We start from the raw sequence: 230686 nt of genomic DNA on the forward strand, positions 1-230686 counted from the left end.
GGTACCTGGGGCTGGTGCGGCGGGAGCTCACGAAGCCGTCCCCGGCGGCGGAGCCCCGGTCTAGCTGAGGCCGGCGGTCCTGGCGCGGTCCACGGCGGGGCCGATGGCGTCGGCGACGGCCCGCACGTCGTCCTCGGTGGAGGTGTGGCCGAGGGAGAAGCGCAGGGTGCCGCGGGCCAGGTCGGGGTCGGTGCCGGTGGCGAGCAGGACGTGGCTGGGCTGGGCGATGCCGGCGGTGCAGGCGGAGCCGGTGGAGCAGGCGATGCCGGCGGCGTCGAGGAGGAGGAGCAGGGAGTCGCCCTCGCAGCCGGGGAAGGTGAAGTGGGCGTTGGCGGGGAGCCGGCCGGCCGGGTCGCCGCCGAGGAGCGCGTCGGGGACGGCCGTGCGGACGGCGGTGACGAGCGCGTCGCGCAGGGCGCCGATCTCGCGGGCGAATGCCTCCTGCCCCTCGGTGGCGAGGCGGGCGGCGGTGGCGAAGGCGGCGACGGCGGGGACGTCGAGGGTGCCGGAGCGGACGTGCCGCTCCTGGCCGCCGCCGTGCAGCACGGGGACGGGGGTGTGCTCGCGGCCGAGGAGCAGGGCGCCGATGCCGTACGGGCCGCCGATCTTGTGGCCGGAGACGGTCATGGCGGCGAGGCCGGAGGCGGCGAAGTCGACGGGGAGCTGTCCGACGGCCTGGACGGCGTCGGCGTGCAGCGGGACGCCGAACCCGGCGGCGGCGTCGGCGAGCGCGCGGACCGGCATGACGGTGCCGATCTCGTTGTTGGCCCACATCACGGTGGCGAGGGCGACGGACTCCGGGTCGCGGGCGATCGCCTCGCGCAGCGCCTCGGGGTGGACCCTGCCGTACGCGTCGACCGGCAGGTACTCGACGTCGGCGCCCTCGTGGGTGGCGAGCCAGTCGACGGCGTCGAGGACGGCGTGGTGCTCGACGGGGCTGGCGAGGACGCGGGTGCGGCGCGGGTCGGCGGCGCGGCGGGACCAGTAGAGGCCCTTCACGGCGAGGTTGTCGGCCTCGGTGCCGCCGGAGGTGAAGACCACCTCGCTGGGGCGGGCGCCGAGCGCGGCGGCGAGGGTCTCGCGGCCCTCCTCGACGGTCCGCCGGGCGCGGCGTCCCGCCGCGTGCAGGGACGAGGCGTTGCCCGTGACGGCGAGCTGGGCGGTCATCGCCTCGATCGCCTCGGGCAGCATGGGCGTGGTCGCGGCGTGGTCGAGGTAAGCCATGGTGGGTCGATTCTACGAGCCCGCCTGGAGGACTCCCCTACGCGCCCGCCCCGGACCGGTCGTCCGGCCGGTCCGGACGCCTTCGGCCCGTCGGCCCGGACTCCGGCGGCACGGCCGGTGCGGGCCGTGCCGCCGGGGGCGTACCGGCTCAGCCGCGCGGGGCGCGGGCGAGCTGGCGGGACTGGGCGACGAGCCGGCCGGCGCTGTCCCAGACCTCGGCGTCCTCCTCCAGGAAGCCGCCGGCGAGGTTGCGGGTGGTGATGGAGACCCGCAGCGGGCCGGGTGCCGGGCGGCAGCGGACGTGGGTGGTGAGCTCCACGGTCGGCGTCCAGCCCTTGAGGCCGAGCTCGAAGGAGGTCGGCGGCAGGGCGTCGACGGCGAGCAGGAGGGAGAGCGCGTCGGGCTCGCGTCCGTCGGCGAGGCCGAACCAGGCCCGCATCTCGCCCTTGCCGGAGGGGGCGCCGATCGCCCAGCCGACGCAGGCGGGGTCGAGGCGGAGGTCCAGCCGGTCGGTGATGGCGGAGGAGCCGGGGATCGGCGGCGCCGGGCCGTCGGAGGCGCTGAAGCACTGGTCGATCGGGGCGAAGGCGGGCGGCACCGCGCTGGTGCGGACGTCGTCCGTGAGGGCGTCGAGGTCGCCGTAGGAGGCGAGGACGCGGATCCGCTCGACCTCGGTGCCGTCCTCGGCGTACTGGTAGAGGGAGGCGGTGCCGGTGGAGAGGGTCCGGCCGGTGCGGACGGTCTCGGTCCGGATGACCGCGGGGCCCGGCACCGACGGCGTGAGGTAGTGCGCCGAGATGGTGAAGGGGTCGGGGTGCGGCAGGTGGTCGCCGAGGGCGCGGCCGAGCAGGGCGAGGAGGTAGCCGCCGTTGACGGCGTGGATGATCGTCCAGCCCGCCGAGAGGTCGGCGTCGTAGACCCCGGGCTCGCGCGGGGTGACGGCGGTGTCCCGGTCGAACTCGCTGAGCGCCGCGGCCTCGGCGGCGGGGCTCGTCTCGGTGCTCGTGCTCATACGGCCGACGGTACAGCAGGAAACTACTGAGCGGTAGCTTTTTCGGGCTCCTCGCTGGCGGACGAACGGCGGTTCCAGGCGCGCGGCGCCCGCCAGTGGTAGCGCATCGCGAGCAGCCGCAGGAGGAAGGCGGTGAGCACGGCGGTGCCGCTGGTGAAGGCGTTCAGGATCTCGAAGCGGATGCAGAGGACGACCATGGTGGCGCCGACGATCGCGGGCACGGCGTAGAGGTCGCGGTCCCAGCGGAGCAGGGACGGCACCTCGTTGGCCAGCACGTCGCGCAGCACGCCGCCGCCGACGGCCGTGGCGAGGCCGAGCGCCGCCGAGGAGGTGAGGCCGAGCCCGTAGTCGTACGCCTTCGTCGTCCCGGTCACGCAGAAGAGGCCGAGGCCGGCCGCGTCGAAGACGTTCACGGCGGTCTGGGTGCGCTCCACCTCCGGGTGGAGGAAGAAGACGAGGACCGTGGCGACCAGCGGCATGACGAAGTAGCCGAGGTCGGTGAAGGCGGCCGGGGGCACGGCCCCGATGATCAGGTCGCGGAGCAGACCGCCGCCGAGCGCGGTGACCTCGGCGAGCACGGCCATCCCGAAGACGTCGAAGTTCTTCCGGACGCCGAGGAGGGCGCCGGAGATGGCGAAGACGAAGATGCCGATGAGGTCGAGCGTGTGTTGGACCGACGGGCTGAACAGATCGTGGAGCACCGGCCAATTGTGCCGTGCGCGCGGAAAGGGCCCGGCCGCACCACGGCGACCGGGCCCTGACCCACGTGTCCTACTTGCCCTGGGGGGCCTCGTCGGACTCCGGGGCCTCCGCCTTGGAGGCCCCGGCCTTGGAGGCCTCGGCCTCGGGCGCCTCCGGCTTGGGAGCCTCCGACTTGGGGGCCTCGCCCTCCGGCGCCTCCGCCTCCGGGGCCTCCGCCTCCGGGGCCTCCGTCTCCGAGGCCTCCGTCTCCGAGGTCTCCGGCTCCGACTCGGCCGCCGGGGGCTCCGCCTGTGCCGGGATCACCACGGCCTCGGAGCCGCCCGCCGGGGCGAGCGTGCCGTCCTGGATCTCGCGGGTGAAGTGGCAGGCCACCTTGTGGCCGCCGCCCGCGTCCGTGAGCTCCGGGCGCTCCTTGCCGCAGCGGTCCTGCGCCCAGGGGCAGCGGGTGTGGAAGCGGCAGCCCGCCGGCGGGTTCGCCGGGGAGGGCAGGTCGCCGTGGAGGAGGATCCGCTCGCGCCGCTCCTCGACCTCCGGGTCGGGGACGGGCACCGCGGACATGAGCGCCCGGGTGTACGGGTGCAGGGGCTCCTCGTACAGCGTGTCGCTCGGCGCCTCCTCCACCAGGGAGCCGAGGTACATCACGCCGATGACGTCCGAGATGTGCCGGACGACGGCGAGGTCGTGGGCGATGACCAGGTAGGTCAGGCCCATCGACTCCTGGAGCTCCTCCAGCAGGTTGATGACCTGCGCCTGGATGGAGACGTCGAGCGCGGAGACCGGCTCGTCGCAGATGATGAGGTCCGGCTCCAGGACCAGCGCGCGGGCGATGCCGATGCGCTGGCGCTGGCCGCCGGAGAACTCGTGCGGGTAGCGGGAGAGGCTGTTGGCGGGCAGGCCCACCTTGGCGAGGATCTCCCGGATCCTCTCCCGCCGCTCCTCCTGGTTCGCGCCGATGCCGTGCGCGGCCATGCCCTCGCTGAGGATCGACTCGATGTTCTGGCGCGGGTTGAGGCTGCCCAGCGGGTCCTGGAAGACCATCTGGAGCCGGCGGCGGAAGGAGCGCAGCTCCTTCTCCGGCAGCTTGGCCACGTCGGTGCCGTCGAGGACGACGGAGCCGTCGGTGACGTCCACGAGGCGCAGCACGGCCCGCCCGAGCGTGGTCTTGCCGCAGCCCGACTCGCCGACCAGGCCGTAGGTCTGGCCCGCCTCGACCTTGAGCGAGATGCCGTCCACGGCGTAGACGTGGCCGACGGTGCGGTCGAAGAGGATGCCCTTCTTGACGGGGAAGTGGACCTTCACGCCGTCGAGTTCGAGCAGGCTCATGCCGGTACCTCCGTCGTGGCGAGGACCGGGTTCGCGCAGCGGGCGCGGTGGCCGGCCGCGCGCGGTTCGGTCAGTTCGGGCGTGCCGGTGAGGCACTCCATCTCGTACCGGTCGCAGCGCGGGGCGAAGGCGCAGCCGTCGGCCCAGGCGATCTGGTCGTTGATGGACCCGCGGATCGGGTGGAGCGGTTCGCCGCGCGGGGCGTCGAGCCGGGGGATGGAGCCGAGCAGGCCGTGGGTGTACGGGTGCGTCGGGTGGGCGAACAGCTCGCGCCGGGCGGCCGATTCGACGACCTTGCCCGCGTAGAGGACGTTCACCTCGTCGCAGAGGCCGGCGACGACACCCAGGTCGTGGGTGATCATCAGCAGCGCGGTGCCCTGCTGGTCGACCAGTTCCTTGAGCAGTTCGAGGATCTGGGCCTGGATGGTGACGTCGAGCGCGGTGGTCGGCTCGTCGGCGATCAGCAGACGGGGGGCGCAGGCCACCGCCATGGCGATGAGCGCGCGCTGCCGCATGCCGCCGGAGAGCTGGTGCGGGTACTCCTTGAGGCGCCGGTCCGGGTCGGGGATGCCGACCCGGTCGAGCAGGTGCGCGGCCTCCTTGCGGGCGGCCTCGCCCTTCAGGCCGCGGTGGCGCTGGAGGATCTCGGTGACCTGGACGCCGATGGGGACGACCGGGTTCAGCGAGGACAGCGGGTCCTGGAAGATCATCGCCATGTCGCGCCCGCGCAGGTCGCGCATCTTCGACGGGGAGAGCTTCAGCAGGTCGGTGCCGTCGAGCTCGGCGCGGCCGCCGAGGGTGACGCCCTTGGCGGGCAGCAGGCCCATGAGGGCGAGCGAGGTCACGGACTTGCCGCAGCCCGACTCGCCGACGAGGCCGACGACCTGGCCCTGGTCGACCGAGAAGGAGACGCCGTTGACCGCCCGGACGTCCTTGCGGCCGCGGCCGCCGAAGGTGACGGTGAGTTCGTCCACGGTGAGGAGGGGCATGTCAGCCTCGCAGCTTCGGGTCGAGGGCTTCGCGCATGGCCTCGCCGAGCAGGGTGAAGCCGAGGGCGGTGATGACGATGCCGACCGCCGGGTACATGGACATCATCGGCTCGTTGTCGAAGAAGCGCTGGGCCTGGGAGAGCATGACGCCCCACTCCGGGACCGCGGGGTCGGGGTTGCCGAGTCCGAGGTAGGAGAGGGCGGCGGCCTCGATGATGGCGGTGGCGAGGCTGAGCGTCGCCTGGACGATCACCGGGCTCAGCGAGTTCGGCAGGATCTGGGTGAGCACGATCCGCCGCTTGCGGATGCCGAGCGAGCGGGCCGCGAGCACGTAGTCGCTGCCGCCCTGGGCGAGCATCGAGCCGCGCAGCAGACGGGCGAAGACCGGGATCTGCACGACGCCGACGGCGATCATCACGGTGGTGAGCGACTGGCCCATCACGGCGGCGACGGAGACGGCGAGGAGCAGCGAGGGCAGCGCGAGCAGGATGTCGGTGACGCGCATGATGCCGTCGTCGATCCGCCGGCCGGCCTTCCCGCCGAGGGTGGCCGCCGCGCCGGACACGATGCCGACCACGGCGCCGATCAGCAGGCCGATGAGCATGGAGACGACGCCGACGAGCAGCGTCTGGCGGGCGCCGACGAGCATCCGGGAGAACAGGTCGCGGCCGAGGTGGTCGAGGCCGAACCAGTTCTCGGCGCGGGCGCCGACGAACTCGCCGCGGTTGGAGAAGACCTCGCCGCGCCAGGTCTGCTCGGTGGGGCCGTACGGGGCGATCCACGGGCCGATGATCGCCAGCAGGACGAACGCGGCGATGATCACGGCGCCGATGATCGCCATCTTGCTGGCGCGCATCCGGCGCATCGCCTCGCGCCACAGGCTGGCGCCGCTGGCCGTCTCGGTCTTCGCCGTGAGCTGGGCGAGCCGGTCGATCTTCGAAGTGGTGGTGATCAGACTCATCAGTGCACCCGCACCCTCGGGTCGATGACGCTGTAGGCGAGGTCGACGAGCATGTTGATCAGCACGTAGATCATGGCGATGAACATGATGAAGCCGACCAGCACCGGGTAGTCGCGGGCGTCGATGGCGGTCCTGATGAAGGAGCCGATGCCGCCGAAGGTGAAGACGGACTCGGTGAGCACCGCGCCGGAGAGCAGGCTGCCGGTGAGCAGGCCGACGGCGGTGACGACGGGGAGCAGCGCGTTGCGCAGGACGTGCCGGCCGCGGACGACCTTGCGCTCCAGGCCCTTGGACTCGGCGGTGCGGACGTAGTCCTCGCCGAGGACCTCCAGGACGCTGGCGCGGGTCATCCGGACGATGACGGCGAGCGGGATGGTGGCCAGGGCGATGCCGGGCAGCACCAGGTGCATGAGGGCGTCCCAGGCGGCGTCGAACTCGCCGGTGAGCAGGCCGTCGAGGACGGCGAAGCCGGTGACGCTGGTGGCGTCGATGCCGGTGGACTGGCGGCCGAAGGTGCCGAAGATCTCGCCGAAGGCGCCCTTGAGCAGCTGCGCCAGGAAGAAGACCGGGATGCAGATGCCGACGAGCGAGCCGGAGACGGAGGCCACGTCGATCCAGCCGCCGCGCTTGCGGGCGGCGAGGTAGCCGAGGGGGATGCCCACGACGGTGGCGATGAGCATGGCCGCGACGCTGAGTTCGACCGTGGCGGGGAAGCGCAGCACGAACTCGTCCCAGACGGGCTGTCCGGTCTGCACCGAGGTGCCCAGGTCGAGGTCGAGGAGGCGCTTGAGGAAGCGTCCGTACTGGACGTAGATCGGCTGGTCGAGACCCAGCGCGCGGTTGATGCGCGCCACATCGGCTTCGGTCGCCCGCTCGCCCAGGATCGCTGAGGCGGGTCCGCCGGGCAGTCGGTTCAGCCAGATGAACAGCAGAACCGACAGGCCGAGCAGGGTGGGTATGAGCTGGAGAAGTCGTCGTACGACGAGTCGCAACACCCCGCGTGCCCCTTTCTTGCGTGTGGAGGGTGGATGCGCGGACGCCCGGTCACGGCAGGAGCGCGTGACCGGGCGGACCGCTTACGGGGGTGTTACTTGAAGGAGACCTCGGCGAAGTTCTCCTGCGTCAGCGGGGAGACCTTCGGCGGGACCACGTTCTTGCCGAACGCGATGGCCGGCGGGGAGGAGGTCAGCGGGAGACCGGGCAGGTACTCCATGATCGCCTCGTTGGCGGCCTTGTAGAGGTCCGTGCGCTTGGTCGGGTCGCCCTGGAGCGAGCCGGCCTTCACCGCGTTGAAGACCTTGTCGTCCTTGAAGCCCCACTGCTTGTCGTACCCGGCGAACCAGGTGCCGATGAAGTTGTAGCCGTCGTTGAAGTCACCGGTCCAGCCGAGCATGTGGAGGGCGCAGCCGCCCTTCTCCACCGCGTCGACGTAGTCCGGGTTCCACTTCTTCGGCTTCGGGTTGACCTTGATGCCGGCCTTCTCGAGGTCGGCCTTGACCAGCTCGAAGATGTCCTGCGGGGCGGGCATGTACGGGCGGGTGACCTCGGTCGGGTAGCAGAAGTCGACCGTCAGGCCGCTCGCGCCGGCGCCGGCGAGGAGCGTCTTGGCCTTGGCGGTGTCGAACGGGTACTGCTTCACCTTGTCCGAGTAGCCGGCGACGGTGTCGGGCATGAACTGCGTGGCGACCTTGCCGCCCTCGGGCAGCTGGGTCTTGACGATGTTCTCGCGGTCGACGGCGTGCGCGATGGCCTGGCGGACCTCGGGCTTCTTCAGCGCCGGGTTGGCCTCCTGCGTCATGCCGAGGTAGAGCAGGTTGAAGACGTCACGGGTCGGGACCTGGAAGCCCGCGGACTCGAGGGTCTTGATGTCGGCGGGCGCGACCAGGTCGTAGCCGTCGATGTCACCGGCCTGGAGCGCCTGGCGGCGGCCCTCCTCGGTGTCGATCGTGCGGAAGACCAGGTTCTTGACCTTGGCCTTGTCGCCCCAGTAGTCGTCGAAGCGCTCCAGGGCGACTTCCTTGTTGCCCTTGTTCCACTTCGTGATCTTGTACGGGCCGGTGCCGGCGACCGTGCCGGCCTCCTGGCTGTACTTGGGGTACGTGATGGCGTCGCCGGCCTCGGTGACCTGCTGCTTCGCGTACTCCTGGATCGCCTTCGGCGAGTGGATCGCGAGGGCGTTCAGGGAGAAGCCGCCGGGCAGGTTGGCGGAGGGCTCGAAGACCTCGATGACGGCCGTGGCGTCGTCCTTGACCGTGCAGGACTTGTAGTTCGCCTTGGGCGTCTCCTTGTCCTCGTTGGCCTTGAAGCCGCCCATGATGGTCTGCCAGTAGTACGAGACCGCGCTCGACTGGTAGGTGCCCTTCCAGTTGAACCAGTAGTCGTAGTTGGCGCAGACCGCCTTCGCGTCGAAGGTCTCGCCGTCGTGGAACTTCACGCCCTTGCGGAGGTTGAAGGTCCAGACGGTGCCCTCGGGGTTGCTCGACCACTTCTCGGCGAGCCCGCCCACCAGCTTGCTGCCGCCGGGCTCGTGCTCCAGGAGCGCCTCGAACGCCTGACGGGTGACCCGGAAGGTCTCGCCGTCGCTCGCGAGGGCCGGGTCGAGGGAGGCCGGGTCGCCCGGGGCGCCGAACACGAAGGTGTCCTTGGCTCCGGACTTGTTCTCGTCCTTGTCCCGGTCGCTCGCGCAGCCCGTGGCGATGAGGCCGACCGTGATGGCCGCCGTCAGAGCCCGGGTCGACCGGGAATTGAGTATGCGCATGGGTCCACCCCTGGGTCGCCATGTGTGGTCTTGACCGGCCGAACGCTACTGGCGAGTGACGCGGCAGAGAACAGTCCGCATAGCGGTGATACCAACCTGAGACCCGGACACTCACCAAAACGGGCGGATGCCGGACATCGGCGGCGGGAGCGGGACCAGGTGGACGCAAAACCCCGCCCTGGCAAGCCATTTCGGCCAGGGCGGGGAAAGGGGGCGAAGCGGGCGTCAGCGGTGCCGCGCCGGCGGGTAGCCGTATCCCGGACGGTGGGATCCCGCATGGTGGGACGGCGCGCCGTGTGCGTCGCGGTCGTAGAAGGGGCGGGCGTGGGCCTTCAGCCAGAGCGCCACCGGGTCGTACGCGTCGGAGAGCGCGACCGTCGAGACGGGCAGCCCCTCGGGCACGGAGCCGATCGACTGGCGCATCATCGCCCGCACCTCGTCGACGGCGGCGGCCGAACCGTCGTACAGGTCGAGGCCGATGACCAGGTACGGGGTGCCGAGCGCGGGCTGCACCCAGCCGCGGCGCAGCGAGCGGACGGCCGGGGTCCGGTGCGCGTTCTGGGTGAGGTGGGCGTAGAACTGCGGGATCTCCAGGGCGGGTTCGGAGAGCCGGAGCGGCCCGGCGGGCATCCGGTCGAGACCGGTGGCGATCCGGCGCAGATCGGTCCAGGGGATGCCGACGCCGCCGCCCGGGGCGTGCGGGTTGAGCCAGACGCCCCAGCGCTCGGGGTAGAGGGCGCGGGCGATCTCGCGGCCGGTGACGCGCTCGTGGGCGCGGTGCCAGCCGGAGGCGGCGAGTTCGCCGGGGGAGGTGACGCAGGGCGCGTACCCGTGCCCGTCGACCTCCATGTTGCCGTACTGGGCGTCGGGCGAGCCCGGGTTCCCCTGCCAGAGCAGCATGTACAGCTCGCCGTCGGCCAGGGCGTGCAGCAGGCCCTCGTACGCGTCGTAGCGTCCGGGCGCCACCTGGCGCAGCATGTGCTCGACCTCTCCGGTCGCGGCGCTGCCTGACGCGCTCACCCTGGGTCCCGCCCCTCTGTCTGTCTCGTACGGCTCGGTGGTTCTTCGGATCTGTGGGTCAGTGGCCCGTGCGCTGGTAGAAGGGGCGCACCCGCTCCAGCATCCAGTCTCCGACGGGGTCGGCGGCCATGTCGAGGAGGATCAGGTTGACCGGCCAGGCGACCTCGACGCGGCCGAGGGCGCGGCCCAGCGCGTCCAGCGGGGCGTTGCGGTCGACGCCGTCCCAGCCGGTGAGCTGGACGCCGACGAAGAGGGCCGGTTCGGTGCCCTCGACGCTGGCGAGGGCGCGGCGGGCGGTGGCGACGACGCCGGTGGCGTCGAACTCGGCGCCGGCCGCGGCGAGGAAGTCGACCGGGTCGTCCTGCCAGTCGGGCTCGAAGAGCCGGACCCGGCCGCCGCTCGCGGGCCCGTCGAGGGCGGTGCGGCCGACCCGGCAGAGCTCGGCGACGGCGGGCGGGGGCAGCGGGACGCCGACGACCCCGCCGGGGTTCACGGCGATGCCGAGCTGCGGGGGCAGACCGCGGGCGAAGTCACGGGCGGGGGCGACGGTGAAGGACATGTGGTCGCCGACGCAGGCGAGGAACTGCTCCTGGGAGCTGTAGACGGGGACGTAGGCCGCCCCGCCGATCTCCATGGTGGCGAGGTCCAGGTCGGGGCTGTCGGGTCCGCCGCCGTTGGGCAGCGGGACCCAGACGGGGCTGCGGCCGAGCACCTCGATGAGCCGGCCTCCGGCCGCGGGCTGCCCGAGCGCGGCGGCCAGCGCCTCCTCCAGCTCGTTGCCCGGCCACGTCACGTCCACGGTGGTTCCGTCCCCTTCTCGTACGGCCCTGGTCCCGGCCGTCCCGCAGCACCCTAACGCCGCCCCGCCCCGGCTGTGACCAGAACCCGGTGGGCGGACCTCACGCCGGGGTGCGGAAGCCGATGCGGCGCAGGGCGGTCGCGGCGTCCCGGTCGAGGAGGGTGGCGGAGGCGCAGCCGCGCGGCAGCCGGCCCGACTCGACCGCGCCGACGAGCCGGCCGACGGCCCTGCGGTGCCGGGCGAAGGCGTACGCCGACACCCCCCGGCCCCGCTCGCGCTGGCCGTCCCGCGCGGTGTCCGGATCGACGTCGAGGAGGACCAGGTGGAGGGCGCGGCCGCGCCGGGCGGCGGAGCGGGCGAGCCAGCCGCGGACCCAGGACTGGGTGCCGCAGTCGTGGACGACGACCCCGGCGCCGGAGCGCAGGGCCCGGTACAGCCCGGCGTAGTGCGCGATCCGGACCAGCGGGCGGTAGAGGGCGTACGGCAGGAGGCGGGGCATCCGGGCCTCCCAGCGCTCCCGGGCGTCCTGCGAGTCGATGCCGCGGCCCTCGGCGGCCCGCCGCAGCAGGGTGGACTTGCCGCTGCCGGGCAGGCCGGAGACGACCACGACGTCGCCGGCGGCGAAGGTGAGGGCGCGCGGGCCGCGCCCTCCCCGCTCGCGCAGGTCCCGCACGACGCGCCCGCGCCCGCGGGTCCGGGCGCGGGCCCGCTGGGCCGGTATGGCGTCGCCGGCGAAGACGCCGGTGTGCTGGATCCTCATCGCTGCTCTCCCCCTGTCGGGACCCCGGGAGGCGTACCGGGAGACCTCACGGAGACCCTTGCCCACGAAGTGTAAAGAAACGGTAATCCGAGACAAGCGATTTGCGGCGCCGACACCGCGTGCGATGATGTGCGCGCCAGGCGCGAGCAGCGCCCCACAACCGCATACCGGCCGCTCGAATCCGCGCGGGAGAGTTCCGGACGGCCTCGGCCGTCCGGGCGCCGAAGGAGCAAGACCCTCCCTTGAATCTCTCAGGCCCCGTACCGCGTGGATGAGGCAGATCTGAAAAGCGGGACACCCCTGTGTCCCCACCCAAGGTGCAAGCCGGGGATGCCCCCGGTGAACCTCTCAGGTTCCATGACAGATGGGGAGGACGTCCTCGCCCGTCATGTGTTTTCGTCACCGATCACGCCCTTGGGACCCGGGAGCCACCTTCCATGAGCACTGCCCCCCGCCTGACCGCCCTCGATGCCCTGCATCGTTCGCTGGGCGCGACCATGACCGACTTCGCGGGCTGGGACATGCCGCTGCGGTACGCCAGTGAGCGCGACGAGCACAACGCCGTCCGCACCCGGGCCGGCCTCTTCGACCTCTCCCACATGGGCGAGATCACGGTCACCGGCCCGCAGGCCGTCGACCTGCTGGACTACGCGCTGGTCGGCAACATCTCCACGGTGGGCAACGGCCGCGCCCGCTACACGATGATCTGCCAGGAGGACGGCGGCATCCTCGACGACCTGATCGTCTACCGCCTCGGCGAGACCGAGTACATGGTCGTCGCCAACGCCTCCAACGCCCAGATCGTGCTGGACGCGCTCGTGGCCCGGTCCGAAGGCTTCGACGCCGAGGTCCGCGACGACCGCGACGCCTACGCCCTGATCGCGGTCCAGGGCCCGGAGTCCCCCGGCATCCTGAAGTCGGTCACCGACGCCGACCTGGACGGGCTGAAGTACTACGCCGGCCTGCCCGGCACGGTCGCCGGCGTGCCGGCCCTGATCGCCCGGACCGGCTACACCGGCGAGGACGGCTTCGAGCTGTTCCTGAAGCCGGAGCACGCGGAGGGCGTCTGGAAGGCGCTGACCGAGGCGGGCGCGGGCGTCGGCCTGATCCCCTGCGGCCTGTCCTGCCGCGACACGCTCCGCCTGGAGGCGGGCATGCCGCTGTACGGCCACGAGCTGACCACCGCCCTCACCCCCTTCGACGCGGGCCTGGGCCGGGTCGTGAAGTTCGAGAAGCCGGGCGACTTCGTCGGGCGCGAGGCGCTGGAGGCCGCCGCCGGGCGCGCCGAGACCGCCCCGCCGCGCAAGCTGGTCGGCCTGGTCGCCGAGGGCCGCCGCGTCCCGCGCGCCGGCTTCCAGGTCGTCGCCGGCGGCGAGGTCGTCGGCGAGATCACCTCGGGCGCGCCGTCCCCGACCCTCGGGAAGCCGATCGCGATGGCGTACGTCGACGCGGCGCACGCCGCGCCCGGCACCGCGGGTGTAGGTGTGGACATCCGCGGCACCCACGAGCCCTACGAGGTCGTGGCGCTGCCGTTCTACAAGCGCCAGAAGTGACGCATCCGTCTCGTCCGGCGTCTCACCCCGCAAGACCCACGTACATCAGTACTCCCCCGATCCAGGAGAATCAGGTCATGAGCAACCCCCAGCAGCTTCGCTACAGCAAGGAGCACGAGTGGCTGACGGACGCCGTTGACGGCGTCGCGACCGTCGGCATCACCGAGCACGCGGCGAACGCGCTCGGCGACATCGTGTACGTCCAGCTCCCCGAGGTCGGCGCCACCGTCACCGCGGGCGAGGAGTGCGGCGAGCTGGAGTCGACCAAGTCCGTGAGCGAGCTGTACTCCCCGGTGACGGGTGAGGTCGTCGAGGCGAACCAGGACGTCGTGGACGACCCGTCGCTGGTGAACTCCGCTCCGTTCGAGGGCGGCTGGCTGTTCAAGGTGCGCCTCACGGCCGAGCAGGACGACCTGCTCTCCGCCGACGAGTACACCGCCTTCACCGCAGGCTGACCGAGACCCCCTAGGGATCGCTTCATGTCGCTTCTGAACACTCCCCTCCACGAGCTGGACCCGGACGTCGCCGCCGCCGTCGACGCCGAGCTCCGCCGCCAGCAGTCCACCCTCGAGATGATCGCCTCGGAGAACTTCGCTCCGGTCGCGGTCATGGAGGCCCAGGGCTCCGTCCTCACCAACAAGTACGCCGAGGGCTACCCGGGCCGCCGCTACTACGGCGGCTGCGAGCACGTCGACGTGGCCGAGCAGATCGCGATCGACCGGATCAAGGACCTGTTCGGCGCCGAGTACGCCAACGTGCAGCCGCACTCCGGCGCCTCCGCCAACCAGGCCGCGCTCTTCGCGATCGCCCAGCCGGGCGACACGATCCTCGGTCTCGACCTGGCGCACGGCGGTCACCTGACCCACGGCATGCGCCTGAACTTCTCGGGCAAGCAGTTCGACGTGGTCGCGTACCACGTGGACGAGGCCGGCCTGGTCGACATGGCCGAGGTCGAGCGCCTCGCCAAGGAGCACCGCCCGAAGGTGATCATCGCCGGCTGGTCGGCGTACCCGCGCCAGCTGGACTTCGCGGAGTTCCGCCGGATCGCCGACGAGGTCGAGGCGTACCTGTGGGTCGACATGGCCCACTTCGCGGGCCTGGTCGCGGCCGGTCTGCACCCGAACCCGGTCGAGTACGCGGACGTGGTGACCTCCACCACGCACAAGACGCTCGGCGGCCCGCGCGGCGGCATCATCCTGGCGAAGAAGGAGTTCGCGAAGAAGCTGAACTCCTCGGTCTTCCCCGGCTTCCAGGGCGGCCCGCTGGAGCACGTGATCGCGGCCAAGGCCGTCTCCTTCAAGGTCGCGGCCTCGGAGGAGTTCAAGGAGCGCCAGCAGCGCACCCTGGACGGCGCCCGCGCGCTGGCCGAGCGCCTGGTCCAGGACGACGTCACCGCCCACGGCGTCTCGGTCCTGTCCGGCGGCACGGACGTGCACCTGGTCCTGGTGGACCTGCGGAACTCCGAGCTCGACGGCCAGCAGGCCGAGGACCGGCTCCACGAGGTCGGCATCACGGTCAACCGGAACGCCGTTCCGAACGACCCGCGCCCGCCGATGGTCACCTCCGGTCTGCGCATCGGCACGCCGGCCCTCGCCACCCGCGGCTTCACGGCCGAGGACTTCGCCGAGGTCGCCGACATCATCGCCGAGACGCTCAAGCCGGGCTTCGACGGCGAGAAGGCCGAGGCGCTGAAGGCCCGCGTGACCGCGCTGGCCGACAAGCACCCGCTGTACCCCGGCCTGAAGTAATTTCGTACGCTTTTATTCGTACGAAGCTCCGGGGCACCGCGCACACTGGACAGTGAGCGCGGTGCCCCGACCCTTTGTCCCGCGTCCCCCGCACCGCCTCTTCCTGCTTGTTTCTGCACCACCCCGGCAGACAACGGCGTCTAGCCCCACAAGGAGTCCCCCGTGGCCATCTCGGTCTTCGACCTGTTCTCGATCGGCATCGGCCCGTCCAGCTCCCACACGGTGGGCCCGATGCGCGCGGCCCGGATGTTCGCGCGCCGGCTGAAGAACGAGGGCCTGCTCGCCGGCACGGCGAAGGTCCGGGCGGAGCTGTACGGCTCGCTGGGCGCGACCGGCCACGGCCACGGCACCCCGAAGGCGGTCCTCCTCGGCCTGGAGGGCAACTCGCCCCGCACGGTCGACGTGGAGCACGCCGACGAGGAGTTCGAGCGGATCAAGGCGAGCGGACGGATCAACCTGCTCGGCGCGCACGAGATCCCGTTCTCCTTCGACGACGACCTGGTCCTGCACCGGCGCAAGGCGCTCCCGTACCACGCCAACGGCATGACGGTCTTCGCGTACGACGCCGAGGGCGGGCTCGTCCTGGAGAAGACGTACTACTCGGTCGGCGGCGGCTTCGTCGTGGACGAGGACGCGGTGGCCGGCGAGAACCCGATCATCCCGGACGACACCGTCCTGAAGTACCCCTTCCGCACCGGTGACGAGCTGCTCCGCCTCGCCAAGGAGACCGGGCTGTCGATCTCCTCCCTGATGCTGGAGAACGAGAAGGCCTGGCGGACCGAGGACGAGATCCGCGCGGGCCTGCTGGAGATCTGGCGGGTCATGCAGGCCTGCGTCTCGCGCGGCATGTCCCGCGAGGGCATCCTGCCGGGCGGTCTGAAGGTCCGCCGCCGGGCCGCGACCTCCGCCCGCAAGCTGCGCTCCGAGGGCGACCCGAAGGCGCACGCGATGGAGTGGATCACTCTCTACGCGATGGCGGTGAACGAGGAGAACGCCGCGGGCGGCCGGGTGGTCACCGCCCCGACGAACGGCGCGGCCGGCATCATCCCCGCCGTCCTGCACTACTACATGAACTTCGTCCCCGGGGCCGACGAGGACGGCATCGTCCGCTTCCTGCTCGCGGCGGGCGCGGTCGGCATGCTCTTCAAGGAGAACGCCTCGATCTCCGGCGCCGAGGTCGGCTGCCAGGGCGAGGTCGGCTCGGCCTGCTCGATGGCGGCGGGCGCCCTCGCCGAGGTCCTGGGCGGCTCCCCCGAGCAGGTGGAGAACGCGGCCGAGATCGGCATGGAGCACAACCTGGGCCTGACCTGCGACCCGGTCGGCGGCCTGGTGCAGATCCCGTGCATCGAGCGGAACGGCATGGCGGCGGTCAAGGCCGTCACGGCGGCGAAGATGTCGATGCGCGGCGACGGCAGCCACCTGGTCTCCCTCGACAAGGTCATCAAGACCATGAAGGAGACGGGCGCCGACATGAGCGTGAAGTACAAGGAGACCGCCCGCGGCGGTCTCGCGGTGAACATCATCGAGTGCTGAGCGCACGCGCGCGCACGTGACGGAACGGCCGGTCCCGCCCCCACGGGACCGGCCGTTCCGTCGTGGGTCAGGGGGCGTGCGGGTCAGTAGCGGACCCAGAGGACGATGACGTCCGGGCGGGTGGAGGTGAAGGGCTCACAGAAGTAGATCTTGCCCCAGAACGCCTCTCCGGCCTGGCCGGCGGCCTGGCACTCGGCGTACGAGGAGTGGTGGCTGCGCGGGTAGAAGCCGGGGCCCGCGGCCTCGGCGGTGCCGGCGGCGCCGAGGGCGAGGGCCCCGGCGGTGGCCGCGGTGGCGAGTGCGGCGGCGGCGCGACGGTACATGGCATGTCCTCCTGAAATGAACGATGCGATGCGGTGCGGGATGGTGCCGTGCTGTTCGTGCCGGCTGCGCAGCCGGGGGAAACGTATCGGCGCGGCATGACCCGGGCAATAGGTCTAGGCCAATCCCTCGTACGGATGTCCGGAAACCCGGGACCCGGCCGGATTCCGTCGGTAGGGTCCGGCCATGACCGTGACCACGGATGCCGAATGCCTCGCCCTGACCCGCACCCTGCGCCGCCGCGGGGTCGTCGTGCTCTCCGTCTTCGGGACGGTGTGGGCGCTGGCGGGCGGCTCCGGGCTGCCGGCCCCCGGCCCGGTGGTCGTCGGGGTGCTGGGGGCGGTCCTGGCGGTCGCGACGCTGGCCGCCGGGTTCCGGGGCACGGCGGGCGCGGTGAACCGGCCCGTGCGGCTGCCGGAGCGGTGGAACCGCGGGATCGGGATCGTGAACGCGGCCGAGGCGGCCGCGATCGTGGGCGTCGTCGCGGGCTCGAACGCGGCCGGGCGCCCGGAGTGGATCCCGGTCGGGATCTGCCTCGCCGTCGGCCTGCACTTCTTCCCGCTGGCCCGGCTCTACGACCAGCGGCAGTACGGCTGGGCGGCGGCCGTCCTGACGGCCCTGGCGGTGCTCGGCGCGGCCCTGACTGCCGCCGGGACCTCCGCGGAGGCCGTACGGGCCGCCGTGGGGCTCCCTGCGGCCCTGGCGCTGTTCGGCACCGCCGTGCTCGTGGCGCGCGACTGACCGTCAGAAGAGCGGCCAGCGCGGGTCCGGCACCACCGTGAGCAGCGCGGAGAGCGCCACGATCACGGCGAGCACGGAGAGTTCCACCCGGGCCGGGGGCCGCGCGTCGGCGCCGGACAGCAGCCGGGAGCGGGCCGCCAGGGCCAGCAGGCCGGCCCCGCCGAAGAGGGCGAGCTTCACCAGCAGGACCCGGCCGTACGCGGTGGAGAGCACGACCTCGGGCGGCAGCCGGCGCAGCGTGGACGCGGTGCCGGTGACGACGAGGGCCGCGAAGACGCAGGCGGCCATGCGGGCGTACCGCAGGAACACCTCGCGCCCGCCGCCGCGCAGCCGCAGCACCCGCAGGACGTGCAGCAGCGCGCCGGTCCAGAGCGAGGCGGCGGTGAGGTGGACGACGGTGAGTCCGGTGCCGACGCCGAAGCCGGCGGTCTCGGGGTGGGCGCGCAGCGCCTCGGCGACGATCGCGGCGGCGAGCGGGAGGGCGGCCAGGGCCGGGCGGCGGGAGGCGGCGCAGACCGCGGCGAGCAGGCAGGCGTTGGCGGTGACGAGCAGCAGCCGGCCCTCGCGGAGCCCGTAGACGACGGGGAGACTCAGGCCGCTGACGGCGGCGAGGAGCAGCAGGAGGCCGGTGGAGGCGGCCGCGGCGAGCAGGGCGCCGGGGACGGCCAGCGGGCGCGGCAGCGGGCCGGGGCCGGCGAGCCGGGTGCCGGCGAGTTCGCCGGCGGCGAGGGCGAGGCCGGCCAGGAGGAACACCCTGAGGAGGGTGGTCGCGCCGGCCGCGGGTATGCGCAGCTCGCCGGTGCCCGCGCGGGCGAGGCCGGCGCCGAGGAGGGCGACGGCGAGGACGGCGGCGAGGACCGTGGCGGCGGCGACGGCCGCGGCGGTCGGACGGTTCGGGGTGCCGAGGGGTCCGGGAAGCGTCACCGGACGATCGTCACCGAGCCCGGGGCGGGCGGCAACTCAGGGTGAACGCCGCCCGGCCCGGCCCCGTGGACCGGTCAGGCCCGGGTCACGCCTTGCTGAGGTGGGACCAGAACTCGTCCCACGACAGACGGCCGTCGCCGTTGTCGTCGCGCTGCTTGATGAGGGCCTCGGCCACCGTCTCGGTGACGTTGAAGTCACCCAGCTGGGCCATGACGCTCTTGTACTCCGCGGCGGTGATGAAGCCGTCCCCGTCCACGTCGTACCGGTTGAATGCCGTGCGTGCCGACTCGATGTCCGCCACTGCTTCCGCCCCTTCTCGGTGCTGTTCTGACGGGGGTCAGATTAGCTGGCCGGGCGGGTGGCCGATGATGGCGGTATGAGCGGTGACGTGAGACGGATACTGGAGGCGGCGGCGCGCGGGGAGTTCCCCGCCATGGACGGCGGGACGACGGTGGTCCCGCAGCCGGACGCGCGGGACGCCGGGGTGCTGGCCTTCACGGCCCACTCGGTGGTCTTCGCCGACGTCGATCCGGAGTGGGTGCGGGCGGAGCTGGCCGCGACCGGGAGCGATCCGCTCGCGGCGAGCATGAACCCGGGCTTCCTGGTGCGGCTGATGGCGCGGACCGGCCGGCGGATGAACACCGTCGACCTGCTGACGGTCGCCGGCGCCCTGCCGGGCCCGCCGCCGGTGCAGCTGCGGGAGATCGAGGATCCGGAGCATCCGCGGGTGGCGCGGGCGCTGAAGTACCGGGACGAGGTCCGGGTGTGGGCGGCGGACGGCGGCGTGCTGATCCTGGGGCGCGGGGTGGCCGGACGCATGGAGGCGGCGGTCGAGGTGGACGAGGACGTGCGGCACCGGGGGCTCGGCCGGGCGCTGGCGACGGCGGCGCGGCACCTGACGCCGGATTCCGTGGTGTGGGCGCAGCAGTCGCCGGGCAACGCGCGGAGCGTGCGGACCTTCCAGGCGTCGGGGTACCGGCCGGTGGCGTCGGAGGCGCTGCTCACCGCGCTCTAGGCCACGCCCCGGCCGTCCAGCATGTGGATGATCGAGGGAAACAACCGATGAACCGCATAGCCATTCACAGTTTGCAAGGCGGGTGCTGCACGTCACCAACGATTCACAGTTAAAACGTGCATCAATGTCCGCGTTGATGGCGATATGGGCGTTTGGCGGGGTGGCCCGCCATCTGTCATAGTCGATGACACGACCCCCATTGACCCGGGCCAGGTCGCCTCTGCGGCCGTGGATACACCCCCCCGTCCACGGCGCATCACACGGAAGCCCCCAGCAGCCCCACCACGGCGCACGGGGGCTTCCGTGCGTTCAGCGGTCGGTGACCCGCATCTCGAACCAGGTCGTCTTGCCGCGCGGCCCGAGGTCCGCGCCCCACCGGTCGGAGAGCTTGTCGACGAGGAAGAGGCCCCGGCCGCTGACGTCGAGCTCGGCCACCGGCATCAGACAGGGCAGGCCGCGCGAGGGGTCGCGGACCTCGATCCGGATCCGGCCCGGACGTCGCTGGGCGCGCAGCACGAAGACCCGGGCGCCGGTGTGCCGGACCGCGTTGCCGACCAGTTCGGAGACGAGCAGGACCGCGTGCTCGGCGAGGGTCGGGCCGAGCCCCCACTGCCGGAGCACCACGTAGCGGGTCATCCGGCGGGCGATCCTGGCCGACTCCGGCAGCGAGTCCAGCCGGACGTCGACCTCCGCCGGGTTGCCGTACCGGGCCATCGCCTCGAGGGCTTCCTCGTCCTCCGGGGTCGGTGCCCACCGGGCGGCGGGCACGCCGCCCTGCCGTGGTTGTTCCCTGCTCTCCAGGCCCGCCATGCCCCCCATCATGGCCGCAGGAAACGGATCGCGGGGGCCGTTCCGGTGGAATGGCCCCCGCGGGACGGCGCGTCGCCGTGACGGTCCGTCGGATCGGGTGGTGCCCGGCCGACGGTCAGGCGAACTTGGCCTTGCCCGGGCCCTCCTCGACGAAGCTGCGCATGCCGGTCTCGCGGTCCGCGGTGGCGAACAGCGCGGAGAACCAGGTGCGTTCGAGGGCGAGGCCGGTGTCGATGTCGGCCTCCAGGCCCTGGTCGATCGCCTCCTTGGCGGCGCGCAGCGCCACCGCCGGGCCCTGGGCGAGCTTCGCGGCCCAGGCGTGCGCCTGCTCGTAGACCTCGGCGGCCGGGACCACCCGGTCGACCAGGCCGAGGGTGAGCGCCTCGTCGGCCTTCACCATCCGGCCGGTGAAGATGAGGTCCTTGGCGCGGGAGGGGCCGATCAGGCGGGAGAGCCGCTGGGTGCCGCCGGCGCCGGGGATCAGGCCGAGCAGGATCTCGGGCTGGCCGAGCTTGGCGTTGTCGCCGGCGATCCGGTAGTCGGCGCAGAGGGCGAGCTCGCAGCCGCCACCGAGGGCGTACCCGGTGACGGCGGCGACGACCGGCTTGGGGATGCGGGCGACGGCGGTGAAGGAGTCCTGGAGCGCGCGCGACCGCTCGATCATGGCCACGTGGTCCATGACCTGCATCTCCTTGATGTCCGCGCCGGCCGCGAAGACCTTCTCGCCGCCGTAGAGGACCACGGCCCGCACGTCGTCGCGGTCGGTGGCCTCCTGGGCCAGTTCGCGCAGCCGGTCCTGGGTGGCGATGTCCAGGGCGTTCATCGGCGGACGGTCGAGGCGGATCGTGCCGACGCCGTCGGCGACTTCGAGGTTCACAGTCATGGGAGAGAGGTTAGTGGCCGTTAACGGCGACGGGCCCGGTGCCGTTGCTCACAGAGCGCTCGGCACCGGGCCCGTACGGGCGGGGAGGGACCTACGCGGTCCACTCCGACCAGGTCATGTTCCAGCCGTTCAGGCCGTTCTCCGGCTTGATCTGCTTGTCCTTCGAGTTCTTCACGATGACGACGTCACCGATGATCGAGCGGTCGAAGAACCAGGCGGCCGGGGTGGAGCCGTCGCCCGCGCCCCGGGTGTCCGAGAGGCCGACGCAGCCGTGGCTGACGTTCTGGGAGCCGAAGGTGGACTTCGGGGCCCAGTAGTTGCCGTGCACGAAGGTGCCGGAGGTGGACAGGCGCATGGCGTGCGGCACGTCCTTGATGTCGTACTCGCCGCCGAAGCCGACGGTGGCGCCGTTCATCCGGGTCACCTTGTACTTCTCGCTGATGACCATCTGACCGTTGTACGTGGTCGTGGACGGGGCGCCCGCGGTGATCGGCAGGGTCTTGATGATCTTGCCGTCGCGCTCGACCTTCATCGTCTTGGCGCTCGCGTCGACCGTGGAGACCTGACGGCGGCCGATGGTGAAGGAGTACGTCTTCTTCTGCTTGCCGTAGACGCCCGGGCGGCCCTCGACGCCGTCCAGGTTCAGCTCGACGGTGACCTTCGTCCCGGCCTTCCAGTACTCCTCGGGACGGAAGTCGAGGCGGTCGTTGCCGAACCAGTGGCCCTCGATCTCGACGGCCGGCTCGGCCGTCACCTTGATGGCCTTCTCCACGGCCTCGGGGTCGGTGATGCCCCGGGTGAAGTTGATGGAGACCGGCATGCCGACGCCGACGGTCGTCCCGGCCTCCGGCGTGTAGTGGCCGATGAAGGTGTTCTTCGGGACCAGGGTGGTGAAGGTGGTGTCCTTCGCCGACTCGCGTCCCTCGGCGTCCTCGGCGATCGCGTGGACCTTGTACTGGGTGCCGCCCGACAGGTGGGCCAGCGGCTCCCAGCTCGCGCCGTCCGCCGAGATCTTCCCCTCGACCGCGCCGCCCTTGGAGTCGGCGACGGTCACGGTCGTCAGCTTGCCCTGCTCGGCGGTGACCTTGAGGGCCCCGCTGGTGGCGACCGAGTCGGCGCCGTCCTTCGGCAGGACGGTCACGACCGCCTGGGAGGCGGCGTTGTCCGGGGCCGCGGTCTTCTGGCCGCCCGCCCCGCCGGCGCTTCCCGCGTCGTCCTTCGCCGGGTCGCCGCCGCAGGCGGTCAGGACCAGCAGCAGTGCCCCCGTGGCCAGGGCCCCGAGGCGGACGCCCCGGCGCCTCGCCGACGTCCCCGATATCGGCTGCCCGTTCACTATGGTCTTCTCCCCTCGCACGACCCGGCTGCCGGCCGGGCCCCACCCCCTGTACGCACGTCCCGCGCACGGCGCTAGATAATCACACCGGACGACACGAAAGTTCCACGCGAATGTCACCGTTCAGTCCCAGTTGGCACGGGACCGGAGGCGGGCGGGGAGCGGCACGCGTACGGCCCCGTGACCGGGGCCGGAGCGGGGTCCCGGGCGGGGTCCCGGGGCCGGAGCGGGGCCCGGTCCGGGTCAGCGGAGGGCGGAACCCTCCTTCCAGCCCTTCCAGTCCAGGTTCCAGCCGCCCAGGCCGTTGTCCGGGGCGACCTTCCGGTCCTTGGAGTTGACCACCTCGACGACGTCGCCGATCAGGCTCCGGTCGAAGAACCAGCCCGCCGGGGTGTCGGCGCCGCCGCCCTTCACGTCCCGCAGCCCCACGCAGCCGTGGCTCACGTTGGCCGAACCGAAGGTGGAGGCGTCGGCCCAGTAGTTGCCGTGGATGAAGGTGCCGGACTCGGTGAGCCGCATGGCGTGCGGCACGTCCTTGATGTCGTACTCGCCTCCGAAGCCGACCGTGGCGCCGTTCATCCGGGTCACGTCGTACAGCTCGGTCACCACCATCTTCCCGTTGTACGTGGTGGTCTTCGGCGCGCCCGCGGTGATCGGCAGGGTGGCGAGCAGCCGCCCGTCCCGGCGGACCTCCATGGTGTGGGCGGCGGCGTCGACCAGGGAGACCTGGGACCGGCCGACCGTGAAGCCCACCGTCTTGCGCTGGATGCCGTAGACGCCGGGGGCGCCCTCGACGTCCCGCAGCCCGAGCTCGACCGTCACCTTCGTGCCGGCCGCCCAGTACTCGGCGGGGCGGAAGTCGAGCCGCTCCTTGCCGAACCAGTGGCCGACCACCTCCACCGGCGGATCGGCGGTGACCCGGATGGCCCGCTCCACCGCGGCCCGGTTCTCGACCGGGCGGTTGAAGCCGAAGGAGACGATCATGCCGGCGCCGACCGTGGAGCGGTTCTCCGGCGTGAAGTAGCCGATGAACCGGCTCTCCGGCACCACCGTGGTGAAGGTGGTGTGCCGGGCCGAGCGGCGGCCGTGCGCGTCGAGCGCCACCGCGTCCACGCTGTACTTCGCGGCGAGCGCCAGCCGGGTGCCGTCGGAGGGCCGCCAGCGCAGCCCGTCGGCCGAGAACGTGCCCCGGACGGCCGAACGGCGCCCGTCCGCCACCTGGGTCACGCTCACCCGTTCGAGCCGCCCGCTGTCGACCCGCACCTCCAGCGGCCCGTCCGCGGGGACCGCCCGGCTGCCGTCCTCCGGGCTGACCCGGATCACGTCCCCGGGGGCCCTCGCACCGCCCGGCAGACCCGGGCCGACGCCTCCTTCCCCGTCCGATCCGGTGCAGCCGGCGAGACCCACGAGGAGCCCCGCCACCGCGAGGAGTTGCCCGGCCCGTTCCCGTACACGTGTCACGCGTGGCCCAACGACGACCCCCCTCCAGGGGAAACGTCCGTGCGGGCCATGTTGGGGGGACGGCCGCGCGGGCAGAACAGGGAGGAGGACCGGGAGTACACCAGGTGCGGGAGGACGCGCGGGGCAGGGGCCGGGACGCCCCCGCCCCGTCACGCGGGCCCCGCCGGAGCCGCGGGAGGCCAGGGCGGTGTCGAGCACAGCCGAACAGCAGGCGGTACCGGAGCACGCGCCGGAACGGACCGCGCCCCCGGTGTGGCCGGGGACGCCCACCCCGCTCGGGGCCCGCTGCCGGACCGGCCCCGACGGGACCCGGGGCACCAACTTCGCACTGTGGGCGGGCGGCGCCGAGGCGGTGGAGCTCTGCCTCTTCGCGCCCGACGGCACCGAGACCCGGCTGCCGCTGACCGAGCTCACCCACGAGATCTGGCACGGCTTCGTGCCCGGCGTCGGCCCCGGCCAGCGGTACGGCTACCGGGCGCACGGGCGCTGGGACCCGTGGACCGGCGCCCGCTGGAACCCGGCCAAGCTGCTCCTCGACCCCTACGCGCGGGCCGTCGACGGCGAGTTCCGGCTGCCCGCCGAGGTCTACGGCCACGTGCGGGACTGGCCGCAGCAGCACGTCGCCGACACCGTCCGCGACGAGCGGGACTCCGCCCCGCACGTCCCCAAGGGGGTCGTCGTGCGGGACGACGACGACTGGTCCGACGACCGCAGGCCCAAGACGCCCTGGCAGGACTCGGTCATCTACGAGGTGCACGTCAAGGGCTTCACCGCCCGCCACCCGGGCATCCCCGAGCACCTGCGGGGCACCTACGCGGGCCTCGCCCACCCGGCCGCGGTCGACCACCTCGTACGGCTCGGGGTGACGGCCGTCGAGCTGCTGCCGGTCCACCAGTTCGCCCACGAGGACCATCTGCTGCGCCGCGGCCTCACCAACTACTGGGGCTACAACTCGATCGGCTACTTCGCCCCGCACGCCGGCTACTCCTCCTCCGGCACCACCGGGCAGCAGGTCGGCGAGTTCAAGCGGATGGTGCGGGCGCTGCACGCGGCCGGCATCGAGGTGATCCTCGACGTCGTCTACAACCACACCGCCGAGGCCGGAGAGCTCGGGCCGACGCTGTCGCTCAAGGGCATCGACAACCGCGGCTACTACCGGCTCCAGTCCGACGCCCGCCGGTACGCCGACTACACCGGCTGCGGCAACACCCTGCACGTCGTCCAGCCGCAGGTGCTCCGGCTCATCACCGACAGCCTGCGCTACTGGGTCACCGAGATGGGCGTCGACGGCTTCCGCTTCGACCTGGCGGCCGCGCTGGCCCGCTCCATGCACGACGTCGACATGCTCTCGCCGTTCCTCGCGGTCATCGCCCAGGACCCGGTGCTGCGCCGGGTCAAGCTCATCGCCGAACCCTGGGACGTGGGCGCCGGCGGCTACCAGGTCGGCTCCTTCCCACCCCTGTGGACCGAGTGGAACGACCGCTACCGGGACGCCGTACGGGACTTCTGGCGCGGCGCGCTGCCCGACGTCCGGGACCTCGGCTACCGGCTCTCCGGCTCCAGCGACCTCTACGCCTGGGGCGGCCGCCGCCCCTACGCCTCCGTCAACTTCGTCACCGCCCACGACGGCTTCACCCTGCGCGACCTCGTCACGTACGAGCGCAAGCACAACGAGGCCAACGGCGAGGGCAACCGGGACGGCACCCACGACAACCGCTCCTGGAACTGCGGGGCGGAGGGCGAGACCGACGACCCGGAGGTCGGCGCCCTCCGGCTCCGCCAGCTCCGCAACCTGCTCACCACGCTGCTGCTCTCCACCGGGGTGCCGATGCTCGTCGCGGGCGACGAGATGGGCCGCACCCAGGGCGGCAACAACAACGCGTACTGCCAGGACAACGAGACGAGCTGGCTGGACTGGTCGCTCCCGGACGACCCCGGCCGCGCCCAGCTCCTCGCCATGACGCGGCGGCTGCTCGACCTGCGCCACCGCCACCCGGTGCTGCGCCGGCGCGCCTTCTTCTCCGGCCGGCCGCAGGGCGCGGACGGGCTGCGGGACCTCGCCTGGTTCGGCCCCGACGGCACCGAGATGACCGAGCGGGACTGGTACGCCCCCTCCGCCACGCTCGCCCTGTACCTGTCCGGGCGGGACATACCGGGCCGGGACGAGCGCGGCGAGCAGGTCCTCGACGACAGCTTCCTCGCCGTCCTCCACGCGGGCCCCGGCCCCCTGGACTTCCGCCTCCCTGGCCCGCCCTGGGCCCGGACCTACGAACGCGTCCTGGACACCGCCCTCGACGACCAGACCACGCCCCCGGCCACGCTCCACCCGGGCGGGACGGTGCTGGAGGTGGGGGCGCGGTCGGTGGTGCTGCTGCGGGTGGCGGGGTGAGGGGGCCGCCCGCGGGGCGTCAGCGGAGCTTCACGTAGCAGGTGAAGTCGCCGCGGACGGAGGCGTCGGGGCCGGTGTAGCCGTAGCCGAGCTTCTCGCCGCCGAAGACCCGGAACGTGCCGGCGGGCCGGGCTCCGGCGGTCCACGCGGCAGGGGCCGCGCCCAGATCGTCGCGGCACCGGTCGGCGGCGAACCGGTCGCCCAGCCCCTCGGGGTCGGCGTTCCGGACGGTCTCGTCGATCCGCTGCTGTCCGAAGACCCTGAGGTCGGCGTCCCCGCCGCAGGGGACGACACGGACGAGGCCGGCGTGGCCGAGGCCGGTGTCGGTGGAAGCGCAGGCGCCCGGCTTCACCTCCCCGATCGCCGTGAGCACCGACTTCGCCGCCTCGAAGCGCTCGGTGGCGGGGACGAGGGCGGTGACCGGACCGCCGTGCCCGGTGAGGGCGAGCTCGACGCGGAGCCCGGTCAGCCCGGTCAGCCCCCCGCCGCCGTGCAGCTCCGCGAGCAGCTTCCCGAAGTCCGCCTCGGCCCGGACGAGCCGGCCCTGGCGGTCGAGGTCGACGACGACCGACTGCGTGGGGCCCTGCCCGTCCACGCGTCCGGCGACGGCGGAAGGCAGTGCGCTCCGCGCCGTCAGCCCGTCGACCTGCGTCCGGTAGCGGCGCCCGCCGCCCGGCAGCGCCTCGTCGTCGAGGGCGAAGGACACCTTCAGCACCTCGGCGAGGGTGCGCCCCCACGGGGCGGCGTCGCCCGCGTGGTCGAGGAGGCCACCGGCGGCGTCGGCGAACTCCTTGGGGTCGGAGGCGGCGTACCGCAGCCAGGTGCCCCCCTCCGGGAGGTACCCGACCTCGTTCCCCTCGACGGCGAACCGGTGCCGTTCGGTCAGGCCGGGCGTGAGGCCCAGGTCGTCGGCGACGGCGGCGGGGAAGCCGGCCGGCACCTGGCGGACCCGCTCCGCGCGGGCGGCGTCCTTCCGCCAGTCGAGGACACCGGTGGTCCGCTCCACGGCCCTTCCCCCGGCCGTCGTGTAGGTGACGGTCGTGGTGAAGCGGGCCGTCCCGCTGTCCGCGAGCACGCTCCCCGCCGCGGCGGGCTGCTTCTGCACGGGCACGTCGAAGACGGACAGCCGGGAGGCGGAGGCGGTCGGGGTCGCGCCGTCGCTCCCCGGGCCGTCCGCCTTCTCGGCGCCGCTCTCGCAGCCGGCGACGGCGAGCAGCAGCGGCAGCGCGGCGACGGCCGCGCGGAATCTCTGCCGGGTCCTCATGGTGTAACTCCCCACCCCTGATGCGTGCACAGGGCAGGGATCCTACGGAGGGGGGCGGGCGCGCCGGTCGCGGGAGGGGCTCCGCGGCGAAAATCGGGTGAGGCGTGTCAGTGGTGACTCGTAGGGTCGGACCTGATGCCCGAGAAACCTGTCACCCCCGAGGACCGCCCCGCCCGCCCTTCGGCGGTGAGCGTGCTGCTGCGGCTCTGGCCGTACGTCCGGCCCGTGCGCGCGCGGTTCTTCACCGCCGCCGCCGTCGCGGTCGTCGCCTCCTGCCTGTCGCTGGTCATCCCGCTGGTCCTGAAGTGGCTGGTGGACGGCCCGGTCGCGGACCGGGACCCCGGCGGGGTGTGGCTGGGGGCGCTCTACCTGCTGCTGCTCGGGATCACCGAGGCCGTGCTGTTCGGCCTGCGGCGGTGGCTGGTGGCCCGGCCGCTCTCCTCGGTCGAGGCGCGGATGCGGGAGGACCTGTACGGCCGGCTCCAGCGGCTGCCGATCGCCTTCCACGACCGGTGGGCCTCCGGGCAGCTGCTGTCGCGCGGCACCACGGACCTGATGATCGTCCGGATGTTCCTGGCCTTCCCGCTGACCTTCCTGGTCGTCAACGGCGTGACGATCGTGGCGGGCTGCGCGCTGCTGCTCGCCCAGGACTGGTCGCTCGGCCTGGTGCTGCTGACGCCGGTGGTGCCGGTGACGGTGCTCTGCTCGTACTTCGAGCGGCGGTACGGGGTGGTGGCGCGGCGCGCGCAGGACCAGGTGGGCGATCTGACGACGGTGGTGGAGGAGAGCGTCCTCGGCATCCGGATCGTCAAGGGCTTCGGCCGGAACCGCAGTCAGGCGGAGTCCTTCCGCCGGCTCGCGGAACTGCTGCGCTCCACGGAGCTGTCCAAGGCGCGGCTGCTCGCCACGATCTGGGCGCTGATCACGGTCCTGCCGGAGCTGGCGATCGGCACGGCGCTGGTGCTCGGCTCCGTGCGGGTCGCGGACGGCGACCTGTCGGCGGGCACCCTGGTGGCCTTCCTGTCGACGGCGCTCGCGCTGCGCTGGCCGGTGGACTCGATCGGCTTCCTGCTCGCGATGAGCCAGGAGGCGGTGACGGCGACCGAGCGGTACTTCGAGGTGATGGACGCGGAGGAGGAGCGGGACGCCCCCGCGGGCGGCCCGCCGGCGGACGGGGCCGCCGACGGACTGCGGTTCGAGGGCGTGTCGTTCCGGTACCCGGACGCGCCGGACGGGTCGCCGCCGGTGCTGCGGGGCATCGACCTGCACGTGCGGCCGGGCGAGACGCTGGCGCTGGTCGGGGCCACCGGCTCCGGCAAGACCACGCTGACCGCGCTGGTGCCCCGGCTGCACGAGGCGGACGGGGGGCGGATCCTGCTGGACGGCGAGGACATCGCCCTGATGGAGCGGGAGCGGCTGCGGACCCTGGTGTCGGTGGCCTTCGAGGAGCCGACCCTGTTCTCGGCGAGCGTCGGCGAGAACGTGCTGATGGGCGCGGACGCGGCGGCCGGGGCGCCGGAGCTGGAGCGGGCGCTGGGGATCGCGCAGGCGGACGGTTTCGTCGGGCGGCTGCCCGAGGGCGCCGGGACGCGGGTCGGGGAGCAGGGGCTGAGCCTGTCGGGCGGGCAGCGGCAGCGGCTGGCGCTGGCCCGGGCGGTCGTCGGCCGGCCGCGCTTCCTGGTGCTCGACGATCCGCTGTCGGCGCTGGACGTGCACACCGAGGCGCGGGTGGAGGCGGCCCTGCGCGAGGTGCTGAAGGAGACGACGGCGCTGGTCGTGGCGCACCGGCCGTCGACGGTGATGCTGGCCGACCGGGTGGCGCTGCTGTCGGAGGGCCGGATCGCGGCGGTCGGCACCCATCAGGAGCTGCTGCGGAGCAGCGCCGAGTACGCCTGGCTGATGTCGGGGGCGTCCACGGGCGGGGAACCCGTGGGGACGGGAGACGGGGAGCGATGACGGAGACCACGCTCGCGCAGCCGGCGGAGGACGCCCGGGCGGCCGGGGAGGAGGGGTCCGGGCCGGGCGATCCGTTCGACCGGGACGACCTGCCGGCGCCGCGCGGGGCGACCGGGGCGCTGCTGCGCTCGCTGCTGGCGGCGCACCGGTTCCGGGTGGCGGTGGCGGCGCTGGTGCTGCTGGTGAAGGAGGCGGCGGTCCAGGCGGGCCCGCTGCTGGTGGCGTACGCGATCGACCGGGGGGTGCCGGCCTTCCGGGCCGGGGACCACGGGCCGCTGGTCGCGGTGGCGGCGGGCTACCTGCTGTGCGCGGTCGGCGCCGGCGCGCTCCAGTACGTCTTCGTGCGGGGCGCGGCGCGGATCAACCAGGACGTGCTGCTCGACCTGCGGGGGCGGATCTTCCGGCACGCGCAGGTGCTGAGCGTGGACTTCCACGAGCGGTACACCTCGGGGCGGCTGATCTCGCGGTCGACGACGGACGTGGAGTCGCTGCGGGAGCTGCTGTCGGAGGGGTTGCAGGAGCTGATCGGGGTGGTGCTGTCGTTCGTGTCGATCTCGCTGGTGCTGCTCTGGCTGGACCTGGGGATCGGCGCGGTGGCGGTGGCCTCCTTCGGGCCGCTGTACCTGCTGGTGCGGATGTACCGGCGGCGGGCGGGGGCGGTGTACGCGGAGCGGTCGACGGCGATCGCCGGGGTGATCGTGAAGTTCGCGGAGACGATGAACGGGATCCGGCCGGTCCGGGCGTTCCGCCGGGAGCGGGCGAACGGGGCGGAGTTCGGGTCGCTCAACCACCGGCACGAGCGGAGCAACGGCGACGCGCTCCTGGAGATGGCCCGCTACGTGGTGGGCTCGCGGCTGGTGGCGAACACGGCGGTGGCCGGGATGTGCCTGTGGGGCGCCTACCGGGTGGCGGGCGGTTCGCTGGAGCTGGGCGTGCTGGCGGCGGCGGTGCTGTACGTGCGGCGGCTGTACGACCCGATCGACCGGCTGGGGATGTTCCTCAACTCGTACGAGTCGGCGGCCGCGTCGCTCGCGAAGATCGCGGGCCTGCTGGCGCAGGAGCCGGGCGTGCCGGAGGCGGCGGAGCCGCGGGAGCTGCCGGAGCGGGCCGGGACGGCGCCGGGCCGGGAGGTCGTCTTCGACGGGGTGCGGTTCGCCTACCGGACGGGCGGCGAGGTGCTGCCCCGCTTCTCCCTGCGGATCCCGGCCGGGCAGACGGTGGCGGTGGTCGGCGCGACCGGCGCGGGCAAGTCGACGCTGGCGAAGCTGCTGGCCCGCTTCTACGACCCGACGGACGGCCGGGTGCTGCTGGACGGCGTGGACCTGCGGGAGCTGGCGACGCCGGAGCTGCGGCGCGGGGTGGTGATGGTGACGCAGGAGGCGTTCCTGTTCTCCGGGACGGTGGCGGAGAACATCGCGATCGGCCGCCCGGACGCCACCCGGGAGGAGATCGAGCGGGCGGCGAAGGCGATCGGCGCGCACGAGTTCATCGCCGGGCTGCCGGACGGCTACGACACCGACGTGCGGAAGCGGGGCGGCCGGATCTCGGCGGGTCAGCGGCAGCTGGTGGCCTTCGCGCGGGCGCTCCTCGCGGATCCGGCGGTGCTCATCCTGGACGAGGCGACGAGTTCGCTGGACGTGCCGGGCGAGCGGGCGGTGCAGCACGCGATGGACACGGTCCTGGCGGGCCGTACGGCGGTGGTCATCGCCCACCGCCTGTCCACGGTCGAGGTCGCGGACCGGGTCCTGGTGATGGAGGCCGGCCGGGTCGTCGAGGACGGCACCCCGGCGGAACTGGTGGGCGGCGAGGGCCGCTACGCGGGCCTCCACCGGGCGTGGCGGGACTCCCTGGCGGGGTGACGGCGCGGGCGGCGCCCGGTCGCCGGCCGCGCCGACGGGGCCGGTGGCGGGCCGCCACGCGTCACGGCGGGACGCCCGGGACCCGGCTCCGAGCGGAACACGGGGTTCGAGCCGCAGGTTTTCGGCCATCGCCTCGGTAAAGGCGGCTCGTGTCCGAGGGGCGGGACACGGGGCGGAGGGGCCGGGTCCGGATGAGGGTCCGCGGAGGGATTCCCGCACGGAGAACGCCGGGTGGCGGGCAGTCCATGATCGATGAAACGTCCGGTTAACGAACACCACCCTACGCGCAGCGGACGACTTCCGGCCAACTTCTTGACGCGCTCCTGACAGATACCGGCGGTAGCTGCCAGTCTCTCCCCCGGTTCCTCGCAACCGCGTTCGCCGCATCACCCGATCGTGCTTCACCGCTCTGCTTGCAACGCCCGGCCCGCCCACCCAGCGGCTCGGTACCCCCCTCGCAAAAGGAGTCCGCGTGAGATCCACGCCCAGCCGCCGCGCCACCGCGACCGGCGCGCTCGTCGCCGCCGCCGCCATGCTCGCCGTCGGCGTCCAGGCCGGCAGCGCCTCCGCCGACATCGCCGCCGCCCCCGCGGCGGCCCAGTCAGCCGGCAAGGTCAACCCCGGCAAGCTGCCCGCCGACCTCACCCCGGCCGAGCGCACCTCGCTGATCAAGGCCGCCGACGCCGTCAAGGCCGACACGGCCAAGGAGCTGGGCCTCGGCAGCCAGGAGAAGCTGGTCGTCCGCGACGTGGTCCAGGACCGCGACGGCACCACCCACACGCGCTACGAGCGCACCTACGCGGGCCTCCCGGTCCTCGGCGGCGACCTGATCGTGGCCGAGTCCGCGGCCGGTGCCACCACCGGCGTCTCCAAGTCCTCCCGCGCGGAGCTGAAGAACGTCGACCTCGCCGCCACCGTCGCCCCCGCCGCCGCGGAGAAGCAGGCCGTCGGCCTCGCCGCCGCCGAGGGCTCGAAGGCCACCAAGAGCGAGCAGGCCCCGCGCAAGGTCGTCTGGATGGGCCAGAACGGCGCCCCCGTCCTCGCGTACGAGACCGTCGTCGGCGGCCTCCAGCACGACGGCACGCCGAACGAGCTGCACGTCGTCACCGACGCCAAGTCCGGCGCCAAGCTGTACGAGTGGCAGGCCGTGCACAACGGCACGGGCAACACCCAGTACAGCGGCCAGGTCACGCTCGGCACGGCGCCCTCGTACACGCTGACCGACACGGGCCGCGGCAACCACAAGACGTACAACCTCAACCGGGGCACCTCCGGCACCGGGACGCTCTTCTCCGGCTCGGACGACGTCTGGGGCGACGGCACCGCCTCCAACCCGGAGACCGCCGGCGCCGACGCGCACTACGGCGCCGCGCTCACCTGGGACTACTACAAGAACGTGCACGGCCGCAGCGGCATCCGCGGCGACGGCGTCGGCGCGTACTCCCGGGTCCACTACGGCAACGCCTACGTCAACGCCTTCTGGCAGGACTCCTGCTTCTGCATGACGTACGGCGACGGCACCAACAACGCCAAGCCGCTCACCTCCATCGACGTGGCCGCCCACGAGATGACCCACGGCCTCACCTCGGTGACCGCCAAGCTCGTCTACAGCGGCGAGTCCGGCGGCCTCAACGAGGCCACCTCGGACATCTTCGCGGCGGCCGTCGAGTTCTACGCCAACAACGCCAACGACAAGGGCGACTACCTCGTCGGCGAGAAGATCGACATCCGCGGCAACGGCACCCCGCTCCGCTACATGGACAAGCCCAGCAAGGACGGCTCGTCCAAGGACGCGTGGTACTCGGGCATCGGCTCGATCGACGTCCACTACTCCTCGGGCCCGGCGAACCACTTCTTCTACCTGCTCTCCGAGGGCAGCGGCGTCAAGACCGTCAACGGCGTGACCTACGACTCGCCGACCTCCGACGGCCTGCCGGTCACCGGCATCGGCATCGAGAAGGCCCGGCTGATCTGGTTCAAGGCCCTCACCACCAAGTGGACCTCGTCCACCAACTACGCGGGCGCCCGCACCGGCACGGTCGCGGCGGCCGAGGAGCTCTACGGCGTCGGCAGCACCGAGGCCCTCGCCGTCCAGCACGCCTGGGCCGCCGTCAACGTCGGCACCCGCCCGGGCACCACCCCGCCCACCGGCAAGGTCTTCGAGAACACCGCCGACGTCTCCATCCCGGACTCCCCCGGGGCCGCGGTGACCTCGACGGTCAACGTCACCGGCGTCACCGGCAACGCGCCGAGCAACCTCTCCGTCGGCGTGGACATCGTCCACACCTACATCGGTGACCTCGTCGTCGACCTCGTCGCCCCCGACGGCTCGGTCTACAACCTGCACAACCGGACCGGCGGCAGCGCCAACAACATCGCCCAGACCTACACCGTGAACGCCTCCTCCGAGGTCGCCAACGGCGCCTGGAAGCTCCGCGTCCAGGACAAGGCCGGGGCCGACACCGGCTACATCAACAGCTTCAAGCTGACCTTCCCGTAACCCGGAGGGCACGGCGCGAAACGGACACCGCGGACGCCCGGAGGGAGCCATCCCCCCGGGCGTCCGCCCGTCTCACGGCAGCTCGTCGGCCGAGACCAGCCGTCCCGCCGTGAAGCACAGCCGGTAGACCGGGACCTCGGCGAAGACCGTCGCCCGGTAGTAGCGGCACTCGTCCGCCCCCGCCGGCTCCGCCGGCAGCCCGGCCGGGAGCGTCTCCAGGGCGTGGTCCGGCAGGTCGTCCACGATCTCCGCGTACGCCTGGCCGACCAGCAGCCGCGCGTAGTTGTCCGGCTCCAGGTACGCGCGGGCCTGCGACCACACCGCCACCCCCGCCGTCAGCACCGCCAGCGCGGCCAGCAGCGCCAGCGGGATCCAGATCGCCCGCACCAGGTCCTTGCGGACCCGCCGCCGGGCCCGGTCCAGCTCCCGGGCCGAGGTCGGCGCGGCCGGCACCGCCGCCGGCACCCGCCGGGGCAGCACCGCCGTCAGGACGAACCCGCCGCCCCGCACCGGCCCGTGGCTCAGGGTGCCGCCCGCGAGCCGCACCCGCTCGTCCAGCCCGACCAGCCCGGAGCCCCCGGAGGCGGGCGGTCCCGAGCCGGCGCCCGGCCCGTTCCCCACCCGTACCGTCACCCGCTCCCCGGCCTCCCGGCACTCCACCGTCACGGGGGCGCCCGGCGCGTGCTTGGCCGCGTTCGTCAGCCCCTCCCGCACCACCCGGTGCAGCGCCCGGCCCGCCATCCCCGGCAGCTCCGGCACACCGCCGGTCAGCGTCACGTCGAGCCCCGAGGCCCGCGCCCGGTCCACCAGTTCGCCGACCGTCTCGTCCGGCGGGCTGGTCGGGGCCCCGGCGCCCTCCTCCCGCAGCACCCCGATGACGTCCCGCAGCCGCTCGGTCGCCTCCGCCGCCGCCCGGCGCAGCTCGCCGGCCGCCCGCTGCTGCCCGGGCCCGAGCTCCGGGTCGACCTCCAGGGCGCCCGCCCGCACCGCGATCAGCGCCAGGTCGTGGCCGAGCGAGTCGTGCATGTCGCCGGCGATCCGCGAGCGCTCGCGCAGCCGCTCCCGGTCGGCGACGGCCGCCTGCTCCCGCTCCATCCGGTCGGCCAGCTCCCAGCCGCTGCGCACCAGCCGGTCGTACTGGCGGACGTACCGGCCGACCAGCCAGGGCGCCACGATCGCCAGCGCGAGGGCGAGCAGCAGGGTGAACCAGGGACCGAGGGAGGTGCCGGTCAGGCGGGTGAGGAGCAGCCCGACCGCCGCCACCGCGCCGAACAGCCAGAGCGAGCCCCCGGTGTGGTCCTGCCGCCGCCCGGCGAGGTAGCCGAAGGCGACGAGCGCGAGGCTGTACGAGGGCGTGAACAGCTCCAGGGAGGCGGGCAGGCTCGCGGCGACCGTGACCGCGAGCGGCAGCAGCGGCCACCGGCGGCTGACGGCCACGCAGCCGCCGAGGACGGTGACGCCCGCGACGACCCGGAGCCAGGAACCGCCGTCGTTCGGGTCCGAGCGGAGCAGCACCGGGACGGAGAGCAGCAGCCACAGCGCCAGGTCGAACAGGCGCCGGCGGGCCGGGGAGGTCTCAGGCACCGGACGGGTCCCGGTGGTCCGGCGCGGGCTCCCCGCCGACCAGACCGGCCTCGTGGGCGAGGACCGCGAGCTGGACGCGGTTGCGCAGGCCGAGCCGGGCGAGGACGGCGCTGACGTGGGCCTTGACGGTGCCCTCGACGACGTGCATGCGGGCGGCGATCTCCTGGTTGGAGCAGCCGGCGGCGAGCAGCGAGACGACCTCCCGCTCCCGGCCGGTGAGCGGGGCGAGCCGGGCGCGGGCGGCGGCGGCGCGGGTGAGCCGCTCGCCGCCGAGGGTGTCGATGACCCGGCGGGCGACGGTGGGCGAGAGGGCGGCGCCGCCGGCGGCGACCGCCCGGACCCCGGCGATCAGTTCGCGCGGGTCGCCGGACTTGAGGAGGAAGCCGCCGACTCCGCCGCCGAGGGCGCGGGCGATGTAGTCGTCCTCGGAGAAGGTGGTGAGCATGACGACCGCCGTGTCCGGGAGGACGCGGCGCAGCGCGTCGGCGGCGGCGAGGCCGTCCAGCCGGGGCATCCGGATGTCGAGGACGGCGACGTCGGGGCGGTGCAGCCGGGCCAGTTCCACGGCCTCGTGGCCGTCGCCCGCCTCGGCGACCACCTCGATCCCCGGGTCGGTGGTGAGGATGGCCCGCACCCCGGCACGGATCATCGCCTCGTCGTCGGCCAGCAGCACCCTGATCATGCGGTCCAGCCTAGGCGGGTCGTTCCCGGAGCCGAGAGGCCCCAGGTACAGCGAGGGCGTCCGGGGTCCGAAGGGGCGGCCGGTGCGGGCGGAGGCGGAGGGGGCCGCTCGGGGCGGCCGCGTCCGTCCGCGCCGGGCGCGCGGTCCGCCGCGGACGGCGCCGTTCCGTCCTTTCTCCCGGAGGAAATGCACAAGGGCGGGTCCGCGGAGATCTCGACGCCTTTCCGTCGGACTGAGGAATTCCGGCAGGTCCGGAATCGGCTTTTCCCCGGAATGCTTCCCGCGGCGTCCGGCGCGGATACGTTGAAGTCGTTCCCCACAAGGGTTTCTCCGAGACCGGGACCGCGTGGCAGCCCAGCAGGCCACAAGCCGGCCCGTGGTCCTACCGGTCGACGTAAAAAAGCCCGCGAAGCCGCCCGAAGAATTCGGAGCGGCCTCTCCCAAGAAGTCGAGGACTCTCCCCACATGAAGGCGATCTACACCTTCTCGAACACGGACCGCGACGCGCTCTCGGAGGCGCTGACCTTCCTCGGGGCCGACCCCTACAAGGACTACGACAAGTTCCGCGAGGCGATCGGACGCCTCATCGCCGAGGGCCGGGTGCCCGCGGGGTTCATGACGGCGTGCGCGGCGGTGGCCGCCCAGCGCGCCGCGAAGGAGACCTACGCGCACGTCCTGTCCAACTGCCCGCTGGACGCCGACATACCGGTCTTCGACCAGGAGAACCCGGTCGACGACAAGTACCTCCGGAAGCAGACCTTCGTCGGCGAGGGCATGCTCGAACTCCTCGCCCAGCTCACCGCCACCCCGCTGCTGTCCTACGCGACGCGGAACAACGGCGACTTCTTCCACGACGTGTACGCCGACAACCGCTACAGCGGCACCCAGACGCAGAAGACGGACTGGGAGCTGTACTGGCACAACGACCGCACCGCGCACCCCGTACGGGCCGACTACCTCGCCCTGCTCGGCATGCGCTGCCCCACCGACGACCTCGTCTACACGAAGTACGTCGACGGCCGGGAACTCCTGAAGTTCATTTCCGAGGAGAATCAGGCGCTGCTGCGCGAGAAGGCGTTCGTCACGCCGTACGACGAACTCTCCCGGGATTCGAACCGCACGCAGGACGTCTCCGATTTCCACGCGGTCCTGGAGAACGAGCACAGTTTCCGCTACTACGACACCCGCACCATTCCGGCGGATTCCTCGTCGGCGGCCCACTACGAGGCCCTGCGGCAGTTCCGGGACGCGCTCGCCAAGAGCCGTGAGCAGTACCACCGGATCCAGAACGGCGATCTGCTGGTCATCGCCAACCAGGACGGTCTGCACAGCCGGCAGATGGTGGACATCCAGCACTTCGAGTCCACCCGGCTGCGCTGGCTCCTGAAGACCTACGCCTTCCGCGACGACGCCGCCGCCGACGCGCACGAGGCGAGCTGGCTCGACGGCGTCCGGGGGCGGGTTCTCGACTGATCACCCGGCCGCACCGCGAAGCGACCGGCACGACGGCGTCCTCCGCCGACGTGCCGGTCGCTCGTGCGGGTGCGGGAGCCGTCAGCGGCGCCCCGGTAGCAGGTCCTGCTCGCGTTCGCCGCAGGCGTGCCCGCCGGCCTGCACGGCCAGGAAGGCGACGGCGAGCTGGGCGAGGGTGACGTGCCGGTACCAGCCGTGCCAGGAGCGCACCCGGTACGCCTCCAGGCCGCAGCGTTCCACCGCGGCGGCGAGCGCGCCGCGGCTGTTGCGCCAGGCGGCGACGACGGCGGCCAGGTCGTCGAGCGGCACGTCCGCCGGGCCGCGGGCGATGAAGTAGCGCCGCGGCTGGCTGTCCCCCGCCCGCCGGCACACGATGAGCCAGCGGGCCATCTGGCGCGCGGCGGACTGCCGGGGCTCCGGGTCGGACGGGATGCGGCGCACCCACCACTCCCAGGGGCGGCCCGCGTCGACCGGTTCCGTGTCGACCGGCAGCCGGCCCCAGTCGCGGTCCTCGGCGTACCGCTGGACCAGCCGGGAGACCCGCCGCCAGCCCGGGTGCGGCAGGACGGAGTGGTACGGCGGGATGCCCACCATGTGCGGGACGCCCCGCTCCTCCAGGAAGGCGCGCAGTTCCCGGTCGCAGCCGAGCCGGGTGTCGGCGACGATCCAGGCGCCCGCGGACGCGGTCCGGGGGGCGCGCTCCAGGAAGTGCTCGACGATGCGCCGGACCAGCTCCTGCTTGGGCACGTGCCCGACGGCGTCGGGGATGTGCGCGCGCTGGCGGCGCTCCTGGTCGGTGTCCCATTCCGGCGGCAGGTACAGCTCGCGGTCGACGAGCGCGGTGCCGATCCGGGTGGACCAGAAGGCCATCACGCCGACCTGGCAGGAGACGGCGCCGCCCAGGGCCTCCGCGTACTGCCGGGCGACGCCGGCGGAGGCGTTCCCCTTCTTCCTGAAGGCGGCCTCGTCGAGGACGAGGACGCCGCTGCCGCTGCTGTCGGCGAGTCCGTTCACGACGTAGCGCTGGATGTAGTCGCGCAGTTCGTCGGAGTCCCACACGGAGCGGCCGAGCAGGTGCTGCTGGAGCCAGAAGGCGCTGTTGTCGGCGGTGGTGCGGAAGTCCGCGTCGACGCGGTGGACTCCGCCGAGGAGCGAGCGCACGTACTTCTGCGCCCGGTGCCTCAGGTCCGAGCGGGAGAAGAACTGCGTCCCGACCCGCTCCAGAAGTTCGTCAAGTCTTTCGGACCACTCCTCGGCTGCTCTCTGCTCCGGCGTGGCATCCGGTGGTGCGAGCCATACGGCCTGTGCCTGCATTGCGAATGTCAACTCCCCCCATAGAGTCGATCTCCCACTGACCTGCGGACCCGTGGGTCCGCCCGGGGCGGCGTGGCGCCGCTCCCGGACGGACGGTCGCGTCAGTAGTACTCGCCGTGACGGTAGTCCCACGAGGGGAAGATGTCGGCCAGGTTCTCCATGATGGCCGGATAGTCCAGACCGCGCCGGATCAGCACGGGCGCCGGGGAGACGGAGCGCTCGCCCTTCTGGACCGGGACGAGGGCGCCGTCGCGGTCGACCAGGGAGACCATGACGCCCTGTTCGTGGCGGGTGGTCTCGTCCTTGCCCGGCTGGACGGAGGCGACGTAGTCGTCGGCGGCGACGATGAAGTCGGCCTCCTCCTCGATGCGGCCGCCGATGCCCTCGACGCGGCCTCGGTTGCCGACGCCGGAGGGGTTGGCGGAGCTGGCGAAGACCAGGCGGCCCTCGGCCCACAGCTTCTCGACCAGCTGCTCGGCGGGCCGGCCGAAGCGGATGACGAAGCAGCTGGTGCCGCGTCCGTCGCGGGCCAGTTCGCGGGTGGTCTCGTCGGGCAGCCGGTCCAGGGCGTCCTGGCGCCAGGGCAGGATGCAGCCGAGCAGGACGTCCTGGTCCCAGTGGCGCTCGTAGAAGGCCAGGACCTCCTCGTTGACCTCGGCCAGCGCCTTCAGCTGGTCCAGGTCGGCGCAGAGGACGACGCCGGGCTTGTTGCGGTTGCGGCGCTTGGCGTCGAACTTGCGCTCCAGGCCCCGGCCGTCGGTGGTCATGAGGATGTAGCCGACCTTGGTGGCGCAGACGACCAGGCCGCCGGGGGCGGACAGGGCGGCCAGGGCCTCGGGGACGGGCTCGCCCCGCCAGGTGGCTCTCGGCGTGGTGGTCGGTGTGCTGCTCGGCATGGGGTGTCGCTCCTTCGGAGTGCGGTGGCGCGGGTGGTGGTCGGGGGTCCGGGGCCCGGCCGGCGCCCGGACGGGGGCGGGGGCCGGGGCTCCCGGACGCGGGGCTCGGGCCCCGGAGGCCCGGGAACCCGGAGCCCGGGAGGCGGAAGCTCAGGCCTCGGTGCGGGCGAGGCCGGTGACGGTGCCGCGGGCCAGCGTGTTGACGGTCAGGTGGAAGCCGGTGAGGGCGGCCGGGGTCTGCTCGTCGACGGGGAGTTCGGCGACGCCGAGGGCGTGGACGGCGAAGACGTAGCGGTGCTCGCGGTCGCCGGGCGGCGGGGCGGCGCCGACGTAGTCGAGGGAGCCGAGGTCGTTGCGGAGGGTGCGGCCGAGGCCGTCGCCGCCGCCCGCCGGGAGGGCGGTGACGTGCGCCGGGATGTCGGCGACGACCCAGTGCCAGACGCCGCCCGGGGTGGGGGCGTCGGGGTCGATGCAGGTCACCGCGTAGGAGGCGGTGCCCTCGGGGCCGGGCTCCCAGCCGATCGCGGGGCTGGTGTTGCCGCCGGCGGCCAGCTGGGCCTCGGCCAGCCGCGCGCCCGGGCGGACGTCGGCGGAGTCGACGGCGAGCGCGGGGACGGCCGGGAGGAAGGCGTACGGGTCGGGCGGGGTGGGGCGGGTCAGCACGGGGTGCTCCTTCGTCAGGTGGACGACCGGTCGGGAGAAGGGGGTTCAGGCGCGGGCGGGCTCGGGCGCGGAGGCCGGATCGGCCCCGGCCGGGCGGCGGGCGATGACCACGGCGGCGAGCGCCTGGCCGGCGAGCACCAGCGCGGCGCAGCCGGCGACGGCCGCCGGGGTGGAGCCGCCCGAGCCGGTCCAGAGCCCGGCCGCGAGCAGCAGGACCGCCTGGACGAGGCCCTGGCGGCGCTCCAGGCCCCGGGTGACGCGCTGGCGCTCCGGGTCGGAGAGCCCGGCCATGGCGGGGCCGAGGAAGCCCATGGTGGTGGGGCGCACGGTGCCGCCGGCGAGGCCCAGGAGGGCGGTGCCGCAGGCGGTGGCGGGCAGCCCGCCGGGGACCAGCAGGAGCAGGCCGCCGGCCATGAGGCCACTGCTCACCCAGAAGAGGGCGGTGGCCGACAAGTGGCGCTGCCAGACCAGCGAGAGCCGGACGGACAGCAGGCCGCAGAGGGTGTAGAGGCCGAGGATCGCGCCGAAGAGCGGGACCGACAGCTCCGCCTCGAAGAAGAGCAGCAGCGGCAGCAGGAAGGTGTAGGTGGTGAGCAGGACGGCGCGGGAGACGGAGTAGTACGAGGCCCAGAGCCGTACCTGCCAGGGCAGCGCGCCCCGGGGCGCGGCGGGCTCGGCCGGGTCGGCCGCGGCCGGGGCCGTACCGGCGCGCAGTCCGCCGCCGACGGGCGCGACGAGGACGCCGGCCGCGGCGCAGGCGAGCGCGGAGAGCAGGAAGGGGGCCCGGTCCCAGCCCTGGTAGGCGACGGCGCCGAGGACTCCGGCGGCGAAGGAGATCAGGAACATCCCGGCCTGGGTGCGGGCCTCCTGGAGGCGGAAGCGCTCCCCGCTCAGGAGGGTGGAGGCGAGGGCCGCGTCGGTGCCGGCGGTGAGGCAGAAGCCGAGGCCGGACAGGAGCTGGGAGAGGGTCGCGGTGCCGGTGGAGACCGGGGCGAGCAGGACGAGGAGTCCGGCCAGCTTGACGGCCTCGCCGGTGACCAGGCAGCCCGTCAGGGAGAGGCGGCGGCGGAGCGGGGCGACCACGTGGTCGCCGAGCGCCACGGTGACGCCGTACAGGGCGAGGAGGGCGGCGGTGGCGGCCGTGCCGAAGCCCTGCTGGACGAGGAAGACCACGACCACCGGGAGGTGGAAGTAGGCACGGGAGACGATGCGGTAGGTCCGGACCCGGGCCGCGGGGCGGCCCGGGCCGGACGCGTCGCCGCCGTGCGGGGCGGCGTCGCTCACGGCACCAGCCCCGGCAGGTACGGGGCGATCTCCTCGGCGGCCAGGTCGCCCTGGCGGACGATGGCCGGGGTGCCCAGGAGGCTGACGATGGTGCTGCTGCGGGTGGCCCCGGAGGGGGCGGCGGCGCGGACGATGATGTCGACGTGCTCGCCGATGTGCTCGCGGGCGATGTCGAAGGTGACCAGGCCCTCGTCCATGGTGCCGCTGATGTTGGCGGAGGTGGCGGCGAGCGGCAGTCCGCTGTAGACGGAGAGCAGGTTGAGGACGGGGCTCACGTTGTGGACGACGGAGACGGTGTCCTTGCCGGAGGTGACCCAGGCGGGGACGATCTCCCGCTTGCGCATGATCAGGTTGAGCGGGCCGGGCCAGAACCGCTCGACCAGGGCGTCGACGTCGACGCCCTCGGGGCGGCGGCCCCAGCGGACCCAGTCGGCGGGGCTGGCGACGAAGAGGGTGAGCGGCTTGCCGCCGTCGCGCTTCTTCATGGCGTACAGGCTCGTGCAGGTCCGCTCCAGGAACGGGTTGCAGAAGATCCCGTAGTTGGTGTCGGTCTGGGCGGCGACGACGGCGCCGGAGCGCAGCGCCTCGCCGGCCCGGCGGATGCCGTCGCCGTCGTGCTCGTCGATGATCTCGGCGCTCATGCGACCTCCACCCCCGAGTCCTCGAAGACGTCCTCGACCTGTCCGTCGGTGCGCGGCATCCAGGACGGGCGGGCCGCCTCGTGCCGGGCGATGGCCTCCTCTGCGGCGGCGGCGAGGTCGATGAGGTCCATGCCGTGGGTGAGCCGGTGGCGGGCGCCCGCGTCGATGGTGAAGGGGGCGTCGGTCACGCCGGCCGCCGCGCAGGTGACGGTGGCGCGCACCAGGTCGATGGTGACCTCGGCGCCGGCGTCGGCGGTGACGGCGTCGAGGATCGCGCGGGTGGTGCCGGCGTCGAGGGTGACGGGGACCAGGCCGACGTTGGGCAGGTTGTTGCGGAAGATGTCGGCGAAGCTCGGGGCGATGACGGCCTTGAAGCCGTAGTCGCGCAGGGCCCAGGGGGCGTGTTCGCGGGAGGATCCGCAGCCGAAGTTGGGGCCGGAGACCAGGATCGTGGCGCCCGCCCGCTCGGGGCGGTTGAGGACGAAGCCGGGGTCGCGGCGCCACTTCTGGAACAGTCCGTCCTCGAAGCCGGTGCGCTCGACCCGCTTCATCCAGACGGCCGGGATGATCTGGTCGGTGTCCACGTCGGAGGCGTCCAGGGGGACGGCCCTGCCGTGGATCTCCTCTACTTTCTCCATGTCCGTTTCCTTGTCGGGGAGTTCCGGGCACGCCGGGGTGCGGGTGGCCGGAGTGGGGTCGGCCGGAGCGGGGCCGGCCGGTGGGCGGCCGGGGCTCAGACGACCTCGGTGCGGCTCGCGAGGCGGCCGAGCAGGGCGGTGGCGGCGGCGGTCTCGGGCGAGACGAGGTGGGTGCGGGCGCCGGGGCCCTGGCGTCCCTCGAAGTTGCGGTTCGAGGTGGAGGCGGAGTGGGTGCCGGAGGGGACCCGGTCGCCGTTGACGGCGATGCACATCGAGCAGCCGGGGTTGCGCCATTCGAAGCCGGCGGCGGTGAAGATCCGGTCCAGGCCCTCCTCCTCGGCCTGGCGCTTGATCAGCTCGGAGCCGGGGACGACGAGGGCGGTGACGCCGGCGGCGACGGTGCCGCCCTCGGCGACGGCGGCGGCGGCCCGCAGGTCCTCCATGCGGCCGTTGGTGCAGGAGCCGATGAAGACGGTGCCGATCGGGATGTCGGCGAGCGACTGGCCGGCGGCCAGGCCCATGTAGTCGAGGGCGCGGCGGCCGGCCTCGGCGGACACGGGGTCCTCCATGGCCTCGGGGTCGGGCACGGCGCCGTCGACGGGAACGGCCTGGCCGGGGTTGACGCCCCAGGTGACCATGGGGCGCAGCCCGTCGACGTCGACGACGACCTCGTGGTCGAACACGGCGTCGGGGGCGCTGCGGTACGTCTTCCAGGCCTCCTTGGCCCGCTCCCACTCCTCGCCCTTCGGGGCGCGGTCGCGGCCCTCCAGGTAGGCGAAGGTGGTCTCGTCGGGGGCGATCATGCCGCTGCGCGCGCCGGCCTCGATGGCCATGTTGCACAGGGTCATCCGGCCTTCCATGCTCATCCGGTCGATGACCTCGCCCTGGAACTCGATGAGGTGGCCGGTGCCGCCGTCGGTGCCGATGGCGGCGATGACGGCGAGGGCGACGTCCTTGGCGGTGGCGTCGGGGGCGGGGGTGCCGCGGAGCAGGACGCGCATGCTCTTCGGCTTGGCGATGCGCAGGGTCTGGGTGGCGAGGACGTGCTCGACCTGGCTGGTGCCGATGCCGAAGGCGACCGCGCCGAAGGCGCCGTGGGTGGCGGTGTGGCTGTCGCCGCAGACGATCAGCATGCCGGGCAGGGTGAGGCCCATCTGGGGGCCGATGACGTGCACGATGCCCTGGCCGAGGCTGTTCATCGGGTGCAGCTCGACGCCGAACTCCCGGCTGTTGCGGATCTGGAGGGCGAGCTGACGACGGCCGATGGTGTCGCTCAGCGAGAGCTGCCGGCTCCGGGTGGGCACGTCGTGGTCGGCGGTGGCGATGGTGAGGTCGGGGCGGCGGACCTTCCGGCCGGCCTCCCGGAGTCCTTCGAACGCCTGCGGGGAGGTCAGCTCGTGGAGCAGGTGCATGTCGACGTAGACGAGCTCGCCGTCGGTCCCGTCGATGGTGTGCTCCGCCCAGATCCGCTCCAGCAAGGTGTTTCTGGCCACGGCACCTCGTCTCAAATGTTGGAATCCATTGTTTACATTTCGAGACGCTAGCAAAGCGCGGGCGGCCGCCCCAGCCGTCGTTCACGGGCTGAGATTCCGAACCGCAGCGCCCTTCTCATGCTGTAGATAGCCCCGAACGCACGGACGGCCACGCCCCGTTGGGGCGTGGCCGTCGCACGGTCGTGACCAGGTGGTTCCGGGGTCCGGCTACCTCAGGAGCACCCCCGCGACTTCGGCCGTCTGGTCCGCCGGCAGGGCGAGGAGACCCAGCTCGGCGGGGTCGGCGAGGAGCGGATGGGCGGGCAGCACGCGGACGGTGCAGCCGAAGGGACCGGTGCGGTCGAGCTCCAGGGTGCCCGCGTACGGCTGCCGGCCCTCCAGGTCCGGCCCGCCGGCCGGTTTCAGCCCGGAGGCGCGGGTGTCGGTGAGGGTGTCGGCGGCGTCGACGCGCCCGGTGACGGCCTGCACCTCGACGTCGTCCGGGGAGAGGCCGCCGAGCGCGACCCGGACCCGGACCACCGGGGTCGCGCCCAGCTCGGCCCCGGCCTCGGCGAGGTCGTCGCCGATCTCCACGTGGTCCACCGAGACGCCGGGCCAGGCCGCCCGGACCCGGGCCTTCCAGGCGGCGAGCTCCCGGGCCCGGTCGGGGGTGAGCGCCCGGCGGGCCGCGGCGGCGGGCACGTACAGCCGCTCCACGTACTCGCGGACCATCCGGTCGGCGAGCACCTTCGGGCCGAGGTCGGCGAGGGTGCGGCGGACCATGGCGGTCCACGCGACGGGGACCCCGTCGGCGGCGCGGTCGTAGAAGCGCGGGGCGACCCGGCGCTCGATCAGCTCGTAGAGGGCGGCGGCCTCCAGGTCGTCGCGGCGCTCCTCGTCCGCCGCGGCGGCGCCGTCGGCGGTGGGGATGGCCCAGCCGAACTCGGGCTCGTACCACTCGTCCCACCAGCCGTCGAGGACGGAGAGGTTGAGGCAGCCGTTGAGCGCGGCCTTCATGCCGCTGGTGCCGCACGCCTCCAGGGGGCGCAGCGGGTTGTTGAGCCAGACGTCGCAGCCGGGGTAGAGGCCGCGGGCCATCTCCATGCCGTAGTCGGGCAGGAAGACGATCCGGTGCCGGACCCGGGGGTCGTCGGCGAAGCGGACCAGTTCCTGGACGAGCCGCTTGCCGCCGTCGTCGGCCGGGTGGGCCTTGCCGGCGACGACCAGCTGCACCGGCCGCTCGGGGTGGAGCAGCAGGGCGCGCAGCCGGTCCTTGTCGCGGAGCATCAGGGTGAGCCGCTTGTACGAGGGGACCCGGCGGGCGAAGCCGATGGTGAGGACCTCGGGGTCGAGGACGGAGTCGGTCCAGCCGAGTTCGGCGGCGGCGGCGCCGCGCTGCCGCCAGGAGGCCCGCAGCCGCTCCCGGACGTCGGCGACGAGCCGGGTGCGCAGGGTGCGGCGCAGCTCCCACAGCTCGCCGTCGGAGGCGTCGGGGCCGAGGCGGCCGGCCTCGGGGGCGGTCCAGGTGGGGGCGTGGACGCCGTTGGTGATGGAGGTGATCGGCACCTCGCCGGCGTCGAAGCCGGGCCAGAGCCCGGCGAACATCTCCCGGCTGACGGCGCCGTGGAGGGTGGAGACGCCGTTGGCCCGCTGGGCGAGCCGCAGGCCCATGGCGGCCATGTTGAAGACGCCCGCCTCGCCACCGAGCGGGGTCTCGTCGCCGAGGGCGAGGATCCGGGCGGTGTCGAGGCCGGGCAGGGCGCCGTCGTCGCCGAGGTGGCGGGCGACCAGGGCCCGGTCGAAGCGGTCGATGCCGGCCGGGACGGGGGTGTGGGTGGTGAAGACGGTGCCGGCCCGGACGGTCTCCAGGGCGGCGTCGAAGTCGAGTCCCTCGCCCTGGAGTTCGCGGATCCGCTCCAGCCCGAGGAAGCCGGCGTGGCCCTCGTTGGTGTGGAAGACCTCGGGCTCGGGGTGGCCGGTGAGACGGGTGTACGTCCGGACGGCGCGGACGCCGCCGATGCCGAGCAGCATCTCCTGGAGGAGCCGGTGCTCGCTGCCGCCGCCGTAGAGCCGGTCGGTGACGGACCGCTCGCCGGGGGCGTTCTCCTCGACGTCCGAGTCGAGCATCAGCAGCGGGACCCGGCCGACCCGGGCGGTCCACAGGTGGGCGTGGAGGCTGCGCCCGCCGGGCAGGGCGAGGGTGATCCGGGCGGGGGTGCCGTCGGCCTCGCGGAGCAGGGCGACGGGCAGCTCGCCGGGGTCGAGGACGGGGTACTGCTCCTGCTGCCAGCCGTCGCGGCCGAGGGACTGCCGGAAGTAGCCGTGCCGGTAGAGCAGTCCGACGCCGATCAGCGGGACGCCGAGGTCGCTGGCGGACTTGAGGTGGTCGCCCGCGAGGATGCCGAGCCCGCCGGAGTACTGGGGCAGGGCGGCGGCGACGCCGAACTCGGGCGAGAAGTAGGCGAGGGCGGCGGGCCCGTCGCCCTCGCCGCGCTCCTGGTACCAGCGGGGCCGGTGCAGGTAGGCGTCGAGGTCCTCGGCGGCCGCGGCGAGCCGGGCGAGGAAGTCGCCGTCGGCGGCGAGCGCGGCGAGCCGCGGGGCCTCCAGGGCGCCGAGGACCCGCACCGGGTCGGCGCCCCGCAGCCCTTCGGGGGCGAGGGAGTCGAAGAGGGCGCGGGTCGGTTCGTGCCAGGACCAGCGCAGGTTGCGTGCCAGGGCGGCGAGGGGTCGGAGGGTGTCCGGGAGGACAGGACGCACGGTGAATCGACGGATTGCCTTCACGTGTCCCACCTTCGCAGGCCGGTGACGCTACGGAGCGGACGCACCACGCTGTGCGTCCGGCGTGCCGCACCGAGCGTAGGGCCCGGGCCCCGCTCCGGGCGGGGCGCCCGGGGGCACGGACGGGGCGCCCGGGGGCGCGCCCCGGCCCGTCACCGCGCTTCGCCGACCCCCAGGGCCTGGATGTCGACCAGGTTGAACGCCTCGTGGACGTAGACGTTGGTCAGCCGCGGATTGCGGTGGTTGACGATCTTCTCGGCGCTGAACGGCAGGTAGTAGGCGCCGTCCGTGACACGGTGGTTGATCTCCTGGTAGATGCGGGTCGCCGCGGCGTCGTCGGTCTCGGCCGAGGCCCGGTCGAACAGTTCGTCGATCCGGGGGTCCTTCACCCGGGCGTAGTTGCTGTTGCCCTCGGTCCTGCTCAGGGCGCTGTCGGCGAGGGGCTGGAGGAAGCCCGCGCCGGTGGGGAAGTCGGTCCCCCACCCGAGGACGAGCATGCCGATCCCCTTCTCCTTCAGGATCTTGGGAGAGCCCAGGGCGGAGAAGTAGGCCGGGACGTTGTCGAACCGCTCGATCTCCAGGGTGATGCCGACGGCCTTGAGGTCGCCCTGCAGGACGTCGACCACCTGGAGGTCCTTGGAGTTGCCGCCGTTCACGGCGATCTTCGTGGTGAAGCCGCCGGGCTTGCCGCACGCCCGCAGCGCCTCCTTGGCCTCCTCGCGCCGGGGCTCGCCCCCGGTCAGGCCGAAGGGGTCGTAGGAGTCGGCGCCCCGGGCCGTCGGGGGCAGCATGTTGCCCTGCGGCGAGGAGAACGTCTCCCCGCCGCGCGCGGTCCGCAGGGCCTTGGTGCCGGCCGCGTACAACACCGCCTTGCGGCAGTTCACGTTGTCCAGCGGGGCGGCGTCGGAGATCAGCGCGGCCATCCGGAGGTACCCGCTGTACGGGTTGTCCACGTCGGCCTTCAGCTTCGGGTCCGCCAGCACCCTGGCGGCCGTCTCCTGCGCCAGGCCGACCTGGGAGGCGTCCAGATCGGCGGTGCCCGCCAGCAGCCGCTCGTCGGCCTTGGCCTGATCGGGCTCGATGCTCAGCTCGACGCGGTCCGGCAGGGCCTTGCGGAGCGGGTCGGTCGCGGGGTCCCACTGCTCGTTGCGGACGAGGACCAGCGACCGGCCCGGCTGGTACGAGTCGAACCGGTACGGGCCCGAGGAGAGCGGCCTGGTCTCGTACCGGGCGGCGGCGTCGCGCTGCCGCGGCACGGGGGCCGTGGCGCCCATGGTGAGCAGGTAGGGGAACCGGGAGTCGGCCTCGGCCAGCCGGAAGACGAGCGTGAGGTCGTCGGGGGCCTCGACGGACCGCAGGCCCGACGACCCGGTGTCCTTGTACGGGCCCGGATAGTTCTGCTTCTGGTCCAGGACGTCGACGAGGTACGTCGGTCCGCCGACGATCTCCGGCGCGAAGACGCGCTCGATGCCGTACTTGACGTCCGCGGCGGTGATCGGCGTACCGTCCTCGAACTTGAGTCCGGGCCTGAGCCTGAACGTGTAGGTCCGGCCGTCGGAGGACACCTCGGGCTGTGCCGCGGCCAGGTCCGGGACCACGGAGAGGCCCTTCTCGCCCGGTTCGGCGGCGTAGGTCATCAGCGTGCGGGTGTAGAGCCGCTGGACGTTCCAGACCCATCCCGCGTAGGAGCGGGCCGGGTCCCAGGAGTCGGCGTCCTGCCCGCTGACCAGGCGGAGGGTGCCGCCCTTCTCGTCGGAGGCGTTGACCACCTTGCCGACGGCGGCGTTGAAGCCACCGCCGGACCGGGCGGAGCCGTCCCCCTCGCCCTTCCCCTTCCCGTCGTCCCCGGTCTTCCCCTGGCCCTGCGTCTGCCCCTTCTTCCCGGACGGGTCGTCCTTCTGGGAGAGGATCACGGCGGTGACGCCGCCGCCCGCCACCAGGGCGACGCCGAGGGCGATCGCCACGAGCCTGCGGGCCCGGCGGGGGCCCGGCGCGCGGGCCGGACCGCCGCCGCTGCCGGGGCCGGGGGGGTACGGGGAGGGGGCCGTGACGGCGTACGGGTTGCCGGCGGCCGGGTGCCCGGCGGGCGGCCGGCCGGCGAAGTCCGGCGGCGCGGCGGGCGGCGCCGCCGGCATCGCGGGCGGCGGCGTGGCCGGCATCGGCGGCGGCGCGGCGGGGCCCTTCGAGAGGGGGACGCGGGGGTCGGGCCTGGACGCCGTGCCGGCCGGGGCGCCCGCGCTCCCCGGCTCCCCGGCGGGCGGCTCGTGGTGGCCCTCGGCCGTCCCGGCGCGGGAGGAGGGCGTCGGCGGGGTCCACGCGGACGGCGCGGGGCCGGGGGCGGGAGGAGGGGTGGGCACCGGTGCGGGACCGGAGCCGGCAGCGGCCGCCGGTCCGGCGGCGCCCCCCGCGTCGCGGAGGGCCGCCGCCACCGCCTGCGGCAGCCAGGCGGTCTCGTCCGCCGCCCCTCCCCCGTAGGTGTGGCCGCCGCCCTCGCCGAGCAGCCCCGCGAACTCCGCCAGCAGCTGCGGCACGGTGGGCCGCCGGGCGGGGTCCTTCTCCAGGCAGCGGCCGATGAACTCCGTCCCCGGCGGCAGCAGGCGCAGGTCGGGTTCGCCGTAGACGGCACGGAAGTTCACCGAGTGCGCGGAGCCGGTGCCGAACGGCCCGGCCCCGGTGGCCGCGAAGGCCAGCACGGCGCCCAGCGAGAACACGTCGCTCGCCGGGCCGACGGCGCTTCCCGCCACCTGTTCGGGCGACATGAAGCCGGGGGTGCCGATCACCATCCCCGCCTGCGTCAGGACGTTCGACTCGGCGATGATCGAGATGCCGAAGTCGATCACCCGGGGGCCGTCGGCGGCGATCAGCACGTTCGACGGCTTCAGGTCGCGGTGGATCAGCCCCGTGCCGTGGATGGCCTCCAGGGCCTCGACCAGGCCGGCCCCCAGGTAGAGCAGCGAGCGCCGGGGCCACGCCCCGTGCGTGCGCACCGCCGTCTCCAGGGGCAGCCCGGGGACGTAGGCGGTGGCGAGCCAGGGGGGCGAGCCCAGGGGGTCGGCGTCGACCACGGCCGCGGTGAAGAAGCCGGTGACCCGCCGGGCGGCCTCCACCTCGCGGACGAACCGGCGCTGGAAGTCGGGGTCTTCCGCGAGTTCGGCGCGCACCACCTTGACGGCGACCGTCCGGCCGCTGGTGGACCGCCCCAGATAGACCCGTCCCATCCCGCCCGCCCCCAGGCGCGCGAGAATCCGGTACCGCCCCACCTGTCGCGGATCCGACCCGTCCAGCGCTTGCAAGACCGCCCCCGTCCCCGGCGCCGCATCCCCTGGACGCCGGGACGATTACATCAGATCGGCCGCGGGGGCCGACGGCGGCCGGTTCACGCCCGGCGGGGCGCGGCGGCCCGGTACTCCCCCGGGGTCGTGCCGTAGGCGGTGCGGAAGGCGAGGTGGAAGCCGACCCGGCTGCGGTAGCCGACGCGGGCGGGCACGGCCGACTGGGGGAGCCCGGTCCCGGCGAGCAGCCGGGCCGCCTCCCGTATCCGGCGGGCGGTCAGGTGGCGGGCCGGTGAGGTGCCGACGGCCTCGCGGAAGGCGGCGGTGAAGGCGGACCGGGACATCCCGGCCTCGCGGGCCAGGGTGTCCACGGTCCACGGCTCGGCGTAGCGGGTCTCGATGGCGGCGACGGCGCGGGCGATGCCGGGGTGCGGGTGGGCCGCGCCGGGCGGGCGGGGCGCGGTGGCGGCGAGGGCGAGCGCCGCCTCGAACGCCCGCAGGGCGAGCAGCCGGTCCCCGGGTCCGCCCCGCCGCCCGGGCTCGGCGAGCAGCCGCAGCGTGTCCCGCAGCAGCGGCGCCCCCTCGATCTGGCGCCGGTCGAGCAGGACGGCCCGGGGCAGACCGGCGACGAGCGGCCTGACGGCCCGCCGGTCGTACCCGGTGCGCAGGCTCAACAGCCGCACCGGCCCCCCGGGCCCGTCGAGGTCCACGACCCTGACGGCGGGACCGGCGGCGCCGACAGGGTCGCCGGGATCGCAAGGATCGCCGGAGTCGGCGGGGCCCACGAGATCTACGGGGCCACCGGGGCCGCCGGGGCCGCCGGGGCCGCCGGGATCGCTGGAGCCACCAGAACTGCTGGAGCCACCGGGACTGCCGGGACCGCCGGGACCGCCGGGGCCACCGGAGCCACCGGAGCCACCGGAGCCACCGGGACCGTCGGGATCGGCGAGGTCGGCGGGGCCTACGAGATCTACGGGACCACCGGGGGCACCGGGATCGCCGGGGCCACCAGGATCGCTGGAGCCACCAAGACCACCAAGACCACCGGGACCACCGGGACCACCGGGACCACCGGGATCAACGAGGCCCACGGGACCACCGGAACCGGCAGGACCGGCAGGACCGGCAGGACCGGCAGGCCCCGTCCCGTCCCCCCGTGTCGGGCCTCCCCGTCCGCCCGGGAGGGGCGAGATCCGGTGGCGGGCGGCGGCGGGCAGCAGGACCAGTTCGCCGCCGGAGGGGGCGAGGGCGGCGGTGCCGGTGACGGCGATCCGGCATCCGCCGTCCAGCACGTAGTGCAGGACGGCCCGGGCGGTGACGGCGTCCATGGGGTCACGCACCTTCCGCGGTCGGTGACGACGGAGCGTCAGCGTAGCCAGCCGGGCGGCGGATCCGGGTCGTCCCGGCGCGCCCGGCGGGGTTCCGGCCGGTCCCGGTCTTGTCCCATCCCCTACGCCCTAGTAGTTAACAAAGGGCCGGATTGCCCACCCGAGAACCTGGGGAAGGCTCCCCCGGTACCCCCGGTTCCCTCCTCTCCGTACCCGTCTTCATCCCTGTGGGCCCGCCATCCGAGTGAACGCGGAGGGGCGCGGCGATGCCCGCCTCCCACCGGCCTCCGGCGCGGCTAGAAAGAGCGCACCACCACCCGCACCCCCGCAACCCGTCAGGTGATGCTGTGAATCCGCTCATGGGACGCATTCCCGTACTGGACGTCCGCCCGCTGGTCGACTGCGGCCGGCGCCCCGCGAAGGCGGTGGCCGGCGAATCCTTCGAGGTGTCGGCGACCGTCTTCCGCGAGGGCCACGACGCGGTCGCCGCCAATGTCGTGCTGACCGGCCCGACCGGCCGGCCGGGGCCGTGGACCCCGATGCGCGAGCTGTCCGAGGGCTCCGACCGCTGGGGGGCCGAGGTCACCCCGGACGCCGAGGGCCTGTGGACGTACTCCGTCGAGGCGTGGAGCGACCCGCTGGCGACCTGGCGCCACGCGGCGAAGATCAAGATCCCGGCCGGGATCGACTCCGAACTGGTGCTGGCCGAGGGCGCGGAGCTGCACGAGCGGGCCGCCAAGGGCGTGCCGAAGAAGGGCGGCGGGCGGGAGGCGGTGCTCGCGGTCGCGGACGCGCTGCGCGACGAGTCCCGGCCGGCCGCCGCGCGGCTGGCCGCCGCGCTCGCGCCGCGCGTGACGGAGGCCCTGGAGCGGCACCCGCTGCGCGAACTGGTCTCCGCCTCCCCCGTGTTCCCGCTCCGGGTGGAGCGCGAGCGGGCCCTGTACGGCTCCTGGTACGAGTTCTTCCCGCGCTCGGAGGGCGTCCGGAAGGTCGAGGGCCGCACGGTTCCGGGCAACTTCCGCACCGCCGCCGAACGACTCCCCGCGATCGCGGCGATGGGCTTCGACGTGGTCTACCTGCCGCCGGTCCACCCGATCGGCGAGACCCACCGCAAGGGCCCCAACAACGCCCTGTCGGCGGCCCCGGAGGACGTCGGCGTGCCGTGGGCGATCGGCTCGCCGGAGGGCGGGCACGACGCGGTCCACCCCGACCTGGGCACCATCGAGGACTTCGACGCCTTCGTGGCCAGGGCCCGGGAGCTGCGCCTGGAGATCGCGCTGGACTTCGCGCTCCAGTGCTCGCCGGACCACCCGTGGGTGGAGAAGCACCCGGAGTGGTTCCACCACCGTCCGGACGGCTCGATCGCCTACGCGGAGAACCCGCCGAAGAAGTACCAGGACATCTACCCGATCGCGTTCGACAAGGACATGGACGGGATCGTCGCCGAGACGGTCCGGGTGCTGCGGCACTGGATGGACCACGGGGTGCGGATCTTCCGGGTGGACAACCCGCACACCAAGCCGGTGGTGTTCTGGGAGCGCGTGATCGGGGAGGTCAACGGCGCGGACCCGGACGTGATCTTCCTGGCGGAGGCGTTCACCCGGCCGGCGATGATGCGGACGCTCGGCGCGATCGGCTTCCAGCAGTCGTACACGTACTTCACCTGGCGGAACACCAAGGACGAGCTGACCGAGTACCTGACCGAGCTGTCCGGGGACGTGGCGGCGCAGATGCGCCCCAACTTCTTCGTGAACACCCCGGACATCCTGCCCGGCTACCTCCAGGAGGGCGGCCGGCCTGCCTTCGAGGTGCGGGCGGTGCTCGCGGCGACGCTGTCGCCGACCTGGGGGATCTACGCCGGGTACGAGCTGTGCGAGAACACCCCGCTGCGCACCGGCAGCGAGGAGTACCTGGACTCGGAGAAGTACCAACTCAGGCCGCGTGACTGGGAGTCGGCGGAGCGCTCGGGCGCGACGATCACTCCGCTGATCACCGCCCTGAACCGGATCCGGCGCCGCCACCCGGCGCTCCGGCGCCTGCGGAACCTCAGCTTCCACGGCACCGACAACCCGCAGGTGATCGCGTACTCGAAGAAGTCGGGTTCGAACACCGTTCTGGTGGTCGTCAACCTCGACCCGCACCACACCCAGGAGGCGACGGTCTCGTTGGACATGCCGGAACTCGGCCTCGGATGGCACGAGACCGTTCCGGTGCGCGACGAGCTCACCGGCGACACCTATCACTGGGGCAGGAACGCCTACGTGCGCCTGGAACCGGGCGTCACGCCCGCGCACGTGCTCGTCCTGCGACCGTCCCCGCAGACCGGAGGGTCACCCACCTCATGACTGTCAACGATCCCGTCCCCGACACCTTCGAGGACACCCCCGCCAAGGACCGCGACCCCGACTGGTTCAAGCGGGCGGTCTTCTACGAGGTCCTCGTCCGGTCCTTCCAGGACAGCAACGGCGACGGCGTCGGCGACCTGAAGGGCATCACGTCCCGGCTGGACTACCTCCAGTGGCTCGGCGTGGACTGCCTGTGGCTGCCGCCGTTCTTCAAGTCGCCGCTGCGCGACGGCGGCTACGACGTCGCCGACTACACCTCGGTCCTCCCCGAGTTCGGCGACCTCGCCGACTTCGTCGAGTTCGTGGACGCGGCGCACCAGCGCGGGATGCGCGTGATCATCGACTTCGTCATGAACCACACCAGCGACCAGCACGCGTGGTTCCAGGAGTCGCGGCGCGATCCGGACGGCCCGTACGGCGACTACTACGTCTGGGCCGACGACGACAAGCAGTACCCGGACGCCCGGATCATCTTCGTCGACACCGAGACCTCCAACTGGACCTTCGACCCGGTCCGCAAGCAGTACTACTGGCACCGCTTCTTCTCGCACCAGCCGGACCTCAACTACGAGAACCCGGCCGTGCGGGAGGAGATCCTGTCGGCGCTGAAGTTCTGGCTGGACCTGGGGATCGACGGCTTCCGCCTGGACGCGGTGCCGTACCTGTACCAGCAGGAGGGCACCAACTGCGAGAACCTGCCGGCGACGCACACCTTCCTCAAGCAGGTCCGCAAGGAGATCGACGACCACTACCCGGACACGGTGCTGCTCGCCGAGGCCAACCAGTGGCCCGAGGACGTCGTGGACTACTTCGGCGACTTCCGCTCCGGCGGCGACGAGTGCCACATGGCCTTCCACTTCCCGGTCATGCCGCGGATCTTCATGGCCGTGCGCCGCGAGTCCCGGTACCCGGTCTCGGAGATCCTGGCCAAGACGCCGGAGATCCCCTCCGGCTGCCAGTGGGGCATCTTCCTCCGCAACCACGACGAGCTCACCCTCGAAATGGTCACGGACGAGGAACGCGACTACATGTACGCCGAGTACGCCAAGGACCCGCGGATGCGGGCCAACATCGGCATCCGGCGGCGGCTCGCCCCGCTCCTCGACAACGACCGCAAGCAGATGGAGCTGTTCACCGCGCTGCTCTTCTCGCTGCCGGGCTCCCCGGTGCTGTACTACGGCGACGAGATCGGCATGGGCGACAACATCTGGCTCGGCGACCGGGACGGGGTCCGCACCCCGATGCAGTGGACCCCGGACCGGAACGCGGGCTTCTCCTCCTGCGACCCCGGGCGGCTCTACCTGCCGGCCATCATGGACCCGGTCCACGGCTATCAGGTGACCAACGTGGAGTCGGGGATGGCCTCGCCGTCCTCGCTGCTGCACTGGACGAAGCGGATGATCGAGATCCGCAAGCAGAACCGCGCCTTCGGGACCGGCACGTACACCGAACTGCCGTCCTCCAACGCGGCGGTGCTCGCCTTCCTGAGGGAGGACGGCGACGATCTCGTCCTCTGCGTGAACAACTTCTCGCGGCACGCCCAGCCGACCGAGCTGGACCTGCGGCGTTTCGCCGGGATGCGGCCGGTGGAGCTGATCGGCGGGGTGGAGTTCCCCGCGGTCGGCGAGCTGCCGTACCTGCTGACGCTCGCGGGCCACGGCTTCTACTGGTTCCGCATGAAGCGGAGTTGACGGCCGGTCCTTTCCGGAGCGGGGCGGTTTCCGCCGCCCCGCTCTGGGAACTGTGTCCCACACACGATTCAGCCCCATCCGGGTCCATCCATATGGATCTTCCCTTTCCGACACGTCCCGCACATCCGGACAGCCCCAGCCGCCATCCGGGACAATCTGCGCATTTGAACGCTTACGACAGCCCTGCGCGCACCCCGGGGAAAGGACGCGATGCCATGCCGGAGACCGCCGCATCCACCACCCGGGCCCCGGACGCCCTTCTCCCGTCCCTCACGCCCCTGCTCCGCGAATGGCTGCCCCGGCAGCGCTGGTTCGCGGGCAAGGGCCGCCGGGTCACGGGATTCACGCTGGACGCGGCCACCGAGCTGCTGCCCCTGGACGGCGCCGGACCCGGACTCCTCCACCTCCTCCTGCGGGTCGAACAGCCCGGCCGCCCGGCCGGCGAACCCGCCGACTGCTACCAGCTCCTCCTCGGCGTGCGGACGCAGTTGCCGCCGCGCCTCGCCCCCGCCCTCATCGGACGCGTCCGGCAGGGCCCGCTGGCCGGCCGCGCCGTCTACGAGGGGCTGCGCGACCCACGCCTCGCCGGGCTCCTGTACGAGCGGCTGCGCACCCCCGGCCGCACCGGACCGCTCCGCTTCCACGCCACCCGCCCGCTGCCCGGGGCGCTCGCCCCCCGGGTCCTCGACGCCGAACAGTCCAACTCCTCGCTGGTGTTCGGCGACGCCTACATCCTCAAGATCTTCCGCCGGGTCAGCCCGGGAGCCAACCCCGACCTCGAACTGCCGCTCGCCCTCGGACAGGCCGGCTGCGCCCGCGTCCCGGCTCCGGTGGCCTGGTTCGAGTCCGGGGCGGCGACCCTGGGCGTCCTCCAGCCCTACCTCCGCGACTCGCGGGACGGCTGGCGGCTCGCGCTCGACGCGCTGGCGGCGGGACGGGAGTTCGCCACCGAGGCGCGGTCGCTGGGGCGGGCCACCGCCGAGGTCCACCTCGCCCTCGCCGAGGCCCTCCCCACCCAGCGGCTGGAACGCGCCGAGACCGAGGGACTGGCCGCCGCCATGGACCGGCGGCTGCACGCCGCCGCGCAGGCGGTCCCCGCGCTCCTGCCGTACGTCCCCGGGCTGCGGGCCGTCTTCGCGGCGGCGGGCGGCGCGGAGGGGGCGGGCGCGGTACAGCGGATCCACGGCGACCTGCACCTCGGGCAGACCCTGCGCGGCTCCGACGGCGCGTGGGCCGTCATCGACTTCGAGGGCGAGCCGGCGAAGCCCCTCGACGAGCGGCGGCGCCCGCAGCCGACCGTCCGCGACGTCGCCGGCATGCTGCGCTCCTTCGACTACGCGGCCCGCACCCACCGGCCCTGGAACGCCGACTGGGCGGCGCGGTGCCGGGCGGCGTACTGCACGGGCTACGCGGAGGTCGCGGGCGCGGACCCCCGGACGGACCCCGCCCTCCTCCGCGCCTACGAGACGGACAAGGCGGTCTACGAGGTCGTCTACGAGGCCCGCCACCGCCCCGACTGGCTCCCCGTCCCCATGTCCGCCATCCAACGCCTCGCCACCACCCCGTGAGCGAGGGGCTCCGCCGGACGAGATGGCCCGTTCGGCGGAGTTTCCCGATGGTCGGCGAAGACGTTGCCCTATACGTACAGTTCCGACATTTCAGGAGGCATCCGGTGACCGCCAAGAAGCCCCGCACGGCGCCCCCTCTCGACCCAGGCGAGCGCGCGCGGCTCCTCGCCGGCGAGCACCACGACCCGCACGCGCTGCTCGGCGCCCACCCGGTGAAGGGCGGGCTCGTCATCCGGGCGCTGCGCCCGTGGGCGCGGGAGGTGGCGGCCGTGCTGCCGAAGGGCCGGAGGGTCGAGCTGACGGACGACGGCGACGGTCTGTTCTCGGCGTTCGTGCCGCTGCTGCGCAAGGTGCCCGCGTACGGACTCCGCGTCCGCTACGACGGGGACGAGATCGCCGTGGAGGATCCGTACCGGCACCTGCCGTCCCTCGGCGACCTGGACCTGCACCTGATCGGCGAGGGCCGGCACGAGGAGCTGTGGACGGCGCTCGGCTCCCGGGTGATGACCCACGGCGGAGTGACCGGCACCCGCTTCGCCGTCTGGGCGCCGAACGCCCGGGGCGTCCGCGTCACCGGCGACTTCACCCACTGGGACGGCACGGGGCTGCCCATGCGGTCCCTCGGCTCGACCGGCGTGTGGGAGCTGTTCGTGCCGGGCGTCGGGGAGGGGGCCCTGTACAAGTACGACATCACCCGCCCCGACGGCTCGCACACCGTCCGCGCCGACCCGATGGCCCGCCGCACCGAGTGCCCGCCGAACACCGCCTCGATCGTCACCGAGTCGCACTACGAGTGGGACGACGCCGAGTGGATGGCACGGCGCGGCGCCCGCCCGCCGCACGAGGCGCCGATCTCCGTCTACGAGCTCCACCTGCCGTCCTGGCGGCCCGGCCTGAGCTACCGCGAGCTGGCCGTCGAGCTGCCCGCGTACGTGCGCGAACTCGGCTTCACCCACGTGGAGTTCATGCCGGTCACCGAGCACCCCTTCGGCGGCTCGTGGGGCTACCAGGTCACCGGCTTCTACGCGCCGACCGCCCGTCTGGGCACCCCGGACGACTTCAAGTTCCTGGTGGACGCGCTGCACCGGGCCGGGATCGGCGTGCTGATGGACTGGGTGCCGGCGCACTTCCCGAAGGACGACTGGGCGCTGGCCGAGTTCGACGGGCGGCCGCTGTACGAGCACGCGGACCCGCGCCGCTCCCACCACCCGGACTGGGGGACGCTGGAGTTCGACTACGGCCGCACGGAGGTGCGGAACTTCCTCGTCGCCAACGCGGTCTACTGGTGCCAGGAGTTCCACATCGACGGCCTGCGGGTGGACGCGGTCGCCTCGATGCTCTACCTCGACTACTCGCGCGAGTACGGCGAGTGGGTGCCGAACGAGTACGGCGGCCGGGAGAACCTGGACGCGGTGGCCTTCCTCCAGGAGATGAACGCCACCGTCTACCGCCGCTGCCCCGGCATCGTGACCTTCGCCGAGGAGTCGACGGCCTGGGACGGGGTGACGCGGGCGACGGACCTGGTCGGGCCGGGCGGCCACGGCGGACTCGGCTTCGGCATGAAGTGGAACATGGGCTGGATGCACGACTCGCTCCAGTACATGGAGAAGGAGGCCGTGCACCGCAAGTACCACCACCACGAGATGACCTTCTCGATGGTGTACGCGTACAGCGAGAACTACATCCTGCCGATCTCGCACGACGAGGTGGTGCACGGCAAGCGGGCGCTGGTGTCGAAGATGCCCGGCGACTGGTGGCAGCGGCGCGCCAACCACCGGGCCTACCTCGGCTTCATGTGGGCCCACCCGGGCAAGCAACTCCTCTTCATGGGACAGGAGTTCGCGCAGGGAGCGGAGTGGTCGGCGGACCACGGGCCGGAGTGGTGGCTGCTCGACCCGGAGTACGGGGCGCACGCCGACCACCGGGGCGTGCGGGACCTGGTGCGGGACCTGAACCGGGTCTACACGGCGACGCCCTCGCTGTGGGAGCGGGACACCGTCCCGGAGGGCTTCCAGTGGGTGGTCGGGGACGCGGCCGACGACAACGTCCTCGCCTTCCTCCGCTACGACGGCTTCGGCTCGCCGCTGCTCGCCGTCTGCAACTTCTCCCCCGTCGTCCGGCACGACTACCGGCTGGGCGTGCCGGACTCCTTCGCCGCCTGGGGCGAGGTGCTGAACACGGACGCGGCGCTCTACGGCGGCTCGGACGTGGTCGCCGCCGATCCGGTGAAGACCGAGTCGGTGCCGTGGCACGGGCGGTCGGCGAGCGTCCGGATGACGCTGCCGCCGCTCGCGACGGTCTGGCTCAGGCCCGCGTGACCGGGCTCAGGCCCGCCTGACGATCCCGAGCCGCTGGGTGGCCCGGGTCAGCGCCACGTACAGGTCGTTCGTGCCGTGCGGGGCGCCGGCCCGGATGCCGTCCGGGTCGACGACGAGGACGGTGTCGAACTCCAGGCCCTTCGCCTGCCGGGGGTCGAGGACGACGACCGGGCGGGTGAGGTCGGGCTGCTCGCCGTACGAGGCGTCGGGGAGGGCCGCGACCAGGGCGGGGAGCAGCTCCGCCGGGGCGATCACGGCGAGCCGGCCCTCGGCGCCGCGCTCGGCGGCGACGGCGTCGGCGGCCTCCTTCACCGGGTCCTCGGCGGTCCGGTCCCACGGCTCGACGCCGGTGGAGCGGACCGAGCCGGGCGGCTCGAAGGCGGGGTCGTCCTCCCGGCGCACGGCGGCGGCGACCGCCATGATCTCGGCGGGCGTGCGGTAGTTGACCCCGAGCTTCACGTGCTGCCAGCGGTCCTCCACGTACGGGGTGAGGATCCGCTCCCACGCGCCGACGCCGGCCGGGTCGCCGGTCTGCGCGGGGTCGCCGACCAGGGTCATGGAGCGGGTGGGGCTGCGGCGCATGAGCAGGCGCCACTGCATGGCGGACAGCTCCTGCGCCTCGTCGACGATGATGTGGCCGAAGGCCCAGGTGCGGTCGGCGGCGGCCCGCTCGGCGGCGGTGCGGTGGTCGGCCTCCTCCTGCCGCTCGGCGAAGCGCTCGGCGTCGATGATGTCGTGCGCGGACAGCACCTCGGAGGCGTCCTCGTCGAGCTCCTCCTTGTCCTCGAACTCGTAGGTGCGGGAGGCGAAGGAGACGTCGAGGACGCCCTGCGCGTACTGCACCTGGCGCTGCCGCTCGGCCTCCTGGGCGGCGCGGGCGGCGGAGTCGTCGTGGCCGAGGAGTTCGGCGGCCTCGTCGAGGAGCGGCACGTCGCCCGGGGTCCAGGGGCCGCCGTCGCGGCGGATCGCGGCGGCGTCCTCCTCGGGGAGGTGGGCGGGCTCGGCGAGGTAGCCGGCGAGGAAGGACTCGGGGGTGAGCTCGGGCCAGAGCTCGTCGATCGCCGCGTGCACGTCGGGGTTGGCGGCGATGCCCTTGGCGAGCAGGGCGATGTCGTCGGGGCCGAGGAAGTTGGGGCCGCCGTACGGGTCGGCGCCGATCCGGTCGGCGAGCTGCGCGGCGAGCGCGTCGAGGATCCGGAAGGCGAAGTAGGGGCGGGCGAGGTTGTGCGGGAGGGCGGTCTCGCGGGCCTTGTGGCGGGCCTCCAGGGCCATGTCCCAGTCGATGACGAGGTCGCCGTCCTCGTGCGGGACGACCAGCGGTTCGCCGCGCTCGGGGACCCGCTGCCGGTCGCGCACGGCCTCCGCCAGCGCGGCGGCCATCCGGACGTCGCCCTTCACGGCGGCGGCGCGGGCGGTGTCGGCGCCGGTGGCGCGGACGCCCGGGTACAGCTCGCCGGGGGTGGCGAGGAGGACGCCGGTCTCGCCGAGCGAGGGCAGGACGTTGCCGATGTAGCCGAGGAAGGCCGGGTTGGGGCCGACGATGAGGACGGCCCGCCTGGCCAGCTGCTCGCGGTGGGCGTAGAGGAGGTACGCGGCGCGGTGCAGGGCGACGGCGGTCTTGCCGGTGCCGGGGCCGCCCTCGACCACGAGGACGCCGTGGTGCGGGGAGCGGATGATGGCGTCCTGCTCGGCCTGGATGGTCTGCACGATGTCGTGCATCCGGCCGGTGCGGGCGGCGTCGAGCGCGGCGAGCAGCACCTCGTCGGCGTCCCGCCCCTCGTGCCCGGAGCGGCTGCGGTCGGCGAGGTCCAGGACCTCGTCGTGGAGCGAGACGACCTCGCGGCCCCGGGTGGTGATGTGCCGGCGGCGGGTGAGGCCCATCGGCTCGTGGCCGGTGGCCAGGTAGAAGGGGCGGGCGACCTCGGCGCGCCAGTCGACGACCAGCGGGGTCCGCTTCGGGTCGTCCTCGCGCAGGCCGATGCGCCCGATGTGGTGGTCGCGGCCGTCCCGGAAGACGAGCCGGCCGAAGCAGAGCCCGGTCTCGCCGGCGTTGAAAGCGGCGAGCAGCCCCGACTGCTCGGCGACCATGATGTCCCGCTCCAGGCGCGACTGCGCGCTCCCCGTCCCGGGGGCCCCGAGGGCCTCGCCGACGGCGGCCTCGGCCCGGTCCCTCAGGTCGTCGAGCCGCGCGTAGAGCGAGGTGATGAATTTCTGCTCGTCCCGAATTGGCTCGGTTGACAATTCGACTCCCAGCGCGATACAGTGCCTTTAGTGAAATGCTCCGTGAATTCGTCGAGCATAAGCTCAGAGCAAGCACACGGAATTCACCAATATAGGCGCCGCACCACCCCGACTGTCAATTCGGTCGGGGTTTTTTCGTGCCCTCAGGCCGTCGCGGTGTGACGCAGGATCTCCCTCGCGAGCGGGGCGTGGACCTCCGGCGGGAGGGCATGGCCCATGCCGGGGACGACGGCGAGCCGGGCGCCCGGGATCACCTGCGCGAGGTGCTCGGCGTGCGGGGGCGGGGTGACCGGTTCGGCCGGCGCGGAGATCACCAGGGTGGGCACCCGCGCGGCGGCCAGCTCCTCGGTGCGGAGCAGGCCGGAGGCGTCGGCGCGGGCGTGGGCGGTCGGGGACCGGTGGTGTCCGGTGTGGGCGACGATCCGGCGCTCCTGCGCCCGGAACCAGTCCGCGTCGAAGGGGAGCGCGTCGCCGGCGAGGGCCCGCCAGTGCGCGACCCGGTGGTCCAGCTCCGCCTCCAGGTCCCGGTCCTCCTCCGGGCGGCCCCAGAACTCCAGGAGGTGCGCGGCGGGGCCGGGCAGTTCCCCGGCCGGCACGGGGGTCCCGTCGGGGCGGACGTACGGCGCGGTGCTGAGCGCGGTCGTGCCGATGACGGTGGCGCTGAGCAGCCGGTCCGGGTGGTCGGCGACGAGCAGCTGGGTGAGCAGTCCGCCCAGCGACATGCCGACGACATGGGCCCGGTCGGCGCCGAACGCGTCCAGGACGGCGACCGCGTCCTCGGCGAGCCGGCCCAGGGGGTAGGGCTTCTCGTCGAAGGCCCAGGTGGAGCGGCCGGTGTCCCGGTGGTCGTACCGGATCACCCGGTGCCGGGCGGCGAGCGGCGCCACCAGCTCGTCCGGCCAGTTGAGCCCGGGGGCCAGCGCGCCCATGACCAGGAGCAGCGGGGGCCGGGAGGGGTCGCCGTGCTCCTCGGCCCAGAGCCGTACGCCGGGCTCCACGTCCACGTACCGTTCGCGCGCCATGCCGGTCTCCTCTCCACGGGGTCAACAAGACGAGACGTATCGTATCGCCAATCCCCCGGGAGAGGTCAAGCACCGGCCCCCCGACAGGGGCCGGTGGAGCGCCTGGGGGCACCCTCGGCCAGGCCCTTCCCGTGCCCCGTGCCCCGTGCCCCGGCTCAGTCCAGGACGTCGGCCAGCTCCTGGCGCAGGCGTCGCTTCGGGCGGGCGCCGACCAGCGACTTCACCGGCTCGCCGTCCTGGAAGACCATCAGGGTGGGGGTGGCCAGGACGCCGTAGCGGGCGGCGGTGGCGGGGTTGTGGTCCACGTCGATCTCGACCACCCGCAGCCGGCCCGCCTCCTCCGCCGCGAGCGCGGCGAGCACCGGCTTCAGCTGCCGGCAGGGGCCGCACCAGACGGCCGTGAACTGCACCAGTACCGGCGGTCCGGCCGCCAGGACGTCGGCCGCGAAGCCCGCGTCCGAGGTCTCGGTCACCGTGGCCGCCGGGGCCACTGGGGCCGCCGGGGTGGTCGTGGCCGCCGTGGCCGCCGGGGTGGTCGTGGTCCGTGTGTCGCTGTCCATCGCCGTCACTCCTCCGTGTCCGCTTTCGTCGCCGTCTCCGTGCCGAGTTCGCACCTCGGCGCGGGCCCCCGGGGCAGTTCCGCCTCGGCCCTCAGCAGCTGGACGGCCACCTGGTCGCGCACCTCCTGGAGCCGGCCGAGCAGCGCGTCCAGCTCGCCGAGCTTGCGGCGGTAGACGGCGACCGACGCGGGGCAGGAGTCCCCCGCCGGATGCCCGGCCCGCAGGCACTCGACGAACGGCCGGGTCTCCTCCAGCTCGAACCCGAAGTCCTGGAGGGTCCGGATCTCCCGGAGCAGCCGGAGGTCGCCCTCGTCGTAGACGCGGTGCCCCTGGTCCGTGCGCCGGGCGGGCAGGAGACCGCGCGACTCGTAGTACCGCAGAGTCCGCGTGGTCGTCCCGGCCCGCTCGGCCAGCTCTCCGATGCGCATGCCGACGAACGTACGCGTTGACGCCGACGTCAGGGCAAGGACGGCGTCACGAGACCGGGGCGGCGGCCCGCAGCGGCGGCGGCACCTCCGCCCCTCGTGCGCGAAGTGCGCCTCCGGCTCCGCCCGCAGCCGGTCGAACTCCGGGCGCGGGTCCCCGGGCTCCGTCCCGTCGACCCGGGCGAGCGGCTCCCGCGGCCCGTCCGGCACCCGCGGGACGGTGGCGTGCTCGGCGCTCAGCCGCTCGAAGGCCGTCCCTGCCGTTCTCTTGCCTCCGTGTCTCCGCCTTCGCGCGCGGACCGACACGCGGAGCCAGTGCCCCCCTTCTCGCCCGACCGCCCTTGACGGCGTCAAGGGCGGTTTGCGCGGGGCGAGTTCCTCCCGGTGCCCGGATCCGGCTCAAGGCCCGGGTCCCGGGAGGAGGTTCGGTGGGGGTCAGACGCCGGCGCGGGCGCGCTCCTCGCCCTGGTCGCGCTGGTCGGGTACGGCTTCGGGGCCGACGGCCGGAGAGGGGGCGGCGTGGTCGGCGTGGTCGGTGTGGTCGTCGACGAGCGTCTTCTCGTCGAAGGGGAACTTCCCCGCCAGGACCTCGGTCACCCGTGTCCGGTCGATCTCCTTCGTCCAGGTGCCGACGAGGACGGTGGCGACGGCGTTGCCCGCGAAGTTGGTGAGGGCGCGGGCCTCGCTCATGAAGCGGTCGATGCCGACGATCAGGCCGACGCCGTCGACCAGGTCGGGGCGGTGCGACTGGAGGCCGCCGGCGAGGGTGGCGAGGCCGGCGCCGGTGACTCCGGCGGCGCCCTTCGAGGCGATGATCATGAAGACGAGGAGGGAGATCTGCTCGCCGACCGAGAGCGGGTCGCCCATCGCCTCGGCGACGAAGAGCGAGGCCATCGTGAGGTAGATGGCGGTGCCGTCGAGGTTGAAGGAGTAGCCGGTGGGGACGGTGATGCCGACGACCGGCTTGGAGACGCCCAGGTGCTCCATCTTCGCGATGAGGCGGGGCAGCGCCGACTCGGAGGAGGAGGTCGAGAGGATCAGCAGGAACTCGCGGCCCAGGTACTTCAGGAGCGCCCAGATGTTGATCCCGGCGACCAGCCGGAGGAGCGTGCCGAGGACGACGAAGACGAAGAGCGCGCAGGTCAGGTAGAAGCCGATCATGATGACGGCGAGCGACTTCAGGGCGTCGAGGCCGGTCGCGCCGACGACGGCGGCGATCGCGCCGAAGGCGCCGACCGGGGCCGCCCACATGATCATGGAGAGGATGCGGAAGACCAGCCGCTGGATGTGCCCGATGCCGCGCAGCACCGGCTCGCCGGCCGCCCCCATGGCCTGGAGCGCGAAGCCCGCGAGGAGGGCGACGAGCAGGGTCTGGAGGACCTCGCCCTCCGTGAAGGCGGAGACGAGGGTGGTCGGGATGATCCCGAGCAGGAAGTCGGCGGTGCCCTCGCTCGCGCCCTCCGCCTGCTTGGCGCCGGCCTCGGCCAGCTCCTTGGTGAGGTGGAGGCCGGAACCGGGCTCCAGGAGGTTGCCGACGACGAGGCCGATCGCGAGTGCGACGGTCGACATCACCAGGAAGTAGCCGAGCGCGAGGCCGCCGACGGCGCCGACCTTGGCGGCCTTGCGGACCGATCCGACGCCCAGGACGATCGTGCAGAAGATGATCGGCGAGATCATCATCTTGATGAGGTTGACGAAGCCCGTGCCCAGCGGCTTCAGCTCGACGGCCACGCCCGGGGCGAGGAAACCGACGCCGATGCCGAGCAGGACGGCGCCGATCACGGCCAGATACAGATAGTGGGTGCGGTCCCGGCGTGCGGCCACGGGGTCCTCCTCGCGCTGATGGGGGTGTCCACGTCCCGGTGGACTCCGCGACTATCCATCAGCCTGTGACCGCGGTCACGGTTACGTGCGTTTCGTTCACGGCCGAAACGTCACGGGTCCGCCGGAGCGGCCGTGACCGCGGCCCGCGGGAGGGAACGATTCGGGAACGCGACGCACCGGAGCAAATCCCGCCGTGCACACTTGCTCGCATGCGCATCCCGCTCCTCCGCCCCCTCCCCCGGCCCCACAGCCTGGCCGGCCAGCTCTTCGCGATGCAGGTCGTGCTGATGGCCGCGGTCGTGGCGGGCTGCGCGGTCTTCGCGTACGTCACGGACCGGGCGCAGGCCGAGGAGACCGCGCGCCGGCAGTCCACGGCGACCGCGACGGCCGTCGCCGGCTCCCCGTCCGTGGTGGCCGCCGCCCGCTCGGCCGCGCCGTCCGCCGCGCTCCAGCCGTACGCGGAGGAGCTGCGCCGGCGGGCCGACGTGGCCTTCGTGGTGATCATGGCGCCGGACGGCACGCGGTGGACCCACCCGGAGCCCGACCGGATCGGCGACCACTACCTCGGCCACATCGAGCCGGCGCTGCGCGGCGAGACCTTCTCCGAGACCCACCTCGGGACCCTGGGCCCCTCGGTGCGGACGATCACGCCGGTCCTCGCCGACGGGCGGGTGGTCGCGCTGGTCTCCGCCGGCATCACCATCGAGCGGATCAGCGCGCAGGTACGGGAGGCGGTGACCGCGCTGCTCGGGATGGCGGGCGCGGCGCTGGCGCTCGGCGGCGCCGGCACCTACGTGATCAACGCCCGGCTGCGGCGGCACACCCACGGGATGAACGCCGCCGAGCTGAGCCGGATGCACGACTACCACGAGGCGGCGCTGCACGCCGTGCGGGAGGGCCTGGTGATGCTCGACGGGCGGCGCAGGATCGCGCTCATCAACGACGGGGCGCGCGAACTGCTCGGCCTGGACGAGGGGGTGGTCGGCCGGCCCGCCGCCGAACTCGGGCTGCCGGCGGCGCTGACCGGAGCGCTGCTCTCCTCGGAACCCCGGGTGGACGAGACGCACCTGACCGACGACCGGGTCCTGGTGGTCAACACCCGTCCGGTGGTGGGCGGGGAGCGGCGCGGCACCGTGGTGACGCTCCGGGACCGCACCGAACTCCAGTCATTGTCAGGGGAGTTGGATTCGCAGCGCGGTTTCACGGAGGCGCTGCGCTCGCAGGCCCACGAGGCGGCCAACCGGCTGCACACGGTGGTGTCGCTCATCGAACTCGGGCGGGTGGCCGAGGCGGTGGAGTTCGCCACGGCCGAGCTGGAGCTGGCGCAGGCGCTCACCGACCGGGTGGTGGACGCGGTCGGCGAGCCGGTCCTCGCGGCGCTGTTGCTCGGGAAGGCGGCGCAGGCCAACGAGCGGGGCGTGGAGCTGACCCTCACCGAGGACAGCCGGATCGACGACGGGCTGCTCCCGCCGGCCCTGGAGCCCCGGGACCTCGTCACGGTCCTGGGCAATCTCGTCGACAACGCGGTGGAGGCGGTCGGCGGCACCCCGCAGGCGCGGGTGACCGTCACGGTCGCGGCCCGCGCGGGCGACGGCGAGCTGCTGCTCCGGGTGGACGACAGCGGGCCCGGCGTCCGCCCCGCCGACCGGGAGGCGGTCCTCGGCCGCGGCTGGTCCACCCGGGGCCCGGGCCGCGGCCTGGGCCTGGCCCTGGTCCGCCAGGCCGTCACCCGCGCCGCCGGCACCCTCACCCTGGCCGAGAGCCCGGAGGGCGGCGCCCGCTTCACGGTCCGGGTGCCGCTGCCGCGCCGGGCGGGCACCGCCGACGGGGACCGCGAGCGGGAGCGGACGGGGGGCGCGGCGTGAGCGGGGCGCAGGAGATCCGGGTGCTGGTGGTCGAGGACGATCCCGTCGCCGCCGACGCGCACGCGCTGTACGCGGGGCGGGTGGAGGGCTTCCGGGTGGTGGGGGTGGCGCACTCGCGGGCGGCGGCGGTACGGCTGCTCGACCGGGTGCCGGTGGACCTGATCCTGCTCGACCTCTACCTGCCGGACGGGCACGGGCTCGCGCTGCTGCGGGCGCTGCGGGCCGCCGGGCACGGGGCGGACGTCATCGCGGTGACCTCGGCGCGCGACCTGGCGGTGGTGCGCGAGGGGGTGTCGCTCGGGGTCGTGCAGTACGTCCTCAAGCCCTTCGCCTTCGCCACGCTGCGGGACCGGCTGGTGCGGTACGCGGAGTTCCGGGGCGCGGCCGGGGAGGCGTCCGGGCAGGACGAGGTGGACCGGGCGCTCGCCGCGCTGCGCGCCCCGCACCCGGCGACCCTGCCGAAGGGGCTGAGCGGCCCGACGCTGGAGGCGGTCACCCGCACCCTGCGCGAGGCGCCGGCGGGGCTGACCGCCGCGGAGGCGGGCGCGGCGGTGGGCATCTCGCGGATCACCGCCCGCCGCTATCTGGAGCACCTGGTCACGGAGGGCCGCGCGGTCCGGGCCCCGCAGTACGGCCAGATCGGCCGCCCGGAGCTCCAGTACCGCTGGCGCGAGAGCCCCCGCTGACCCCGGGGCCACCTCCGGAGCGGAGCCCGTACGCCCTCCGGCACTCCCCGGGGCGGAGCCCGTACGCCCTCCGGCTCCTCCGGCGCGGAGCCCCTCACCGCTCACCGTTCACCGGACGTCACGCCCCGATTACCGGCCGGTTCCCACCTTCCTACATGCTGTGGCCTCAGATGAACGCACCGTAGCGAAAACCGGCCACACGCGCCTACCGTGGTGGGGTGCACCAACCCTCTCCTCCCTTCGACGCCCCGGCCGCGCGCCGCCTGCGCCAGGGGCTCGGCATGGCGCCGGGTCACGTCGCGTACGGCCTCCGGGCCCAGTACGGCCTCCCCGTGGCCCCCGACACCGTCGCCGCCTGGGAGCGCGGCACCCTCGCGCCGAGCGAGCAGGAGCTGACCGCCCTCGCGGGCGTCCTGTGGTGCTCGCCGGCCGATCTGATCGCCGTCGCCTCCACGCTGCGGGAGCACCGGGTGGCGCGGGGCCTGTCCGTGGAGGAGCTGGCCCGGCGGGTCGGCGTCGCGGCGCACGCGTACGCCCGGATGGAGGACGCGGGCACCTGGAAGGGCACCGAGCGGCAGACGGCCGCGCTCGCCGAGGTCCTGGGGCTCGGCCCGCGGGCCCTGATCACCGCGACCGGCGGCGACGAGCGGCTCGCGGAGCTGCTGCGGGACGCGGCGACGACCCGCTGGCAGGCGTACGTGAAACCGGCCGTGCGGATGCTGCCGCTGCCCAAGCGGGTGGTGGAGCCGGCGCTGGCGCGGCTGCACGCGGAGTACCACGCCCGCATGGCGGCGACGTCCAGCTGGGGCGCCTCGGGGGCGACGGGCGACGAGGGCCGGGCGTACCTGGAGTCGGTCAACGACCACTTCTGGGCGGCCGTCGGGCACTAGGGACCGGAAAAGCGAGGACGGAGGGCCCGCCGTGCGGGACCTCCGTCCTTCCCGTGGGGGGGGAGGGTCAGAAGACCGACTCCGCCTCGCGGATCCGGTCCGCCGGCACCGTCTTGAGCCGGGTGACGGCCTCGGCGAGCGGGACCATCTTCACGTCGGTGCCGCGCAGCGCCGTCATGTTGCCGAACTCGCCGCGGTGCACGGCCTCCACCGCGTGCCAGCCGAAGCGGGTGGCGAGGACGCGGTCGTACGGCGTCGGGGTGCCGCCGCGCTGCACGTGGCCGAGGATGACCGGGCGGGCCTCCTTGCCGAGGCGACGCTCCAGCTCGTAGGCGAGGGCGGTGCCGATGCCCTGGAAGCGCTCGTGGCCGAACTGGTCGATCTCGCCCTTGCCGTAGTCCATCGTGCCCTCGGCGGGGTGGGCGCCCTCGGCGACGCAGATGACGGCGAACTTCTTGCCGCGGGCGAAGCGCTCCTCGACCATCTTGACCAGGTCGGCCGGGTCGAAGGGGCGCTCGGGCAGGCAGATGCCGTGGGCGCCGCCGGCCATGCCGGACTCCAGCGCGATCCAGCCGGCGTGGCGGCCCATCACCTCGACGACCATGACCCGCTGGTGCGACTCGGCGGTGGTCTTGAGCCGGTCCATCGCCTCGGTGGCGACGCCGACGGCGGTGTCGAAGCCGAAGGTGCGGTCCGTGGAGGAGATGTCGTTGTCGATGGTCTTGGGGACGCCGACCACGGGCACGCCCGCCTCGGACAGCATCCGGGCGGCGGTCAGCGTGCCCTCGCCGCCGATCGGGACGAGCGCGTCGAAGCCGCTCTTCTCGACGAGCTCCTTGGCGTTGTCGCAGGCCGCGGCGAAGCGGTCGCGCTCCAGGCGGGAGGAGCCGAGGATGGTGCCGCCGCGGGCGAGGATGCCGCTGACGGCGTTGAGGTCCAGGGGGCGGTAGCGGCCGTCGAGGAGCCCGGCGTAGCCGTCCTCGAAGCCGATGACCTCGTCCCCGTAGTGGGTCACGGCCCGGTGCACGACCGACCGGATCACTGCGTTCAGGCCGGGGCAGTCGCCGCCTGCGGTGAGAACTCCGATGCGCATCGTGCTGTGTCTCCTGCTCGGTCGCGGTCCGTTTGAGCCGTTCCGATTCTCACACGCCCGATGCGTCCGGGCCGCTCGCCGCCGCTCCGCGCGTGCCGGGAGCGGGCCCGGCCGGGGGTCTTTCGCCCCCCGGGGAAGGGCCTTCGTACGGCGGGCGACCTACCCAGGTGCGGGGGTATTGTCAAGGGGGTAATGCCACCCTGTCGGTGCCTTTTGCGTGCCGGGGGTTGACGCAGGGCGAGGGCCGGGCCGAGGACGGGCCGGGCCCTCGCGCAGGACGGCCCTTCCACGGGACGGGCCCCTTCCGCAGGACTGGACAGGAGACCGCGGCGTGACGCGCAGTGTGTACGTGACCGGGATCGACCGCGGGGACGGCCGTCAGGTCGTCGAGCTGGGAGTCATGGAGCTCCTCACCCGGCAGGTGGACCGGGTGGGGGTGTTCCGGCCACTGGTGCACGACGGCCCCGACCGCCTCTTCGACCTGCTGCGCACCCGCTACCGGCTCGCGCAGGACCCCTCGACGGTCTACGGCATGGACTACCACGAGGCCTCCGCGCTCCAGGCCGAGCAGGGCACCGACGAACTCCTCTCCCGGCTGGTCGACCGCTTCCACGCGGTCGCCCGCGACTACGAGGTCGTCCTCGTCCTCGGCACCGACTTCGCCGGCACCCAGGTCCCCGACGAGCTGGCGCTCAACGCCCGCCTGGCCAACGAGTTCGGCGCCTCCGTCATCCCGGTCGTCGGCGGCAAGGGCCAGACCGCCGAGTCCGTGCGAGCCGAGGCGCGCAACGCCTTCCGGGCCTACGACGGCCTCGGCTGCGACGTCCTCGCGATGGTCGTCAACCGAGTGGCGGGCGAGGACCGCGAGGCCATCGCCGAGCGGCTGACCGCCCGGCTCCCCGTCCCCTGCTACGTCCTCCCCGACGAGCCGGCGCTCGCCGCGCCGACGGTCGCCCAGATCACCCACGCGCTCGGCGCGAGCGTCGTCCTCGGCGACGACGCCGGGCTCGCCCGCGACGCCCTGGACTTCGTCTTCGGCGGCGCGATGCTGCCGAACTTCCTCAACGCCCTGACCCCCGGCTGCCTGGTCGTCACCCCCGGAGACCGGGCCGACCTGGTCATCGGCGCGCTCGCCGCCCACTCGGCCGGTACTCCCCCGATCGCGGGCGTCCTGCTCACCCTGGACGAGCGGCCCACCGACGAGATCCTCACCCTGGCCGCCCGGCTCGCGCCCGGCACCCCGGTGATCTCCGTCGCCGGCAACAGCTTCCCCACCGCCGCCGAACTCTTCGCCCTGGAGGGCAAGCTGAACGCGGCCACCCCCCGCAAGGCGGAGACCGCGCTCGGCCTCTTCGAGCGGCACGTGGACACCGCCGACCTGCTGGGGCGGATCTCGGTGGCGCCCAGCGGCCGGGTCACCCCGATGATGTTCGAGCACGAGCTGCTCGAACAGGCCCGCGCCGACCGGCGCCGGGTGGTGCTCCCCGAGGGCGGCGAGGAGCGGGTGCTGCGCGCCGCCGACGTGCTGATCCGCCGGGACGTCTGCGACCTCACCCTGCTCGGCGACGTCGAGGCCATCCGCAAGAAGGCCGCCGACCTCAGCGTCGACCTGCGCGACACCCAGCTGATCGACCCGCAGACCTCCGAGCTGCGGAACGCCTTCGCCGAGAAGTACGCGGCGCTGCGCGCCCACAAGGGCGTCACCGTGGAGCTCGCCCACGACGTGGTCGCGGACGTGAACTACTTCGGCACCCTGATGGTCCAGGAGGGCCTGGCCGACGGCATGGTCTCCGGCTCCGTGCACTCCACGGCCGCGACCATCCGCCCCGCCTTCGAGATCATCAAGACCAAGCCGGACGCCTCGATCGTCTCCTCGGTCTTCTTCATGTGCCTCGCCGACAAGGTGCTCGTCTACGGCGACTGCGCGGTCAACCCGGACCCGGACGCCGAGCAGCTCGCGGACATCGCCGTGCAGTCGGCGGCCACCGCCGCCCGCTTCGGCGTCGAGCCGCGGATCGCGATGCTCTCGTACTCGACGGGCACCTCCGGCTCGGGCGCCGACGTCGACAAGGTGCGCGAGGCGACCAAGCTGGTCCGCGAGGCCCACCCGGAGCTGCGGATCGAGGGCCCCATCCAGTACGACGCCGCCGTGGAGCCCTCCGTGGCCGCCACCAAGCTGCCGGACTCGGAGGTCGCCGGCCAGGCGACCGTGCTGATCTTCCCGGACCTCAACACCGGCAACAACACCTACAAGGCGGTCCAGCGCTCGGCCGGCGCCGTCGCCGTCGGCCCCGTCCTCCAGGGGCTGCGCAAGCCGGTCAACGACCTCTCGCGCGGCGCGCTGGTCAGCGACATCGTCAACACCGTCGCCATCACGGCGATCCAGGCCCAGGCCCCCGCCCCGACCGAGGAGCTCCCCGCATGACCGGCACCCCCACCCGCGTCCTCGTCCTCAACTCCGGCTCCTCGTCGGTGAAGTACCAGCTCCTCGACATGGGCGACGGCAGCCGGCTGGCCCAGGGGCTCGTCGAGCGGATCGGCGAGGACACCTCCCGGCTCGCCCACACCCCGCTCCGGGGCGGTGACGGCGCGAAGCGCGAGCGGACCGGTCCGATCCCCGACCACGCGGCGGCCCTCAAGGCGGTCGCCGAGGAGCTGGCGGCCGACGGGCTCGGCCTGGACTCCCCCGAACTGGCCGCGATCGGCCACCGGGTGGTGCACGGCGGGCTGCGCTTCACCGAGCCGACCGTCATCGACGAGGAGGTGCTCGCCGAGATCGAGCGCCTCGTGCCGGTGGCGCCGCTGCACAACCCGGCGAACCTGCTCGGCATCCGCACGGCCATGGCGATGCGCCCCGACCTGCCGCAGGTCGCCGTCTTCGACACCGCCTTCCACACCACGATGCCGGAGGCGGCGGCACGGTACGCGATCGACGTGGAGACCGCCGACGCGCACCGGATCCGCCGCTACGGCTTCCACGGCACCTCCCACGCGTATGTCTCCCGGGAGACGGCGAAGCTGCTCGGCAAGGAGCCCGAGGAGGTGAACGTGATCGTGCTCCACCTCGGCAACGGCGCCTCCGCCTCGGCGGTCCGCGGCGGCCGCTGCGTGGACACCTCCATGGGCCTCACCCCGCTGGAGGGCCTGGTCATGGGCACCCGCTCGGGCGACATCGACCCCGCCGTCACCTTCCACCTCAAGCGGGTGGCGGGCATGTCCGCCGACGAGATCGACGTCCTGCTCAACAAGAGGTCCGGTCTCGTCGGCCTCTGCGGCGACAACGACATGCGCGAGATCCGGCGCCGGATCGACGAGGGCGACGAGCGGGCCGCGCTCGCCTTCGACGTCTACATCCACCGCCTGAAGAAGTACATCGGCGCCTACTACGCGGTCCTCGGCCGGGTGGACGCGGTCGTCTTCACCGCCGGCGTCGGCGAGAACGCGGCCCCCGTACGGGAGGCGGCGATCGCCGGCCTGGAGGAACTGGGCCTCGCGGTGGACACCGGTCTCAACGCCGTACGGTCCGACGGACCGCGGGTGATCTCGCCCGCGTACGCGCGGGTCACGGTGGCCGTGGTGCCCACCGACGAGGAGCTGGAGATCGCCCGCCAGACCTTCGAACTGACGGGTGGAAACGCGGCAGGAAAAGTTACTCGGACGACAAACGCCTGAGCGGGCCCGCGCCCATTTGTACTTTCCGCCAGCCGGAATATTCCGCAGTGAAACAAACCGATAGGATCCGCCTCATGCGCCGTTCCAAAATCGTCTGCACGCTGGGCCCCGCCGTCGACTCGTACGAGCAGCTGAAGGCTCTCATCGAGGCCGGTATGAACGTGGCCCGTTTCAACATGAGCCACGGGACCCAGGCAGAGCACCAGGAGCGGTACGACCGTCTCCGCAAGGCCGCCGCCGACACCGGCCGCGCCGTCGGTGTGCTGGCCGACCTCCAGGGCCCCAAGATCCGTCTGGAGACCTTCGCCGAGGGCCCGGTCGAGCTGGTCCGCGGGGACGAGTTCACCATCACCACCGAGGACGTCCCCGGCGACAAGTCCATCTGCGGCACCACCTACAAGGGCCTCCCGGGCGACGTCTCCAAGGGCGACCAGGTCCTCATCAACGACGGCAACGTCGAACTCCGGGTCGTCGAGGTCGAGGGCCCCCGGGTCAAGACCGTCGTCATCGAGGGCGGCGTGATCTCCGACCACAAGGGCATCAACCTGCCCGGCGCGGCGGTCAACGTCCCGGCCCTCTCCGAGAAGGACGTCGAGGACCTCCGCTTCGCCCTCCGGATGGGCTGCGACATGGTCGCCCTCTCCTTCGTCCGCGACGCCAACGACGTCAAGGACGTCCACAAGGTGATGGACGAGGAGGGCCGCCGGGTCCCGGTCATCGCCAAGGTCGAGAAGCCGCAGGCCGTCGAGAACATGGAAGGCGTCGTCGCCGCCTTCGACGCCGTCATGGTCGCCCGCGGCGACCTCGCCGTCGAGTACCCGCTGGAGCGGGTCCCGATGGTGCAGAAGCGCCTCGTCGAGATGTGCCGCCGCAACGCCAAGCCCGTCATCGTCGCCACCCAGATGATGGAGTCGATGATCACCAACTCCCGTCCGACCCGCGCCGAGGCGAGCGACGTCGCCAACGCGATCCTGGACGGCGCGGACGCGGTCATGCTCTCCGCCGAGTCCTCGGTCGGCGCCTACCCGATCGAGACCGTCAAGACGATGTCGAAGATCGTCGTGGCGGCCGAGGAGGAACTGCTCGCCAAGGGCCTCCAGCCCCTGGTCCCGGGCAAGAAGCCGCGCACCCAGGGCGGCTCCGTCGCCCGCGCGGCCTGCGAGATCGCCGACTTCCTCGGCGGCAAGGCGCTGATCGCCTTCACCCAGTCCGGCGACACGGCCCGCCGCCTCTCGCGCTACCGGACCCAGCAGCCGATCCTCGCCTTCACGACGGACGCGAACACCCGCAACCAGCTCACCCTGAGCTGGGGCGTCGAGTCCTTCCTGGTCCCCTTCGTCGACAACACCGACGCCATGGTCGACCTCGTCGACGCCGAGCTGCTCAAGCTCCAGCGCTACAACGAGGGCGACACCATGGTCATCACCGCCGGCTCGCCCCCCGGCGTCCCCGGCACCACCAACATGGTCCGCGTCCACCACCTGGGCGGCGGCGAGCGCGACTGACGTCGCACCGCCCGCACGGCACCATGACGAAGCCCCCGCCCGGAGGACCGGACGGGGGCTTCGCCGTGTGCGGCTCCCGGAGTGGTACGGGGATCAGATCGGCTCGATGGTGTTGCGCAGGTCCTCGATCCTGAGGGTTCCGCCGAACTGGCCGGCCTGCTTCAGCTTCACGTTGCTGAAGAAGACGGCCGGGATGTCCACCGGGGGCGGCGACTCGGGGGCGAAGGTGATCGGGATGATGCCGAGGAGGTTGCCCTTCAGCTCCTCCGTGTACATCGTCACCGTGCCGCCGGTGATGGTTGACGTCGAACCGTGCTTGGAGCGGACGTGGCCCTCGTGCCCCTCGGAGTGCTCGGTGATCTGGTGCAGGTCCTTGATGCCGACGTAGGTCGCGGTGAACTTCAGGACCTTCTTGACCTGGCCGCCGTAGGTCTTCACCTCGACGATGCCGTGGTACTTCAGGCCGCTGAGCGTGAGCAGCGAACTCTCCAGGCGCCAGGGCGCGTCCGGCAGCAGCGGGATGCCCTGCTCGACCTCGGCGGCGGCGAGCGCCGCGTCGTCGCGCTCGGGGCACGGGAAGCGGGGCTTGGCGCCCTCGGGTATGTCGGTGTCCGGCTTGGCGTCCAGGCCCTGGGCGCTCTCGGGCAGTTCCTCGGCCTTGACGCCGGCCTTCTCCGCGGCCGCCTTGATGGCGGCCTTGGTCTTCGCGGCCTCGGTCTCCCCGGCCTTCGTGTCCGCCGGGTCTGTCTTCGCGGCGGGCGTCTCGGTGGCCGTCGGCGCCTTCGTGGCGGCGGGGTCGTCGGCCGTGGCCGCCTTCTGCTGCGGGGCGGCCGTCGTCGCCGACGGGGCCGGCGTCGCGGTGGTGGACGGGCTCGCGGTGGCCGACGGGGCGGCCGTGGGCTCCTGCTTCGGGGCGAGCCCGTCGAAGAAGTCCTCGATGGCGTCGCCGACGCCCAGCGGATCGAGCGGGTTGACCGACTCGGTGGGCGTGGGGGTGGGCGTGGACGCGGCCTTCTCCGCCGTGCCGGCGGTGTCGGCCAGGGCCTGCGCGCCGCCCCGGGACGCCTCGGTGGCGCCGGTGGCCGTCGCGGACGGGCTCGCCGTCGCGGTGGGCGTGGCGGTCGCGGTGGGCGTGGCGGTCGCGGACGGGGTCGGCTCGGCCGGCTCGGTGGTGGCCGTCGCCGTCGGCTCCGGCTTCGCGGTCTCGGTGGCCTTCGCCGTGGGCGTGGCCGTCGTCTCCTCCGCCACCGGCTCGTCGGAGCGGGTCACACAGGGGCCGGGCGCGAAGGGCAGGTCCTTCTCGTCGGCGAGCGCGGGGCTGGGCGCGAGGCCCATGCCCATGAGCACCGCGGTCGGCATGGCGGCGAACGCCATGGCCTTGCCCGCCGGGCCCTGGATCCTGTTCAGCAGCGTCTTGCGAGGGGCCGCATGGCGCGGCCCGCTCCTGCCGAGGCCCTGCTGGGTCTCGTCACCCCGCACTGTTCCTCCCGCCCTTGGCGTCGATCGTCGTGTCGGCCACCGGTCCGTACGCCTCGCGCTGCTCGGGGACTCCGGCCGCGAGGACGGCCCGGGTCTCGGCCTCGGAGTCGTACGCGGCCCCCTCGGAGGCCTCCGGCTCGCCGTCGTGCTCCGCGTCACCGGTCTCCTCGACCGGCGGGGCGGGTGCCCAGGCCGCGGACATGCCGCCGCCGATGAGGGCGAACAAGAACCCGATGACGAGACCGCCGAAGTTCGACACGGGGATGGAGACCAGGCCGAGCACGATCGTCGCGACGCCCGCGAAGACCCGGACGATGGGCTGGAACCACATCGTGAGGCCGAGCGTGAAGAGCAGGACGCCGATGATCAGCGCACCGGCTCCGGCGGTCGTGGCCATGGCCAGGGTCATGTTGCCGAGCCGCACGTCCCCGTAGGGGAGGTAGGCGATCGGCATGCTGGCGAGGATGGTGAACAGTCCCGCCCAGAAGGGCCGGGTCTGCCGCCAGACCTTGAACCGGTTCTCCTTGCGGACTTCGGGGGAGGCAGGGGTCTCGGCGCTCATGGAAACAGCTCCCTGGAAGCGGTGTTGCTGAGAAGGGTGAAGAGACCGGGGACGGGCCCCGGTGCGGGTGCGGGCCGCTGCGGCGACCCGCACCCCAAGGACCGGCTGGGGTCCTAGAAGCACTCCGCCTCAGTGCCCATGTGCAGGGAGAGGTTGAGGTCGGGGAGCTTGAAGGTGCCGGCCGTGGTGGCCCACGCCTTCTGCTTGACGTTGGACAGCGTGGCCACGTCGGCGCGCTGGCCGAAGCCGTTCGGGTTGGCCTCGGTGTTGGGCTGGATGCCCTGGCCGCCCTCGGTCTTCGGGAGCGAGCCGGCCGCGACGCCGATGTCGATGTTCTTGAAGTCGGCGTCGGCCTCGAGGTACGAGACGTCGAGGTAGAGGTCCTTCGCCTGGACCTTGTCCTCGTCCTTGCCGGTCTTCGCGGCGGCCTCGCCGGCCTTCAGGCGGAGGGTGATGGGACCGAGACCCGGAACCGGGGTCACGACCGACTGACACATGTTGGTGATCTTGGCCGTGTCGAAGCCGGAGACCGCGACCGGAGCCGCCAGCGGCTTGCCGTCAAGGGTCTTGCCCTTGGCGATGCTGCCGTACTGGACGAACTCGGTGCCCTCCAGCTTGTCGGTGCGGACCTTGAACTCCTGGCCGGAGATCGCGAACGACGCTGCGAGCGCGCCCTGCGCCAGACCGACACCGATCGCGGCCGTGGCCGCCAGGCTCGGGACCATGACGACGGCGAACCGCTTCCATCTGGTCCCGCCACGAACCTGGGACTTCATGAGAATCCTCCTTCTCGGACGTACATCTCCAGAAGGGGCCCGGGGCCCGTCCTGGGATGGGAGAAGAGCTACGTCCTCGGGAAGGAGAGCGCCGAAGCGTCAGGAGGCGCGAAGCGCGTCCGAATCACCGGCGATCACCCCCGAGCGACAACCATGTGCCGCGCGTGCGCACGGCCCGGTGGACAGGTCCTGCCCGGTGGGAGCAGGAACCCCCCTGTCCGATGGCCGGCCGCCAGGGGCGCCGGCCCGCCCGGTGGGGACCCTCGCCGCGCTCCCCGGTGGTTGGCGGGGCGTGCGGTTCGGACCGAGCGTGGCCGATCGTGGTCCATTCCGGGCGCCCGCACAAGGGGTTCATTACTCGCTAGTAACGGATGCGTGACCGGGCCATGGCGCGATGCCGCCGCCCGGGTACGCAGGGTGGAGGCTCGTGGTGCGGAAAATACGCTTATGGGAGAAGAAACCCGGACAGAACCACGGGTTCGATTTACTGCAAGTAACAGCGGCCGCGATTATCAAGATTTGGTAAAGCGCGGCCGCCGTTTGTCACCGTGTCGCCAAATCGCCAGGCGATCCGGCGCAATTCCCTGCCCTGAGCAGGCGCTTAGCCCAGGGCCGGGAATTCGGGGCTCAGAAGGGACTCAGAACAGGACCCGCGCCAGCGCCTGACGGCCCGCGATCACCCGCGGGTCCTCCGGGCCGATCACCTCGAACAGCTCCAGGAGCCGCAGCCGCGCCGCGTCCCGGTCGTCGCCGAAGGTCCGGCGCACGGTCTCGACGAGCCGCCCGAAGGCGTCCTGCACGTGACCGCCCACCAGGTCCAGGTCGGCGGCGGCGATCTGCGCGGCGACGTCCGACGGGTTGTCCGCCGCGTTCTTCCGCACCGTCTGCGGGTCCAGGCCCTGCACCCGGCTCAGCAACTCGGCCTGGGCCAGGCCCAGCTTGGCCTCGGGGTGCGCGGGGTCGTCGGCGAGGACGTTCTTGTACGCCTGCACCGCGCCGGCCAGGTCGCCCGCGTCGAGCGCGGACATGGCCGCCTCCAGGAGGGCGTCATAGGGGCCGGCGACCGGGCGGGCGGGCTCGGAGCCGTCCGCGTCCCGGTCCACGGCGAGGCCGGTGAGACCGAAGCGCTCCTCGCCGACCTGGATCAGCTGGTCGAGGGTCTCGCGGATCTGCGCCTCGGGCACCGCACCCTGGAAGAGGGGCAGGGCCTGGCCGGCGACGACCGCGAAGACGGCCGGAATTCCCTGGATGCCGAACTGCTGCATCAGCATCTGGTTGGCGTCGACGTCGATCTTCGCGAGCAGGAAACGGCCGTCGTACTCCACGGCCAGCCGCTCCAGGAGCGGGCCGAGCTGCTTGCAGGGCTCGCACCACTCGGCCCAGAAGTCGAGGACGACCGGGACCTCGGCGGAACGCTGGAGCACATCGCGCTCGAAGCCCGCCTCGTCGACGTCGATCACCAGGGCCGAAGGCGGCACCGCCGCGGTCCCGCCGTGGCGGGCGGCCTCGGCGCGCGCCTGCTCCGCCTTCGCCTTGGCCTCTCCGGCCGCCTTCACCGCGGCGAGGTCGACGACGCCGCTCATGGACATGTTTCGGGGCTGCATGAGTACATCCTCCCCCTTCCGCGCGCGGATCCGGTAAGTCATGGCTGAACAGCGCCCTCCGCCGAGGGCACTCTCCGCTCGCCGGGTCCCCACCCGGCGTCCTGCATGGTTGTCGCTGGGGCCGCTCAAAGCCTTTCGCTACGGGTCGTAGCGTAATGGGACCGGCCCGGCCGGGGGGAGCCCCGCACCGTGAACTGCCTCACATCGCACGCCTCTGGCGCCGTACCTACCGGCGGGTATGGTCGTCGTCCATGTGCAGTACCACCCCCCGCAACACCCGTACCGGCCGTCCCCGCTCCACCCAGGCCGACGCGGCCATCCTGGAGGCGACGCGCGCGGCCCTGGTGGACCTGGGCTGGTCCAAGCTCACGATGGGCGACGTGGCCACCCGGGCCGGCGTGGCCAAGACGACCCTCTACCGCCGCTGGGCCAACAAGAACGAACTCGTCGTCGACGCCGTCGCCGTCCTCTTCGATGAACTCGAACTGCCCGACCTGGGTTCCCTCCAGGACGACATCGCGCACGTCGTCCTCCAGTTCGCCGGTCTCCTGGAGCGCCCCGAGACCAAGACGGCCCTGATGGCCGTGGTCGCCGAGTCGACCCGGGACGCCCCGCTGCGCGAGCGGATCCGCACCTCGATCGTGGAGCGCCAGAAGCGGCTCGTCCTGGACGGGCGCCGGCGGGCCCAGGAGCGCGGCGAGCTCCCCGCCGACCGCGACCCGGTCGCGGTGGACGCCACCGACGACCTGATCTTCGACGTGGTCGCGGGCGCGGTGGTGCACCGGGCGCTGGTGAGCGCCGAGCCGGTGGACGGGCAGTGGGTCGCGCGGCTCTCCACGCTGCTGGTCGGCGGCCTGGGCGCGGTGGCGGCGCTCGGCTAGCGTGCCCGCATGATCATTCGTACGGACATACGGCTCTCGGCGGCGGTCCGCGCCCTGCTCGACGACGTGAACCACGCGGTCCTGGCCACGATCCAGCCCGACGGCTCCCCGCAGACCTCGGTGGTGTGGGTGGGACGGGACGGCGACGACGTCCTGATCTCCAGCCAGGAGGGCCGCCGCAAGGTCAAGAACATCCGGGCCGACGCCCGGGTCTCCCTCACCCTCCTCGACCGCCACGACCCGGACCGCTACACGGAGATCCGCGGCGCGGCGACGGTCACCGAGGACGGGGGCCGGGCCCTGGCGGTGGCGCTGGCGGAGAAGTACGAGGGCGCGGACGCCGGGCGGGAGTACGCGGAACTGCCGCCGGAGAAGGTCCGGGTGGTGCTCCGGATCACCCCGTCGAAGGTGCTCGGCTCGGTCCGCTGAGGCATGAAGGGAGGGGCGGTACGGAGTTCCGTACCGCCCCTTCCCGTCGCGCCGTGCGCGTCAGAAGCCGGCCGGCTCCACGTAGACGCCCCACTCCTCGCGGAGCACGTCGCAGATCTCGCCGAGGGTGGCCTCGGCGCGGACGGCGTCGAGCATCGGCGGGATCATGTTGGAGCCGTCGCGGGCCGCCGCCAGCATGGCGTCGAGGGAGGCGCGGACCTTCGCCTCGTCGCGCCGGCCCTTGCGGTCGCCGAGGACCCGGACCTGCTCCCACTCGACCTCGTGGCTGACCCGCAGGATCTCCAGGTCGCCGGTGACGGAGCCGTGGTGGACGTTGACGCCGACGACCCGCTTCTCGCCCTTCTCCAGGGACTGCTGGTAGCGGAAGGCGGACTCGGCGATCTCGCCGGTGAACCATCCGTCCTCGATGCCGCGCAGGATGCCGGAGGTGATCGGGCCGATCGGGTGCTGCCCGTCCGGGTGGGCGCGCAGACCGCGCTCCTTGATCTGCTCGAAGATCTTCTCGGCGTCGGCCTCGATGCGGTCGGTGAGCTGCTCGACGTACCAGGAACCACCCAGCGGGTCGGCGACGTTGGCGACGCCGGTCTCCTCCATGAGCACCTGCTGGGTGCGCAGGGCGATCTCGGCGGCCTGCTCGCTGGGGAGCGCGAGGGTCTCGTCGAGGGCGTTGGTGTGGAGGGAGTTGGTGCCGCCGAGGACGGCGGACAGGGCCTCCACGGCCGTGCGGACCACGTTGTTGTACGGCTGCTGCGCGGTGAGCGAGACGCCGGCGGTCTGGGTGTGGAAGCGCAGCCACTGCGCCTTGTCGGTCTTCGCGCCGTACACCTCCTTCATCCAGCGGGCCCAGATCCGGCGGGCGGCGCGGAACTTGGCGATCTCCTCGAAGAAGTCGAGGTGGGCGTCGAAGAAGAAGGAGAGGCCGGGGGCGAAGACGTCCACGTCGAGGCCGCGGGAGAGGCCGAGCTCCACGTAGCCGAAGCCGTCGGCGAGGGTGTACGCCAGCTCCTGCGCGGCCGTCGCCCCGGCCTCGCGGATGTGGTAGCCGGAGACGGAGAGCGGCTTGTACGCGGGGATGCCGGCGGCGCAGTGCTCCATCAGGTCGCCGATGAGGCGCAGGTGCGGCTCGGGCGGGAAGAGCCACTCCTTCTGCGCGATGTACTCCTTGAAGATGTCGGTCTGCAGCGTGCCGTTGAGGACGGCGGGGTCGACGCCCTGGCGCTCGGCAGCGACCAGGTACATGCAGAAGACGGGGACGGCGGGGCCGGAGATCGTCATCGACGTGGTGACGTCGCCGAGCGGGATGTCCTTGAAGAGGACCTCCATGTCGGCGGCGGAGTCGATGGCGACGCCGCAGTGGCCGACCTCGCCGAGCGAGCGGGGGTCGTCGGAGTCGCGGCCCATGAGGGTGGGCATGTCGAAGGCGACCGAGAGCCCGCCGCCGCCGGCGGCGAGGATCATCTTGTACCGCTCGTTGGTCTGCTCGGCGTTGCCGAAGCCGGCGAACTGGCGGATGGTCCAGGTGCGGCCCCGGTAGCCGGTGGGGTGGAGCCCCCGGGTGAAGGGGTACTCGCCGGGCCAGCCGATGCGCTCGAACCCCTCGTACGTGTCCCCGGGCCGGGGCCCGTAGACCGGCTCGACCGGGTCCCCGGAGAGCGTGGTGAAGTCCGCGTCGCGCTTGCGGGCCTTGTCGTAACGGGCCTGCCAGCGACGGCGGCCTTCCTCGATGGCGTCAGCGTCCATGCCTTCGAATTTACTAGGACGTCCTAGTAAATGTCGATGCCACACCCCCGCACGTCTGTGCGGGGGTAGGGGTCAGGCCCTGACCGGAACCGGCTGCGCGCCGCTGACCAGCGGCTTCACCTCGGCGACGACCCTGCGCTCGACGAAGAAGGCGGCGAAGGGGATCGTGCCGGAGAGCAGCAGCCACACGATCTTGCCGAACGACCAGCGGGCCTTGGAGCCCAGGTCGAAGGCGAAGATCAAGTAGATGATGTAGAGGACGCCATGGGCCTGGGAGACCGCGAAGGTCAGGTCCTCGCCGGTGTCGAAGCCGTACTTGGCGACCATACAGCCGCAGAGGATCAGGAGCATGACGGCGGTCACGTACGCCATGACGCGGTAGCGGGTCAGCACGCTGGATTTCATGCCGCCGAGCGTAACCGCACGTTCCGGGGCGATCTTCGCGGGGGTCAGCCCTCGTCGAAGTCGTGCGCCGCGACCCGCAGCGGGCGGAGCAGGGCGAAGATCTCGGCGCACTCCTCCGCGTCGTACGCGCCGAGGCCGAACTCCATCTCCATCAGGTCGCGGGTGGCCGCCTCGACCACCTCGCGGCCCTTCTCGGTGATGGAGGCCAGCGTGCCGCGCCCGTCGTTGGGGTTGGGGCGCTTGGCGACGAGGCCCGACTTCACCAGGCGGTCCACCGTGTTCGTCACGGACGTGGGGTGGACCATCAGCCGCTCGCCGATCTTCGACATGGTCAGCTCGCCCTCCTTGGAGAAGGTGAGCAGCACCAGCGCCTCGTAGCGGGCGAAGGTCAGCCCGTACGGCTTGACCACCGCGTCGACCTCGGCCAGCAGGATCTGGTGGGCGCGCATGATCGAGGTGATCGCGGCCATCGAGGGGACCGGACCCCAGCGCTTCTGCCAGAGCTCGTCGGCTCGGGCGATGGGGTCGAAGGGGAGACTGAGCGGCTTCGGCACGCGTCGACCTTACCGACTGGTCACATGGCGGTCAGCCCCGTCTCGCCCTTCGGTCGCGAGGAGGACGGCGAGGATCACGGTGGCCAGCAGGCCCGCGCCCGCGACGACGAGGTGGACGGGGGCGAACTCGGCGGCGAGGCCCGCCCCGGCCATGCCGAGGCCCTGGACGGTCATCATGCCCGCGGTCATCAGGGTCATGGCCCTCCCCCGGCGCTCCTCGGGGACGGCGGCGACGAACCGGGCGTCGAGGCCGAGGGTGTACGCGCCGGCGGCGCCGGCCAGCGCGAGGGCGAACGCCGCGAGGGCGGGGCCGGGGCGGAGCGCGTAGAGGAGGAAGGGGAGGAAGCCGGCGAGGAGGAGCGGGGCGACGAGCCGGACGCGGGTGGCGGGGCGCAGGACGGCTCCGGCGAGGAGCTCGCCGGCGATGGTGCCGACGGGCAGGGCGCACATGAGGAGGCCGAGGGCGGCGGTGGAGACGCCGAGCTCGTCGGCGTAGGGCGCGGCGAGGGCCTCGGGGACGACGACGAAGAGCGGCGGCACCCAGAAGAGCAGCATCAGGCCGCGGATCCGGCGGTCGCGCAGCAGCGACCAGGTGGCGCCGAGCCCTTCGCGCCCCTCGGCGGCGCGGGCGGGGCGGCGGGCGGTGCCCAGGCGCAGCAGCAGGGCGGAGAGGAGGAAGGTCGCGGCGGTGAGGGCGATGGCGCCGCGGGCGGGGACGACGGTGAGCAGGACGCCGCCGACGCCGAAGCCGGCGAGCAGGGCGGACTGGGAGACGATCCGCAGCAGCGAGCGGCCGAGGACGAAGAGGTCGCCGTCGCCGAGGATGTCGGCGAGGGTCGCCATCCGGGTGCCCTGGAAGACGGGGGCGACGGCGGCGACGGCGCAGCGCAGCACGAGGAGCCCGGCGACGGGGGTGGCGGGCAGCACCATGAGCGCGACGGCTCCGGCGCAGACCAGGTCGCAGACGACGAGGACCCGGCGGGGCGGGTGCCGGTCGGCGAGCCCGGCGAGGAGGGTGCCGCCGAGGAGGTACGGGAGGAAGCCGAAGGCGAAGGTGAGGGAGGACAGCAGCGGGGAGCGGGTGAGGTCGTAGACGAGGACGGTGAGCGCGAGCTCGCTGACGACGAGCCCGAGGAGCGAGAGGAGGTGCGCCCCGAAGACCCACCGGAACTCGCGGACGCGGAAGACGGCGAGATACCCGGAGGCGGGGGCGGCCGGCCCGGGGACGGCCGGCCCGGGGGCGGCCGGTTCCACGGCGGCAGTCGGCCCGGCGGTGGCGGGGGCAGGGGTGTCGGCCGGAGCAGGAGCGCCGACGAGGGCAGCCGTGCCGGCAAGAGCAGCCGTATCGGCAGAGGCGGCCGTCTCGGCAGAGGCAGCGGTGCCGCCAGGGGCGGTCATGCCGGCCGGGGCGGTGGCGCCGCCAGGGGCGCGGGGCGGGAGAGGGGTGCCGGCGGCAGGAGCACCGGCGGCAAGGGCGGTGGTACCGCCAAGGGCGCGGGGCGGGAGAGGGGTGCCGGCGGCAGGAGCACCGGCGGCAAGGGGGGTGGCGCCGCCAAGGGCGCCGGCGGCAGGGGTGTCGGTCGGGGGCATGGGCGCAGCCTGCGGGGCGTGCGGGCGGCGGTCCTAGACTTTCGGCTCCAGCCGAATGTTCCGCGCCCGACGGGAGCCTCCGTGCCGTACCACCTGCTCTTCGGGGAGACCGATCCGCTGCGGATCCGCTTCGCGGTGTCGCCGCTGTGGGAGGCCCAGTCGGCGGTGCGGGTGCTGGCGCGGCCCCGGCAGCAGGGCTACCACCTGCCGTGGCTGCGGCGGATCGCCGGGGCGGCGCGGGCGCTGGACCTCGCGCCGCTCCAGCTGCTGATGCCGCTGCGGGGGCATTCGCCGGACTTCCTCTATCCGCCGCCGCTGGGGCCCGCCGCCTCCTTCGAGGAGGAGCTGGCCGCCGTGCGGGCGGTGGACCCGGCGCTGGTCGGGCCGGATCTGGCGCGGGCGCTGGCCTGTACGCCGGGGGCCGCGGAGAGCGCGGAGGGGCGGCGGCTTCTGGCGGATCCGGCCGGCGCGGTACAGCGGCTGGCGGATCTGCTCCAGGAGGCGTGGGAGGCGCTGATCGCCCCCGAGTGGCCCCGGCTGCGGGCGCTGCTGGAGGCGGACGTGGCGTACCACTCGCGGCGGCTCGCGGAGGGCGGTCTGGAGCGGCTGCTCGGCGAGCTGCACCCGTCGTTCTCGTGGGACCCGGGGGCGGCGGTGCTGGAGGTGAGCGCCTATCGCGGGGAGCACGTGCGGGCGCTGGGCGGGCGGGGGCTGGTGCTGATGCCGTCGGTGTTCATCTGGCCGGAGGTGGTGAGCGGCTTCGAGGAGCCGTGGCAGCCGACGGTGGTGTATCCGGCGCGCGGGATCGGCGGGCTGTGGACGGCGGCGCGGGAGCGGACGCCCGAGGTGCTGGCGCGGCTGCTCGGGCCGGTGCGGGCGGACGTGCTGTGCGCGCTGGACGGGCCGATGGGGACGACGGCGCTGGCGCACCGGCTGGGGAGGGCGCCGTCGTCGGTGTCGGCGCACCTGGCGGTGCTGCGGGACGCGGGGCTGCTGACCTCGCGGCGTTACGGCCACCAGGTGTTGTACGAGCGGACGCCGCTGGGGATCGCGGTGTCGCAGCCGGACGCGGAGTGACCGTCATGTCACGATGAGCCCCGTTCGTCCCGCTGGCGCGGGCGGACGCACGCCCGTACTCCCCGTGTGCCGACCCTGGGGGCCGGATGTCCCGCCGTACCACCGCCACCGCCACCACCTCGCTCGCCCTCCTCGGCGCGCTGCTGCTGACCGCGAGCGGCTGCTCCTCCGACGGGCCCGCGCCCTCCCCCGTCGGCCCGCCCGTCGCGACGGGGGGCGAGGCCCCGGCGCCGACCGGCGGCTCGCCGTTCTGGGTGGACCCGGAGAGCGACGCGGCCAGGCAGGTGCGGAAGTACGAGGCGCAGGGCCGCGCCGACGACGCCCGGGTGCTGAAGCGGATCTCGGAGCAGCCGGTCGCGGACTGGCCGGCCGGGGACGACCCGGTGCCGGAGATCCGGCGGGCGGTGCGCGGGGCCACGGCCGAGAACCGGACGGCGGTCTTCGTGGCGTACAACATCCCGCACCGCGACTGCGGCATGTACTCGGCGGGCGGCGCGCCCGACGGGCAGGCCTACCGGACGTGGGTGGACTCCTTCGCCTCGGCGATCGGGGACGCGTCGGCGGTGGTGGTGCTGGAGCCGGACGCGGTGCCGCACATGGTGGACGGCTGCACCCCGGGGGAGTACCACGAGGAGCGCTCGGCGCTGCTGGCCGAGGCGATCGAGCGGTTCAAGCGGCAGCCGGGGACGCGGGTCTACCTGGACGCGGGGAACCCGGCGTGGATCGACGATCCGGGGAAGCTGGTGGAGCCGCTGCGGCGGGCGGGGATCGCCCGCGCGGACGGCTTCTCGCTGAACGTGTCGAACTTCCAGACGACCGCGACGGTGCGGGACTTCGGGGCGACCCTGTCGGGGCTGCTCGGCGGGATGCACTTCACGGTGGACACGAGCCGCAACGGCGCCGGCCCCCTCCCGGGGGACGGGGCGGAGGCCTGGTGCAATCCCCCGGGCCGGTCGCTCGGCGTGCCGCCGACGGACCGGACCGGGGACGCGCTGGTGGACGCGTATCTGTGGATCAAGCGGCCCGGGGACTCGGACGGGCAGTGCCGGGGCGGTCCGTCCGCGGGGACCTGGTGGCCGGAGTACGCGCTGGGGCTGGCCCGTCGCGCGGACTCCTGACCCGGTCCGTCACCCGGTCTTCTCCTCCTTCTCCTCCTCGCCGAGGACCTGGACCCACTTCGCCTCGGAGGGGATCCCGGCCTCGTCGGTGACGAAGAGCATGTACCAGCCGGGCGGGACGAGGGTGGGGTCCTCGGGGGCGTCGACGGTGACGGTCAGCCCGTCCGTGCCCTTCGTCAGGCCCAGCTCCACCGAGCGCTGTTCGACGTCGGTGGTGTGGGTGACGGCGCTGGGCCGCATCAGCCGGGCCTTGGCGATCCGGCCCGCGTCCTTGGTCCTGAAGGTGGCCCGGCCGTTCCGGTCGAGCTCCCGCGGGCCCTCCCCGAGGGCCGGCCGGTCGGCGCCGGCCTTGTGGAGGTAGGGCGGGGTGAAGACCTCGATGCGCTGCTCGAAGGTGCCGAGCTTGGTGTTGTCCTTGTCGTCGAAGAGCGGGTCGGAGCCGAAGGTGGCGACCCGTCCGTCGGGCAGCAGCAGCGCCTCCGAGTGGTAGTTGCGGCCGACGGTGGGGTCGGCCGCCGCCGCGAAGGCGTTGGTGGCGGGGTCGTAGAACTGCGCCTTGAGGATGTCGCTGCCGCTGCGGCCCCGGTAGTCGCGGGAGCCGCCGGTGGTGAAGACGGTGTCGTCGGGGAGCAGGACGCTGCTGAGGTAGCGGGTGCCCTGCGGGAGGGGCGGGCCGTCCCGGAAGGTGGGGTTCTCGCTGCCCACGTCGACGATGGCGGTGCGGGCGGTGGACTTGGCGGACTCGCCGACCCCGCCGCCGCCGAGGACCATCACCTTCTGGTCCTGCGCGGGCGGCAGGATCAGGGAGGCGGAGGTCTCCAGCTGGTCGGGGTCGGTGAGGCCGGGGAGCTTGGTGAAGGTGTTGGTCTCCAGGTCCCACAGGCCGGGCTCGCGGCCCTTCTCCGCGGGGCCGTAGCCGGCGTTGGAGCCGGTGTAGAGGAGCTTGCCGCCCTTGGTGAGGAAGAGCGAGGGGTAGGTGGGGAAGTAGCGGAAGGGGCCCTTGGTCCACTTCTTGGTCTTCGGGTCGTAGATCTCGTTGTCGCCGGGCACGACGTCGCCGACGTCGTTGAGCCCGGAGACGGCGAGGACCCTGCCGTCCTGGAGGCCGACCAGGGTGGGGTACCAGCGGGCGTCCTTCATCGGGGCGACCGGGACGTACTTCTCCGCCTTGGGGTCGAACTCGTAGGCGGCCTTGATGCCCTGGAAGTCCTGCTTCTCGGTGGTGAGCTTCTGGGCGAGGCCGTAGACGTTGTCGGCCTGCTCGCCCTTGAGCCCGACGACCTCGTACTGCGCGGCCTCGGTGGTGAGGGCCTGCGGGCCCTCCTCGACGGCCTCGACGAAGACCCGGGCCTCGGCCGCGGTCACCTTGGTCTTCCACGGCTTCATCTGGCCGCTCTTGAAGTACGAGATCTCGAACTCGCGCTTCGCCTTGGGGACGGTGACGTCGGTGGTGGTGACGTACTCGACGCCGGACGGGGAGCGGAAGACGGTGCCCTTCTTGAGGGTGACGGCCTTGTCGGGGCTCTCGTTCTTCACCCGCATGCCGCCGCCGGCCTTCTTCACCCCGCCGTCGAGGACCTCGTAGCGGGCGGTGCCGCCGGCCACCAGGAGCCGCCCGTCGGGCAGCTGGCTGTGGCCGGCGCAGAAGAAGTCCTCGGGGGTGGGGATCTTCTTGAAGGTGTTCTTCACCGGGTCCCACAGGACGGTGTCGAAGGTGCCCGCGTCGAAGTTCTTCTGGTTGTTGCCGGAGCCGGCGATCAGCAGCACCTTGCCGGTGTGCAGCAGGGCGGCGTGGATGGCGTTGATCCGGGCCCCGTCGGGGACGGAGATCCCGCCCCAGGAGCCGTACTTCTTCTTGTAGCCGGGCTGGGCGATCTTGTAGGCGTGGTACTTCTCCGAGGCGAAGGAGACGGCCGCGGGGGCGTTGAGCGCCGCGAGCACGAGCACGGCGCCGCTGCCGAGCAGGGTCTTCTTGAACTTCTTGGACGGCCGGTAGGCCATGGATCAGTTCCCTCCGGTCGTCGTGGGCGCGGTGGTCGCGGGCGGGTGCGGGGGCAGGGGCGGGAACTTCGGCAGCGGCGGTACGGTGCGCAGCTCGATCCCCTTGCGGGCGACCGCGAGGCGGCGGTCGCGGGTCCGGGCGCGGGCCCGGGCGCGGACCGCGCGGGTCCGCCGGTCGCGCAGGCCGGTGAAGGCCCAGACGGTGACCGGGGCGAGCGCGATCACGAGGGCGAGGACCGCCCAGGTGCGCATGGCCGCGTGGGTGTGGTCGAAGTGGACCGAGGCCGCCAGGGAGGCGACGAGGACGACCGCCCAGTAGAGGTGGATGCGGAAGGTGAGGACCCTGTCGGGGCTGGCGGCGCCGCCCTTGGGGGTGACGACGAAGCGGCCGCGGGTGCGCAGCAGCGCGGAGCCGAGGGACTTGAGGTAGATGGGCGCGGAGAGCGCGGACATCACCATGCCGGCGAGGCCGCCGGAGCCCTCGGGTTCGTGCGGGGAGACGTTGTGGCGGCGGTTCCAGAGGTAGAGGCCGATCTGGAGGGCCACGGCGTCGCTGTAGATCATGAGCCAGATCTGCGAGGAGACCTGGGTGCCGGAGGCGCCGAGCCACAGGTAGAGGACGCAGCTGAGGATGCCGAGCAGCCAGTTGACGGCCGTCATGGGGTAGTAGACGAGCATGAGCGTGTAGTTGAGGAGGCGGCCGGGCGGCATGCTGAACGGCGCCTTCCAGTACTGCTTGATGATCGTCTCGTACGTGCCGCGGGACCAGCGGAGCTGCTGGGTGAAGAAGTCGGTCCAGGACTCGGGGCCCTCGCCGACGGCGAGGACGTCGGGGGTGTAGACGGAGCGCCAGCGGTGGCCGGTGACCGGGTTCTCGCGGCGGTGCAGCTCGAAGCCGGTGGCCATGTCCTCGGTGATGGAGTCGTACAGGCCGCCGATCTGCTTGAGGGCGGAGATCCGGACGGCATTGTTGGTGCCGACGAACATCGGGGCGCGGTAGCGGTTCCCGGCGCGCTGGATGAGGGCGTGGAAGAGGAACTGCTGGGACTCGGCGGCCTTGGTGACGGCGCCGGTGTAGTTGCCGTAGACCTGCGGGCCGACGACGAAGGCGACGTCGGGGTCGCGGAAGTAACCGAGCATCCGCTCCAGGAAGTCGGGGAGCGGCACGTGGTCGGTGTCGACCGAGGCGAAGTACTCGTAGGCGTCGCCGTGCATGGCCAGCCAGGCGTTGTAGTTGCCGTGCTTGGTCCTCGCCTTGTGCACGCCCTTCTTCCGGTTCCACTCGGGCACGCCGGCCCGGGTGAAGTGGCGGACGCCGAGTTCGGCGCAGAGGGCCTTGGCCTCGTCGCTGTCGCCCTCGTCGAGGAGCCACACGTGCAGGGTGCCGTCGTGCCGCACGCGGACGGCGGCCTCCAGGGTGGCGCGGACCATGGAGAGGGGTTCCTTGCCGGGCACGTAGGTGGTGAGGAAGGCGACCCGGGTGCCCTTGGCGGGGTACACGGGGACGGGGTCGCGGGCGACCATGGTGGCGTGGGCGATCGAGGAGACGTTCACCAGCATGAAGAGGCAGATGAGGCCGATCGACACGAGCATCACGGTGTCGTACGGCACCCGCCAGGTGTCGTCGCCCTCACGGACGGTCCAGTGGCTGGGCCAGACCAGGTAGGCCAGGAGCACCGCGGAGAGCAGCGGGGCGAGCGCCATGAGGAGGACGGCTCGTATTCGGTGCGGCTCCTTCGAGAGCAGACTCGTGTACTGCACCTTGTACTGCGCCACGTCCGGTTCCGTGAGGGGACCGGCGAGCCGGCTGTAGGTGTCGTAGTCGTAGCCTCCCGGCCGCACAGTGCCTCCAGCTGTCGTCGATCGGGTCGATATCCCCACGAAAGGGGAGATAGCCCGGCGTGTCGACTGGAGTGCTCCGAGTGAGGACGTTCTACCGCCCGCGTCCACCCGATCGACGCAGCGTGTACGCGACCGCCTTCCGCGCGACCGGGTTCAGCTCCTCGACGGCGGCGAGCAGGGCGCCGAGCTGTTCCAGCGCGGTGAGGGCGGCGTCGGCGCCCTCCGGGTCGACGCCCTCGTAGAGTTCGAGCCCGACGAAGGAGGCGGCGACGGCCCGGGCCAGTCCGGCCGGGTCGGCGAAGCCGTCGAGCGGGGTGCCGGCCAGCACCCGCCGGAGCACCCCCTCGATCTCCTCGACCCACAGGTCGAGCCCGGCGGCGGTGGCCGGGGCGAGCCGGGGGTGGGCCTGGGCGCCGGCGAGCAGCTGGGCGAGGACGGCCACGTGCCCGGCGTCCCGCTCCTCCTCGTGCATCGTGCGCCCGAAGGCGAGCAGTTCGTTGAGGCCGGTGACGGCCCGGAGCCGGTCGCGGTGGCGGGCCACCCGCTGCTCGGCGCCGCGTCGGCAGGCGGCGGCGAGCAGGTCGTCGACGGAGCCGAAGTGGTAGAAGACGAGGGCCTGGTTGACCCCGGCGGCGGTGGCGACGGAGCGGGCCGAGGTCCCGGCGATCCCGTGCTCGACGAGCGACCGCAGGGCACCGTCGAGCAGCTTCTCGCGGGTCTCCCGCCCCTTGGCGTCCCGCACCCCCCGGGGCTTCTCGTCCCCGCTCACACCCGCCCCCTCCTCGTGCCCGCGGCGCGCCGCGGGCCCGGTGGCGCTCCCCCGCGGAGACACCGGGCCGGCGGCGGCCGGACACGGGAACACGCCGTGGCGCACCACGGCCGCTCCCCCGTCTTGAGCGATCGCTCAAGGAGGACGTTAACCGATGTTGAGCACCCGCTCAAAGTCCCCTCGGGCAGCGAGAAGCCCCCGGCGCCGCGCCGGGGGCTTCGGAGGCGTCCGGGTCAGGAGCCGAGGTGGCGCTCCACCGTCTCGACCTTGGCGGTGAGACCGTCGGTGACGCCGGGCCGGATGTCGGCCTTGAGGACGACGGAGACGCGCGGGGCGCGGGCCTCGACGGCGGCGACGGCCCGCTTCACGACGTCCATCACCTCGTCCCACTCCCCCTCGATGGACGTGAACATGGCGTCGGTGCGGTTCGGCAGGCCGGACTCGCGGACCACGCGGACGGCGTCGGCGACGTACTCGCCGACCTCCTCGCCCACGCCGAGCGGAGTGACGGAGAACGCGACGATCACGCCTTCACCGTGCTCTCGGCGGCCTCGGCGCGGGCGCGGGAGGCGATGACGGCGGCCTCGGCCTCGGCCTTCAGCTTGCGGTCGGCGAAGAAGCCGCCGAAGGGCACGACGGAGAGCAGGAAGTAGACGGCGGCGGTGCCGAAGCCCCACTTGGCGCGGTTCCAGGAGTCCAGCCAGAAGAGCACGTACAGGACGAAGAGGAGACCGTGGACGGCGCCCATCACCGGCACCGCGTTGAAGTCCGTGGTCCGCTTGAGCACCGAGCAGACCAGCAGGAGCAGGAACGAGACGGCCTCGGGCGCGGAGACGAGCCGGAGGCGGTGGAGCGAGGAAGCGGTCTTGAGGTCCACGGAGGGGTCACCTTCGTTCGAGCCGGTGTGCGAGCTGCCGAGCGATCTTGTGAACGGATGCACAAGGGGTGGGCGAATCCATTGTGCACGCCGACTTTGCTGTCTCTTTATCCGGGTCCCCGCTACCTTCGGGCCGTGGCTACGTTCCGACTCCAGGGCAGCAGGGTGCTCGCCGTGACGATGACCGGCGACGCCGTCAAGGCGAAGAACGGCTCGATGGTCGCCTACGACGGGCAGATGGCGTTCAAGAAGATGAGCGGCGGCGGGGAGGGCCTGCGCGGCATGGTCACCCGTCGCCTGACGGGGGAACAGATGGAGGTGATGGAGGTCAAGGGCCAGGGGACCTGCTGGTTCGCCGACCGGGCCTCCGAGATCAACCTCGTCCACCTGTACGGCGAGAAGCTGTGGGTGGAGGCGAGCAACCTGCTCTGCGCCGACGCGGGGCTGCGCACCGGCACGACCTTCACGGGACTGCGCGGCGGCGCGAGCGGCAACGGCCTCTTCACCACCACGGTGGAGGGCACCGGGCAGGCGGCGATCATGTCCGACGGCCCGGCGACGGTGCTCCGGGTGACCCCGCAGTACCCGCTGGCGGTGGACCCGGGCGCGTACGTCGCCCACCAGGGGAACCTCCAGCAGCACTTCCAGTCCGGTGTGACCTTCCGCACCCTGCTCGGCGAGGGCGGCGGCGAGGCCTTCCAGATCCGCTTCGAGGGCGACGGGCTCGTCTACGTGCAGCCCAGCGAGCGCAACACCGTCGGAGGCGACGTCTGATGCCCTTCCGCGAGGTCAACTCGAAGATGATCGAGGCGACGGTCGTCCCCGGACAGCGCCTCTTCAGCCAGCGCGGCGCCATGCTCGCGTACCGCGGGGACGTCACCTTCACGCCGAACACGGCGGGCGGCCAGGGCGGTCTGATGTCGATGATCGGCCGCCGGGTGGCCGGCGAGGCGACGCCGCTGATGACCGTGGAGGGCAGCGGCACGGTGATGTTCGGGCACGGCGGCCACCACGTCCAGGTGATCGCGCTGACCGGCGACACCCTCTGCGTGGAGGCCGACCGGCTGCTGGCCTTCGACGGCACCCTGGAGCAGGGCACGATGTTCCTGGGCTCGCAGGGCGGGGTCATGGGCCTGGTGCGCGGCCAGGTGACCGGCCAGGGCCTCTTCACCACGACCCTCAAGGGCCACGGCTCGGTGGCGGTCATGGCGCACGGCGGGGTGATCGAGCTGCCGATCGCGCCGGGCCGCCCGGTGCACGTCGACCCGCAGGCGTACGTGGCCCACCACGGCGACGTCCGCAACAAGCTCTCGACGGCGCTCGGCTGGCGGGACATGGTGGGCCGCGGCTCGGGCGAGGCCTTCCAGCTGGAACTGAGCGGCAGCGGTGCGGTGTACGTCCAGGCGTCGGAGGAGAAGCTGTGAGCACCCCTGTCATCCACGATCCGCAGACCCTGCCGTCGGACGACAACGTCAACGCGTACACCTTCTGCGTGGAGCTCAAGGGCTCCCAGTGGTTCCTGCAGAAGGGCAAGATGATCGCCTACTACGGGCGGATCGAGTTCAACGGCATCGGGCACGGGCGGCTCGACCGGCTGGTGCGGACCGCCTTCCACTCGCCGCTGCACGCGAGCGACTGGGTGGTGGCGGAGGGCTCCGGGAAGATGCTGCTCGCCGACCGGGCCTTCGACGTGAACTCGTACGACCTGGACGAGGGCAATCTGACGATCCGCTCGGGGAACCTGCTGGCCTACCAGCCGACGCTGGCGCTGAAGCAGTCGATCGTGCCGGGTTTCGTGACGCTGATCGGCACCGGCAAGTTCGTGGCCGCGTCCAACGGTCCGGTGGTCTTCATGGAGCCGCCGCTGCGGGTGGACCCGCAGGCGCTGGTCGGGTGGGCGGACTGCCCCTCCCCCTGTCACCATTACGACCACGCCTACCTGACGGGCGTGATGGGCGGCCTGCGGGCCCTGACCGGCCTCGGGGGCTCCTCGGGCGAGGAGCACCAGTTCGAGTTCGTGGGCGCGGGCACGGTGCTGCTCCAGTCGACGGAGCTGCTGATGGCGGAGCGGGAGACCGGCGGGCCGCCGGCCCAGGCCGGGGTTCCGGGCGGGCACGGGTCGCACGGTTCCGGCCAGGCGGTGCAGGGCGCGGTGCCGCGCCTTCCCGGCCAGCTCGGCGACCTGCAGCGGCGCTTCGGGCTGTGAGCGGTAGTCTGCGGAGCGTGACGCTTCGAACGGCCGCGCGGGGACCGCGGTCGTTGCGGCGGGTGCCGCGCGTCACCTCCCAGATTTCGTCAAGTATTCAACTTCTTAGGTAGAATCCACTTTATGGACACCGAGACGGCCACCCCCTGGCTCACCGACGCCGAGCAGTGCGCGTGGCGCACCTTCCTCGACGTCCAGAGAATGCTGACGCACCAGCTGGAGCGCGACCTCCAGCCCTTCGGCCTGACGATGAACGACTACGAGATCCTGGTCAACCTCTCCGAGTCCGCCGACCGCAGGCTGCGGATGAGCGATCTCGCGGCCGCCACCCTCCAGTCCAAGAGCCGCCTCTCGCACCAGATCACCCGGATGGAGAACGCCGGCCTGGTCGAGCGCGTCAACTGCGAGTCCGACCGGCGCGGCCTCTACGCGGTCCTCACCGACCGCGGCATGGAGACCATGCGCAAGGTGGCCCCGCACCACGTGGAGTCGGTCCGCGACCACTTCATCGACCGGCTCACCCCGGACGCGCTCGGCGACCTCCACGAGTCGCTGAAGCCGGTCGCCGAGCGGCTGCGCGGCAAGCGCGGCAAGCCGTGACCTGACAGATGTGACGGGCCACGGGAAAGGGCCTCCCCGCACGACGGGGAGGCCCTTCTCGTCCGTTCCGGCCCCGGGGCCTGTCCGACCACGGGCGTCGGATCGGGCCGGGTCGTTCGGTGCGTGCGAGCGGCGTGCGGCCGGGGCGCCCTCGAACGGGGTCTCCCCCGCTCCAGCGAAGCCGGGAGCTCGGGGAAAGGGCTACCCGGGCGTCCCGGCCGCGCGGCGAGCGCGCGGGCCGGGCGGGCCGGAACGGCCAAACAGGCCCTAGCTCCCGGTCAGGCTCGCCAGCAGTTCGTCGGAGGCCGCGTACGGGTCGAGCGCGCCGGTGGCGATCCGCTCGGCCAGCGCGTCGAGCCGCCGGTCGCCGTGCAGGTCGCCGATCCGCTCGCGCAGCGCCGTGATGGTGATGGTCTCCACCTCGCGGGCCGCGCGGGCCTTCCGGCGCTCCGCCAGGACCCCGTGCTCCTCCATCCAGGCCCGGTGCTTCTCCAGGGCCTCCACGACCTCGTCGACGCCCTCGCCGCGCGCCGCGACCGTCTTCACGATCGGCGGCCGCCAGTCGCCGGGGCCGCGGGCCTCGCCGAGGCCCAGCATGTGGTTGAGCTCGCGGGCGGTGGCGTCGGCGCCGTCCCGGTCCGCCTTGTTGACCACGTACACGTCGCCGATCTCCAGGATGCCCGCCTTGGCGGCCTGGATGCCGTCGCCCATGCCCGGCGCGAGCAGCACCACCGAGGTGTCGGCCTGCCCGGCGATCTCCACCTCGGACTGGCCGACGCCGACGGTCTCCACCAGGATCACGTCGCAGCCGGCCGCGTCCAGGACGCGGATGGCCTGCGGGGCGGACCAGGCGAGACCGCCCAGGTGGCCGCGGGTGGCCATCGAGCGGATGTAGACGCCCGGGTCGGAGGCGTGCTCCGACATCCGGACCCGGTCGCCGAGGAGCGCGCCGCCGCTGAACGGCGAGGACGGGTCGACGGCGAGCACGCCGACCCGCTTGCCGGCCCGGCGGTACGCGCTCACCAGCGCCGAGGTCGACGTGGACTTGCCGACCCCGGGCGAGCCGGTCAGGCCCACCACGTAGGCGTTGCCGGTGAGCGGGGCCAGCGCCGCCATCACCTCGCGCAGCTGCGGGGACGCCCCCTCCACGAGCGAGATCAGGCGGGCCACGGCCCGCGGCCTGCCCTCCCGTGCCTGGGCGACCAGTGCGGGGACGTCCACCATGCTGCGTTCTCCTGGTTCTGCTGGCTGGGGTCTTACTTGCCGGCCACGCGGATGATCAGGGCGTCGCCCTGGCCGCCGCCGCCGCACAGCGCGGCCGCGCCGGTGCCGCCGCCGCGCCGCTTGAGCTCCAGGGCGAGGTGGAGCACCACGCGGGCGCCGGACATGCCGATCGGGTGGCCGAGCGCGATGGCGCCACCGTTGACGTTCACCTTTTCCGGGGACACGCCGAGGTCCTTCATGGACTGTACGGCGACCGCGGCGAAGGCCTCGTTGATCTCGATCAGGTCGAGGTCGTCGACGGTCAGGCCGTCCTTCTCCAGGGCGTGCCGGATGGCGTTGGACGGCTGCGACTGGAGCGAGTTGTCCGGTCCGGCCACGTTGCCGTGGGCGCCGATCTCGGCGATCCACTCCAGGCCCAGCTCCTGCGCCTTGGCCTTGCTCATCACGACCACGGCGGCGGCGCCGTCGGAGATCTGCGAGGAGGTGCCGGCGGTGATGGTGCCGTCCTTGGCGAAGGCGGGGCGGAGCTTGCCGAGGGACTCGACGGTGGTCTCGGCGCGGACGCCCTCGTCCTTGGCGAAGACCACCGGGTCGCCCTTGCGCTGCGGGATCTCGATCGGGGTGATCTCGGCCTCGAAGAGGCCGTTCTTCTGGGCGGCGGCGGCGCGCTGGTGCGACAGCGCGGCGATCTCGTCCTGGGAGGCGCGGTCGATGCCGAGGCGGGTGTTGTGCTTCTCCGTGGACTCGCCCATGGCGATGTTCTCGAAGGCGTCGGTGAGGCCGTCGTACGCCATCGCGTCGAGCATCTCGATCGCGCCGTACTTGAAGCCCTCGCGGGACTTCGGCAGCAGGTGCGGGGCGTTGGTCATGGACTCCTGGCCGCCGGCGACGACGACGTCGAACTCACCGGCGCGGATCAGCTGGTCGGCCAGCGCGATGGCGTCCAGGCCCGACAGGCACACCTTGTTGATGGTGAGGGCGGGGACGTTCATCGGGATGCCGGCCTTGACCGCGGCCTGGCGGGCGGGGATCTGGCCGGCGCCCGCCTGGAGCACCTGGCCCATGATCACGTACTGCACCTGGTCGCCGCCGATGCCGGCCCGGTCCAGGGCGGCCTTGATGGCGAAACCGCCCAGGTCGGCGCCGGAGAAGGACTTGAGCGAGCCGAGCAGGCGACCCATGGGCGTGCGGGCGCCCGCGACGATCACTGAGGTGGTACCGGTCGTTCCAGACATGAGGCACGGCCCCTTGGGATGAGGAGTGAACGAGGGTTTACCGCCAATGTACTGAGCGGTGCGGCGCGAGGTCACCGGCCTGCCGGTGTGACGGCGCGCACGTTGCGTAACCATGCCTGCGGGGGTGCACTGGAGCCATGCTGACGCGTATCGACCACATCGGGATCGCCTGCTTCGACCTGGACAGGACCGTCGAGTTCTACCGTGCCACGTACGGCTTCGAGGTCTACCACTCCGAGGTCAACGAGGAACAGGGCGTCCGCGAGGCCATGCTCAGGATCAACGCCACCGACGACGGCGGCGCCTCCTACCTCCAGCTCCTGGAGCCGACCCGCGAGGACTCCGCGGTGGGCAAGTGGCTGGCCAAGAACGGCGAGGGCGTGCACCACATCGCCTTCGGCACCGCGGACGTCGACGGGGACGCCGAGGCCATCCGCGGCAAGGGCGTCCGGGTCCTCTACGACGAGCCCCGGACCGGCTCCATGGGCTCCCGGATCACCTTCCTCCACCCCAAGGACTGCCACGGCGTCCTGACCGAACTCGTCACCTCCGCGCAGCCTTCCGCCGACCACTCCTCAGTGGAGCACTGACCTCCGTATTCCCGGCCCGGTAGAGTGGGCGGCTCCGGGCCGGGGCCGGTCGGGGCCGCTTCGCGCGGCGCCGTAGTCGGGATGTCGGGGTCGTCCGATCTGCCACGATTCCCCGGGGGGACCGTTCTGTCCGGTGAACGGTGCTCGTCGGAACGTAGCGACCAGGGTTGGGGTCTCCCCTGCTCGGAGGGCTCGGGGAAGGATGGACCGCGCAGTGCGGGGCTACGAACGCCAGGAGAGCCACCGAGCTGAAGACGACCATCTCTCGCGGTTCGAAGCCGAGATGGACCGGCTGAAGAAGGAACGCGAGAAGGCCGTCCAGCACGCCGAGGACCTCGGTTACCAGGTCGAGGTCTTGCGTGCCAAGCTCCACGAGGCGCGGCGCACCATCGCGTCCCGTCCCGCCTACGACAGCGCGGACATCGGCTACCAGGCCGAGCAACTGCTGCGGAACGCGCAGGCGCAGGCCGAACAGCTCCGCCAGGACGCCGAGCGGGAGCTGCGCGAGGCCCGGGCGCAGACCCAGCGGATCCTCCAGGAGCACGCGGAACACCAGGCCCGGCTCCAGGCCGAACTGCACAACGAGGCCGTCCAGCGCCGCCAGCAGCTCGACCAGGAGCTGAACGAGCGCCGCCAGACCGTCGAGGCCCACGTCAACGAGAACGTGGCCTGGGCCGAGCAGTTGCGCGCCCGCACCGAGTCCCAGGCCCGCCGGCTGATGGACGAGGCCCGCGCCGAGGCCGAGCAGTCGCTCGCCGCCGCCCGCGCCGAGGCCACCCGGCTCTCCGAGGAGACCGGCCGCCGCGTCGGCGCCGAGGCGGAGGCCGCCCGCGCCGAGGCCGAAGCGATTCTGCTGCGCGCCCGCAAGGACGCCGAGCGGCTGATGACGGCCGCCTCCACGCAGGCCCAGGAGGCCACCGGCCACGCCGAGCAGCTGCGTACCGCCGCCGTCGCCGAGACCGACCAGGCCCGGCGCCAGGCCACCGAGCTGTCCCGCGCCGCCGAGCAGCGGATGCAGGAGGCCGACGAGAAGCTGCGGCAGGCCCGCGCCGAGGCCGACAAGGCCCTCAACGAGGCCAAGGAGTCCGCGGCGAAGACCCTGGCCTCCGCCGACTCCGTCAACGAACAGCGCACCCGCACCGCCAAGTCGGAGATCGCCCGGCTGGTCGGCGAGGCCACCGAGAAGGCGGAGGCCCTCAAGGCCGAGGCCGAGGAGAAGCTGCGCGAGGCGACCGCGCACTCCGAGAAGCTGGTCGCCGAAGCCACCGAGAAGGCCCGCACGGCCGCCGCCGAGGACTCGGCCGCCGCGCTCGCGAAGGCCGCCCGCAGCGCCGAGGAGATCCTCAGCAAGGCGTCCGAGGACGCCGCCGAGACCACCCGCAAGGCCTCCGAGGAGGCCGAGCGGATCCGCCGCGAGGCCGAGACCGAGGCCGACCGGCTGCGCTCGCGCGCCGAGGAGTCGGCCGACGAACTGCTCGGCTCGGCCAAGGACGACACCAAGGAGTACCGGGCCAAGACCGTCGAGCTCCAGGAGGAGGCCCGGCGGCTGCGCGGCGAGGCCGAGCAGCTGCGCGCCGAGGCCATCGCCGAGGGCGAGCGGATCCGCGGCGAGGCCCGCCGCGAGGCCGTCCAGCAGATCGAGGAGGCGGCGAAGACCGCCGAGGAGCTGCTGGCCAAGGCGAAGGCCGACGCCGACGAGCTGCGCACCCACGCCGGCGCGGAGAGCGAGAAGGTCCGCGCGGAGGCGATGGAGCGCGCCCAGACGCTCCGGACCCAGGCCGAGGAGACCCTGGAGCGGACCCGCGCCGAGGCGGAGCGGCTGCGCACCGAGTCCGAGGAGCAGGCCGAGGCGGTCCGGGAGGCGGCAGAGAAGGCCGCCGCCGGGCTGCGCGCGGACGCCGAGCGGGCCGCCGAGGCCCGCCGGGCCGAGGCCGCCGAGGAGCTGGCCCGGCTGCACGCCGACGCCGAGGCGAGGGTGGCCGCGGCCGGACGGGAGCTGACCGACGCCCGGGCCGAGGGCGAGCGGATCCGGCGCGAGGCCGCCGAGGAGACCGAGCGGCTGCGCACCGAGGGCGCCGAGCGGATCCGGGTGCTGCGGGAGCAGGCCGAGACCGAGGCCGACCGGCTGCGGACCGAGGCCGCGGCGGACGCCTCCGCGGCCCGCGCCGAGGCCGAGTCCACCGCGCAGCGGCTCACCTCCGAGGCGGAGACCGAGGCCGAGCGGCTGCGGTCGGAGGCCCAGGAGACCGCCGACCGGGTGCGGGCCGAGGCCGCCGCCGCCGCGGAGCGCGTCGCCGCGGAGGCCGCGGAGGCGCTGTCCGCCGCCCGGGAGGAGGCCAACCGGCGCCGCCGGGAGGCCGAGGAGACGCTGGAGTCGGCCCGGTCCGAGGCCGGCCGGGAGCGGGAGCACGCCCGGGAGCAGTCCGAGGAGCTGCTCGCCGCCGCCCGCAAGCGGGTGGAGGACGCCCAGGCCGAGGCCCAGCGCCTGGTCGAGGAGGCGGACGCGCGGGCGACCGAGATGGTCACCGCCGCCGAGCAGACCGCGCAGGAGGTCCGCGACTCGGTCGCCGGGCTGCGCGAGCAGGCCGAGGAGGAGATCGCCGGGCTGCGCTCGGCCGCGGAGCACGCGGCGGAGCGGACCCGCACCGAGGCGCAGGAGGAGGCGGACCGGGTCCGCGCCGACGCGCACGGGGAGCGGGAGCGGGCGGCGGAGGACGCGGCCCGCGTGCGGGCGCGCGCCCAGGAGGAGTCCGAGGCGGCGAAGGCGCTGGCCGAGCGGACGGTCGGGGACGCGATCGCGGACGCCGAGAAGCTGCGTACGGACACCGCCGAGTACGCGCAGCGGGTGCGGACCGAGGCGACGGACGCGCTGGCGTCGGCCGAGCAGGACGCGGCCCGCACCCGGGCGGACGCCCGGAACGACGCCAACCGGATCCGTTCGGAGGCGGCCGAGAAGGCCGAGGGCGTGGTCGGCGAGGCCACGGCGGAGGCCGAGCGGATCGGCGCGGAGGCCGAGCGGGTCCTGGACGAGGCCCGCCAGGCCGCCGACAAGCGCCGCCAGGACGCCGCCGAACAGGCCGACACCCTGATCGGCGAGGCGACGACCGAGGCCGAGCGGATCGCGGCCGAGGCCGAGAAGGTCCTCGACGAGGCCCGCCAGGCCGCCGACAAGCGGCGCCAGGACGCGGCCGAACAGGCCGACACCCTGATCGGCGAGGCGACGGCGGAGGCCGGGCGGATCGCGGCCGAGTCGGCCGAGCTGCGCGAGACCACCGAGCGGGACGCGGCCCGGCTGCGGACCGAGGCCGAGCAGGTCAAGACGGACGGCGAGGCGCACGCCCAGGCGCTGCGGACGGCGGCCCTGGCCGACGCCGAGCAGATCCTGGACGAGGCCCGCCAGGCCGCCGACAAGCGGCGCCAGGACGCGGCCGAACAGGCCGACGCGCTGGTCGGCGAGGCGACGGCGGAGGCCGGCCGGATCACCGACGAGGCGGTCGAGCTGGCCGAGTCGGTGACGGCGGACGCCCGGACCGAGGCGGAGCGGACCCTCGCGGACGCGGCCGGCGAGGCGGAGCGGCTGCGGACCGAGGGCGCCGAGGACCTGGAGTCGGCCCGTCAGGAGGCCGAGCGGATCCGTACGGAGTCGGCGCGGGTCAAGGAGGACGCCGAGGCGGCCGCCGAGCGGATGCGCTCCGATGCCCGCGACGAGGCCGACCGGACCCTGGACGAGGCCCGTGAGGCCGGCGCGCGCAAGCGCGCGGACGCGGCCGGGCAGGCCGACCAGCTCATCGCCAAGGCCCGGGAGGAGGCGCTGCGCGCCACCGCCGAGGCGGAGACGCAGGCCGACACGATGGTCGGGGTGGCCCGCAAGGAGGCCGACCGGATCGTCGCCGAGGCGACCGTGGAGGGCAACGCGCTGGTGGAGAAGGCGCGGACCGACGCGGACGAGCTCCTGGTCGGGGCGCGGCAGGACGCGACCGCCATAAGGGAGCGGGCCGAGGAGCTGCGGGGCCGGATCGAGGGCGAGATCGAGGAGCTGCACGAGCGGGCGCGGCGCGAGTCGGCCGAGCAGATGAAGACGGCCGGCGAGCGGGTCGACAAGCTGGTGAAGGCCGCGGAGGAGCAGCGCGTCGAGGCCGAGGAGAAGGCCAAGGAGATGATCTCGGAGGCGAGTTCGGAGGCGAGCAAGGTCCGGATCGCCGCGGTCAGGAAGGCGGACGCCCTCCTGAAGGAGGCCGAGCAGAAGAAGAGTTCGCTGGTGGCCGAGGCCGAGCGGATCAAGGCGGAGGCGGAGGCCGAGGCGGAGCGGCTGGTCGAGGAGGGCCGGCGCGAGCTGGAGACGCTGACCCGGCGCCGTACCGACATCAATGCCGAGATCTCCCGTGTCCAGGACGTACTGGAGGCGTTGGAGTCTTTCGAGACCCCGTCGGCCGGGGCGAAGGACGGGCTCAAGGCGGGCGTTTCCTCGGGGTCCACTCGTTCGGGTGGCAAGTCCCAGGACGGGTAGCCACTCAAAAGGCTGGACATTCTCCAGATCAAACGGGCATACGCTCGATGACACGCCGCTTCGGCCCCTAGGATTCCCTCTAACACCTCACCGGTCTCATTCGACAGGAACCCCATGAGCGACACATCCTCCCCCTTCGGCTTCGAGCTCGTGCGGCGTGGTTACGACCGCGGTCAGGTGGACGACCGCATTACCAAGCTCGTCGCCGACCGTGACAGCGCACTGGGCCGCATCACCTCCCTGGAGAAGCGCATCGAGGAACTCCACCTCGAGACGCAGAACGCCCAGGCCCAGGTGAGCGACGCGGAGCCGTCGTACGCCGGTCTCGGCGCGCGCGTCGAGAAGATCCTCCGTCTCGCCGAGGAGGAGGCGAAGGACCTGCGCGAGGAGGCCCGTCGCGCCGCCGAGCAGCACCGCGAGCTGGCCGAGTCGGCCGCCCAGCAGGTGCGCAACGACGCGGAGTCGTTCGCGGCGGACCGCAAGGCGAAGGCCGAGGACGAGGGCGTCCGGATCGTCGAGAAGGCGCAGGGCGAGGCGAACTCGCTGCGTGCCGAGGCGCAGAAGGACGCGCAGTCGAAGCGCGAGGAGGCGGACGCCCTCTTCGAGGAGACCCGCGCCAAGGCCGCCCAGGCCGCCGCGGACTTCGAGACCAACCTGGCCAAGCGCCGCGAGCAGTCCGAGCGCGACCTGGCCTCCCGTCAGGCCAAGGCCGAGAAGCGCCTCGCCGAGATCGAGCACCGCGCCGAGCAGCTCCGCCTGGAGGCCGAGAAGCTGCGGACGGACGCCGAGCGCCGGGCCCGCCAGACGGTGGAGACCGCGCAGCGCCAGGCCGAGGACATCGTGGCCGACGCGAACGCCAAGGCCGACCGGATCCGTTCGGAATCGGAGCGCGAGCTGGCGGCGCTGACGAACCGCCGCGACTCCATCAACGCGCAGCTGACCAACGTCCGCGAGATGCTGGCGACGCTGACCGGTGCCGCGGTGGCGGCGGCCGGCTCCCCGCTGGACGAGGACCGCTCCGCGGGCGTCCCTGCGCAGCAGACCCGGTAAGCCCCTGCCGAGCCGGGAGCGCGTGCGTTCCGGACCCCCCGTCACTCCGGTGGCGGGGGGTTTCGCACGCCCTTAGCTTGGTACGCATGATCGAGCTTGACGGACTGACGAAGCGGTACGGGACGAAGACGGCGGTCGATCATCTCTCCTTCCAGGTCCGGCCGGGCATGATCACCGGCTTCCTGGGGCCCAACGGGGCGGGGAAGTCGACCACGATGCGGATGATGCTCGATCTGGACAACCCGACGAGCGGGACGGTGCGGATCGACGGCCGGCACTACCGCGAGCTGGACGAGCCGCTGAAGTACATCGGGGCGCTGCTGGACGCCAAGGCGATGCACGGGGGCCGGTCGGCGTACAACAACCTGCTGTGCCTGGCGCAGTCGAACCGGATCCCGGAGCGCCGGGTGGACGAGGTGCTGGACCTGGTCGGCCTGACGGCGGTGGCGCGGAAGAAGTCGAAGGGTTTCTCGCTCGGCATGGGCCAGCGGCTGGGGATCGCGTCGGCGCTGCTCGGTGATCCCGAGATCCTGATGTTCGACGAACCCGTCAATGGTCTGGACCCCGAGGGAATTCACTGGATCCGCAATCTGATGAAGTCGCTGGCGGCGGAAGGAAGAACGATCTTCGTCTCCAGCCATCTCATGAGTGAAATGGCGCTGACGGCTGATCATCTGATCGTGATCGGGCAGGGAAAGCTGCTGGCCGACATGTCGATGGCGGATTTCATCCAGCGGAATTCACGGAGTTTCGTCCGGCTGCGCTCACCGCAGCAGGAACGGCTGCGGGACGTGCTCCACGCCGACGGATTCGTGGTGGTCGAGGCCGGGAACGGCACCCTGGAGGTCGACGGGGCGACGACCGAGAGGCTGGGCGAGCTGGCGGCGGCGCACCAGCTGACGCTGCACGAGCTGAGCGCCCAGCGGGCCTCGCTGGAGGAGGCGTTCATGCAGATGACGGCGGGCGCGGTGGAGTACCACGCGCACGGCACCGACCTGCACGGCGGCGGCGCGCCCGGCGGCGGCGCGCCCGGCGGCGGGCCGGCCGCGCCCGGCCCCGGGTGGGGCGCGAAGTCCGGCTGGGGTCCCGCGCGGACCCCGGAGGCCGGTCCGAACAGCGAGGGGGTCTGACGATGGCGGCGGTACCGGCGGTGCTCCGGTCCGAGTGGACCAAGATCCGGACGGTCTCGTCGACGGTCTGGACCCTGGCGAGCGCGCTGCTCGTCACGGTGGCGATGAGCGCGGCGCTCTCCGCGGTCCTGAACTCGACCTTCGACGACCTGTCCGACGTGGAGCGGGCGACCTTCGACCCGACCTTCGTCAGCTTCTCCGGGATGGTGCTGGGCCAGCTGGCGATGGTGGTCTTCGGCGTGCTGGTGGTGGGGACCGAGTACTCCTCGGGCATGATCCGCACCTCGCTCGCCGCCGTCCCCCAGCGGGCCACCTTCCTCTTCTCCAAGATCGCGGTGGCCGGGGTGCTCGCCCTGGTCGTCGGTCTGGTGACGAGCTTCCTGTCGTTCTTCCTCGGGCAGGCGCTGCTGGGCGAGCACCGGACGACGATCGGCGCGGACAACGTGCTGCGGGCGGTGGTCGGCGGCGGGGTCTACATGGGGCTGATCGCCCTCTTCTCGATGGGCGTGGCGGCGATGCTCCGCTCCTCGATGCTGTCGCTGGGCATCCTGGTGCCGTTCTTCTTCCTGATCTCCCAGATCCTGTCGGCGGTGCCGAAGGCGAAGGAGGTCGCGAAGTACTTCCCCGACCAGGCCGGCTCCAAGATCATGCAGGTGGTGCCGGACGCGCTGGGCTCGGAGAAGGCGCCGTACGGGCCGTGGGGCGGGCTCGGGATCATGCTGGTCTGGGTGGCGGCCTCGCTGCTCGGCGGCTATCTGGTGCTGAAGCGGCGGGACGCCTGACCCTTCCGGCCGGAGCCGGTCGGACGCGGCCGGGACGCGGCCGGGACGCGGTCGGACGCGGTCGGACGCGGTCGGACGCGGTCGGACGCGGCCGGGACGCCACGGAGCCCCGGAGGGGGGTCCGGGACGTCCCGGATTTCTCCCGGAGGTTTCGCTTCGGTCTCGTATCTCCGGCGCGGGAACCGTCAACGGCTGGATAAGCTCCTGACTCGTACGGGGGCCTTCCGGCAGCGCGCCGTCATGCCCCGATCGCACACCACCGAGCTGTCGATGGGGCTGGAGAATGATCGAGGCAGTCGGCCTGACCAAGCGCTACGGCGCGAAGACGGCCGTGTACAACCTTTCCTTCCAGGTGAGGCCGGGTGTCGTCACCGGCTTCCTGGGCCCCAACGGCTCCGGCAAGTCGACCACCATGCGCATGATCCTGGGCCTGGACGCGCCCACGTCCGGCCGGGTGACGATCGGCGGCCACCCCTTCCGGCAGCTGCCGAACGCGCCCCGGCAGGTCGGCGCCCTGCTGGACGCCAAGGCCGTGCACGGCGGCCGCAGCGCCCGCAACCACCTCCTCTCGCTGGCCCAGCTGGCCGGCATCCCGGCCCGCCGGGTGGACGAGGTGCTGGGCGTGGTGGGCCTCCAGGACGTCGCCAAGCGGCGCTCCAAGGGCTTCTCGCTCGGCATGGGCCAGCGGCTCGGCATCGCGGCGGCCCTGCTCGGCGACCCGCAGGTGCTGCTCTTCGACGAGCCGGTCAACGGCCTCGACCCGGAGGGCATCCTCTGGGTGCGGAACCTGATGAAGAAGCTGGCGGCCGAGGGCCGCACGGTCTTCGTCTCCAGCCACCTCATGAGCGAGATGGCGCTGACGGCGGACCACCTGATCGTGATCGGCCGGGGGCAGCTGCTCGCGGACATGCCGGTGAAGCAGTTCATCTCGGCGAACTCGGCGGACTTCGCCCGGGTCCGCACCCCGGAGGGCGAGCCCGCGCTGCGGGACAAGCTGTCGGGCGTGCTCGTCGAGGCCGGCGGCCAGGTCCTCTCGGAGCCGGACGGGGCGCTGCGCGTCACCGGTCTGCCGCTGCCGAGGATCAGCGACCTGGCGCACGGGGCGGACGTACGGCTCTGGGAGCTGTCGCCGCACCAGGCGTCGCTGGAGGAGGCGTACATGCGGCTGACGCAGGGCGCGGTGGACTACCGCTCCAGCGACGACAAGCTGGCCCACCTCCAGGCCCCGCCGCAGCCCGGGCAGCCGGGGTACGGCCTGCCGCCGCAGCCGGTGGCCCCGGCGGACGTGCCGCAGCAGGGCTGGTACGCCCCGCCGCCGCCCGGACAGAACCCGTACGCCGCCGCCCCGCAGCCTCCCGCGGCCGCGCCCGCCGCGCCGCCCACGCCGCCCCAGGCCGCCCCGCGGCCGAGCCTCCAGAAGCCGAGCGACACCACCGAGGACGCCCGATGACCGCCCCGACGCCGACCCCGACCCCCCCGCCGCCGTACGGCTACGTCTCCCCCATCCCGGTCCGCCGGGCGCACCTCGGCGACGCGCTCGCCTCGGAGTGGACGAAGATCCGCTCGGTGCGCTCCACGATGTGGACGCTGGGGACGATGGTCCTGCTGATGCTGGCCATCGGTCTGAGCGTGGCCGCGGTCGCCGCCGGCGAGGGCGGGAACATGGGCGAGGAGTCGGCGCTGCCGCTGGGCTTCTTCGGGATGCTGCCGGCGTCGATCTGCGTGATCACGCTGGGCGTGCTGACGATCTCGTCCGAGTACGGCACGGGCATGATCCGGACGACGCTGACGGCGTGCCCGAGCCGGGCCCGGGTGCTGACGGCGAAGGCGATCGTCTTCTTCCTGCTGGTCTTCACGGTGACCCTGGTGGTCGCGTTCGCGGTGGCGACCGCTCAGGTGGCCATGGTGGAGGCGGCGGAGCCGACGGGCGCGGAGTGGGCGCGGGCCACGGTCGGCGCGGCCGGCTTCATGGCGGTGCTCGGCCTGCTGTCGATGGGGGTCGGGGCGCTGGTGCGCCACTCGGCCGGCGCCATCACGGTGATGATCGGCGTGCTGCTGCTGCCGCTGGTGGCGGCGCTGTTCATGTTCGCGCCGGCGCTGAAGGGGATCCAGGAGGCGCTCTTCACCTACTCGGTGCCCTCGCAGATGATCGCGCTGTACAGCGCCCAGCCGCCGTTCGGCGACAGCGGCCCGGCGGGCTGGGAGGCCCTCTTCACCCTGGCCGGGGTGGCCGCGGTGGCGGTGGGCGGCGCCTACGCGCTGCTGAACAGCCGGGACGTCTGAGGCCCTAGTACTTCGGCGCGTTGCGGGACCGCTGCACCCCGGGGGTGCGGCGGTCCTTCGCGTTCCAGCAGGCCTTGTGCCAGTGGCGGCGGTCGTCGACGCCGCCGTACTCGGGCCAGGCCACGACGTGCGGGGCGCCGCCGGGGATCTCCTGGTCGCAGCCGGGGCAGCGGTAGCGCTTGCCCGGGGAGCTGGCGCCGGCGACGAGCCGGACGTACCACTCCTCGCCCTGCCAGCTCTCGGTGCGCTGCGATCCGCCGTACCGGTCGTCGCGGTCCTCCTGCGCCGCCGGCTTGGCGCCGCGGCGGGAGCGGTGGTGACGCGGGGGCACAGCACACCTCACGGGGTCGGGAACACGGACCGTTCCTTCCAGCGTACGGGCCGCGACGGGGTGGCCGGAGCCCCGGTCCGGGAGCCCGGGCCGAAAATCGCAAGAACTTCATGCGGGGCCGTTGCCTTTGGCACGTGTCAGGCGTTGTTGCCGGTACGGGGGAAGTGAACGCGCCGGCCGCGAGGAGGCAGAAGGCGATGCGCGTAGGAACGTTCGTTCTGGCGGCCCAGTTTCCGGGCCAGGGGCAGGGTGAGGCGCTGCACCGTGCGGTGCGGACCGCCGAGGTGGCCGAGGAGGCGGGCCTGGACTCGGTCTGGCTGGCCGAGCACCATTTCGTGCCGTACGGCGTGTGCCCGTCGGCGGTGACGCTGGCGGCGCTGCTGCTGGGCCGCACCGAGCGGCTGCGGGTGGGCACGGCGGTGAGCGTGCTGCCGAGCGTCCACCCGGTCGCCCTCGGCGAGCAGGCGGCGCTGCTGCACGTGGTGTCGGGCGGCAGGTTCACCCTCGGGGTGGGGCGCGGCGGGCCGTGGGTGGACCTGGAGGTGTTCGGCGCGGGCCTCGACGCGTACGAGCGCGGCTTCCCGGAGGCCCTCGACCTGCTGCTGCGGTGGCTCACCGAGCCCCGGGTGGGCGCCTCGGGAGAGCGGTTCTCCTTCCGTGAGGTGGCGGTGGTGCCCCGGTCCGGGGAGCTGATCGGCGGCGAGGCGTCCCCGGAGGTGGTCGTGGCCTGCACCTCGCGGAAGAGCGTGCGGCTGGCCGCCGAGCGGGGGCTGCCGATGCTCCTCGGCATGCACTGCGGGGACGAGGAGAAGGCGGAGATGGTCACGGCCTGGGCCCGCTGGGCGCGGGAGGCGGGCCGGGATCCCGACGAGATCGCGCGGATCGGCTCCGGCCACGTCTCGGCGGGCGTGGTGCAGCTCGCGGACCGCGTCCGGGAGGCGGCGGAGACCTTGGTGAAGGCGATGCCGGGCTGGCTGAAACAGGGCCTGGACGCGCATGTGACGGTGGACGGCCGGCACCGCGCGATGCGGGACCCGGTGGCGTACACCGAGCTGCTCTGCTCGCTGCACCCGGTGGGCACCCCGGAGCTGGCGGCGGACCGGCTGGCGGCGACCGCCGAACGCACCGGCATCACCCGCTTCGCGCTGCTCGCCGAGGGCTCCGGCGACCTCGCCGGGACGGAGGAGAACCTGCGGCGGCTCGGCGCCGAGGTCCTCCCCCGGCTGGGCTGAGGGCAGCACGGTGCCGCCGCTCCGGCGTCCCCGCGAGCGATGCGCGTCGACACGCACCGATCGCGGCTCCCGCGACGCGGGGCGGCGGCATTCGAGTGCCGACGGATCCCGGTGGCGACGGTCGGACCTCAGCAGTCGCGGAGTTCCGGCGACTGGTTGAGCAGCTGGCCCCGTATCGAGGTGAAGCGGGCGAGGCGCTCGTCCACCGCAGGGTCCAGCGGGAAGACCGCCACGCGGTGGCAGTTCTGGAAGGCGAGACGCACTCCGAAGTGGCGCTGGAGCGCACCGCGGATCGCATCGCTCGCCAGCGCGCGCAGCAACTGGCCGCGTGCCTGCTCGTTCGGCGGGGGCGTCTGGTTGTCGGCGAACTCTCCGCCTTCGACCTCCAGCTGGGCCACCAGAGAACTGATCATCTCCCACGCGAAGGGCAGGGAGGTCCGGACGCAGTCGACGAAGGCGGCTTCGTCGACCTCGCCTCGCTCGGCCTGTTCCAACAGTGCCGGTGAGACGTCGAGCGACATGGGTTCTCCTCTCGCGACCCCGCGGACGGGGTCTGTGCGGGCAGGGGCGAGGGCCGCCGTACGCCACGCAGCGTGCACGGACGACGACCTCCAGCTCCCACGGTAAGCGCGCGGTGCTGCCCGCACCAGGCGATTGGGCACACAACAGGCCGATAACCGACGGGTGTTCGGCTCACACAGGTGCCCGAATCGCGTAGAAGGGCGCTCCTCTTGTAGCGTTGCCGACCATGCGTCTCGTCATTGCCCGTTGCTCCGTGGACTACGCGGGCCGGCTCACGGCCCACCTGCCCTCCGCACCCCGTCTGATCCTGATCAAGGCAGACGGCAGCGTCTCGATCCACGCGGACGACCGGGCGTACAAACCGCTCAACTGGATGTCCCCGCCGTGCACGCTCAAGGAGGGTTCCGACGGCGCCGACGGCGACGCGGGCATCTGGACCGTGATCAACAAAGCGGGCGAGAAACTGATCATCACGATGGAGGAGATCCTCCACGACTCGTCCCACGAACTGGGCGTGGACCCGGGTCTCATCAAGGACGGCGTCGAGGCCCACCTCCAGGAGCTGCTGGCCGACCGCATCGAGACGCTGGGCGAGGGCTGGACGCTGGTCCGCCGCGAGTACCCGACGGCCATCGGCCCGGTCGACATCCTCTGCCGGGACGCGGACGGCGCCACGGTCGCGATCGAGATCAAGCGGCGCGGCGAGATCGACGGCGTCGAGCAGTTGACCCGCTATCTGGAGCTGCTCAACCGCGACCCGCACCTCGCCCCGGTGAAGGGCGTCTTCGCGGCGCAGGAGATCAAGCCGCAGGCGCGGGTGCTGGCGACGGACCGCGGGATCGACTGCGTGGTGCTCGACTACAACGCCCTGCGCGGCATCGAGGACGACAAGCTGCGGCTGTTCTGAGCCGGACGGCCGGAGAACACGGCGAAGGGGACGGTCCCGGGCGCGCCGAGCGCCCGGGACCGTCCCCTTTCCGTGCTCAGCTCACGGGGGCCCCGGAGGTGGCGGGGGCGCCGTCGAGGGTGGCCGAGGCGGAGTCCTCCGGCCCCCCGTCCGTCGGCTGGTCGGGGGTCGGCGCCGTGGTCGGCGGGGCGGTCGTCGGCGTGGGGGTGGGGGCCGTGGTCGTCTGCGTGGGGGTCGGGGTCGTCGACGGCGGCTCGCTCGTGCCCGTCGGGCCCGACGACGGGCGGGTGGTGGTCCGGGTCGGCACGGGGTGGGTGCCCGTCGGGACTCCCGGTGTCGTCGTCGGCGTCCCGGTGGTCGCCGGCGCGCTCGTCGACGGGTCCGCCGGGTCCGGGGCCGTCGTCGACGGGGAGCCGGTCACCGTCGGGTCCGTGCCGGTCGCCGACGGGGTGGCGCCGGAGGTGGTGGGGCCGGGCGAGCCGGAGGCGGTCGGCGTGCCGGTCGCGGTCGGGTCGCCGGACCCGCCGCCCTCGGCGGGGGCCCCGTCGTCCGTGCCGGGGTCCTCCGCGCCGCCCTGGTCCGCCGTGCTGTCGGTGGAGACGGTGCCGGAGGCGGGCGCTTCGTCGTCGGAGGTGGCGCCGAGGGTGACCACGGTGCCGAGGACGGCGACGAGGAGCGCGCCGGCGCCGACGGCGGCGAGGTTGCGGCGGGTGCCGGCGAGGATCCCGGCGGCGAGGCCCTTGCGCGGCGGCTCCGCCGGGGCGGCGACGGGCCGGGTGACGACGGCGGGGCCCTCGTCGGCGAAGTCCTTGAAGCCCGGGAAGTCCGGGAAGCCGGGCGGCACGAGGGCGGCCGTCGCGGGCACCGGCGGCAGGAGCTCGGTCGATGGTTCGACGGGGGCCGGGGCGGCGGCGCGTACGGCGGGCAGGCCGCGCGGCGGGGAGTCGGCGCGGACCGCGGCCGGGGCGGGCTCCCGCTCGCGGCCGAGGTCGGCGACGAGGGCGAGGGCCCGGCGGCCGGCGACGGTGCCCCGCTTGTCGGCGAGGACCCCGCGCAGGCCGATCGAGGCCTCCAGTTCGGCGCGGGCGCGGCCGAGGTTGCCGGCGCAGATCGCGAGGACCCCGAGCTCGTGGTGGAAGTACGCCTCCTCGGCGACGTCGCCGGCGAGCCGGGCGGCCTCCTGACCGGAGCGCAGGGCGCGCTCCCAGGCGCTCCAGTGGAGGCCGGCGGCGAAGGCGGGGGCGGCGGCCCGGGCGAGGGCGACGGCGGTGGCGCGGCGCTCGGCCTCGGCCTCGGCACCGCCCGCGGTGTCCCCGAGGAGGGCGGCGAGCGCGGCGAGCAGGGCGTCGGACTCGGCGGCGGCCCGCTCGGGGCCCACCGAGGGGTGGCCGGCCCACCAGGCGTAGTGCTGGGCGGCGGTCCGGACGCGGTCGGCGGCGTCGTGGCCGTAGCCGTGGGCGAGGAGCTGGGTCAGGACGCCGCCGGCGAGCCGGTGCCGGGTGCCGGCGGGGGTGAGGAGGCCGCAGGCGCGCAGCTCGCCGAGGGCGGCGTCGGCGTGGGTGTCGCCGACGAGCGCCGGGAGGTGGGCGTGGTGCGGGAGCTCGCCGCCGAGGGCGACGGCGAAGCGGAGCGTGGTCTGGGCGGAGCGGCTGAGCCGGGAGGCGAGCAGCGCGGCGGGGGCGGCGCCCTCGCCGAGGCTGGGCAGCGGCACCTCGTGGAGCTCGATGTCGGGGTCCTCGTACGGGTCGAGGCCGGGCGCCGTGCCGCCGGGGCCCGCCCCGGGGGTCGTACCGGACGGGCCGAAGGCCTCCTCCAGGGCGCCGAAGGCGTCGAACTCGGCGGGGGTGACGCGCAGCCGGTCGCGCTGCCGGAGCAGGGCGCCGGCCTGGACGAAGCGGAGCGGCAGGCCCTCGGACTCGAACCAGAGGTCGCCGGCCCAGTTGGCCTCCTCGTCGGTGAGGCGGCGGCCGACTGCGGCCTCCAGGAGGGCGAGGGAGGCGGCGCGGCCGAGGCCGGGGAGGGCGACCTCCTCGATCCGGGCGTCGGCGGAGGGGGCGGGGACGCCGGGGGCGGCGGCGAGGAGGAAGGCGCACTCGGGGGCGGCGGCGAGGAGTTCGTCGAGGGCGGCGCCGCCGAACTCCAGGTCGTCGACGACCACGACGGCGCCGACGCCGGCGAGGGCGTCCCGCAGGCCGTCGCGGTCGGGCCGGTGGTGGGGGGCGTGCAGGACGGCGGCACGGAGCTCGTGGAGGAGTTCGCCGGTGGTGCGGTGGTGGCCGGAGAGGCGGACCACGCCGTCGGGGGCGAGGGAGGCGCAGTCGTCGGCGACGGCGTCGAGGAGTGCGGTGCGGCCGGAGCCGTCGGGGCCGGTGAGGCGGGCGGAGCGGCCGCGGGTCAGGGTCTCGGTGAGCCGGGCGCGCTGCTCGTCGCGTTCCAGGAGGGGCAGTTCGGGGGCGGCGGGGCCGGGCGGCGCGGGCACGGCGGCGGCGCGGGCGGCCTCGGCGCGCTCCTCGGGGGTGCGGCGGCGGGCGGGCGGGGGTTCCTCGCCGGGCGGGCAGGGCTCGATCTCGCTGCCGTCGACGGGGTTGACGGTGAGGAGCAGGCCGCCGGAGACGATCCGGGTGACGCGGGCGCGGGCGGGGGCCGCGGCGGCGCGCTCGGGCAGGGCGGCGGGGTGTGCGGGGCGGGCGTCCTCGGCCGCGGTGTCGTGACCGGACTCGTCCGGCCCCCGGTGTATCGGGTCCATGGTCAAAGCCCCCAAGAGCGGTGGTGCGGAGCCCGCCGGGTGGGTCCGTCGTCGGGTACGGGCGACCGAACCCTAGACGGTAGCGGGGGCTCCGGGAACAGGCGGGGTGCCGTGGAGACCAAGACGTCACGGTCTTGTGAGGATTGAGCGTGACGCCTGGTTCGCACAGGGGCTTCACAGACGGCGGGGCGTCGTTCGCCTCCGGGTCCGCGCGGGCACCGCCCGTTCAGACCCGGGGCAGGGACTCCAGCGCGAGGCCGCCCTCGATGGCGAGGATGCGGTGGAGGCGGGTGGCGACGAGGAGCCGCTGCATCTGCGGCGGCACCCCGCGCAGGACGAGCCGGCGGCCGCAGCGGCCGGCCCGTCGGTGCGCGCCCATGATCACGCCGAGGCCGGTGGCGTCCCAGGAGTCGAGTCCGGTCAGGTCGAGCACCAGGTCGCCGACGCCGTCGTCGACGGCCGAGTGCAGGACCGTACGGGCGTCCGCCGCGCTCCGGACGTCGAGGCGGCCCCCGACGACCAGCTCGGCATGGTCGCCCCTGATGTGCATAGTCGCTCCCCGGGAAATGCTCCGTCTTCGCAACAACTGACTGCTGCCTCGGCAGATACGTTGCGCCTTGTCGTCGAACCGATACCTGAATTCACTCCATGGAGTGAGGTGCTGTGGCGGGCGGAGCTCAGTACGTGTAGAAGCCCTGCCCGCTCTTGCGGCCGAGGTCGCCCGCGTCCACCATCCGGCGCATCAGCTCCGGCGGCGCGAACTTCTCGTCCTGGGTCTCGGCGTAGATGTTGCCGGTGGCGTTGACCAGGATGTCGACGCCGGTGAGGTCGGTGGTGGCGAGCGGGCCCATGGCGTGGCCGAAGCCCAGCTTGCAGGCGAGGTCGATGTCCTCGGCGGTGGCGACGCCCGACTCGTACAGCTTGGCGGCCTCGACGACGAGGGCCGAGATGAGGCGGGTGGTGACGAAGCCGGCGACGTCGCGGTTGACGACGATGCAGGTCTTGCCGACGGACTCGGCGAAGGAGCGGGCGGTGGCGAGGGTCTCGTCGCTCGTCTTGTGGCCGCGGACCAGCTCGACGAGCTGCATCATCGGGACGGGCGAGAAGAAGTGGACGCCGACGACGGCCTCGGGGCGCTCCGTCACCGCGGCGATCTTGGTGATCGGGATGGCGGAGGTGTTGGAGGCGAGGACCGCGCCGTCCTTGGCGATCTTGTCGAGGGAGCGGAAGATCTCGTGCTTGACCTCGATCTTCTCGAAGACGGCCTCGACGACGACGTCGGCGTCCGCGACGGCTTCGAGCTCGGTGGTGGCGGTGATCCGGCCGAGGGCGGCCTCCGCGTCCGCGGCGTCCAGCCGGCCCTTCGCGACGAACTTGTCGTACGACGCCTTGATGCCGTCGGTGCCGCGGGTCAGGGCGGCGTCGGTGACGTCCCGCAGGACGACGTCCCAGCCGGCCTGGGCCGAGACCTGCGCGATGCCGGCTCCCATGAGTCCGGCCCCGATGACGGCGAGCTTACCGGCCACGAATTCCACCCCTTAACACCTGTTCACTTCTGGCTCTCCGGCGGAGATTAGCGGGCCGGGGGCGCCGTGTGACCGCTAAGTAACGCGCGTCACGCTCTCTTTGACGGACGTCACACTCACGACAGGTACGGAGGGCGGGGGTGTCACTAGGGTGGGGTCCATGGTCAATCTGACGCGCATCTACACCCGCACCGGCGATCAGGGCACCACGGCCCTGGGCGACATGAGCCGCACCGCCAAGACCGACCTCCGGATCGCGGCCTACGCGGACGCCAACGAGGCCAACGCCGTGATCGGCACCGCGCTCGCGCTGGGGCGACCGGAGGAGGAGGTCGCCGCCGTCCTCACCCGCGTCCAGAACGACCTGTTCGACGTGGGCGCCGACCTCGCCACCCCGGTCGTCGAGGATCCGGAGTACCCGCCGCTGCGGGTGGAGCAGTACTACGTGGACAAGCTGGAGGCGGACTGCGACCGCTTCCTGGAGCGGCTGGAGAAGCTGCGCTCCTTCATCCTGCCCGGCGGCACGCCCGGCGCGGCGCTGCTGCACCAGGCGTGCACGGTGGTCCGCCGCGCCGAGCGCTCGACGTGGGCGGCCCTGGAGGTCCACGGCGAGACGATGAACCCGCTGACGGCGACGTACCTCAACCGCCTGTCCGACCTCCTGTTCATCCTGGCCAGGGTGGCCAACAAGGAGGTCGGGGACGTGCTCTGGGTACCGGGCGGCGAGCGCTAGGACGGGCGGCCGGCGGAGCCCCGGCGGGGGGCGGCGGGGCGTTCGCCGGGGGGCACGGCGTCCTCGCGCGGGGTGCCGGCAGGGTGGCCGGGGGTGTGCTCCGGGTGCCGGGCGGGGAGCGCCGCGGTCTTTTCCGGGCCGCCCTCCGGCTCCTTCTTCGGCCAGACCGAGTAGCTGAGCGCGATCAGGCCGTGGATGCCGACGGCCCGCCAGACCCCGGTGATCGAGGCCTCCAGCTTGGAGGTGTCGCCGTCGCCGCCGACGTACCAGACGGCGGCGAGCAGCAGGGCGGAGGCGACGGTGCCGGCCACCAGGGTGCCGAGCCAGATCCGTCCCTCGTGCCGGGCGCGGGCCATGCCGTAGCGGGGCGGCTTCGGCGGCGGGGGTCCGCCGCCGAGGCGGTGGGCGGCGTGGCCGTCGAGCCACTTCACGGTGCGGTGGCCGTGACCGACGGTGTAGCCGATGTAGATCGCCGCGAGGCCGTGCCGCCAGGCGGGTTCCGCACCGCTCTTGAGGTCGATCGCGGTGACGACGAGGAGGAGCACCTCCAGGAGCGGCTCGCAGAGCAGCAGCCCCATGCCCAGCTTCGGCATGCGCAGCAGATAGCGGGCGGTGAGCCCGGCGGCCAGCAGGACCCAGAAGCCCACCTCGCAGACCACGATCATCGTGACGATCACGACGGTTCCCCTTTCGCTTCCCCCGGCGGGTCCCTTCCAGCGTCCCGTGGGCGCGGGCCCGGTTCGTCGTCACCGGTGAGGAAACGCGCCTACATCCTTCGACGGAGGCGGGCGCCGGCGCGGATCGGCCCGGACGCCGAGGCCCGGGGCCCCTCGGGCGTGTTGGATGGGTACGTGCCCCTCCCCCGCCCCTCCCTCCCCCGCCCGCACCGCCACGACCTGCTGATCGCCTTCGCCGGCTTCGCCGTCGGCGTGCTGTTCTGGTCGTACGGGCTGTACACCACGGGCGACCGGGTCTTCGGCCAGCGGTGGGCGGCGCTGGTGCCGCTGGCGGCGATGACCGGGGCGGAGGTGCTGCGCCGGGTGGCGCCGCGGACCGCGCTGGCCGTGGGCACGGTGGCGCTCGTGGGCGACCAGTTCACCAACGGGAACCTGGCCACCGTGCTGATGTTCACGGACGTCGTCTACGCGGCGGTCGTCTACGGCACCCCGGCGCAGGCCCGCCGCGTCCCGTACACCACCGCGCTGGTCACCGTCGCCACCACGGTGACCTTCCTCGTCTGGTGGCAGAACGCGATCGCGCTGCTCGTCGGGGCGATCACCGGCATGCTCTCCTTGCTGCCCGCGGTCACCGGCTCGGTGGTGCGCAACCACCGGGAGGCGGCGGAGGCGGCCCGGCTGCGTGCCGAGCAGACCGCGCTGCTCGCCGAGATGGACCGGGCGCAGGCGGTGGTGGCGGAGCGGGCGCGGATGGCGCGGGAGCTGCACGACATGGTGGCCAACCACCTGTCGGCGATCGCGATCCACTCGACGGCGGCGCTCTCCCTCGACGACCCGGGCACCACCCGGCAGGCGCTCACCGTGATCAGGGAGAACAGCGTGGCGGGGCTCGCGGAGATGCGGCGGCTGATCGGGCTGCTGCGGGACAGCGGCGCGGAGACCGAGCCGGCCGCGACGGCGAGCCTGGCGGGGCTGGACACCCTGGTGGCGCAGGCGCGGGCGAACGGGGCGGCGAGCGGGCTGCGCTTCGTCCTGGACGACGCCCGGCGGGACGGTCCGGCGCTGCCGGCGCCGGTGGAGCTGGCCGCGTACCGGATCGCGCAGGAGGCGCTGACGAACGCGCTGAAGCACGCGGCGCCCGGCGAGGTGCGGGTGGCGCTGGCGCGCGCGCACGGGGTGCTGCGGGTGACGGTGACGAGTCCGTACGGGGAGCGGCCGGGGCCGCGCGCGCCGGGTTCGGGCGCCGGACTGGTGGGGATGCGCGAGCGGGTGGCGCTGCTCGGCGGGTCACTGGAGGCCGGGGCGGTGGCGGGGAACGGCGACGACGGGGCCGGGGCCTGGAGAGTGTGGCGGGTGCGGGCGGAGCTGCCCGTGGACGTGAGCGAGGAGGAGCGGGCATGACGGTGCGGGTGGTGGTGGCCGAGGACCAGAGCGCGGTGCGGGCCGGTCTGGTGCTGATCCTGGGGAGCGCGCCGGACATCGAGGTGGTCGGGGAGGCCGAGGACGGCGAGCGGGCGGTGGAGCTGGCCCGGGAGCTGCGGCCGGACCTGGTGCTGATGGACGTGCAGATGCCCCGGATGGACGGGGTGACGGCGACCCGGCTGGTGGTGGCCGAGGGGCTCGCGGACGTGCTGGTGCTGACCACCTTCGATCTCGACGAGTACGTCTTCGGGGCGCTGCGCGCGGGGGCGTCGGGCTTCCTGCTGAAGAACGCGGACGCGCGGGAGCTGATCGAGGCGGTGCGGACGGTGGGGCGGGGCGAGGGGCTGATCGCGCCGGCGGTGACCCGGCGGCTGATCGCGGAGTTCGCCGCGGGGGCCCGGCCCGGCCCGGGGGCGGACCCCTCGGTCCTGGAGCCGCTGACGCCCCGGGAGCGGGAGGTGCTGTCGGTGCTGGGGGCGGGGCTGTCGAACGCGGAGATCGCGGTCCGGCTGGAGATGGCGGAGGCGACGGTGAAGACGCACGTCAGCAAGGTGCTGGGGAAGCTCGGGCTGCGGAGCCGGGTGCAAGCGGCCGTGCTGGCGCAGGAGTTGGGGCTTCGATAGACGTCACCGACGTTGGTCTGGACCTCTTGACGATTGGTCCAGACCTTCCTACGCTCGCGGGGCGCGCGCAACTCTTCCGGACCACCCCCACCCCGAACGTCCGCAACTTGAGGAGCACCGTTGAGCACTCAAGCACCGACGCGCCGAAGAGGCTTCAAGGCGAAGGCCGCCGCCGGCCTCACCGCCCTGGCCCTCCCGCTCGCCGCCATGGTCGGCCTCGCCTCCCCCGCCGAAGCCGCGACCTCGGTCACCGCGACCTACACCAAGACCCAGGACTGGGGCACCGGCTTCGGCGCCAACTGGACCATCAAGAACACCGGCACCACCTCCATCTCCGCCTGGAACCTGGAGTGGGACTACCCCTCCGGCACCAAGGTCACCTCCGCGTGGGACGCCACCGTCACCAACAGCGGCGACCACTGGACCGCCAAGAACGTCGGCTGGAACGGCACCCTGGCCCCCGGCGCCTCGGTCTCCTTCGGCTACAACGGCTCCGGCTCCGGCGCCCCCAGCGGCTGCAAGATCAACGGCGCCTCCTGCGACGGCTCCACCCAGCCCGGCGACAACCCGCCCTCCGCCCCCGGCACCCCGGCCGCCTCGAACATCACCGACACCTCGGTGAGGCTCTCCTGGGGCGCGGCCACCGACGACAAGGGCGTCAAGAACTACGACGTCCTGCGCGACGGCACCAAGGTCACCACCACCACGGCCCTGAACTACACCGACCAGGGCCTCACCGCCGGCACCGACTACAGCTACACCGTCGTCGCCCGCGACACCGCCGACCAGACCGGCCCCTCGGCCGGCCCCGTCGCGGTCCGCACCACCGGCGGGGGCGGCGGCCAGCCCGTCCCGAACGCCGTGAAGATGGGCTACTTCACCAACTGGGGCGTCTACGGCCGCAACTACCACGTGAAGAACATCGTGACCTCGGGCTCCGCGTCCAAGATCACCCACATCAACTACGCCTTCGGCAACGTGCAGGGCGGCAAGTGCACCATCGGTGACGCCTACGCCGACTACGACAAGGCCTACACCGCCGACCAGTCAGTCGACGGCGTCGCCGACACCTGGGACCAGCCGCTGCGCGGCAACTTCAACCAGCTGCGCAAGCTGAAGAAGGCGTACCCGAACATCAAGGTCCTCTGGTCCTTCGGCGGCTGGACCTGGTCCGGCGGCTTCGGCCAGGCCGTCCAGAACCCCGCCGCCTTCGCCCAGTCCTGCTACGACCTGGTCGAGGACCCGCGCTGGGCCGACGTCTTCGACGGCATCGACCTCGACTGGGAGTACCCGAACGCCTGCGGCCTCACCTGTGACACCAGCGGCGCCGCGTCCTTCAAGAACATGATGCAGGCCATGCGCGCCAAGTTCGGCGCGAACAACCTGGTCACCGCGGCCGTCACGGCCGACGCCTCCGCCGGCGGCAAGATCGACGCCGCCGACTACGCGGGCGCCGCGCCGTACTACGACTGGCTCAACGTGATGACGTACGACTTCTTCGGCGCCTGGGCGGCGAAGGGCCCGACCGCCCCGCACTCCCCGCTGACCTCGTACGCCGGCATCCCGCAGGCGGGCTTCAACTCCGCCGAGGCGATCGCCAAGTTCAAGGCCAAGGGCGTCCCGGCCTCCAAGCTGCTGCTCGGCATCGGCTTCTACGGCCGCGGCTGGACCGGCGTCACCCAGTCCGCCCCCGGCGGCACCGCCACCGGCCCCGCGCAGGGCACCTACGAGCAGGGCATCGAGGACTACAAGGTCCTCAAGGCCTCCTGCCCGGCCAACGGCACCGTCGCCGGCACCGCCTACGCCCACTGCGGCACCAACTGGTGGAGCTACGACACCCCCGCCACCGTCAACTCCAAGATGGGCTGGGCCAAGAACCAGGGCCTCGGCGGAGCCTTCTTCTGGGAGTTCAGCGGTGACACCACCAACGGCGAGCTGGTCTCCGCGATCAACGGCGGCCTGAGCTAGCACCCCGGCACGACGAAGCGGGGGACGGTGCAGCACACCGTCCCCCGCTTCCGTACGACCGCCTACGCGACGTTGACCCTCTGCCCGGGCGGCGCCGCCTCCAGCCAGGCCATGAAGCCGGTCCGGGCGTCCTCGCTCATCGCGAGCTCCAGCCGGACCCCGTTGTACATGCAGGGCTGGATCACCGAGTCCGAGAGCAGCGCCAGCTCCTCCTCGCCCTCCGGCATCCGGCGCTCCAGGGCCACGATGGCCGAGCGCTCCAGGAAGCGGCGGGGGCGGGGCGCGTACGAGAAGACCCGGAACCAGGCGATCTCGTCACCGCTGTACCGGGCGACGCCGTACACCCAGCCCTTGCCGCTGAGGTCCGGCTCCTCCGGGACGTCCCAGCGCAGCGAACAGTCGAAGGTGCCGCCGGCCCGCTGGATCAGCCTGCGGCGCAAGCCGAAGACGAAGAGCCCGATCACCACCAGTGCGACGACCAGGCCGCACACGAACAGCGCGAGGAACATCTTCACCGACCTCCTCGCTGCGTCCCGTGACCGGCGCCGCCGGCCTCACCGAATACAACCTGCATCTGCATCGCCTCAGCCGCGGCACGGTCTGGAACATTCCAGCCGTGCCGCGGCTGAGGGCACTACTCTTCGGTCGCGGGTCCGCTAGCGGACCGCTACCGCGCGCAGCCGGACCTCGGCGCGCCGCTCGGCGGCGGCGTCCTCGTCCGACTTGGCACGCTCCAGCGCGCGCTCGGCACGCTGGGCGTCGATCTCGTCCGCCAGCTCGGCGATCTCCGCCAGCAGCGACAGCTTGTCGTCCGCGAAGGAGATGAAACCGCCGTGGACGGCGGCCACGACGGTGGCGCCCTCGCTCGTGCGGATGGTCACCGGGCCCGACTCCAGCACACCGAGCAGCGGCTGGTGACCGGGCATGACGCCGATGTCGCCGGAGGTGGTACGCGCGATGACCAGGGTGGCCTCGCCGGACCAGACACTCCGGTCCGCGGCGACCAGCTCGACATGCAGCTCAGCAGCCAAGGGTGGGCTCCTCGGGTCACCACCCGGCGGGGCTGCCGGGTGTTGGGTCAAAGTCTAATCGGGCTCCCGGCACCGGAGTGCCGGGGCCCGCCCCCCCGGGGTGGATGCCGGGGGTCCGGGGGTCGTCCCCCGGAAGGTACAGCTCAGGGGCGTGAGGAAGGGGGCGGGAACTCTCCCGCCCCCCTCAGGGCGAGCACGGGGCTCAGGAGACGCCGAGCTCCTTGGCGTTCTTCTTGAGGTCCTCGAGACCACCACACATGAAGAAGGCCTGCTCCGGGAAGTGGTCGAACTCGCCGTCGCAGATCGCGTTGAACGCGGCGATCGACTCGTCGAGCGGGACGTCCGAACCGTCCACACCGGTGAACTGCTTGGCGGCGTGGGTGTTCTGCGACAGGAAGCGCTCGACACGACGCGCGCGGTGCACGACGAGCTTGTCTTCCTCGCTCAGCTCGTCGATACCGAGGATCGCGATGATGTCCTGGAGGTCCTTGTACTTCTGCAGGATGCCCTTGACGCGCATGGCGGCGTCGTAGTGGTCCTGCGCGATGTAGCGCGGGTCCAGGATCCGGGACGTGGAGTCCAGCGGGTCCACGGCCGGGTAGATGCCCTTCTCGGAGATCGGACGGGAGAGAACCGTCGTCGCGTCGAGGTGGGCGAAGGTGGTCGCCGGCGCCGGGTCGGTGAGGTCGTCGGCGGGGACGTAGATCGCCTGCATCGAGGTGATCGAGTGACCACGGGTCGAGGTGATGCGCTCCTGGAGGAGACCCATCTCGTCGGCCAGGTTCGGCTGGTAACCCACCGCGGAGGGCATGCGGCCGAGCAGGGTCGACACCTCGGAACCGGCCTGGGTGAAGCGGAAGATGTTGTCGATGAAGAACAGCACGTCCTGCTTCTGCACATCGCGGAAGTACTCCGCCATGGTCAGACCGGCGAGGGCCACGCGGAGACGGGTGCCCGGGGGCTCGTCCATCTGGCCGAAGACCAGCGCGGTCTTGTCCAGAACGCCGGACTCCTCCATCTCCGCGATGAGGTCGTTGCCCTCACGGGTGCGCTCGCCGACGCCGGCGAAGACGGAAACGCCCTCGTGCAGCTTGGCCACACGCATGATCATTTCCTGGATCAGAACGGTCTTGCCGACACCGGCGCCACCGAACAGACCGATCTTTCCACCCTTGACGTACGGGGTGAGAAGGTCGACGACCTTCAGGCCGGTCTCGAACATCTCGGTCTTCGACTCGAGGTCCGCGAACGCCGGGGCCTTGCGGTGGATGGACCAGCGCTCGCCGACCTCCGCCTCCGCCTCGGGCTCGTTCAGGATCTGGCCCAGCGTGTTGAACACGCGACCCTTGGTGACGTCGCCGACGGGCACCGTGATGCCGTCGCCGGTGTCGACCACGGGGGCCTGGCGGACCAGACCGTCGGTGGGCTGCATCGAGATGGTGCGGACGACGCCGTCACCCAGGTGCTGCGCGACCTCGAGGGTCAGCGTCTTGAGCGCGCCCTCCTCGGCCGGGTCGGCGACCTGGACGTGCAGGGCGTTGTAGATCTCCGGCATCGCGTCGACGGGGAACTCCACGTCGACGACCGGGCCGATGACCCGGGCGACGCGGCCCGTGGCGGCGGCCGTCTCAACAGTGGTCGTCATTACTTGTCACTCCCCGCGGTCGCGTCGGCCAGGGCTGCGGTGCCACCGACGATCTCGCTGATTTCCTGGGTGATTTCGGCCTGGCGGGCCGCGTTGGCAAGTCGGGAGAGGTTGTTGATCAAGTCTCCCGCGTTGTCGGTCGCCGACTTCATCGCGCGCCGCGTCGCGGCGTGCTTCGACGCCGACGACTGGAGCAGCGCGTTGTAGATGCGGCTCTCGACGTAGCGCGGCAGAAGGGCGTCCAGGACGTCCTCCGCCGACGGCTCGAAGTCGTACAGCGGACGGAGCGTGTCCGACTCGCCGGCCTCCTTCGCGACCTCGTCGAGGCTGAGGGGCAGCAGCCGGGCCTCGACCGCCGTCTGCGTCATCATCGAGACGAACTCGGTGTAGACGATGTGGAGCTCGTCCACACCACCCTCGGCCGTGTCCTGCTCGATCGCCTCGATCAGCGGCTCGCCGATCTTCTTGGCGTCCGCGTACGTCGGCTCGTCCGTGAAGCCGGCCCACGTGCCGGCCAGCTTGCGCTCACGGAAGTTGAAGTGCGCGATGCCACGGCGGCCGACGACGTAGACGCCGACCTCCTTGCCCTCGCTCTCCAGCCGCTTGATGAGCTGCTCCGCCGCCTTGATGGCGTTGGAGTTGAAGGCGCCGGCCAGACCGCGGTCGCTCGACAGGAGCAGAACCGCGGCACGGGACGGGTTCTCGGCCTCGGTCGTCAGCGGGTGCTTGTCGTTGGCACCCGTCGCCACCGCGGTCACCGCGCGGGTGAGCTCGGTGGCGTACGGGGTGGACGCCTGCACCTTGCGCTGGGCCTTGACCACGCGCGAGGCGGCGATCATCTCCATCGCCTTGGTGATCTTCTTCGTCGCGGTGACGGATTTGATGCGACGCTTGTAGACCCGGAGCTGCGCTCCCATGAGTCAGGTCCCTTCCGTCGTCACTTCGAGACGTTGACGGCGGCAGGGGCGTCTTCGCCGAGCAGCTTGCCGTCAGAGGTCTCGAACTGCTTCTTGAACTCCGCGATGGCGTCGGCGACGGCCGTCAGGGTGTCGTCCGACATCTTCTTGCCCTCACGGATGGAGGTCATGAGACCGGAGTGGTTCTGGCGGAGGTACGCCAGGAGCTCGGCCTCGAAGCGACGGATGTCGGCGACCGGGACGTCGTCCATCTTGCCGGTGGTGCCGGCCCAGACCGAGACGACCTGGTTCTCCGTGGGCATCGGCTGGTACTGAGCCTGCTTGAGCAGCTCGACCATCCGCTGACCGCGCTCCAGCTGCGCCTTCGAGGCCGCGTCCAGGTCGGAACCGAAGGCCGCGAAGGCCTCCAGCTCACGGAACTGGGCGAGGTCCACGCGGAGGCGACCGGCGATCTGCTTCATGGCCGGGTGCTGGGCGGAGCCACCGACGCGGGAGACCGAGATACCGACGTTCAGGGCCGGGCGCTGGCCGGCGTTGAACAGGTCGGACTCCAGGAAGCACTGGCCGTCGGTGATGGAGATGACGTTGGTCGGGATGAACGCCGAGACGTCGTTCGCCTTGGTCTCGACGATCGGCAGACCGGTCATCGAACCGGCACCCAGCTCGTCCGAGAGCTTGGCGCAACGCTCCAGGAGGCGCGAGTGCAGGTAGAAGACGTCACCCGGGTAGGCCTCACGGCCCGGCGGGCGGCGCAGCAGCAGCGACACGGCGCGGTAGGCGTCGGCCTGCTTCGACAGGTCGTCGAAGATGATCAGGACGTGCTTGCCGTCGTACATCCAGTGCTGGCCGATGGCCGAGCCGGTGTACGGGGCGAGGTACTTGAAGCCGGCCGGGTCGGACGCCGGGGCGGCGACGATCGTCGTGTACTCGAGCGCGCCGGCCTCCTCCAGGGCACCGCGCACGGACGCGATGGTGGAGCCCTTCTGGCCGATGGCGACGTAGATGCAGCGGACCTGCTTGTTCACGTCGCCCGAGCGCCAGTTGTCGCGCTGGTTGATGATCGTGTCGACGGCCAGGGCGGTCTTGCCCGTCTGGCGGTCGCCGATGATCAGCTGGCGCTGGCCGCGGCCGACCGGGGTCATGGCGTCGACGGCCTTGTAACCGGTCTCCATCGGCTCGTGCACCGACTTACGGGCCATGACGCCCGGGGCCTGCAGCTCGAGGGCGCGGCGGCCCTCGGTCGCGATCTCGCCGAGACCGTCGATCGGGTTACCGAGCGGGTCGACGACGCGACCCAGGTAGCCCTCGCCGACGCCGACGGAGAGGACCTCGCCGGTGCGCTGCACCGACTGCCCCTCCTCGATGCCGCTGAACTCGCCGAGGACGATCGCGCCGATCTCGCGCTCTTCCAGGTTCAGCGCGAGACCGAGGGTGCCGTCCTCGAACTTCAGCAGCTCGTTCGCCATGGCCGAGGGAAGACCCTCGACCTTGGCGATGCCGTCGCCTGCCAGGCTGACCGTGCCGACCTCCTCGCGCGAGGCCGCGTCCGGCTGGTACGACTGGACGAAGGTCTCCAGCGCGTCCCGGATCTCCTCCGGCCGGATCGTGAGCTCCGCCATCTGGGTTCCCTGCTCTCCTTGTTGGGCCCGAAGTTTCTTAAGGGGTCTGGGGGCCGACCCCCAGGAATCTTCTGCAATCTCTGCACGGCCCAACCGGGCCGCTGTGATGCGTGTTGTGTTGCCGGCGGCCGGAGCCGTCAGCCGGCCAGCCGCCGCTTCGCCTCGCCGAGGCGCTCGGAGACCGTGCCGTCGATGACCTCGTCGCCGACCCGCACCGAGATCCCGCCGAGGACCGTCGGGTCCACGTCCAGGTTCAGGTGCATCGCGCGGCCGTACAGCTTCGCCAGTACGGCGCCGAGGCGCTGCTTCTGCTGGTCGGACAGCGGCACCGCCGAGGTGACGACGGCGACCATCCGGTCCCGGCGCGCCGCGGCGAGCTTGGACAGGGACTCGAGTCCCGCTTCCAGGCTACGTCCCCGGGGCTGGGTCACCAGACGGACGACCAGACGCTCGGTGGTGGCGTTGGCCTTGCCGCCGAGCAGGTTGCGCAGCAGCTCGCCCTTGGCGGCGGTCCTGGCGGTCTTGTCCGTCAGCGCCGAGCGGAGCTCGGGGTTGGAGGACACGATCCGGCCGAACCGGAACAGCTCGTCCTCGACGTCGTCGAGGGAGCCCGCCTTCTGGGCCGCGGTGAGGTCGGCGGTGTTCGCCAGCTCCTCGGCCGAGTCCACCAGGTCGCGCGAGCGCGACCAGCGGGAACGGACCATGCCGGACACCAGGTCGACGGTCTCGCCGCCGACCTGACCGGTCAGGAGTCGCTGCGCGAGCTCGGCCTTGGCCTCACCCGACTGCGCGGGGTCGGTCAGAACCCGGCGCAGCGACACCTCGCGGTCCAGCAGGACGGTGACTGCGGCCAGCTCGTCCGCGAGCTTCTTCGCGTCGACCGGGGTGTTGTCGGTCAGCGCGTCGAGGGACTCACGGGCTGCGGCCAGTGCCTCACGGCTCGCTCCGTTCATCGGACGGCCTCTGCCTTCTCCTCGAGCTCATCGAGGAAGCGGTCGATCGTGCGGCTCTGGCGGGCGGCGTCCTCGAGGGACTCCCCGACCAGCTTGCCGGCCAGGTCCGTGGCGAGCTTGCCGACGTCCTGTCGCAGCGAGGCGGCCGCGGCCTTGCGGTCGGCCTCGATCTGCGAGTGACCGGCGGCGATGATCTCCTCGCGCTGGCGCTGGCCCTCCGCCTTCATCTCCTGGATGATCGCGGTGCCCTGCTCCGTCGCCTCCTGGCGGAGACGCGCGGCCTCGTGGCGGGCCTCGGCAAGCTGTGCCTTGTACTGCTCCAGCACACTCTGAGCCTCGATCTGGGCCGACTCGGCCTTCTCGATGCCACCCTCGATGGCCTCGCGGCGCTCGCCCAGAACCTTGTTGATGTTCGGGATGAGCTTCTTGGCGAGGAAGCCGAAGACGATGACGAAGGCGATCAGGCCGATGACGAGCTCGTCAAGATGCGGGAGGAGGGGGGGCTGGGGCTCCCCCTCGGCCGCAAGAAGCAGAGCGTTCACATCAGTGCCTTCCGTGAAAATGTGGCTGTCGTCGAGAAGGAGGCTTAGTAGACGAAGCCCATGACGATGCCGATGAGGGCGAGCGCCTCACAGAAGGCGAAACCCATGATCTGGTTGGTGCGGATCAGGCCGGCCGCCTCGGGCTGGCGGGCGAGGGCCTGGGTGCCGTTACCGAAGATGATGCCGACGCCGACGCCGGGGCCGATCGCGGCGAGGCCGTAACCGATGGCGGCGACGTTGCCTTCGACAGCAGCAAGGGTCTGGAGAGCGGACATGCCGGTTCTTCCTTCTCTTTCAAGGACCCGGTGGGGGTTGGCCACCGGAGACTGCGGGGTGGGTGGTGGAGCTGGTCCGTGGCAGGGGGCTCAGTGGTGCTCGGAGAGCGCGCCCTGGACGTAGCTGCAGGCCAGGAGCACGAAGACGTACGCCTGGACGGCCTGGATGAAGAGCTCGAAGGCGGTCATCACGAGCACCATCACGAAGGACGTGCCGGCGTAGATCACGCCGATGCCGTTGAGCAGGTACCAGGAAGCCAGCGAGAACATCACGATCAGCAGGTGACCGGCGAACATGTTCGCGAACAGTCGGACCGCGTGCGTGAAGGGCCGGATGATCAGGTTCGAGAAGAACTCGAGGACGACGACCAGCGGCAGGATCGGGCCGAGGGACTTGTCCCAGCCGACGATGTTCTTCCAGCCGCCGACGAAGCCGTGCTTCTTGAAGGTCAGCGAGACCCAGAGCACGTAGACGATCAGCGCGAGGGCCGCCGGGAAGGCGATCAGCGAGGTGACCGGGAACTGGGCCAGCGGGATGATCGACCAGAGGTTCATCATCCAGACGAGGAAGAACATGGAGACCATGAAGGGGACGTACTTCTCGCCGTCCTTCTTGCCGATGATCTCGTAGACGATGCCGCGGCGCACGAAGTCGTAGCCGGCTTCGCCGATCATCTGCATCTTGCCGGGGACCAGCTTCGGCTTGCGGAAGGCCGCCCAGAAGAAACCGACCACCACGACGGAGCTCAGGACCGCGAGCAGCATGGGCTTGGTCAGCTCGAAGCCGCCCCACGTCGCGATCGGCTCGTAGATGAACGTGTGCAGGCCCGGAGCCGGGAAGCCGCATCCGGTGAAGATGTGGCAATCCGGGTCGAAGGCAAGCGTCTGGTCAGCACTCACCGCGGGCTCCTTCAGCGTGGCGCATAGGTACGGCAACCTCGTTGTGTCGGCGCGGCGAGCAGCCGCGGGTCGGCACTGGACTGGTCTTACGGATAAGGGGGCGGCGGTTCGGCATCGAGCCTCGCGCTGGGACAGGCGCCGCTTCGGATGCCCGCGCCCGCAATGCCGCAGTTGGCACCGGACGATAGCAGGAAGCCGAACGCGCCTTTATCCCGGCCCTACCCTTCACGACTTCGAACCCGTTTTCTCGGGCTCGACGTACGCGATCTTGGCCTTCATGTAGGCACGGGCCTGGGCCGCGACCCACACCACGGTCGCCGCGAGCAGCGTGAAGGCGAAGGCCTTGAAGTCGAACACCGTGGTGCCCTTCAGCAAGGCCAGGAAGACGAAGAGAACCAGCAGCTGGGTCGTGTAGAGCAAGAGCCCCATGGCCTGGAACAGCTGCGGAAGCTTCTTTGCCGTCCGCTGCAGCACCAGCATCCCGATGCCCATGAAGAGCAGGACCACCAGGGTGCCGAGGACGGCGCCGATCGCGCCCTTCCCGCCGGCGACGATGCCGCTGATCACCGTGGCGATGGCGCCGACGGCGGCAGTGGGTACGACGGCCGAGAGAAGGAGGCGTGCGTCGCTGGAAGGCATGGCGGTGTCTCCGCTTTTGATGGAGGGGGCGATGGTGTCGTCAGGGACGAGCGTAAGCCCGGTCCGAGGTGGGTCTCGGGGCCAACAGACCGTCGCACTACGGTCTTTCGGCACTGTCGCCGGGTCTCGTGAACCGTATCACAAACTATTTGAATAGGTCTTTACTCAGAGGGTGTGCCAACTGTCACACATGAGGGTTACAACGCGCGGTTGTGCGCGACAGCGGGGCACCTTGTCTGGTATTGGGCCCCGCTGAGGCTTTCGTCAGCCGTCAGTGACGGGACGTCAACTCGGCGTCCCGGCCTTCCGCCGGTCGGAGAAGCGCGAACGGTGACCGATGGCCGTCGAACCGTGCAGCCCGGCCGGCACCGGCACCCGCTCGTCCTCCGCCGCCCCGTGCTCCGGCTCCGGCTCGGGGACCGGCCCGCGCCGCCGGTAGCGGGGCGGGACGACCGACTCCGCCCAGCGGGGCGCCCGCGGCGAGAAGCGCGGCAGCAGGAGCAGCACCAGCCCGAGGGCGCTCAGCGCGGTGACGGCCAGCACGATCCACATGGACGTCGAGTGCACCGAGTACGCGAGCGTGCCGAAGGCGATCAACGCGGACCAGAAGTACATGATCAGCACGGCCCGGCTGTGCGAGTGGCCGATCTCCAGGAGCCGGTGGTGCAGGTGGCCGCGGTCGGCGGCGAAGGGCGACTGGCCCTTCCAGGTGCGCCGCACGATCGCCAGGACCAGGTCGGTCATCGGGATCGCGATGATGGTCAGGGGCAGGATCAGCGGGATGAAGACGGGCAGCGCCGCGTGGGTCGCCTGCCGGGTCGAACCCTCGAAGATCTTCAGGGTGTCCGGGTCCACCTGGCCGGTGATCGAGATGGCGGAGGCGGCCAGGATCAGGCCGATCAGCATCGAGCCGGAGTCGCCCATGAAGATCCGCGCCGGGTGCATGTTGTGCGGCAGGAAGCCCAGGCACATGCCCATGAGGATCGCGGCGAAGAGGGTCGCGGGGGCCGCCGCCTCGATCGTGTAGCCGTACCAGAGGCGGTACGCGTACAGGAAGAAGGCGCCGGTCGCGATGCAGACCATGCCGGCGGCGAGGCCGTCGAGACCGTCGACGAAATTGACCGCGTTGATCGTCAGGACGACCAGGGCGACCGTCAGCAGGGTGCCCTGCCACTGGGTCAGCGCGACCGTGCCGACGCCCGGGATCGGCAGCCACAGGATCGTCAGGCCCTGCGCCACCATCACGCCGGCCGAGATCATCTGCGCGCCGAGCTTGATCAGCGCGTCCAGCTCGAACTTGTCGTCCAGGACGCCGATCAGCCAGATCAGCGCGGCGCCGGAGAGCAGCGCCCGCGGTTCGTTCGACTGGTCGAAGACGCTGTTGAGGTTCTGGAGGTGGTCGGCGACGAGCAGGCCCGCGCAGAGGCCGAAGAACATGGCGATGCCACCGAGCCGCGGAGTCGGTTCTCGGTGCACGTCGCGCGCGCGGATCTCGGGCATCGCGCCGGTCGCGATGGCGAACTTCCGCACCGGACCGGTCAGCAGATAGGTCACCGCGGCCGTGACACAGAGCGTCAGCAGGTAATCACGCACGGGCTGTCCCCACAGGAATCGCTGGCCATCTCAGCCCCACACCCTAGCCGTGCCGTCCATGTGGTGGGAGACACCAGGGGGCGCGGAACGGTTGCGACCGCTTCCGGCTCACCGTCCATACGGGGGAAAACTCCTGGTCAGCTCCCGTACCTCGGCACGTACCCGAGCCGTCTCCTCCGGTTCGTCCCGCAGCGCGGCCGTGAACAGCGCGGCGACGCGGGCCATCTCCGGGGCGCCCATCCCCTGCGTGGTGACGGCGGCGGTGCCGAGCCGGATCCCCCGGCCGTCCCCGTGGGGCAGCGCGCAGGTGTCGAGGACCAGGCCGGCGGCGGAGAGGCGGGCCCGCGCGGTGCGCCCGTCGACGCCCAGCGGCGCGGGGTCGGCGGTGATGAGGTGGGTGTCGGTGCCGCCGGTGGTCAGCGCGAAGCCCTCGGCGGCGAGCGCGGCCGCGAGCACGCGCGCGTGCTCGACCACCCGATGGGCGTACGCGGTGAAGGCCGGGGTGGACGCCTCCCCCAGGGCCACCGCCTTCGCCGCGATGGTGTGCATCTGGGCGCCGCCCTGCGTGAAGGGGAAGACCGCGCGGTCGACCCGCTGGGCCAGCTCCGCCGTGCACAGCACCATCCCGCCGCGCGGCCCGCGCAGCACCTTGTGGGTGGTGGCGCAGACGACGTCGGCGTACGGGACGGGGTTCGGCGCCGCTCCCCCGGCGACGAGGCCGATCGGGTGGGCCGCGTCGGCGATGAGGTACGCCCCGACCTCGTCGGCGACGGCGCGGAAGAGCGCGTAGTCGGGGTGGCGAGGGTAGGAGATCGAGCCGCACACGATCGCCGTCGGCCGGTGGTGGCGGGCGAGCGCGGCGACCTGTTCGTAGTCGATGAGCCCGGTCTCGGCGTCGACGCCGTACGGGACGAAGTCGAACCAGCGGCCGGAGAAGTTGGCGGGCGAACCGTGGGTCAGGTGCCCGCCGTGGTCCAAGCCCATGGCGAGGACCGTGTCACCGGGCTTCAGAAGGGCCGCGTACGCCGCCAGGACGGCCGAGGAGCCCGAGTGGGGCTGGAGGTTGGCGTGATCGGCTCCGAAGAGCGCGGTGGCCCGTTCCACGGCGATCCGCTCGGCCGCGTCGGCGTACTCGCAGCCGCCGTGGTGCCGGGCGCCCGGATACCCCTCGGCGTACTTGTTGGCGAGCGGCGAGCCCAGCGCCGCCAGCACCGCCGGCGAGGTGAAGTTCTCCGCCGCGATCAGCTGGAGCGTCTCGGCCTGCCGCCGCGCCTCCCCCAGCAGCACGTCGGCGATCTCCGGGTCCTGCCGCCGCAGGACGTCGAGGACCTCTTCTGGGGGCGCGCTGACCGACATGGCTGACTCCGTGCCTGGGGGACGTAGCACCAATGTAGGCGCGCCCCCGCCGCCCCGCCCCCGGACGCCCCGGGGGCCCGGCTCAGCGGCCGCGTCGGGACGCTCCGGGGCTCACCGTCGCGTCGGGACGCCCGTCAGGGCCGTGACGACCGGGTCCAGGGCTTCCTGGAGCCCCCCCTCCCGACGCGCCCCTCGCACCGGGCGGCCCCGGGGGCCTTCCGGGCTTCGGGCCGCTGCGGCGGCCTCCGACCGCCGGGACGGGGCCGGGGCCCTACGCGCAGGGCGTCACCGCCGTGTCGGGACGCCCGTCAGGGCCGTGACGACCGGGTCCAGGGCTTCCTGGAGCCCCCCCTCCAGACGCGCCCCTCGCACCGGGCGGCCCCGGGGGCCTTCCGGGCTTCGGACCGCTGCGGCGGCCTCCGACCGCCGGGACGGAGCCCTACGCGCAGGGCGTCACCGCCGTGTCGGGACGCCCGTCAGGGCCGTGACGACCGGGTCCAGGGCCTCCTGGATCTCGTCGCCGATGGAGCGGAAGACGGTGATGGGGGCGCCGTAGGGGTCGTTGACCTCGTCGGCTTCGGCGGAGGGGGCGAGGAGCCACCCGCGTAGAGCGGCGGCCGCGCGGACCAGGGCGCGTGCGCGGTCGACCACGCCGTCGCGGGGGTCCGGGAGGGTGGCGGGGTCGATGGCGCGGACCAGGCGGGTGAACTCCTTCAGGGTGAAGGTGCGCAGTCCGGCCGAGTGGCCCATCGAGATGACCTGCGCGCGGTGGTCGCGGGTCGCGGTGAGGACGAGGTCGGCGCGGATGACGTGCTCGTCGAGGAGCTCGCGCCCGACGAAGCCGCTGTGGTCGGCGCCGAAGTCGGCGAGGACCAGCTCCGCGTTGGTCTCCATGGGGGCGCCCTCGTGGCCCCAGGTGCCGGCGCTCTCCACGATGAGGCCCCGGCCGAGCCCGTCGCCGAGGCGCTCGCCCAGGGCGTGGCGGGTCAGCCGCTCGGTGATGGGCGAGCGGCAGACGTTGCCGGTGCTGACGTGGAGGATGCGGAAGGTGCCGTCGTGCTCGTACGCGTACCCCGCTATGCCACGCCCCTCAGGGGCGGTCAACTGGCCACCTCGAGGTCGGGTACGACCTTGCGGAGCTCCTCCGGTGACAGCGCGCCCTCGCGCAGCAGCACCGGGACCTTGCCCGTGACGTCGACGATGGAGGAGGGGACGATGCCGGGCGTCGGACCGCCGTCGAGGTAGACGGAGACGGAGTCGCCGAGCATCTGCTGGGCAGCGTCGCAGTCCTCGGGCGCCGGGTGCCCGGTGAGGTTGGCCGAGGAGACGGCCATCGGGCCGACCTCGGTGAGCAGCTCGATGGCGACCGGGTGCAGCGGCATGCGGATGGCGACGGTGCCGCGGGTGTCGCCGAGGTCCCACTGGAGGGACGGCTGGTGGCGGGCGACGAGGGTGAGCGGGCCGGGCCAGAAGGCGTCGACGAGCTCCCACGCCTGCTCGGAGAAGTCGGTGACGAGGCCGTGCAGGGTGTTCGGGGAGCCGATGAGGACGGGGGTGGGCATGGTGCGCCCGAGCCCCTTGGCGGCGAGCAGGTCCGCGACGGCCTCGCGGCCGAAGGCGTCCGCGCCGAGTCCGTACACGGTGTCGGTGGGGAGCACGACGAGTTCGCCGCGGCGGACGGCCGACGCGGCTTCGCGCAGGCCGGTCGCGCGATCGGTCGCCTCGTTGCAGTCGTATCGGCGTGCCATCAGTCGCGCTCCTCCTCGGTCGTGGTGGTGCGGTGCCGGCTCATGGCATCGCCTTGCGGGCGGTCGCGAAGCGCGGCCGGTTGTTCAGGTCGGGGTGGTCGGCGGCGTCCGCCCAGCCGGACTCCTCGTTGAAGATCCACGGGACCTGGCCGCCCTGGGTGTCCGCGTGCTCGATGACGACGAGGCCGCCGGGGCGCAGCAGCCGGTGGGCGGTGCGCTCGATGCCGCGGATGGTGTCGAGGCCGTCCTCGCCGGAGAAGAGGGCCATCTCGGGGTCGTGGTCGCGGGCCTCGGGCGCCACGTACTCCCACTCGGTGAGCGGGATGTACGGCGGGTTGGAGATGACGAGGTCGACCTGGCCGTTGAGTTCCGGGAGCGCGGTGAGCGCGTCGCCCTGGTGGACGGTGACGCGGGAGCCCTGCGCGTTCTTCCGGGTCCAGACGAGGGCGTCGTCGGAGAGTTCGACGGCGTGCACGCGCGAGCGCGGGACCTCCTGGGCCATCGCGAGGGCGATGGCGCCGGAGCCGGTGCAGAGGTCGACGATCAGCGGCTCGACGACGTCCATCGCGCGGACGGCGTCTATGGCCCAGCCGACCACGGACTCGGTCTCCGGGCGGGGCACGAAGACGCCGGGACCGACCTGGAGCTCCAGGTAGCGGAAGAACGCCCGGCCGGTGATGTGCTGGAGCGGTTCGCGCGCCTCGCGGCGGGCGATGGCCTCCCAGTAGCGGGCGTCGAAGTCGGCGTCCTTGACGTTGTGCAGCTCCCCCCGCTTGACGCCGTGCACGAACGCGGCGAGCTCCTCGGCGTCGAAACGCGGTGAGGGAACGCCGGCGTCGGCCAGCCGCTGGGTGGCCTGGGCCACCTCGGCAAGCAGCAGGTTCACGCTGGTCCTCCGTGGTGCGGGGTGGGGCGGGAGAGGTGCCTCGGACGGGTGCCGGGACCGCCGGTGCCGGGCTGCCGGCACCGGCGGTCCCGGGTCGCCTCAGGTCGCGGCGAGCTTCGCCGCCGAGTCGGCGTCGACGCAGGCCTGGATGACGGCGTCGAGCTCGCCGTCGAGGACCTGGTCGAGGTTGTAGGCCTTGAAGCCGACGCGGTGGTCGGAGATGCGGTTCTCCGGGAAGTTGTACGTGCGGATCTTCTCGGAGCGGTCGACCGTGCGGACCTGGCTGCGGCGGGCGTCGGCGGCCTCGGCCTCGGCCTTCTCCTGGGCGGCGGCGAGGAGCCGGGAGCGCAGGATGCGCAGGGCCTGCTCCTTGTTCTGGAGCTGGCTCTTCTCGTTCTGGCAGGAGGCGACGATGCCGGTCGGCAGGTGGGTGATGCGGACCGCGGAGTCGGTGGTGTTGACCGACTGGCCGCCGGGGCCGGAGGAGCGGTAGACGTCGATGCGCAGGTCGTTGGCGTGGATCTCGACGTCGACCTCCTCGGCCTCGGGCGTGACGAGCACGCCGGCGGCGGAGGTGTGGATGCGGCCCTGCGACTCGGTGGCGGGCACGCGCTGCACGCGGTGGACGCCGCCCTCGTACTTGAGGCGGGCCCAGACGCCCTGGCCGGGCTCGGTGGCGCCGTTGCCGCCCTTGGTCTTCACCGCGACCTGGACGTCCTTGTAGCCGCCGAGCTCGGACTCGGTGGCGTCGATGAGCTCGGTCTTCCAGCCGACGCGCTCGGCGTAGCGGAGGTACATGCGGAGCAGGTCCCCGGCGAAGAGGGCGGACTCGTCGCCGCCGGCGCCGGCCTTGATCTCCAGGATGACGTCCTTGTCGTCGCTGGGGTCGCGCGGGATCAGCAGGAGGCGAAGCTTCTCGGTGAGCTCCTCGCGCTGCTTCTCCAGCTCCTTGACCTCGGCGGCGAAGTCGGGATCGTCGTGCGCGAACTCGCGCGCGGTCTCGATGTCGTCCCCGGTCTGCTTCCAGGAGCGGTACGTGCCGACGATCGGGGTCAGCTCGGCGTAGCGCTTGTTCAGCTTGCGCGCGTTGGCCTGGTCGGCGTGGACCGACGGATCCGCGAGCTTCTTCTCGAGGTCGGCGTGCTCGCCGACCAGTTCCTCGACGGCCTCGAACATCTTCGGGCTCCTGGTTTCGTGTGGTGCTACGGGGACGCCAAAGCGCCGGTCCCGGCCGCCCCGCGCGGGGGCGGCCGGTGACCGGCGCGGGGGCTCGCTACTTCTTGGCGGAGCCGGCGGCCTTGCCGAAGCGGGCCTCGAAGCGGGCCACGCGGCCACCGGTGTCGAGGATCTTCTGCTTGCCCGTGTAGAACGGGTGGCACTCGGAGCAGACCTCGGCACGGATGGTGCCCTCGGTCAGGGTGCTGCGGGTGGTGAACGACGCGCCACAGGTGCAGCTGACCTGGGTCTCGACGTACTCGGGGTGGATCTCGCGCTTCAAGGTGTCTCCTAGTTCCGGGAGGGCTCCGGGTCGTCGCCGCGGGTTGCGGCGGACGTGAACCGGGGCCGACGTACCAGTCTGCCAGGACCGGCCGCATCTCCCCAAACCGGGGTGGGGCCGCCGGTATTCCCAGGGGGTGGACGCGGGGCGGGGCGGGGGGAGGGCGTGGGGGCGGGCCGGGGGGAGGGCGTGGGGGCGGGGCGGGGGCGGACGCGGGAGCGGGCCGGGATCGCCGGGCTACTTCACGACGCCGTCGGCCCGGCCGGTGGCGGTGTCCTCGGTGGCGGTGGCGGGGATCGGCCGGTCGCCCTCCAGGGCGGTCCAGACCTGCTTCGCCTTCTCCTCGACGGGGACGACCCGGTTGGGGTCCTGGGGGTCGTACTGGACGGGGAGTGTCACCATGTGGACGTTCTGGGCCGGGATGCCGGTGAGGCCCCGGGCGAAGCCCATCAGCTCCTGGACGGAGTCGAGCTCGGAGTCCGGGGTGATGGCCTTGGTGGCGGCGTCGGCGAGGTCGAGGAGCTTCTTCGGGTTGGTGCCGACGTCCTTGACCTGTTCGATGAAGGCCCTCATGAAGGCCTGCTGGAGCTGGATGCGGCCGAGGTCGCTGCCGTCGCCGACGCTCTTGCGGGTGCGGACGAGGCCGAGGGACTGCTCGCCGTCGAGGGTGTGGGTGCCGGGCTCCAGGTCGAGGTGGCTCTTGGAGTCCTTGATGGCCCGGGTGGTGGTGATCTCGACGCCGCCGAGGGTGTCGATGAGCTTCTTGAAGCCGGTGAAGTCGACCTCGATGTAGTGGTCCATGCGGATGCCTGACATGGCCTCGACGGTCTTGACGGCGCAGGCGGGGCCGCCGACCTCGTACGCGGTGTTGAACATGGCGCGGGTCGCGCCCGCGTCCTCGGTGCCCTGGCCGTCGGTGCAGGTGGGGCGGTCGACGAGGGTGTCGCGCGGGATGGACACGACGCTCGCCTTCTTGCGGCCCTCGTAGACGTGGACGACCATCGCGGTGTCGGAGCGGGCGCCGCCCTCGTCCTTGCCGTAGGCGCCGTTGTCGCCGGAGCGGGAGTCGGAGCCGAGGACGAGGATGTCCATCGAGCCGTTGTCGATGTTCTTGGGGCGGTCGGTGCCCAGCTGGGCGTTGATGTCGACGCCCTGGAGGTTGCCGTCGAGCTTGAGGAACACGTAGCCGAGTCCGGCGCCGGCCAGGACGAGCACGGCGGCGGCGCCGGAGACGGCTATGCCGACGCGGCGGCGGCGCTTGGCGGGCGGTTTGCGGCGGCGTCCGGTGGCGCCACCGCGTGCGCGCCCGCTGCTGGTCTGCTCGGTCATCGTCTTCCCTCGGGCCTATGGTTCACCTTTTGTGACGGCGAAGCACCCGAAAGGGTTGCATACGGACCTGTGAGGTTTCGGTGCGCAAGCTGTCGGCAACGCACCGTGCCCGCCACTCGGGGAGTGGCGGGCACGGTGTTCGCGCAGGTCACGAGCGGGTTACGGCTCCGGGGCCGTCGCTCGCGGTGTGACGCGGGTCTCCCCGCGTCACCGACGGCGTCAGTCGTTGTTGCTGCCGCCCGGCGTCGTCTTCTGGATCTGCAGAAGGAACTCGCCGTTCGACTTCGTCTGCTTGAGCTTGTCCAGGAGCAGCTCGATGGCCTGCTGCTGGTCGAGCGCGTGCAGCACGCGGCGGAGCTTCCAGGTGATGGCGAGCTCGTCGCTGCCGAGGAGGATCTCCTCCTTGCGGGTGCCCGAGGCGTCGACGTCGACGGCCGGGAAGATCCGCTTGTCGGCGAGCTTCCGGTCGAGCTTGAGCTCCATGTTGCCGGTGCCCTTGAACTCCTCGAAGATCACCTCATCCATGCGCGAGCCGGTGTCGACCAGCGCGGTGGCCAGGATGGTCAGCGAGCCGCCGTCCTCGATGTTGCGCGCGGCACCGAAGAAGCGCTTCGGCGGGTAGAGCGCGGTCGAGTCGACACCACCGGACAGGATGCGGCCGGAGGCGGGCGCCGCGAGGTTGTACGCGCGGCCCAGACGGGTGATGGAGTCCAGCAGGACGACCACGTCGTGACCCAGCTCGACGAGGCGCTTGGCGCGCTCGATGGCCAGCTCGGCGACGGTGGTGTGGTCCTCGGCCGGGCGGTCGAAGGTCGAGGAGATGACCTCGCCCTTCACCGACCGCTGCATGTCGGTGACCTCTTCCGGACGCTCGTCGACCAGGACGACCATCAGGTGGCACTCGGGGTTGTTGTGGGTGATCGCGTTGGCGATCGCCTGCATGATCATGGTCTTGCCGGTCTTCGGCGGGGCCACGATCAGACCGCGCTGGCCCTTGCCGATCGGCGACACGAGGTCGATGATCCGCGTGGTCAGCACACCCGGGTCGGACTCCAGGCGGAGCCGGTCCTGCGGGTAGAGCGGGGTCAGCTTGTTGAACTCGGGGCGGCCGCGGCCGGAGTCCGGTGCCATGCCGTTGGTCGAGTCGAGGCGGACCAGCGCGTTGAACTTCTCGCGGCGCTCGCCCTCCTTCGGCTGACGGACCGCGCCGGTGAGGTGGTCGCCCTTGCGCAGACCGCTCTTGCGGACCTGGGCGAGGGAGACGTACACGTCGTTCGGGCCGGGCAGGTAGCCCGAGGTCCGGATGAACGCGTAGTTGTCGAGGATGTCGAGGATGCCCGCGACGGGGATCAGGACGTCGTCGTCGGAGACCTGCGGCTCGCCGGCGGCGGGGAACTCGTCACGCCCGCGACGCCCGCGGCGGTCGCGGTAGCGCCCGCGCCGGCCGCGGCGGCCGCCGTCGAAGTCGTCGTCGTCCTGCGGACCGCCCTGCGGACCCTGGCCCTGGCCCTGGCCGCCCTGCTGCTGGCCCTGGCCCTGGCCCTGGCGCTGCTGGTCCTTGCGCTGGCCGCCGCCCTGCTGCTGGTCGTCGCCCTTGCCGCGCTCGCGCTGGCGGTCGCGACGGTCCCGGCGGTCACGCCGGGTGCGACCCTCGGCGCCGTCCACGGCGGCCTCGGCCCTGTCGCCCTGCTGCTCGCCCTTGGCCTCGGTACGGACCTCGGTACGGGCCTCGGTCTTGACGGCCTGCGCGCCCTCGGCGCCCTCGGGCGAACCGGCGGGGGCGGTGGCGCGGCGGCGGCGGCGCTCGCCGGCCGGCTGCTCGTCGCCCTGCTCGGCGGCGGGCGACTTCGACGGCTGGCCCGGGATGTCGATCTGCTGCTGGGAGACGGCCTGCTCGGCCTTCTCCGCCTTCGGCTCGACGGCCTCGGCGGACTCGCCCGTACGGGCCTTGGAGGTGGCGCGGCGCTTCGGCTTGGTCTCGGCGGCGGCCTCGGTCTTGGCGGGGGCGGCGGATCCCCCACCGGCCTGCGCCTCCTTGATGACCTCGATCAGCTGGCTCTTGCGCATCCGCGCGGTGCCCCTGATGCCGAGGCCGGACGCGACCTGCTGCAGCTCGGCCAGGACCATGCCCTCGAGGCCGGTGCCGGAGCGGCGGCGCCGTGCGGTGCCGCCACTGGCAGCACCTGCGGCGGGCGCGGCGGCGTCGACAGTGCCGTCGGCAGTCACGCCCATCAGATCGGTGGTGTCGCTCACGAAGGGTCCTTCCCTGGAGCGGACGTCGGCCCTGTGGCTCGGCGACCGGTTGTGCTGTCCGGCAGCGGTCCTGGTTGGTGGACCGTGTCCGGGGCGGTGGTCCCGCCGGGATGCGGCGAGAGGAGAGAAACGTGCTGTGGGTCCGGCCCGAGCGCCCCCTGCTCGGCCCTCGCGTGCGGTGAGCGAGGGGTGTCGTGCCGGTTCCGGAGCGTGCTCGAAACTGCTCAGGCAGGCTGCTCAGGCAGTTGGGGAGGCTCCCGGAAGAATGGGTGGTCCCTGAGGGGACACTCCGCACCGCTCCACAAAGAGGGCGGGTGCAGACTTGAGATTAACACTACCGGCTCCAACAAACATTCCCCCTCTCACTCACCGGCAATCGCGTGTTCAGGACGCTGCCCGGCGTCCCGTACGGCGTCCGCCGCCGCGCCGTCAGGGCGCCAGCGGCAGCACGCTCGCTCCGGACGCGTCGAGGTCGAGCCGGTTGGCGGCCCAGCCCTCGCCCGCGAGCAGGGCGACCTTGTCGGCCGTCCCGTTGTCGGCCAGCGCGAGGACCGTGGGGCCCGCGCCGGAGATGACCGCGGGCACGCCGTCGGCCCGCAGCCGGTTCACGAGGGCGATGCTCTCCGGCATCGCGGGGGCCCGGTACTCCTGGTGCAGCCGGTCCTCGGTGGCCGCGAGCAGCAGCTCGGGGCGGCGGGTCAGGGCCTCGACGAGGAGGGCGGCGCGCCCGGCGTTGGCGGCGGCGTCCACGTGCGGGACGGTGCGCGGCAGCAGGCCCCGGGCGGTCTCGGTCAGCACCGGCTTGCCGGGCACGAAGACCACCGGAACGATGGAATCCGAAGGGTCCATCCTGATCGCCCGCGCGGCGCCGGCCTCGGTCCACGCGAGGGTGAAGCCGCCGAGCAGACAGGCGGCGACGTTGTCGGGGTGGCCCTCGATCTCGGTGGCCAGCTCCAGCAGGGCGGCCTCGTCGAGCTTGGCGTCCCCGCCTATGGTCACGGCGCGGGCGGCGACGATGCCGGCGCAGATGGCGGCGGAGGAGGAGCCGAGGCCGCGGCCGTGCGGGATGCGGTTGGCGCAGACGACCTCCAGGCCGCGCGGCTGCCCGCCGAGCAGGTCGAAGGCCGTGCGCAGGGAGCGTACGAGCAGGTGGCGCTCGTCGCGCGGGAGCGTCTCGGCGCCCTCTCCGGCGATGTCGACGTGCAGCCCGGAGTCGGCGACCCGGACGACGACGTCGTCGTAGAGGCCCAGCGACAGGCCGAAGGCGTCGAAGCCCGGGCCGAGGTTGGCGCTGGTGGCGGGGACGCGCACCCGTACGGCGGCGGCGCGGAACGCGGGACCGGCCATCGCTCGATGACTCTCCTTGACTGCGGCAACGGGGTGTTCAAGAGAAGTGCTGGGGAACCCGGAGTACCGTTTCGGCCGCTTCGGTCGCGGGGAGGCGACAACGGCAACGACACCACGCATATGCGTCGGGGCGGGTTCGGTACAGCCTATCGAAGGAAGGTTCTGTGGCGACATAGGGCGCACGGGAGGCGCACGATGCGTGTCGCGAGCCAACCTGTGCGCCTATGTACGTTCCTGATCGGGTTTCGACCAGGGCCCTCACCCGGTCGGAGGAGTTTCCGCTCGTTCCCGAGCATCCGCTCCCCCGTCCGGGGCATCGGGATCAGGCCAGTCCGAGCCGCTCCGCGGCGGTCGCGGCGTCCACCGGGACGGTGACCGGCTGCGGGGCGCCGGCGACGGCCCAGTCGGGGTCCTTCAGGCCGTTGCCGGTCACGGTGCAGACGATCCGCTGGCCCGGGTCGACCTTGCCCTGCTCGGCGGCCTTCAGCAGACCGGCGACCGAGGCAGCCGAGGCGGGCTCCACGAAGACGCCCTCCTGCGCGGCCAACAGGCGGTAGGCGCGCAGGATCTCACGGTCCGTCACCTCGTCGATGAAGCCGCCCGACTCGTCGCGCGCGGCGATCGCGTAGTCCCAGGAGGCCGGGTTGCCGATGCGGATCGCGGTGGCGATGGTGGACGGGTCCTTGACGACCTCGCCGCGCACCAGCGGGGCCGAACCGGAGGCCTGGAAGCCCCACATGCGCGGGCGGCGGGTCGCGAGGCCGTCCTCGGCGTACTCGCGGTACCCCTTCCAGTACGCGGTGATGTTGCCCGCGTTGCCCACCGGGAGGACGTGGATGTCGGGGGCGTCGCCCAGCATGTCCACGATCTCGAAGGCGGCGGTCTTCTGGCCCTCGATGCGGACCGGGTTGACCGAATTGACCAGCGCCACCGGGTAGTTCTCGGAGAGCGAGCGGGCCAGCGTCAGGCAGTCGTCGAAGTTGCCGTCCACCTGGAGGATCTTCGCGCCGTGCACGAGGGCCTGGCCCATCTTGCCGAGCGCGATCTTGCCCTGGGGCACCAGCACCGCGGAGACCATCCCGGCCCGCACCGCGTACGCGGCGGCGGAGGCGGAGGTGTTGCCGGTGGAGGCGCAGATGACCGCCTTGGCGCCCTCCTCCTTGGCCCGGGTGATGGCCATGGTCATGCCCCGGTCCTTGAAGGAACCGGTGGGGTTGGCGCCCTCGACCTTGAGGTGCACCTCGCAGCCCGTGCGCTCGGAGAGGACCTGAGCGGGGACGAGCGGCGTACCGCCCTCACGGAGCGTGACGACCGGCGTCGCTTCCGTGACCGGAAGGCGGTCCCGGTACTCCTCGATGATGCCGCGCCACTGGTGGGTGCCCTGGTTGGTCATGGGTCCTTACTCCCCTTCAACACGCATGATGCTGGCGACACCGCGCACGGTGTCGAGCTTGCGCAGCGCCTCGACGGTCCCGGAGAGGGCCGCGTCGGGCGCGCGGTGGGTGACGACGACGAGGGAGGCCTCGCCGTCCTTGCCCTGCTGGCGCACGGTATCGATCGATACGCCGTGCTCGGCGAAGACCGTCGCGACCTGGGCGAGGACGCCCGGCTTGTCGGCCACGTCGAGACTGATGTGGTACCGCGTCACCACGTCGCCCATGGAGCTCACGGGCAGCTGGGTGTACGCGGACTCGCCGGGGCCCGTCGCCTCGTTGAGACGGTTGCGGCAGACGGCGACGACGTCGCCGAGAACGGCCGAGGCGGTCGGCGAACCACCCGCTCCGGGGCCGTAGAACATGAGCCGCCCGGCGGCCTCCGCCTCGACGAAGACCGCGTTGTACGCCTCCCGGACCGAGGCCAGCGGGTGGCTCAGCGGGATCATCGCCGGGTGCACGCGCGCGGTGACGGACTCGCCGTCGGCGGCCCGCTCGCAGATCGCGAGCAGCTTGATGGTGCAGCCCATCTGGCGGGCGGAGGCGAAGTCGGCGGCGGTGACCTCGGTCATGCCCTCGCGGGAGACGTCGTCCAGGCGCACGCGCGTGTGGAAGGCGATCCCGGCGAGGATGGCGGCCTTGGCGGCGGCGTCGAAGCCCTCGACGTCGGCGGTCGGGTCGGCCTCGGCGTAACCGAGCGCGGTGGCCTCGTCCAGGGCCTCCTGGTAGCCGGCGCCGGTCGAGTCCATCTTGTCGAGGATGAAGTTCGTCGTGCCGTTGACGATGCCCATCACCCGGTTGATCTTGTCGCCGGCGAGGGACTCGCGCAGCGGGCGGATCAGCGGGATGGCGCCGGCGACGGCGGCCTCGTAGTACAGGTCCTGCCCGTGCTGCTCGGCGGCGGCGTACAGCGTGGCGCCGTCCTGGGCGAGCAGCGCCTTGTTGGCGGAGACCACGGAGGCGCCGTGCTCGAAGGCGGTGGTGATGAGGGTGCGGGCCGGCTCGATCCCGCCGATGACCTCGACGACGACGTCGATGTCCCCGCGTTTGACCAGGGCGGTGGCGTCGGTGGTGATCAGCGCCGGGTCGATGCCGCCGCGGACCTTGTCGGGCCGGCGGACGGCCACGCCGGCGAGCTCGACCGGCGCGCCGATGCGCGCGGCGAGGTCGTCGGCGTGCGTCGTCATGATGCGCGCCACCTCGGAGCCGACAACTCCACAGCCCAGCAGCGCCACCTTCAGCGGACGCGTACGCATCATCCGACCTCGTTTCTCGTACTTCTGATTCGTATCTCTACGGTTCTGACGGGGTTGGGACAAGTCTCACTCACCGGACGGGGGATTCAGCCGGCCGTCCGGATCCTGAGACATCGATTCCACCACCCGACTATTTCATCAGCCGACGTCGAGACGCAGGAGATCTTCCTCCGTCTCGCGCCGGACGATGACCCTTGCTTCGCCGTCCCGGACCGCCACCACGGGCGGCCGGAGGGCGTGGTTGTAGTTGCTCGCCATGGAGCGGCAGTAGGCGCCGGTGGCGGGCACGGCGATCAGGTCGCCGGGCGCCAGGTCGGCGGGGAGGAAGGCGTCGCGGACGACGATGTCGCCGCTCTCGCAGTGCTTGCCGACGACCCGGGAGAGCATCGGCTCGGCGTCGCTGACCCGGGAGACCAGGCTGACGCTGTACTCGGCGTCGTACAGGGCGGTGCGGATGTTGTCCGACATGCCGCCGTCGACGCTGACGTACGTGCGCAGCCCGTCGAGCGGCTTGATCGTGCCGACCCGGTAGAGCGTGAAGGCCGTCGGCCCGACGATGGCGCGCCCGGGCTCGACCGAGATCCGCGGGGTCCGAAGGCCGGCGGCCTCGCACTCCCTCGTCACGATCTCGCCGAGCGCCTTGGCGATCTCGTGCGGCTCGCGCGGGTCGTCCTCGGAGGTGTACGCGATGCCGAGGCCGCCGCCCAGGTCGATCTCGGGCAGCTCGACGCCGTGCTCGTCGCGCACCTCGGCGAGGAGCTGGACGACGCGCCGCGCGGACACCTCGAAGCCGGCCATGTCGAAGATCTGCGAGCCGATGTGCGAGTGGATGCCGATGAGCTCCAGGCCGTCGAGCTTCAGCGCCCTGCGGACGGCCTCGGCGGCCTGCCCGCCGGCGAGCGCGATGCCGAACTTCTGGTCCTCGTGGGCGGTGGCGATGAACTCGTGGGTGTGCGCCTCGACGCCGACGGTGACGCGGATCTGCACGCGCTGCCGCTTGCCGAGGGACTGGGCGACGTGGGCGACCCGGACGATCTCCTGGAAGGAGTCGAGGACGATCCGCCCGACGCCGGCCTCGACGGCCCGCCGGATCTCGTCCTCGCTCTTGTTGTTGCCGTGGAAGGCGATCCGCTCGGCGGGCATCCCGGCCGACAGCGCGGTGGCGAGCTCGCCGCCGGAGCAGACGTCGAGGTTGAGCCCCTCCTCGTGCAGCCAGCGGACGACCGCGCGGGAGAGGAAGGCCTTGCCGGCGTAGAAGACGTCGGCGTCCGTGCCGAAGGCCTCGGCCCAGGCGCGGCAGCGGGCGCGGAAGTCGGTCTCGTCGAGGAAGTAGGCGGGGGTCCCGAACTCCTCGGCGAGGTCGGTGACGCGCAGCCCGCCGATCGTCGCGACGCCCTGCTCGTCCCGGGCCACGGTCCGCGCCCACACCTTGGGGTCGAGCGTGTTCAGATCGGCGGGCGGAGCGGTGTAGTGGCCCTCGGGGAGCACGTCGGCGTGGCGGGGGCCTGCGGGGTGGGCGGAACGGCTCATGTCTGGTCAGCTCTTTCAGATCCGGTCGGGTGCGCTGATGCCGAGCACGGAGAGGCCGCCGGCGAGCACCGTCCCGGCGGCTTCGGCGAGCGCGAGCCGGGAGCGGTGGGCGGCCGAGGGTTTCTCGTCGCCGAGCGGCAGAACGGTGTGCTGGAAGCCGAGCAGCGCGTCGGCGACGGCTTCGAGGTGCCGGGCGACCCGGTCGGGGGCGCGGTGGCGGGCGGCGGCGAGAAGTACGGAGGGGTGGTCGCGGAGGAGTCCGAGCAGCGGATCCCCGACCTCCGTCTCGTACGAGGGGAGGACGCCGAGCTGCGCCCCGTTGGCGAGGAGCCGCCGGGCGCGGGAGTGGGCGTACTGGACGCGGAAGAGCGCGTTGCGCTCGTGCCGGACGAGGAGCGGGGCGCCGTCGAGGGGCCGGTCGTGCGGCGCGGCGCGCAGCAGCCGCCACCGGGCGGCGTCGGTCCCGAGCCGCTCGGTCTCGTACGCGCCGGGGTGGACGTGCGGCCGCTCGCCACCGGCCTCGACGCGGACCTCGGCCCCCTGCCCGAGCAGCAGCCCGGTCAGGCAGTCGACGACCACGCGGGCGCGTGCCTCGGCCGGCGGCTCGAACCGCACGGCGCTCCCGGCGAGGCCGTCGCCCCGTCCGTACGCGGGCCCGGCGCCGCGCACGGCCTCGACGAGCCCGGCGCCGCTCTCCCGCCGCAGGGTGAAGTTCAGGAACCCGGGGCCGGTGATGTCCACGGCGAGGATCCCGGCGGCCCCGTCGAGCCGCTCCTTCAGCACGGAGGCGACGTCGAGGGCGGGCCGCCCGGCCGGCCGCGCGAGCGACAGGGCAACGCTGCTGGCGTACTCCCCCACCCCTCCCGGCCGGGCCTTCTCGACCTTCACGCGCGGAGGGACGTCGACCCGCAGCGCACCGTCGTCGACCGCACGGCGCACGGCGTGCTGCACGGTGAGGGAGAGGTCCGCGGGGGTCACGGTCCCAGCCTAGGGGAGGAGGGGGGTCGGAACGCGAACCGGTTTCGCCATCCGGGCACCCGGCACGCCACCGCCGGGAAAACCCCAGGTCCGGCCGGGATCCCCCGGGAACGCGCGGGAGGAGCTCACCGCCCGGGACAGACGCTCCCGGCGGCGGGTCTGCCCGGGGAACCGTCCCCCGCGGACGGCTCCTCTCCCGCGTCGGGCCCACCGGCCTGGCGCCGCTGCCTGGGCTCGCGGTGCAGCAGCTGCCGGACGACCCGTACGAGCTCCGCCGGCTCGAAGGGCTTCGCGAGGAACGCGTCCGCCGCCTGCGCCCCCTCGCCCTCCCCGCAGGCACTGATGATCGCCACGGGCAGATGCCGCGTCCGCGGATCCTCCCGGAGCCGCTGGGCGGTCTTGATCCCGTCGAGCCGAGGCATGACGACGTCGAGCGTCACGACATCGGGCCGCACGCGATGCACGACGTCCAGACACTCGGCACCATCGGCCGCGGTCACGACCTCGAACCCCTCGAGTTCGAGATTGACCCTGATCAACTGCCGGATGACCTTGTTGTCGTCGACAACGAGCACCCGCCCGGACACGCCTGACACGTGAACGAGAGTAGGCCGCCCCGAGGGGCTGCGTCCGGGTTTTGCCCACTTCCGACCCGCGCGGGCGAACACCCCCCTGGTGACGCCCCGGAAATACCTGTTCACAGGCACCCCGAGAGAGCTGGTAAGGTTTCACCCGTCGCCGCCGAGCAGCGACGAAGCCCCCGTAGCTCAGGGGATAGAGCAACGGCCTCCGGAGCCGTGTGCGCAGGTTCGAATCCTGCCGGGGGCACTTCGAGAGAAGTGCCAAAAGACCCCGTGATCATGATGGTCACGGGGTCTTTCGCATGTGCGGGGCGCCCCCGGCAGTGGGACGGGGGCGCGGGGTCTTGTTGCATGCGCAGGCGTGTGTCGGGGGGCCGCATGGCGGAGGCCGCGACCCATCCGTGGCCCGGACGACGACGGCGAGCAGGAAGAACCCTTCCGCCCGCCAGCCTCCGCGACGCGCCGTTCAGCGAGCCGGCCAGTCCATCAGTCGTTCTTTCCGCACAGCATGCGGTGATACTCCACGTACCCCGAGCCGATCCGGTGCCGGGGGTCCCTACGCAGCTGCGAGACCCTCGAGTCGTCCTTGGTCCGTCGCACTTCCCACTGCGCGTCGACGTAGATGCCGAGGCCGTCGAACTGCCGGTGGTGGTTGGGGCACAGACAGAGCATGTTGGCCGTTGTGTCCGGCCCGTCGTGCGGGCTGCCGATGCCTTGGATGTGCGCGGCTTCGCTGTAACGGCCGAGCAGGACCTCGAGCGGCTCGCCGCAGACCTGGCAGAGATCCTCGTGCCAGCGCTTCACATCCCGGACGTTGTCTGGGTCGCGTACGGGGCGTGTTCCGCTCGTCGCCTGGCGCGGCACCGGACCGGTCACGGCGACGACCTTGGCAGCTCGCACATCGGAGTCATCCTCGGTGCTGCCGCTTGCGGTCAGATAGCCGCCGAGACCGACTCGCTCGAACAGCAGCCGCTGATCGACGTCCGCAAAGTACTTGGCGCGCAGTAGGCCGACCGCCTTGGCGCGGGCGCGATGCGATCTGCGGAGCAGCCGATCGGCATCGTCCGTGAAGCCCGCTTTGGCATCGGCCTCGAGGAGGGCCGTCGGACTCGGGTCCTGGACGTCGACATGGATGCCCTGTACGTCCCACACACCGCTGCCCCGCAGCCGTGTGAACGGATAGTGTGGAGTCACGTGCGAGGTGTTGCCGCCGAAATCCGCCAGGAGTCCGCCGACCCCGTTCTCGAACACCTTCCAGGGCGCCAGCCGCTCCTCCCGGGCCGCCACACGCCCTATCGACCACAGCAGCGCCAGCGGCTTATGCAGGGATGGGCCGCCCGAACGCGTGTAGGTCCGGAGTGTGGCGAGGGTGTGAAGCAGCGTCTTCTCGGTCATCGTCGAGGCCGCCGCCTTCTGGCTTCGGGGCGCCGGGAGCGCTGCCCTCACCGGAGCGGACGGAGGATCGACCTTGCCGAGCAGCAGTGTGCGGTCGCTCACGGTGACGAGCTGCATGCCCCAGAGCTTGTCGCTCGGGCCTTTGATGGCTGCCAGCAGGGGCAGGGCGTCCGCTTCGAACTCCATCAGGTCTCCGAGCGCGATCATGTGCTCCCAGATCGCCCCGTCGTCCCGCGCGCCCCACACTTCTCTGGCCAGGTCGGGGTTGTGAAACTTCGCGAGGATGGTGGCTCGCGCGATGAATTTCTTCTCCCCGTAGAACAGCACCTCGTCGCCGACCCTGCAGTTCCGCACGGCAACCGCCTTGGCACCACTCTGCTTCTTCGGCTCGATCGCCCCCCAGAATCGCCCCACTCCGTCCGGGAAGACCTGCCGCAGGAGGGTGGCGTCTTCACCGAGGACGTCCGCGTATCGCGGTTGCGCCAGGTCGATGCCCGTACGGACCGAGTGCTCGAAGTGCTTCGGACCCCCCGTCCGGGCGGTGCCCCGCGGTTGCAAAAGCCACTGGACACCGTCCGTCCCGCCCTCTTCTCCGTCTGCCTTCCCCACCCTGTCGATCGTCATGGCGATCAGATTAGTCACGCCCGCCGACGATCCATGGCTGTCCATGCTGGGCCCCGGTCGAACGGCACTCTCCCGCCTGACGCCACCGTCTACGATCTAACGCAGCGCCTGACGGTCGCGGGAAAAACAGCAGAACCGGCGTAAAGAGGGGCAAACATGCGGGACGGCCGGTGGGTCACCGTCACCGATTCCGAGTTCCAGCATGAGCGGCGAGGGCTGGAGGCCATCCAGGAAAGACTCAGGGACAACGATCCGTGGCGTGGCTGGTCGAACTTCACCTTCACCGCCGCCACCGGTCACGTCCGAGAGGTAGATCTCCTGGTGATCGCCCCGGGCGGGGTGCACCTGATCGAACTGAAGGACTGGCATGGCTCCATCGAGTCCCGCAACGGCACCTGGTTGCAGACCCAGCCCAGCGGGCGCCAGATCTCCCACGGAAACCCCCTCCACCTGGCCAACAAGAAGGCCAAGGAGCTCGCCTGGCTGCTCAAACAACATGGTGAGCCCGTGTGGGTCTCGGAAGCCGTCTGCTTTACCGACTCGTCACTGAAGAACCGCCTGCCCGCCCACGACCAGCAGGGCGTCCACACGGTCCACCATCTGATCCAGATGCTGGAAGAGCCCCCGAGGGAAGAGCGCCGCCGCATCGACAAACCGCGATCGGACCGCATCGCGAAGGCGCTGGAAAAGATCGGCATCGCGCGCAGCGACGCCGAATACAAGGTCGGCCCGTATCTCCTGCACCGCAAGTCCTTCGACTCAGGACCGACCTGGGCGGACTATCTGGCCCAGCACAGCGAGCTGCCAGAGGCGGCGCGCATCCGTGTCTATCTGCGGGAGCGCGGTTCGGACCCCGAGACGCGGGCGTCCGTCGAGCGTGCGGCGCGGCGCGAGGCGGCGGTGCTGCGCCGGTTCCGGCACCCTGGGGTCGTCCAGCTCAAGCAGTACGACCCGACCGGGCACTCGGCGGGCCCCGCACTAATCTTCGACTACGACCCGCGCACACTCCGCCTCGACGACTACCTGATCCAGTACGGCGAGAAGCTGGACGTGCTGAGCCGGATCGCGCTCGTGCGTCAGCTCGCCGAGACCGTGCGCTCGGGGCACGGTCGGCGGCTCTACCACCGCACTCTGTCCGCCCACGCGATCCACGTCATGCCGCGTGGCCGGGGCTCCAGCAAGGACGGCGACGAGGCGGGCTGGCTCACTCCGCATCTGCAGATCTCCGACTGGCAGGTCGCCGTCCAGCGCGGCCCGGAGCAAGGCGGAGCGAACGGCGGCGAGCGGTTCGCTCCGACGACCTTCTCGCGAGCGGGCGCGCACCTCGCCGAGTCCGCCGATCCTTATCTCGCCCCCGAGCTGACCGCGCCCAAGGCCGACCCCGTGGCTCTGGACGTATACGGCCTCGGTGTCCTCACGTATCTGCTGGCCACCGGCAAGGCGCCGGCCGCCAGCCAGGCCGAGCTCATGGCCCGCTACGAAGCGGGCGAAGGCCTGCGCCCGAGCGCGGTCGTGGACGGGCTCTCGGAGTACATCGACGAGCTGGTGCAGGCAGCGACGGCCTACGACGTCTCGGCCCGGCTCTCCTCCGTGGACGACTTCCTGGAGATGCTGGAGGTGGTGGAGGAGACCCTCACAGCGCCCTCTCCCTCCTCCCAGCCCCTGCGTCCTGCCGTGCCCGAGCCCGAGAAGGATCCCCTGGAGGCAGTCGCAGGCGATGTCCTGGCCGGCCGGTGGGAGGTCCGGCGGCGGCTCGGCACCGGTTCGACGAGCCGTGCGTTCCTCGTACGGGATCTGACCGCCGGCGCCGAGGTCCGCTTCGCGAAGTCCCTGGCCGTCCTCAAGGTCGCCGTCTCCGAGCGGAGCGGCGAGATCCTCAGGCGCGAGGCCGAGGTGATGGGGCGTTTGCGAGCCGACTCGCGGATCATCCGGCTGATCGAGCCGGAGCCTCAGAGCATCGGCGGCCGCACGGTCCTCGTCATGGAGTACGTCGGTGACGAGCGCGAGGCCGACGGCACGCCGGCCGAGCCGGGCGCGACGCGGACCCGCCGCCGTGAGGAGACCGTCGCCCGCCAGCTGCGGGACTCCGGCCGGCTCTCGGTCGACCAGCTGGAGGCGTACGGCGACTATCTCTTCGGCGCGGTGGACTTCCTCGAGGGTGAGGGCGTCTGGCACCGCGACATCAAGCCGGACAACATCGCCATCCGGATCCGCCCGAACCGCACCCGAGAACTTGTCCTGATCGACTTCTCGCTCGCCGGCTATCCAGTGAAGGAGACGGAGGCGGGCACGGACGGCTATCTGGACCCTTTCATCGGCACACTCACGGACCGGTCGGTGTACGACGCGCACGCCGAGCGGTACGCGCTCGCCGTGACGCTGCACGAGATGGCCTCGCGCGAGCTGCCGGTGTGGGGCGGCGGAAAGGTCTCCCCCCGGCAGACGAAGCCCGAGAAGGAGCCGTACCCCGCCATCGCGGCCGACGCGTTCGATCCGGCGGTCAAGGACGGCCTCGTCGAGTTCTTCCGCAAGGCCCTGCACCGGGACGCCGCACACCGGTTCAAGGACCTGAAGCCGATGCGGGACGCGTGGAAGAAGATCTTCCTCGCGATGGACGAGGCGAAGCCGTCGTCGAAGCGATCGCGTCAGCAAGACGAGCGCACATCCGCCGGGTCCGCCGATGCCGCGATCGCGGTGGCGGAGGAGGAGACCGCGGAGGAGCAGCGCGACCGGCTCGCCGCGGGTGTCGACCGCTCCACTCCGATCTCCGCCTCGGGTCTGAGCCCCGCCGCCGAGTCCTTCGTCTATAGCCTGCGCGTCAACACCGTCGGCCAGCTCCTCGACCATAGCCAGCGGACCCTCGTCAACGCCCCGGGACTCGGTGCGAAGACCCGTAAGGAGGTCCTCGGAAGGATCAAGCAGTGGCGCCAGCAGCTCGCCGAGCAGCCCGCCGCGCCGCTCACCCCTGAGGGCCGCAAGGCCGCGAAGGAAGAGCTGTCGGCGGTGGAGGCCGCCGTCGCCCTCGCCGTGGCGCAGACGGGTGCCGGCGGGGAGAGCGAGCGGGCGCTGCGGACGATCAGCCTGGACGCCCTGGCGACGATCTTCGTGCCGGAGCTGAAGAAGGACGGCTCGAACCGCAACGAGTGCGAGATGGTCAGGCTGCTCCTTCGCCTCCCCGACGAGCAGGGCGTCGTGCCCGAGATCGGGGTCTGGCCGATGCAGAAGGACGTCGCCGAGGCGCTCCGTCTCTCAGCCGCCCAGGTTTCGCTGATGCTCAAGACCCAGCGCGGCCGCTGGAAGCGGCACGCCGCCGTGCGGACCCTGCGCGCCGAGATCCTGGAGCTGCTGCGCGACCTCGGCCGGGTCGCCTCGGCCGCGGAGATCGCGGACGCGCTGGCCGTACGCCGCGGCACGGAGCTGCAGGAGCGGGAGCAGCGCCGGGCGCTCGCCCTCGCGGGGGTACGGGCCGTGGTGGAGGTCGAGCAGCTGGTCCCGGACGAGGCTACGTTCCGGCACGCCCCGAACCGGGACGCCTCCGACGAGGCGATGGGCGCCGGCCTGCTGGCCCTGGAGGTCAGCGACGACGACGCCCCCGAGACCCCCTCCGCTCCGGGCCTCCTCGACTATGCTCAGCGTCTGGGCCGAGTCGCGGACCGGCTGGCGAAGCTCGACACGCTGCCGACCTCGACGACCGTGCTCGGGGAGCTGAGCGCGGTCACTCCGCCGAGCACAGTGGTGGAGTGGGACGAGCGCCGTACGGTCGAGCTGGCCGCGGCAGCCTCCCGCAACGCGGCCGCGACCCCCCGTCTGGAGATCTACCCCCGCGACCTGCCGCTCGTACGGGCGCTGCGGCTGACCCAGGCGGGCCTGGTGCGGCTGATCCCGGGCCTGGCACGCGACCTCCAGCCCGGCCTGACCGCCGAGGACATCCACGAGCGGGTCCGCGCCCGCTTCCCGGAACTCCTCGACGAGCGGGGCGGCCACTCGCTGCCGAAGGACGGCCGGCTGACGAAGGCCCTGAAGGCCGCCGGTTTCGACCTGGAGCTGTCGACCCGGACGGGCACCCCCCGTATCTCCCGCTATCTGCCGCGGCAGACCAAGGACGACTCGAGCTTCCTGTCTCTGGGGAACCTGCGGAAGCCGACCGCCTTCCTGTCCGAGCACCGTTACGCCGACGACGTACAGCTCGCGGGCGCGGTGACGGCGGAAGAGCGGCTGCTCGCCTCGGCGCCCCGAGACGGCTTCCGGGTCCTCACCGTCCGGACCGGTCTCGCGACGGAGGCGGTGGAGGAGGTCACGGGTCCGCGCTTCGGTGCGGAGCCCGTCTCGGTAACCGAGCTGTTCCTCGACGCACTGCACGAGCTGGTGGACCGACGGCCCAAGCCGACGTGGGAGACGATCCTGCGCGCGGATGTGGCGGAGCCTGGTTCGAAGGCGGCGATGAAGTTCGCCGAGTACGCAGGGACGGCATGGGGCGCCGTCGAACCCCGGCTGGGCGAGCTGCTCACGGGCGGGGCGCGGGTCCCGCTGCTCCTGACGGACGCGGGTGCGCTGGCACGGTACGACGCGATGGGCGTCCTGAACCGGCTCGCGGAGCGGTCACGCGGCGGCGGCCGGGGCCTGTGGCTGCTCTGCCCGCAGGACGACCCGGCGCGGCCGCCTAGGCTGGGGACGGTGGCCGTGCCGTATCAGGCGGGGCTCGGCGAGTGGGTGGTGCTCCCGGACGCGTGGGTGGAGAACGCCCATCGGTCGGGTGGGCGGCGCCGCGATTGTCTCGGGACGACGAGTACGACGAGCACCATGGATACAACGGGTACGACGAGTCCTGTGGGTACGACGGGGAACTGGGGAGACGAGGCGAAGTGATCGACCGCGATGCGTTGAAGGCCGACCTGATCAAGCAGGTTAAGGCGGTCGAGGCGGATCTCGGCAGGCAGGTGAAGGACGGCGAAGGCGTCGCCAAGCCGCTGCTGGCCGAGTACAAGAAGGCGCTGAAGGCCGACCCCAAGGGGACGCCTGAGTGGGACGCCTGGTTGGAGCCCCGCCTCACCGAGTACGCGGACGACCGCGCCGAGCGCGTTCGCGTCGCCGGGCGGCTGCTGAACGAGCACGACCGGGCGTTCTCGCTGGGGCGTACGGCGGAGTCGTGGAACTCGTGGCTGTACGGCACCCCGCAGATCTCCGGCCGCGTCACACAGGTGGCGGTGGCGTGGGTCCTCGGTACGGTGTTCGTCCGCTTCTGCGAGGACAACCTGCTGATCCCCGAGCCGTACCTGGCGGGCCCGGACGAGGAGCGCCGCGACCTGGCGGAGGCGCGGTACGCGCAGTACGTGGAGGAAGAGCAGGACCCGACGTTCCGTGGCTGGCTGGAGCGGGCCTTCAAGGAAATCGGTGAGGGCGAGGCCGGCAAGCTGCTGTTCAACCGGCAGCGCAACCCGCTGTACCAGATCCCGATCTCGCACGACGGCGCGCGGGCGCTGGTGGAGTTCTGGCGGGAGCGGGACGAGGCGGGCCTGCTGGTCCACGACTTCACGGACCCCCTGAACGAGGACGGCACGAAGGGGTGGGACACCCGGTTCCTGGGTGACCTGTACCAGGACCTGTCGGAGGCCGCGCGGAAGACGTACGCGCTGCTGCAGACGCCGGAGTTCGTGGAGGAGTTCATCCTCGACCGGACGATGGAGCCGGTCGTGCGGGAGATGGGCGGGCGCGTCGGCGAGCTGAAGATGATCGACCCCACATGCGGGTCGGGTCACTTCGTGCTCGGCGCGTTCCGGAGGATGGTGCGGCTGCTGGCCGAGCGCCATCCGGGCATGGAGCTGCACGCGCGGGTGCGGATGGCGCTTGACGCGGTGCACGGTGTCGACATCAACCCGTTCGCGGTGGCCATCGCGCGGTTCCGGCTGCTGATGGCCGCGATGGCGGCGGCGAACGTGCGGACGTTGGCGGAGGCGTCGCGGTACGACTGGCCGGTGCACCTGGCGGTGGGCGACTCGCTGATCAAGGTGCGGCAGCTTGAGTTCGGTGTGCTGGGGACGGCGGGGCAGGGGGAGCTGGAGTTCGTCGCGGACCAGCGGGACGAACTGGCGGAGTTCTCGTACGCAACGGAGGACATCCACGAGCCTGAGTTCAAGGGGATCTTGGAGCAGGGGCGGTATGACGTGGTGGTGGGTAACCCGCCATACATCACCGTCAAGGACAAGAGGCTGAACGCACTGTACCGGCACATCTATAAGTCCTGCGCGGGGACGTACGCGTTGTCGGTTCCGTTCGCGGAGCGGTTTTTCCAGCTAGCGAAGGCGGGAGAACCGAGCGGGCGCGGCTACGGAATGACCGGCCAGATCACGTCAAACTCGTTCATGAAACGCGAGTTCGGCACCAAGCTGATCGAGGAATATTTCGCTCACAAAGTGGAAATCACGGAGGTGATCGACACCTCTGGGGCATACATTCCAGGTCACGGTACGCCGACGGTGATCCTTGTGGGGCGTCGTCGGGCGGGCAGAAATCGCAACTCGACCATCCGCACCGTGCGGAGCATTCAGGGGGAGCCCAAGGCACCCTCACCTGCCGAAGATGGGCACGTATGGACGGCGATCGCCAGTCAGATCGACACTCCGGGCTCTGTTAGCCAATGGGTATCGGTAGAAAACCTTGAACGTGAGCGCTATTTCGGCAAGCAGCCCTGGGTACTCGCTGATGGTGGCCGCGAGATGATCGAACAGCTAGACAGCGCAAAGGCATGCCGTCTCCGCGACGTCATCGAACCGCCGATCGGTCGCGCCGTAAGGGTTGGAGCTGACAGCGCGTACCTTCGGCCACTGCGGGCGACGTACAAGACCTTCGCCGACCGACGAGGACTACTTCCTTTCATGACAGGAGAGGTGGTCCGGGACTGGTCTGCCATCGCAGAAGAAGCTATTTGGTTCCCATACTCTAACAACCTCAACCCGGCCGAGCTTTCTCGAGAGCTTTGGCCTATGCGCCGCTTGCTGGAAGTACGTCGCACATTCCAGGGAGATATGGCCGATGCAGGACTAAAATGGTGGGACTATATGCAATTCACCGCATCGGCCTACCGTACGCCACTGTCGATCATGTTTGCCTTCGTATCCGCACAGAACCACTTCGTACTGGACCGCGGCGGCAGCGTTTTCAATCGCCACGCTCCAGTCATCAAGCTCCAAAAGGAAGCAAGTGAAGTAGAGCACCTTCATCTACTGGGGGTGCTCAACAGCTCCACCGCAGGATTCTGGCTCAAAATGGTTAGCTACCCTAAGGGAGGCGACCCTGTAGGCGGCGATGGTGCGCGCGTGAGCGTTCATCCCTGGTCCGACCGCTACGAGTTCACCGGCGCCAAAATTGAAGAGTTCCCCCTCCCTGCCACGTATCCCACTGTTTTGACTGCACACCTGGATTCCCTCGCTCAGCAGCATGCGCTCACCACCCCTAGTGCCCTCGTTACCCCTGCCTCTCCCGCTCCCTCAACACCGACACTCCGCGGAGCTTGCGACAAGTGGGAATCAACCCGCGGGCAGATGATCGCGCTGCAAGAGGAGCTGGACTGGCAGGTGTACTCGTTGTACGGCCTGCATTCCGAGGATCTGCGGGCGCCCGAGGCTGAGGTGCCCGAGCTCTCGCTTGGCGAGCGTGCCTTCGAGATCGTGCTGGCGCGGCGTGTCGAAGCCGGCGAGGCTTCGGGTGAGTGGTTCAAGCGGCATGGGTCGACGCCCATCACCGAGATGCCTGACCAATGGTCCGACGCCTACAAAACCGTCGTACAGAAGCGCATCGACGCGATCGAGAACAGCCGGGCCATCGGCATGATCGAGCGGCCCGAGTACAAGCGCCGTTGGGCCACCGAGGGCTGGGACGTGCTCCAAGAGCGGGCGCTCAAGTCGTGGCTGCTCGACCGGATCGAGACACGCGAGTACTGGTTCGACGAGAACGGTCAGTCGACCATCCTCACCCTCAACCAGCTCGCCGACCTGCTCTCGCGCGACCAGGACTTCGTGTCCGTCGCCGAGATCTACGCGCCGCGTCAGGAACTCGCAACCGTCGTTTCGGACCTCCTCTCCGACGAGCACGTCCCCTTCCTCGCCGCCCTGCGCTACAAACCCGCCGCCCTCAAAAAGCGCGCGGACTGGGAGCATGTCTGGGACCTGCAGCGGAAGGAGGACGCAGAGACCGACGAATTCGAGAAGCGGAAGATCCGCGACTCGATTCCCGTACCCCCCAAGTACACCTCGGCGGACTTCCTCAAGCCCTCCTACTGGCGTGCGCGCGGCAAGCTCGACGTGCCCAAGGAGCGGTTCATCTCGTATGCGACCGGGGCGATCTCCGGCATCCCCCAGCTCTTCGGCTGGGCCGGCTGGGATCACCGTGAGCAGGCACAGGCACTGTCCACGTACTTCACGGTCCACGACGAGCTGTCCGCCGAGGAACTGACCCCGCTCCTCGCGGGCCTCCTCGAACTGCAGCCCTGGCTCACCCAGTGGCACAACGAGTTCGACGGCCTGTACGGCAGCTCCCCCGCTGCCTTCTTCGAGGGTTACCGGGCCGCCAAGCAGGGCGAACTCGGCCTGACCGACGATGACCTGCGGGCTTGGCGCCCTCAGGCTGCAACCCGTCGGGGCCGGCGACCCGCCAAGGGCTGAGCCCTGACGGTGGTTCCCCCATCCCCCAAGCGGGAGGAGGAACCACCGTCGTCAGCGGGCCGGCTGCGTGCCGTAGAGCGGTAGGCCCGTCGTGGTGAGGTCGCCTCCCAGCTCCTCCGGGAGCGGCACATCCTCGCCGTACTTCCCGTGCACGAACGCCTTGTACTCACCCTCTCCCAGGCGGGTGAACAACGACCACGTGCCCGTACGCGGATCGATCTGCAGCAGCCGGGCAACACGCGCGGCCGTGTACCAGGCGATCTTCTCGTTGATGCCCTCCAGCCGCTCGTTCGGCGAGATCACCTCTACCGCCAGCTCGACCGCATCCGCGTCCAGCAACCAGTCGTCCTCGCCCTTGAACGAGCGCGGTCCGATGGTCAGGTCCGGGATCGAGTAAGTCGTCTGGATCCCCGGGCATGGGGACACGGACCGGGAGACGCTGGAGCGGCTGAGCGCCCTGGCTCGCAGGGCCAATCGACGGCGCCGTGAGGGCTGGTGGCACCAGTACGGATCCGTCCTCGGCGACACCTACCGCGACTACATCGAGATGGAGGACATCTACGACAGCATCCGGACCTTCCAGGCGCAGCTGGTTCCGGGACTTCTCCAGACGCCGAAGTACGGCCGCGCCGTCACCGTCGCCTCACGCGCGTGGCAGACCGCTGAGGAGATCGAGCAGTTCATCCAGGTGAGACTCGCCCGCCAGGAGCGGCTGACGGGTGAGGGCCAGTTGGAACTCTGGGCCGTACTCGCCGAAGGCGTGCTCCGGCAACGGGTAGGTGGGCCCACCGTAATGCGGGACCAGCTGGAGCACCTGGCGACGATGGCCGAGCAGCCCAACATCACCGTTCAGGTATTGCCGTTCTCGCGCGGCGCGCACTCGGGTATGTTCGGCCCATACCTGCTGATGAGCTTTCCGCAGGTGTCAGCGCAGGACCTCGTACTGACGGAGACCCCGACCGGCAACATCTGGACGGAAGGGGAGTCCGAGGTCGTCGCCTATCGAGGCCTCTTCGACGACGCACGCGCCTCCGCGCTGCCTCCGAAGGAATCGCTCACGCTGATCCGCCGCATCGCCAAGGAGCACAGACCATGAACCAGGCCCGCCTCGCTCTGCCCGACCTCGCCGCAGCGGCTTGGCGCACCAGCAGTTACAGCGGCGGGCAGGGGGAGTGCGTCGAGGTCGCCCCCAACCTCCCCCACCTCGTCCCCGTCCGCGACAGCAAGCGGCCCGCCGGCCCCGCCCTCGCCTTCACCCCCCAGGCATGGCGCGCCTTCCTCTCCCACCTGGGCTGACCCGCCGCCCCTTGCACCCCCGCCGTGTCACCCCCACCGGTTACGATCGAGGCGGGCCGCAGGCCGTGACAGCAGGAACGCCGGTCGACAGGCACTCCCCGAGACCGTACGCGCACCGCGCGTGACGCTCGGGGTGCCGCCCGCGCCACCCGTCACCCTGTCGCCCATACGTACACGCCGGAGACAACAGGAGACGCGAGACAGACATGGCCCCGACCGCCGCCACGGCCCCCCTGCTCCGCGATGTCATCGACATCAAGACGTCGATCTCCACCTCCGACTTCGTCCTGAAGCTCGCCGAGGCGGTCACCGAGGAGGGCACCGAGCGTGCGCTGCGCGACTATGTCGTCACCGAGCGGCTCCTGGAGAACTTCGACGAGGCCCTCGGGCTGATCAAGGCCGCCCTCGACGGGCAGACCTCGAAGGCCGCCTACCTCCACGGATCCTTCGGTTCCGGTAAGTCGCACTTCATGGCCGTCCTGCACGCACTCCTCCGAGGCGCCCCGGCGGCCCGCGCCCGCGCCGACTTCGATCCCGTCCTCGCGAAGCACGAGTGGCTGGGCACCGAGCGGAAGCGGTTCCTGCTCGTCCCGTACCACATGCTCGGTGCCAAGTCCCTCGAGCAGCGCGTCCTCGGCGGGTACGTCAGCCACGTGAGGGCGCTGCACCCCGACGCGCCCATTCCCCAGGTCTACCGGACCGACGCCCTCTTCGAGGACATCCGGTCGCACCGCCTCCGCATGGGCGACGACGCCTTCATCAACGGCCTCAGCGGCGTCGAGACAGAAGTCGATTCCGTCGCATCCGACGATGAGGACGAGTGGGGCGACTCCTTCGCCTGGACCTCCGCTCTCCTCGACGCCGCCCTCTCTGCCGAAGAACTGGACGGCGGCGAGGTCAACCTCAACCTGGTCAACCCGACCACCCCCGCCGAGCTGCGCGCCAAGCTCGTGCACGACGCGAGTGCGACCTGGTTCCCCGGGTTCGCCAAGAACGCCGCCGAGGACGAGCACGGGTTCATCTCGCTCGACGCCGGCCTTGCCGTGATCGCGGAGCACGCGAAGTCGCTCGGGTACGACGGGCTGATCCTCTTCATGGACGAGCTGATCCTCTGGCTCGCCAACCGCATCCACGACCAGAAGTTCGTCTCCCGCGAGGCCGACAAGATCACGAACTTCGTCGAGGGCGCCGACTCCCGCCGGGCGATCCCGATCGTCTCCTTCATCGCCCGCCAGCGCGACCTGCGGGAGCTCGTCGGCGAGGAGACCTCCGGCGCGGCCGAGACCGCGATCCAGGACAGCCTCAACCTGGCCTCCGGCCGCTTCGACAAGATCACCCTGGAGGACCGCAACCTCCCGCAGATCGCCCACGCCCGCCTGCTCAGGCCGAAGGACGCCGAGGCCGCCGCCAAGCTCGACGCGGCCTTCGCGAAGATCAAGCGGGTCGGGCCGCAGGTCTGGGACGTGCTGCTCGGGTCCGAGGAGGGCACGACGGGCGCCGACGAGGATTCGTTCCGGCTGACGTACCCGTTCTCCCCCGCTTTCATGGACACTCTCGTCCACATCTCCTCGGCCCTGCAGCGCTCCCGCACCGGTCTGAAGCTCATGGGCCAGCTCCTGGCCGACCACCGTGACGATGCCACGCTCGAGCAGCTCATCCCGCTCGGCGATCTCTACCCGGTGATCGCGGACGGCGGCGACAAGCCGTTCGTGGACAGCCTGAAGGTGGAGTTCCAGGCCGCCGACAAGCTGTACCGCTCCAAGCTCCGCCCGCACCTCCTCGCCACGTACGAGGTCACCGAGGAGGACATCGAGCGCTACCGGCACCGGCCCGGCACGATCACCGATCCGCAGCTGCTCAGCCGCTGCAAGGGCTTCACCGGCGACAACCGTCTGATGTGCACGCTGCTGCTGTCCGCCCTGGCGCCGAGTGTTCCGGCGCTGCGCGACCTCACGATTCGACGGCTCGGCGCACTCAACCACGGTTCGGTCGTCTCGCCCATCCCCGGCGCCGAGGTCGGTGTCATCAAGTCCAAGGTCGACGAGTGGGCCGCCAACTTCGCCGAGATCAAGCCGACGGGCACCAGTGCCAATCCGGGCGTGCGGCTCGAGCTGGCCGGCGTGGACGTGGACTCCGTCATCGCCAACGCCAAGGCCAACAACAACCGGAACAACCGGCTCGCGCTCGCCCGGCGGCTCCTTGAGGAGGAACTGGGGGTAGAGCGGCAGGAGCAGCTCAGCGACGCGGACGAGCTCCGGTTCATCTGGCGCGGCTCGAACCGCACCATGGAGGTCGTCTTCGGCCACATCGCCGACACCGACCAGCTGCCGGACCACGATCTCGCGCCCAGCCAGGAGGGGCTGTGGCGGCTGGTGGTCGATCTGCCGTACGACGAGGGCGAGTTCGGTCCCCGTGACGACGCCAACCGCATGGGGAAGCTCCGTGAGCGGCCCGGCGTGCCGTCCCGGACCGTGGCCTGGATCCCCACCCACATCTCGGCGGCCCGCTACAAGGACTTCGAGCGCCTGGTCACCATCGACTACGCGCTCGCCGATCCGCGCCGCTTCGACACGATGTACGCGCAGCACCTCAACGCCGACAACCGGGCGCGTGCCAAGGGTCTGCTTGAAGGGCAGCGGGATTCACTCATCAAGTCGGTGAAGGCGGCCTTCAAACAGGCCTACGGGCTGGCGGCCAAGGCGCCGGCGGACGTCAATGTGTCGTTCAACGATCACTTCGAGTCGCTGCGTGAGGTACCTGACCTTCGGGTCTCCATCGGGCAATCGCTCAGTGACGCCGCCCGTCACATCGCGTCGAAGCTGCTCGCTCAGCAGTTCCCCGCCCACCCCGATCTCGACCCGGACGGCACGAAGACCGCTGTACGGCCCGCCGACGCCCGGACCGTCTTCGGTTACATCCGGGCCGCCGTCGAAGCCGGCGACCGGCAGGCCGAGATCCCGGCCAAGGACCGCACCGCCATGCGACGGATCGCCGCGCCCCTCGGCCTCGGCCAGCAGAAGGAGGCGTACTTCCGGCTGTCGAACCGCTGGGTCGAGCACTTCGCGCTGCAGGCCCGTACCGACGGCGGGCCCGGCGACCTCAGCGTCGTCCAGCTCACCGACTGGATCGACCGGCCCGAGCCGATGGGCCTCGAGCCCTTCCTCGCCAACCTGGTGATCGCTTCATTCGCCGAGATGGACGACCGGGTCTGGGTGCGGTCCGGTGCCCTGCTCGACCCGGCGCCGGAACTGCCGGCCATCAAGCCGATCGACGCCCTGCGCTCGCAGCCGCTGCCGGACGAGTCGGTCTGGGAGGAGGCGGGGCGCCGTTACTGGGACATGTTTGGAGAGAAGCCGCCCACGCTGCGCCGCGGCCGTATCGTCGGCCAGTTCGCGCGCCAGATCCTGGGCAAGGCCCGGGAGTACCAGCAGCCCGCCGACTCGCTGGTCACGGAGCTGGAGAAGCACGCCATACTCCTCGGCCTGGACAGCTCCGACGAGGCCGGCCGGCTCGCGCTGGCCCGGCGCTCGCGCGACCTGCTCGACGAGCTGAAGGACCTGGACCGAGGGGCAGCCAGCGGCGCGGCGGCGGCCAAGCAGGTCATCACGGCATTCGCGACGTTCGACCTGGGCGAGGTCTCCGCCAGCCGCTACGGGGCCTCGATCAAGCAGGCGCAGAGCGTCGCCTCGGCTCTGGCCACCACGGTGTGGGACATGCTCAAGCTCGCACCTACCTACGGCCCCGAGGGTGAGGCGGTCCTCGAGCGGCTGCGCCGCGCAGCCCAGGCCGACCAGCGCACCGAGAACCTGAAGGACGAGCTGGAACGGGCCGGAAAGTCGATCATCGACGTGATCCGGCGCAGCCAGGCCGCCGCCGCTCCCGCGCCGCAGCCGCCGGTCTCGGTCGCGCCGGAGCCGGTCGGCCCCACCACTCCCAACGAGGTGGACCTCAGCACCGAGACCAGCCGCCCGCCCGTGCCCACCAGCCACCCGACACCCGGTCGTGCCAAGCGTCGCTCAGGTAGCGGCCGTGCCAAGGCGTCGCAGGCGCTCGCCGAACTCCGTGCTGAGCTTGCCGAGCTGATGGAGGCCGAGCCGGACGCGACCGTCGAGATCTCCTGGCGGGTGGTGGAGTGACCTCTGAGTCTGCCCTGACCAGCGCGGTACGGCTTAACCCGGCCACCGTCACGCAGTACCTGACGTCCGCGTCGAGCCTCCGGCCCGGCAAGCGGCGGGCTGTGCTGCTGCGAGGCGCCCCGCAATGGGATGGTCCCGCCGAGCTCACCTGGGGCGAGAGCCGGCGTGCGCGGGTCGTGGCGGCGCCGTCGCCGCTGGCCGTCTACGAACTCGTCCTGGACCACCTGGCGCCGAAGGCCGCCGGTCCCGAGGTGCTGGTCGTTCTGACCGACCGCGAGGAGTCGGAGCTCGGGCCTGATCTGCTGGCCAAGGTGCACAAGCAGCGCGTCAACGCCGTCGATACCTGGGATGTCGTACGCCAGACCTTCGGGGCGATGGGCACCGACGGCCGGCTGCTCGACGACAACTGGGCCGCCGAGGCACTGCTCGACGCCACTCCGCCGGGCGGCTGGCCGACCCGGGGCGGTGGTGTGCTGTCCCGGAACGAGGCGCTGGCCGCGCTCACACTGCGGCGGCTCGGCATCGGCCGCTACGACCCCGACCGTGATCCCGCGGCGGCGCTGACGGACGCCGACGACGTCCTCGATGTGCCCGCGCTGCTGAGTTGGTCGCTGCAGCCGGGTGGACCGGACCGTTTTCTGGCCTTGCGGGCGGCGGAGCGCCAGGGGCTGGCTCGCTTCCTCGCCGGGGAGGAGCAGACGGGAGAGGCCGGCAAGGCGCTGCTCTCCCTGGTGGAGGCCGAGCATGGGCCGGACGCCGTGGCCTTCGGGTTGCTGTGTGCGGCGCTATGGGAGCACGTCGACGCGGAGGCGGATCCCGAGATCTACCGGGCGCGTGGGCGAGCCGAGCGGTGGTTCGGGGAGAAGCCGCCCGCGCAGGGTGAGGCCTTCGACCGGCTGGCCGCCGCCTTCGGACGAGCCTGCGAGGAGTTCGTGTCCGGACTGCTGCTCGCCGGGCGCTCGGGGCGCGCCGAGTTCGACGAGTCGGCGGCGGACGCGCGAAGGATGACCGGCACGGTCCTTGACCGCGCCGCGACGCTGGTGCGGCAGTTCGGCGCGGAATCGGCCGAGCGCAGGAGCCCCGTGCTGCGGGCGGGCCTGGAGGCCCGGTTCGCGGAGGTCGGCGAAGCGCTGCGGTCGAGCGCGACGGAGCGGACCCTGCAGGCGCTCGATTTCCTGAACAGGCACCGGCTGGCTGCCGACACAGACGAGCAGGTCCGCATCGGGCGCGCCCGTATGGCGCAGCGGCTGGCCCAGTGGCTGGCCACCGAGCCTGAGACCCGAGCGCCGAATCTGTCGGATGCGCTGGAGCGCCACATCGACGAGACCGGCTGGGTCGACATGGCCCTCGAGCACGTACAGGCCGGTGGTGACCCCGATCCCGTACTGAAGTCCGCGTACGACTCGCTCTGTGCCGCGGCCCGTAAGAAGCGACGGGAGATCGACCGAGAGTTCGCCGGCATGCTGGCGGTCTGGACCGAGGGCGGCCGGGACGCGGACGAGATGCTGACGGTGGAGACCTTCCTGCCGAGGGTCGTCGCTCCCCTGGTCAAGGCCAGGGAGCGGCGGATCCTTCTGCTCGTCCTCGACGGAATGAGCGCCGCCATCGCCGCGGAGCTCGGCGAGGAATTGCGCGAGCACTGGGCGGAGTACGACCCGCTTCCCGGGGCGAAGGAGGCGCCGCGACGTCGGGCGATGGCAGCCGCGCTGCCGACGGTGACTGCGGTGTCGCGTACGTCGCTGTTCGCCGCCCGGCTGATGCGGGGTGACCAGGGCGACGAGAAGCGGCTCTTCCCGGCACACAAGTTCTGGGGCGGCGCGCGGGCGATGGTGTTCCACAAGGACGATCTGCGCGCCGACAGCGGGGGCGACTGGCTCGGCCCCGAGCTCCTCGAGGCGCTCGCCGGGGACAACACCCATGTCGCCGTCGTACTCAACACCGTCGACGACCGGCTGGCGAGCGAGCAGAAGCTCGGCGACGGAGCGTGGCGCCTCGACCAAATAGGAGCACTGCGGTCCCTGCTGCGGCATGCCGCAGTCGAGGGCCGGGCCGTGCTGCTGACGAGCGACCACGGTCACGTCGTCGACCGCTACGGCGTACGTGTGCAGGCGACGGGCGTGGAGTCGGCGCGGCACCGGCTGCCCGGGCAGCCGGTGTCCGAGGCCGAGATCGCACTGTCCGGACCACGAGTCGTCGACTCGGAGCCGGGCGGCGAGATCGTGGCGCTCTGGGACGCGGACGCCCGCTACAGCGCTCAGCGGGCCGGCTATCACGGCGGAGCGGCGCTGGCCGAGTTCACGATTCCGATGATGGCGTTCCTGCCGTTCGGCGCCACGCCGCCGAAGGGGTGGCGGGAGCTCGGAAATCCGCAGCCGGCTTGGTGGCACCTGGGCGCAGACGCTGCCGTACAGCCGCAGCAACGACCGGTCGCCACGCAGGTCCAGGCCGCCCCCAAGCCGTCGAGCAAGCGCGCGAAGGAAGAGGCCGCGCTGGCCGAGAGCCACGACTCGCTGTTCGATGTGGCGCTGGTCCCGTCACCGGGCGACGAGGCATTGCTGTCCGTACAGCCGGTGTCGCCGGACGAAGCCTTGGTCACGGCGCTGCTGGCGTCCGAAATCTTCGAGTCCCAGGTGAACATGCTGGCGCGCAAGCCGGACCTTGAGCGAGTTGAGCAGGCCGTACGTGCACTGATCGACGCAGGTGGGACGCTCCCGATGACCGCGCTGGCGCAGCGGGTCAACCTTCCGGCTTCGCGAAGGGTGGAAGGCTTTGCCGCCGTCCTGCGCCAGTTGCTCAACTACGACGGGGTGCAGGTGGTGGAAACCTTGCCGGACGGCCGCACCCTGCGCCTGAACCTGCAACTCCTCAGAGAACAGTTCGAGCTGCCCTGACCTGGCGGCTGGTTCGCGGATCGGCTCCGCGAACCAGCCGTGGGTCTCAGACGTCCGTGACGTACTGACGCAGCAGCAGGCAGAACTTGTGCAGCTCATCATGCATAGGGGCCGGCAGCGGCTGCGGATCGAAGTGCGCGATCTTGTTGCGGATGTCTTTCACTCGCTTCAGCCGACGCACGAACTGCACCCGGTCGGCGCCTGTCCACTGCAGGGCCAGCCAGTTCTGGTCTGCCAGCAGCCGCAGTGACTCATTCGACTGCTCGCCATCGATCAGCTTCACGTATTCGCCGAACATAAGGTCCGAAATCTGGCCGGTCCGGCGGCTTCTCGACTGAACAGCCCGAATCGAGTCGGGGCCGATGGCCGTGCCCAGGCATTTGCGGAGCCGCAGCTCGATCTCGCCGACGAGGAAGAACGGCCGGGCGGTGCCCGCGAACCTCTGCGTGATGTCCGCTGCCGTGACGATCCCGCCGAACGTGCCGTCATTGCGCCGGATCAGCGCGTACCCCGACTCGCAGATCATCGGGAGCAGGGCGAAGAAGTCCTGGGTCTCCTGGGCCACCGCCCAGTCGCTCGGGGCTTCCATGGCGTTGGCCAGGGTCGCCGGGCTCCCCTGTTCGTACATCCTTGCCACGGAGCGCCAGGTGACGACTCCGTGGAGGATGGACTTCCCTTCGATGATGGGCAGCTGAGAGTAGTTGTTGTGCCGCATGAGGTGCGTGACCGTGTTGAGCGGGGAGTTCGGCGGCAGAGAATCGACCCCGCTGCCGTTGAGGACGTCACCGATGCTCAGGGGGCGCTCGGGCAAGGACCCGGCGGGGTCTTCCGTGGCCTCCTCGACCTCATCGGACTGAGGGGTGGCCTCGACAGCGACGCTGTCCAACGCCACCACGTGAACGGAGGCGCGGCGGCCACAAGTGCCGAAGTACGGGACGGTCGACAACCCGGCAGCGTTCAGGGACTGCTGAATGAGCAGACAGGTGGGGTCGTCACGCACTCGGGCATCGAAGAGTGCCAGCAGGTCGAGGACGGGGACGTCCTTGCCCTTGAGGTCCAGGAGCTGCTGTTCGGTTGGTGCCAACGCCATGTCAGAACTCACCCGCCGGCTCGCCGCGGAAGACGGTCCGCTTGCCCATCGCCGCCTGGACGAGCTCGAGGAGCTGGTCGGCGCGGTCCTCGTAGAACTTGTCGAAATCCGAATCGTGAAGCGCGACCGGGTCGACGAGGTGAGTGGCGACGATGTCGTCGAACCACTCCTCCCGCACCCCGGACTCGAGCTGGAGCGCCTTGAGATAGGAGGCGGGAGGTCCGGCGATGCTGCGGCTGGCACGGAAGGACAAGGGCGTCTTGTTGACGATGGAGTTGACCTTCTTGAAGTGCCGGCTGGGGTTCTTGTCCGTCCAGGACTTGGGAAAGATCTGACGGACGTCCACTGTGTGGGCCACGATCTTGTCGGGGTTCAGCGGGGCTTCGGTGAAGTACCAGTCCACCGCACCCTGCTTGATCAGCAGCGCATAGATCCCCTTGTAGGCGGCGCTGTTGCGCGTGGTGAGCGAGTCCAGGCGATCGGCCAGGAACACTGCGTCCGAGACGGTATCGGGAATGATCCCCGGCTCCCGTCGGATCCAGGCCACCAGCTGTTCCACGTCACGCGCGAAGCGGGTTTCCAGCGAGCCGCCGTACATCTCGCCGAGTACACCGTTCCAATACCACTGAGCCACCTTCTCCTCGCCGTCCGTGGTGTCCGTAGCCTCTCCGACGACAGCCCGGACAGCTGCCAAAGGGACCAGCTGCGTTCGGTACGGCAGATCGGCACCGCGCACGATGCACTGGCGATGCAGGAAGGAGCCGACCCACTCGAAGGCATCGGCGATACGCGGAGCCAGGCGGCGGAAGTCCGCGAGCGGCAGCTCCAACAGGTCCCGGCGCTTGCAGGAGACAGCAGCACGAGGGTTCGACTGCTTCAGCTCCCAGGTGCGCAGCAGGGCTACTGCCTGAAGGAAGTCGCTGCTACTGAGACCGTCGCCCAGGCCGGCCTCGAGACTTCCCAGAACCTGGTACCGGGAGGCGAGCCTCGTCTTGATGTGCTGCCATTCCGTCGGAAGCTGGTAGTAGGTGCCGAAATCCGCTACGTGCTTCTGATCACCCGCGTACGTCGCGGTGAGCAGCTCGAAGACGTTCAGAGGCACGCCGCCGGTGTTGACGCGCTCGAACACCGCACAGACGGCGTCCATCGTGGTCTGCGCCGGCAGGTTGATCATGGGCACGTTGAACGCCTGGACATGGTTGAGCACATGCTCCTCGAACTGCGACCAGTGATCCCAGTTCGCCCCGTCGAGCTGCACGTAGGAACGCTGCCACTCGTTCACGCGCTTCGTGTCGAAGACGACGTTCAGCGGGAAGTACCCCGCCTCGCACTCCTTCTCTTTCGTGCTCAGATCGAGGACGATGCTGCGCGCGAAATTTGTCTTCAGGATGCGGTCCTCGGGTACGGACACGATGGCATCATCGCGTTCGGAAGCCGTCCCGATCGCCTTCGCGATGTCGATGTAGTACCAGCGCTTGAGTTCCTTGCCTCGGCCGTCCACCGTCTCGACCGGCTGATTCCGGTACAACGCCTGGAAGAGGGACGTGAGTCGCTGCTGACCGTCCAGGAGCAGCAGCTCAGGCGTCTCGGCGGATGCCTCCTCGGCTCCGCTCAGCGTGCGGGCCTTGAATTTGGGCTCACCACCCGTCTGGAGCGTCATGGCCACGCCCAGGGGGTAGTTGAGGGTCACGGTGGCGATCAGCGCTTTGATGCGCTCGTCATCCCACTTCCAGTCCCGCTGGAAGTCCGGGAGCTGCAGGGCTCCGGCGGCGACCTTCTTGAGAAGGTCCCTGAGCTTCGGATTGTCAAGGGACACTCTGGCTATTCCCCCACCTGGCGCATGAACGGTGCAATCCGCAATTGCACCAATGCCATCACGCCACGTCAACCGACATTCAAGACTCTGTCACAACGGCCGCTGGCGAAATGTGACCGCTCCAGTTGAGAGCTCCGGCATCCGCTCGACAGGGTCCCGCGCACCAGGCTGCACATGGGTGGAACACTGGCAGACGTGAGCATCGAGCAGCCCAAACGCCCCACCTCCGTGAGTGCCGCCCGACGGCGCGATGTCATCGACGCCCTGCGCCGCGGAGCGGTCCCCGAGAGCGGGCTCGATCTGCTGGCGACCGGACTTGACAGGTTCGAGGCCGCCCTCGATGCCGAACTGGACGCGGTGTGTTCGGGGTCGTCGGTCTTCAAGGCTGTACGAGGCGAGTACGGATCCGGCAAGACCTTCTTCACTCGCTGGCTGGGCGAGCGTGCCAAACGGCGCGGCTTCGCCGTCGCGGAGATTCAGATCTCCGAGACCGAAACGCCCCTCCACAAGCTGGAGACGGTCTATCGCCGCCTCACGGAACGGCTGGCCACCCCCGGGTTCCCGCCGAGCGCCCTGCGGCCTGTGGTGGACGCCTGGTTCTACGCACTGGAGGAGGACGCCCTGGCCTCCGGCGTGGCGGAGGAGGAGGTGCCCGCTACGGTCGACCGGCTCACCGAGGAGCGGCTTACAGAGGTGTCCCGTCACGCTCCTTCGTTCGCCGCCGCGCTCCGCGGGTATCGCAAGGCGCAGGGGGAAGGCGACGAGGCGTCCGCCTCGGCTGTGATGGCGTGGCTCGGCGGGCAGCCGCACGTCGCGGCATCAGCGCGCAGAGCCGCGGGCGTGCGCGGCAACCTGGACCACTTCGGCGCGTTCGGTTTCCTCCAGGGGCTCCTCACCGTGTTGCGCGACTCCGGGCACGCGGGCCTCTTCCTCGTACTGGACGAGGTCGAGACCCTGCAGCGGGTCCGCTCCGACGCCCGCGATAAGGCGCTCAACGCGCTGCGTCAGCTCATCGACGAGGTGCACTCGGGGCGGTTCCCGGGCCTCTACCTGGTCATCACCGGCACGCCCGCGTTCTACGACGGACAGCAGGGTGTCCAGCGGCTGGCGCCCCTCGCCCAACGCCTTGCCACCGACTTCACGACCGACCCGCGCTTCGACAATCCTCGAGCGGTGCAGCTCCGTCTGCCCGGCTTCACCCTGGACTCTCTGGTGGCTCTCGGCCTCACCATCCGCGACCTCTATGCGAGCGGATCCGTCGCCCCAGAGCGTGTGGTGGCGTCCGCCGACGACGCGTACGTCTCGGATCTGGCCCGGGCTGTGGGCGGTGCCCTGGGCGGCAGGGTCGGCGTGGCGCCACGACTCTTCCTGAAGAAGCTGGTGGGTGACGTCCTCGACCGGATCGACCAGTTCGAGGACTTCGACCCGCGCCGGCACTACGCGCTGACCGTGAACGCGTCGGAGATGAGCGAGGTCGAGCGCAACGCAGCCGCAAGTAGCGCAGACGAGATCGACCTGGAGCTCCCGTGACCGAAGGCCACGATCCGCTTGACCTCCTCCACCCCGGCCTGGTCCACCACATCGTCAACTCGCTGGGTTGGTCCGGACTCCGGCCTCTCCAGGAGGAGTCGATCACACCGCTGATGGACGGCTGCGACGCCGTGCTACTCGCACCGACCGCAGGAGGAAAGACCGAGGCCGCGGCCTTCCCACTGCTGTCACGGATGGAACAGGGGCGGTGGAGTGGCACTTCCGTCCTGTACGTCTGCCCGCTGAAGGCGCTCCTGAACAATCTGCTGCCCAGGCTGGAGACGTACGCGTCCTGGCTGGGACGCACGGCGGCGCTGTGGCACGGTGACGTTCCGCAGTCGCGACGCAAGCGCATCCTGCGCGACCGGCCGGACATCCTGCTGACCACGCCGGAATCCCTGGAGGCGATGCTGGTCAGTGCGAACGTTGACCACCGGACGTTCTTCTCGGGACTGCGCGCGATCATCGTCGACGAGGCGCACGCGTTCGCTGGGGACGATCGCGGCTGGCACCTGCTGGCCGTACTGGAACGATTGGAACGCGTCGCCGAACGCCCAGTCCAGCGTGTCGGGCTCTCTGCGACCGTCGGCAACCCCGGAGAGCTCCTGGCGTGGCTCCAGGGGGCGGGTGTCGGCACACGGTCCGCTCACGTCGTGGCCCCCCATCTGCGCGAGGGCTCCCCGGTGCTTCCGCCGCCCGGCGACGTGCAACTGGACTACGTCGGTTCCCTGGCCAATGCAGCGACGGTGATCGCAGCTTTGCATCAGGGCGAGAAGCGCCTGGTGTTCTGCGAGTCGCGCAAGCAGGTGGAGGAACTGGGCGCGAGTCTGCGCGCCAAAGGCGTGACGACCTTTCTGTCCCACGCCTCCCTCTCAGCCGACGAGCGTCGTCGCGCCGAAGATGCCTTTGCCGAAGCCCGTGACTGCGTCATCGTCTCCACCAGCACGCTGGAACTGGGCATCGACGTGGGCGACCTGGACCGGGTCATCCAGGTCGACGCGCCCAGCACCGTCGCCTCGTTCCTGCAGCGCCTCGGCCGCACCGGTCGGCGACCAGGATCGATACGGAACTGCCTCTTCCTCGCCACGGACGAGGCCGGTCTCCTTTCGGCCGCAGCCCTCCTGCTGCTCTGGGGCCGCGGCTGGGTCGAACCGGTGACCCCGCCTCCCGAGCCCCGACACATCGCGGCTCAGCAGGTGCTCGCACTCTGTCTGCAGGAACATCGCGTCGGAGACAGCGTGTGGCAGGAATGGTGGGGAGGACTCGGCCCATTCGGACCTCCTGCCGCGCCGCTCGTGCGCCACCTGGTCTCGGAGGGCTTCCTGGACCAGGACGGGGGAATGCTGTTCGTCGGGCCGGAGGCCGAGAAGCGCTTTGGGTACCGGAACTTCATGGACCTCACCGCAGTGTTCACCGCTGCTCCCGAGTTCACCGTGCTGGCCGGCCGCACGGAGATCGGTTCTACGGACCCCGCTCTGCTGACGGAGGAAGTCGTCGGACCCCGGCGGCTGCTCCTGGCCGGACGAAGCTGGCAGGTGACCTATATCGACTGGTCACGGCGTCGCTGCTTCGTTGAGCCGGCTGACGGGGGCGGGCGGGCCCGTTGGAGCGGCACCGGCTTTGCTCAAGGCTCTTCGTACCACCTCACCCGCGCTGTGAGAGAAGTACTGCTGGGGGCGGAACCGCTCGTGGTACTCACCCGACGAGCCAAGAACGCCCTCGCACACGTACGGGAAGACAACTTGGAGATCGTTCATCCGGGCGGCTCGGTGGTCACACGCGGTGGAAGGGATACCAATGTCCGCTGGTGGACGTGGGCCGGACATCGTGCGAATGCGACCCTTGCAGCGAGTCTCGGGGCGGTGACGGATCCGTTGCAACGCCCCCATTCTGCGTTCCTTCGCCTACGCGAAGACATCACCACCGAGGAGTGGCGCCAGGCCACGGCGGTAGCTAAGCAGCAGCTCTGTCTCCCTGCGGTCGACCCACGTGCGGTCAGCGGTCTGAAGTTCAGCGCCGCCCTACCATCACGGCTGGCCGAGGCGACGCTGGCCGCTCGACTGGCGGATCTCGAAGGGGCTTCGGCAGTACTGGGGGAGCCGACCCGGTTCACATCGAACCGGTAGTGACCTGCCGTAGCCGTTCACGCGTCGACGGGCAGACGCGCAAACGGCTGCGGCCCGAGAGAAGGGAGCAGAGCCCTTCTCTCGGAACAGGGTCACTTGACGTTGACGGCCTTCCAGGCGGCGTTGACCGCGGTGTATTCGGGGCTGGTGGCGCCGTAGAGGTCCGAGGTCGCGGAGAGGGTGGCGGTGCGGGCGCCGGCGTAGGTGGTGGAGGAGGTCATGTAGGTGGTGAGGGCCTTGTACCAGATCTTGTAGGCCTTCTGGCGGCCTATGCCGGTGAGGGTGGAGTTGTCGTAGGTCGGGGAGTTGTAGGTGACGCCGTTGATCGTCTTGGTGCCGCTGCCCTCGGCGAGGAGGTAGAAGAAGTGGTTGGCGGGGCCCGAGGAGTAGTGGACGTCGAGGCGGCCGAGGCTGCTGGACCAGTAGTCGGCGGAGTTGCCGTCCTTGCTGGGCTTGTCCATGTAGCGGAGCGGGGTGCCGTTGCCGCGGATGTCGATCTTCTCGCCGATGAGGTAGTCGCCGGTGTCGGAGGCGTTGGCGGCGTAGAACTCGACCGAGGTGCCGAAGATGTCGGAGGTGGCCTCGTTGAGGCCGCCCGACTCCTTGCTGTAGCGGAGGTTGGCCGTGGAGGCGGTGAGGCCGTGGGACATCTCGTGGCCGGCGACGTCGAGGGAGGTCAGCGGCTTGGCGTTGTTGGTGCCGTCGCCGTACGTCATGCAGAAGCAGGAGTCGGACCAGAAGGCGTTCACGTAGGCGTTGCCGTAGTGGACGCGGGAGTAGGCGGCGACGCCGTCGCCGCGGATGCCGTTGCGGCCGAGCTCGTTCTTGTAGAAGTCCCAGGTGACGGCCGCGCCGTAGTGGGCGTCGGCGGCGGCGGTCTCGCGGTTGCTCGCGAGGCCGTTGCCCCAGGTGTCGGTGGAGTTGGTGAAGAGGGTGCCGGTGCCGCTGGTGGCGCCCTTGAGGTCGTACGTCTTGTGGCCGCCGCGGGCGGTGTCGGTGAGGGTGAAGCCGGGCGCGGTGCCGAGGGTGACCTGGCCGCTGTACTGGGTGTTGCCGACGCCCGTCTCGATCGCCTCGTAGGAGTGGAGCTCCTTGCCCGTGGCGGCGTCCGTGACGACGTGGCGCTCGCTCGGCGTGCCGTCGTGCTGGAGGCCCTTCTCCACGGTCTCCCAGGCGAGGACCGGCTTGCCGCCGGCCGCCCAGATCACCTTGCGGGCGCCTTCGCGGGCCCTCTCTGCGGTGGTGGTCGGGACCGCGATGCGGGCCGAGGTCGCCTTGGTGGTGGAGCGGGCGCCGTTCTTCTTCCGGTGGACCACGAGGTCGCCGCCGAGGACGGGAAGGCCGTCGTAGGTGCGCTCGTAGCGGGTGTGGACGGTGCCGTCCGCGTCCTTGACGACGTCGCGGGCGACGAGCTCCTCCCGGTCGGCGAGGCCGATCGCCCGGGCGGTGTCGGCGGCCGACGCCTGGGCGTCCCGGATCGCGGCGGCGCGCTGCGGGGCGCTGAGGACCAGGGTGGCGGCACCGGTCGCGGACTCGGCGCGGGTCTCGGCACCCGCGGTTCCGGTCTGGACTCCGACGACGACCATGGCGGCCGAGGCGACGAGGGCGGCGGTGCGGACGACGGTCCGGCGGTGCGAGGACTGCTGGCGGATCACGCGGGCTCCTTCGCTGAAACGCGTGGGGGTGATGTGGGGGGTGACGCGGAGGGGAGCGTGTCAGGCGCATCGGGTTTTTGACAGGTATGCAACAAGGATTTGACCATTTGTTGTCCGAAGGACGGCGCGCGGTGTCCGCTATGCGGCAGGTCCGACGGGGGCCCGGGGAGGGCGAGTTCGGGCCCCTCCCTCCGGGGTGAGGGGCGTGCCGCCTGCCGGCCCCGCCTCCCCCGGGGGCGACATCGCGCCACGTCTGGAGCGGCGCGGAGAGCTACTCGGGCCCCTGTTCGGCGCGGGAGCTCCCGCGCTCCCCGGAGTCACGGGAGGCGAGGGGGGCCCACGGGTGGTTCCGAGCACCGCGGGGCGCGGGTGGGGAGGGGGTCGCGGCCGAGGCGGTCGGCTCGGCGTACCGTTCCGGCTCCCCGTGGCCGCCCCTACGCGCGCGTGGCCGTCCCGGACGCTCCACGCGCGCGTGCCGCCGCCGCGTTCCCGGCGGCCCGTACCGTCCGCAACGGGGCGCCCACCGCCCGTACATGGCGAAAACCGAGCGCAACGTCCGCCGTTCGCACGGTGCGTGACGTCCGTTCGGCTTCGATGTCCTTCCTGTGGTGCACACTTGCTGCCTGTTGAGCGCTCACGGGGAAGGCGGCCTGGCCATGCTGACGGGGATCGAGGAGGTCGACTGGGCCTCGCTGGGGCACGCGTACGGCCCCGCGGACGACGTGCCGGCGCTGCTGCGCGGCCTCGCCTCGGCCGACCCCGCCGAGCGGGAGGCCGCCCTCGACGGCATGTACGGCGCGGTCCATCACCAGGGCGACGTGTACGACTCCACCCTCGCCTGCATCCCCTTCCTCCTGGAGCTCGTCGCCGACCCGGCCGTCCAGGACCGCGGCGGCATCGTCGAGCTGCTCACCAGCATCGGCGGGATCGAGCTGGACGACGAGGACGACGACCTCGACGGGCCGGCCGGACCCGGCCCGGACGGCGACGGCTTCGTCCCGGCCGCGAACTTCGCGATGGCCGCCGCCGCGGTCGCCGCCGGCGCCGACGTCTTCCTCGGGCTGGTCGACGGCGCCGACCCCGAGGCACGGCTGGCCGCGCCCGTGGCGCTGGCTTCGCTGCACCCGGACCCCGCGCGCGTGCTCACCCTGCTGCGGGAGCGGCTGACCGTGGAGCCGGACACGGAGGTGCGGCTGGCGCTGGTCGCGGCGGTGGGGCGGATCGCGCTGCGGCACGCATCGCTGCGCGCGGAGACCGTCGACTGGCTGGGCTGGCTGGCGGGGGCGGCGCAGGACCCGGGGCTACGGCTCGCGGCGCTGGCGCAGCTCGCGCGCTGCTCGCCGGGGCGGATCCCGGAGGACATCGTGCGGTGGGTGACGGAGCTCCTGGAGGAGATCCGGACGGCGCCGCGCCCCGAGCCGTCGGCCTGCGGGGACGGAGACGGGAACGGGAACGGGAACGGGAACGGGAACGGAGGCAGGGAGCGGGACCGGGACCGGGACGGCGAACCGGGGTCCGTCCGGATGCCGGTGACGCTCGTGGGGCAGGTGCGCGAGCTGCTCGAAGAGCATGTGGCGGGGCGGCGGACGCCGTGGACGGAGGAGCTGCTGCGCACCCTGCACGGGGCGCTGGACGACCGGGTGGACGACCGGATCGCGCTGATCCTGGCGCAGTTGCGCAGCCCCGACCCGGGCCAGCGGGCGGACGCGGTCTGGCTGTGCGGGGGGCTGATACGGCTCTGGCGGGGGCGGTACGAGGAGGTGGTGCGGCTCGTCGGCGAGCAGCTGGCCGATCCGGACGCCCGGCTCCGGGACGCCGCCACCGCCTTCCTGGAGCGCCTCTTCGAGCTGGGCGCCCCCGCGGCCGACGGGCTCGCGGCCGTCCTCGCCGGAGGCCCGGGCGGCGCGGGCCGGGCGGCGGCGCCCTCCGGCGGCCTGGGGGAACTGACGGGCCGGACCGGGCGGGACGGGGCGCTGCTCGCCCTGGCGCGGAGCGGCGACCCCCGTGCCGTGCCGCTGCTCGCGCGGGCGCTGGAGGGGCCGGGCGAGGTGCGGCGCGAGCTGCTGTACGCGGTCGACGGGCTGGGCCCGGCCGCGGCGGGGCTCGCGCCGCTGCTGCGGCGGCGGCTGGCGGCGGTGGAGCTGGACGACGACCTGTACGACCGGGCGTCCCCGCTGCTGTACGCCCTGGCGGCGGCACGCGGCGGGCAGGCGCTGCCGGAGGTGCTGCGGGTGCTGCGGGGGGCGCCGGAGCACCGGCGGGCATGGGTGCGGGAGGCCGCGGCGCGGACCCTCGGCGCGTTCGGGCCCGCGGCCCGGGAGGCCGTACCGGATCTGCGGGAGCTGCTCGGCGCCGACTCGGCGACGGTCGCGACGACGGCGGCGCGCGCCCTGTGGGCGGTGGAGGGCGACGCGGAGGCGGTGGTGCCGGTGCTGGTGCGGTGGCTGCGGCCGGGGGCGTCGGGCGCCGACCGGTGCGCGGCGGCCCAGGCGCTGGGGGCCATCGGCCCGGCGGCGGCCGGGGCGGCCCGGGCGCTGCGGCCGGGGCTGACCTCACGGGACCTGTGGGAACGGGTGCGGTGCGCGGCGGCGCTGTGGCGGGTGTCCGGGGAGACGGACCGGACGCTGCCGGTGCTGCTCGCGGCCTGGGAGGAGAACCGGCACGCGCGCGTGGACATCGCCGAGTGCCTGGCCGAGATGGGCCCGGCCGCCGCGGCGGCGCAGCTGCCGATCCTCACCGAGCTGACGCGCCGCCGCCGGCACAACGCCCGCGAGGGCGCCTCCGGCAGCCATGACATCCACCAGGACGAGAAGCTCCTCACCCTGTGCCGCGCGGCGCTGGCCCGGATGGAGCTGCGGGGACTCCAGGGGTAGTCCGCGGCCTATGGGGCGGGGCGGGGCGGGGCGGGGCGGGGCGGGGTGGGGTGGGGTGGGGTGGGGGCCGTGCCCTTAGGGGGCTTTTGGCGGCTTCCGGCTTCTTCTGGCTGCTTCCATCGGCTTCTGGCCGCTTCCATCAGCTTCCGGTGGCTTCTCGCGGCCTGGGCCGTCGCGCCGCTGCCGGAGTCCGTGGCTGCGATGGACGCGCGGAGGGCCGCCACGCCGATCCCGGCGGAGAGGGCCACGGCCAAGAAGACGCTCTCCGGGTCCGGGATCCTGGACGCCGGATCCAGGGGCCGGAGGCAGGGATCCCGGATCCAAGTTCCTGGACGCCGGATCCAAGATCCGGGATCCAAGATCCGGGATCCAAGATCCGGGAGCCGGGATCCGGGAGCCGGGAGCCCAGGGCACCGTCGGCGTCGAGCAGGTCACCGGCGAGGAGTCCTCCCGGTCGTCCGGCTGCCGCGCCGTACCGCCCCCCGCCCCACCCCGCCCCACCCCCGTACCCCGTACCCCCCGTATCGCCCGTACCGCCCCGCCCCTCCGAGCCGACTCTGGGCGCCCCCGAGCTCCCCTTGAGCAACAATCACGACAATCCACCGATAGAGGACACCACATATCGTTCTACCCAAGACCGGTCACCATCCGAGGAGCACCGTGAGACCCCGTACCGTCCGGCTCGCCGCGGCCCTCGCGCTGGGCGCGCTTCCGCTCCTCGCCGGGTGCGGCGGCGGGGGCGGGCTCGAGAGCGACGGGCCGTCGGAGACGGCGGTGGGGCCCGTGCGGTTGTGGCCCGACCTGCCGCCCGCCTCCGATCCGCCGGTCGACTACGGCGAGACCGACACCGAGCGGGTGCCGGGGATCGCCGTGCGGGGCGCCGACGTACGGACGGTGGACCCGGTCGCGGTGGTGCGGGCCGAGGTGGCCGCGCGCCCCGGCACCGACGCGAGGGACGACGGGATGGACGAGGGGACGGCGCGGGCGGTGCTCGCCTGCGACACCGCGCCGGCGAAGTGCCCGGTGCTCTCGCCGTACTACCGGGACCTCACGGGCAACGGCCGGAACGAGCTGATCGTCGGGATCCGGCTGCCCGAGCAGCAGGTCGCCGTGCGCGTGTACCTGGCCGAGCGGGGCGGGCTCACCCGGGTCATGTCCACCGTCGAACAGGTGATCAGCGTGGAGCTGGCGGGGCGGGACCTGGTCGTGCGGGCCGCCTCGGCGGGGATCCCCGGGTACGAGTACCGCACCGTCTGGTCGTGGGACCAGCTCCAGCACAGCATGCTGCCGACGCGGGACGAGATCGTGCCCGTACGGCCCCCGTCGGACTCCCCCCGCTCTCCCCGCACGGCCTCCCCTCGTACGGCCTCCCCTCGTACGGCGCCGCCCGGTACCGAACCGTCCGGTACCGAACTCCCCGGTATCGAGCCCCCCGGTGCCGGGCCGTCCGGCCCGGGCTCCCCGCGTGCGGAGCCGGCGCCGTGAGTCCGCGCCGTGCCCGGCGGCCGCGCGCGCCCGCCTGGACCGCGACGCTCACCTGGAAGGCCGCGGTCTTCATCGGCGTGATGTGCTGCGCCCTGGCCGCCCTGCTGGGCACGCTGGTGCACGTCTCCGTGACCGGGCAGACCGTGCGCGACGCCCGGGAGAAGGCGCTGTCCCGGCTCGCGGAGGTCACCCGGTCGTACGAGGCGGGCGAGCCGCTGCCGCCGTTCGCCGGGCTCGACCCGGCCGGGCTGCCGGAGCCGCTGCGGCGGCTGACCGCGCGCGGCGAGCGCGGCACCATGACCTCCGACCACCAGGGCCGGCCCACCATGTGGGCGGCGGGCCCGGCGGACGGCCACGCGCTCGCCGTCCGCGTCGACCACAGCGTGGGCGCGGGGACCATCGACGCCCTGGACCGGTCGATCGTCGGCTCCTCGATCCTCGCGATCGCGGCGACGCTGGCGGTCGGCGTCAGCGCCGTCACCCGGGTCACCCGGCGGCTCCACGCCACCGCGCAGGTGGCCCGCCGGATCACGGCGGGGGACCTGGACGCGCGCGTGGACGACCCCCGCACGAAGGACCCTCGGCGGCCGCAGGACGAGGTGGCGACGGTCTCCGGGGCGCTGGACACGATGGCCTCCTCGCTCCAGCGCAAGCTCCAGAACGAGCAGCGCTTCACGGCGGACGTGGCCCATGAGCTGCGCACCCCGCTCACGGGCCTCTCGGCCGCCGCCGAACTGCTGCCGGAGGGCCGGCCGGCGGAGCTCGTACGGGACCGGGTGAAGGCCATGCGCGGGCTGACCGAGGACCTCCTGGAGATCTCCCGGCTGGACGCCCGCAACGAGACCGTCGACCTGGCCGTGCACGAACTCGGGCCGCTGGTCGAGCGGGTGGTGCGCGCCTCCGGCACGCGGACGGAGGTGCGGATCGCGCGGGACGCCGCGGTCGAGACGGACCGGCGGCGCCTCGAACGGGTGCTGGGGAACCTGGTCGCCAACGCCCACCGGCACGGCCGGCCGCCGGTGGTCGTGACCGTGGACGGGGCGACGGTGGCGGTACGGGACCACGGGCCGGGCTTTCCGGAGTACCTGCTCTCCTCCGGTCCGCAGCGCTTCCGCACCGAGAGCGGCGGCAAGGGGCACGGTCTGGGGCTGACGATCGCGGTGGGCCAGGCGGAGGTGATCGGCGCCGAGCTGGAGTTCGGCCGGGCCGCGGAGGGCGGCGGCGCCGAGGCGCGGATCCGGCTGCCGGAGTACGTACGGTTCGAGGACGACGCCCCGGAGGGATGAACGGCCCCGCCCCCGTCCCGTCCCGTTCCGGCCCAACCCACCCCGCCCCGCCCCATCCCGTCCCCACGACAGCCCCGCGGCGAACGCCCCCGCTCCCGCCCCCGCCCCGCACCCGCCCCCACCCACGGCACGACCACAGCACACCCACGGCACGCCCACGGCACACCGTCACACAAAAGGGACATACGGCATACGGCTTGCTACGTTGCCGACCATGACCGCACTTCGGACCACGGACGCGCCCCCGGACGCGCCGCCGCCCGGTGTCCGGGTCCCGAAGCGGCGCGGGGTGGAACTGGTGCTGCTCCTCGGCGCCGTCCTCATCTCCGTCTGCGGCTACGCCGAGGTGGGACTCGCCCACGACGGGGCCGTGCCGCCGGACGCCGCCCGCTACGGCGCGGGGCTCGGCCTGCTCGCGCTGCTCGCGCACCTCGCCGTGCGGTTCCGGGCGCCGTACGCCGACCCGCTCCTGCTGCCGATCGCCCTCCTGCTCAACGGCCTCGGCCTGGTGCTGATCTACCGGCTCGACCTGGAGACCCCCCGGGACCAGGCGGCGACCCCGCAGCTGGTCTGGTCGACGCTCGGCGTCGCGCTCTTCATCGTGGTCGTGGTGCTGCTGCGCGACCACCGCGCCCTCCAGGGGTACGCGTACGTCTCGGTGGCCGCCGCGCTGGCCCTGATGATCCTTCCGATCTTCTTCCCGGCGGTGAACGGGGCCCGGATCTGGATCCGGATCGGCGGGCTTTCCTTCCAGCCGGGCGAGTTCGCGAAGATCCTGCTGGCGGTCTTCTTCGCCGCGTACCTCTCCGCCAACCTCAGCGCGCTCGCGTACGCGGGGCGCCGGATCTGGCGGTTCCAGTTCCCGACCTGGCGGGTGCTCGGGCCGATCGTGGCGATCTGGCTGCTGAGCGTCCTCGTCCTGGTCCTGGAGCGGGACCTCGGCACCTCGCTGCTCTTCTTCGGCCTCTTCGTGATCATGCTGTACGTGGCCACCGGCCGCACCGGCTGGATCGCCATCGGGCTGCTGCTCGCCGCCGCCGGGGCCTTCCTGATCGGCTCGGTCGAGCCGCACGTGCACAGCCGGGTGCAGGACTGGCTGGATCCGTACGCCTCCATCCGGGCCGGCGACGGGCCCGGGCAGCTCGCCCAGTCGCTCTTCGCCTTCGCCGCCGGCGGGATGCTCGGCACCGGCCTCGGGCTCGGGCACTCGGTCCTCATCGGCTTCGCCGCCAAGTCGGACTTCATCCTGGCGACGGCCGGCGAGGAGCTGGGGCTCCTCGGGCTCACCGCGCTCTTCCTGCTGTACGGGCTCTTCGTGGCGCGCGGCTACCGGGCCGGGCTCGCGCTGCGGGACCCCTTCGGACGCCTGCTCGCCGTCGGGCTCGCCTCGATCGTGGCGCTCCAGGTCTTCGTGATCGCGGGCGGGGTGATGGGGCTGATCCCGCTGACGGGCATGGCGATGCCGTTCCTGGCGCAGGGCGGTTCGTCGGTGGTGACCAACTGGGTGATCGTCGCGCTCCTGGTGCGGGTGAGCGACTCGGCGCGGGCGCCGCGGCCGGAGACCGCGGACACCGGCGAGCTCGCCCGGGTGGAGGCGGGCCGGTGATCCGGTACATCCGGCGGGCCGCCGCGCTCTGTCTCGTCCTGCTCGTCGCGCTGCTGGTCAACGCGGGGCGCGTGATGCTGGTCGAGGCCGGCGAGCTGGACGCGAACCCGGCCAACCGGCGGGGCGCCATCGCCCGCTGGGCCGAGCCGCGCGGCCAGATCGTCGTCGACGGCAGGCCGGTGACCGGCTCCCGCGACAGCGGCCAGCAGCTGCGCTGGGAACGGACCTACCGCCGGGGCCCGTTGTACGCGCCGGTGACCGGCTACGCCTCCCAGACCTACGGCACCACGATGGTCGAGGACGCCGAGGACGCGCTCCTGGCCGGCACCGACCCGATGCTGGCGCCGCTGCCCCTGTGGAACGACTTCACCCGGGGGCGTTCCCCCGGCGGCACCGTGGTGACCACGATCCGCTCCTCGATGCAGGAGGCCGCCTACCGCGGGCTGGACGGCAAGCGCGGCGCGGTCGTGGCGCTCGAACCGTCGAGCGGCCGGATCCTGGCGCTGGTCTCCTCTCCCTCGTACGAGCCCGGCGTGCTCTCCGGCACCGGCCCGGAGGTGAAGGACGCCTGGGCCCGGCTGACCACCTCGCCGAACCAGCCGATGCTCAACCGGGCGCTGCGGCAGACCTATCCGCCCGGCTCCACCTTCAAGATCGTGACCGCGGCGGCGGCGCTGGACTCCGGGGTGGTGCGGGACGTGGACGCGCCGACGGACACCCCGGACCCCTTCGTGCTGCCCGGCACCCGGCAGGTGCTGCCGAACGAGGCGCGGGGGTGCGAGGACGCCTCGCTCGCGTACGCCCTCCAGTGGTCCTGCAACACGGTGATGGCCGGGCTCGGCGTGGACGTCGGCCTGGAGGACATGGTCGGCACGGCGGAACGGTTCGGCTTCGACGACACGACCCTGCGGGTGCCGTCCTGGGTCGCGAAGTCCAACTTCGACCGGGTGATGAGCCCGGACCAGCTGGCGCTGTCGTCGATCGGGCAGTTCGACACGACGGCCACGCCCCTCCAGATGGCGATGGTGGCGGCGGCGGTCGCCAACACCGGGGAGATCGCGCAGCCGTACCTGGTCGACCGGACGACCACCTCCGGCGGGAGGACCGTGGACCGCACCCCGCGCCGCGGCTACCGGCAGGCGATGAGCCCGTCGACCGCCCTCCAGCTCCAGCGGCTGATGGTGAGGGCGGTCGAGGAGGGGACGGGGACGAACGCGGCGATCCCCGGGGCCCGGGTCGGCGGCAAGACGGGCACCGCGCAGCACGGCTTCGGCAACACGGGGACCCCGTACGCCTGGTTCATCGCCTGGGCGCAGGCGGAGGGATCGGCCCGGCCCGCGGTCGCGGTGGCGGTGGTCGTGGAGGACGCGGAGGCGGCCCGTACGGACATCAGCGGGGGCGGCAGCGCGGCCCCGATCGCCCGGGACGTGATGCGCGAGGCGCTGCGCCTGGAGGCCGAGTCCCGGGGCGCGCCGGGCGCGCGGGGCGAGCGCGCCACGGAGCCGGCGCCCCCGGCCCGGCCCCGGGGCGCACCGGGGGCCCGGCCCCCGAAGGCCGCTCCCCCGGCCTCGCCCTCACCCCCGGCCCCGCCGCGCCCGCGCGGCGCCCCGGGCGCGCGGACGACCGGCGCACCGGAGACACGGGAGACCGACGGTCCGGACCGGGCGAGCCCCGGCGACTGACGACACGGGCGGACGCGCACGCGGGTACGGGCAGGGGCTCGGGCCCCGTCGCCCACTCCTCCACCGCCTCACCCGCTCCTCCACCGCCCCGCCCGCCACTCCACCGCCCCGCCCGCTACTCCTCCCCTTCCCCCGCCTCCGTCCCCGTTCCCGCCCCCGTCCCCGCCCCCGCCCCCGCCCCCGCAGCGATCGCGTCCGTCACCTCCGCGACCCGCTGCCGCTCCTCCTCCGCGAAGCGCTCGGCGTCGAGGCGTTCGGCGATCTCCTCGTCCTGGGTCATGAGGAGGTCGAGGTTGGAGTCGCCGAGGTCGAAGACGCCCATGTCGAGGTACGCCTTCTGGAGGCGCTCGCCCCAAAGGCCGATGTCCTTGACGCAGGGGACGATCCGGCTGAAGAGGAGCTTGCGGAAGAGGTGCAGGAATTCGCTCCGCTCGCTGAACTCCTCCGCCTCCTTGCGCGGGATGCCGAAGTTCTCCAGGACCTCGACCCCGCGCAGCCGGTCGCGCATCAGGTGGCAGCCCTCGATGACGAACTCCTCGCGCTCGCGCAGTTCGGCGTCGGTGAGCTGCTTGTAGTGGTCGCGCAGGGCCATCCGTCCGAAGGCCACGTGCCGGGCCTCGTCCTGCATGACGTACGCGAGGATCTGCTTCGGCAGCGGCTTGTCGGTGGTGTCGCGGATCATGCCGAAGGCGGCGAGGGCGAGGCCCTCGATGAGCACCTGCATGCCGAGGTAGGGCATGTCCCAGCGGGAGTCGCGGAGGGTGTCGTCGAGGAGGGTCTGGAGGTCGTCGTTGATCGGGTAGAGCATCCCGACCTTCTCGTGCAGGAAGCGGCCGTAGATCTCGGCGTGCCGGGCCTCGTCCATGGTCTGGGTGGCGGAGTAGAACTTCGCGTCGAGGTCGGGCGCGGACTCGACGATCCGGGCGGCGCAGACCATGGCGCCCTGCTCGCCGTGGAGGAACTGGCTGAAGTTCCAGGAGGCGTAGTGGCGGCGCAGCTCGCCCTTGTCCTTCTCGGTGAGCTTGGCCCAGTGGCGGGTGCCGTGCAGGGCGAGCGCCTCGTCGGGGGTGCCGAGCGGGTCGTACGGGTCGACCTCCAGGTCCCAGTCGATGCGGCGGGCGCCGTCCCACTGCTTGTCCTTGCCCTTCTGGTAGAGGGCGAGGAGCCGGTCACGGCCGGCGTCGGCCATGTCGTACTCCCAGGAGAAGCGGGCGTCTCCGGTGGCCGGGATCTCCCGGCCGGGCCCGGACGGGGGGTTCACGTAGAGCTCGTGCGTCGACATCGACCACTCCTTCCGGCCACCGGCGTCCTGCCGCCGCCAGCAGGCTCACACGTTGCTGTACGAAGCGTCAACAAGTCGCGCGCAGGGGATTGACGGGCTTGCTGACGGGCAGTCTGATAGCGAGTGACCGACGGTAACCCGAGTCCGACGCCAGCGAGGTGTCCCCGCCATGAGTCCCTTCACCGAGCCCGACTTCACCCGGCTGCGGGACGCGCTCGGACCGCTCCGCGACCGCGAGCGGCTCGCCGAACGGCTCCTGGAGTCGTCCCGCAAGCACTCCTACGACCCCGACACCGAGCTCGACTGGGACGCCCCCTTCGAGGACGGCCGGTGGTACTGGCCGCCGGAGCTGGTCTCCCTCTACGACACCCCGCTGTGGCGCCGGATGTCCGAGGAGCAGCGGATCGACCTCTCCCGCCACGAGGCCGCCTCGCTCGCCTCGCTGGGCATCTGGTTCGAGGTCATCCTGATGCAGCTGCTCGTGCGGCACATCTACGACAAGTCGCTGACCAGCCATCACGTGCGGTACGCGCTCACCGAGATCGCGGACGAGTGCCGGCACTCGATGATGTTCGCCCGGATGATCCGCAAGAGCGGGACCGGCGACTACCCGGTGCCGCGGGTCTACCACAACCTCGCCCGCGTCCTGAAGACCGTCTCCACCACCCCGGGCTCCTTCGCCGCCACCCTGCTCGGCGAGGAGATCCTCGACTGGATGCAGCGGCTGACCTTCCCGGACGAGCGGGTCCAGACGCTGATCCGCGGCGTGACCCGGATCCACGTGGTGGAGGAGGCCCGGCACGTGCGCTACGCCCGCGAGGAGCTGCGCCGCCAGATGGTGACGGCGCCGCGCTGGGAGCAGGAGTTCACCCGGCTCAGCTGCGGCGAGGCCGCCCGGGTCTTCTCGACCTGCTTCGTCAACCCCGCGGTGTACGACGCGGTGGGCCTGGACCGGCGGGAGGCGGTCGCCCAGGTGCGGGCGAGCGGCCACCGGCGGGAGGTCATGCAGTCCGGCGCCCGGCGCCTGACGGACTTCCTCGACGACATCGGCGTGCTGCGGGGGCCGGGCCGGCGGCTCTGGCGGTCCTCGGGCCTGCTGGCCTGAGGGTGGCGGGCGGCTTCCGGACCGGGACCCGGAGGCGGCGGTACCGGGGTTACGCTGCGGACATGACGAGCGCCGCCTCTCCCGCGTACCGCCGGCTCAGCGTCGAGGAGCGGCGCGGCCAGCTCCTGGAGGCCGCGCTCGGGCTCTTCGCGCACCGCGCCCCCGAGGACGTGTCGCTCGACGACGTCGCCGAGGCGGCCGGGGTCTCGCGGCCGCTGGTCTACCGCTACTTCCCCGGCGGCAAGCAACAGCTGTACGAGGCCGCGCTGCGCTCCTCCGCCGACGCCCTGAACCGCTGCTTCACCGAGCCCGAGGACGGCCCGCCCACCGAGCGGCTCGGCCGGGTCCTGGACCGCTACCTCGCCTTCGTGGACGGCCACGACGCCGGTTTCAGCGCGCTGCTGCGCGGCGGGAGCGTCGTCGAGACCTCCAACACCACGTCGATCGTGGACGAGGTGCGGCGGGCCGCCGCCGCGCAGATCTTCCTGCACCTGGGCGCGGAGCGGCCGGGCGCGCGGCTCGGGATGCTGGTCCGCACCTGGATCGCGGCCGTCGAGGCGGCCTCCCTCATCTGGCTGGACGAGGACAAGCGGCCGGCCGCCGGCGAGCTGCGCGACTGGCTGGTCGACCACCTCGTCGCCCTCCTGGCGGCCGGCTTCGCGAGCGACCCCGAGACGGCCGCGGTGGTGCGGCGGCTGCTCGCCCAGGAGCGTCCCGACGGGCCCGTCGCCGCTCTCGCCCGGCGCCTGGCGCCCCTCGTCGGCGAGGCGGCGCACCTGCTGTGAGACTGGTGGGGTGAGAAGCGAGAACACCCCCTTCCGCGGCGGCCCCCTCGACGGGCGGGTGCTGCCCATCCTGCTCGGCGCGACCGGCCACCCGCCGAAGTGGTACGAGGTGCCGGTGCCGGCCCACGACGGCCGCCCGCCCGCGCTCCACGCGTACCGCCGCGAGCCCGCGGGCCACACCCGGCGCCTCGGACTCCAGCGCGGCTGGGTCTACGAGTACGCCCCCGAGGGCCGCGAGCGGCGCGAGCTGAAGTGGCCGTGGTCGAAGCCGGCCGCGCGGCGGGACGCGGAACCGGGTACGGAACCGGACGCGAAGCCGGGCACGGAGCCGGACGGAGGGCCGAACGGGTGACACGGGGAGCCACGCCCCGATCCGTACGGTAATCGGATGAATTGACGCGCCATGATGCCTCCGGAGCCCGCTCTGGAGGTGGTGGTGACGTGTCGCGAAGGCTGCTGCGCACGGTCTGTACGGGAACCCTGGCCGCCCTGACGGCCCTGACCGGCCCCGCGGCGGCCGCACCGGCGCCCCCAGGGCCGCTCGCGCCGCTCGCCCTGGCGGACCCGGCGGCGGAACCGGTGGGCCCGGTGGACCCGGACAGCGTGGCGAACGCCGAAGCCGAGGCGGCGGACACCGAAGCCGACGCCGCGGACACCCAGCCGGACGTTGCGGACACCGAAGCCGACGCCGCGGACACCCAGCCCGACCCGGCGGACACCGAAGCCGACGCAACGGACACCCAGCCCGACGCAACGGACACCGGAGCCGCCCCTGCGGACGACGACGCCGGGGCCCTCGCGCCCTCCGGCGGGGGTTCCGTGGCCACGCTGCTCACCCGCCTCCGCACCCTCTACCGGGAGGCGGAGGAGGCCACCGAGGGGTTCAACGCCGCCGAGGAGGCGCTGAAGGTCCAGCAGGCCGACACCCGGCGGATCGCCGCCGGCCTGGAGAGCGCCCGCACCGCCCTGGCGCGCGGCCGGGCCGAGGCGGGGCGGCTCGCCCGGGAGCAGTACCAGGGCCGGACCTCCTACGCCTCGCCGCTGCGGCTGCTCTTCGCCGCCGATCCGCAGTCGGCCCTCGACGCGCGCCGCCTGCTGGACCGGACGGCCCGCGACCGCGCCGCCGCCGTCCCCCGGCTCCGGGCCGCCGAACGCCGGGCCGCCTCCCTGGCCGCCGCCTCCCGGACCGCCCTCGACCGGCAGCGAACCCTCGCCGCGCGGCAGCGGACCCGGCGGGACGAGGTCCGGAAGAAGCTCGCGGAGGTCGAGGCGCTGCTCGCCTCGCTCTCGCCCGCCCAGCTGGCGCGCCTGACGGAACTGGAGCGGGAGCAGACGGCCGGCGCCCAGCGCGAGCTCCTCGGCTCCGGCGCCCTCGGCCCCGCCCGCACCCCGTCCGCGGCGGGCGCGGAGGCGCTGCGCTTCGCGGTCGGGCAGCTCGGGAAGCCGTACGAGTGGGGGGCGGAGGGACCGGAGGCGTACGACTGCTCGGGGCTGACGCAGCGGGCCTGGGCGGCGGCCGGCCGGGACATCCCGCGCACCAGCCAGGAGCAGTGGGCCGAGCTGCCCCGGGTGCCGCTGGACGAACTGCGGCCCGGGGACCTGGTGGTGTACTTCCCGGGCGCCACCCATGTGGCGCTCTACCTGGGCGAGGGCCTGGTGGTGCAGGCCCCGCGCCCCGGCGGCCGGGTGAAGGTCTCGCCGCTCGCAGCGAACCCGCTGCTCGGGGCGGTCCGGCCGGACCCGGGCGGCGCGGCCCTGGAGTCGTACGCCCCGCCCGTCCTCCCGGAGTCGGCCCGGGAGGGTTCGGACGAGGGGTACGACGGGGCGGGTCAGGCTCCGGAGGCCACCGAGGCCAGGTAGGCGGAGGCCTTCTCCGGGTCGAAGAAGAAGTTCTCGAAGTCGGCGGGGTCGTCGAAGCCGTTGGCGAAGCGGTCGGCGATCGGCTGGAGTTCGCCGGCCGCGCCCAGCAGCTGGAGGACGTGCTCCGGCGGCGGGGCCAGCATCGCGTTGGTCCACTTGGTGACCGGCTCGGCGGTCTTCCAGTAGCGGTCGAAGGCGGACCGCATCCACGCCTCGTCGAAGGGCCGGTCGCCGTGCTCGACGATCGCGGCGAGGTAGGCGGCGGCGCACTTGGACGCGGAGTTGGAGCCCTGGCCGGTGATCGGGTCGTTGGCGACGACGACGTCCGCGACGCCCAGCACGAGGCCGCCGCCCGGGAGGTGGCCGACGGGGTTGCGGACGGTGGGGGCGTAGCGGCCCGCGAGGGTGCCGCCCGCGTCGGTGAGCTCGACCTTGGTGGCGCGCGCGTACTCCCAGGGCAGGAACTTCTCCATGAGCTCCAGCGTCAGGGCGAGGTGCTCGGAGGGGTCCTTGACGCCCTGGAAGGCGTCGACGGGGCCGCCGGGGACGCCCTCCCAGAAGAGGATGTCCGCGCGGCCGGAGGTGGTGAGGGTCGGCATGACGAAGAGTTCGCCGACGCCGGGCACGAGGTTGCAGCGGACCGCGTCGAAGTCGGGGTGCTCGGGGCGCGGGCCGAGCCCGTGCACGTACGCGACGGAGAGCGCGCGCTGCGGCTCGGCGTACGGGGAGCGCTCGGCGTCCCGGCCGAACATGGAGACCAGCTCGCCCTTGCCCGCGGCGACGAGCACGAGGTCGTAGCGGCCCGCGAAGAAGTCGAGGTCGCCCACGGCCGCGCCGTGGATGACGAGCTGTCCGCCACGCTGGGCGAAGGTCTCCATCCAGCCGGCCATCTTCACCCGCTGGTCGACGGACTGGGCGAAGCCGTCGAGCCTGCCGACCCAGTCGATGAGGCGGGCCGAGTCGGGGCCGGCGACGGAGACGCCGAGGCCCTCGATCCTCGGGGCCTGGGACTCCCAGAAGTTCAGGCCGAGGTCGCGCTCGTGCCCGAGCGCGGTGTCGAACATGCACTGGGTGGACATGACGCGGCCGGAGCGGATCTCGTCCGCCGTCCGGTTCGACATCAGGGTGACCTCGTACCCCTGGGACTGGAGGCCGAGGGCGAGCTGGAGGCCGGACTGTCCGGCGCCGACTATGAGTATCTTCCGCATGGGCGGGGCTCCTGGAGCGAAGGCGAAGGTGGTGCGTGGGGGGCGGCGGGCGGGGCGCGGACGCGCTATTCGGGCGTGGCGCGGACGCGCGCTATTCGGGCGTGGCGGAGAGCGCGTGCTCGACCATGGCGAGCAGCGTCTCGACGACGCTGTACCGCTTGCGCGCGTCCATGATCACCACGGGGACGTCGGGGGTGATCGTCAGGGCCTCCCTGACGTCCTCCGGCTCGAACCGCTCGGTGCCCTCGAAGTGGTTGACGGCGACGACGTACGGCAGGCCGCAGCTCTCGAAGTAGTCGAGGGCGGGGAAGCAGTCGGTGAGGCGGCGGGTGTCGGCGAGCACGATCGCCCCGATCGCACCGCGCACCAGGTCGTCCCACATGAACCAGAAGCGCTGCTGTCCCGGTGTGCCGAAGACGTACAGGACCAGGTCGTTGTCGAGCGTGATCCGGCCGAAGTCCATCGCCACGGTGGTGGTGAGCTTGTCCGGGGTGGCGGTGAGGTCGTCGGTCTCCTCGCTGGCCCGGGTCATCAGCGCCTCGGTCTGGAGCGGGGTGATCTCCGAGACCGCGCGGACGAAGGTGGTCTTGCCGACGCCGAAGCCGCCCGCGACCACGATCTTCGTGGCGATCGGGGCACGGGTGTGGTCGAGCTGCCAGTCCTGGGCGCCGTCCTCGGGATCGGGTTCCCCGTCCGCCCGTCCGGGCTGGGCCGGGATCGTCGCGGTGGGGACGGTCTGCGCCGGAGCGGCGGCGGGGGTGTCGACGGCGGTGTCGACGGCGGTGGCGTCAGAGACGGCGGAGTCCACTCAGCACCCTTTCGAGGAGCGCGCGGTCGGGCTGGCCGGTGTCGTGACCGGTCCCGTACACACGGATCTTTCCCTGGTCGGCCAGGTCGCTGAGCAGCACCCGGACGACACCCAACGGCATCTTGAGAAGGGCCGAGATCTCCGCCACCGTCCGCATCCGGCGGCATATCTCGACGATGGCGCGCATCTCGGGCATGAGCCCGCGGGCGCCGGGGCCGCCGTCCGTGAGGACCTTGCGGGCGGCCGGCGCCTCCAGGGCGGCCACGAAGGTCTCGACGAGCAGCACGTGTCCGAAGCGGGTGCGGCCGCCGGTCAGCGAGTACGGGCGCACGCGCGCGGGGCGCCGCCCCTCGCCCCGGACCGGCAGCCGGTGGGCGGCGGTCAGCGAGGTCACCGGTAGCTCTCCATCGACTTGCGCAGTTCGCTGCGGACCTCGGGGGTGAGGACGTGTCCGGCGCGGCCCACGAAGAGCGCCATGTGGTAGGCGATGACGCTCATGTCGCAGTCGGGGGTGGCGTGCACGCCGAGCAGCGAGCCGTCGCTGATCGACATGACGAAGACGCTGCCCTCGTCCATGGCGACCATGGTCTGCTTCACGCCGCCGCCGTCCATGAGCCGCGCGGCGCCGATGGTGAGGCTGCCGATGCCCGAGACGATGGTGGCCAGGTCGGCGCTGGAGCCGCGCGGGCCCCGGGGGCGGGCCGCCCCGTCGGCGGCGGGGTCCGGCCGCTCCTCGGGGTCGGAGGAGAGCAGCAGGAGCCCGTCGGAGGAGACGACGGCGACCGAGCGGACGCCCGGCACCTCCTCCACGAGGTTGCCCAGCAGCCATTGCAGGTTGCGGGCCTCCGTGCTCAGTCCGTACGTACCGGTGGTGCTCGTGGTGCTCGTTCCCGTGGCGGTCAACTGCGTGCCTCCTCGACTGTGTCCCCCGTCATCTCCTCTGTGCGCGCGGTGCTCTCGGCTGCTATCTCCGCTTCGACGTCCCGGCGCCCGGCCACGGCGCCCTGGTGGAAGCCGCCCAGGCGGCGGCGGAGCGCGTCGGCGTCGACCGCGCCCCGGCGGGGGGCGGTGGGCTCCGCGGGGGCGCGGACCACCTGGGGGGTCCGCTTGGGCAGGCCCTTGTCGGTCACCCGCTCCCACTGGGCGGGACGCGGCCCGGGCACCTGAGCCTCGTCGGCGGGCCCGCCCTGCTCGGGCACGGTCTGCTCGGGTGCGGGCTGCTCGGACGCCGGCTGCTCGGGTGCTGCCTGGTCCGGTACGGACGGCTCCGGTACGGACGGCTCCGGTACGGGGGCGAACGCCGGTTCGGCGGCGCGCTCGTGGCTGTCCGGCTCGGGCGGCGGGTCGGGGAGCCGCACCTGGAGCGTGGTCTCGGAGACGGACTCGTGGACGGGCTGCTCGTGGGCGGGCTGCTCGTGGAGCGGCTCGGCCGGCGGTACGGGGAGCGGTTCCGGCCCGGCGTGGGCGGCGGGCTCGGAGCCGTGCTCCGGCGTCCCGGGCATCCCGGGCGTTCCCGTCGTCTCCGGTGCCTCGGGCTCCGCCGGCTTCCGCTCCTCCGCCGCGCGGAAGGCGCGCTCCGCCGCGTCCACGAGCGGGTCGCGGGTGCGGGACGGGAGGGTGTTGGAGTTGGCCTCGGCCTCGGAGCCGGGGAGGTTGAGGACGGGTACGGAGCCGGTGCCGGCGACCCGTACGGGCTCGGGGGCGGCCGGCGGCTCGGCCGGCAGCAGCGGGAGCGGGAGCACCACGACGGCGGCCGTGCCGCCCTGCTTCTGCTCGCGCAGCTCGACGCCGACGCCGTGGCGGGCGGCCAGCAGGGAGACGACGCGCATGCCGAGCCCCTCGCCCTCGAAGGCCTCCGGGTCGGCGGCGGCGAGGCGGGCGTTGAGGTCGGCGCGGCGCTGCTCGGGGATCCCTATGCCGGAGTCCTGGACGGAGAGCATGATCTCGCCGGTCTCCAGGAGCCAGCCGGAGAGCTGGACCTCGGCGTCCGGCGGGGAGAACGCGGTGGCGTTCTCCAGGAGTTCGGCGACCAGGTGGCTCAGGTCGTCGGCGGCGAAGCCGGCGAGCTGGGCGTGCGGCGGCAGCGACTGGATGGTGACCCGCTCGTACCGCTCGATCTCGCTGACGGCGGCGCGCAGCACGTCGACCAGCGGGACCGGGCCCGCGTGGCCGTGGACGTGCTCGTGGCCGGCGAGGACCAGCAGGTTCTCGCTGTGGCGGCGCATGACGGTCGCCATGTGGTCGAGCTTGAAGAGGGTGGCGAGGCGGTCCGGGTCCTGCTCGCGCTCCTCCAGCTTCTCGATGACGCCGAGCTGGCGGTCGACGAGGCCGAGGCTGCGCAGCGAGAGGTTGACGAAGGTGTGGTGGACCGTGCTGCGGAGCCGCTCGAAGTCGGCGGTGAGGACGGCGATGCGGCCCTGGAGCTCGGCGCGCTGGGCGGCCAGTCCGGCCTCGGCGGCCTCCTGGGCGGCGACCAGACCGGCCCGCTCGCCGGTGAGCCGGCCGGTGTGGGCGGCGAGGGCGGCGAGCTGTCCGTGGAGGGAGTTGAGGGAGCGGACGACCTGCGCGAACTCGTCGTTGCGTCCGGTGAAGCGGACGGCCTCCTCGGCGGCCGGGTCCGGCGCGGCGGCGAGCCGGGCGGCGCCGAGGCGCAGGACGGCGAGCGGCCGGGTCAGGCTGCGGGCGACGTAGGTGGAGACGCCGACGGCGAGCAGCAGGCAGCCGCCGAGGAGGGCGAGGCTCAGTTCGAGGGCGGTGACGTCGTCGTCGCGCAGGGCGGTGAGCCGCTCGACCCGCTTGGCGGCGAGCGTGGACTCGACGCCGCGCATCTGCTCGATGCGGGCGGAGAGCGCGGAGTCCAGGCCGGACGGGGAGGTGCGGGTCTCGGCCTCGGTCAGGGCGGGCTGGTCGGTGAGCCGGGCGAGGGCCAGCTCGGCGGTCTTGACCTCGGGGCCGGTGACCGTCGCGGCGAGGGAGTCGCGGGCGGCGGGGCCGGCGGACCGGTCGAAGTCGCCGAGGGCGGCCAGCTCGCGGACCCGGGCCTGCTGGGCGGCGGCGCTCAGCAGGTCGCGGGCGCGCTCTGCCTCCTCCTTGCCCTCGGGCTCCTCGGCGACGTAGGTGCCGGTGGTGGCGTCGTAGCGGAGCTCGCCGGTGGGCTCGGGCTGCGGGACGGCGAGCGCGGCGAGGAGCAGGCCGCGGGTGGCGGACGCCTGCTCGACGGCGCGGCCGAGGTCGGCGGGGGCGCGGGTGGTGCCGGCGAGGCCGGGGTCGGCGGCGCGCGGCGGGGTCAGCCGGTCGAGGTCGTCGGCGAGCTTCTGGAGGACGGCGATGACGTCGCTGTACGCCTTGTGGGCCTCCAGGGCCGTGCCCTTGCCGGTGACGGCGTCGCGGCGGACGGAGGCGACGCCGGAGAGCTCGCGCAGGAGCGCCTCGGAGGCGGCGGGGCGGATCTCGTCGATCTGCCGGTCGACCCGGGCCGCCCTGGCGGGGGTGACGACCCGGCGGTTCTTCTTGGGGCCGGTCTGCTCGTCCCGGCCGGCGGCGACGAAGGCGACGACCTCGTCGCGCTCGTCGGCGAGGGAGTGCGCGAGGGTGACGGCCTGCCGGTCGAGCTCGGCGAGGGTGACCAGACGCCGGGACTCGTTCAGCTCGGTGGAGGCGGTGAGGACGGCGGGCGCGCCGGCGCCGGCCACGATGGCGCCGACGAGGGCGACGCCGACGACGAGGCGGGTGCGGACGCGCTTGGCCCGGCCGCCGGGGGCCTGCGCGGGGGCGCGGGTGGCGGGGGCCTGCGCGGGGGCGCGGGTGGCGCTTCCGGCGCTGTTCCCCGCGTCGTTCCCGGAGGCGCTTCCGGCGTCGTTCCCGGAGGAGGGCGTGGTCCCCGCGGTCGGCGTGGTGCCGGGGGTCGGCGGCTCACCGGGGGTCTGGCTCCGCGCGCCGTTCATGCTCCGAGGCCGCTTCTTCTGCACCGGTGCTCGCATTCTTGACTCGTCCGCCCACACAGCAGAGGTGACGGCCGGTCATGAGGTTCCGCCCCCACCCCTGGTACGGCTTCCGACCATTCCAGCGCTTCTCGGCAGGGGACGGGCATCGGCCGCTCCGCCACCCGAACGAGTGAACAACACTCCTGAGTTGGCGAACAACTTCCGGCGGGAGCCGACGGGGGCCCTCGGCGGGCCCCGGCTGGAACTTCCGGGCGGGCTTTGGCAGGATGCCCGCCCGCAGCTCGCCGGAGCTTGCGATTCCGGCTTCCGCGCGGGCCACGGCCGGTTGGTACAGGCCATTTTCGGCCCTTTGCAGGTGGTGTGAAGACCCTGCGCGAGCCGGGCACACTGGACATCATGCGCAGCGAAGTCGCCACCCTTCCCGGCAGCCCCGAACGCCCCAACGAGGACTGGGTCGCCGCCGCTCTGCCCGCCTCGGGCGACGGGGGAACGCTCGTCCTCCTGGACGGCGTCACCCCTCCCGCGGGCGAGGTGGGCTGTGTGCACACGGTGCCGTGGTTCACCGCCCGACTCGGTGGAGCTTTGACCGAACTGTCCGCTTCCCGCGCCGATCTGACGCTGTCCGGGATCCTGTCGCTCGCAATCCGGCGCACCGCGGAGCTGCACGCCGACACCTGTGACCTTTCTCACGTGCGTACGCCTCAGGCGACCGTGGTCCTCGCCCGCTGGGACGCGACCTGGGTCGACCACCTCGTCCTCTCCGACTCCGTCCTGCTGCTCCGGGCGCCGGACGGCGCGGTCCGGGCGGTGCGCGACGACCGGCTGGACCGGATCCCGCGCGAGGCGCTCCGCTCCCACGCGGCGGCGGACCGGCTGCGGAACAGCGAGGGCGGCTTCTTCACGGCGGCCGCCGACCCGGCGGTGGCGGAGCGGGCGGTGACGGGCAGGACCCCGCGGGAGGAGGTGCGGGCGCTGGCCGCGCTCACGGACGGGGCGAGCCGGTGGGTCGAGCGGTTCGGCGCGGGCGACTGGACGGAGTGCGCGGACGTCCTGGCGAAGGAGGGCCCGGCGGGGCTGCTCCAGCGGGTCCGGGTCCTGGAGTCGACGAGCGCCGGCCGGTGGCGCGGGAAGCTCCACGACGACGCGACGGCCGTGTACGCGGAGCTCTGAGCGGCCCGCTCAGCCCTCGGAGCGCTGGTTGAAGTGATGGAGCAGGCGGGCCAGTTCGGCGACCTCGGCGCGGTCCCAGTCGGCGAGCTTGCGGACGTACCGCTCGCGGCGGGCGTCCCGGACGTGCCGGAAGCGGTCGCGGCCCTCGTCGGTGAGCCGCACCAGGGAGGCGCGCCCGTCGGCGGGGTCGGGGTCGCGGGCGACCAGCCCGAGCTGTTCGAGGGCGCGCAGCTGACGGCTCATCGTGGCCTTGCCGACGCCGAAGTAGCCGGAGAGCTCGGTGGCCCGCTGCGGCCCGGCGTCGTCGAGCCGCACGAAGAGCCCGTACGCGGCGGGCTCCAGCTCCGGATGGACCTCGCGCGCCATCTCCCCCGACTGCGCACGCGCCCGCCGCAGGAACACGGCGAGCTCCCGCTCCAGGGCGAGGAACTCCCGCTCGGCGGAACCGGACCGCCCGCCGGAGGCCCCGGAGACCGCCCCGGGCACGGCGACGGCCGGGCCGCCGGACGCGCCGGCGGGCACGGGAGCCTCGCCAGAGGAGCCGGCGTGCACGGCGGCCTCACCAGGGGCACCGGCGGGCACGGAGACGGCCCGGCCGGCGGACGCACCGGCGGGCACGGAAGCCGCGGAGGCCGTCCCGGACGCGGCGGCGGCCCGGCCGCCGGGTGCCCCGGCGGACGCGCCGACGGGCTCGGCGGCCTCACCAGAGAGGTCGGCGGACGCGGCGGCGGCCCGGTCGCCAGGTGCCCCTCCAGACGCGGCGGCCCGGTCGCCGGACGCGGGCGGGCGGTCGCCGGGTGCCCCTCCAGGCACGGCGGCACGGTCACCGGCCGCCCCGCCAGGCACGGCGGCACGGTCACCGGCCGCCCCGCCAGGCACGGCGGCCCGGTCGCCGGGTGTCCCGGCGGACGCGGGCGGGCGGTCGTCCGGGGTTCTTCCGGGCGTGGCGCCGTCTTCGCCGGTCGTACCGCCTGCGCGCACCCCGCACCTCCCACGCGTGTTTCGTCGGCTGAAAGTTTCCCGCTCCGGCGGGCATCGCCGCAGCTCCTTCAGTATTTCGCAGGAGTAGACCAACGGCGGAACCCGGGCCCTCTTCCACCCCCGCTGTCTACGTGCGTAGAGTCGCCGTCGAGCACGTGACTGACATGTCCACACCACCCCCACCGACCCCTCGGGAGTCACGCCATGCGTGTGCGCAGATCCGTCTCCACCCCCCTGCTCGCCGGCCTCGCCGCCACCGCCCTCGTCCTGCCGCTCGCCGGCCAGGCCGGCGCCGCCGACCCCGCCGACCGCGCCGCCGCCCCCGCGCGCGGCACCGCCCACATGGGCATGGGCGTCCTCAAGCACGACGGCCGGGGCGCGACCGCCCCCGGCGGCGTCTCGGCCCTCGCCACCTGGACGGAGGGCGTCGACGTCTCCAGCCACCAGGGGAACGTCGCCTGGTCGACCCTCTGGAACAGCGGCGTCAAGTGGGCCTACGTCAAGGCGACGGAAGGCACGTACTACAAGAACACCTACTTCACGCAGCAGTACACCGGCTCGTACAACGTCGGCATGATCCGCGGCACGTACCACTTCGCCACCCCGGACACGACCACCGGCGCCGCCCAGGCCGACTACTTCGTCAACAACGGCGGCGGCTGGTCCAAGGACGGCAAGACCCTGCCGGGCGTGCTCGACATCGAGTGGAACCCGTACGGCGCCGCCTGCTACGGCAAGACCCAGTCCGGGATGGTCACCTGGATCCGCGACTTCGTGAACCGCTACAAGGCCCGCACCGGCCGCGACGCCGTCATCTACACGGCGACCAGCTGGTGGAAGCAGTGCACCGGCAACTACTCCGGCTTCGCCACGACCAACCCGCTGTGGATCGCGCGGTACGCCTCCGAGGTCGGCGAACTCCCCGCCGGGTGGCCGTACTACACGATGTGGCAGTACACCTCCTCCGGCCCGACGGTCGGCGACCACAACCACTTCAACGGCGACCTCTCGCGCGTCCAGGCGCTCGCGAACGGCTGACGCGGGGCCCGTACGACGGCGGCTCCCGGGGTGCGGCGGCACCCCGGGGCCGCCGTTCCGCGTGCCCGGGGGCTTTTTCCGCCCACCCCCTTGCCCATTGGTATGGACCAATGCGAGTCTCTACCCCGGGCGCCCGGAGCTCAACTTCCGTGCGCCCCGCGCGCGTTGCTCGTTCCGTACTCCCCCACGCACGAGAGAGAGCCCCCGCATGCCGTCCACCCGCCGTACCGCCGCCGGCGTCGCCGCCCTGTCCGCCGCAGCCGCCCTCGTCGGCCTCACCCCCGCCACCGCGGCCGCCCACGGGGCCGTCTTCAACCCCGTGAGCCGGATCGCCGCCTGTTACGCCGAGGGCCCGGAGAGCCCCGACTCGCAGGTGTGCAAGGACCTCGTCGCCGACTCCGGCACCCAGCCGCTGTACGACTGGAACGAGGTCAACATCGCCAACGCCGACGGCAACCACAAGGCCCTCATCCCCGACGGCAAGCTCTGCTCGGCCAACCGCGAGAAGTACCGGGCCCTGGACTGGGCGCGCACCGACTGGCCCGCCACCCCGGTCTCGGCCGGCCCCTTCGGCTTCCGCGTCCGCGCCACCGCCGCCCACTCCGGCACCATGACGATGTACGTCACCAAGGCGGGCTTCGACCCGACCCAGCCGCTGAAGTGGTCCGACCTCGACGCCACCCCGGTCGCGGTGTACGGCACCACCCGCACCGCCACCGACGGCTACTACGCCTTCACCGGCAACCTCCCGGCCCGCTCCGGCCGCCACGTCGTCTACATGGTGTGGCAGCGCAACGACAGCCCCGAGGCGTTCTACAGCTGCTCGGACGTCACCTTCGGCACGGCCGCGGCCGCCTCCACCACGTCGAGGGCCGAGGCCCCGACCGAGGCCGAACTGGCCGCCGGCGCCGAGCTGTCCACGGTCAGCCACGCGGGCCACGGCGGCGACGAGCAGCCGCCGGCGCTCTCCGCCGGGGCCACCGAGGCGCCCGGCTCCCCGCTGCCGATGGCCCTGGCCGGCGCCGGCGCGCTCGCCGCCTTCGGCGGGGGCAGCCTGCTCCTCGGCCGCCGCCGCGACTCCTCCGCCTCCTAGGAGCCGGAGGCCGGCGGGAGGGGGAGGGCGGGACGGGGGTCCGCCCACCCCTCCGGCGCCCCCGGGAAGCCCCGCCCTTCCCCCCCCCCTCCCGCCCACCTCGCCCCCCGGAGTCCGCTCCGGGGGGCGATTTCGCGCCATCTGTGCGAAGAAGGGTGGAAGCGGGGCGGTTCGTGGACAGCCTTGCTGAAAAGTTTGTTCGAACGACTGCCAGCGCACCACCGTCCGCCCGTGAATCCGCCCGTGAAGGAGAGCGCTCCATGCGGAACCAGCAGCGGTGGGTCTACCACCGCGGGGAAGGGCTGCGCACGTTCGGCGTGGAGGAGGAGCTCCTCCTGGTCCATCCCGAGACCGGGCTCCCCCAGCCCCTCGCCGGCACCGTCACCGAGATCGCCGCCTGGCACGCCGACGCCGGGCCGCGGGCCGGGGGCCCGGAGCCGGCGAAGCCCGAGTTGTACTCCGAGCAGCTGGAGATCGGCACCGCCCCCTGCACCACCACCGCCCAGCTCGCCGACCAGCTGCGCTCGGCCCGGCTCGCGGCCGCGGCGGCGGCCGGGGAGGCCGGGGTCGCGGTCGCGGCGCTCGCGACCGCGCCCGTGGACTTCGGCCCGCTGCTCACCCCGGACGACCGCTACCAGCGGATCCACGACCGGTACGCCCGCCTCGTGGACGAGGAGTTCGCCTGCGCCTGCCACGTCCACGTCCACCTCTCCTCGCCCGAGGAGGGCGTGGGCGTCCTCGACCGGATCCGCCCGTGGCTCGCCCCGCTCCTCGCGCTCAGCGCCAACTCCCCCTACTGCCAGGGCGTCGACACCGGCTACGCCAGCTGGCGCCACCAGCTGTGGCAGCGCTGGCCGATGTCCGGCCCGAGCGAGCTGTACGGCGACGTGGACGCGTACGAGCGGACCACCCGCGAGATGCTCGCCAGCGACGTGCTGATCGACGACCACATGGTCTACTTCGACGCCCGGCTCTCCCGCCGCTACCCGACGGTGGAGATCCGGGTCGGCGACGTCTGCCTGGACCTGGAGGACACCGTCCTGCTGGCGGTGCTGAGCCGCGCCCTGGTGGAGACCGCGGCCCGGGAGTGGCGCCAGGGCCGGCTCCCCGACCCGGTGTCGACGGTGGTGCTGCGGCTCGCCGCCTGGCGGGCCAGCCGGTACGGCCTCGGCGGCGAGCTCCTCGACCCGCGCAGCTGGCGGCCCCTCCCGGCCGGCGAGGTGCTGCACGCCCTGCTCGACCACGTGCGCCCCGCCCTGGAGGAGGCGGGCGACCGCGAGCGCGCCGAGGCGGGCGTGGCGCGGCTGCTGGCCCGCGGCACCGGCGCGGACCTCCAGCGGGCCGCCCACGCCGGCGACCCCTCGCTGACCTCGGTGATCGTCGAGGCCGTGCGCCGTACGACCCCCGCGTGAACGGGTCCGGCCCCGGTACGCGCGCGTACCGGGGCCGGAGAGGCCGGGCCGGGGCCCGGGCTCCGGTCAGGCGGCTGTCGCGACCGGGACCCGCGCCGGGGTCAGAGCGATCTCCAGGACCTGCCGGACGTCGGTCACCGGGTGGACCTCCAGCTTCTCCAGGACCTCGGCCGGGACGTCGTCCAGATCGGCCTCGTTCCGCTTGGGGATGACCACGGTGGTGATGCCGGCCCGGTGCGCGGCGAGCAGCTTCTGCTTCAGGCCGCCGATGGGCAGCACCCGGCCGGTGAGGGAGACCTCGCCGGTCATCGCCACGTCGGTGCGGACCGGACGGCCGCTGAGCAGCGAGGCCAGCGCGGTCGTCATGGTGATGCCCGCGCTCGGGCCGTCCTTCGGGACCGCGCCCGCCGGGAAGTGGATGTGCGCGCCCCGGTCCTTCAGACCGGTGACGGGCAGCTCCAGCTCCGCGCCGTGCGAGCGGAGGAAGGAGAGCGCGATCTGCGCGGACTCCTTCATCACGTCGCCCAGCTGGCCGGTGAGGGTCAGCCCGGCGGCGCCGGTCTCCGGGTCGGCGAGGGACGCCTCCACGAAGAGGACGTCGCCGCCGGCCCCGGTCACCGCGAGGCCGGTGGCCACCCCGGGGACGGCCGTGCGCCGCTCGGCCGGGTCCTGGGCGGACTCGGGCACGTGGTGCGGCCGGCCGATGAGGTCCCGCAGGTCCTCGGGCGTGACGGTGAACGGCAGCTCCCGGTCGCCGAGTTCGTGCTGGGCGGCGACCTTCCGGAGCAGCCGCGCGACGGCCCGCTCCAGGGTCCGGACGCCGGCCTCCCGGGTGTACTCGCCGGCCAGCTTCCGCAGCGCGGCCTCGTCGAGGGTCACCTCGCCGGTCTCCAGACCGGCCCGCTCCAGCTGCCGGGGCAGCAGATGGTCGCGGGCGATGACGACCTTCTCGTCCTCGGTGTAGCCGTCGAGGCGGACCAGCTCCATGCGGTCGAGCAGGGCCTCCGGGATGGCTTCGAGGACGTTGGCCGTGGCCAGGAACACCACGTCGCTGAGGTCGAGCTCGACCTCCAGGTAGTGGTCGCGGAAGGTGTGGTTCTGCGCCGGGTCGAGGACTTCGAGCAGGGCGGCGGCGGGGTCGCCCCGGAAGTCGGAGCCGACCTTGTCGATCTCGTCCAGGAGGACCACCGGGTTCATGGACCCGGCCTCCTTGACCGCGCGGACGATCCGGCCGGGCAGGGCGCCCACGTACGTCCTCCGGTGGCCGCGGATCTCGGCCTCGTCCCGCACGCCGCCGAGGGCGACGCGGACGAACTTCCGGCCCATGGCGTGGGCGACGGACTCGCCGAGCGAGGTCTTGCCGACGCCGGGCGGGCCGACCAGGGCGAGCACGGCACCGCCGCGCCGGCCGCCGACGACGCCGAGCCCGCGCTCGGAGCGCCGCTTGCGCACGGCCAGGTACTCGGTGATGCGCTCCTTCACGTCCTCCAGGCCGAAGTGCTCGGCGTCCAGGACGGCCCGGGCGCCCCGGATGTCGTACCGGTCCTCGGTCCGCTCGTTCCACGGCAGTTCGAGGACGGTGTCGAGCCAGGTCCGGATCCAGGAGCCCTCGGGCGACTGGTCGCTGGACCGCTCCAGCTTCTCGACCTCCTTGAGCGCGGCCTCCCGGACCGCCTCGGGCAGGTCGGCGGCCTCCACGCGGGCGCGGTAGTCGTCGGACTCCTCGCCCTCCTTCTCCCCGTTGAGCTCGCGCAGTTCCTTGCGGACGGCTTCGAGCTGGCGGCGGAGCAGGAACTCGCGCTGCTGCTTGTCGACGCCCTCCTGGACGTCCTTGGCGATGGTCTCGGCGACGTCCTGCTCGGCGAGGTGCTCGCGGAGCTGGGCGGTGGCGAGCCGGAGGCGGGCGACGGGGTCGGCCGCCTCCAGGAGCGCGACCTTCTGCTCGACGGTGAGGAAGGGCGAGTAACCGGAGTTGTCGGCGAGCGCGCCGACTCCGTCGATCTGCTGGACGCGGTCGACGACCTGCCAGGCGCCGCGCTTCTTCAGCCAGCTGGTGGCGAGCGCCTTGTACTCCGTGACCAGCTCGGTCACGGCTCCGGGCAGCGGATCGGGCACGCTCTCCTCGACCGTGCTCCCCTCCACCCACAGCGCCCCGCCGGGCCCGGTCGTCCCGGCCCCGATCCGCACCCGGCCGATCCCGCGGATCAGCGCCCCCGGGTCCCCGTCCGAGAGCCGCCCCACCTGCTCGACGATCCCGAGCACACCGGTCGCGGCGTACGTCCCGTCCACCCGCGGCACCAGCAGCACCCGCGGCTTCCCGCCGCCGCCCCGGGCAGCGGCCTGCGCCGCCTCCACGGCGGCCCGCACGTCGTTGTCGGACAGGTCCAGCGGCACGACCATGCCGGGCAGCACGACCTCGTCGTCGAGCGGCAGCACAGGCAGCGTCAGCGGCACGGACGGCTTGGACTCAGAAGCCATGATCTCCCCTTCGGCAGTCAAGTTGAGCTATGCCGACTCAATGCATCTGAGCCCGCGAATGTTCCCCGGGTGCTGTTCGCTCTGAGCGATCACCCTCGAAGCCCGCCCGCGTCCCCGCGCGTTCCGGCTGCGCGGGGGCCCGGGGGCGGGCATGCTCGGGCCCATGGAGCATGGTGCGGAGCGGCGGTTCGGGCGCGGGCGGGTGTGGGCGCGGGGCGCGGTGCCCGCGGTGGTGGCGGCGCTGGTCGTCGGCGTCGGCGGCTGCGCCGACGCCGACGGACCGGCGACCGGCGGAGGCGGGAGCACCGCGAGCACGCGCGGCACGCCGAGCACGGCCAGCACGCCGAGTACGGGAGACGTACCGGACACGGAGGGCGCTCCGAGCACGACGGGCACGGCGGGCACCGGAGCCACCCCGGGCACCGAGGAGTCGGCCGCGGTCCCCCGGGCCGGGGCCGTGCTGGTCGAGGTCGGGGTGAGCGGCGGGTTCGCCGGGGTGGACAACCGGCTGGTGGTGCGGGAGGACGGCTCCTGGACCCTGACCTCCAGGAGCGGGGAGCCGCGCACCGGGCGGATGGCCGCCGAGGGGCTGGCCGAGCTGCGGGCCGCCCTCCAGGACCCCGCCTACGCGCGCGTGCCCGAGCGGCCGTCAGGGCCCGCCGTCGCCGACGGCTTCCGGTACTCCGTGACGCACGACGGCCGGCTCGTCGTCGCGGGCGACGGCGAGCGGCCCGCCGCCCTCCAGCGGGTCTTCGACGCCCTCCCCGGGGGCGGCCCGCCGACGGCTCCGTGAAGCGGGCGGCCCCGCGCCCCCGAGGACCCCTCGCCCGGGCCCCGTCCGACGGGGTCCCGGCGTCACCCCGTGACTCCTTAACGTGTTTGTCCCGGCCCGCCGCGCTCGGCCAGGATGGCCGGGACGACGCGTACCGCACGACGAGACACGGAGTGACTGCCCATGAACAGCCCCGTCACCCTCGACCGCCGCGAGAGCCCGTACGGCGAAGTCGTCCTACGGCGCCGGGACGCCGGGGACCGCACCGACTACGAGATCATCGTCAACGGCACCTTCCTGATGGACACTTCCGACGGGCGCTCCGAACGGCTGCTCGTGGACGCGGCGATGGAGGCGCTGCCCGAGCCGACGCGGACCGGCGCGTCCGTCCTGATCGGCGGGCTCGGCGTCGGCTTCTCCCTCGCGCACGCCGCCGCGGACCCCCGCTGGGGGCGGATCGCGGTGGTCGAGCGGGAGGAGGCGATCATCGACTGGCACCGGAGCGGCCCGCTCGCCTCGCTCTCCGGGCGCGCCCTCGCCGACGAGCGGGCCGTGATCCTGCACACGGACCTGGTGACGTATCTGGAGACCACCACCGACACCTACGACGCCCTGTGCCTCGACATCGACAACGGGCCGGACTGGACGGTCACCGAGGACAACGGATCCCTTTACGGGGCACGGGGATTGGCGTCGTGCGCGGCGCGGCTGAACCCCGGCGGGGTCCTCGCCGTCTGGTCGGCCCGGCCGTCCGGCGATTTCGAAGAGTCCTTGCGGAATGCCGGATTCAGCGGGGTACGGACGGAAGAGGTCCCCGTTGCCCGGGGCGTCCCGGACGTGGTCCACCTCGCCGTCCGTCCTGCGTAGCCGGGACACCGCGGGTACCTCTAGGCTGCTGCACCGACATCGGCGACGCGAGGCGGGGCAATGGAGCAGACACACACCACTCACCAGGGTGCGGCGACTCCGGGGGCCCAGCGGCGCGTCCTGGTCGTCGAGGACGACGCGACGATCGTGGAGGCGGTCTCCGCCCGGCTGCGCGCGGAGGGCTTCCTGGTCCAGACGGCGACCGACGGCCCCGCGGCCGTGGAGGCCGCCGAGGCGTGGCAGCCGGACCTGATGGTCCTCGACGTGATGCTGCCCGGCTTCGACGGCCTGGAGGTCTGCCGGCGCGTGCAGGCCCAGCGCCCGGTGCCGGTGCTGATGCTCACGGCCCGGGACGACGAGACCGACATGCTGGTCGGGCTCGGCGTCGGCGCCGACGACTACATGACGAAGCCTTTCTCCATGCGTGAGCTGGCCGCCCGGGTGCACGTGCTGCTGCGCCGGGTGGAGCGGGCCGCGCTCGCCGCCGTGACCCCGCGCAGCGGGATCCTGCGCCTGGGCGAGCTGGAGATCGACCACGCGCAGCGCCGGGTCCGGGTGCGGGCCGAGGACGTGCACCTGACGCCCACCGAGTTCGACCTGCTGGTCTGCCTGGCCGGCACCCCACGCGCGGTGCTCTCCCGGGAGCAGCTGCTCGCCGAGGTGTGGGACTGGGCGGACGCCTCCGGCACCCGGACCGTGGACAGCCACATCAAGGCGCTGCGCCGGAAGATCGGCGCCGAGCGGATCCGTACGGTGCACGGGGTCGGGTACGCGCTGGAGACCCCGGCGCCGTGAGCCGGCCGGCGCGGCGCCCGGGGGGGTCCAGGCGCCGGATCGCGATCTCGATCAAGACGAAACTGGGGGCGCTGGTCGTCGGCGCGGTGCTGCTGACCTCGGGCCTGGCCCTGGTGGCGATCCGCACGTCCACCGAGTTCCGGTACATCACGATCTTCGCGATGATCGCGACGCTGCTGATCACGCAGTTCGTGGCGCAGTCGCTGACGGCGCCGCTGGACGAGATGAACACGGTGGCGGGGTCGATCTCGCGCGGCGACTTCTCGCGGCGGGTGCGGGGCGCGGACCGGCGCGACGAGCTGGGCGACCTGGCCTCGACGATCAACCGCATGGCGGACGACCTGGAGGCGGTGGACCGGCACCGCAAGGAGCTGGTCGCCAACGTCTCGCACGAGCTGCGCACGCCGATCGCGGCGCTGCGGGCGGTGCTGGAGAACGTGGTCGACGGGGTCTCGGAGGCCGATCCGGAGACCATGCGCTCGGCGCTGAAGCAGACGGAGCGGCTGGGCCGGCTGGTGGAGACGCTGCTCGACCTGTCGCGGCTCGACAACGGTGTCGTACAGCTCCGGGCGTGCCGTTTCGAGGTGTGGCCCTATCTGTCGGGGGTGCTGCGGGAGGCGAACCTGGCCGCCGCGCAGCGCGGGCTCCCGTCGACGTCCGGTCTGCACCGGCGTACGGACGTGCACCTGCACCTGGACGTGTCGCCGTCCGACCTGACGGCCTACGCGGACGTGGAGCGGCTGCACCAGGTGATGGCGAACCTGATCGACAACGCGGTGAAGCACTCCCCGCCGCACGGGCGCGTGACGGTGCGGGCGCGGCGCGGGCCGTACCCGGAGTCGCTGGAGCTGGTGGTCGAGGACGAGGGTCCGGGCATTCCGGAGGCGGAGCGCCACAAGGTCTTCGAGCGGTTCAACCGGGGCACGGCCCCGGACCGGCAGGGGCCGGGGAGCGACGGCGGCACGGGCCTCGGTCTGGCGATCGCGCGCTGGGCGGTGGATCTCCACGGTGGCGGGATCGGCGTGGCCGAATCTTCACGCGGGTGCCGCATCCGGGTCACTCTTCCGGGCAGCCTTCCCCTCCGCGATTGACGTAGGGTTCGAACCGGAAGCGAACGTTCTGCGTGATCAGTGGCAGGACGTGGTCAGGGTGCGGCCGAAGGGGGCCGTAGCCCGTGCTTTTCCGTACCCTCACAGGTGCGGAACCACGCTTGTTTCCCGCCATTCACGGCGTCGAAACACCCCGTCAAGTGTGACTTGCGCGACGTTGGACTGCCCGGCCTGCGCGTCCCGGCGAGACAGGCGTAGCCTTTATTTCCGCTGTCCATCACCTTGCGAAGCGGAAGAGGGCGGTTGCCGCCGTGTCGTCTCAGTCCCCCAGTACCCCGAGCTCCCCGGCCGACCAAGACGGGCGTGGCGTGAGCCCCGCAGCCGCCTTCGGCGCCAATGAGTGGCTCGTCGACGAGATCTACCAGCAGTACCTCCAGGACCCGAATTCGGTCGATCGTGCCTGGTGGGACTTCTTCGCCGACTACAAGCCGGGTGCGGCGGAGACCCCGCCCGCCCCGGCCGCCACCACGACCGCGCCCCCGGCGCCGCAGACGGGCCCCGCACAGGCCGCGCCTGCCGCTCCGACGGCCGCCGTCCCCGCCCCGGCCGCCCCGGCTCCGGCTCCGGCCGCCCCGGCGAAGCCCGCCGCCGCCGCTCCGGCCGCCGTGAAGCCCGCCCCGGCCGCCGCTCCGGCGCCCGTCAAGGCCGCGCCCGCCGCCGAGGCGCCCGCCGGCCCCGAGCTGATCACGCTCCGCGGCCCGGCCGCCGCCGTCGCGAAGAACATGAACGCCTCGCTGGAGGTGCCGACGGCCACGTCCGTCCGCGCCGTCCCGGTGAAGCTGCTCTTCGACAACCGGATCGTCATCAACAACCACCTGAAGCGCGCCCGGGGCGGGAAGATCTCCTTCACCCACCTCATCGGCTACGCCATGGTGCAGGCGATCAAGGCCATGCCGTCGATGAACTACTCCTTCGCGGAGAAGGACGGCAAGCCGACCCTGGTCAAGCCGGAGCACGTGAACTTCGGCCTCGCCATCGACCTGGTGAAGCCGAACGGCGACCGCCAGCTCGTCGTCGCGGGCATCAAGAAGGCCGAGACGCTCAACTTCTTCGAGTTCTGGCAGGCGTACGAGGACATCGTCAAGCGCGCCCGCGTGGGCAAGCTGACGATGGAGGACTTCACCGGCGTCACGGTCTCCCTGACCAACCCCGGCGGCCTCGGCACCGTCCACTCCGTCCCGCGTCTGATGCCCGGACAGTCGGTCATCATGGGCGTCGGCTCGATGGACTACCCGGCGGAGTTCCAGGGCACCTCCCAGGACACCCTGAACAAGCTCGGCATCTCCAAGGTCATGACCCTGACGTCGACCTACGACCACCGGGTCATCCAGGGCGCCGCCTCCGGCGAGTTCCTGCGCGTCGTCGCCAACTTCCTCCTCGGCGAGCAGGGCTTCTACGACGACATCTTCAAGTCGCTGCGGATCCCCTACGAGCCGGTCCGCTGGCTCAAGGACATCGACGCCTCGCACGACGACGACGTCACCAAGGCCGCCCGCGTCTTCGAGCTGATCCACTCCTACCGGGTCCGCGGCCACGTCATGGCCGACACCGACCCGCTGGAGTACAAGCAGCGCAAGCACCCCGACCTGGACATCACCGAGCACGGCCTCACCCTGTGGGACCTGGAGCGGGAGTTCGCGGTCGGCGGCTTCGCCGGCAAGTCGATGATGAAGCTCCGCGACATCCTCGGCGTGCTCCGCGACTCGTACTGCCGCACCACCGGCATCGAGTTCATGCACATCCAGGACCCGAAGCAGCGCAAGTGGATCCAGGACCGCGTCGAGCGTCCCCACGCGCGCGTGGAGCGCGAGGAGCAGCTCCGCATCCTCCGCCGGCTGAACGCGGCCGAGGCCTTCGAGACCTTCCTGCAGACGAAGTACGTCGGCCAGAAGCGCTTCTCCCTGGAGGGCGGCGAGTCCGTCATCCCGCTGCTCGACGCGGTCATCGACTCCGCCGCCGAGTCCCGCCTGGACGAGGTCGTCATCGGCATGGCCCACCGCGGCCGCCTCAACGTCCTCGCGAACATCGTGGGCAAGTCGTACGCGCAGATCTTCCGCGAGTTCGAGGGCAACCTCGACCCGAAGTCGATGCACGGCTCCGGCGACGTGAAGTACCACCTGGGCGCCGAGGGCACCTTCACCGGTCTCGACGGCGAGGAGATCAAGGTCTCCCTGGTCGCCAACCCCTCCCACCTGGAGGCGGTCGACCCGGTCCTGGAGGGCGTCGTCCGCGCCAAGCAGGACGTCATCAACAAGGGCGGCACGGACTTCACCGTCCTGCCGGTGGCCCTCCACGGCGACGCGGCCTTCGCGGGCCAGGGCGTGGTGGCCGAGACCCTGAACATGTCGCAGCTGCGCGGCTACCGCACCGGCGGCACGGTCCACATCGTCATCAACAACCAGGTCGGCTTCACGGCGGCTCCCGAGTCGTCCCGCTCCTCCATGTACGCCACCGACGTGGCCCGCATGATCGAGGCGCCGATCTTCCACGTGAACGGCGACGACCCGGAGGCCGTGGTCCGCGTCGCGCGGCTCGCCTTCGAGTTCCGCCAGACGTTCAACAAGGACGTCGTGATCGACCTCATCTGCTACCGCCGCCGCGGTCACAACGAGGGCGACAACCCGTCGTTCACCAACCCGCAGATGTACAACCTGATCGACAAGAAGCGCTCGGTGCGCAAGCTGTACACCGAGTCCCTCATCGGTCGCGGCGACATCACCCTCGAAGAGGCGGAGCAGTCGCTCCAGGACTTCCAGGGCCAGCTGGAGAAGGTGTTCGCGGAGGTCCGCGAGGCCACCGCCGCCCCGGCGGCGACGACCGTCCCGGACGCCCAGGCGAAGTTCCCGGTCGCCGTCACCACCGCGGTCTCCCAGGAGGTCGTCAAGCGGATCGCCGAGTCCCAGGTCAGCATCCCGGAGCGGGTCACCGTCCACTCCCGCCTGCTGCCGCAGCTCCAGCGCCGCGCGGCCTCCATCGACGACGGCACCATCGACTGGGGCTTCGGCGAGACCCTCGCCATCGGCTCCCTGCTGATGGAGGGCACCCCGGTCCGCCTCTCGGGCCAGGACACCCGCCGCGGCACCTTCGGCCAGCGCCACGCGGTGCTCGTCGACCAGGAGACCGGCGAGGACTACACCCCGCTGCTCTACCTGTCCGAGGACCAGGCCCACTTCAACGTCTACGACTCGCTGCTCAGCGAGTACGCGGCGATGGGCTTCGAGTACGGCTACTCGCTGGCCCGTCCCAGCTCGCTGGTCGTCTGGGAGGCCCAGTTCGGCGACTTCGTCAACGGCGCGCAGACCGTCGTCGACGAGTTCATCTCCTCGGCCGAGCAGAAGTGGGGCCAGACCTCCGGCGTCACCCTGCTCCTGCCGCACGGCTACGAGGGCCAGGGCCCGGACCACTCGTCCGCCCGTCCCGAGCGCTTCCTCCAGATGTGCGCCCAGGACAACATGACGGTCGCCATGCCGACGCTGCCGTCGAACTACTTCCACCTCCTGCGCTGGCAGGTGCACAACCCGCACCACAAGCCGCTCATCGTCTTCACCCCGAAGTCGATGCTGCGCCTGAAGGCCGCGGCGTCCAAGGTGGAGGAGTTCACCACCGGCGGCTTCCGCCCGGTGATCGGCGACTCGACCGTGAACCCGGCCGACGTCCGCAAGGTCGTCTTCTGCGCCGGCAAGGTCTACTACGACCTGGAGGCCGAGCGGCAGAAGCGCGGCGACACGGAGACCGCGATCATCCGTCTGGAGCGCCTGTACCCGCTGCCGGGTGCCGAGCTCCAGGCCGAGATCGCCAAGTACCCGAACGCGGCGAAGTACATCTGGGCGCAGGAGGAGCCGGCGAACCAGGGCGCGTGGCCGTTCATCGCCCTCAACCTGATCGACCACCTCGACCTGGCGGTCGGCGCGGACATCCCGGCGGGCGAGCGCCTGCGCCGGATCTCCCGCCCGCACTCCTCGTCCCCGGCGGTCGGCTCGGCCAAGCGTCACCAGGCGGAGCAGCAGCAGCTGGTCAACGAGGTCTTCGACGCCTGACGTCGGCGCCTCGCGCGGAGGCCCGGCACCCCTGGTGGGGTGCCGGGCCTCCGGCCTGTCCGGCAGGCCTATCCTGGATCGCATGTACTTCACCGACCGTGGCATCGAGGAACTGGAGAAGCGGCGCGGCGAGGAGGAGGTCACCTTCGAGTGGCTCGCCGAGCAGCTGCGGACCTTCGTCGATCTCAACCCCGACTTCGAGGTGCCGGTCGAGCGCCTCGCGACCTGGCTGGCCCGTCTCGACGACGAGGACGAGGACGACGAGTAGGGACGCACAGGGCCCGGCGGGGCCGAGCAGAGTAGACGCCGAAGGCCCCTCCCGCACGGGAGGGGCCTTCGGCGTCTGCGGGGGTCAGTGCCCGCGCAGCCGGTCGTAGGCGAGTCCGAGGACCCCGTGGGCGACGAGGAGGGCTCCCGCCGCCGTCCAGCCGCCGCTGCGCCTGCCGAGCCCCCAGAGGAGCAGCGGGACGCCCGCGGCGAGCTGGGCTCCGCCCAGGAGGCGCGCCCGGGGGCCGCGTACGTACGGGCCGATGGGGCCCTCCTCCACGGCGTCGAGTTCGGCCAGGACGGCGTCGCGCCAGCCCGGCCACTCCAGCTGCTCGGCGCCGGCGGCGAGGGCCGCCCCGCGGAGCCGGTCGGGGGCCTCGCCGGGGTCGATGCCGGTGGGCAGTTCGAGGCCGGTGCGGGCGAGGACGGCGACGAGGCCCAGGAGGCGGGTACGGGAGTCGGCCTCGGGGTCGGGGAGGGTGAGCGGCTCCAGGGCCTGGACGTCGAGGACCGGGTCGAGGACGAGGCGCTCCGCGAGGGTCCGCATGGCCTCGTCCTCGCCCGCCGGGGTGCCGTCCGCGAGCCAGGTGTAGCCGACGGTGCGGCGGAAGCCAGCGGCGAGGGTGATCCCGGCGCGGTCCCCGTCCCACCAGAGGGCGAGGACGGGCCGGCCGGCGGCGGAGACGGCGAGGGCGGTGGCCCAGCCGGTGACGACCCGCTCGACCGACTCCCCGTCGCTCCGCCACGGCTTCCCCTCCGGCACGAGGACGCTCCAGTCCGCTCCGGCGGTGGCCAGGAGCAGCGGCTCCCGCAGGAGCTGGGCGGGCGGCCGGACCGCCGGGGGATCGGCTCGGCACAGCAGCAGCGCCCCGGCGGGGCTCGGTCCGGATGTCGCGTTCATGGGCCCTACGCTAGGCCAGTTTGTCCGTGTACGGCGGTGATTGCTCCGACCCTGTCAGGGTTCAATCAGGGTTGACTCCGCCACACCGCGATATATCGTGAATCTCGAAGTCGCGACAGGGTGTCGCGATGTGTTGCGTCGCCGGGCGCCGCTCGACGAGAGCTTCGAGAAACGGGAGGTCAGCACCATGACCGAGTGGTCCGTCACCGAACCGGTGAAACTCGCGCCCGCCGACCCCGTGACACGGCTGCGCGTCCGCGTCGTGGGCGGCGCGGTGAACGTGGTGGGCACCGAGGAGAGCACGGCCCGGGTGGAGATCACGGAGATCGAGGGCCCGCCCCTGATCGTCACCCAGGAGGGCTCCACGCTGACCGTGACCTATGAGGACCTGCACTGGAAGGGCATCCTCAAGTGGATCGACAGCAAGTCCCACAAGCGGCGGGCGGTGGTCTCGGTCGCCGTCCCGGCCGGCGCCGAGGTCGAGGTGGGGGCGGTCACGGCGGACACGGTGGTGTCCGGTCTGCGCGGCCGCACCGAGGTGCGCGGGGTGACCGGCTCCACGACGCTGCGGGGGCTCTCCGGCCCGGTCCGCGCGGAGAGCGTCTCGGGCGCCCTGGAGGCCCAGTCGGTGACCGGCGCGCTGCGGGTCGTCTCGGTGACGGGTGACGTGACCGTGATCGAGGGCTCCGGCTCGGCGGTGCGGGCGGAGACCGTCAGCGGGGACATGGTCCTGGACCTGGACCCGGCTCCGGCCGGGGCGCCGCCGGCCGACATCCGGCTCACCAGCGTCTCCGGCGAGGTCGCCGTCCGGCTGCCGCACCCGGCGGACGCCCGGGTCGAGGCGAGCACCACGAGCGGCTCGGTGTCGAACGCCTTCGAGGACCTGCGGGTGGGCGGCGAGTGGGGCGCCAAGTCCCTCACCGGGACCCTCGGCGAGGGCAGTGGCACGCTCAGGGCGACCACGGTCTCCGGCTCGATCGCCCTCCTCCGCCGCCCGGAGGCCGCCGACGACCCCGGCGCCCCCGAGGGCCCGGCGGCCCCGGAAGCCTCCGCCGACTCCTCCGCCCCCGCGCCCGGAAAGGTGCTCTGACATGTCCCCCGTCTTCGCCCACGGCCGACTCCGTCTCTACCTCCTCAAGCTGCTCGACGAGGCCCCCCGCCACGGCTACGAGGTGATCCGGCTCCTGGAGGAGCGCTTCCAGGGCCTGTACGCCCCCTCGGCCGGCACGGTCTACCCGCGGCTGGCCAAGCTGGAGGCCGAGGGGCTCGTCACCCACACCAGCGAGGGCGGCCGGAAGGTCTACTCGATCACCGAGGCGGGCCGTGCCGAGCTGGCCGGCCGGGACGCCGAACTCGACGCCCTGGAGCGGGAGATCCGGGACTCCGTCTCGGAGCTGGCCGCCGAGATCCGCGAGGACGTGCGGGGCGCGGCGGGCCGGGTGCGCAGCGAGATGCGCGCGGCGGCGAGCCGGACCCGGACGGCGGAGGGAGGCTCCTTCGCCGAGGTCAAGGAGGAGCTGCGCAAGGCCAAGCGGGAGTGGAAGGAGCAGGCCCGGCAGGCGAAGGAGGAGGCCCGCTCGGCGACGCTCCGGGCGAGCGAGTTCCAGCGGGTCGCCCAGCAGGTGCAGGACGAGGTCCAGAACCGCTTCGCCAAGGGCGAGTGGCCGCAGACCGTCTGGGAGGGCCTGTCGGGGATCACCGCCCAGCTGGGCGACCTCGTCTCGGGCCACCCCAGGGCCCGGGCCGGCGCGGCGGGCACCCCGCCGGTCGACGTGCCCCTGGCGGACGTGACCCTGCCGGACCCGGCCGGGGAGGCCGTGACCCCCTCGTGGGCGCTGGACGGGGCGGGTTCGGGTGACCCGGCACGGGATCTGGACCGGCTGCTCGACCGCTTCCGGGACGAGGTGCGGGACGCGGCCCGCGACCACGGGGTGACGGACGCCCAGCTCGCCCGGGCCCGCGACCACCTGGCCACGGCGGCCGTCCGCATCACCGGGATGCTCCGCCCCCGCGCGGAGTCCTGAGCGGAGGGCCGCCGGACCGGGTCAGCGGGCCGCCGGACCGGTCCGGGTCACGGTGACGGTGACCCGGGCGCCCGGGAGGGCGAGGACGCGGACCCGGACGCGGTCCCGGTCGCGCAGCACGAGCGCGCCGCGGGCCGTGACCTTCCAGTCGCCGGGCGGCAGCGCCAGCTCGGTGACGCGGGAGCCGCGGCGGCCGGCGGCGTCGTACTCCAGGCGGTAGACGCCGGTCCCCGGCTCGTACGCGGCGGAGCGCACCCGGCCGGCGACGGCCTCCGCGTACGGCTCGGCGGTCAGCTCCTTGTTGGCGCGGAAGGCGCCGGTGCCGTCCACGGCGCAGTAGCCGCCGCCGTAGCACCAGACGTAGCCGGCCCAGCCGGAGGCGTAGCGGCCGAGGGAGGCCATGGCGTCGCGGTAGAAGCGGTTCATGTTGGGCAGGGAGTTGTTGAGCGGGCCCCACTCCCCCACCACCACGGGGACCTTGTACTCCTTGGGGTAGAGGGTGACGGCCTGCTCGTAGCTCTCGATCCAGCCGGCGGCGGGGTCGTAGTCGGCGCCCGCCTCCATGCCGGTGTTGTAGAAGTGCGGGGCGTAGACGATCTTCGGGTCGTCGATCCGGCCGAGGCCGGTGGGCACTCCCTCGCCGACGATCGGGGTCGGCTCGACGAAGATCCAGGCGTCCCGGTCGGCCTTGCGGATGGAGTCGGCGATCCGGTTGTACATGGGGGTGAGCTGTTCGCGCTCGATGCGGCGGGCGGCGGTGGGCAGGTCCTCGCCCTCGCGGATCTCGCCCATGGGCTCGTTGATGGGGTCGTAGCCGAGGACGGCCGGGTGGTCGTCGAAGCGGTCGGCGAGCACCTGCCACATGCGGGCCTGGGCGCGGCGGAGGTCCTCGTCCTCGTAGAGGTGGGTGAAGGCGCGCTGGACGGCGGGCTCGAAGTACTCGGAGAACCAGTCGTCGGGGCGCGGGGTGAAGGGCAGTCCGTCGGTCCTGGTGGCCCAGGCGGGGATGCCCCGGTGGCCGAAGGCGGGGCCGAAGACGTCCTGGTGGGCGTCGAGCAGCACCTTGACGTCATGCTTCTCGGCCCAGTCCAGGACGCGCTCGACCTTGCGCAGATAGGTCTGGCTGTAGTGGCCGGGCCGGGGCTCCAGGTCGTCCCAGAAGACGAGGAGGCGGGCGAAGTTGTAGCCCTTGGCGCGCATGTCGCGGAAGTGCTTCTCCGTCACGGCGGAGAGGGCGGCGTCACCGCGGTTGGCCTTGTCCTCGACGTTCCAGCCGCGCAGGGTGAGGACGCGGCCCCGGGAGTCGGTGAGGGCGGGGATCCCGTCCGCGCCGGGCTCGGCGCCGGTGCGGGCCGCGGTGGCCGCGGTGGCCGTGGGGGCGGTGGCGGTGGCGGTGGCGGTGGGGGCGAGGGTGGCGAGCAGGGAGGCGGCGACGGCGGTCGCCACGAGGGTGGTGCGCGACAAGCGGGACACGGAGGCCTCCGGCACGGGGAAGTGAGCGTTGTTCACGTTTCACGTGCCGGAGATCCCATCAGGTCGACCGACCCGTATCAAGAGGTCGTCAGCACGATCTTTCCGAAGAGGTCGCCGGCGGCCATCTTCTCGAAGCCCTCGCGGGCCCGGTCCAGCGGCAGCACCTCGTCGATCACCGGGCGGACCCCGGTGGCCGCGCAGAAGGAGAGGAGGTCCTCCAGCTCGTCCTTGGAGCCCATGGTGGAGCCGACCACCTTCAGCTCCAGGAAGAAGATCCGGGTCAGTTCGGCGTGCGAGGGGCGGTCGCCGCTGGTGGCGCCGGAGATGACGAGGGTGCCGCCGGGGCGCAGGGACTTGACCGAGTGCGACCAGGTGGCGGCGCCGACGGTCTCGATGACGGCGTCCACCCTCCGGGGCAGCCGCGCCCCGGGCTCGTACGCCTCGACCGCGCCGAGCTCCACGGCCCGCTTCCGCTTGGCCTCGTCCCGGCTGGTGGCGAAGACCCGCAGGCCGGCCGCCCTGCCGAGGACGATCGCGGCGGTGGCGACACCGCCGCCGGCGCCCTGGACGAGGATCGAGTCGCCGGGGCGGACCCCGGCGTTGGTGAAGAGCATGCGGTAGGCGGTCAGCCAGGCGGTGGGGAGGCAGGCGGCCTCTTCGAAGGAGAGCTCCTTCGGCTTGGGCAGCACGTTCCAGCTGGGGACCGTGACGCGCTCGGCGAAGGTGCCCTGGTAGCGCTCGGTGAGGATGGAGCGGGGCTCGTCCGGTCCGACGCCGTGCCCGGTCTGGCCGATGACGGAGTGCAGGACGACCTCGTTGCCGTTCTCGTCGATCCCGGCGGCGTCGCAGCCGAGGATCATCGGCAGCTTCTCCTCGGGCAGTCCGACCCCGCGCAGCGACCACAGGTCGTGGTGGTTGAGCGAGGCGGCCCTGACGGTGACGGTGGTCCAGCCGGGACGCGCCCCGGGCTCGGGGCGTTCGCCCAACTCGAGTCCGTTCAGGGGCTGGTCGCGGTCGATTCGGGCGGCGTAGGCAGCGAACATGGCTTTGACCCTAGGCGGCGACGGGGACCACGCGGAACCGGCTCCCGGTGTGACGCGCGTCCCCTCGGCCCCGCCCCCTCCGGGGAGCGCGCCCGCCGACGCCCGATAGCGTTCCGTCATGACGGACATGACGGTGTTCCTGACGGAGAACGACCCTCGGTGGGGCAGTCACTCGGGGGGATCCGGGCACGACTCCGACCCGGAGTGGGGCCCCGAGGACCGCGCGCTGGCGGCCGGTTTCAGGGCGGCCCTGACACCGAACGCCGGGCTCGTCCTGGACTACCTCGTGGAGCGTCCCGGACAGCGGGTGCACTGCACCGAGCTCTTCACGCACGCCCTGGGCCGTACCGACGGGACGAACCCGGCGAGCGCGGTGGCCGGCGTCCTGAACGGGATGTCCGCCGCGCGGGAGGAGGCCGGACGCCGCTACCCGTTCACCTGGTGGGAGGGCGAGCGGGGCGCGGACTACGCGGTGCGGCCCTCGACGGCGGCCGTCTTCCTGGCGGGCCGGCACGAGCCCGCCGCCGTCCCCCGGCAGGGCTGAGCGCATGCGAAAGGGCCCCGTCCGGGGTCCGATGCGGCGGACCCGGACGGGGCCCTCTCAGGGGCCGTCCGCGGGCTGGGGTCAGCGGCGGGCGACGCCCTCGGCGCGCGCGGCGGCGGCGACCGCGGCCGCGACGGCCGGGGCGACCCGGTCGTCGAACGGCGACGGGATGACGCAGTCGGCGGCGAGCGCGTCACCGACGACACCGGCGATGGCGTCGGCGGCGGCGATCTTCATGCCCTCGGTGATCCGGGAGGCCCGGACCTGGAGCGCGCCGGCGAAGATGCCGGGGAACGCGAGGACGTTGTTGATCTGGTTGGGGTAGTCCGAACGGCCGGTGGCCACGACCGCCGCGTACTTGTGGGCGACGTCGGGGTGGACCTCGGGGTTCGGGTTGGCCATGGCGAAGACGAAGGCGTCCTTGGCCATGGAGGCGACGGCCGCCTCGGGGACCGTACCGCCGGAGACGCCGATGAAGACGTCGGCGCCGGCGAGGGCGGTCTCCAGGGAGCCGGTGAGGCCCGCCTTGTTGGTGAGCCCGGCGATCTCGCGCTTGACGTCCGTGAGGTCCTCGCGGTCGCTGCTGACGACGCCCTTGCGGTCGGCGACGCAGACGTCGCCGATGCCGGCCTCCAGGAGGAACTTGGCGATGGCCACACCGGCCGCGCCCGCGCCGGAGATGACGGCGCGCAGGTCGCCGAGGGTCCGGCCGGTCAGCTTCGCCGCGTTCCGCAGGGCGGCGAGGGTGACGATGGCGGTGCCGTGCTGGTCGTCGTGGAAGACCGGGATGTCGAGGCGCTCCTGGAGCTTGCGCTCGATCTCGAAGCACCGCGGGGCCGAGATGTCCTCCAGGTTCACGCCGCCGAAGGACGGGGCGAGCCGGACGACGGTCTCGACGATCTCGTCGGTGTCGGTGGTCGCGAGGGCGATCGGGACGGCGTCCACGCCGCCGAACTGCTTGAAGAGGATCGCCTTGCCCTCCATGACCGGGAGGGAGGCCTCCGGGCCGATGTCGCCGAGGCCGAGCACGGCGGTGCCGTCGGTGACGACGGCCACGACCTGGGACTTCCACGTGTAGTCGTGGACCAGCTCGGGATTCTCGGCGATCGCGGTGCACACCTTGGCGACGCCGGGGGTGTACGCGAGGGACAGGTCGTCCTTGTCACGGACGGGGACGGTGGCCTGAATGGCCATCTTGCCGCCGCGGTGGAGGGCGAAAGCCGGGTCGAAGGGCTCCTCGGGAGCTCCTTGCGTACCGCTCTCGCTCGGGGGATTGACGATCTCCGCTGCCATTGGGTGAGACCCCTTATGTCTGTTGTCGAGGGTTGCCGCTCCTGGTGTGGAGCGGTGGGCGGGTCCCGCGGCCGCCGTGTCGGGCAGCCGCGCGGGCGCGCCGCACAACGCGCCCTGAGCCCCGGATGAGGGGTGTAAGGATCCTTCTTACCGGACAGACGGCACCGCAGACGAGTCCGTATCCACTCGGTGACGCGACTCATACCGAGTGCTTCCGGACGCGTACGGAGAACGACTCGTCACCCGTTATCAGGAAAGATGCCGCCAGCGCCCGTTTGGCTCTGTTCGTGCCGTCCGAATGGCGAGATCGGCCGTAGATTCTTCGGTAAAGCGGGAAGGCCACGAAAGATGATCCGGCCCTGATGTACCGGCCTGTCGGGGTTCGGTCGTCACCCGTTACCCGATTTTGACATCCGTGGCCGTCGGTTTGAGGCGGTCCGAATGGCAAGATGCCGTAATCACACGAGGTCGCGACACTCGAAGACGCGTACGCGACCCCTTGGCAACGCCTATGGCAACTCCCTCACACGCCGGAGGATCCCGACCATGACCGCACGCTCCACGCGCTGTACGACCGCCGCCAAGACCCGCACCTCCCGTCTTGCCGCGGTCGCCGCCATCGCGGTCGCCGGCTCGATGCTGCTGACCGCCTGCGGTGACCAGACCGAGGGCGGCTCCACCAAGGAGGGCGGCACGGCCGCCAACTCCGCCCCCCTCTTCTCCAAGCTGCCCGCCGACATCCAGAAGGCCGGCGTCATCAAGGTGGGCACGGACGCCTCCTACGCCCCGATGGAGTTCACCCAGGACGGCAAGATCGTCGGGGTCGACCCCGACATCGCCGCCGCGCTCGGCAAGCAGCTCGGCGTGAAGCTCGAGTTCACCTCGGGCACCTTCGACGGCCTGATCACCGGCCTGGAGTCCGGCCGCCACAGCCTCGTCATGTCCTCCATGACGGACAACAAGAAGCGCCAGGAGGGCCTGGACGACGAAGGGAAGAAGATCGGCAAGGGCGTCGACTTCGTCGACTACTTCTCCTCCGGCGTCTCCCTGCTGGTCAAGAAGGGCAACCCGCAGGGCGTCAACTCCCTCGACGACCTGTGCGGCAAGACCGTCGCCGTCCAGCGCGGCACGATCTACGAGGACACCTTCAAGGCGCAGGCCACGAAGTGCGGCTCGAACAAGCTCACGATTCAGGCGTTCGACACCGACGCCGAGGCCCAGACCCGCGTGAAGGCCGGCGGCGCGGTCGCCGACCTGAACGACTACCCGGTCGCCGCGTACATCGCGAAGACCTCGGGCGGCGGCAAGGACTTCGAGGTCGTCGGCAACCAGACCGACGTCGGCCTCATGGGCATCGCCGTCTCCAAGGACGACACCCAGCTGCGCGACGCCGTCAAGGAAGCGCTCGACGCGATCATCAAGGACGGCACCTACGCCGAGGCCCTGAAGAAGTGGGACGTCGAGGACAGCGCGGTCAAGTCGGCCACGATCAACGCCGGCAAGTGACCTGCCCGCTTCCCCCCTCGCACCACTGAAGGGCAGTCGTCATGACTGACAAGCTCAGCAAGGACCCGGCACCCACGCCGTCCGAGTCCGGCTCCCCCGCCGCGCCGTACGAGGCCATCAAAGCCGTGCCCGTACGCCACTACGGGCGCTGGATCAGCGCCGTGGTGGTCGTGGCCCTCCTCGGATGGCTCGTCTACGCCTTCTCCCAGGGCAACATCATCTGGGACACGGTGTGGGACAAGCTGTTCGACCCGTCGATCATCGACGGCCTGTGGAACACGATCATCATCAGCGTCGCCTCGATGGCGCTCGGTCTGGTGCTCGGCATCCTCTTCGCCGTCATGCGCCTGTCGAAGAACCCGGTCACGGGCGCGGTGGCGTGGCTCTACATCTGGTTCTTCCGCGGCACGCCGGTCTACGTCCAGCTGCTGGTCTGGTTCAACCTGTCGCTGATCTTCGAGTACATCAACCTCGGGCCGATCTACAAGAACGAGACCGTGGACGTCATGACGCCGTTCATGGTCGCCCTCCTGGGCCTCGGCCTGAACGAGGGCGCGTACATGGCGGAGATCGTCCGCGCCGGCATCCAGTCGGTCGACGAGGGCCAGACCGAGGCGGCGCACGCGCTCGGCATGTCCCAGACGAAGACCATGCGCCGGATCGTGCTGCCGCAGGCGATGCGGGTCATCGTGCCGCCGACGGGCAACGAGTTCATCAACATGCTGAAGACCTCGTCACTGGTCTCGGCCGTGCAGTACACCGAAGTGCTCCGCGCCTCGTCGAACATCGGCAGCACCTCCAGCGCCGTGATGGAGATGCTCTTCGTGGCCTCCATCTGGTACCTGGCGCTGACCAGCGTGTTCAGCGTCGGCCAGTACTACCTGGAGCGCCGTTTCGCCCGGGGTTCGCTCCGCAGCCTGCCGCCCACCCCGTGGCAGCGGGTCAAGGCGAACCTCACCACCTTCAAGCGGTCCCCGGAGGCGACGCGATGACCGGCGAGCTCATGGTCAAGGCGGAGGGCGTCCACAAGTCCTACGGCGCCGCCCACATCCTCCGGGGCATCGACCTGGAGGTCCGCAGCGGAGAGGTGTTCTGCCTGGTCGGCCCGTCCGGCTCCGGCAAGTCGACCTTCCTGCGCTGCATCAACCACCTGGAGCGGATCGACGGCGGCCGGCTCTCGGTCGACGGTCAGCTCGTGGGCTACCGCCAGAAGGGCGACAAGCTCTACGAGCTGAAGGACAGCGAGGTCGCGGCCCAGCGCCGGGACATCGGCATGGTCTTCCAGCGCTTCAACCTGTTCCCCCACATGACGGCCCTGGCCAACGTGATGGAGGCGCCCATCCAGGTGAAGGGCGAGTCCAAGGCCGTCGCCCGCGAGCGGGCCGAGCGCCTGCTCGACCGGGTGGGCCTCGGCGACAAGACGGGCAACTACCCGTCCCAGCTCTCCGGCGGCCAGCAGCAGCGCGTCGCCATCGCCCGCGCGCTGGCGATGGAGCCGAAGCTGATGCTCTTCGACGAGCCCACCTCGGCGCTCGACCCGGAGCTCGTCGGTGACGTCCTCGACGTCATGCGGGACCTGGCCGAGTCGGGCATGACGATGATCGTCGTCACCCACGAGATGGGCTTCGCCCGGGAGGTCGGCGACTCGCTGGTCTTCATGGACGGCGGCGTGGTGGTCGAGTCCGGCCACCCGCGGGAGGTCCTGGGCAACCCGCAGCACGACCGGACGAAGGCGTTCCTGTCCAAGGTGCTGTGAGGCGCGCGGAAGGGGCGGTACGGGCACGGGCCCGCACCGCCCCTTCCGGCGTCCCCGGCTACTTCACGGCGAGCAGCAGCGTGTCCGAGGGCGAGCACCACACCGGCCGGGCCTCGCCGAAGCCCGCGGCGCGGAGGGTGTCGGCGTGCCAGCCGGCCGAGGGCATGTCGCCGTCGGCGTGGTCGCCGTAGATCTCGAAGCGGCGGGCGGTGGGCTCGGCGAGGGCGGGGTCCTTCGCGGCGAGCGCCCACCATTCGGCCCAGTCGGCGACCCCGGCGGCCTTCTCCCGGTCCATCCGGGCGTGCCGCTGGGCGCGCTCGGCGGCGTTGATCCGCGGGGTGGCCGTGTCGATCATGTGGTCGGCGTTCATGAAGACCCCGCCCTCCCGCACGAGCCCGGCGACCTGCCCGTAGAGGGCGGTCAGGGGGCCGCTGTGGAGCCAGTGGAGGGCCGTGGCGGTCAGGACGGCGTCGTACGTGTCGTACGGCAGGCTCGCGGTCCACGCGGGGTCCTTGAGGTCCGCCGTCACGAAGGTGACCCGCCCGTCGCCCTCGAAGGTGCCGCGGGCGATGGCGAGCAGCGCGGGGTCGAGGTCGACGCCGGTGGAGACCGCGTCCGGGAACCTCTTGAGGAGCCTGTCCGTGATACTTCCCGTACCGCAGGCGAGGTCGAGGACGCGGGGCTTCGGTCCCACCAGTGCCTCGACCATGTCGAGCATGACGCGGAACCGCTCCTCGCGGTCCGGCATGTACCACTCCTGCTGGCGGTCCCAGCTCTGCTGCCAGCCCGCCCAGTCGGTGTCGCTCATGCCCGTACCCTCCGTCGTCGACGCCACAGAAAACCCGAGAACGTAATACCCTCGAAGGGGGAACACCAGTTACCCCCTCGACGCCGACCCTAGCCCGCCACCGTAAGGACTACAAGTGGAACTGGCCTATTACTCGGATTACGCCGTGCGCCTCGTCAACACCGAGGAGCCGGCCCGCGGCAGGGACAGCCTCACCACCGTCGAAGCGGTCAAGGAACTCTTCGGCCCCGCCGGGCAGATGGCCCGCCGGGTCACCGAGGCCGACCTGCCCCGCTTCCGCGCGATCCGGGCCCGGCTGCGGGCCGTCTTCACGGCGGCGGACGAGGGCGACCACACCGGCGCCGTCGACCTCCTGAACTCCCTCCTCCTGGAGTTCCCGGTCAGCCCGCAGATCTCCGGCCACGACCACCTCGACGACGAGGGCCGGCCCCGCTGGCACATGCACCTCGCCGACCACTCGTCCAACGCGACCGCCGGCTACGCGGCGATCTCCGCCATGGGGCTCGCCTTCCACCTGACCGAGTTCGGCGCCGACCGGCTCGGCCTCTGCCAGGCCCCGCCCTGCCGCAACGTCTACCTCGACACCTCCACCAACCGCTCCCGGCGCTACTGCTCCGACCGCTGCGCCACCCGGGCCAACGTGGCCGCCTACCGGGCCCGCAAGCGCCTGGAGGCCGAGCGGGCCGACCGCGGCGACCTCACCGGCCGCACCGCCGAGAACAGCCAGGAGAGCACCGCCCCGGCCGAGCGCTGACGCCCCGGCGTCCACGGCCGGCAGCGCGCCAGCGCCCTCCCGAGCACCAGCCCGGGCGGTACGGCTCCGAAGACCCGGCTGTCCCCCTCGGCGGCCGGGTTGTCCCCCAGCACCCACCAGCCGGCGTCCCGTCGCTCGACCAGCCGCTTCACGATGAGCAGATCCTGCTGGAGCGGATGCCGCAGCACGACGACGTCACCGGCCCTCACCCGTCCGCCGTACCGCACGAACAACCGGTCGCGGTGCAACAGCGTCGGCACCATCGACACCCCCGTCACCTCGGCGATCCCGAACGGCGCCTCGGCCGCCGCGGTAGCCTCCCGCTCCACTCCTGCTCCCCTCGTCGACTCGTACACGAGTCCCGGCCGAACCCCGGACTTTTGACCTAAGCCCCAGGGGGCGCTCGCGAAAACGCCCTTCTCACCGAGTAATCTCCCACTTGAGAAGACGATCACGAGGAAGGACGGCTCAATGCTCTCCCGCCTGTTTGCCCCCAAGGTCAAGGTCAGCGCCCACTGCGACCTCCCCTGCGGCGTGTACGACCCGGCCCAGGCCCGTATCGAGGCCGAGTCCGTCAAGGCCGTCCAGGAGAAGTACCAGGCCAACGAGGACCCGCACTTCCGGGCCCGCGCCACCGTCATCAAGGAGCAGCGCGCGGAGCTCGCCAAGCACCACGTCTCGGTGCTCTGGAGCGACTACTTCAAGGCCCCGCACTTCGAGAAGTACCCCGAGCTCAACCAGCTGGTCAACGACACCCTGAAGGCCCTCTCGGCCGCCAAGGCGTCCACCGACCCGAAGACCGGCGAGAAGGCCCTCGAGCTCATCGCCGAGATCGACCGCATCTTCTGGGAGACCAAGAAGGCTTGATCTCCCTCTAGGCGGCCTGACCTGCACTTTCGCGGGTCGTGCCGCCTAGCTGTCCGCACCCGGTCCGCAGGCCGCCGAGCACGGCGTCCATGACGGCCCGGGTGCGGTCTTCTTCCCCGGGCCACAGGTGCGCGTAGATCCGCAGCGTGATGACGGCGGATGCGTGCCCGAGGACGAGCTGCACCTGCTTGACGCTCGCGCCGCCGGCGATGAGCGCGGAGGCATAGAAGTGCCGCAGGTCGTGGGTGACCATGTGCGGCAGCTCGACGGCCTTACGGCCCTCACACTCGGCGGCCCCGCTCTCGGCCGCCTGGAGCGCCTTGCGGGCGCCGTTCCACTCGGTCTTCCACCGCCAGTAGTCGAGCGGCTCGCCCTCCTCCATGGTGAACAGCCACTCCCTGGACGGAGGTGCGGCGAGATGCGCGAGGAGCGCATAGGTGACGACCTCGCCGTCCTCGCCCATGCACTCGAGCCGGACCGCCATGGCAGCGGCAAGGGGGGAAGGGAACCAGTGATCTCCGTTCGCGGCCATGCGATGGCGATAGCGATCGGTTGGGCTTGGCAGCACCGCCTGCTCCATGTCCACCCCAGCCGAGGCGAGGTTGAACAACAAGATCAGCCATCGTCGTCCACGCCCCCTCGCAGTCCCCACTCATCGAGGCCGGAGTAGATCACTGCGATGCGGCCCCTGGGGAAGTCGAGGGACATGGCCTCCCCGCTGTACAGAGCTACCAGCGAGTCGGGCCCTCTCCACCAGGTGTCAGCCAGGCCCATCACCTCGCGCACCGGCGCATAGCCGTTCAGGTCGATGCCATCCACGTCGTCGCCGACGAGCTTGGTGACCTGCCTTGCCCACATGGATGCGTGGTGAGCCAAAGCGAGCGACTCCACCCAGCCCTCGATGGTCGCGTGGAGAGGCGCCCATTCATCTCCCTGGATACCGAACTCACCAGACGGACTGATCATGAATGAGTAGGGGACTGCGGTCCGCTGCATCCCGGCTTCGAACCACCACCCTGCGGAGTCTGCTTCGGGCGAGTCCGGATCGAGGTACTTGGGGCCTCCGTCGTACTGCGGTGCGGGTGGCAAGAGCAGACCACCCCATCGCTCTTGGTAGGCGGCCATTCGATCGATCACCGCTGCCGGGATGTCCCGCTCAAGCCACCACTGCCTGTGCCCCTCGATGGGACGAACGTCGACCTTGACGCCATGCGCGGCGACAAAGGATCGCGCTCGTCGGGTCAGGCCGTCGGGCACGTCGTTGATGAGGTGAAGATTCACCCGAGGGACGCTACCCAGCAGCCGTGGGGAGAGCATCCTCGCAACCGCCTGGCATGTCCGGCCGCAACGCTCACTACGCTGGCAGGCGTGACCACGCCGCCGACCCCACGACTGACTCTGGACGCCGCCCGTGCCCTTCAGGGCATGCTCCGAACGGCGATCGGACCTGGGCTCACCGAGCAGGAACTCGACGCGGTCGAAACACGGTTCGGCTTCACCTTCGCGGCCGACCACCGCGTGTTCCTCTCCGCCGGCCTTCCGTACGGCTCATCGAGATGGCCCGACTGGCGCGACGGCGACCCTGGAGACCTGGCTGAGCAACTGGCGTGGCCGGTGGAAGGCGTGCTCTTCGACGTGGAGCACAACGCGTTCTGGCATCCCGCCTGGCCGTCGAGGCCGACGGACACATCCGAGGCACTGCACGTCGCGAGGACCGAGCTGGAGGGCGTGCCGCAGCTGGTCCCGGTCTACGGACACCGCTATCTACCCGGCACGGCAGGCGAGCATGGGCACCCCGTCCTGTCCGTCTACCAGACCGACATCATCCTGTACGGGAACGACCTCGCCGACTACATCCACCACGAGTTCGCTGGCCGATCGAGCGGCCTCCTCGCTCGTACAACAGTCGACTTCTGGTCGTACTTCGTCGAGGGCGGTCCGGGCATCGACGTCTCCCTCCCCACGCCGTTCACGCCGTACGCCGGGAGCGCGCAGGAGGCCGTCAACTGCATCCGAATGCTGGCCCTGGAACGCCTGATAGGCCGCCGGCACCACCCAGAGCAGCTCATCGAAGCCGGCCTCACGGCCCTGGTCCTCGACGTCGAGACGGAGTCCCTCCCCCTCCTCGCCGGCCTGTCCCGCTCCGAGCACGAGCAGGCCGACACCTTGTTCGACCAGGTCCTGGACGAACTCGGCCTGCTCCAGGACCTCCCGGCCGACACCACCGACCTCTCCGGGGAAACGGCGCGCTGGGAACTCGTCCGCTGGTGGCTCCGGCTGATCGTGAACGGCGGCCTGCACCCCGCCGCCGGCGGTGACCTGATCACGTACGAAGGATGGGGCGCACTGGCTCGCCCGCAGTCACTCAGACCCCTGGTCGACATGACCGACGCCTACAACGACTGGGCAGCGATCCAACGCGGCAACCGGGAACCTCTGGCGGAAGAGATCACCGAGGAGGCAAGACGCCTGCTCACCGGGCCCTGGCCACCACTGGGCTGATCTCACCGGCGGCAGACAAGGATGCCGCCAAGGCAGGTGACCTCGTACGCGCCATTGCGGGCGATGTCCTCGGCGACGAGGGCCCGGGCCCGTTCGATGGTCGCGTCGAAGGGCACGTCGTGCTGGTCTGCCCAGGCTCGATACGAGGCCATGTGGGCGATGACGGGCTCGGGGTGGCGGACGGTGATGGTCCCCGGCAGTTCGGTGACCTCCACCTGTCCGAACTCCTCCCCGAGGAAGGCCGGAGCCTCCTCCAGGGAGAAACGGGCGCTGAGAGAGATCCGGGCCGGGCCGCGCTCGACGCCGAGGACGTCGCCGGCGGCCCGCTGCCAGAGGTCGTCCATCTCGGCCTTGTCGCGGTCACTGTTGGTGGAGACGACCACCAGCCCGTCACGGGCGACGACCCGGGCCAGTTCCCTGACCGCCTGAGGGATGTCGGGTACGTGGTAGAGCATGTGGAGCGCGAGGGCGGCGTCGACGCTGCCCGTCGCCAGTGGAAGCCGGGTGGCGTCCGCCACGGCGATCGGGCCGGGGACGCCGGCAAGGATGCCGGGAGCGATGTCGAGGCCGAGTAGGGACAGGTCCAGTCGGTCCTGACGGAGCCGCTGGATGAACTTGCCGTTGCCGCAGCCGATGTCGACGACCCGCCCACGTACGTCGCCCAGCTGCTCGGTTACGAGGCCGGGGAGGTCGTACCGCGGCGTCTGCCACTGGTAGAGCGACTGCCGGGCGGCCAGGTCCCGGTCTCCGTTGTAGGCGCTGCCCGCCAAGCGGGTGCGGTCGGTGACGGCGGCGTCGTAGGCGGCGGAAAGGTCGGTCATCTCGACAACTCCGGAGGGTGGGCTGCGGGCAGGGACGCACGGACGGCCGTGTGCTGGAGTCGTTCGCGCAGGTGCACTGCCTGCGCGGCTCCACCGTACTGCGGCCCTTCCAGCTCCCGCCCGAGAACGATGAGCCGGCGCACGATACTGGCCGACATACGCTCCGGCGAGGACCGAAGAACGAAGCCGAGCGTTTCCTCCGTGCCGTCCAGATCACCCAGGAGCAGGTGCCCGCTTGCGAGATCAAGGTGTGCGGCGAACAGGTCGCCGACCGACTGGTCGTCTCCGTCCGCGCCGCGATAGAGGCGGATCGCCGTCTCCGCACTGACGATGGCCCGGTGGACGTGCTCCTGCCCGCCCGCGGCCAGGAGGGTCGTGCCGGCGTACGCGAACTGCTTGGCCGCGGGGAAGTCGAAGACTCCCAGTACCTCGTCCTGGCCCGAGATCGCCTCGCGCGATCGTTCGGCATCCGACAGGGCGGCGAGCGCGCCTGCCGAGTCGCCGACTATCGCCAACGCCCGCGCCTCCAGACTCGCCAGCCGTGCGCCGATGCTGCCGCTCGCCCTGTGCCGCCGTCCGGCCTGCGCGAGCCGGGCCGCCTGCTCGTACCGCCCTGTCCAGTACGCGATCAACGACTCCACGGCCCGTACCCAGGCCAGCATCCCCTCGTGCCCGGCCGCCTCAGCACAGGCGCGTGCGGTGCGGGCGTGGGTGGCGGCGGAGTCGTAGGCGCCGAGGTCGAGGCAGACGTGCGCGGACAGGCCGCAGAGGCGAGCAGCGGAGAGGTACAGGTCAGTGGTCTGCCGAGGGTGCTGGCGCCCGCGCAGTAGCTCGAAGGCCCCGTCCCGTAACCGCCTGATCTCGACGTACTGCTCCATCAACGGGTGGCTGACGTACGTACGGGCGAGCCGGCCGACGTCTGCCTCCAGCTGCTCCACGACGAACTCGTCGGCGTTCCGCTGCGCGATGAAGCGGGCGAAGTCCGCCGAACGCACCGCGTCCTCCGCGAGCGGGTCTCCACGGAAAGGAGTGTCTTCGGACGGCAGCACCGACGGCACGATCTCGGCCTCGGCGGCGTCGGCCTCGTCCCGCTGCCCCTTGCTGACGGCAACAGCCTGGTCGAGCACGGCGACATCGACACCGAAGACCTGCGCCAGGTACTTTCGGGCGTAAGGAACTGGAACTCGCGCTTCGCGCTCGTACCGCCCGATCTCCTTGCCCGTCTTCGCGGACCGCCCCTCCAGGGCGTTGAACTCGTCAGCGACCCTCTGCTGACTCCAGCCGCGCGCGGTACGCAGCCGGACGAGTAAGGCGCCGATCCCCGTCTCGCCCATGCCGTCTCCTAGGAGCACGTGACCTCTGGCCCCCATAGTGGCCCCCGCCTTGGCCCCCGCGCTGGCTCCCGACCCGAATGAGTTAAGCCGCTTTCCTGTTGCCCATGGCAAGCAGACTCACCAACCAGACCACCGACGCCACCCCGATCCGCCTTCCGGGCACGGGTCGGCACCGCACCACGCTGTTCCCCCGCCGCCGGACCACGCCGCGTACCGCTCGCGACTTCGTCGTCTCCACCCTGACCGAATGGGGTGAGACGAGCCGCCTCGACGACATGCGGCTGTGCACCTCGGAGCTCGTCACCAACGCCGTGCTTCACGGGGTGCCCGTGGGCCGGCTGGTCCTCGTACGCGTCGAGTCCCTCGATGAGGAGCTGCGGATCGAGGTCCACGACAGCAGCGAGAACAGGCCGACGAAGCGCGTTCCCGAGGAGTCCGCCGTCGACGGCCGCGGTCTGCTGATCGTCGCCGCGACCGCCGACAGCTGGGGCGTAAAGGAGCGGACGGGCGCCGGAAAGTGTGTCTGGGCCGCATTCGACCGTGCCAAGAACGGGGCCGCGCCCCTGCCGCCCCACACCACCGGCCCCCAGGGAGGCACCTCGTGACCACCCATCCCGTCTCGCCGAACACCGTTCTCGCCAATGCCCTCCACCACGCCGAGGACGTCCTGACCCCACGCATCCTGGCCGCCCCGCCCGAGCGGATCGTGCTGGTCGTCGGCACCCAGATCAACGGCGCCCCACACATCGGCACCTCGCTCGTGCAGTCCCTGGCCTTCGCCATGGCGACCCGACTGCGCGACCGCTTCGGTCTCCCCACCGAGGTGCTCTTCAGCGCCCTCGACAACGCCCCGTACGAGCTGGCCACCGACCTCGCCAGCGGCCACCGCTACCAGCGCGCCTACGCCCAGGCCCTCGGCGAGCAGGCCCTGCTCGACCTCATCGCCGCCCTCTACCAGCCCCTCTTCACCGCCCTGTCCAGGCGCCTGGGCATCCCGCACCGCATCGAGACGTACACCCAGCAGCAGGCCGGCGAGCACTACCGCCGCACCTGGCTCCGGTTCCTGCCCCGCATCGACGCCGCCCGCTGGTGGCTCGCCCCCTCCACCGGCACCCCGCACCTCCGCGTCCCCTGCCCGCACCACGATTGCGGCTGGGCCGAGAAGCACGCCGAACGCACCCGGGTCCGCCTCACCGGGCCCGAGTCAGCGGTGGTCACCGCCGTCTGCCTCCACCACGGCCCGTACGAGGCCACCATCACGCCCACCGCCGGCGGCTACCTCGACCTGGCCACGCTCTACCGCAACCTGGTCAAGGAACTCGCCCTGACTAGCCCTCAGGGCACCCTGTACGTCATGGTCAAGGGCGGCGACTGGGTCTTCGGCTCCCACCTCGTCGACGAGGCCCTCCAGGCCGTGGGCCTCACCCGCGCCCAGCTCCCGGCCCGCCTGTTCTGCCCCCAGGTCGTCACCGACACCGGCGCCAAGCTGTCGAAATCCCTCATACGAGAAGGCCGTGCCCCCTTGCCCGAGGGCGCGGCCCCTTGGATGCTCGACACCCGGCAGTGGCCCGCCACCGTCACCGAGTACGCCGACAAGCTGCTCACCATGACCGAGACCCTGCTCTCCGACCCCCGCCACTTCTTCCGCTCGTACTCGGCCGCAGAGATCGGCCGCCTGATCACCGCCCCGTCCCCCAGGAGCGTTCCCTCCCGATGACCGACCGCACCCCCCGCGTCCGCGAGCTCAACCTCTACCGCCAGTACTTCGAGCTCGTCTCCGCGGGCACCAAGACCATCGAGGTGCGGGTCAAGTACCCGCACCTCGCGGACCTCGCCGCCGGCGACACCATCCGCTTCCGCATCAAGGACACCGACGAGACCTGCGACGTCGAAGTCCTCCGGGTCACCGAGTACTCCGACTTCGAGGCCCTCCTCGGCGGCGAGGGCCCGTCCCACGTCAACCCGACCGCCACCCGCGACCAGCAGCTGGCCAACATCCGCACCA

186 protein-coding genes, 1 tRNA gene, 2 pseudogenes and 1 riboswitch (2 of these 190 only partly in view) are annotated in these 230686 nt (G+C 72.4%); of the genes and pseudogenes, 83 read left to right on the plus strand and 106 right to left on the minus strand.

Features of this window, described 5'->3' with window-relative positions; genetic code table 11:
• Window positions 1–68: the end of an N-acetylmuramoyl-L-alanine amidase gene (locus tag ACF1ED_RS04150; protein ID WP_391756856.1), read on the plus strand. 613 nt of this gene lie to the left of the window's left edge; only the last 68 of its 681 coding nucleotides appear in the window; its start codon lies beyond the left edge, outside the window; its stop codon occupies window positions 66–68.
• Here the strand turns inward: ACF1ED_RS04150 and ACF1ED_RS04155 are convergent.
• The 11 genes from ACF1ED_RS04155 to ACF1ED_RS04205 all read right to left on the minus strand — a co-directional run bounded on the left by ACF1ED_RS04155 (window position 61) and on the right by ACF1ED_RS04205 (window position 11548).
• On the minus strand, window positions 61–1224 hold the full coding sequence (locus ACF1ED_RS04155; RefSeq protein ID WP_391756857.1) for a cysteine desulfurase family protein: 1164 nt from the start codon (window positions 1222–1224) through the stop codon (window positions 61–63). The genes ACF1ED_RS04150 and ACF1ED_RS04155 overlap by 8 nt on opposite strands.
• Before the next feature lie 148 nt (window positions 1225–1372).
• Window positions 1373–2236: a thioesterase family protein gene (locus ACF1ED_RS04160; RefSeq protein ID WP_391756858.1), complete on the minus strand. Its 864-nt coding sequence runs from the start codon at window positions 2234–2236 to the stop codon at window positions 1373–1375.
• Between the two features lie 23 nt (window positions 2237–2259).
• The gene (locus tag ACF1ED_RS04165) at window positions 2260–2937 is read right to left on the minus strand and encodes a trimeric intracellular cation channel family protein (protein ID WP_391756859.1); all 678 of its coding nucleotides are present in this window, start codon (window positions 2935–2937) and stop codon (window positions 2260–2262) included.
• A gap of 70 nt (window positions 2938–3007) precedes the next feature.
• The gene (locus ACF1ED_RS04170; RefSeq protein ID WP_391756860.1) at window positions 3008–4261 is read right to left on the minus strand and encodes an ABC transporter ATP-binding protein; all 1254 of its coding nucleotides are present in this window, start codon (window positions 4259–4261) and stop codon (window positions 3008–3010) included.
• Complete coding sequence (locus ACF1ED_RS04175; protein ID WP_391756861.1) at window positions 4258–5250, minus strand: ABC transporter ATP-binding protein; 993 nt, start codon at window positions 5248–5250, stop codon at window positions 4258–4260. The genes ACF1ED_RS04170 and ACF1ED_RS04175 overlap by 4 nt, the downstream gene beginning before the upstream one ends.
• A 1-nt stretch (window position 5251) precedes the next feature.
• Window positions 5252–6211: an ABC transporter permease gene (locus ACF1ED_RS04180; RefSeq protein WP_391756862.1), complete on the minus strand. Its 960-nt coding sequence runs from the start codon at window positions 6209–6211 to the stop codon at window positions 5252–5254.
• On the minus strand, window positions 6211–7206 hold the full coding sequence (locus tag ACF1ED_RS04185) for an ABC transporter permease (RefSeq protein WP_391756863.1): 996 nt from the start codon (window positions 7204–7206) through the stop codon (window positions 6211–6213). Before ACF1ED_RS04185 ends, ACF1ED_RS04180 begins: the two co-directional genes overlap by 1 nt.
• Before the next feature lie 92 nt (window positions 7207–7298).
• On the minus strand, window positions 7299–8969 hold the full coding sequence (locus tag ACF1ED_RS04190) for an ABC transporter substrate-binding protein (RefSeq protein WP_391756864.1): 1671 nt from the start codon (window positions 8967–8969) through the stop codon (window positions 7299–7301).
• A 225-nt stretch (window positions 8970–9194) separates the two neighbouring features.
• Window positions 9195–9989 (minus strand): enhanced serine sensitivity protein SseB C-terminal domain-containing protein, encoded by a 795-nt coding sequence (locus ACF1ED_RS04195; RefSeq protein WP_391756865.1) that lies wholly within the window; start codon window positions 9987–9989, stop codon window positions 9195–9197.
• 58 nt (window positions 9990–10047) lie between these two features.
• Window positions 10048–10788 (minus strand): enhanced serine sensitivity protein SseB, encoded by a 741-nt coding sequence (locus tag ACF1ED_RS04200; protein ID WP_391756866.1) that lies wholly within the window; start codon window positions 10786–10788, stop codon window positions 10048–10050.
• Between the two features lie 100 nt (window positions 10789–10888).
• On the minus strand, window positions 10889–11548 hold the full coding sequence (locus ACF1ED_RS04205; protein ID WP_391756867.1) for an AAA family ATPase: 660 nt from the start codon (window positions 11546–11548) through the stop codon (window positions 10889–10891).
• 176 nt (window positions 11549–11724) lie between these two features.
• Window positions 11725–11824, plus strand: a riboswitch (glycine riboswitch).
• 161 nt (window positions 11825–11985) lie between these two features.
• Between ACF1ED_RS04205 and gcvT the strand changes: the two genes are divergently transcribed.
• From gcvT to ACF1ED_RS04225, 4 genes are all read left to right on the plus strand, one after another.
• Window positions 11986–13101 carry a glycine cleavage system aminomethyltransferase GcvT gene (gene gcvT / locus ACF1ED_RS04210; protein WP_391756868.1) on the plus strand — a complete coding sequence of 372 codons (1116 nt, stop codon included), beginning with the start codon at window positions 11986–11988 and terminating at the stop codon, window positions 13099–13101.
• A gap of 77 nt (window positions 13102–13178) precedes the next feature.
• On the plus strand, window positions 13179–13556 hold the full coding sequence (gene gcvH, locus ACF1ED_RS04215) for a glycine cleavage system protein GcvH (protein ID WP_391756869.1): 378 nt from the start codon (window positions 13179–13181) through the stop codon (window positions 13554–13556).
• Window positions 13557–13580: 24 nt separating this feature from the next.
• Complete coding sequence (gene glyA / locus ACF1ED_RS04220; RefSeq protein WP_391756870.1) at window positions 13581–14849, plus strand: serine hydroxymethyltransferase; 1269 nt, start codon at window positions 13581–13583, stop codon at window positions 14847–14849.
• A 162-nt stretch (window positions 14850–15011) separates the two neighbouring features.
• The gene (locus ACF1ED_RS04225; RefSeq protein WP_391756871.1) at window positions 15012–16382 is read left to right on the plus strand and encodes an L-serine ammonia-lyase; all 1371 of its coding nucleotides are present in this window, start codon (window positions 15012–15014) and stop codon (window positions 16380–16382) included.
• 83 nt (window positions 16383–16465) lie between these two features.
• On the opposite strand, the gene ACF1ED_RS04230 is transcribed toward ACF1ED_RS04225, so the two are convergent.
• On the minus strand, window positions 16466–16705 hold the full coding sequence (locus tag ACF1ED_RS04230; protein WP_391756872.1) for a hypothetical protein: 240 nt from the start codon (window positions 16703–16705) through the stop codon (window positions 16466–16468).
• 184 nt (window positions 16706–16889) lie between these two features.
• On the opposite strand from ACF1ED_RS04230, the gene ACF1ED_RS04235 reads away from it, so the two are divergent.
• Entirely contained in the window at window positions 16890–17444 is a 555-nt protein-coding gene (locus ACF1ED_RS04235; protein ID WP_391756873.1) for a DUF7010 family protein, read from the plus strand.
• Window positions 17445–17447: 3 nt separating this feature from the next.
• Here the strand turns inward: ACF1ED_RS04235 and ACF1ED_RS04240 are convergent, their stop codons facing one another.
• Together ACF1ED_RS04240 and ACF1ED_RS04245 are read right to left on the minus strand one after the other, a co-directional pair.
• Entirely contained in the window at window positions 17448–18368 is a 921-nt protein-coding gene (locus ACF1ED_RS04240; RefSeq protein WP_391756874.1) for a CopD family protein, read from the minus strand.
• An 85-nt stretch (window positions 18369–18453) separates the two neighbouring features.
• Window positions 18454–18669 carry an EF-hand domain-containing protein gene (locus ACF1ED_RS04245; protein WP_015036303.1) on the minus strand — a complete coding sequence of 72 codons (216 nt, stop codon included), beginning with the start codon at window positions 18667–18669 and terminating at the stop codon, window positions 18454–18456.
• A 75-nt stretch (window positions 18670–18744) separates the two neighbouring features.
• On the opposite strand from ACF1ED_RS04245, the gene ACF1ED_RS04250 reads away from it, so the two are divergent.
• A complete protein-coding gene (locus ACF1ED_RS04250; RefSeq protein ID WP_391756875.1) occupies window positions 18745–19383 on the plus strand; it encodes a GNAT family N-acetyltransferase in 639 nt (212 codons plus the stop codon).
• Between the two features lie 309 nt (window positions 19384–19692).
• Here ACF1ED_RS04250 and ACF1ED_RS04255 read toward each other — a convergent pair whose 3' ends face one another.
• The 4 genes from ACF1ED_RS04255 to ACF1ED_RS04270 form a co-directional block, all read right to left on the minus strand.
• Window positions 19693–20193 (minus strand): ATP-binding protein, encoded by a 501-nt coding sequence (locus tag ACF1ED_RS04255; RefSeq protein WP_391756876.1) that lies wholly within the window; start codon window positions 20191–20193, stop codon window positions 19693–19695.
• A 115-nt stretch (window positions 20194–20308) separates the two neighbouring features.
• Window positions 20309–21076 carry an enoyl-CoA hydratase/isomerase family protein gene (locus tag ACF1ED_RS04260; protein ID WP_391756877.1) on the minus strand — a complete coding sequence of 256 codons (768 nt, stop codon included), beginning with the start codon at window positions 21074–21076 and terminating at the stop codon, window positions 20309–20311.
• Between the two features lie 91 nt (window positions 21077–21167).
• Window positions 21168–22409 (minus strand): Ig-like domain-containing protein, encoded by a 1242-nt coding sequence (locus ACF1ED_RS04265; protein ID WP_391756878.1) that lies wholly within the window; start codon window positions 22407–22409, stop codon window positions 21168–21170.
• Window positions 22410–22652: 243 nt separating this feature from the next.
• Complete coding sequence (locus tag ACF1ED_RS04270) at window positions 22653–23870, minus strand: Ig-like domain-containing protein (protein WP_391756879.1); 1218 nt, start codon at window positions 23868–23870, stop codon at window positions 22653–22655.
• A gap of 187 nt (window positions 23871–24057) precedes the next feature.
• On the opposite strand from ACF1ED_RS04270, the gene glgX reads away from it, so the two are divergent.
• Complete coding sequence (gene glgX / locus ACF1ED_RS04275; RefSeq protein WP_391756880.1) at window positions 24058–26259, plus strand: glycogen debranching protein GlgX; 2202 nt, start codon at window positions 24058–24060, stop codon at window positions 26257–26259.
• 19 nt (window positions 26260–26278) lie between these two features.
• On the opposite strand, the gene ACF1ED_RS04280 is transcribed toward glgX, so the two are convergent.
• Window positions 26279–27523: a hypothetical protein gene (locus ACF1ED_RS04280; RefSeq protein ID WP_391756881.1), complete on the minus strand. Its 1245-nt coding sequence runs from the start codon at window positions 27521–27523 to the stop codon at window positions 26279–26281.
• Between the two features lie 135 nt (window positions 27524–27658).
• On the opposite strand from ACF1ED_RS04280, the gene ACF1ED_RS04285 reads away from it, so the two are divergent.
• From ACF1ED_RS04285 to ACF1ED_RS04295, 3 genes are all read left to right on the plus strand, one after another.
• Window positions 27659–29479 (plus strand): ABC transporter ATP-binding protein, encoded by a 1821-nt coding sequence (locus tag ACF1ED_RS04285; RefSeq protein WP_391756882.1) that lies wholly within the window; start codon window positions 27659–27661, stop codon window positions 29477–29479.
• Window positions 29476–31338 (plus strand): ABC transporter ATP-binding protein, encoded by a 1863-nt coding sequence (locus ACF1ED_RS04290; protein ID WP_391756883.1) that lies wholly within the window; start codon window positions 29476–29478, stop codon window positions 31336–31338. The genes ACF1ED_RS04285 and ACF1ED_RS04290 overlap by 4 nt, the downstream gene beginning before the upstream one ends.
• Before the next feature lie 472 nt (window positions 31339–31810).
• Complete coding sequence (locus ACF1ED_RS04295; RefSeq protein WP_391756884.1) at window positions 31811–33838, plus strand: M4 family metallopeptidase; 2028 nt, start codon at window positions 31811–31813, stop codon at window positions 33836–33838.
• A gap of 72 nt (window positions 33839–33910) precedes the next feature.
• Here ACF1ED_RS04295 and ACF1ED_RS04300 read toward each other — a convergent pair whose 3' ends face one another.
• Window positions 33911–35422 (minus strand): sensor histidine kinase, encoded by a 1512-nt coding sequence (locus tag ACF1ED_RS04300; RefSeq protein ID WP_391756885.1) that lies wholly within the window; start codon window positions 35420–35422, stop codon window positions 33911–33913.
• Window positions 35415–36104 (minus strand): response regulator transcription factor, encoded by a 690-nt coding sequence (locus ACF1ED_RS04305; protein ID WP_391756886.1) that lies wholly within the window; start codon window positions 36102–36104, stop codon window positions 35415–35417. Before ACF1ED_RS04305 ends, ACF1ED_RS04300 begins: the two co-directional genes overlap by 8 nt.
• Window positions 36105–36569: 465 nt before the next feature.
• Here ACF1ED_RS04305 and ACF1ED_RS04310 point away from each other — a divergent pair, with 465 nt between their 5' ends.
• A complete protein-coding gene (locus ACF1ED_RS04310) occupies window positions 36570–37577 on the plus strand; it encodes a TauD/TfdA family dioxygenase (RefSeq protein ID WP_391756887.1) in 1008 nt (335 codons plus the stop codon).
• 81 nt (window positions 37578–37658) lie between these two features.
• Here the strand turns inward: ACF1ED_RS04310 and ACF1ED_RS04315 are convergent, their stop codons facing one another.
• The 10 genes from ACF1ED_RS04315 to ACF1ED_RS04360 form a co-directional block, all read right to left on the minus strand.
• Complete coding sequence (locus tag ACF1ED_RS04315; protein WP_391756888.1) at window positions 37659–38891, minus strand: IS701 family transposase; 1233 nt, start codon at window positions 38889–38891, stop codon at window positions 37659–37661.
• A 101-nt stretch (window positions 38892–38992) separates the two neighbouring features.
• Window positions 38993–39787, minus strand: coding sequence for an L-threonylcarbamoyladenylate synthase (locus ACF1ED_RS04320; protein ID WP_391756889.1), 795 nt, complete (start codon window positions 39785–39787; stop codon window positions 38993–38995).
• A 150-nt stretch (window positions 39788–39937) separates the two neighbouring features.
• Window positions 39938–40447, minus strand: coding sequence for a YbhB/YbcL family Raf kinase inhibitor-like protein (locus ACF1ED_RS04325; protein ID WP_391757488.1), 510 nt, complete (start codon window positions 40445–40447; stop codon window positions 39938–39940).
• 48 nt (window positions 40448–40495) lie between these two features.
• The gene (locus ACF1ED_RS04330) at window positions 40496–41734 is read right to left on the minus strand and encodes a hypothetical protein (RefSeq protein WP_391756890.1); all 1239 of its coding nucleotides are present in this window, start codon (window positions 41732–41734) and stop codon (window positions 40496–40498) included.
• The gene (locus ACF1ED_RS04335) at window positions 41731–42375 is read right to left on the minus strand and encodes an L-threonylcarbamoyladenylate synthase (protein ID WP_391756891.1); all 645 of its coding nucleotides are present in this window, start codon (window positions 42373–42375) and stop codon (window positions 41731–41733) included. Before ACF1ED_RS04335 ends, ACF1ED_RS04330 begins: the two co-directional genes overlap by 4 nt.
• Complete coding sequence (gene leuD, locus ACF1ED_RS04340; RefSeq protein WP_391756892.1) at window positions 42372–43013, minus strand: 3-isopropylmalate dehydratase small subunit; 642 nt, start codon at window positions 43011–43013, stop codon at window positions 42372–42374. Before leuD ends, ACF1ED_RS04335 begins: the two co-directional genes overlap by 4 nt.
• A gap of 95 nt (window positions 43014–43108) precedes the next feature.
• Window positions 43109–44506 (minus strand): 3-isopropylmalate dehydratase large subunit, encoded by a 1398-nt coding sequence (gene leuC, locus ACF1ED_RS04345; RefSeq protein ID WP_391756893.1) that lies wholly within the window; start codon window positions 44504–44506, stop codon window positions 43109–43111.
• A gap of 207 nt (window positions 44507–44713) precedes the next feature.
• Entirely contained in the window at window positions 44714–47266 is a 2553-nt protein-coding gene (gene glgP / locus ACF1ED_RS04350; protein ID WP_391756894.1) for an alpha-glucan family phosphorylase, read from the minus strand.
• Window positions 47267–47415: 149 nt separating this feature from the next.
• A complete protein-coding gene (locus tag ACF1ED_RS04355; RefSeq protein WP_391756895.1) occupies window positions 47416–50523 on the minus strand; it encodes an ABC transporter substrate-binding protein in 3108 nt (1035 codons plus the stop codon).
• A 116-nt stretch (window positions 50524–50639) separates the two neighbouring features.
• Complete coding sequence (locus tag ACF1ED_RS04360) at window positions 50640–51209, minus strand: helix-turn-helix domain-containing protein (RefSeq protein ID WP_391756896.1); 570 nt, start codon at window positions 51207–51209, stop codon at window positions 50640–50642.
• A gap of 1013 nt (window positions 51210–52222) precedes the next feature.
• Between ACF1ED_RS04360 and ACF1ED_RS04365 the strand changes: the two genes are divergently transcribed.
• From ACF1ED_RS04365 to glgB, 4 genes are all read left to right on the plus strand, one after another.
• Complete coding sequence (locus ACF1ED_RS04365; protein ID WP_391756897.1) at window positions 52223–54208, plus strand: alpha-1,4-glucan--maltose-1-phosphate maltosyltransferase; 1986 nt, start codon at window positions 52223–52225, stop codon at window positions 54206–54208.
• A complete protein-coding gene (gene treS, locus ACF1ED_RS04370) occupies window positions 54205–55899 on the plus strand; it encodes a maltose alpha-D-glucosyltransferase (protein WP_391756898.1) in 1695 nt (564 codons plus the stop codon). Before ACF1ED_RS04365 ends, treS begins: the two co-directional genes overlap by 4 nt.
• A 215-nt stretch (window positions 55900–56114) precedes the next feature.
• Window positions 56115–57467: a maltokinase gene (locus tag ACF1ED_RS04375; RefSeq protein ID WP_391756899.1), complete on the plus strand. Its 1353-nt coding sequence runs from the start codon at window positions 56115–56117 to the stop codon at window positions 57465–57467.
• 104 nt (window positions 57468–57571) lie between these two features.
• Window positions 57572–59785, plus strand: coding sequence for a 1,4-alpha-glucan branching enzyme (gene glgB, locus ACF1ED_RS04380; protein WP_391756900.1), 2214 nt, complete (start codon window positions 57572–57574; stop codon window positions 59783–59785).
• 6 nt (window positions 59786–59791) lie between these two features.
• Here the strand turns inward: glgB and ACF1ED_RS04385 are convergent, their stop codons facing one another.
• From ACF1ED_RS04385 to ACF1ED_RS04405, 5 genes are all read right to left on the minus strand, one after another.
• The gene (locus tag ACF1ED_RS04385; RefSeq protein ID WP_391756901.1) at window positions 59792–62026 is read right to left on the minus strand and encodes a HelD family protein; all 2235 of its coding nucleotides are present in this window, start codon (window positions 62024–62026) and stop codon (window positions 59792–59794) included.
• A gap of 143 nt (window positions 62027–62169) precedes the next feature.
• Window positions 62170–63048, minus strand: coding sequence for an alpha/beta fold hydrolase (locus tag ACF1ED_RS04390; RefSeq protein WP_391756902.1), 879 nt, complete (start codon window positions 63046–63048; stop codon window positions 62170–62172).
• 155 nt (window positions 63049–63203) lie between these two features.
• Window positions 63204–63539, minus strand: a complete 336-nt coding sequence (locus ACF1ED_RS04395; RefSeq protein ID WP_391757490.1) for a thioredoxin family protein — start codon at window positions 63537–63539, stop codon at window positions 63204–63206.
• A gap of 74 nt (window positions 63540–63613) precedes the next feature.
• Entirely contained in the window at window positions 63614–64036 is a 423-nt protein-coding gene (locus ACF1ED_RS04400) for a MerR family transcriptional regulator (RefSeq protein WP_391756903.1), read from the minus strand.
• A 432-nt stretch (window positions 64037–64468) separates the two neighbouring features.
• The gene (locus tag ACF1ED_RS04405) at window positions 64469–65857 is read right to left on the minus strand and encodes a cation:dicarboxylate symporter family transporter (RefSeq protein WP_391756904.1); all 1389 of its coding nucleotides are present in this window, start codon (window positions 65855–65857) and stop codon (window positions 64469–64471) included.
• A gap of 209 nt (window positions 65858–66066) precedes the next feature.
• Here ACF1ED_RS04405 and ACF1ED_RS04410 point away from each other — a divergent pair, with 209 nt between their 5' ends.
• From ACF1ED_RS04410 to ACF1ED_RS04420, 3 genes are all read left to right on the plus strand, one after another.
• A complete protein-coding gene (locus tag ACF1ED_RS04410; protein WP_391756905.1) occupies window positions 66067–67722 on the plus strand; it encodes an ATP-binding protein in 1656 nt (551 codons plus the stop codon).
• Window positions 67719–68408 (plus strand): response regulator, encoded by a 690-nt coding sequence (locus ACF1ED_RS04415; RefSeq protein WP_391756906.1) that lies wholly within the window; start codon window positions 67719–67721, stop codon window positions 68406–68408. The genes ACF1ED_RS04410 and ACF1ED_RS04415 overlap by 4 nt, the downstream gene beginning before the upstream one ends.
• Before the next feature lie 281 nt (window positions 68409–68689).
• Window positions 68690–69298 carry a helix-turn-helix domain-containing protein gene (locus tag ACF1ED_RS04420; protein ID WP_391757492.1) on the plus strand — a complete coding sequence of 203 codons (609 nt, stop codon included), beginning with the start codon at window positions 68690–68692 and terminating at the stop codon, window positions 69296–69298.
• A gap of 67 nt (window positions 69299–69365) precedes the next feature.
• Here ACF1ED_RS04420 and ACF1ED_RS04425 read toward each other — a convergent pair whose 3' ends face one another.
• Entirely contained in the window at window positions 69366–70391 is a 1026-nt protein-coding gene (locus tag ACF1ED_RS04425) for a 6-phosphofructokinase (RefSeq protein ID WP_391756907.1), read from the minus strand.
• Window positions 70392–70722: 331 nt separating this feature from the next.
• Here ACF1ED_RS04425 and pta point away from each other — a divergent pair, with 331 nt between their 5' ends.
• The 3 genes from pta (at window position 70723) to pyk (ending at window position 75568) form a co-directional block, all read left to right on the plus strand.
• Window positions 70723–72816: a phosphate acetyltransferase gene (gene pta / locus ACF1ED_RS04430; RefSeq protein ID WP_391756908.1), complete on the plus strand. Its 2094-nt coding sequence runs from the start codon at window positions 70723–70725 to the stop codon at window positions 72814–72816.
• Window positions 72813–74063, plus strand: coding sequence for an acetate kinase (locus ACF1ED_RS04435; RefSeq protein WP_391756909.1), 1251 nt, complete (start codon window positions 72813–72815; stop codon window positions 74061–74063). Before pta ends, ACF1ED_RS04435 begins: the two co-directional genes overlap by 4 nt.
• A 74-nt stretch (window positions 74064–74137) precedes the next feature.
• Window positions 74138–75568, plus strand: a complete 1431-nt coding sequence (gene pyk, locus ACF1ED_RS04440; protein ID WP_391756910.1) for a pyruvate kinase — start codon at window positions 74138–74140, stop codon at window positions 75566–75568.
• Window positions 75569–75661: 93 nt separating this feature from the next.
• Here pyk and ACF1ED_RS04445 read toward each other — a convergent pair whose 3' ends face one another.
• The 4 genes from ACF1ED_RS04445 to ACF1ED_RS04460 form a co-directional block, all read right to left on the minus strand.
• On the minus strand, window positions 75662–77047 hold the full coding sequence (locus ACF1ED_RS04445; RefSeq protein ID WP_391756911.1) for a hypothetical protein: 1386 nt from the start codon (window positions 77045–77047) through the stop codon (window positions 75662–75664).
• Window positions 77037–77609 (minus strand): DUF6114 domain-containing protein, encoded by a 573-nt coding sequence (locus ACF1ED_RS04450; protein ID WP_391756912.1) that lies wholly within the window; start codon window positions 77607–77609, stop codon window positions 77037–77039. Before ACF1ED_RS04450 ends, ACF1ED_RS04445 begins: the two co-directional genes overlap by 11 nt.
• 113 nt (window positions 77610–77722) lie before the next feature.
• Complete coding sequence (locus ACF1ED_RS04455; protein ID WP_391756913.1) at window positions 77723–78385, minus strand: DUF6230 family protein; 663 nt, start codon at window positions 78383–78385, stop codon at window positions 77723–77725.
• 638 nt (window positions 78386–79023) lie between these two features.
• The gene (locus tag ACF1ED_RS04460) at window positions 79024–79989 is read right to left on the minus strand and encodes a tetratricopeptide repeat protein (protein ID WP_391756914.1); all 966 of its coding nucleotides are present in this window, start codon (window positions 79987–79989) and stop codon (window positions 79024–79026) included.
• 251 nt (window positions 79990–80240) lie between these two features.
• On the opposite strand from ACF1ED_RS04460, the gene ACF1ED_RS04465 reads away from it, so the two are divergent.
• Complete coding sequence (locus ACF1ED_RS04465) at window positions 80241–80870, plus strand: TetR/AcrR family transcriptional regulator (protein ID WP_391756915.1); 630 nt, start codon at window positions 80241–80243, stop codon at window positions 80868–80870.
• Between the two features lie 9 nt (window positions 80871–80879).
• Window positions 80880–81299 carry a PPOX class F420-dependent oxidoreductase gene (locus ACF1ED_RS04470; RefSeq protein ID WP_391756916.1) on the plus strand — a complete coding sequence of 140 codons (420 nt, stop codon included), beginning with the start codon at window positions 80880–80882 and terminating at the stop codon, window positions 81297–81299.
• 60 nt (window positions 81300–81359) lie between these two features.
• On the opposite strand, the gene ACF1ED_RS04475 is transcribed toward ACF1ED_RS04470, so the two are convergent.
• The 4 genes from ACF1ED_RS04475 to ACF1ED_RS04490 all read right to left on the minus strand — a co-directional run bounded on the left by ACF1ED_RS04475 (window position 81360) and on the right by ACF1ED_RS04490 (window position 85417).
• Window positions 81360–83060 (minus strand): methylmalonyl-CoA mutase, encoded by a 1701-nt coding sequence (locus ACF1ED_RS04475; protein WP_391756917.1) that lies wholly within the window; start codon window positions 83058–83060, stop codon window positions 81360–81362.
• A 72-nt stretch (window positions 83061–83132) separates the two neighbouring features.
• Entirely contained in the window at window positions 83133–83465 is a 333-nt protein-coding gene (locus ACF1ED_RS04480; RefSeq protein ID WP_391756918.1) for a DUF3817 domain-containing protein, read from the minus strand.
• Between the two features lie 44 nt (window positions 83466–83509).
• On the minus strand, window positions 83510–84019 hold the full coding sequence (locus ACF1ED_RS04485) for a MarR family winged helix-turn-helix transcriptional regulator (protein ID WP_391756919.1): 510 nt from the start codon (window positions 84017–84019) through the stop codon (window positions 83510–83512).
• A 9-nt stretch (window positions 84020–84028) separates the two neighbouring features.
• Window positions 84029–85417, minus strand: a complete 1389-nt coding sequence (locus ACF1ED_RS04490) for an MFS transporter (protein WP_391756920.1) — start codon at window positions 85415–85417, stop codon at window positions 84029–84031.
• Between the two features lie 273 nt (window positions 85418–85690).
• Here ACF1ED_RS04490 and ACF1ED_RS04495 point away from each other — a divergent pair, with 273 nt between their 5' ends.
• Together ACF1ED_RS04495 and ACF1ED_RS04500 are read left to right on the plus strand one after the other, a co-directional pair.
• On the plus strand, window positions 85691–86686 hold the full coding sequence (locus ACF1ED_RS04495; RefSeq protein ID WP_391756921.1) for a DUF5937 family protein: 996 nt from the start codon (window positions 85691–85693) through the stop codon (window positions 86684–86686).
• An 86-nt stretch (window positions 86687–86772) separates the two neighbouring features.
• Window positions 86773–87804, plus strand: coding sequence for a glycoside hydrolase family 6 protein (locus tag ACF1ED_RS04500; protein ID WP_391756922.1), 1032 nt, complete (start codon window positions 86773–86775; stop codon window positions 87802–87804).
• Window positions 87805–87813: 9 nt separating this feature from the next.
• On the opposite strand, the gene ACF1ED_RS04505 is transcribed toward ACF1ED_RS04500, so the two are convergent.
• The 5 genes from ACF1ED_RS04505 to ACF1ED_RS04525 form a co-directional block, all read right to left on the minus strand.
• Complete coding sequence (locus tag ACF1ED_RS04505) at window positions 87814–89805, minus strand: galactose oxidase-like domain-containing protein (protein WP_391756923.1); 1992 nt, start codon at window positions 89803–89805, stop codon at window positions 87814–87816.
• Window positions 89806–89808: 3 nt separating this feature from the next.
• Entirely contained in the window at window positions 89809–91647 is a 1839-nt protein-coding gene (locus ACF1ED_RS04510; RefSeq protein ID WP_391756924.1) for a glycosyltransferase family 2 protein, read from the minus strand.
• A gap of 91 nt (window positions 91648–91738) precedes the next feature.
• Window positions 91739–92416 (minus strand): TetR/AcrR family transcriptional regulator, encoded by a 678-nt coding sequence (locus ACF1ED_RS04515; protein WP_391756925.1) that lies wholly within the window; start codon window positions 92414–92416, stop codon window positions 91739–91741.
• Window positions 92417–92649: 233 nt separating this feature from the next.
• The gene (locus ACF1ED_RS04520) at window positions 92650–92943 is read right to left on the minus strand and encodes an MTH1187 family thiamine-binding protein (RefSeq protein WP_391756926.1); all 294 of its coding nucleotides are present in this window, start codon (window positions 92941–92943) and stop codon (window positions 92650–92652) included.
• Window positions 92940–93293, minus strand: coding sequence for a DUF3817 domain-containing protein (locus tag ACF1ED_RS04525; protein ID WP_391756927.1), 354 nt, complete (start codon window positions 93291–93293; stop codon window positions 92940–92942). The genes ACF1ED_RS04520 and ACF1ED_RS04525 overlap by 4 nt, the downstream gene beginning before the upstream one ends.
• 135 nt (window positions 93294–93428) lie before the next feature.
• Between ACF1ED_RS04525 and ACF1ED_RS04530 the strand changes: the two genes are divergently transcribed.
• The 4 genes from ACF1ED_RS04530 to ACF1ED_RS04545 all read left to right on the plus strand — a co-directional run bounded on the left by ACF1ED_RS04530 (window position 93429) and on the right by ACF1ED_RS04545 (window position 96099).
• On the plus strand, window positions 93429–94067 hold the full coding sequence (locus tag ACF1ED_RS04530; RefSeq protein WP_391756928.1) for an AIM24 family protein: 639 nt from the start codon (window positions 93429–93431) through the stop codon (window positions 94065–94067).
• Window positions 94067–94717 carry an AIM24 family protein gene (locus ACF1ED_RS04535; RefSeq protein WP_391756929.1) on the plus strand — a complete coding sequence of 217 codons (651 nt, stop codon included), beginning with the start codon at window positions 94067–94069 and terminating at the stop codon, window positions 94715–94717. The genes ACF1ED_RS04530 and ACF1ED_RS04535 overlap by 1 nt, the downstream gene beginning before the upstream one ends.
• A complete protein-coding gene (locus ACF1ED_RS04540) occupies window positions 94714–95499 on the plus strand; it encodes an AIM24 family protein (protein ID WP_391756930.1) in 786 nt (261 codons plus the stop codon). The genes ACF1ED_RS04535 and ACF1ED_RS04540 overlap by 4 nt, the downstream gene beginning before the upstream one ends.
• Before the next feature lie 123 nt (window positions 95500–95622).
• The gene (locus tag ACF1ED_RS04545; RefSeq protein ID WP_351841343.1) at window positions 95623–96099 is read left to right on the plus strand and encodes a MarR family transcriptional regulator; all 477 of its coding nucleotides are present in this window, start codon (window positions 95623–95625) and stop codon (window positions 96097–96099) included.
• A gap of 267 nt (window positions 96100–96366) precedes the next feature.
• On the opposite strand, the gene meaB is transcribed toward ACF1ED_RS04545, so the two are convergent.
• On the minus strand, window positions 96367–97323 hold the full coding sequence (meaB, locus tag ACF1ED_RS04550) for a methylmalonyl Co-A mutase-associated GTPase MeaB (RefSeq protein ID WP_391756931.1): 957 nt from the start codon (window positions 97321–97323) through the stop codon (window positions 96367–96369).
• A 32-nt stretch (window positions 97324–97355) separates the two neighbouring features.
• Window positions 97356–98558 carry an acetyl-CoA C-acetyltransferase gene (locus ACF1ED_RS04555; RefSeq protein WP_391756932.1) on the minus strand — a complete coding sequence of 401 codons (1203 nt, stop codon included), beginning with the start codon at window positions 98556–98558 and terminating at the stop codon, window positions 97356–97358.
• A gap of 137 nt (window positions 98559–98695) precedes the next feature.
• Here ACF1ED_RS04555 and mce point away from each other — a divergent pair, with 137 nt between their 5' ends.
• The 7 genes from mce (at window position 98696) to ACF1ED_RS04590 (ending at window position 108900) form a co-directional block, all read left to right on the plus strand.
• Window positions 98696–99148 (plus strand): methylmalonyl-CoA epimerase, encoded by a 453-nt coding sequence (gene mce, locus ACF1ED_RS04560; RefSeq protein ID WP_391756933.1) that lies wholly within the window; start codon window positions 98696–98698, stop codon window positions 99146–99148.
• Window positions 99149–99362: 214 nt separating this feature from the next.
• Window positions 99363–103655, plus strand: coding sequence for a polarized growth protein Scy (scy, locus tag ACF1ED_RS04565; RefSeq protein ID WP_391757494.1), 4293 nt, complete (start codon window positions 99363–99365; stop codon window positions 103653–103655).
• A 114-nt stretch (window positions 103656–103769) separates the two neighbouring features.
• On the plus strand, window positions 103770–104705 hold the full coding sequence (locus tag ACF1ED_RS04570) for a cellulose-binding protein (RefSeq protein ID WP_200427663.1): 936 nt from the start codon (window positions 103770–103772) through the stop codon (window positions 104703–104705).
• An 86-nt stretch (window positions 104706–104791) separates the two neighbouring features.
• A complete protein-coding gene (locus ACF1ED_RS04575) occupies window positions 104792–105835 on the plus strand; it encodes an ABC transporter ATP-binding protein (protein WP_391756934.1) in 1044 nt (347 codons plus the stop codon).
• Window positions 105836–105837: 2 nt separating this feature from the next.
• Window positions 105838–106617, plus strand: a complete 780-nt coding sequence (locus tag ACF1ED_RS04580) for an ABC transporter permease (RefSeq protein ID WP_391756935.1) — start codon at window positions 105838–105840, stop codon at window positions 106615–106617.
• A gap of 283 nt (window positions 106618–106900) precedes the next feature.
• On the plus strand, window positions 106901–108067 hold the full coding sequence (locus ACF1ED_RS04585; RefSeq protein ID WP_391756936.1) for an ABC transporter ATP-binding protein: 1167 nt from the start codon (window positions 106901–106903) through the stop codon (window positions 108065–108067).
• Window positions 108064–108900 (plus strand): ABC transporter permease, encoded by an 837-nt coding sequence (locus ACF1ED_RS04590; protein ID WP_391756937.1) that lies wholly within the window; start codon window positions 108064–108066, stop codon window positions 108898–108900. Before ACF1ED_RS04585 ends, ACF1ED_RS04590 begins: the two co-directional genes overlap by 4 nt.
• A 4-nt stretch (window positions 108901–108904) precedes the next feature.
• Here the strand turns inward: ACF1ED_RS04590 and ACF1ED_RS04595 are convergent, their stop codons facing one another.
• Entirely contained in the window at window positions 108905–109231 is a 327-nt protein-coding gene (locus tag ACF1ED_RS04595; protein ID WP_391756938.1) for an ATP/GTP-binding protein, read from the minus strand.
• A 197-nt stretch (window positions 109232–109428) separates the two neighbouring features.
• Here ACF1ED_RS04595 and ACF1ED_RS04600 point away from each other — a divergent pair, with 197 nt between their 5' ends.
• Window positions 109429–110463, plus strand: coding sequence for an LLM class flavin-dependent oxidoreductase (locus tag ACF1ED_RS04600; protein WP_391756939.1), 1035 nt, complete (start codon window positions 109429–109431; stop codon window positions 110461–110463).
• 128 nt (window positions 110464–110591) lie between these two features.
• Here ACF1ED_RS04600 and ACF1ED_RS04605 read toward each other — a convergent pair whose 3' ends face one another.
• A complete protein-coding gene (locus ACF1ED_RS04605) occupies window positions 110592–110984 on the minus strand; it encodes an SCO5389 family protein (RefSeq protein ID WP_031006219.1) in 393 nt (130 codons plus the stop codon).
• A gap of 227 nt (window positions 110985–111211) precedes the next feature.
• Here ACF1ED_RS04605 and nucS point away from each other — a divergent pair, with 227 nt between their 5' ends.
• Window positions 111212–111892 carry an endonuclease NucS gene (gene nucS / locus ACF1ED_RS04610; protein ID WP_391756940.1) on the plus strand — a complete coding sequence of 227 codons (681 nt, stop codon included), beginning with the start codon at window positions 111212–111214 and terminating at the stop codon, window positions 111890–111892.
• A 76-nt stretch (window positions 111893–111968) separates the two neighbouring features.
• On the opposite strand, the gene ACF1ED_RS04615 is transcribed toward nucS, so the two are convergent.
• The 3 genes from ACF1ED_RS04615 to ACF1ED_RS04625 form a co-directional block, all read right to left on the minus strand.
• Entirely contained in the window at window positions 111969–114638 is a 2670-nt protein-coding gene (locus ACF1ED_RS04615; RefSeq protein WP_391756941.1) for an ATP-binding protein, read from the minus strand.
• Between the two features lie 226 nt (window positions 114639–114864).
• Window positions 114865–115188, minus strand: coding sequence for an STAS domain-containing protein (locus tag ACF1ED_RS04620; protein WP_188269246.1), 324 nt, complete (start codon window positions 115186–115188; stop codon window positions 114865–114867).
• 127 nt (window positions 115189–115315) lie between these two features.
• A complete protein-coding gene (locus tag ACF1ED_RS04625; RefSeq protein ID WP_391756942.1) occupies window positions 115316–116164 on the minus strand; it encodes a 3-hydroxyacyl-CoA dehydrogenase family protein in 849 nt (282 codons plus the stop codon).
• Window positions 116165–116324: 160 nt separating this feature from the next.
• On the opposite strand from ACF1ED_RS04625, the gene ACF1ED_RS04630 reads away from it, so the two are divergent.
• On the plus strand, window positions 116325–116897 hold the full coding sequence (locus tag ACF1ED_RS04630) for a cob(I)yrinic acid a,c-diamide adenosyltransferase (protein WP_391756943.1): 573 nt from the start codon (window positions 116325–116327) through the stop codon (window positions 116895–116897).
• On the opposite strand, the gene ACF1ED_RS04635 is transcribed toward ACF1ED_RS04630, so the two are convergent.
• A complete protein-coding gene (locus tag ACF1ED_RS04635; RefSeq protein ID WP_391756944.1) occupies window positions 116894–117574 on the minus strand; it encodes a hypothetical protein in 681 nt (226 codons plus the stop codon). The two genes, ACF1ED_RS04630 and ACF1ED_RS04635, sit on opposite strands and share 4 nt — an antisense overlap.
• Window positions 117575–117748: 174 nt before the next feature.
• Between ACF1ED_RS04635 and ACF1ED_RS04640 the strand changes: the two genes are divergently transcribed.
• The 3 genes from ACF1ED_RS04640 (at window position 117749) to ACF1ED_RS04650 (ending at window position 121587) form a co-directional block, all read left to right on the plus strand.
• Window positions 117749–118975, plus strand: coding sequence for a sensor histidine kinase (locus ACF1ED_RS04640; protein ID WP_391756945.1), 1227 nt, complete (start codon window positions 117749–117751; stop codon window positions 118973–118975).
• Window positions 118972–119619: a response regulator gene (locus tag ACF1ED_RS04645; protein WP_391756946.1), complete on the plus strand. Its 648-nt coding sequence runs from the start codon at window positions 118972–118974 to the stop codon at window positions 119617–119619. The genes ACF1ED_RS04640 and ACF1ED_RS04645 overlap by 4 nt, the downstream gene beginning before the upstream one ends.
• A 207-nt stretch (window positions 119620–119826) precedes the next feature.
• The gene (locus ACF1ED_RS04650; protein WP_391757495.1) at window positions 119827–121587 is read left to right on the plus strand and encodes a glycosyl hydrolase family 18 protein; all 1761 of its coding nucleotides are present in this window, start codon (window positions 119827–119829) and stop codon (window positions 121585–121587) included.
• Window positions 121588–121649: 62 nt separating this feature from the next.
• Here ACF1ED_RS04650 and ACF1ED_RS04655 read toward each other — a convergent pair whose 3' ends face one another.
• From ACF1ED_RS04655 to ACF1ED_RS04775, 25 genes are all read right to left on the minus strand, one after another.
• The gene (locus ACF1ED_RS04655) at window positions 121650–122096 is read right to left on the minus strand and encodes a DUF2550 domain-containing protein (RefSeq protein ID WP_043219714.1); all 447 of its coding nucleotides are present in this window, start codon (window positions 122094–122096) and stop codon (window positions 121650–121652) included.
• A 147-nt stretch (window positions 122097–122243) separates the two neighbouring features.
• Window positions 122244–122618, minus strand: a complete 375-nt coding sequence (locus ACF1ED_RS04660; protein WP_031006240.1) for a F0F1 ATP synthase subunit epsilon — start codon at window positions 122616–122618, stop codon at window positions 122244–122246.
• A gap of 202 nt (window positions 122619–122820) precedes the next feature.
• On the minus strand, window positions 122821–124263 hold the full coding sequence (gene atpD / locus ACF1ED_RS04665; protein WP_390062542.1) for a F0F1 ATP synthase subunit beta: 1443 nt from the start codon (window positions 124261–124263) through the stop codon (window positions 122821–122823).
• Complete coding sequence (locus ACF1ED_RS04670; RefSeq protein WP_391756947.1) at window positions 124263–125180, minus strand: F0F1 ATP synthase subunit gamma; 918 nt, start codon at window positions 125178–125180, stop codon at window positions 124263–124265. The genes atpD and ACF1ED_RS04670 overlap by 1 nt, the downstream gene beginning before the upstream one ends.
• 20 nt (window positions 125181–125200) lie before the next feature.
• Window positions 125201–126799, minus strand: coding sequence for a F0F1 ATP synthase subunit alpha (gene atpA, locus ACF1ED_RS04675; protein WP_150231729.1), 1599 nt, complete (start codon window positions 126797–126799; stop codon window positions 125201–125203).
• A gap of 137 nt (window positions 126800–126936) precedes the next feature.
• Entirely contained in the window at window positions 126937–127752 is an 816-nt protein-coding gene (locus ACF1ED_RS04680) for a F0F1 ATP synthase subunit delta (RefSeq protein WP_391756948.1), read from the minus strand.
• A complete protein-coding gene (locus ACF1ED_RS04685; protein WP_391756949.1) occupies window positions 127749–128294 on the minus strand; it encodes a F0F1 ATP synthase subunit B in 546 nt (181 codons plus the stop codon). Before ACF1ED_RS04685 ends, ACF1ED_RS04680 begins: the two co-directional genes overlap by 4 nt.
• Window positions 128295–128338: 44 nt before the next feature.
• The gene (gene atpE, locus ACF1ED_RS04690) at window positions 128339–128569 is read right to left on the minus strand and encodes an ATP synthase F0 subunit C (protein WP_006346597.1); all 231 of its coding nucleotides are present in this window, start codon (window positions 128567–128569) and stop codon (window positions 128339–128341) included.
• Window positions 128570–128659: 90 nt separating this feature from the next.
• Entirely contained in the window at window positions 128660–129469 is an 810-nt protein-coding gene (gene atpB, locus ACF1ED_RS04695) for a F0F1 ATP synthase subunit A (protein WP_200427647.1), read from the minus strand.
• A 225-nt stretch (window positions 129470–129694) separates the two neighbouring features.
• On the minus strand, window positions 129695–130108 hold the full coding sequence (locus ACF1ED_RS04700; protein ID WP_043219692.1) for a hypothetical protein: 414 nt from the start codon (window positions 130106–130108) through the stop codon (window positions 129695–129697).
• A 285-nt stretch (window positions 130109–130393) separates the two neighbouring features.
• The gene (locus tag ACF1ED_RS04705) at window positions 130394–131701 is read right to left on the minus strand and encodes an MraY family glycosyltransferase (protein ID WP_391756950.1); all 1308 of its coding nucleotides are present in this window, start codon (window positions 131699–131701) and stop codon (window positions 130394–130396) included.
• 108 nt (window positions 131702–131809) lie between these two features.
• Window positions 131810–133057: a serine hydroxymethyltransferase gene (glyA, locus tag ACF1ED_RS04710; protein ID WP_391756951.1), complete on the minus strand. Its 1248-nt coding sequence runs from the start codon at window positions 133055–133057 to the stop codon at window positions 131810–131812.
• A gap of 453 nt (window positions 133058–133510) precedes the next feature.
• Window positions 133511–134161, minus strand: coding sequence for a protein-tyrosine-phosphatase (locus ACF1ED_RS04715; protein WP_391756952.1), 651 nt, complete (start codon window positions 134159–134161; stop codon window positions 133511–133513).
• Window positions 134158–134805, minus strand: coding sequence for an L-threonylcarbamoyladenylate synthase (locus tag ACF1ED_RS04720; RefSeq protein WP_391756953.1), 648 nt, complete (start codon window positions 134803–134805; stop codon window positions 134158–134160). The genes ACF1ED_RS04715 and ACF1ED_RS04720 overlap by 4 nt, the downstream gene beginning before the upstream one ends.
• A 40-nt stretch (window positions 134806–134845) precedes the next feature.
• Entirely contained in the window at window positions 134846–135691 is an 846-nt protein-coding gene (prmC, locus tag ACF1ED_RS04725; protein WP_391756954.1) for a peptide chain release factor N(5)-glutamine methyltransferase, read from the minus strand.
• Window positions 135692–135790: 99 nt separating this feature from the next.
• Complete coding sequence (prfA, locus tag ACF1ED_RS04730; protein WP_351841400.1) at window positions 135791–136867, minus strand: peptide chain release factor 1; 1077 nt, start codon at window positions 136865–136867, stop codon at window positions 135791–135793.
• 97 nt (window positions 136868–136964) lie between these two features.
• Window positions 136965–137189 carry a 50S ribosomal protein L31 gene (gene rpmE, locus ACF1ED_RS04735; protein ID WP_030761597.1) on the minus strand — a complete coding sequence of 75 codons (225 nt, stop codon included), beginning with the start codon at window positions 137187–137189 and terminating at the stop codon, window positions 136965–136967.
• Window positions 137190–137426: 237 nt separating this feature from the next.
• Window positions 137427–138518, minus strand: a complete 1092-nt coding sequence (locus ACF1ED_RS04740; RefSeq protein WP_391756955.1) for an LCP family protein — start codon at window positions 138516–138518, stop codon at window positions 137427–137429.
• Between the two features lie 219 nt (window positions 138519–138737).
• A complete protein-coding gene (gene rho, locus ACF1ED_RS04745) occupies window positions 138738–140771 on the minus strand; it encodes a transcription termination factor Rho (protein WP_391756956.1) in 2034 nt (677 codons plus the stop codon).
• 429 nt (window positions 140772–141200) lie between these two features.
• Window positions 141201–142118 (minus strand): homoserine kinase, encoded by a 918-nt coding sequence (gene thrB / locus ACF1ED_RS04750; protein WP_351841406.1) that lies wholly within the window; start codon window positions 142116–142118, stop codon window positions 141201–141203.
• A gap of 322 nt (window positions 142119–142440) precedes the next feature.
• Window positions 142441–143511: a threonine synthase gene (thrC, locus tag ACF1ED_RS04755; RefSeq protein WP_391756957.1), complete on the minus strand. Its 1071-nt coding sequence runs from the start codon at window positions 143509–143511 to the stop codon at window positions 142441–142443.
• A gap of 6 nt (window positions 143512–143517) precedes the next feature.
• Window positions 143518–144807, minus strand: coding sequence for a homoserine dehydrogenase (locus tag ACF1ED_RS04760; protein ID WP_391757497.1), 1290 nt, complete (start codon window positions 144805–144807; stop codon window positions 143518–143520).
• Window positions 144808–144945: 138 nt separating this feature from the next.
• The gene (gene lysA, locus ACF1ED_RS04765; RefSeq protein ID WP_391756958.1) at window positions 144946–146337 is read right to left on the minus strand and encodes a diaminopimelate decarboxylase; all 1392 of its coding nucleotides are present in this window, start codon (window positions 146335–146337) and stop codon (window positions 144946–144948) included.
• 15 nt (window positions 146338–146352) lie between these two features.
• Window positions 146353–147315 (minus strand): ArgS-related anticodon-binding protein NrtL, encoded by a 963-nt coding sequence (gene nrtL / locus ACF1ED_RS04770; RefSeq protein WP_391756959.1) that lies wholly within the window; start codon window positions 147313–147315, stop codon window positions 146353–146355.
• A 125-nt stretch (window positions 147316–147440) separates the two neighbouring features.
• A complete protein-coding gene (locus ACF1ED_RS04775) occupies window positions 147441–147911 on the minus strand; it encodes a response regulator (RefSeq protein WP_043219668.1) in 471 nt (156 codons plus the stop codon).
• A 160-nt stretch (window positions 147912–148071) separates the two neighbouring features.
• On the opposite strand from ACF1ED_RS04775, the gene ACF1ED_RS04780 reads away from it, so the two are divergent.
• A tRNA-Arg gene (locus ACF1ED_RS04780) sits at window positions 148072–148143 on the plus strand.
• A 239-nt stretch (window positions 148144–148382) separates the two neighbouring features.
• Here ACF1ED_RS04780 and ACF1ED_RS04785 read toward each other — a convergent pair.
• Entirely contained in the window at window positions 148383–149933 is a 1551-nt protein-coding gene (locus ACF1ED_RS04785; RefSeq protein ID WP_391756960.1) for an HNH endonuclease, read from the minus strand.
• A gap of 138 nt (window positions 149934–150071) precedes the next feature.
• Between ACF1ED_RS04785 and pglW the strand changes: the two genes are divergently transcribed.
• Both pglW and pglX read left to right on the plus strand, forming a co-directional pair.
• Window positions 150072–154781 carry a BREX system serine/threonine kinase PglW gene (gene pglW / locus ACF1ED_RS04790; protein WP_391756961.1) on the plus strand — a complete coding sequence of 1570 codons (4710 nt, stop codon included), beginning with the start codon at window positions 150072–150074 and terminating at the stop codon, window positions 154779–154781.
• Window positions 154778–158572 carry a BREX-2 system adenine-specific DNA-methyltransferase PglX gene (gene pglX, locus ACF1ED_RS04795; protein ID WP_391756962.1) on the plus strand — a complete coding sequence of 1265 codons (3795 nt, stop codon included), beginning with the start codon at window positions 154778–154780 and terminating at the stop codon, window positions 158570–158572. The genes pglW and pglX overlap by 4 nt, the downstream gene beginning before the upstream one ends.
• Window positions 158573–158623: 51 nt before the next feature.
• On the opposite strand, the gene ACF1ED_RS04800 is transcribed toward pglX, so the two are convergent.
• Window positions 158624–158998, minus strand: a complete 375-nt coding sequence (locus ACF1ED_RS04800; RefSeq protein WP_391756963.1) for a Uma2 family endonuclease — start codon at window positions 158996–158998, stop codon at window positions 158624–158626.
• A gap of 115 nt (window positions 158999–159113) precedes the next feature.
• On the opposite strand from ACF1ED_RS04800, the gene ACF1ED_RS04805 reads away from it, so the two are divergent.
• The 4 genes from ACF1ED_RS04805 to pglZ all read left to right on the plus strand — a co-directional run bounded on the left by ACF1ED_RS04805 (window position 159114) and on the right by pglZ (window position 166895).
• A complete protein-coding gene (locus tag ACF1ED_RS04805) occupies window positions 159114–159668 on the plus strand; it encodes a DUF5753 domain-containing protein (protein WP_391757499.1) in 555 nt (184 codons plus the stop codon).
• Window positions 159665–159868: a DUF397 domain-containing protein gene (locus tag ACF1ED_RS04810; protein ID WP_391756964.1), complete on the plus strand. Its 204-nt coding sequence runs from the start codon at window positions 159665–159667 to the stop codon at window positions 159866–159868. Before ACF1ED_RS04805 ends, ACF1ED_RS04810 begins: the two co-directional genes overlap by 4 nt.
• Window positions 159869–160074: 206 nt before the next feature.
• Window positions 160075–164004 (plus strand): phage resistance protein, encoded by a 3930-nt coding sequence (locus ACF1ED_RS04815; RefSeq protein ID WP_391756965.1) that lies wholly within the window; start codon window positions 160075–160077, stop codon window positions 164002–164004.
• Window positions 164001–166895 (plus strand): BREX-2 system phosphatase PglZ, encoded by a 2895-nt coding sequence (gene pglZ, locus ACF1ED_RS04820; protein ID WP_391756966.1) that lies wholly within the window; start codon window positions 164001–164003, stop codon window positions 166893–166895. Before ACF1ED_RS04815 ends, pglZ begins: the two co-directional genes overlap by 4 nt.
• Before the next feature lie 46 nt (window positions 166896–166941).
• Here the strand turns inward: pglZ and ACF1ED_RS04825 are convergent, their stop codons facing one another.
• Both ACF1ED_RS04825 and ACF1ED_RS04830 read right to left on the minus strand, forming a co-directional pair.
• Window positions 166942–167985 (minus strand): CBS domain-containing protein, encoded by a 1044-nt coding sequence (locus ACF1ED_RS04825; protein ID WP_391756967.1) that lies wholly within the window; start codon window positions 167983–167985, stop codon window positions 166942–166944.
• Window position 167986: 1 nt separating this feature from the next.
• Entirely contained in the window at window positions 167987–169801 is a 1815-nt protein-coding gene (locus ACF1ED_RS04830) for a DUF262 domain-containing protein (protein WP_391756968.1), read from the minus strand.
• Between the two features lie 195 nt (window positions 169802–169996).
• Here ACF1ED_RS04830 and brxD point away from each other — a divergent pair, with 195 nt between their 5' ends.
• Both brxD and ACF1ED_RS04840 read left to right on the plus strand, forming a co-directional pair.
• Window positions 169997–171331: a BREX system ATP-binding protein BrxD gene (brxD, locus tag ACF1ED_RS04835; protein ID WP_391756969.1), complete on the plus strand. Its 1335-nt coding sequence runs from the start codon at window positions 169997–169999 to the stop codon at window positions 171329–171331.
• Window positions 171328–173457, plus strand: coding sequence for a DEAD/DEAH box helicase (locus ACF1ED_RS04840; RefSeq protein ID WP_391756970.1), 2130 nt, complete (start codon window positions 171328–171330; stop codon window positions 173455–173457). Before brxD ends, ACF1ED_RS04840 begins: the two co-directional genes overlap by 4 nt.
• A 92-nt stretch (window positions 173458–173549) precedes the next feature.
• Here the strand turns inward: ACF1ED_RS04840 and ACF1ED_RS04845 are convergent, their stop codons facing one another.
• Entirely contained in the window at window positions 173550–175043 is a 1494-nt protein-coding gene (locus ACF1ED_RS04845; protein WP_391757501.1) for a M4 family metallopeptidase, read from the minus strand.
• Window positions 175044–175768: 725 nt separating this feature from the next.
• Between ACF1ED_RS04845 and ACF1ED_RS04850 the strand changes: the two genes are divergently transcribed.
• The 5 genes and pseudogenes from ACF1ED_RS04850 to ACF1ED_RS04870 all read left to right on the plus strand — a co-directional run.
• Window positions 175769–177985 carry a HEAT repeat domain-containing protein gene (locus tag ACF1ED_RS04850; RefSeq protein ID WP_391757503.1) on the plus strand — a complete coding sequence of 739 codons (2217 nt, stop codon included), beginning with the start codon at window positions 175769–175771 and terminating at the stop codon, window positions 177983–177985.
• Window positions 177986–178645: 660 nt separating this feature from the next.
• Window positions 178646–179470 (plus strand): hypothetical protein, encoded by an 825-nt coding sequence (locus ACF1ED_RS04855; RefSeq protein WP_391756971.1) that lies wholly within the window; start codon window positions 178646–178648, stop codon window positions 179468–179470.
• On the plus strand, window positions 179467–180756 hold the full coding sequence (locus tag ACF1ED_RS04860) for an ATP-binding protein (protein ID WP_391756972.1): 1290 nt from the start codon (window positions 179467–179469) through the stop codon (window positions 180754–180756). The genes ACF1ED_RS04855 and ACF1ED_RS04860 overlap by 4 nt, the downstream gene beginning before the upstream one ends.
• A gap of 214 nt (window positions 180757–180970) precedes the next feature.
• A complete protein-coding gene (locus ACF1ED_RS04865) occupies window positions 180971–182362 on the plus strand; it encodes an FtsW/RodA/SpoVE family cell cycle protein (RefSeq protein ID WP_391756973.1) in 1392 nt (463 codons plus the stop codon).
• Window positions 182359–183807, plus strand: a pseudogene (locus tag ACF1ED_RS04870) (penicillin-binding transpeptidase domain-containing protein); the annotation flags it as partial. The gene ACF1ED_RS04865 and the pseudogene ACF1ED_RS04870, both read left to right, overlap by 4 nt.
• Window positions 183808–184159: 352 nt before the next feature.
• Here ACF1ED_RS04870 and ACF1ED_RS04875 read toward each other — a convergent pair.
• Window positions 184160–185326: a ferritin-like domain-containing protein gene (locus ACF1ED_RS04875; RefSeq protein WP_391756974.1), complete on the minus strand. Its 1167-nt coding sequence runs from the start codon at window positions 185324–185326 to the stop codon at window positions 184160–184162.
• A 169-nt stretch (window positions 185327–185495) separates the two neighbouring features.
• Here ACF1ED_RS04875 and ACF1ED_RS04880 point away from each other — a divergent pair, with 169 nt between their 5' ends.
• The 4 genes from ACF1ED_RS04880 (at window position 185496) to ACF1ED_RS04895 (ending at window position 189076) form a co-directional block, all read left to right on the plus strand.
• Window positions 185496–186431, plus strand: a complete 936-nt coding sequence (locus ACF1ED_RS04880; protein WP_391756975.1) for a diiron oxygenase — start codon at window positions 185496–185498, stop codon at window positions 186429–186431.
• 62 nt (window positions 186432–186493) lie between these two features.
• A complete protein-coding gene (locus ACF1ED_RS04885; RefSeq protein ID WP_391756976.1) occupies window positions 186494–187216 on the plus strand; it encodes a TetR/AcrR family transcriptional regulator in 723 nt (240 codons plus the stop codon).
• A 10-nt stretch (window positions 187217–187226) separates the two neighbouring features.
• Window positions 187227–187568, plus strand: coding sequence for a hypothetical protein (locus ACF1ED_RS04890; protein ID WP_391756977.1), 342 nt, complete (start codon window positions 187227–187229; stop codon window positions 187566–187568).
• Between the two features lie 89 nt (window positions 187569–187657).
• A complete protein-coding gene (locus ACF1ED_RS04895; RefSeq protein ID WP_391756978.1) occupies window positions 187658–189076 on the plus strand; it encodes a C40 family peptidase in 1419 nt (472 codons plus the stop codon).
• On the opposite strand, the gene ACF1ED_RS04900 is transcribed toward ACF1ED_RS04895, so the two are convergent.
• The 5 genes from ACF1ED_RS04900 to ACF1ED_RS04920 all read right to left on the minus strand — a co-directional run bounded on the left by ACF1ED_RS04900 (window position 189046) and on the right by ACF1ED_RS04920 (window position 195036).
• A complete protein-coding gene (locus tag ACF1ED_RS04900; protein ID WP_391756979.1) occupies window positions 189046–190284 on the minus strand; it encodes a styrene monooxygenase/indole monooxygenase family protein in 1239 nt (412 codons plus the stop codon). The genes ACF1ED_RS04895 and ACF1ED_RS04900 overlap by 31 nt on opposite strands.
• Window positions 190285–190375: 91 nt before the next feature.
• A complete protein-coding gene (locus ACF1ED_RS04905) occupies window positions 190376–191092 on the minus strand; it encodes an ATP/GTP-binding protein (RefSeq protein ID WP_391756980.1) in 717 nt (238 codons plus the stop codon).
• Window positions 191073–191486, minus strand: a complete 414-nt coding sequence (locus ACF1ED_RS04910) for a DUF742 domain-containing protein (protein ID WP_391756981.1) — start codon at window positions 191484–191486, stop codon at window positions 191073–191075. Before ACF1ED_RS04910 ends, ACF1ED_RS04905 begins: the two co-directional genes overlap by 20 nt.
• Window positions 191483–191995, minus strand: a complete 513-nt coding sequence (locus ACF1ED_RS04915; RefSeq protein ID WP_391756982.1) for a roadblock/LC7 domain-containing protein — start codon at window positions 191993–191995, stop codon at window positions 191483–191485. Before ACF1ED_RS04915 ends, ACF1ED_RS04910 begins: the two co-directional genes overlap by 4 nt.
• Window positions 191992–195036 carry a nitrate- and nitrite sensing domain-containing protein gene (locus tag ACF1ED_RS04920; protein WP_391756983.1) on the minus strand — a complete coding sequence of 1015 codons (3045 nt, stop codon included), beginning with the start codon at window positions 195034–195036 and terminating at the stop codon, window positions 191992–191994. Before ACF1ED_RS04920 ends, ACF1ED_RS04915 begins: the two co-directional genes overlap by 4 nt.
• Before the next feature lie 396 nt (window positions 195037–195432).
• On the opposite strand from ACF1ED_RS04920, the gene ACF1ED_RS04925 reads away from it, so the two are divergent.
• Window positions 195433–196206: a hypothetical protein gene (locus ACF1ED_RS04925; RefSeq protein ID WP_391756984.1), complete on the plus strand. Its 774-nt coding sequence runs from the start codon at window positions 195433–195435 to the stop codon at window positions 196204–196206.
• 9 nt (window positions 196207–196215) lie between these two features.
• Here ACF1ED_RS04925 and ACF1ED_RS04930 read toward each other — a convergent pair whose 3' ends face one another.
• On the minus strand, window positions 196216–196692 hold the full coding sequence (locus tag ACF1ED_RS04930) for a MarR family winged helix-turn-helix transcriptional regulator (RefSeq protein WP_391757505.1): 477 nt from the start codon (window positions 196690–196692) through the stop codon (window positions 196216–196218).
• A 699-nt stretch (window positions 196693–197391) separates the two neighbouring features.
• Between ACF1ED_RS04930 and ACF1ED_RS04935 the strand changes: the two genes are divergently transcribed.
• From ACF1ED_RS04935 to ACF1ED_RS04945, 3 genes are all read left to right on the plus strand, one after another.
• Window positions 197392–198225 carry a lysozyme gene (locus ACF1ED_RS04935; protein ID WP_391756985.1) on the plus strand — a complete coding sequence of 278 codons (834 nt, stop codon included), beginning with the start codon at window positions 197392–197394 and terminating at the stop codon, window positions 198223–198225.
• Between the two features lie 208 nt (window positions 198226–198433).
• The gene (locus ACF1ED_RS04940) at window positions 198434–199318 is read left to right on the plus strand and encodes a lytic polysaccharide monooxygenase (protein ID WP_391756986.1); all 885 of its coding nucleotides are present in this window, start codon (window positions 198434–198436) and stop codon (window positions 199316–199318) included.
• Between the two features lie 260 nt (window positions 199319–199578).
• A complete protein-coding gene (locus tag ACF1ED_RS04945; RefSeq protein ID WP_391756987.1) occupies window positions 199579–200730 on the plus strand; it encodes a glutamate--cysteine ligase in 1152 nt (383 codons plus the stop codon).
• Window positions 200731–200796: 66 nt separating this feature from the next.
• Here the strand turns inward: ACF1ED_RS04945 and lon are convergent, their stop codons facing one another.
• Window positions 200797–203208, minus strand: coding sequence for an endopeptidase La (gene lon / locus ACF1ED_RS04950; RefSeq protein WP_391756988.1), 2412 nt, complete (start codon window positions 203206–203208; stop codon window positions 200797–200799).
• A 163-nt stretch (window positions 203209–203371) separates the two neighbouring features.
• Here lon and ACF1ED_RS04955 point away from each other — a divergent pair, with 163 nt between their 5' ends.
• The 6 genes from ACF1ED_RS04955 to ACF1ED_RS04980 all read left to right on the plus strand — a co-directional run bounded on the left by ACF1ED_RS04955 (window position 203372) and on the right by ACF1ED_RS04980 (window position 211056).
• Window positions 203372–204001: a hypothetical protein gene (locus ACF1ED_RS04955; protein WP_391756989.1), complete on the plus strand. Its 630-nt coding sequence runs from the start codon at window positions 203372–203374 to the stop codon at window positions 203999–204001.
• 162 nt (window positions 204002–204163) lie between these two features.
• Window positions 204164–204847 (plus strand): spermidine synthase, encoded by a 684-nt coding sequence (locus ACF1ED_RS04960; RefSeq protein ID WP_391756990.1) that lies wholly within the window; start codon window positions 204164–204166, stop codon window positions 204845–204847.
• A gap of 60 nt (window positions 204848–204907) precedes the next feature.
• Window positions 204908–205642: a response regulator transcription factor gene (locus ACF1ED_RS04965; RefSeq protein WP_351848887.1), complete on the plus strand. Its 735-nt coding sequence runs from the start codon at window positions 204908–204910 to the stop codon at window positions 205640–205642.
• The gene (locus ACF1ED_RS04970; RefSeq protein ID WP_391756991.1) at window positions 205639–206733 is read left to right on the plus strand and encodes a sensor histidine kinase; all 1095 of its coding nucleotides are present in this window, start codon (window positions 205639–205641) and stop codon (window positions 206731–206733) included. Before ACF1ED_RS04965 ends, ACF1ED_RS04970 begins: the two co-directional genes overlap by 4 nt.
• A 269-nt stretch (window positions 206734–207002) precedes the next feature.
• Window positions 207003–210788, plus strand: a complete 3786-nt coding sequence (locus tag ACF1ED_RS04975; protein WP_391756992.1) for a multifunctional oxoglutarate decarboxylase/oxoglutarate dehydrogenase thiamine pyrophosphate-binding subunit/dihydrolipoyllysine-residue succinyltransferase subunit — start codon at window positions 207003–207005, stop codon at window positions 210786–210788.
• An 82-nt stretch (window positions 210789–210870) separates the two neighbouring features.
• On the plus strand, window positions 210871–211056 hold the full coding sequence (locus ACF1ED_RS04980; RefSeq protein ID WP_007266501.1) for a DUF6104 family protein: 186 nt from the start codon (window positions 210871–210873) through the stop codon (window positions 211054–211056).
• Window positions 211057–211140: 84 nt separating this feature from the next.
• Here the strand turns inward: ACF1ED_RS04980 and ACF1ED_RS04985 are convergent, their stop codons facing one another.
• Window positions 211141–211956 (minus strand): hypothetical protein, encoded by an 816-nt coding sequence (locus ACF1ED_RS04985; protein WP_391756993.1) that lies wholly within the window; start codon window positions 211954–211956, stop codon window positions 211141–211143.
• A gap of 187 nt (window positions 211957–212143) precedes the next feature.
• Between ACF1ED_RS04985 and ACF1ED_RS04990 the strand changes: the two genes are divergently transcribed.
• Together ACF1ED_RS04990 and ACF1ED_RS04995 are read left to right on the plus strand one after the other, a co-directional pair.
• Complete coding sequence (locus ACF1ED_RS04990) at window positions 212144–213046, plus strand: DUF4097 domain-containing protein (protein WP_391756994.1); 903 nt, start codon at window positions 212144–212146, stop codon at window positions 213044–213046.
• A gap of 1 nt (window position 213047) precedes the next feature.
• Window positions 213048–213980 carry a helix-turn-helix transcriptional regulator gene (locus ACF1ED_RS04995; protein WP_391756995.1) on the plus strand — a complete coding sequence of 311 codons (933 nt, stop codon included), beginning with the start codon at window positions 213048–213050 and terminating at the stop codon, window positions 213978–213980.
• Window positions 213981–214001: 21 nt separating this feature from the next.
• On the opposite strand, the gene ACF1ED_RS05000 is transcribed toward ACF1ED_RS04995, so the two are convergent.
• Together ACF1ED_RS05000 and ACF1ED_RS05005 are read right to left on the minus strand one after the other, a co-directional pair.
• Window positions 214002–215444 (minus strand): cellulase family glycosylhydrolase, encoded by a 1443-nt coding sequence (locus ACF1ED_RS05000; RefSeq protein WP_391757507.1) that lies wholly within the window; start codon window positions 215442–215444, stop codon window positions 214002–214004.
• Between the two features lie 86 nt (window positions 215445–215530).
• A complete protein-coding gene (locus ACF1ED_RS05005) occupies window positions 215531–216496 on the minus strand; it encodes a zinc-binding dehydrogenase (protein ID WP_391756996.1) in 966 nt (321 codons plus the stop codon).
• Between the two features lie 118 nt (window positions 216497–216614).
• On the opposite strand from ACF1ED_RS05005, the gene ACF1ED_RS05010 reads away from it, so the two are divergent.
• Window positions 216615–217040 (plus strand): DUF6416 domain-containing protein, encoded by a 426-nt coding sequence (locus ACF1ED_RS05010; RefSeq protein WP_391756997.1) that lies wholly within the window; start codon window positions 216615–216617, stop codon window positions 217038–217040.
• An 81-nt stretch (window positions 217041–217121) separates the two neighbouring features.
• On the opposite strand, the gene ACF1ED_RS05015 is transcribed toward ACF1ED_RS05010, so the two are convergent.
• Window positions 217122–218333, minus strand: a complete 1212-nt coding sequence (locus ACF1ED_RS05015; RefSeq protein WP_391756998.1) for an NADP-dependent malic enzyme — start codon at window positions 218331–218333, stop codon at window positions 217122–217124.
• Window positions 218334–218879: 546 nt separating this feature from the next.
• Between ACF1ED_RS05015 and ACF1ED_RS05020 the strand changes: the two genes are divergently transcribed.
• The 3 genes from ACF1ED_RS05020 to ACF1ED_RS05030 are packed head-to-tail and all read left to right on the plus strand — an operon-like array spanning window position 218880 to window position 221595.
• The gene (locus ACF1ED_RS05020) at window positions 218880–219839 is read left to right on the plus strand and encodes an ABC transporter substrate-binding protein (RefSeq protein ID WP_391756999.1); all 960 of its coding nucleotides are present in this window, start codon (window positions 218880–218882) and stop codon (window positions 219837–219839) included.
• A gap of 41 nt (window positions 219840–219880) precedes the next feature.
• Window positions 219881–220831 (plus strand): amino acid ABC transporter permease, encoded by a 951-nt coding sequence (locus ACF1ED_RS05025; protein WP_391757000.1) that lies wholly within the window; start codon window positions 219881–219883, stop codon window positions 220829–220831.
• Window positions 220828–221595, plus strand: coding sequence for an amino acid ABC transporter ATP-binding protein (locus tag ACF1ED_RS05030; RefSeq protein WP_391757001.1), 768 nt, complete (start codon window positions 220828–220830; stop codon window positions 221593–221595). Before ACF1ED_RS05025 ends, ACF1ED_RS05030 begins: the two co-directional genes overlap by 4 nt.
• 58 nt (window positions 221596–221653) lie before the next feature.
• On the opposite strand, the gene ACF1ED_RS05035 is transcribed toward ACF1ED_RS05030, so the two are convergent.
• Complete coding sequence (locus tag ACF1ED_RS05035; RefSeq protein ID WP_391757002.1) at window positions 221654–222403, minus strand: class I SAM-dependent methyltransferase; 750 nt, start codon at window positions 222401–222403, stop codon at window positions 221654–221656.
• A gap of 115 nt (window positions 222404–222518) precedes the next feature.
• On the opposite strand from ACF1ED_RS05035, the gene ACF1ED_RS05040 reads away from it, so the two are divergent.
• The gene (locus ACF1ED_RS05040; protein ID WP_391757003.1) at window positions 222519–223157 is read left to right on the plus strand and encodes a CGNR zinc finger domain-containing protein; all 639 of its coding nucleotides are present in this window, start codon (window positions 222519–222521) and stop codon (window positions 223155–223157) included.
• Here the strand turns inward: ACF1ED_RS05040 and sodX are convergent.
• On the minus strand, window positions 223052–223486 hold the full coding sequence (gene sodX, locus ACF1ED_RS05045) for a nickel-type superoxide dismutase maturation protease (RefSeq protein ID WP_391757004.1): 435 nt from the start codon (window positions 223484–223486) through the stop codon (window positions 223052–223054). The two genes, ACF1ED_RS05040 and sodX, sit on opposite strands and share 106 nt — an antisense overlap.
• A gap of 142 nt (window positions 223487–223628) precedes the next feature.
• Here sodX and sodN point away from each other — a divergent pair, with 142 nt between their 5' ends.
• Complete coding sequence (sodN, locus tag ACF1ED_RS05050; protein WP_030207400.1) at window positions 223629–224024, plus strand: superoxide dismutase, Ni; 396 nt, start codon at window positions 223629–223631, stop codon at window positions 224022–224024.
• A gap of 7 nt (window positions 224025–224031) precedes the next feature.
• On the opposite strand, the pseudogene ACF1ED_RS05055 reads toward sodN, so the two are convergent.
• Both ACF1ED_RS05055 and ACF1ED_RS05060 read right to left on the minus strand, forming a co-directional pair.
• Window positions 224032–224475, minus strand: a pseudogene (locus ACF1ED_RS05055) (tyrosine-type recombinase/integrase); the annotation flags it as partial.
• A gap of 164 nt (window positions 224476–224639) precedes the next feature.
• Window positions 224640–225305 carry a hypothetical protein gene (locus ACF1ED_RS05060; protein WP_391757005.1) on the minus strand — a complete coding sequence of 222 codons (666 nt, stop codon included), beginning with the start codon at window positions 225303–225305 and terminating at the stop codon, window positions 224640–224642.
• An 87-nt stretch (window positions 225306–225392) separates the two neighbouring features.
• Here ACF1ED_RS05060 and ACF1ED_RS05065 point away from each other — a divergent pair, with 87 nt between their 5' ends.
• Window positions 225393–226526 (plus strand): hypothetical protein, encoded by a 1134-nt coding sequence (locus tag ACF1ED_RS05065; protein WP_391757006.1) that lies wholly within the window; start codon window positions 225393–225395, stop codon window positions 226524–226526.
• Between the two features lie 2 nt (window positions 226527–226528).
• Here the strand turns inward: ACF1ED_RS05065 and ACF1ED_RS05070 are convergent, their stop codons facing one another.
• Both ACF1ED_RS05070 and ACF1ED_RS05075 read right to left on the minus strand, forming a co-directional pair.
• On the minus strand, window positions 226529–227347 hold the full coding sequence (locus ACF1ED_RS05070) for a class I SAM-dependent methyltransferase (RefSeq protein ID WP_391757007.1): 819 nt from the start codon (window positions 227345–227347) through the stop codon (window positions 226529–226531).
• Window positions 227344–228681: a helix-turn-helix domain-containing protein gene (locus ACF1ED_RS05075; protein WP_391757008.1), complete on the minus strand. Its 1338-nt coding sequence runs from the start codon at window positions 228679–228681 to the stop codon at window positions 227344–227346. Before ACF1ED_RS05075 ends, ACF1ED_RS05070 begins: the two co-directional genes overlap by 4 nt.
• A 104-nt stretch (window positions 228682–228785) precedes the next feature.
• On the opposite strand from ACF1ED_RS05075, the gene ACF1ED_RS05080 reads away from it, so the two are divergent.
• The 3 genes in view from ACF1ED_RS05080 to ACF1ED_RS05090 are tightly spaced (each overlapping or abutting the next) and all read left to right on the plus strand, a layout consistent with a single transcriptional unit that may run on beyond the window.
• Complete coding sequence (locus tag ACF1ED_RS05080; RefSeq protein ID WP_391757009.1) at window positions 228786–229286, plus strand: ATP-binding protein; 501 nt, start codon at window positions 228786–228788, stop codon at window positions 229284–229286.
• Window positions 229283–230398: a hypothetical protein gene (locus ACF1ED_RS05085; protein ID WP_391757010.1), complete on the plus strand. Its 1116-nt coding sequence runs from the start codon at window positions 229283–229285 to the stop codon at window positions 230396–230398. Before ACF1ED_RS05080 ends, ACF1ED_RS05085 begins: the two co-directional genes overlap by 4 nt.
• A protein-coding gene (locus tag ACF1ED_RS05090; protein ID WP_391757011.1) for an ASCH domain-containing protein crosses the window boundary here: on the plus strand, window positions 230395–230686 show its 5' portion. 74 nt of this gene lie beyond the right edge of the window; the window shows 292 of its 366 coding nt (coding positions 1–292); it begins with the start codon at window positions 230395–230397; its stop codon lies beyond the right edge, outside the window. The genes ACF1ED_RS05085 and ACF1ED_RS05090 overlap by 4 nt, the downstream gene beginning before the upstream one ends.

Source organism: Streptomyces sp. NPDC014656 (genome assembly GCF_043084305.1).
Lineage (GTDB): Bacteria > Actinomycetota > Actinomycetes > Streptomycetales > Streptomycetaceae > Streptomyces.

What these genes read in the sequence shown, in the direction of transcription:
- ACF1ED_RS04155 (WP_391756857.1), bottom strand. Translation starts at nt 1,224, where the DNA reads ATGGCTTACCTCGACCACGCCGCGACCACGCCCATGCTGCCCGAGGCG.
- ACF1ED_RS04160 (WP_391756858.1), bottom strand. Translation starts at nt 2,236, where the DNA reads ATGAGCACGAGCACCGAGACGAGCCCCGCCGCCGAGGCCGCGGCGCTC.
- ACF1ED_RS04170 (WP_391756860.1), bottom strand. Translation starts at nt 4,261, where the DNA reads ATGAGCCTGCTCGAACTCGACGGCGTGAAGGTCCACTTCCCCGTCAAG.
- ACF1ED_RS04175 (WP_391756861.1), bottom strand. Translation starts at nt 5,250, where the DNA reads ATGCCCCTCCTCACCGTGGACGAACTCACCGTCACCTTCGGCGGCCGC.
- ACF1ED_RS04180 (WP_391756862.1), bottom strand. Translation starts at nt 6,211, where the DNA reads ATGAGTCTGATCACCACCACTTCGAAGATCGACCGGCTCGCCCAGCTC.
- ACF1ED_RS04190 (WP_391756864.1), bottom strand. Translation starts at nt 8,969, where the DNA reads ATGCGCATACTCAATTCCCGGTCGACCCGGGCTCTGACGGCGGCCATC.
- ACF1ED_RS04205 (WP_391756867.1), bottom strand. Translation starts at nt 11,548, where the DNA reads ATGAGGATCCAGCACACCGGCGTCTTCGCCGGCGACGCCATACCGGCC.
- gcvT (WP_391756868.1), top strand. Translation starts at nt 11,986, where the DNA reads ATGAGCACTGCCCCCCGCCTGACCGCCCTCGATGCCCTGCATCGTTCG.
- gcvH (WP_391756869.1), top strand. Translation starts at nt 13,179, where the DNA reads ATGAGCAACCCCCAGCAGCTTCGCTACAGCAAGGAGCACGAGTGGCTG.
- glyA (WP_391756870.1), top strand. Translation starts at nt 13,581, where the DNA reads ATGTCGCTTCTGAACACTCCCCTCCACGAGCTGGACCCGGACGTCGCC.
- ACF1ED_RS04230 (WP_391756872.1), bottom strand. Translation starts at nt 16,705, where the DNA reads ATGTACCGTCGCGCCGCCGCCGCACTCGCCACCGCGGCCACCGCCGGG.
- ACF1ED_RS04235 (WP_391756873.1), top strand. Translation starts at nt 16,890, where the DNA reads ATGACCGTGACCACGGATGCCGAATGCCTCGCCCTGACCCGCACCCTG.
- ACF1ED_RS04250 (WP_391756875.1), top strand. Translation starts at nt 18,745, where the DNA reads ATGAGCGGTGACGTGAGACGGATACTGGAGGCGGCGGCGCGCGGGGAG.
- ACF1ED_RS04255 (WP_391756876.1), bottom strand. Translation starts at nt 20,193, where the DNA reads ATGGCGGGCCTGGAGAGCAGGGAACAACCACGGCAGGGCGGCGTGCCC.
- ACF1ED_RS04260 (WP_391756877.1), bottom strand. Translation starts at nt 21,076, where the DNA reads ATGACTGTGAACCTCGAAGTCGCCGACGGCGTCGGCACGATCCGCCTC.
- ACF1ED_RS04280 (WP_391756881.1), bottom strand. Translation starts at nt 27,523, where the DNA reads ATGAGGACCCGGCAGAGATTCCGCGCGGCCGTCGCCGCGCTGCCGCTG.
- ACF1ED_RS04285 (WP_391756882.1), top strand. Translation starts at nt 27,659, where the DNA reads ATGCCCGAGAAACCTGTCACCCCCGAGGACCGCCCCGCCCGCCCTTCG.
- ACF1ED_RS04290 (WP_391756883.1), top strand. Translation starts at nt 29,476, where the DNA reads ATGACGGAGACCACGCTCGCGCAGCCGGCGGAGGACGCCCGGGCGGCC.
- ACF1ED_RS04305 (WP_391756886.1), bottom strand. Translation starts at nt 36,104, where the DNA reads ATGATCAGGGTGCTGCTGGCCGACGACGAGGCGATGATCCGTGCCGGG.
- ACF1ED_RS04310 (WP_391756887.1), top strand. Translation starts at nt 36,570, where the DNA reads ATGAAGGCGATCTACACCTTCTCGAACACGGACCGCGACGCGCTCTCG.
- ACF1ED_RS04315 (WP_391756888.1), bottom strand. Translation starts at nt 38,891, where the DNA reads ATGCAGGCACAGGCCGTATGGCTCGCACCACCGGATGCCACGCCGGAG.
- ACF1ED_RS04320 (WP_391756889.1), bottom strand. Translation starts at nt 39,787, where the DNA reads ATGCCGAGCAGCACACCGACCACCACGCCGAGAGCCACCTGGCGGGGC.
- ACF1ED_RS04335 (WP_391756891.1), bottom strand. Translation starts at nt 42,375, where the DNA reads ATGAGCGCCGAGATCATCGACGAGCACGACGGCGACGGCATCCGCCGG.
- leuD (WP_391756892.1), bottom strand. Translation starts at nt 43,013, where the DNA reads ATGGAGAAAGTAGAGGAGATCCACGGCAGGGCCGTCCCCCTGGACGCC.
- ACF1ED_RS04365 (WP_391756897.1), top strand. Translation starts at nt 52,223, where the DNA reads ATGGGACGCATTCCCGTACTGGACGTCCGCCCGCTGGTCGACTGCGGC.
- treS (WP_391756898.1), top strand. Translation starts at nt 54,205, where the DNA reads ATGACTGTCAACGATCCCGTCCCCGACACCTTCGAGGACACCCCCGCC.
- ACF1ED_RS04375 (WP_391756899.1), top strand. Translation starts at nt 56,115, where the DNA reads ATGCCGGAGACCGCCGCATCCACCACCCGGGCCCCGGACGCCCTTCTC.
- ACF1ED_RS04390 (WP_391756902.1), bottom strand. Translation starts at nt 63,048, where the DNA reads ATGGCGCGCGAACGGTACGTGGACGTGGAGCCCGGCGTACGGCTCTGG.
- ACF1ED_RS04400 (WP_391756903.1), bottom strand. Translation starts at nt 64,036, where the DNA reads ATGCGCATCGGAGAGCTGGCCGAGCGGGCCGGGACGACCACGCGGACT.
- ACF1ED_RS04410 (WP_391756905.1), top strand. Translation starts at nt 66,067, where the DNA reads ATGCGCATCCCGCTCCTCCGCCCCCTCCCCCGGCCCCACAGCCTGGCC.
- ACF1ED_RS04420 (WP_391757492.1), top strand. Translation starts at nt 68,690, where the DNA reads ATGGCGCCGGGTCACGTCGCGTACGGCCTCCGGGCCCAGTACGGCCTC.
- ACF1ED_RS04425 (WP_391756907.1), bottom strand. Translation starts at nt 70,391, where the DNA reads ATGCGCATCGGAGTTCTCACCGCAGGCGGCGACTGCCCCGGCCTGAAC.
- ACF1ED_RS04435 (WP_391756909.1), top strand. Translation starts at nt 72,813, where the DNA reads ATGACCGGCACCCCCACCCGCGTCCTCGTCCTCAACTCCGGCTCCTCG.
- pyk (WP_391756910.1), top strand. Translation starts at nt 74,138, where the DNA reads ATGCGCCGTTCCAAAATCGTCTGCACGCTGGGCCCCGCCGTCGACTCG.
- ACF1ED_RS04450 (WP_391756912.1), bottom strand. Translation starts at nt 77,609, where the DNA reads ATGAGCGCCGAGACCCCTGCCTCCCCCGAAGTCCGCAAGGAGAACCGG.
- ACF1ED_RS04455 (WP_391756913.1), bottom strand. Translation starts at nt 78,385, where the DNA reads ATGAAGTCCCAGGTTCGTGGCGGGACCAGATGGAAGCGGTTCGCCGTC.
- ACF1ED_RS04460 (WP_391756914.1), bottom strand. Translation starts at nt 79,989, where the DNA reads ATGCAGCCCCGAAACATGTCCATGAGCGGCGTCGTCGACCTCGCCGCG.
- ACF1ED_RS04465 (WP_391756915.1), top strand. Translation starts at nt 80,241, where the DNA reads ATGTGCAGTACCACCCCCCGCAACACCCGTACCGGCCGTCCCCGCTCC.
- ACF1ED_RS04470 (WP_391756916.1), top strand. Translation starts at nt 80,880, where the DNA reads ATGATCATTCGTACGGACATACGGCTCTCGGCGGCGGTCCGCGCCCTG.
- ACF1ED_RS04475 (WP_391756917.1), bottom strand. Translation starts at nt 83,060, where the DNA reads ATGGACGCTGACGCCATCGAGGAAGGCCGCCGTCGCTGGCAGGCCCGT.
- ACF1ED_RS04480 (WP_391756918.1), bottom strand. Translation starts at nt 83,465, where the DNA reads ATGAAATCCAGCGTGCTGACCCGCTACCGCGTCATGGCGTACGTGACC.
- ACF1ED_RS04490 (WP_391756920.1), bottom strand. Translation starts at nt 85,417, where the DNA reads ATGACCGCCCCTGGCGGCACCGCTGCCTCTGCCGAGACGGCCGCCTCT.
- ACF1ED_RS04500 (WP_391756922.1), top strand. Translation starts at nt 86,773, where the DNA reads ATGTCCCGCCGTACCACCGCCACCGCCACCACCTCGCTCGCCCTCCTC.
- ACF1ED_RS04505 (WP_391756923.1), bottom strand. Translation starts at nt 89,805, where the DNA reads ATGGCCTACCGGCCGTCCAAGAAGTTCAAGAAGACCCTGCTCGGCAGC.
- ACF1ED_RS04535 (WP_391756929.1), top strand. Translation starts at nt 94,067, where the DNA reads ATGCCCTTCCGCGAGGTCAACTCGAAGATGATCGAGGCGACGGTCGTC.
- ACF1ED_RS04545 (WP_351841343.1), top strand. Translation starts at nt 95,623, where the DNA reads ATGGACACCGAGACGGCCACCCCCTGGCTCACCGACGCCGAGCAGTGC.
- meaB (WP_391756931.1), bottom strand. Translation starts at nt 97,323, where the DNA reads ATGGTGGACGTCCCCGCACTGGTCGCCCAGGCACGGGAGGGCAGGCCG.
- ACF1ED_RS04555 (WP_391756932.1), bottom strand. Translation starts at nt 98,558, where the DNA reads ATGTCTGGAACGACCGGTACCACCTCAGTGATCGTCGCGGGCGCCCGC.
- mce (WP_391756933.1), top strand. Translation starts at nt 98,696, where the DNA reads ATGCTGACGCGTATCGACCACATCGGGATCGCCTGCTTCGACCTGGAC.
- ACF1ED_RS04570 (WP_200427663.1), top strand. Translation starts at nt 103,770, where the DNA reads ATGAGCGACACATCCTCCCCCTTCGGCTTCGAGCTCGTGCGGCGTGGT.
- ACF1ED_RS04575 (WP_391756934.1), top strand. Translation starts at nt 104,792, where the DNA reads ATGATCGAGCTTGACGGACTGACGAAGCGGTACGGGACGAAGACGGCG.
- ACF1ED_RS04580 (WP_391756935.1), top strand. Translation starts at nt 105,838, where the DNA reads ATGGCGGCGGTACCGGCGGTGCTCCGGTCCGAGTGGACCAAGATCCGG.
- ACF1ED_RS04585 (WP_391756936.1), top strand. Translation starts at nt 106,901, where the DNA reads ATGATCGAGGCAGTCGGCCTGACCAAGCGCTACGGCGCGAAGACGGCC.
- ACF1ED_RS04590 (WP_391756937.1), top strand. Translation starts at nt 108,064, where the DNA reads ATGACCGCCCCGACGCCGACCCCGACCCCCCCGCCGCCGTACGGCTAC.
- ACF1ED_RS04600 (WP_391756939.1), top strand. Translation starts at nt 109,429, where the DNA reads ATGCGCGTAGGAACGTTCGTTCTGGCGGCCCAGTTTCCGGGCCAGGGG.
- ACF1ED_RS04605 (WP_031006219.1), bottom strand. Translation starts at nt 110,984, where the DNA reads ATGTCGCTCGACGTCTCACCGGCACTGTTGGAACAGGCCGAGCGAGGC.
- nucS (WP_391756940.1), top strand. Translation starts at nt 111,212, where the DNA reads ATGCGTCTCGTCATTGCCCGTTGCTCCGTGGACTACGCGGGCCGGCTC.
- ACF1ED_RS04615 (WP_391756941.1), bottom strand. Translation starts at nt 114,638, where the DNA reads ATGGACCCGATACACCGGGGGCCGGACGAGTCCGGTCACGACACCGCG.
- ACF1ED_RS04620 (WP_188269246.1), bottom strand. Translation starts at nt 115,188, where the DNA reads ATGCACATCAGGGGCGACCATGCCGAGCTGGTCGTCGGGGGCCGCCTC.
- ACF1ED_RS04630 (WP_391756943.1), top strand. Translation starts at nt 116,325, where the DNA reads ATGGTCAATCTGACGCGCATCTACACCCGCACCGGCGATCAGGGCACC.
- ACF1ED_RS04645 (WP_391756946.1), top strand. Translation starts at nt 118,972, where the DNA reads ATGACGGTGCGGGTGGTGGTGGCCGAGGACCAGAGCGCGGTGCGGGCC.
- ACF1ED_RS04650 (WP_391757495.1), top strand. Translation starts at nt 119,827, where the DNA reads ATGGTCGGCCTCGCCTCCCCCGCCGAAGCCGCGACCTCGGTCACCGCG.
- ACF1ED_RS04655 (WP_043219714.1), bottom strand. Translation starts at nt 122,096, where the DNA reads ATGTTCCTCGCGCTGTTCGTGTGCGGCCTGGTCGTCGCACTGGTGGTG.
- atpD (WP_390062542.1), bottom strand. Translation starts at nt 124,263, where the DNA reads ATGACGACCACTGTTGAGACGGCCGCCGCCACGGGCCGCGTCGCCCGG.
- ACF1ED_RS04670 (WP_391756947.1), bottom strand. Translation starts at nt 125,180, where the DNA reads ATGGGAGCGCAGCTCCGGGTCTACAAGCGTCGCATCAAATCCGTCACC.
- atpA (WP_150231729.1), bottom strand. Translation starts at nt 126,799, where the DNA reads ATGGCGGAGCTCACGATCCGGCCGGAGGAGATCCGGGACGCGCTGGAG.
- ACF1ED_RS04680 (WP_391756948.1), bottom strand. Translation starts at nt 127,752, where the DNA reads ATGAACGGAGCGAGCCGTGAGGCACTGGCCGCAGCCCGTGAGTCCCTC.
- atpE (WP_006346597.1), bottom strand. Translation starts at nt 128,569, where the DNA reads ATGTCCGCTCTCCAGACCCTTGCTGCTGTCGAAGGCAACGTCGCCGCC.
- ACF1ED_RS04700 (WP_043219692.1), bottom strand. Translation starts at nt 130,108, where the DNA reads ATGCCTTCCAGCGACGCACGCCTCCTTCTCTCGGCCGTCGTACCCACT.
- glyA (WP_391756951.1), bottom strand. Translation starts at nt 133,057, where the DNA reads ATGTCGGTCAGCGCGCCCCCAGAAGAGGTCCTCGACGTCCTGCGGCGG.
- ACF1ED_RS04720 (WP_391756953.1), bottom strand. Translation starts at nt 134,805, where the DNA reads ATGGCACGCCGATACGACTGCAACGAGGCGACCGATCGCGCGACCGGC.
- prfA (WP_351841400.1), bottom strand. Translation starts at nt 136,867, where the DNA reads ATGTTCGAGGCCGTCGAGGAACTGGTCGGCGAGCACGCCGACCTCGAG.
- ACF1ED_RS04740 (WP_391756955.1), bottom strand. Translation starts at nt 138,518, where the DNA reads ATGACCGAGCAGACCAGCAGCGGGCGCGCACGCGGTGGCGCCACCGGA.
- thrB (WP_351841406.1), bottom strand. Translation starts at nt 142,118, where the DNA reads ATGGCCGGTCCCGCGTTCCGCGCCGCCGCCGTACGGGTGCGCGTCCCC.
- thrC (WP_391756957.1), bottom strand. Translation starts at nt 143,511, where the DNA reads ATGACCAACCAGGGCACCCACCAGTGGCGCGGCATCATCGAGGAGTAC.
- ACF1ED_RS04760 (WP_391757497.1), bottom strand. Translation starts at nt 144,807, where the DNA reads ATGCGTACGCGTCCGCTGAAGGTGGCGCTGCTGGGCTGTGGAGTTGTC.
- lysA (WP_391756958.1), bottom strand. Translation starts at nt 146,337, where the DNA reads ATGAGCCGTTCCGCCCACCCCGCAGGCCCCCGCCACGCCGACGTGCTC.
- pglW (WP_391756961.1), top strand. Translation starts at nt 150,072, where the DNA reads ATGCGGGACGGCCGGTGGGTCACCGTCACCGATTCCGAGTTCCAGCAT.
- ACF1ED_RS04810 (WP_391756964.1), top strand. Translation starts at nt 159,665, where the DNA reads ATGAACCAGGCCCGCCTCGCTCTGCCCGACCTCGCCGCAGCGGCTTGG.
- ACF1ED_RS04815 (WP_391756965.1), top strand. Translation starts at nt 160,075, where the DNA reads ATGGCCCCGACCGCCGCCACGGCCCCCCTGCTCCGCGATGTCATCGAC.
- ACF1ED_RS04825 (WP_391756967.1), bottom strand. Translation starts at nt 167,985, where the DNA reads ATGGCGTTGGCACCAACCGAACAGCAGCTCCTGGACCTCAAGGGCAAG.
- ACF1ED_RS04845 (WP_391757501.1), bottom strand. Translation starts at nt 175,043, where the DNA reads ATGGTCGTCGTCGGAGTCCAGACCGGAACCGCGGGTGCCGAGACCCGC.
- ACF1ED_RS04850 (WP_391757503.1), top strand. Translation starts at nt 175,769, where the DNA reads ATGCTGACGGGGATCGAGGAGGTCGACTGGGCCTCGCTGGGGCACGCG.
- ACF1ED_RS04865 (WP_391756973.1), top strand. Translation starts at nt 180,971, where the DNA reads ATGACCGCACTTCGGACCACGGACGCGCCCCCGGACGCGCCGCCGCCC.
- ACF1ED_RS04875 (WP_391756974.1), bottom strand. Translation starts at nt 185,326, where the DNA reads ATGTCGACGCACGAGCTCTACGTGAACCCCCCGTCCGGGCCCGGCCGG.
- ACF1ED_RS04880 (WP_391756975.1), top strand. Translation starts at nt 185,496, where the DNA reads ATGAGTCCCTTCACCGAGCCCGACTTCACCCGGCTGCGGGACGCGCTC.
- ACF1ED_RS04885 (WP_391756976.1), top strand. Translation starts at nt 186,494, where the DNA reads ATGACGAGCGCCGCCTCTCCCGCGTACCGCCGGCTCAGCGTCGAGGAG.
- ACF1ED_RS04900 (WP_391756979.1), bottom strand. Translation starts at nt 190,284, where the DNA reads ATGCGGAAGATACTCATAGTCGGCGCCGGACAGTCCGGCCTCCAGCTC.
- ACF1ED_RS04920 (WP_391756983.1), bottom strand. Translation starts at nt 195,036, where the DNA reads ATGAACGGCGCGCGGAGCCAGACCCCCGGTGAGCCGCCGACCCCCGGC.
- ACF1ED_RS04925 (WP_391756984.1), top strand. Translation starts at nt 195,433, where the DNA reads ATGCGCAGCGAAGTCGCCACCCTTCCCGGCAGCCCCGAACGCCCCAAC.
- ACF1ED_RS04935 (WP_391756985.1), top strand. Translation starts at nt 197,392, where the DNA reads ATGCGTGTGCGCAGATCCGTCTCCACCCCCCTGCTCGCCGGCCTCGCC.
- ACF1ED_RS04940 (WP_391756986.1), top strand. Translation starts at nt 198,434, where the DNA reads ATGCCGTCCACCCGCCGTACCGCCGCCGGCGTCGCCGCCCTGTCCGCC.
- ACF1ED_RS04945 (WP_391756987.1), top strand. Translation starts at nt 199,579, where the DNA reads ATGCGGAACCAGCAGCGGTGGGTCTACCACCGCGGGGAAGGGCTGCGC.
- lon (WP_391756988.1), bottom strand. Translation starts at nt 203,208, where the DNA reads ATGGCTTCTGAGTCCAAGCCGTCCGTGCCGCTGACGCTGCCTGTGCTG.
- ACF1ED_RS04955 (WP_391756989.1), top strand. Translation starts at nt 203,372, where the DNA reads ATGGAGCATGGTGCGGAGCGGCGGTTCGGGCGCGGGCGGGTGTGGGCG.
- ACF1ED_RS04960 (WP_391756990.1), top strand. Translation starts at nt 204,164, where the DNA reads ATGAACAGCCCCGTCACCCTCGACCGCCGCGAGAGCCCGTACGGCGAA.
- ACF1ED_RS04965 (WP_351848887.1), top strand. Translation starts at nt 204,908, where the DNA reads ATGGAGCAGACACACACCACTCACCAGGGTGCGGCGACTCCGGGGGCC.
- ACF1ED_RS04980 (WP_007266501.1), top strand. Translation starts at nt 210,871, where the DNA reads ATGTACTTCACCGACCGTGGCATCGAGGAACTGGAGAAGCGGCGCGGC.
- ACF1ED_RS04985 (WP_391756993.1), bottom strand. Translation starts at nt 211,956, where the DNA reads ATGAACGCGACATCCGGACCGAGCCCCGCCGGGGCGCTGCTGCTGTGC.
- ACF1ED_RS04990 (WP_391756994.1), top strand. Translation starts at nt 212,144, where the DNA reads ATGACCGAGTGGTCCGTCACCGAACCGGTGAAACTCGCGCCCGCCGAC.
- ACF1ED_RS04995 (WP_391756995.1), top strand. Translation starts at nt 213,048, where the DNA reads ATGTCCCCCGTCTTCGCCCACGGCCGACTCCGTCTCTACCTCCTCAAG.
- ACF1ED_RS05005 (WP_391756996.1), bottom strand. Translation starts at nt 216,496, where the DNA reads ATGTTCGCTGCCTACGCCGCCCGAATCGACCGCGACCAGCCCCTGAAC.
- ACF1ED_RS05010 (WP_391756997.1), top strand. Translation starts at nt 216,615, where the DNA reads ATGACGGACATGACGGTGTTCCTGACGGAGAACGACCCTCGGTGGGGC.
- ACF1ED_RS05015 (WP_391756998.1), bottom strand. Translation starts at nt 218,333, where the DNA reads ATGGCAGCGGAGATCGTCAATCCCCCGAGCGAGAGCGGTACGCAAGGA.
- ACF1ED_RS05020 (WP_391756999.1), top strand. Translation starts at nt 218,880, where the DNA reads ATGACCGCACGCTCCACGCGCTGTACGACCGCCGCCAAGACCCGCACC.
- ACF1ED_RS05025 (WP_391757000.1), top strand. Translation starts at nt 219,881, where the DNA reads ATGACTGACAAGCTCAGCAAGGACCCGGCACCCACGCCGTCCGAGTCC.
- ACF1ED_RS05030 (WP_391757001.1), top strand. Translation starts at nt 220,828, where the DNA reads ATGACCGGCGAGCTCATGGTCAAGGCGGAGGGCGTCCACAAGTCCTAC.
- ACF1ED_RS05035 (WP_391757002.1), bottom strand. Translation starts at nt 222,403, where the DNA reads ATGAGCGACACCGACTGGGCGGGCTGGCAGCAGAGCTGGGACCGCCAG.
- sodN (WP_030207400.1), top strand. Translation starts at nt 223,629, where the DNA reads ATGCTCTCCCGCCTGTTTGCCCCCAAGGTCAAGGTCAGCGCCCACTGC.
- ACF1ED_RS05070 (WP_391757007.1), bottom strand. Translation starts at nt 227,347, where the DNA reads ATGACCGACCTTTCCGCCGCCTACGACGCCGCCGTCACCGACCGCACC.
- ACF1ED_RS05075 (WP_391757008.1), bottom strand. Translation starts at nt 228,681, where the DNA reads ATGGGCGAGACGGGGATCGGCGCCTTACTCGTCCGGCTGCGTACCGCG.
- ACF1ED_RS05080 (WP_391757009.1), top strand. Translation starts at nt 228,786, where the DNA reads ATGGCAAGCAGACTCACCAACCAGACCACCGACGCCACCCCGATCCGC.